Source organism: Micromonospora sp. LOL_024 (genome assembly GCF_048060415.1).
Classification (GTDB): Bacteria; Actinomycetota; Actinomycetes; order Mycobacteriales; family Micromonosporaceae; genus Micromonospora.
In genome coordinates, this window is record NZ_JBHMIS010000009.1 from 1 (window position 1) to 175985 (window position 175985).

The 175985-nt window shown below is 70.8% G+C and carries 161 protein-coding genes, 1 tRNA gene, 3 pseudogenes and 1 riboswitch; of the genes and pseudogenes, 59 read left to right on the forward strand and 106 right to left on the reverse strand.

The features are described from left to right. Positions 1–79 precede the first annotated feature (79 nt). The 6 genes from ACFHWY_RS12540 to pdxH all read right to left on the reverse strand — a co-directional run bounded on the left by ACFHWY_RS12540 (position 80) and on the right by pdxH (position 5012). Positions 80–826 carry a DUF4230 domain-containing protein gene (locus ACFHWY_RS12540; protein ID WP_416580339.1) on the reverse strand — a complete coding sequence of 249 codons (747 nt, stop codon included), beginning with the start codon at positions 824–826 and terminating at the stop codon, positions 80–82. A gap of 109 nt (positions 827–935) precedes the next feature. Then, positions 936–1241, reverse strand: coding sequence for a type II toxin-antitoxin system VapB family antitoxin (locus ACFHWY_RS12545; protein WP_416580340.1), 306 nt, complete (start codon positions 1239–1241; stop codon positions 936–938). A gap of 189 nt (positions 1242–1430) precedes the next feature. After that, positions 1431–2033: a nitroreductase family protein gene (locus ACFHWY_RS12550; protein ID WP_416580341.1), complete on the reverse strand. Its 603-nt coding sequence runs from the start codon at positions 2031–2033 to the stop codon at positions 1431–1433. A gap of 48 nt (positions 2034–2081) precedes the next feature. Further along, a complete protein-coding gene (locus ACFHWY_RS12555) occupies positions 2082–3011 on the reverse strand; it encodes an aldose 1-epimerase family protein (RefSeq protein ID WP_416580342.1) in 930 nt (309 codons plus the stop codon). A 55-nt stretch (positions 3012–3066) separates the two neighbouring features. Continuing rightward, positions 3067–4362 carry an MFS transporter gene (locus ACFHWY_RS12560; protein WP_416580343.1) on the reverse strand — a complete coding sequence of 432 codons (1296 nt, stop codon included), beginning with the start codon at positions 4360–4362 and terminating at the stop codon, positions 3067–3069. Continuing rightward, positions 4359–5012 carry a pyridoxamine 5'-phosphate oxidase gene (pdxH, locus tag ACFHWY_RS12565; RefSeq protein WP_416580344.1) on the reverse strand — a complete coding sequence of 218 codons (654 nt, stop codon included), beginning with the start codon at positions 5010–5012 and terminating at the stop codon, positions 4359–4361. The genes ACFHWY_RS12560 and pdxH overlap by 4 nt, the downstream gene beginning before the upstream one ends. Before the next feature lie 254 nt (positions 5013–5266). Between pdxH and ACFHWY_RS12570 the strand changes: the two genes are divergently transcribed. The 3 genes from ACFHWY_RS12570 to sepH all read left to right on the forward strand — a co-directional run bounded on the left by ACFHWY_RS12570 (position 5267) and on the right by sepH (position 9130). Further along, positions 5267–6373 carry a citrate synthase 2 gene (locus ACFHWY_RS12570; RefSeq protein WP_416580345.1) on the forward strand — a complete coding sequence of 369 codons (1107 nt, stop codon included), beginning with the start codon at positions 5267–5269 and terminating at the stop codon, positions 6371–6373. A 303-nt stretch (positions 6374–6676) separates the two neighbouring features. Beyond that, complete coding sequence (gene serC / locus ACFHWY_RS12575; RefSeq protein ID WP_416580346.1) at positions 6677–7804, forward strand: phosphoserine transaminase; 1128 nt, start codon at positions 6677–6679, stop codon at positions 7802–7804. 246 nt (positions 7805–8050) lie between these two features. Continuing rightward, a complete protein-coding gene (gene sepH / locus ACFHWY_RS12580; RefSeq protein ID WP_416580347.1) occupies positions 8051–9130 on the forward strand; it encodes a septation protein SepH in 1080 nt (359 codons plus the stop codon). A gap of 69 nt (positions 9131–9199) precedes the next feature. Here the strand turns inward: sepH and ACFHWY_RS12585 are convergent, their stop codons facing one another. From ACFHWY_RS12585 to ACFHWY_RS12600, 4 genes are all read right to left on the reverse strand, one after another. Continuing rightward, entirely contained in the window at positions 9200–9709 is a 510-nt protein-coding gene (locus tag ACFHWY_RS12585; RefSeq protein WP_416580348.1) for a hypothetical protein, read from the reverse strand. Positions 9710–9804: 95 nt separating this feature from the next. Next, positions 9805–11082 (reverse strand): MFS transporter, encoded by a 1278-nt coding sequence (locus ACFHWY_RS12590; RefSeq protein WP_416580349.1) that lies wholly within the window; start codon positions 11080–11082, stop codon positions 9805–9807. 79 nt (positions 11083–11161) lie between these two features. Next, positions 11162–11611 carry a MarR family winged helix-turn-helix transcriptional regulator gene (locus ACFHWY_RS12595; RefSeq protein ID WP_416580350.1) on the reverse strand — a complete coding sequence of 150 codons (450 nt, stop codon included), beginning with the start codon at positions 11609–11611 and terminating at the stop codon, positions 11162–11164. Positions 11612–11742: 131 nt separating this feature from the next. After that, positions 11743–13221 (reverse strand): NCS2 family permease, encoded by a 1479-nt coding sequence (locus ACFHWY_RS12600; RefSeq protein WP_416580351.1) that lies wholly within the window; start codon positions 13219–13221, stop codon positions 11743–11745. 132 nt (positions 13222–13353) lie between these two features. Here ACFHWY_RS12600 and ACFHWY_RS12605 point away from each other — a divergent pair, with 132 nt between their 5' ends. Next, positions 13354–13554 carry a DUF2530 domain-containing protein gene (locus ACFHWY_RS12605; protein ID WP_416580483.1) on the forward strand — a complete coding sequence of 67 codons (201 nt, stop codon included), beginning with the start codon at positions 13354–13356 and terminating at the stop codon, positions 13552–13554. A gap of 13 nt (positions 13555–13567) precedes the next feature. Here the strand turns inward: ACFHWY_RS12605 and ACFHWY_RS12610 are convergent, their stop codons facing one another. Next, the gene (locus ACFHWY_RS12610) at positions 13568–14404 is read right to left on the reverse strand and encodes a DUF3027 domain-containing protein (RefSeq protein ID WP_416580352.1); all 837 of its coding nucleotides are present in this window, start codon (positions 14402–14404) and stop codon (positions 13568–13570) included. An 87-nt stretch (positions 14405–14491) separates the two neighbouring features. Here ACFHWY_RS12610 and ACFHWY_RS12615 point away from each other — a divergent pair, with 87 nt between their 5' ends. Genes ACFHWY_RS12615 through ACFHWY_RS12625 form a run of 3 tightly spaced genes read left to right on the forward strand, consistent with a single transcriptional unit; the run spans position 14492 to position 17695 of the window. Then, entirely contained in the window at positions 14492–16153 is a 1662-nt protein-coding gene (locus tag ACFHWY_RS12615) for an MFS transporter (protein WP_416580353.1), read from the forward strand. Then, on the forward strand, positions 16150–16800 hold the full coding sequence (locus ACFHWY_RS12620) for a futalosine hydrolase (RefSeq protein ID WP_416580354.1): 651 nt from the start codon (positions 16150–16152) through the stop codon (positions 16798–16800). Before ACFHWY_RS12615 ends, ACFHWY_RS12620 begins: the two co-directional genes overlap by 4 nt. A gap of 46 nt (positions 16801–16846) precedes the next feature. After that, positions 16847–17695 carry a 1,4-dihydroxy-6-naphthoate synthase gene (locus tag ACFHWY_RS12625; RefSeq protein ID WP_416580355.1) on the forward strand — a complete coding sequence of 283 codons (849 nt, stop codon included), beginning with the start codon at positions 16847–16849 and terminating at the stop codon, positions 17693–17695. On the opposite strand, the gene ACFHWY_RS12630 is transcribed toward ACFHWY_RS12625, so the two are convergent. Continuing rightward, on the reverse strand, positions 17656–18042 hold the full coding sequence (locus ACFHWY_RS12630) for a cold-shock protein (RefSeq protein WP_416580356.1): 387 nt from the start codon (positions 18040–18042) through the stop codon (positions 17656–17658). The genes ACFHWY_RS12625 and ACFHWY_RS12630 overlap by 40 nt on opposite strands. Positions 18043–18070: 28 nt before the next feature. Further along, positions 18071–18703 carry an HAD family hydrolase gene (locus ACFHWY_RS12635; protein WP_416580357.1) on the reverse strand — a complete coding sequence of 211 codons (633 nt, stop codon included), beginning with the start codon at positions 18701–18703 and terminating at the stop codon, positions 18071–18073. Positions 18704–18786: 83 nt separating this feature from the next. On the opposite strand from ACFHWY_RS12635, the gene ACFHWY_RS12640 reads away from it, so the two are divergent. Next, positions 18787–21261: a helicase-associated domain-containing protein gene (locus ACFHWY_RS12640; protein ID WP_416580358.1), complete on the forward strand. Its 2475-nt coding sequence runs from the start codon at positions 18787–18789 to the stop codon at positions 21259–21261. Between the two features lie 7 nt (positions 21262–21268). Here the strand turns inward: ACFHWY_RS12640 and ACFHWY_RS12645 are convergent, their stop codons facing one another. After that, the gene (locus ACFHWY_RS12645; RefSeq protein ID WP_416580359.1) at positions 21269–21508 is read right to left on the reverse strand and encodes a hypothetical protein; all 240 of its coding nucleotides are present in this window, start codon (positions 21506–21508) and stop codon (positions 21269–21271) included. Between the two features lie 459 nt (positions 21509–21967). Here ACFHWY_RS12645 and ACFHWY_RS12650 point away from each other — a divergent pair, with 459 nt between their 5' ends. After that, positions 21968–23647 (forward strand): DNA repair helicase XPB, encoded by a 1680-nt coding sequence (locus ACFHWY_RS12650; protein ID WP_416580360.1) that lies wholly within the window; start codon positions 21968–21970, stop codon positions 23645–23647. A gap of 56 nt (positions 23648–23703) precedes the next feature. Here the strand turns inward: ACFHWY_RS12650 and ACFHWY_RS12655 are convergent, their stop codons facing one another. Beyond that, positions 23704–24465 carry a TIGR03089 family protein gene (locus ACFHWY_RS12655; RefSeq protein WP_416580361.1) on the reverse strand — a complete coding sequence of 254 codons (762 nt, stop codon included), beginning with the start codon at positions 24463–24465 and terminating at the stop codon, positions 23704–23706. Positions 24466–24593: 128 nt separating this feature from the next. On the opposite strand from ACFHWY_RS12655, the gene ACFHWY_RS12660 reads away from it, so the two are divergent. Continuing rightward, positions 24594–25601, forward strand: coding sequence for a hypothetical protein (locus ACFHWY_RS12660; RefSeq protein WP_416580362.1), 1008 nt, complete (start codon positions 24594–24596; stop codon positions 25599–25601). Between the two features lie 44 nt (positions 25602–25645). Here the strand turns inward: ACFHWY_RS12660 and ligD (ACFHWY_RS12665) are convergent, their stop codons facing one another. Then, positions 25646–26557 (reverse strand): non-homologous end-joining DNA ligase, encoded by a 912-nt coding sequence (gene ligD / locus ACFHWY_RS12665; RefSeq protein WP_416580363.1) that lies wholly within the window; start codon positions 26555–26557, stop codon positions 25646–25648. Further along, the gene (gene ligD / locus ACFHWY_RS12670) at positions 26547–27488 is read right to left on the reverse strand and encodes a non-homologous end-joining DNA ligase (protein ID WP_416580364.1); all 942 of its coding nucleotides are present in this window, start codon (positions 27486–27488) and stop codon (positions 26547–26549) included. Before ligD (ACFHWY_RS12670) ends, ligD (ACFHWY_RS12665) begins: the two co-directional genes overlap by 11 nt. An 85-nt stretch (positions 27489–27573) precedes the next feature. On the opposite strand from ligD (ACFHWY_RS12670), the gene ACFHWY_RS12675 reads away from it, so the two are divergent. The 5 genes and pseudogenes from ACFHWY_RS12675 to ACFHWY_RS12695 form a co-directional block, all read left to right on the forward strand. Next, a complete protein-coding gene (locus ACFHWY_RS12675) occupies positions 27574–28602 on the forward strand; it encodes a Ku protein (RefSeq protein ID WP_416580365.1) in 1029 nt (342 codons plus the stop codon). Positions 28603–28742: 140 nt separating this feature from the next. Then, the gene (locus ACFHWY_RS12680) at positions 28743–29390 is read left to right on the forward strand and encodes an FKBP-type peptidyl-prolyl cis-trans isomerase (RefSeq protein WP_416580366.1); all 648 of its coding nucleotides are present in this window, start codon (positions 28743–28745) and stop codon (positions 29388–29390) included. Between the two features lie 70 nt (positions 29391–29460). Further along, positions 29461–30285, forward strand: a complete 825-nt coding sequence (locus tag ACFHWY_RS12685; protein ID WP_416580484.1) for an SCO6745 family protein — start codon at positions 29461–29463, stop codon at positions 30283–30285. A gap of 73 nt (positions 30286–30358) precedes the next feature. Next, on the forward strand, positions 30359–31039 hold the full coding sequence (locus ACFHWY_RS12690; protein WP_416580367.1) for an HAD family hydrolase: 681 nt from the start codon (positions 30359–30361) through the stop codon (positions 31037–31039). Between the two features lie 54 nt (positions 31040–31093). Beyond that, positions 31094–31285 (forward strand): annotated as a pseudogene (locus ACFHWY_RS12695) (NADPH:quinone reductase); the annotation flags it as partial. 149 nt (positions 31286–31434) lie between these two features. Here ACFHWY_RS12695 and ACFHWY_RS12700 read toward each other — a convergent pair. Then, entirely contained in the window at positions 31435–33084 is a 1650-nt protein-coding gene (locus tag ACFHWY_RS12700) for a long-chain fatty acid--CoA ligase (RefSeq protein WP_416580368.1), read from the reverse strand. Between the two features lie 56 nt (positions 33085–33140). Here ACFHWY_RS12700 and ACFHWY_RS12705 point away from each other — a divergent pair, with 56 nt between their 5' ends. The 3 genes from ACFHWY_RS12705 to ACFHWY_RS12715 all read left to right on the forward strand — a co-directional run bounded on the left by ACFHWY_RS12705 (position 33141) and on the right by ACFHWY_RS12715 (position 36573). Beyond that, complete coding sequence (locus tag ACFHWY_RS12705; RefSeq protein ID WP_416580369.1) at positions 33141–33632, forward strand: NUDIX domain-containing protein; 492 nt, start codon at positions 33141–33143, stop codon at positions 33630–33632. 263 nt (positions 33633–33895) lie between these two features. Continuing rightward, positions 33896–35704: a D-glycero-beta-D-manno-heptose 1-phosphate adenylyltransferase gene (gene rfaE2 / locus ACFHWY_RS12710; RefSeq protein ID WP_416580370.1), complete on the forward strand. Its 1809-nt coding sequence runs from the start codon at positions 33896–33898 to the stop codon at positions 35702–35704. Beyond that, positions 35701–36573 carry a glycosyltransferase gene (locus ACFHWY_RS12715; protein ID WP_416580371.1) on the forward strand — a complete coding sequence of 291 codons (873 nt, stop codon included), beginning with the start codon at positions 35701–35703 and terminating at the stop codon, positions 36571–36573. Before rfaE2 ends, ACFHWY_RS12715 begins: the two co-directional genes overlap by 4 nt. A gap of 26 nt (positions 36574–36599) precedes the next feature. On the opposite strand, the gene ACFHWY_RS12720 is transcribed toward ACFHWY_RS12715, so the two are convergent. The 4 genes from ACFHWY_RS12720 to ACFHWY_RS12735 form a co-directional block, all read right to left on the reverse strand. Further along, positions 36600–37709, reverse strand: a complete 1110-nt coding sequence (locus tag ACFHWY_RS12720) for a glycosyltransferase family 9 protein (RefSeq protein ID WP_416580372.1) — start codon at positions 37707–37709, stop codon at positions 36600–36602. Positions 37710–37718: 9 nt separating this feature from the next. Then, a complete protein-coding gene (locus ACFHWY_RS12725) occupies positions 37719–38252 on the reverse strand; it encodes an Hsp20/alpha crystallin family protein (RefSeq protein ID WP_416580373.1) in 534 nt (177 codons plus the stop codon). Next, complete coding sequence (locus ACFHWY_RS12730; protein WP_416580374.1) at positions 38249–38755, reverse strand: DUF2231 domain-containing protein; 507 nt, start codon at positions 38753–38755, stop codon at positions 38249–38251. The genes ACFHWY_RS12725 and ACFHWY_RS12730 overlap by 4 nt, the downstream gene beginning before the upstream one ends. Positions 38756–39039: 284 nt before the next feature. After that, the gene (locus tag ACFHWY_RS12735; RefSeq protein WP_416580375.1) at positions 39040–39141 is read right to left on the reverse strand and encodes a hypothetical protein; all 102 of its coding nucleotides are present in this window, start codon (positions 39139–39141) and stop codon (positions 39040–39042) included. Positions 39142–39705: 564 nt separating this feature from the next. On the opposite strand from ACFHWY_RS12735, the gene ACFHWY_RS12740 reads away from it, so the two are divergent. From ACFHWY_RS12740 to ACFHWY_RS12750, 3 genes and pseudogenes are all read left to right on the forward strand, one after another. After that, positions 39706–40590, forward strand: a complete 885-nt coding sequence (locus ACFHWY_RS12740) for an ISAs1 family transposase (protein WP_416580376.1) — start codon at positions 39706–39708, stop codon at positions 40588–40590. 251 nt (positions 40591–40841) lie between these two features. Further along, positions 40842–41165, forward strand: a pseudogene (fecE, locus tag ACFHWY_RS12745) (Fe(3+) dicitrate ABC transporter ATP-binding protein FecE); the annotation flags it as partial. 525 nt (positions 41166–41690) lie between these two features. Continuing rightward, a complete protein-coding gene (locus tag ACFHWY_RS12750; RefSeq protein WP_416580377.1) occupies positions 41691–42809 on the forward strand; it encodes a response regulator transcription factor in 1119 nt (372 codons plus the stop codon). Here the strand turns inward: ACFHWY_RS12750 and ACFHWY_RS12755 are convergent. The 4 genes from ACFHWY_RS12755 to ACFHWY_RS12770 form a co-directional block, all read right to left on the reverse strand. Continuing rightward, a complete protein-coding gene (locus ACFHWY_RS12755; protein WP_416580378.1) occupies positions 42765–43328 on the reverse strand; it encodes a hypothetical protein in 564 nt (187 codons plus the stop codon). The two genes, ACFHWY_RS12750 and ACFHWY_RS12755, sit on opposite strands and share 45 nt — an antisense overlap. 619 nt (positions 43329–43947) lie before the next feature. Next, positions 43948–46158 (reverse strand): ATP-dependent RecD-like DNA helicase, encoded by a 2211-nt coding sequence (locus ACFHWY_RS12760; RefSeq protein ID WP_416580379.1) that lies wholly within the window; start codon positions 46156–46158, stop codon positions 43948–43950. Between the two features lie 67 nt (positions 46159–46225). Continuing rightward, the gene (locus tag ACFHWY_RS12765; protein WP_416580380.1) at positions 46226–49411 is read right to left on the reverse strand and encodes an SNF2-related protein; all 3186 of its coding nucleotides are present in this window, start codon (positions 49409–49411) and stop codon (positions 46226–46228) included. Between the two features lie 429 nt (positions 49412–49840). Beyond that, positions 49841–49914: transfer RNA gene (locus ACFHWY_RS12770), tRNA-Thr, on the reverse strand. A gap of 122 nt (positions 49915–50036) precedes the next feature. Between ACFHWY_RS12770 and ACFHWY_RS12775 the strand changes: the two genes are divergently transcribed. Further along, positions 50037–51815, forward strand: coding sequence for a metallophosphoesterase family protein (locus tag ACFHWY_RS12775; RefSeq protein ID WP_416580381.1), 1779 nt, complete (start codon positions 50037–50039; stop codon positions 51813–51815). An 83-nt stretch (positions 51816–51898) separates the two neighbouring features. Here the strand turns inward: ACFHWY_RS12775 and ACFHWY_RS12780 are convergent, their stop codons facing one another. From ACFHWY_RS12780 to tmk, 6 genes are all read right to left on the reverse strand, one after another. After that, positions 51899–52738, reverse strand: a complete 840-nt coding sequence (locus tag ACFHWY_RS12780) for a PSP1 domain-containing protein (protein ID WP_416580382.1) — start codon at positions 52736–52738, stop codon at positions 51899–51901. Between the two features lie 44 nt (positions 52739–52782). After that, positions 52783–53487 carry a hypothetical protein gene (locus ACFHWY_RS12785; RefSeq protein WP_416580383.1) on the reverse strand — a complete coding sequence of 235 codons (705 nt, stop codon included), beginning with the start codon at positions 53485–53487 and terminating at the stop codon, positions 52783–52785. Continuing rightward, positions 53487–53792: a hypothetical protein gene (locus ACFHWY_RS12790; RefSeq protein WP_416580384.1), complete on the reverse strand. Its 306-nt coding sequence runs from the start codon at positions 53790–53792 to the stop codon at positions 53487–53489. Before ACFHWY_RS12790 ends, ACFHWY_RS12785 begins: the two co-directional genes overlap by 1 nt. Continuing rightward, entirely contained in the window at positions 53792–54121 is a 330-nt protein-coding gene (locus ACFHWY_RS12795) for a YbaB/EbfC family nucleoid-associated protein (RefSeq protein ID WP_416580385.1), read from the reverse strand. Before ACFHWY_RS12795 ends, ACFHWY_RS12790 begins: the two co-directional genes overlap by 1 nt. Before the next feature lie 155 nt (positions 54122–54276). Then, entirely contained in the window at positions 54277–55488 is a 1212-nt protein-coding gene (locus ACFHWY_RS12800) for a DNA polymerase III subunit delta' (RefSeq protein WP_416580485.1), read from the reverse strand. Continuing rightward, positions 55488–57548 carry a dTMP kinase gene (tmk, locus tag ACFHWY_RS12805; protein WP_416580486.1) on the reverse strand — a complete coding sequence of 687 codons (2061 nt, stop codon included), beginning with the start codon at positions 57546–57548 and terminating at the stop codon, positions 55488–55490. Before tmk ends, ACFHWY_RS12800 begins: the two co-directional genes overlap by 1 nt. Before the next feature lie 432 nt (positions 57549–57980). Between tmk and ACFHWY_RS12810 the strand changes: the two genes are divergently transcribed. Beyond that, the gene (locus ACFHWY_RS12810) at positions 57981–59189 is read left to right on the forward strand and encodes an amino acid deaminase/aldolase (RefSeq protein ID WP_416580386.1); all 1209 of its coding nucleotides are present in this window, start codon (positions 57981–57983) and stop codon (positions 59187–59189) included. 18 nt (positions 59190–59207) lie between these two features. On the opposite strand, the gene ACFHWY_RS12815 is transcribed toward ACFHWY_RS12810, so the two are convergent. Further along, positions 59208–59852, reverse strand: coding sequence for a TetR family transcriptional regulator (locus ACFHWY_RS12815; protein ID WP_416580387.1), 645 nt, complete (start codon positions 59850–59852; stop codon positions 59208–59210). 224 nt (positions 59853–60076) lie between these two features. Here ACFHWY_RS12815 and ACFHWY_RS12820 point away from each other — a divergent pair, with 224 nt between their 5' ends. Next, positions 60077–61393, forward strand: a complete 1317-nt coding sequence (locus tag ACFHWY_RS12820; protein ID WP_416580388.1) for a D-arabinono-1,4-lactone oxidase — start codon at positions 60077–60079, stop codon at positions 61391–61393. 180 nt (positions 61394–61573) lie between these two features. Here ACFHWY_RS12820 and topA read toward each other — a convergent pair whose 3' ends face one another. From topA to ACFHWY_RS12850, 6 genes are all read right to left on the reverse strand, one after another. Beyond that, complete coding sequence (topA, locus tag ACFHWY_RS12825) at positions 61574–64357, reverse strand: type I DNA topoisomerase (protein ID WP_416580389.1); 2784 nt, start codon at positions 64355–64357, stop codon at positions 61574–61576. A 313-nt stretch (positions 64358–64670) separates the two neighbouring features. Further along, positions 64671–65456, reverse strand: coding sequence for a hypothetical protein (locus tag ACFHWY_RS12830; protein ID WP_416580390.1), 786 nt, complete (start codon positions 65454–65456; stop codon positions 64671–64673). Beyond that, positions 65447–65992: a hypothetical protein gene (locus ACFHWY_RS12835; RefSeq protein WP_416580391.1), complete on the reverse strand. Its 546-nt coding sequence runs from the start codon at positions 65990–65992 to the stop codon at positions 65447–65449. Before ACFHWY_RS12835 ends, ACFHWY_RS12830 begins: the two co-directional genes overlap by 10 nt. Before the next feature lie 115 nt (positions 65993–66107). Further along, a complete protein-coding gene (locus ACFHWY_RS12840; RefSeq protein ID WP_416580392.1) occupies positions 66108–68504 on the reverse strand; it encodes a sodium-translocating pyrophosphatase in 2397 nt (798 codons plus the stop codon). 280 nt (positions 68505–68784) lie between these two features. Next, a complete protein-coding gene (locus ACFHWY_RS12845) occupies positions 68785–69219 on the reverse strand; it encodes an ATP-binding protein (protein WP_416580393.1) in 435 nt (144 codons plus the stop codon). After that, complete coding sequence (locus tag ACFHWY_RS12850; RefSeq protein WP_416580394.1) at positions 69219–69560, reverse strand: STAS domain-containing protein; 342 nt, start codon at positions 69558–69560, stop codon at positions 69219–69221. The genes ACFHWY_RS12845 and ACFHWY_RS12850 overlap by 1 nt, the downstream gene beginning before the upstream one ends. Positions 69561–69794: 234 nt before the next feature. Between ACFHWY_RS12850 and ACFHWY_RS12855 the strand changes: the two genes are divergently transcribed. The 3 genes from ACFHWY_RS12855 (at position 69795) to ACFHWY_RS12865 (ending at position 73135) form a co-directional block, all read left to right on the forward strand. Next, the gene (locus tag ACFHWY_RS12855) at positions 69795–72149 is read left to right on the forward strand and encodes a DEAD/DEAH box helicase (RefSeq protein WP_416580487.1); all 2355 of its coding nucleotides are present in this window, start codon (positions 69795–69797) and stop codon (positions 72147–72149) included. 90 nt (positions 72150–72239) lie between these two features. Then, complete coding sequence (locus ACFHWY_RS12860) at positions 72240–72446, forward strand: hypothetical protein (protein WP_416580395.1); 207 nt, start codon at positions 72240–72242, stop codon at positions 72444–72446. Positions 72447–72556: 110 nt separating this feature from the next. After that, positions 72557–73135 (forward strand): hypothetical protein, encoded by a 579-nt coding sequence (locus tag ACFHWY_RS12865; RefSeq protein WP_416580396.1) that lies wholly within the window; start codon positions 72557–72559, stop codon positions 73133–73135. Positions 73136–73274: 139 nt separating this feature from the next. Here the strand turns inward: ACFHWY_RS12865 and ACFHWY_RS12870 are convergent, their stop codons facing one another. The 8 genes from ACFHWY_RS12870 to ACFHWY_RS12905 all read right to left on the reverse strand — a co-directional run bounded on the left by ACFHWY_RS12870 (position 73275) and on the right by ACFHWY_RS12905 (position 79305). Beyond that, positions 73275–73730, reverse strand: coding sequence for an Rv3654c family TadE-like protein (locus ACFHWY_RS12870; RefSeq protein ID WP_416580397.1), 456 nt, complete (start codon positions 73728–73730; stop codon positions 73275–73277). Then, on the reverse strand, positions 73727–74095 hold the full coding sequence (locus ACFHWY_RS12875; RefSeq protein WP_416580398.1) for a TadE family type IV pilus minor pilin: 369 nt from the start codon (positions 74093–74095) through the stop codon (positions 73727–73729). The genes ACFHWY_RS12870 and ACFHWY_RS12875 overlap by 4 nt, the downstream gene beginning before the upstream one ends. Beyond that, positions 74092–74259, reverse strand: a complete 168-nt coding sequence (locus ACFHWY_RS12880) for a DUF4244 domain-containing protein (RefSeq protein WP_221086552.1) — start codon at positions 74257–74259, stop codon at positions 74092–74094. Before ACFHWY_RS12880 ends, ACFHWY_RS12875 begins: the two co-directional genes overlap by 4 nt. Positions 74260–74281: 22 nt before the next feature. Then, positions 74282–75052: a type II secretion system F family protein gene (locus tag ACFHWY_RS12885; protein ID WP_416580399.1), complete on the reverse strand. Its 771-nt coding sequence runs from the start codon at positions 75050–75052 to the stop codon at positions 74282–74284. Next, complete coding sequence (locus ACFHWY_RS12890; protein WP_416580400.1) at positions 75052–76230, reverse strand: hypothetical protein; 1179 nt, start codon at positions 76228–76230, stop codon at positions 75052–75054. The genes ACFHWY_RS12885 and ACFHWY_RS12890 overlap by 1 nt, the downstream gene beginning before the upstream one ends. Beyond that, positions 76227–77438 carry a TadA family conjugal transfer-associated ATPase gene (locus ACFHWY_RS12895; protein ID WP_416580401.1) on the reverse strand — a complete coding sequence of 404 codons (1212 nt, stop codon included), beginning with the start codon at positions 77436–77438 and terminating at the stop codon, positions 76227–76229. The genes ACFHWY_RS12890 and ACFHWY_RS12895 overlap by 4 nt, the downstream gene beginning before the upstream one ends. Continuing rightward, positions 77435–78538, reverse strand: coding sequence for a septum site-determining protein Ssd (ssd, locus tag ACFHWY_RS12900; RefSeq protein WP_416580402.1), 1104 nt, complete (start codon positions 78536–78538; stop codon positions 77435–77437). The genes ACFHWY_RS12895 and ssd overlap by 4 nt, the downstream gene beginning before the upstream one ends. Positions 78539–79035: 497 nt before the next feature. After that, complete coding sequence (locus tag ACFHWY_RS12905; RefSeq protein WP_416580496.1) at positions 79036–79305, reverse strand: hypothetical protein; 270 nt, start codon at positions 79303–79305, stop codon at positions 79036–79038. Positions 79306–79438: 133 nt separating this feature from the next. Between ACFHWY_RS12905 and ACFHWY_RS12910 the strand changes: the two genes are divergently transcribed. The 6 genes from ACFHWY_RS12910 (at position 79439) to ACFHWY_RS12935 (ending at position 84403) form a co-directional block, all read left to right on the forward strand. Continuing rightward, entirely contained in the window at positions 79439–79672 is a 234-nt protein-coding gene (locus ACFHWY_RS12910) for a hypothetical protein (RefSeq protein WP_416580488.1), read from the forward strand. 631 nt (positions 79673–80303) lie between these two features. Next, a complete protein-coding gene (locus tag ACFHWY_RS12915) occupies positions 80304–80606 on the forward strand; it encodes a DUF6896 domain-containing protein (RefSeq protein WP_416580489.1) in 303 nt (100 codons plus the stop codon). Between the two features lie 268 nt (positions 80607–80874). Further along, positions 80875–81384, forward strand: coding sequence for a SigE family RNA polymerase sigma factor (locus ACFHWY_RS12920; RefSeq protein ID WP_416580403.1), 510 nt, complete (start codon positions 80875–80877; stop codon positions 81382–81384). Further along, a complete protein-coding gene (locus ACFHWY_RS12925; protein WP_416580404.1) occupies positions 81381–82229 on the forward strand; it encodes a hypothetical protein in 849 nt (282 codons plus the stop codon). Before ACFHWY_RS12920 ends, ACFHWY_RS12925 begins: the two co-directional genes overlap by 4 nt. A 773-nt stretch (positions 82230–83002) precedes the next feature. Then, a complete protein-coding gene (locus tag ACFHWY_RS12930) occupies positions 83003–83488 on the forward strand; it encodes a tyrosine-type recombinase/integrase (protein WP_416580490.1) in 486 nt (161 codons plus the stop codon). A 108-nt stretch (positions 83489–83596) separates the two neighbouring features. Further along, complete coding sequence (locus ACFHWY_RS12935; protein ID WP_416580405.1) at positions 83597–84403, forward strand: HAD family hydrolase; 807 nt, start codon at positions 83597–83599, stop codon at positions 84401–84403. Positions 84404–84411: 8 nt separating this feature from the next. Here ACFHWY_RS12935 and ACFHWY_RS12940 read toward each other — a convergent pair whose 3' ends face one another. Continuing rightward, positions 84412–85158 carry an oxidoreductase gene (locus ACFHWY_RS12940; protein WP_416580406.1) on the reverse strand — a complete coding sequence of 249 codons (747 nt, stop codon included), beginning with the start codon at positions 85156–85158 and terminating at the stop codon, positions 84412–84414. A 331-nt stretch (positions 85159–85489) separates the two neighbouring features. Between ACFHWY_RS12940 and acs the strand changes: the two genes are divergently transcribed. The 3 genes from acs (at position 85490) to ACFHWY_RS12955 (ending at position 91412) form a co-directional block, all read left to right on the forward strand. Continuing rightward, positions 85490–87484, forward strand: a complete 1995-nt coding sequence (acs, locus tag ACFHWY_RS12945; RefSeq protein ID WP_416580407.1) for an acetate--CoA ligase — start codon at positions 85490–85492, stop codon at positions 87482–87484. 250 nt (positions 87485–87734) lie between these two features. Beyond that, positions 87735–90140, forward strand: coding sequence for an immune inhibitor A domain-containing protein (locus tag ACFHWY_RS12950; protein ID WP_416580491.1), 2406 nt, complete (start codon positions 87735–87737; stop codon positions 90138–90140). Between the two features lie 339 nt (positions 90141–90479). After that, a complete protein-coding gene (locus ACFHWY_RS12955) occupies positions 90480–91412 on the forward strand; it encodes an alpha/beta fold hydrolase (protein WP_416580408.1) in 933 nt (310 codons plus the stop codon). 10 nt (positions 91413–91422) lie between these two features. Here ACFHWY_RS12955 and ACFHWY_RS12960 read toward each other — a convergent pair whose 3' ends face one another. Together ACFHWY_RS12960 and ACFHWY_RS12965 are read right to left on the reverse strand one after the other, a co-directional pair. Next, positions 91423–91788, reverse strand: coding sequence for a hypothetical protein (locus tag ACFHWY_RS12960; RefSeq protein WP_416580409.1), 366 nt, complete (start codon positions 91786–91788; stop codon positions 91423–91425). Next, the gene (locus ACFHWY_RS12965) at positions 91785–94589 is read right to left on the reverse strand and encodes an SseB family protein (protein WP_416580410.1); all 2805 of its coding nucleotides are present in this window, start codon (positions 94587–94589) and stop codon (positions 91785–91787) included. The genes ACFHWY_RS12960 and ACFHWY_RS12965 overlap by 4 nt, the downstream gene beginning before the upstream one ends. A gap of 151 nt (positions 94590–94740) precedes the next feature. Here ACFHWY_RS12965 and mycP point away from each other — a divergent pair, with 151 nt between their 5' ends. Then, on the forward strand, positions 94741–95961 hold the full coding sequence (mycP, locus tag ACFHWY_RS12970) for a type VII secretion-associated serine protease mycosin (RefSeq protein ID WP_416580411.1): 1221 nt from the start codon (positions 94741–94743) through the stop codon (positions 95959–95961). 36 nt (positions 95962–95997) lie between these two features. Here the strand turns inward: mycP and ACFHWY_RS12975 are convergent, their stop codons facing one another. Together ACFHWY_RS12975 and ACFHWY_RS12980 are read right to left on the reverse strand one after the other, a co-directional pair. Continuing rightward, positions 95998–96291, reverse strand: coding sequence for a WXG100 family type VII secretion target (locus ACFHWY_RS12975; RefSeq protein ID WP_416580412.1), 294 nt, complete (start codon positions 96289–96291; stop codon positions 95998–96000). A gap of 25 nt (positions 96292–96316) precedes the next feature. Further along, on the reverse strand, positions 96317–96637 hold the full coding sequence (locus ACFHWY_RS12980) for a WXG100 family type VII secretion target (protein ID WP_416580492.1): 321 nt from the start codon (positions 96635–96637) through the stop codon (positions 96317–96319). A gap of 234 nt (positions 96638–96871) precedes the next feature. On the opposite strand from ACFHWY_RS12980, the gene eccE reads away from it, so the two are divergent. The 4 genes from eccE (at position 96872) to rarD (ending at position 100724) form a co-directional block, all read left to right on the forward strand. Next, positions 96872–98713 carry a type VII secretion protein EccE gene (gene eccE / locus ACFHWY_RS12985; protein ID WP_416580413.1) on the forward strand — a complete coding sequence of 614 codons (1842 nt, stop codon included), beginning with the start codon at positions 96872–96874 and terminating at the stop codon, positions 98711–98713. A 45-nt stretch (positions 98714–98758) separates the two neighbouring features. Further along, positions 98759–99145 (forward strand): phage holin family protein, encoded by a 387-nt coding sequence (locus tag ACFHWY_RS12990; RefSeq protein WP_416580414.1) that lies wholly within the window; start codon positions 98759–98761, stop codon positions 99143–99145. A gap of 149 nt (positions 99146–99294) precedes the next feature. Continuing rightward, positions 99295–99792, forward strand: a complete 498-nt coding sequence (locus ACFHWY_RS12995; RefSeq protein ID WP_416580415.1) for a GNAT family N-acetyltransferase — start codon at positions 99295–99297, stop codon at positions 99790–99792. Continuing rightward, on the forward strand, positions 99789–100724 hold the full coding sequence (gene rarD / locus ACFHWY_RS13000; protein WP_416580416.1) for an EamA family transporter RarD: 936 nt from the start codon (positions 99789–99791) through the stop codon (positions 100722–100724). The genes ACFHWY_RS12995 and rarD overlap by 4 nt, the downstream gene beginning before the upstream one ends. Positions 100725–100781: 57 nt before the next feature. Here the strand turns inward: rarD and ACFHWY_RS13005 are convergent, their stop codons facing one another. Together ACFHWY_RS13005 and ACFHWY_RS13010 are read right to left on the reverse strand one after the other, a co-directional pair. Then, positions 100782–101474: an anti-sigma factor family protein gene (locus ACFHWY_RS13005; RefSeq protein ID WP_416580417.1), complete on the reverse strand. Its 693-nt coding sequence runs from the start codon at positions 101472–101474 to the stop codon at positions 100782–100784. Continuing rightward, on the reverse strand, positions 101471–101965 hold the full coding sequence (locus ACFHWY_RS13010; protein WP_416580493.1) for a sigma-70 family RNA polymerase sigma factor: 495 nt from the start codon (positions 101963–101965) through the stop codon (positions 101471–101473). The genes ACFHWY_RS13005 and ACFHWY_RS13010 overlap by 4 nt, the downstream gene beginning before the upstream one ends. Before the next feature lie 245 nt (positions 101966–102210). On the opposite strand from ACFHWY_RS13010, the gene ACFHWY_RS13015 reads away from it, so the two are divergent. Next, complete coding sequence (locus ACFHWY_RS13015) at positions 102211–104331, forward strand: PhoX family protein (protein WP_416580418.1); 2121 nt, start codon at positions 102211–102213, stop codon at positions 104329–104331. An 82-nt stretch (positions 104332–104413) separates the two neighbouring features. Here the strand turns inward: ACFHWY_RS13015 and ACFHWY_RS13020 are convergent, their stop codons facing one another. After that, a complete protein-coding gene (locus tag ACFHWY_RS13020; RefSeq protein ID WP_416580419.1) occupies positions 104414–105196 on the reverse strand; it encodes an IclR family transcriptional regulator in 783 nt (260 codons plus the stop codon). 154 nt (positions 105197–105350) lie between these two features. Here ACFHWY_RS13020 and ACFHWY_RS13025 point away from each other — a divergent pair, with 154 nt between their 5' ends. Continuing rightward, a complete protein-coding gene (locus ACFHWY_RS13025) occupies positions 105351–106526 on the forward strand; it encodes an MFS transporter (protein ID WP_416580420.1) in 1176 nt (391 codons plus the stop codon). Between the two features lie 7 nt (positions 106527–106533). Here the strand turns inward: ACFHWY_RS13025 and ACFHWY_RS13030 are convergent, their stop codons facing one another. The 25 genes from ACFHWY_RS13030 to paaA form a co-directional block, all read right to left on the reverse strand. Beyond that, entirely contained in the window at positions 106534–107601 is a 1068-nt protein-coding gene (locus tag ACFHWY_RS13030; protein WP_416580494.1) for a polyprenyl synthetase family protein, read from the reverse strand. A gap of 109 nt (positions 107602–107710) precedes the next feature. Then, positions 107711–109261, reverse strand: a complete 1551-nt coding sequence (gene nuoN, locus ACFHWY_RS13035; protein ID WP_416580421.1) for an NADH-quinone oxidoreductase subunit NuoN — start codon at positions 109259–109261, stop codon at positions 107711–107713. 87 nt (positions 109262–109348) lie between these two features. Beyond that, positions 109349–110881 (reverse strand): NADH-quinone oxidoreductase subunit M, encoded by a 1533-nt coding sequence (locus ACFHWY_RS13040; protein WP_416580422.1) that lies wholly within the window; start codon positions 110879–110881, stop codon positions 109349–109351. 79 nt (positions 110882–110960) lie between these two features. Then, a complete protein-coding gene (gene nuoL, locus ACFHWY_RS13045) occupies positions 110961–112919 on the reverse strand; it encodes an NADH-quinone oxidoreductase subunit L (RefSeq protein ID WP_416580423.1) in 1959 nt (652 codons plus the stop codon). A gap of 11 nt (positions 112920–112930) precedes the next feature. Beyond that, complete coding sequence (nuoK, locus tag ACFHWY_RS13050) at positions 112931–113248, reverse strand: NADH-quinone oxidoreductase subunit NuoK (protein WP_111215429.1); 318 nt, start codon at positions 113246–113248, stop codon at positions 112931–112933. Then, entirely contained in the window at positions 113245–114015 is a 771-nt protein-coding gene (locus ACFHWY_RS13055; protein ID WP_416580424.1) for an NADH-quinone oxidoreductase subunit J, read from the reverse strand. Before ACFHWY_RS13055 ends, nuoK begins: the two co-directional genes overlap by 4 nt. Then, positions 114012–114653: an NADH-quinone oxidoreductase subunit NuoI gene (gene nuoI / locus ACFHWY_RS13060; protein WP_416580425.1), complete on the reverse strand. Its 642-nt coding sequence runs from the start codon at positions 114651–114653 to the stop codon at positions 114012–114014. The genes ACFHWY_RS13055 and nuoI overlap by 4 nt, the downstream gene beginning before the upstream one ends. A gap of 1 nt (position 114654) precedes the next feature. Then, positions 114655–116007 carry an NADH-quinone oxidoreductase subunit NuoH gene (gene nuoH / locus ACFHWY_RS13065; protein WP_416580426.1) on the reverse strand — a complete coding sequence of 451 codons (1353 nt, stop codon included), beginning with the start codon at positions 116005–116007 and terminating at the stop codon, positions 114655–114657. Further along, positions 116004–118472 carry an NADH-quinone oxidoreductase subunit G gene (locus ACFHWY_RS13070; RefSeq protein WP_416580427.1) on the reverse strand — a complete coding sequence of 823 codons (2469 nt, stop codon included), beginning with the start codon at positions 118470–118472 and terminating at the stop codon, positions 116004–116006. Before ACFHWY_RS13070 ends, nuoH begins: the two co-directional genes overlap by 4 nt. A gap of 115 nt (positions 118473–118587) precedes the next feature. Then, a complete protein-coding gene (gene nuoF, locus ACFHWY_RS13075; protein WP_416580428.1) occupies positions 118588–119904 on the reverse strand; it encodes an NADH-quinone oxidoreductase subunit NuoF in 1317 nt (438 codons plus the stop codon). Next, complete coding sequence (nuoE, locus tag ACFHWY_RS13080; protein ID WP_416580429.1) at positions 119901–120944, reverse strand: NADH-quinone oxidoreductase subunit NuoE; 1044 nt, start codon at positions 120942–120944, stop codon at positions 119901–119903. Before nuoE ends, nuoF begins: the two co-directional genes overlap by 4 nt. Beyond that, the gene (locus ACFHWY_RS13085; protein ID WP_416580430.1) at positions 120941–122266 is read right to left on the reverse strand and encodes an NADH-quinone oxidoreductase subunit D; all 1326 of its coding nucleotides are present in this window, start codon (positions 122264–122266) and stop codon (positions 120941–120943) included. The genes nuoE and ACFHWY_RS13085 overlap by 4 nt, the downstream gene beginning before the upstream one ends. Then, positions 122263–122994 (reverse strand): NADH-quinone oxidoreductase subunit C, encoded by a 732-nt coding sequence (locus ACFHWY_RS13090; protein ID WP_416580431.1) that lies wholly within the window; start codon positions 122992–122994, stop codon positions 122263–122265. The genes ACFHWY_RS13085 and ACFHWY_RS13090 overlap by 4 nt, the downstream gene beginning before the upstream one ends. Further along, the gene (locus ACFHWY_RS13095; RefSeq protein WP_416580432.1) at positions 122991–123668 is read right to left on the reverse strand and encodes a NuoB/complex I 20 kDa subunit family protein; all 678 of its coding nucleotides are present in this window, start codon (positions 123666–123668) and stop codon (positions 122991–122993) included. The genes ACFHWY_RS13090 and ACFHWY_RS13095 overlap by 4 nt, the downstream gene beginning before the upstream one ends. Before the next feature lie 13 nt (positions 123669–123681). Then, positions 123682–124047: an NADH-quinone oxidoreductase subunit A gene (locus tag ACFHWY_RS13100; RefSeq protein WP_416580433.1), complete on the reverse strand. Its 366-nt coding sequence runs from the start codon at positions 124045–124047 to the stop codon at positions 123682–123684. A 109-nt stretch (positions 124048–124156) separates the two neighbouring features. Beyond that, positions 124157–125431 (reverse strand): geranylgeranyl reductase family protein, encoded by a 1275-nt coding sequence (locus tag ACFHWY_RS13105; protein ID WP_416580434.1) that lies wholly within the window; start codon positions 125429–125431, stop codon positions 124157–124159. Between the two features lie 179 nt (positions 125432–125610). Further along, positions 125611–125820 (reverse strand): hypothetical protein, encoded by a 210-nt coding sequence (locus ACFHWY_RS13110; RefSeq protein ID WP_416580435.1) that lies wholly within the window; start codon positions 125818–125820, stop codon positions 125611–125613. 60 nt (positions 125821–125880) lie between these two features. Further along, the gene (locus ACFHWY_RS13115) at positions 125881–126591 is read right to left on the reverse strand and encodes a demethylmenaquinone methyltransferase (protein WP_416580436.1); all 711 of its coding nucleotides are present in this window, start codon (positions 126589–126591) and stop codon (positions 125881–125883) included. 135 nt (positions 126592–126726) lie between these two features. Further along, complete coding sequence (locus ACFHWY_RS13120; protein ID WP_416580437.1) at positions 126727–127014, reverse strand: hypothetical protein; 288 nt, start codon at positions 127012–127014, stop codon at positions 126727–126729. 345 nt (positions 127015–127359) lie between these two features. After that, positions 127360–128550 carry a cyclic dehypoxanthinyl futalosine synthase gene (mqnC, locus tag ACFHWY_RS13125; RefSeq protein WP_416580438.1) on the reverse strand — a complete coding sequence of 397 codons (1191 nt, stop codon included), beginning with the start codon at positions 128548–128550 and terminating at the stop codon, positions 127360–127362. An 85-nt stretch (positions 128551–128635) separates the two neighbouring features. Further along, positions 128636–129796 (reverse strand): 2Fe-2S iron-sulfur cluster-binding protein, encoded by a 1161-nt coding sequence (locus ACFHWY_RS13130; RefSeq protein WP_416580439.1) that lies wholly within the window; start codon positions 129794–129796, stop codon positions 128636–128638. Continuing rightward, positions 129793–130269: a 1,2-phenylacetyl-CoA epoxidase subunit PaaD gene (gene paaD, locus ACFHWY_RS13135; protein ID WP_416580440.1), complete on the reverse strand. Its 477-nt coding sequence runs from the start codon at positions 130267–130269 to the stop codon at positions 129793–129795. The genes ACFHWY_RS13130 and paaD overlap by 4 nt, the downstream gene beginning before the upstream one ends. 16 nt (positions 130270–130285) lie before the next feature. After that, positions 130286–131011 (reverse strand): 1,2-phenylacetyl-CoA epoxidase subunit PaaC, encoded by a 726-nt coding sequence (paaC, locus tag ACFHWY_RS13140; protein WP_416580441.1) that lies wholly within the window; start codon positions 131009–131011, stop codon positions 130286–130288. A 55-nt stretch (positions 131012–131066) separates the two neighbouring features. Beyond that, positions 131067–131378, reverse strand: a complete 312-nt coding sequence (paaB, locus tag ACFHWY_RS13145; protein WP_416580442.1) for a 1,2-phenylacetyl-CoA epoxidase subunit PaaB — start codon at positions 131376–131378, stop codon at positions 131067–131069. Beyond that, positions 131375–132430, reverse strand: a complete 1056-nt coding sequence (gene paaA, locus ACFHWY_RS13150; RefSeq protein WP_416580443.1) for a 1,2-phenylacetyl-CoA epoxidase subunit PaaA — start codon at positions 132428–132430, stop codon at positions 131375–131377. Before paaA ends, paaB begins: the two co-directional genes overlap by 4 nt. A gap of 358 nt (positions 132431–132788) precedes the next feature. Between paaA and ACFHWY_RS13155 the strand changes: the two genes are divergently transcribed. Beyond that, positions 132789–133766 (forward strand): hypothetical protein, encoded by a 978-nt coding sequence (locus ACFHWY_RS13155; RefSeq protein WP_416580444.1) that lies wholly within the window; start codon positions 132789–132791, stop codon positions 133764–133766. Further along, positions 133766–134707 (forward strand): serine hydrolase, encoded by a 942-nt coding sequence (locus ACFHWY_RS13160; RefSeq protein ID WP_416580445.1) that lies wholly within the window; start codon positions 133766–133768, stop codon positions 134705–134707. Before ACFHWY_RS13155 ends, ACFHWY_RS13160 begins: the two co-directional genes overlap by 1 nt. 7 nt (positions 134708–134714) lie before the next feature. Here the strand turns inward: ACFHWY_RS13160 and ACFHWY_RS13165 are convergent, their stop codons facing one another. The 3 genes from ACFHWY_RS13165 to ACFHWY_RS13175 are packed head-to-tail and all read right to left on the reverse strand — an operon-like array spanning position 134715 to position 137567. Then, positions 134715–135566 (reverse strand): menaquinone biosynthetic enzyme MqnA/MqnD family protein, encoded by an 852-nt coding sequence (locus ACFHWY_RS13165; protein ID WP_416580446.1) that lies wholly within the window; start codon positions 135564–135566, stop codon positions 134715–134717. A gap of 33 nt (positions 135567–135599) precedes the next feature. Beyond that, complete coding sequence (locus ACFHWY_RS13170; RefSeq protein WP_416580447.1) at positions 135600–136946, reverse strand: MFS transporter; 1347 nt, start codon at positions 136944–136946, stop codon at positions 135600–135602. 39 nt (positions 136947–136985) lie between these two features. After that, entirely contained in the window at positions 136986–137567 is a 582-nt protein-coding gene (locus ACFHWY_RS13175; protein WP_416580448.1) for an ArsR/SmtB family transcription factor, read from the reverse strand. 172 nt (positions 137568–137739) lie between these two features. On the opposite strand from ACFHWY_RS13175, the gene ACFHWY_RS13180 reads away from it, so the two are divergent. The 4 genes from ACFHWY_RS13180 to ACFHWY_RS13195 all read left to right on the forward strand — a co-directional run bounded on the left by ACFHWY_RS13180 (position 137740) and on the right by ACFHWY_RS13195 (position 142396). Continuing rightward, entirely contained in the window at positions 137740–139884 is a 2145-nt protein-coding gene (locus ACFHWY_RS13180) for a HelD family protein (RefSeq protein ID WP_416580449.1), read from the forward strand. Then, a complete protein-coding gene (locus ACFHWY_RS13185) occupies positions 139881–140765 on the forward strand; it encodes an ABC transporter ATP-binding protein (RefSeq protein ID WP_416580450.1) in 885 nt (294 codons plus the stop codon). Before ACFHWY_RS13180 ends, ACFHWY_RS13185 begins: the two co-directional genes overlap by 4 nt. Positions 140766–140776: 11 nt before the next feature. Beyond that, a complete protein-coding gene (locus ACFHWY_RS13190) occupies positions 140777–141514 on the forward strand; it encodes an ABC transporter permease (RefSeq protein ID WP_416580451.1) in 738 nt (245 codons plus the stop codon). A gap of 96 nt (positions 141515–141610) precedes the next feature. Further along, entirely contained in the window at positions 141611–142396 is a 786-nt protein-coding gene (locus tag ACFHWY_RS13195; RefSeq protein WP_416580452.1) for a VOC family protein, read from the forward strand. 52 nt (positions 142397–142448) lie between these two features. Here ACFHWY_RS13195 and ACFHWY_RS13200 read toward each other — a convergent pair whose 3' ends face one another. From ACFHWY_RS13200 to mqnE, 7 genes are all read right to left on the reverse strand, one after another. After that, on the reverse strand, positions 142449–143249 hold the full coding sequence (locus tag ACFHWY_RS13200; RefSeq protein ID WP_416580453.1) for an ABC transporter ATP-binding protein: 801 nt from the start codon (positions 143247–143249) through the stop codon (positions 142449–142451). Next, entirely contained in the window at positions 143246–144340 is a 1095-nt protein-coding gene (locus tag ACFHWY_RS13205) for a FecCD family ABC transporter permease (protein ID WP_416580454.1), read from the reverse strand. The genes ACFHWY_RS13200 and ACFHWY_RS13205 overlap by 4 nt, the downstream gene beginning before the upstream one ends. A gap of 34 nt (positions 144341–144374) precedes the next feature. After that, positions 144375–145307, reverse strand: a complete 933-nt coding sequence (locus ACFHWY_RS13210) for an ABC transporter substrate-binding protein (protein ID WP_416580455.1) — start codon at positions 145305–145307, stop codon at positions 144375–144377. Positions 145308–145417: 110 nt separating this feature from the next. Further along, positions 145418–145478, reverse strand: a riboswitch (cobalamin riboswitch). A 168-nt stretch (positions 145479–145646) separates the two neighbouring features. Continuing rightward, positions 145647–147527, reverse strand: coding sequence for a M14 family zinc carboxypeptidase (locus tag ACFHWY_RS13215; protein WP_416580456.1), 1881 nt, complete (start codon positions 147525–147527; stop codon positions 145647–145649). A 207-nt stretch (positions 147528–147734) separates the two neighbouring features. Then, positions 147735–148073 carry a DUF4229 domain-containing protein gene (locus ACFHWY_RS13220; protein WP_416580457.1) on the reverse strand — a complete coding sequence of 113 codons (339 nt, stop codon included), beginning with the start codon at positions 148071–148073 and terminating at the stop codon, positions 147735–147737. Between the two features lie 86 nt (positions 148074–148159). Next, positions 148160–148582 (reverse strand): hypothetical protein, encoded by a 423-nt coding sequence (locus ACFHWY_RS13225; RefSeq protein ID WP_416580458.1) that lies wholly within the window; start codon positions 148580–148582, stop codon positions 148160–148162. A gap of 24 nt (positions 148583–148606) precedes the next feature. Then, entirely contained in the window at positions 148607–149776 is a 1170-nt protein-coding gene (gene mqnE, locus ACFHWY_RS13230; RefSeq protein ID WP_416580459.1) for an aminofutalosine synthase MqnE, read from the reverse strand. A gap of 246 nt (positions 149777–150022) precedes the next feature. On the opposite strand from mqnE, the gene ACFHWY_RS13235 reads away from it, so the two are divergent. The 4 genes from ACFHWY_RS13235 to ACFHWY_RS13250 all read left to right on the forward strand — a co-directional run bounded on the left by ACFHWY_RS13235 (position 150023) and on the right by ACFHWY_RS13250 (position 155761). Then, a complete protein-coding gene (locus ACFHWY_RS13235; protein WP_416580460.1) occupies positions 150023–151546 on the forward strand; it encodes an NlpC/P60 family protein in 1524 nt (507 codons plus the stop codon). A 1008-nt stretch (positions 151547–152554) separates the two neighbouring features. Then, on the forward strand, positions 152555–153259 hold the full coding sequence (locus tag ACFHWY_RS13240; RefSeq protein WP_416580461.1) for a hypothetical protein: 705 nt from the start codon (positions 152555–152557) through the stop codon (positions 153257–153259). A gap of 298 nt (positions 153260–153557) precedes the next feature. Then, positions 153558–154973 (forward strand): DEAD/DEAH box helicase, encoded by a 1416-nt coding sequence (locus tag ACFHWY_RS13245; RefSeq protein WP_416580495.1) that lies wholly within the window; start codon positions 153558–153560, stop codon positions 154971–154973. 158 nt (positions 154974–155131) lie between these two features. Beyond that, on the forward strand, positions 155132–155761 hold the full coding sequence (locus ACFHWY_RS13250; RefSeq protein WP_416580462.1) for a putative glycolipid-binding domain-containing protein: 630 nt from the start codon (positions 155132–155134) through the stop codon (positions 155759–155761). A 16-nt stretch (positions 155762–155777) separates the two neighbouring features. On the opposite strand, the gene ACFHWY_RS13255 is transcribed toward ACFHWY_RS13250, so the two are convergent. Both ACFHWY_RS13255 and ACFHWY_RS13260 read right to left on the reverse strand, forming a co-directional pair. Further along, positions 155778–156869: a PLP-dependent cysteine synthase family protein gene (locus tag ACFHWY_RS13255; protein ID WP_416580463.1), complete on the reverse strand. Its 1092-nt coding sequence runs from the start codon at positions 156867–156869 to the stop codon at positions 155778–155780. 75 nt (positions 156870–156944) lie between these two features. Then, positions 156945–157403, reverse strand: coding sequence for an Lrp/AsnC family transcriptional regulator (locus ACFHWY_RS13260; RefSeq protein ID WP_416580464.1), 459 nt, complete (start codon positions 157401–157403; stop codon positions 156945–156947). A gap of 267 nt (positions 157404–157670) precedes the next feature. Here ACFHWY_RS13260 and ACFHWY_RS13265 point away from each other — a divergent pair, with 267 nt between their 5' ends. Continuing rightward, positions 157671–157937, forward strand: coding sequence for a BldC family transcriptional regulator (locus tag ACFHWY_RS13265; RefSeq protein ID WP_092381091.1), 267 nt, complete (start codon positions 157671–157673; stop codon positions 157935–157937). A 34-nt stretch (positions 157938–157971) separates the two neighbouring features. On the opposite strand, the gene ACFHWY_RS13270 is transcribed toward ACFHWY_RS13265, so the two are convergent. Further along, a complete protein-coding gene (locus ACFHWY_RS13270; protein ID WP_416580465.1) occupies positions 157972–158601 on the reverse strand; it encodes a UbiX family flavin prenyltransferase in 630 nt (209 codons plus the stop codon). Between the two features lie 132 nt (positions 158602–158733). Here ACFHWY_RS13270 and ACFHWY_RS13275 point away from each other — a divergent pair, with 132 nt between their 5' ends. Next, on the forward strand, positions 158734–159774 hold the full coding sequence (locus ACFHWY_RS13275) for a terpene synthase family protein (RefSeq protein ID WP_416580466.1): 1041 nt from the start codon (positions 158734–158736) through the stop codon (positions 159772–159774). On the opposite strand, the gene mqnP is transcribed toward ACFHWY_RS13275, so the two are convergent. Both mqnP and ACFHWY_RS13285 read right to left on the reverse strand, forming a co-directional pair. Beyond that, positions 159725–160627 (reverse strand): menaquinone biosynthesis prenyltransferase MqnP, encoded by a 903-nt coding sequence (gene mqnP, locus ACFHWY_RS13280; RefSeq protein ID WP_416580467.1) that lies wholly within the window; start codon positions 160625–160627, stop codon positions 159725–159727. The genes ACFHWY_RS13275 and mqnP overlap by 50 nt on opposite strands. After that, positions 160627–162087 (reverse strand): menaquinone biosynthesis decarboxylase, encoded by a 1461-nt coding sequence (locus ACFHWY_RS13285; protein ID WP_416580468.1) that lies wholly within the window; start codon positions 162085–162087, stop codon positions 160627–160629. Before ACFHWY_RS13285 ends, mqnP begins: the two co-directional genes overlap by 1 nt. 194 nt (positions 162088–162281) lie before the next feature. On the opposite strand from ACFHWY_RS13285, the gene ACFHWY_RS13290 reads away from it, so the two are divergent. Then, complete coding sequence (locus ACFHWY_RS13290) at positions 162282–163079, forward strand: transglutaminase-like domain-containing protein (RefSeq protein ID WP_416580469.1); 798 nt, start codon at positions 162282–162284, stop codon at positions 163077–163079. 41 nt (positions 163080–163120) lie between these two features. Here the strand turns inward: ACFHWY_RS13290 and ACFHWY_RS13295 are convergent, their stop codons facing one another. Continuing rightward, on the reverse strand, positions 163121–163312 hold the full coding sequence (locus tag ACFHWY_RS13295; RefSeq protein ID WP_416580470.1) for a DUF397 domain-containing protein: 192 nt from the start codon (positions 163310–163312) through the stop codon (positions 163121–163123). Further along, positions 163300–164090 (reverse strand): annotated as a pseudogene (locus tag ACFHWY_RS13300) (helix-turn-helix domain-containing protein). Before ACFHWY_RS13300 ends, ACFHWY_RS13295 begins: the two are co-directional and overlap by 13 nt. A 239-nt stretch (positions 164091–164329) precedes the next feature. Between ACFHWY_RS13300 and ACFHWY_RS13305 the strand changes: the two are divergent. Together ACFHWY_RS13305 and ACFHWY_RS13310 are read left to right on the forward strand one after the other, a co-directional pair. Next, a complete protein-coding gene (locus tag ACFHWY_RS13305; protein WP_416580471.1) occupies positions 164330–164602 on the forward strand; it encodes a hypothetical protein in 273 nt (90 codons plus the stop codon). 174 nt (positions 164603–164776) lie between these two features. Next, on the forward strand, positions 164777–164989 hold the full coding sequence (locus ACFHWY_RS13310) for a hypothetical protein (RefSeq protein WP_416580472.1): 213 nt from the start codon (positions 164777–164779) through the stop codon (positions 164987–164989). Here ACFHWY_RS13310 and ACFHWY_RS13315 read toward each other — a convergent pair. The 7 genes from ACFHWY_RS13315 to hemL form a co-directional block, all read right to left on the reverse strand. Next, positions 164974–166455 (reverse strand): AAA family ATPase, encoded by a 1482-nt coding sequence (locus tag ACFHWY_RS13315; RefSeq protein ID WP_416580473.1) that lies wholly within the window; start codon positions 166453–166455, stop codon positions 164974–164976. The two genes, ACFHWY_RS13310 and ACFHWY_RS13315, sit on opposite strands and share 16 nt — an antisense overlap. A gap of 67 nt (positions 166456–166522) precedes the next feature. Then, on the reverse strand, positions 166523–167530 hold the full coding sequence (gene ccsB / locus ACFHWY_RS13320; protein ID WP_416580474.1) for a c-type cytochrome biogenesis protein CcsB: 1008 nt from the start codon (positions 167528–167530) through the stop codon (positions 166523–166525). Then, positions 167530–169179, reverse strand: a complete 1650-nt coding sequence (gene resB / locus ACFHWY_RS13325; RefSeq protein ID WP_416580475.1) for a cytochrome c biogenesis protein ResB — start codon at positions 169177–169179, stop codon at positions 167530–167532. Before resB ends, ccsB begins: the two co-directional genes overlap by 1 nt. Beyond that, complete coding sequence (locus ACFHWY_RS13330) at positions 169179–170057, reverse strand: cytochrome c biogenesis CcdA family protein (protein WP_416580476.1); 879 nt, start codon at positions 170055–170057, stop codon at positions 169179–169181. The genes resB and ACFHWY_RS13330 overlap by 1 nt, the downstream gene beginning before the upstream one ends. Next, positions 170057–170632, reverse strand: a complete 576-nt coding sequence (locus tag ACFHWY_RS13335; RefSeq protein WP_416580477.1) for a TlpA family protein disulfide reductase — start codon at positions 170630–170632, stop codon at positions 170057–170059. Before ACFHWY_RS13335 ends, ACFHWY_RS13330 begins: the two co-directional genes overlap by 1 nt. A gap of 1 nt (position 170633) precedes the next feature. Then, a complete protein-coding gene (locus ACFHWY_RS13340; protein WP_416580478.1) occupies positions 170634–171281 on the reverse strand; it encodes a histidine phosphatase family protein in 648 nt (215 codons plus the stop codon). Between the two features lie 63 nt (positions 171282–171344). Further along, positions 171345–172682, reverse strand: a complete 1338-nt coding sequence (gene hemL, locus ACFHWY_RS13345) for a glutamate-1-semialdehyde 2,1-aminomutase (RefSeq protein ID WP_416580479.1) — start codon at positions 172680–172682, stop codon at positions 171345–171347. Positions 172683–172821: 139 nt separating this feature from the next. Between hemL and ACFHWY_RS13350 the strand changes: the two genes are divergently transcribed. Then, positions 172822–173157 carry an STAS domain-containing protein gene (locus ACFHWY_RS13350; protein ID WP_416580480.1) on the forward strand — a complete coding sequence of 112 codons (336 nt, stop codon included), beginning with the start codon at positions 172822–172824 and terminating at the stop codon, positions 173155–173157. A gap of 24 nt (positions 173158–173181) precedes the next feature. On the opposite strand, the gene ACFHWY_RS13355 is transcribed toward ACFHWY_RS13350, so the two are convergent. Both ACFHWY_RS13355 and ACFHWY_RS13360 read right to left on the reverse strand, forming a co-directional pair. Next, positions 173182–173742, reverse strand: a complete 561-nt coding sequence (locus ACFHWY_RS13355) for a response regulator (protein ID WP_416580481.1) — start codon at positions 173740–173742, stop codon at positions 173182–173184. Then, the coding region (locus ACFHWY_RS13360; RefSeq protein ID WP_416580482.1) for an ATP-binding protein at positions 173739–175985 on the reverse strand (2247 nt) is incomplete at its 5' end. The genes ACFHWY_RS13360 and ACFHWY_RS13355, both read right to left, overlap by 4 nt.

The following is a 175985-nucleotide window of genomic DNA, read 5'->3' on the forward strand; positions in this document are numbered from 1 at the left end:
TCCGGTGGCGGGCGTCCGGTGGCGGGCGTCCGGTGGCGGGCGTCCGGTGGCGGGCGTCCGGTGGCGGGCGTCCGGCCGGTCAGGGTGCGATGTAGGTGACGGTGACCTGCTCGAAGCCGAGCGAGCGGAGCAGCCCCTCCAACATCTTGCGGGTGTTCTCCTCGGCCCGCGCGGCCAGCCCGCTGTCCCGGGCTGCGGCGGTGATCCGGTCCTCGGCCAGGCGGTATACCTCCTGCTGCCGGTTCGGATCGCCGTTGATCAGCTCACCGACGCGATTGAGCAGGCCACGCTCCTCCGCGAAGACGTAGCTCTTGTCCAGGTCAAGGTTGGTCTCGGCCAACTGTGGCGCCGGAAGCCTAATCTCGACCGACCTGCCGTCGGCCGACTGCACGATCGCCCCCTCGGCGAGGGTCCCGAAGTCGACGTACGCCTCGACGCTGCCCGCCCCGACGAACAAGGTCCGCTGGTTGAGCAGCCAGTCCGGCACGTGCCGCCGGTCGTTCTCCAGGTCGACCACGACCTGGAAGTTGCCCTCGGCGGCCACGTAGCGGCTCAGATCCTGCATCGATTCGAGCAGCGCGGGCTGACTGCGGTCGGTCTGCTCCTTCGTGAACGGGTTCCGGAACTCGGGCAGGATCCCGGTGGTCTGCACGCCGAGCAGCACCACCACCACGAGCGCTGCGGCCCCGAGCACCCAGAGCAGCGCACGGGCCGCGCCGCTACCCTGCGGCGGCGGCTCCGCCGGAGCGTCCGACCGATCTGTCAGCACCTCGCCCTGCTCGGCAAACCTGCTGGTGGGCTCGTTGATGTCGCCGTCGCGTGCCATCGCCCTCACCGTCCTCGCAAGACGCGTTGTCTGTTGATGACGGTAAGCCCAACGTACGACAGCCGCTCGCCGAGCAGCACGCTTCCCGGATCCAGCAGGCCGACCGAGGTCACGCGAAGGCTTCGGTGAAAACGAAGACCCGGGCGTGGATCTGGTTGCGCTGTTGCAGCGCAGCCCGAAGTGCCCGGTGCAGGCCGTCCTCCAGGAAGAGGCCGCCGTTCCACTGCACCACGTGCGGGAACAGGTCTCCGTAGAAAGTGGAGTCCTCGGCGAGCAGTTTGTCCAGCGCCAGCTCGCGCTTGGTGGTGATGAGCTGATCCAGCCGCAGCGGGCGGGGCGGGATCTCCGCCCACTGCTTGAGGGTCAGGTTGTGTTCCGGATAGGGACGTCCGTCCCGGACCGCTCTGAAGATCACGACGGCACGCTCCCCTCCCCCAGGCCGGGGCGAACCACGACGCCGGACCGGGCCGCGGCACGGCACCGCGACCTGCGGCGCCGATGACCGTGCCAGCGTAGCCGGACTCCGCACCCCACGTTCTGCTCCCTGATGCCAGTTTCGCCATCAGTCGTCCGGTTTCCAACCGGACGAACCCACCGGTTCGGGTCAGCTCCACCGCCCGCGCCGGACAACCTCCTCCACCGAACGGCGGCCACGACGCAGCGATGGTGACCGGTGGTCGGGAGCCCGGTAACCGATAGTGATCGCACCGATAGGGTGGAACGCCTCCGGCACGCCGAACGCCGCACGGTAGGCATCCAACCGCTGCGGTGGGATGCCGAAGAAGCACGAGCCAAGGCCCTCGTCCACCGCGGTCAGCATCATCAGCAGCGCGGCGAAGCCGGTGTCGACGTACCAGTAGGGGACCGGCCAGCGCTCCGTCGAGCGGTCCGCCCAGCCCTTGTCCGGCTCCGCGTAGCGTTCCAGGTAGACCGAGCGGTTGGCGTGCGGCACCACGATCACCGGAGCCCGCCGCATCCCGGCCAGCCAGCGCCCCGTCCCGCCGCCCTCCGGCGTGCTGGCCGACCAGAAGCGATCCCGGTCGGCCGGCTCCTCCAGCACCAGGAAACCCCAGCCCTGCGAGAATCCGGCCGACGGTGCCCGCACCGCGTGCTCCAGCAGCAACTCCACCACCTCCGGTGGCACCGGGCGGTCCGGGTCGTAGTTGCGTACCATCCGGCGCCGCCGGACGACCTCCGCGAACTCCACCTTGCTGCTCCCTACTCGACCGGCCGCCCGGCCGAGGGCACTCCTCGGTCAACTGCCGGGCCGGATGCCCCAGCCACCGCGCCAGGTGTCGCCCGGGGCCAGGGTGATCACGTCGCGGCCGGAGCGGAACGCGTCCGGCGGGCAGGTCATCGGCTCCACCGCCACCGACCGACGGAACCGCTCACCGGTCAGCGTGTCCCCGGTGAAGACCTGCCACCAGCCGAACTGGTCATCGGCCCAGACCCGCAGGGCGCTCGACCCGTCCGGCCCGGCGAGAGTCACCTCGGAGCCGCCGGCGGCGTCCCGCGTCACCTGCCCGAAGGCGATGTCCAGCACCGCCTCGCCGATGCGGCGCGCCCCGGTGTAGTCGTACTCGGTGCCGGCGACCTCCGTCGCGCCCACCGGCAGCAGCCGGCCGTCCAGCAGCAGCCGTGTCCTACCCGGTACCCGCAGCGCGATGTCCTCCACCGCCACCCCCGGCAACCGGAGGTACGGATGCACGGAGAAACCGAACGGCGCCTTCCCGGTACCGACGTTGGTCACCTCGTGCTCGCCGCGCAGCCCGTCGGGCCCCACGCTCCACCGGGTACGCAGCCGCAACGGCCACGGGTACCCGGGCTGTGGCGGCAGGTCGTAGCCGACGGTGACCTCGTCCGGCCGCTGCTCGATCAGCTGCCACGACACCCAGTTCACCAAACCGTGGATGGCGTTGTGCCGATCCGGCTCGGTCAGATGGAGCTGCCTCGACTGCCCGTCGAAGGTGTACACGCCGTCGCGGATCCGGTTCGGCCAGGGCGCCAGCACCTGCCCGGCCGAGCCGGGGCACACCTCGTCGGTGGCGTACCCGTCGAGGTGCTCGACCCCGTCCTGACGGTAGGCGCGGAGTCCGCCACCCACCTCGACGATGACCGCCTCGTGACCGGCGGCCGAAATGCTCCACTGCGTCCCGGAAAGGAGACGCGGATCGCGGCTGTCCATGTCGCCAGACCCTAGCCCTCAGGACCGCGCCGCGCTCGTCGTGGTCCGGCGCGCATCAGGCGCGCTGCCCGCCCGCCGTGGGCGACGGGCGGTAACGCACCAGCGCCGGGAAGGCCACTGCGAGCAGCACCGCCAGCACCGCCGCTGCGAGGCCACCGCCGACCCAGGCCACTCCGCTGCCGAAACCGGCCGCCATCGTGCCCGCCCGCAGGTCGCCCAGGCGTGGCCCGCCGGCCACCACGACGGTGTTGACGCCCTGGAGCCGGCCACGCATTCGGTCCGGCGCGTAGACGATCAGCAACGACTGCCGGACCACCGAGCTGACCAGGTCGGCGGCCCCGGCGAGCACCAGCAACACGACGACCAGCCAGAACTGCCGGGCCAGTCCCGCCAACGCCACCGCGAGGCCCCAACCGACGACGGAGAGCACCAGCACCAATCCCTGCCGCCGCACCCGTCCGATCCAACCGGAGAGCAGCCCGGCGAGCAGCGAACCGATCGCGATGGAGCTGTAGAGCCAACCCACCGCCGCGCCGCCGCCGAACCGCTCGACGGCGACCTCGGGAAAGAGCGCGCGGGGGAAGGCGAACACCATGGCGATCAGGTCGATGGCGAAGGAGAGCAGCAGCACCGGGCTGCCGGCCAGGTAGCGGACCCCGTCGACGACGCTGCGCAGCCCGGCCTGCCGGGGTTTGCCGTCCGGGTCGGATTCGGGAGGCATCGCCGGCAGCCGCAGCGCCGCCCAGACCAGGGCGGCGAGCAGTGTGGCGTCGACGGCGTACGCGACCGGCAGCGCCACCCCGAGCTCCCAGATCGCCAGGATCAGGCCGGCGGCCAGCGGCCCGAGCACGGCGGTGGCCATCGCGGTGGTGAAGTTCAACGTCGTCGCGGCCGGCACCAGTTCGGCCGGTACCAGCCGCCCGACCAGCGCCGCGCGCGCCGGCCCGGCGATCGCGAACGAGACCGCACTCAGCGCCACCAGGCCGAGCAGCAGCAACGGACTACCGACTCCCAGCAGCGCCTGCGCCAGCAACCCCAGCACGGCGAGCCAGAGCAGCGCCGAACCGCCCAGTAGCACCCGCCGCCGGTCGAGGGCGTCGGCGACCGCCCCGCCCCACAGACCGAAGATCAACAGCGGCACGAAGGCGGCCACCCCGAGCAGCCCGACCCAGAACGAGTCCTGGGTCAACGCGTAGATCTCCACCGGCACCGCGACGGCCGTGAACTGGAAACCGAACATCGCGATGGCGTTACCGACCCACAACCGCCGGTACGCCGGAACCCGCAACGGGCGCAGATCGATCGCCCAGCGACGCTGCCCGCGCGGCCGGTTCGCCTCGCTGACGGTCACGGTGCCAGCCGCTCCAAGATCCAGCCGTCGCCGGCCCGGCGGAAGCGCAGCCGGTCGTGCAACCGGCTGACCCTGCCCTGCCAGAACTCGACCGACTCGGGCCGTACCCGCAACCCACCCCAGTTCGACGGGGCGGGGATCGGGTCGACGTCGGCGAACCGCTCCGCCGCCGCCCGGTAGGCGGCGTCCAGGGCAGCCCGGTCCGGCAGCACCGACGACTGGGCGCTGGCCCAAGCGCCGAGCTGCGAACCGCGCGGCCGGCTGGCGAAGTACGCCTCGGTCACCGCCCGGTCCACCCGCTCCACCCGGCCGGCGACGATCACCTGCCGCTGTACCGGGAACCAGGGAAAGACCAGGCTGGCGTACGGGTTGGCGATCACCTCGGCACCCTTGCGGGAGTCGTGGTTGGTGTAACAGACAAAACCCTCCGGGTCATACCCCTTGAGCAGCACGGTCCGCGCGCTCGGCCGCCCGGCGGCGTCGGCGGTGCCGAACACCATGGCGTTCGGTTCGGGCAGCCCGGCGGCCGTCACTTCCGCGAACCACCGGTCGAACTGGGTGTGCCAGTCAGCGGCCAGGTCGGCCTCCGCCAGACCGGACCCGGCGGCGTACTCGTGCCGCATCCCAGCCGGCGGCGGTGTGTCCCCCATCACGTTCCCGCTCCTCCCCCGTCGAACCGCCGCGCGCCCGACGACCAGCCCGTCCGGCCCAGTCTTGTCGACCGTAAGCGGGGACCGGCAACCGGGATGTCGCCAGCAGCACATCCCCAGCCGCTCGCGCACCCGGGCACCAGCAGGCAAGATGTCACGAACACATCCCTGAGGGTCGCCTAAGGCGCTCACCCGGCCGGGGCCGGGGCATCGAGCCCGGGCGGGCGCACCGACCACACACCAGGAGTAGTGAGATGGCCGATTTCAAACCCGGACTTGAGGGCGTCGTAGCCTTCGAAACCGAGATCGCCGAGCCCGACCGCGAGGGTGGTGCGCTTCGCTATCGCGGGGTGGACATCGAGGACCTGATCGGCCAGGTCTCCTTCGGCAACGTGTGGGCGCTGCTGGTCGACGGCCGATTCGGCCCCGGCCTGCCGCCCGCCGAGCCGTTCCCGGTGCCGGTGCACTCCGGTGACATTCGGGTCGACGTGCAGTCCGCCGTCGCCATGCTCGCCCCATACTGGGGTTTGCAGCAGTTGCTGGACATCTCCGACGGGCAGACCCGCGAGGACCTCGCCCGGGTCTCGGTGACCGCACTCTCCTTCGTCGCCCAGTCCGCCCGTGGCCTCGGCCTGCCGGCGGTGCCGCAGAAGGAGATCGACAAGGCGGAGACAGTCGTCGAACGCTTCATGAAGCGTTGGCGGGGTGAGCCGGATCCACGGCACGTCAAGGCCGTCGACGCGTACTTCATCTCGGCCGCCGAGCACGGCCTGAACGCGTCCACCTTCACCGCCCGGATCGTCGCCTCCACCGGCGCGGACGCGGCAGCTTGCATCTCCTCGGGTATCGGGGCGCTGTCCGGTCCCCTGCACGGCGGCGCACCATCGCGGGTGCTGAGCATGCTGGAGTCTGTCGAGCGCAGCGGCGACGCGGAAAGCTACGTCAAGGGTGTGCTCGACCGGGGCGAGCGACTGATGGGCTTCGGCCACCGGGTCTACCGGGCCGAGGACCCGCGCGCCCGGGTGCTTCGCCGCACCGCCAAGGAGCTGGGTGCCCCGCGCTTCGAGGTGGCCGAGGCACTGGAGAAGGCGGCGCTCGCCGAGTTGCAGGCACGCCGCCCCGACCGGGTACTCGCCACCAACGTCGAGTTCTGGTCCGCTGTGGTGCTCGACTTCGCCGAGGTGCCGGCACACATGTTCACCTCCATGTTCACCTGTGCCCGGATGGGCGGTTGGAGCGCCCACATCCTGGAGCAGAAGAAGCTCCAGCGGCTGGTTCGCCCCTCGGCCCGCTACGTCGGCCCCTCGCCACGCAAGCCGCACGAGGTCGACGGCTGGGAGGCCGTTCCCCACGACGTCTGAGGAGTAAGGAAGGGCCCTTCTCAACGCCTGGCGTACAGGAGGGGCCCCTTCTCAACATCCACCCTTCTTCAGCCGTACCGCCACGCTCGGCGGGTGGGCGTGCGGGTGGGCTGTGGCGGACGCCTCACGGTTCGGGGCGGGACCAGCGCCCGGACCGGCGGGACTGGTGCGAGGATGAAGGCCGGCAGCGCTGCCGGACGGGCTCCGACCCGGTTCCGCCGTGTGATCGCGCACGCGCCCCCGCCGGTACACGCCCCACCCGCTCACCAGGGCCTCGACCCACGCGGAAGGATCTTGAAAACCGTGGCTGACGCACCGACCATCCGGATACCCGACGAGATCAAGCCCGCCGACGGCCGATTCGGCTGCGGGCCGTCCAAGGTCCGTCCGGCGGCGGTATCCGCGCTCGCCGAGGTGGCGACCAGCTTCCTGGGCACCTCCCACCGGCAGCAGACCGTCCGCGACCAGGTGGCCCGGCTGCGTACCGGTATCGCCCAGTTCTTCTCCCTGCCCGAGGGCTACGAGGTGGTCATCGGCAACGGTGGCACCACCGCGTTCTGGGAGGTCGCGACCTTCGGCCTGGTACGCGAGCAGGCCCAGTTCGCCAGCTTCGGCGAGTTCGGGGCGAAGTTCGCCAAGGCCGTCAAGGACGCGCCCTTCCTCGGCGAGCCCACGGTCCGCAAGGCCGACGCGGGCAGCGCACCGGCCCTGGTCGCCGAGGCGGGCGTGGACGTCTACGCCACCCCGCACAACGAGACCTCGACCGGCGTGGCGGTGCCGATCACGCGGGTGGCCGGCGCCGACCCGGGCTCGCTGCTGCTGGTCGACGCCACCTCCGGCGCGGGCGGGTTGGAGGTCAACGTCGGCGAGACCGACGTGTACTACTTCGCCCCGCAGAAGTGCTTTGGCTCCGACGGTGGCCTCTGGCTGGCCCTGATGTCGCCGGCCGCGCTGGAGCGGGCCGCCGATGTGAAGACCTCCGGTCGGTACATCCCGGCGTTCCTCGACCTGGTCACCGCGATCGACAACTCGCGGCTGGAGCAGACCTACAACACTCCGGCGCTGGCCACCATCTTCCTCGCCGCGGAGCAGACCGACTGGATGAACTCCCAGGGCGGCCTGGCCTGGGCAGCGAAGCGCACGGCCGAGAGCGCCGCGATCGTGTACGGCTGGGCCGAGCGCTCGTCCTTCACGACCCCGTTCGTCACCGACCCGGCGTTGCGCTCCAATGTGGTCGCCACCATCGACTTCGCCGACGGGGTGGACGCCGCGGCGGTCGCCAAGGCGTTGCGCGCCAACGGCATCGTGGACACCGAGCCGTACCGCAAGCTGGGTCGCAACCAACTGAGGGTGGCGCTCTTCCCGGCCGTCGACCCGACCGACGTCGAGGCGCTGACCGCCTCCATCGACTACCTCGTCGAGCGACTGTAGGACGGTGCCGTGGGCCCGTCGACCCGCGAGGTCGCCGGGCCCACGCATACCTGGGTGCAGCGCCTCCGGCGGCCCGTGACGCCTGATTCTTCGCACAGCGCCGCACAGCTGCGAATCGCGCTGCTCGGCACGACTTGCCTGGGCGTGGCGTCTCCCCCCTGGCCCCGGATGGGCGTACCGTGGTACGCAACGCCCGGGTGGCCGGCTCGTGGCGAACGGCCAGCGAAGCGGGACGGAGGCAACGCGATGCGCCCAGTACGCTTCGTCGCCCTCTCCGAGGACGGCCAGGCCCTGGTGCTCGCCGACGAGGTCGGGCGACTGCTTGCCCTACCCATTGACGAGCGCGTCGCCGAGGTGCTGCACGCGGAGCCGGGTGCGCCCACGCTCAGCGTGGCGCCGACCGTTGTCGACGCGGTGCCGTCACTGTCCCCTCGGGACATCCAGGCACGGATCCGCTCCGGCGAGTCCGCCGAGGATGTGGCCCGCATCGCCGGCGTGCCGGTCGACCGGGTGCTCCGCTACGCCGGTCCGGTGCTCCAGGAACGAGCGATGCTCGCCCAGCACGCCCGGCGTACCCGACTCAAGGGCGCCGAGAAGCCCACCCCGCTGGCCGAGGTGGTCAACGGTCGGCTTGCCCAACACGGGATCGACACGGAGAAGATCTCCTGGGATGCGTGGCGCCGCGACGACGGCACCTGGCGCATCGCCGCCACCTGGCCGTCCGGCAAGGCCACTGCCCAGGCGGTCTGGGATCTGGACAAGACCCGGCAGTCCGTCGCGCCGCACGACGACATGGCGCAGTACCTGTGCGCCGAGCGTCCGACGCCGATCCTCGGTCAGGAGCCGGCACCGGAACGGGGCGGGCACGGGCTGCCCGGCCCGTCGCGCGGCGAGCCGAGCCGGGGCGGGCACGGGCTACCCGCGCCCGCCGAGCCGGGCCGGTCGGGTCGCGACCCGATCCGCGCCGGTCGGGACGCCCTGCTGGCCTCGCTCGACCGACCGCTCGGCGCCAACTCGGGCCGGGGCCTCGAACCCCGCTCGCCGGCCGCGCGAGCGGGGCAGGACGTGTCTCGGCAGCGGGCCGTCGGCGGCGGGGCGGCGGCGCTGCTCGGCGGCGGTCAGGGATCAGCCTTCGACGACGACGCGGACGCGCCCAAGGAGATCCCGGCCGTGCCTTCGCTGGCGGTGCTGCGGCCCCGCAGGACGAACGCGCCGGCCGGCGGCACCACCGAGTCCACCGATGCCAGCGGCAGGCCCCGTAAGCGCCTGCCGAGCTGGGACGATGTCCTCTTCGGCACCGGCCCGGCGGCCCGCGAGTCCTCCTGACCGACCAACCGGACGTTTGTCCCGGCGGGTGGATCGCGGTGAAGAGTCGCGCCTGCCCCAGGATGGCAGTCAGGGGTGCCGCTCAGTCTGTCCGGGGCGGGCCGCTGGCAGCCGCAGGCCGGCGGCGTCCAACTCAGCCTCGATCCGTACCCGTTCGATCTGCCGATCGATCCCGGCCAGCTCGCCGAGATGCTCGGGGATGCCCAGCGCCTGGCAGGCCAGCCGGAGCCGACCGTCGTACGCGTCGAGCCCGCCGCTGTGCCACACCACCGCGGGTCCGGTGCCGCCGCCCCGGTCTCGGCGCAGGCAGCGCAGGTCGGCGGCGATCTGTTCCAGGGGACGCCGGTCGACTCGGTCGAGGGCGTCGAGATCGGTCCGGCTCGCGACCTGGTCCGCGTCGACCGCCTGGTCCAACCGGGCGATCAGGCGCTGCTCCCGACGCCGGTCCCGCCACTCGACGTATCCGCACGTCAGCCGGTCGGCAATCTCGTCGGCGCAGACCACGAGCGCGATCAGGACCGGCAGGGCGACCACGGCGGCCAGCGCCAGGGCTAGCAGCAGTAACCGTAGGACCTCCACATACCGAAGCTATGCCGACACCGGGCGTCACGGAACCGTTTTCCGCATCCACGGAGCGACGGCGTGGACCCACGCGCCACCGCACCCACACCCGCTCACACCTCGGTGACGTAGAAGCGGGGCATCGGCAGGACCCGGAACCGCAGTCGGGCCCCGGTCCGGCGCAGTTGCCAGGCCAGCGCGAGCAACGCGGTGGTCAGGGAGAGCAGGCCACCAGCCCAGATGCTGGCGCCGGCACCGAAGGTCTCCGCGATCCAGCCGATGATCGGCGCGCCGACCGGATTGGTACCCAGGAACACCAGCACCCACAGCGCCATCACCCGCCCCCGGAAGGCCGCATCGGTACCGAGTTGGACCCGCTGGTTGGCCGCCTGGGCGAAATAGACCGTGCAGAAGCCGGTCGGGGGCAGCAGAACCAGCACCATCCAGTACTCGGGCGCGAGCCCGACGAGCGTGCCGAAGGCGGCGCAGGCGATCGCGGCACCGAGCACGAGCCAGACCGAGGGGCGGCTGCGCCGCCCGGTCCCGGCCAGCGCGCCGACCAGCGCGCCAGCGGCCAGAGTCGTGCTGAACAGGCCGAACGAGGCTGCGCCGGTGTTGAACACGGTCTTGGCCAGGGCTGCCAGGGTGAGCTGGAAGTTGAACAGCGACATCCCGATGACCGACATCACCACCATGGGCAGCAGCAGGTCGGGGCGGCGGCCGACATAGCGCAGCCCGTCGAGCACGGTCGCCGCGGCCCGCTCGTCGCGTGGCGGCAGGGGCTCGCGGTGCAGTTCGGCCGGACGCATCTGGATCACGGTGATCAGGGGCCCGATCGAACTGAGCGCGGTGACCATGAAGACCGGCCCGACGTCGACCAGGGCGATGGCGAGGCCCGCGACGGCCGGGCCGACGATGCGGGCCGAGTTGAACACGGCAGCGTTGAGCGAGAGCGCGTTGGGCAGCAGCGGCGTGCCAACCAGCTCGGAGACGAACGCCTGCCGCACCGGGGTCTCCACCGCGTTGGCCACGCCGAGCAGGGCGGCGAAGACGAACACGTGCCAGAGCTGAACCAGTCCGGTGAGCACGAGCACACTCATCGCCAGCGACAGCACGGTCCAGAACGCGTTGGCGACGAAGAGGAGCATCCGCTTGTCGTACCGGTCGGCGAGCCGACCGGAGAGCAGGGTGAGCAGCAGGACGGGGGTGAACTGGAGAGCCACGACCACACCGAGAGCGGTGGCCGAGTCATCGGAGAGTTCGAGGACCAGCCAGTCCTGCGCGATGAACATCATCCAGACACCGATCAGTTTGACCAGTTGCCCGGATGCGAAGAGCCGGTAGTTGCGGACCTGTAGGGACTGGAACATCGTGCTGAGCCTCACGTGCACGCTTGGTGCGCCTCCTCGCGGTCGTACGCGTCGTCAACGACGGACGGCACGGCGCGGGGCGCACCAGGTGTGCGCTGCGTCAAGCTCGGGAGAGTCGCTGGAGAATCTCCGCGGCGTGGTGCAAGATCCCCCGGTCGGCATCGCTCAGCTCGGTCAGCCGGCGGGCCAGCCACTCGTCCCGGACCCGCTCGAACTGGTCGAGCACGGCCCGGCCCCCGTCTGTCGTCGCGAGGATGACCTGCCGGCCGTCGGTCGGGTGCGGGGTCCGCTGCACGAGGCCGCGTTCCTCCAGCTTCGCGACGATCCTGGTCATCGTCGGTGGCTGTACCCGTTCGACGTCGGCGAGCTCTCGCGGCGTGAGCGCGCCCGCCAGCCGGAGGCTGGTGAGCGCGGACAACTGGGTGACCGTGAGGTCACCGACCGGTCGGGCCTGTCGGACTCGCCGGTTCAGCCGGGTGATCGCATCACGCAGCTGAAGGGCCAGCTGCGCCGGTGGCATGCTCTGAGCCGTCACCGTCCGCTCCGTCACGATAGTTAGCCTAACTAAATAGCTGACCGAGCCGCAGCGGATATGACCATGCTCACCCCAGCGTTCCCCCTGCCCCGGCCGGGAACACGCACCGCCTGACGCGGCTCACAGGCCCCGGCCCGGGGCAGGCGTCAGAAGAGCAGCGCCTCGATCGGACCGCGCAGAAAGTACACCACGAACAGACTCGCCACCGCGTACAGCAGCGGGTGAATCTCCCGGGACTTGCCCTTGGCCAGCTTCACCACCACGTACACGATCAGGCCGGCGCCGATCCCGTTGGAGATCGAGTAGGTGAAGGGCATCAGCACGATCGTGAGGAAGGCGGGAATGGCGATCTCGTAGTCGGACCAGTCGATGGTACGCACCGCGGTCATCATCAGGAACCCGACCACCACCAGCGCGACGGACGCCGCCTCGAACGGCACCACCACCACCAGCGGCGCCAGGAACATGGCCAGCAGGAACAGCCCGCCGGTGACCAGGTTCGCCACCCCGGTCCGGGCGCCCTCCGCGACACCGGCGGCACTCTCGATGTACGACGTGTTGCTGGAGACGCTGGCCGCACCACCGCTGGCCGCGGCGATCGAGTCCACCAGCAGGATCTCCCGGGTGCGCGGCGGGGTGCCCTGCTCGTCGAGCATGCCGCCCTCCTGACCGACGGCCACCATCGTGCCCATCGTGTCGAAGAAGTCGGTGATCAGCAGGGTGAAGATGAACATCAGCACGACCAGCCAGCTGGCCCGCTCCCACGAGCCGAGCACGTCGAACTCGCCGAGCAGCGACAGGTCCGGCACGTCGAACGGGTTGCTCGGCAGCGTCGGGACGTTGAGCGACCAGCCCTTCGGGTTGGGCTCGCCGTCGACGAAGGACGGCCCGATGTTGCCAACCGCTTCCACCACCATCGCCAGCCCGGTGGAGGCCAGGATACCGATCAGGATGGCGCCTTTCACCCGGCGAACCACCAGCACCAGGGTCACCAGCAGACCCACCACGAAGACCAGCATCGGCCAGCTCACCAGCTTGCCGCCGATGCCGAGACCGACCGGGACGGTGGTGTTCGCGTCGTCCGGGATCCGCCGTACGAAGCCGGCGTCCACCAGACCGATGATGGTGAGGAACAGGCCGATGCCGACACCGATCGCCGTCTTCATCTGGGTCGGCACCGAACGGAACACGGCGGTACGCAGCCCGGTCAACACCAGCACCGCGATGATCAACCCCTCGATCACCACCAAGCCCATCGCGTCGGCCCAGGTCATCTCCGGCGCGATCTCGTACGCCACCAGGGCGTTCACGCCCAGACCGGCGGCGACGGCCAGCGGGAACCGGCCGACCACACCCATCAGGATGGTCATCAGGCCGGCGATCAGGGCGGTCGCCGCCGCGATCGCCGGGATCGGCAGGGAGTTGCCGTCACCGTCGACGGCGCCACCGAGAATGAGTGGGTTGAGCACCACGATGTACGCCATCGTGAAGAAGGTGGCCAGCCCACCGCGAACCTCCCGGCTCAGCGTCGAGCCTCGGGCCGAGATCTCGAAGTACCGGTCGAAGCCGTTGCGCGGCCGGCTGGAGTCGGGTGGGATGCCGTTGTCGGGCGGCGCTACTGCCATCAGGAACCTCACAGCAGATCATCGGGTTGACGCGCGCATCGTCGCAGATGAGCGACCGGGCGCAAAAGCGTGGTCGCGTATCCTGGCCGGGTGCCGACGCAGCAACCCCGCCCCGAGCCGCTAGACCCGCCGATGGTGCCTTTCGCGCTCGCCGGCATGGCGGCCTGGGCGGTTGCCGGGCTCGTGCTGCTGCTGTTGCGCGACCGGCTGGTCGCCACCGGTCATGAGAACTGGCTCTGGATCTGCCTGGCCGGCTTTCTGTGGGGCTTCCCCGGTCTGGCGGTGATGATGCGGCACGACGTCAACCGGCGTCGCCGTCGTGCCACGGGTTGAGTGACCGCAGCGCTCAGGAGTGACCGTACGGCTCCGCCGGCTCGCCCGCCTCGATCGAACCGGGCGCGCGGCCGACCGGCATCGGCTCCATCGCGCTGTCGTCGTAGACGGTCGGCATCTCCTCCACCGCCGTCTCAGCCTCCACCAACGTCTCGGAGTGGGCGCCGCAGCCATGGTCGACGGTCACCACCCGACCGTCGTCGGGGGCGTAGAAGTTGCCGCAGACACCGAAGCACTGCCGCAGTTTGCCCGCGAGAGGCAGGTAGAAACCGCAGGTGCCGCAGCGGGCGGCGGTCGGCGCGGCGGTCGAGATCGGCGCCGATGGACCGTGGTCGCCGTCGTACCAGCGCTGGGCCGTCTCGACGCGCCCTTCCCGCGACATCACCCGAGGCCGGCCGAGCCCCAACTCCCAGGCGATCTCCTCGACGGCCGGGTCGTCGGACTGCAGGTAGCCGGGCTGCAGACGCTCGTCGTCCGCCGGCGTCGGCAGCAGGTCGCCCGGGCCGAGGTCACCCGGCTTGAGACGTTCCTGCCATGGCAGCCAGCCCGGCGCGAGCAGCGCGTCCGGCCCGGGCAGCAGCACGGTCTCACAGATCGTCACGGTGCGGCTACGCGAAACCCGGGTGACGGTGACGGCCCACCGCCAGCCGCGGTAGCCCGCCAATCGACAGTCGAAGTAGTGGGTGACGGTTCTGTCACCTTCGGCGATCACCTGAAGGTGACCGCCGACGTCGTCGGCGCCCACTTCGGTGATGCCGGTGCGCGCCACCTCGACGGCGGCGGCGCAGACCTGGTCGAGACGAAGGGCGCGGGCGGAGGCGGGCCTGGTCACCCAACCATTGTCCCCCATCGGTGCGGTCGGGTGTGAGGCACTCCCCAGAGGTGTTCTGCGGGAGTGGCGCGGCATCTGTCGGGCCGATGGTTCAGGATGGTTCCCATGCCGCTGTCCTCCCGCTCCGAGCGGTCCCTCCTCGGGCGGACCGTCGGCACCGGCATCCGCGCCGTTCGGCTGCTGCTACGCGGCTCGTTCAGCGGGGGGCGCTGGGTGACCAGCGGCGCCGCTCGGGCCCGCGCCCGGGGCGCTGGCGGCGAAGCCGGCATGGTCCGCCTGTTCGACCTGCACGCGGTTTCCTGCGCCGGCGACACGCTGATCGCCATCGGCCTGGCCGGGACGATCTTCTTCAACGTGCCGCTCGGCGAGGCCCGGAGCAAGGTGGCGCTCTACCTGTTGGTGACCATGGTGCCGTTCGCCATGCTCGCCCCAGTGGTCGGGCCTCTCCTCGACCACTTCCGGCACGGCCGCCGGTACGCCCTGGCCACCACCATGCTGGGACGGGCGTTTCTGGCCTGGATGATCTCCGATTACATCCACGGCTTCGGTCTCTATCCGGCAGCCTTCGGCGTGCTGGCGCTGTCCCGGGCGTACGGCGTGGCCCGTTCCGCGGCCGTACCCCGGTTGCTGCCGGAAGGACTCGGCCTGTCCCAAGTCGGGGCGAGAGCCAGCGTGTACGGCACGGTCGCCGGGGCCCTGGTCGCCCCGATCGGCCTGGCCGCGTTCTGGTTCGGACCGCAGTGGCCACTGCGGGTCGCCTCGGTCATCTTCCTGGTCGGCATGGTCGTCTCCCTTCGACTCCCACCGAAGGCCGACTCCGAACCACCGGAACGGGTGCCGCGACCGCTCCGGGCGCTACGGCGGGGCACCGGCGAGCGACCGCTGGGCCGGGGACGCCCGACCGGCCGGTTGGTGATCTCGAACCTGATCGGGGCGGCCACGCTGCGCGCGGTTTACGGCTTCCTGCTGCTGTTCCTGGCGTTCACGATCAAGGCCGGCGACCTGACCACGGTGGTGTTCGGACGTGACCTGGGTGACGAGGGAGCACTCGCCCTGGTGGGCGGGGCACTGGCCATCGGCACCTTCCTGGCCACCGCGATCGGTACCCGGCTGCGAATCCATCGGCCGGCCGCCCTCCAGTCCAGCGGCATGGTCATCGTCGCCGGCGTGGCTGTGCTCACCGTGCTGAGTTTCTCCCTGCCGATGGTCGCGCTGCTCTGCCTGGTCGCGGCCATGATGAGCGGTATCGCCAAGCTCGCCGTCGACGCCTCGATCCAGGAGCGCATCCCGGAACGACTGCGGGCCAGTTCGTTCGCCCACTCTGAGACGGCGCTGGTGCTCGCCTTCGTGGCCGGTGGCGGCCTGGGACTCGTGCCCTTCGACGGCCGGGTCGGCATCGCCGTCGCCGCCGGTGTCGGCACGCTGGCCGCCGCCCGCGCGCTGGTGATGGCCCGGCGGCTGCGGTCCGAGCGGCTGCGCGGAAGGCCGCTGACCGACGACGAGCGCGCCGCCGAGGAAAGGGCCGCCGCCGAACGCGCCGACGAGGAGAGGGTCACCGAAGAACGGTCCGCCGAAAAGCGGGCCACCCGGGATCGGGAGTCCGCCGAGGCCGCGCCCGTCTCGCCGGCACCCGTCCAGGGCGGATCGGGCACCGAGGAGCCCGGCCTGGCACCGCCCGGATTCCACATCTACCGCCCGTCGTCGGCGGTCAGCGGGTCCGGCGGCGACGACGAGACGCGGCGCAGCTCACCGGGCTCGATGAAGTGACCGGGCTGCTCGTGGTCACCGCGGTCCCCGCCGAGGCGGAGGCAATCCGGGCCGGCCTCGCCGACCCGACGGTGGCGGTGCTGCCGGTGGGGGTGGGCCCGGCCGTCGCCGGTGCGGCGACGGCCCGGTCACTGGCGCTCGCCGAGATGGCCGGCCGCCCGTACCGGGGGGTGGTCAGCGCGGGCGTCGCCGGCGGTTTCGTGGGCCGGGTGGCGGTCGGAGGCATCGTGCTCGGCACCCATGCGGTCGCCGCCGACCTGGGCGCCGGATCCCCCGACGGCTTCATTCCTGTCGATGAGCTGGGCATGCCACCCGAACTTCTCGGCTGCGGCACCGCCGTCACCGTCGACTCCACCCTCCTGGCCGCCCTGCGCGCCGCGCTACCGGACGCCATCGTCGGGTCCGTCCTGACCGTGAGCACCGTCACCGGCACCACCGCCAGCACGGACGCGCTCAGCCGACGCCACCCGCACGCGGTGGCCGAGGCGATGGAGGGGTACGGCGTGGCCGTCGCCGCCAGCCACGCCGGCCTGCCCTTCGCCGAACTACGCGCCATCTCGAACCCGATCGGTCCGCGCGACCGCAGCGCGTGGCGGATCCGCGACGCCCTCGCCGCCCTCACCGTCGCCGCCTCCGCCCTGCGTTGACCGTCAGCAGCGCCGGGGCAGAGCAGGGCGGGGTTACGGTGGGGGCGTGGCGCTCTCGCTGGCGATCTCGCCCTGTCCCAACGACACGTTCGTCTTCCACGCTTTGGTGCACGGGCAGGTGCCCGGCGCGCCGCCGGTCGAGGTGACGTACGCCGACGTCGACATCACCAACACCGCCGCCGAACGGGGCGCGTTCGACCTGGTGAAGGTCAGTTATGCGGCGCTGCCGTGGCTGTTGGGCGACTACCACCTGCTGCCCTGTGGGGGTGCGCTGGGGCGGGGATGCGGGCCGTTGGTGCTCACCCGCTCCGACCGTGACGGCGGGCCCGACCGTGCTGACCTGACCGGCGCCACGGTCGCGGTGCCCGGGGACCGGACCACGGCCTACCTGCTCTTCCGGCTCTGGGCCGCCGGCCGGGCTCCGCAGCGCATCGAGGTGGTGCCGTTCCACGAGATCATGCCAGCCGTCGCCGCCGGACGGTACGACGCCGGGTTGGTGATCCACGAGGCGCGGTTCACCTATCCACGGCACGGCCTTACCGCCCTGGTCGACCTGGGCGAATGGTGGGAGGCGGACACCGGGCTGCCGATCCCGCTCGGTGCCATCCTGGCTCGCCGCGGCGCGGTCGATCCGCAACGGGCCGCCGACTGGATCCGGGACTCCGTCCGCCGGGCCTGGGCCGACCCGGCGGCCAGCCGGCCGTACGTGCTGGCGCACGCCCAGGAGATGGAGCCCGACGTGGTGGACCGGCACATCGGCCTCTACGTCAACGAATTCACCGCCGACCTGGGGGCAGCGGGATTCGGTGCCGTCGAGGCGCTGCTCGGCCGGGCCGCCGACGCCGGCTTCGTACCTCAGACTTCCAGTTCGCGGGCGACCGCGTGGACCAACTGAGCGATCTTCTGCGCGCTCTTGCGGTCCGGGAAACGGCCCCGGCGCAGGTCCGGCTGGACCTTTGCCTCCAGCACCTTGATCATGTCTTCGACCAGACCGTGCAGCTCCTCCGCCGGCCGGCGGCGCAGCTCCGCCACGGACGGCGGAGCGTCCAGGAGCTTCACCCCCATCGCCTGCGCGCCCCGCCGGCTGTCGACCACACTGAAGTCGACCCGCTGGCCGCCCTTGAGGTCGGTGACATCCGCCGGCAGCGCGCCCTTCGGCAGGAACACGTCGCCACCCTCGTCACTGGTGACGAATCCGTATCCCTTGGTGGCGTCGTACCACTTCACTCGACCCGTAGGCACGTGAGAACCCCTGCTTCGCTTGAGCCGTCTACTGCTTCAAGGCTAGCCGGATCATGCCGTCGAGCGCCGCCGGGAATCCGGTGAGATCTGTCAGCACCGTCGCCGCGCCGGCCGCCCCCAGGTCGTCGGCCGTACACGGGCCCGTCGTCACTCCGATCCCTGGCACCTGTGCCGCCTGGGCGGCGACCATGTCCGCGACGTGATCACCGACATAGTGGGTGGCAGCGTGCTCTCGCAGCGCCGCCGCCTTCTCCTCGGCGAACAGGTCGCCGGTCAACTCGTCCACCACCAGGCCCAAATGGTCCAGATGGAGCCGGGCCAGCCGGGCCAGCTTGGAGGTGACCACGAGCACCCGGCCGCCCCGCTCCCGCACGGCTTCGAGCGCCTCCCTGGCGCCGGGCAGGGGCACGGTCGGCGTGATCGCGTACGCGGGATACAGCTCGCGGAAGACGCGGACCCCCTCGTCGACCTGCGCGGGTGGAAACCAGTGGGCGATCTCGGTACGCAGCGGCGGGCCCAGCCGGGACACGGCCACGTCGGCGTCGACGGGCACTCCGGTCAGCTCGGTCAACGCGCGATAAGCCGCGGCGATGCCGGGACGCGAGTCGACCAGGGTCATGTCGAGATCGAATCCGACCGTCAGTGCACCCGTTGCAAGCATCCTGCGAAGCTACCCGGCTGCCTGGACCGACAGGGACGTCCCACGGGCGCAAGTGGCCCCGGCCGGGCTAGCGTGGAACGACAATGAGCACCTCACTCGCCGATCACCTGCGGTCGCTGCCCGACGACTCCCTCGCCGCGCTGCTCCAACTGCGGCCCGACCTCGTCGTGCCGGTCCCCGCCGACGTCGACGCCCTCGCCATCCGGGCCCAGTCCCGCGTCTCGGTGTCGTGCGCCCTCGACGAGCTGGACCAGTTCACCATCCAGATCATGGACGCGGCCCGACTGACCCGGGACCGGGCCGACGGCACCACCTCGGCCGACGTGGTCCTCGCGATGGCCACCGCCGGCCCGCGCCCACCCGCGCCGACCGCTGTCCGCGCGGCCGTCGACCGGCTGCGCGCCCGTTTCCTGCTCTACGGCCCGGAGGATGCCCTGCGACTCGTCGGCGGCATCGACGAGATCTCACCGTACCCGGCGGGCCTCGGCCGGCCAGCGGTCGAGTTGGACCCGCGGACGGCCGCGCTCTGCGCGGACCCGGCGAAGCTGCGGCGGACACTGCTGTCCGCGCCGCCCTCGGCCCGGGCGATCCTGGACCGGCTGGCGGCCGGTCCCCCGGTCGGGAGCGTGCCGCCCGGCGCGTTGCAGGCACCCGCGATCGGTGCCGACGTCGACCTGCCGCCGGACGACACCAACGGCGGCGCGTCGACCGGCTCGCCGATCCGCTGGCTGGTCGACCATCGCCTGCTGGTGCGGGTCGCCGGCGGCAAGGGCGGCACCAGCGGGATGGTGGAGTTGCCCCGCGAAATCGGGTTGCTGCTGCGGCGCGACACCGGGCCACTGGGCCCACTGAGCTCCAGCCCGCCACCGGTGGCGGCGACACCACGCGAGCCGAAGGCCGCCGACTCCGCCGGGGCCGGACAGACCATGGAGGTGGTACGCCACACCGAGGCGCTGCTGGAGCAGTTGGCCGCCGAACCTGCGCCGGTGCTGCGCTCGGGTGGCATCGGCGTACGTGACCTGCGCCGGTTGGCGCGCGCCACCGGGCTGGACGAGTCGACGGCGGCGCTGCTGCTGGAGGTGGCGTACGCGGCTGGGCTGACCGGCGAGGTGGAGTTGCCCGGTGCCGCCGGCCGGTACGGCGCCGAGCAGCAGGTGCTGCCGACCGCCGGGTACGAGATGTGGCGTGCCGGTTCGCTGGCCCAGCGCTGGGAGCAGTTGGCCCGAGCCTGGCTGACCATGACCCGCCAGGTGGGTCTGATCGGGCAACGCGACGACCGGGACCGCCCGATCACCGTGCTCTCCGCGGAGGCGGAACGGGCCGGCTCGCCGGCCGCCCGCCGGGCGGTGCTCGGGGTACTCGCCGATGTGGAACCGGCCACCGCGCCCAGCGCCGACGAGGTGCTGGCGCTGCTCGACTGGCGGGCACCCCGGCGCAGCCGTGGTCGGGAGGCGGCGCACCGGGAGATGCTCGCCGAGGCAGCCACGCTGGGGGTGACCGGGCTGGGTGCGCTCACCTCGTACGGGCGGCTGCTGGTGGCCGAGACGACGGCGGCCGAGGGCCGCGACGTGGACGACCCGCTGGGACTCCGGGCCGATGCCGAGGACGCCGAGGCCGGCACCGCCATCCGGGCGCTGGACACCCTGCTGCCGGCCCCGGTGGACCACTTCCTCGTCCAGGCCGACCTGACCGTGGTGGTGCCCGGACCTCCCGACCCGGCGCTCGCCGCCGAGTTGGGGATCCTCGCCGAGCCGGAGTCGGCCGGTGGGGCGAGCGTGCACCGGGTCACCCCGGGCAGCGTGCGCCGGGCGTTGGACGCCGGATACTCCGCCGACGACCTGCACGAGTTGTTGCGGCACCGGTCCCGCACCCCCGTACCGCAGGGGCTGACCTACCTGGTCGACGATGTGGCCCGCAAACACGGTGGGCTGCGTATCGGTTCCGCCGGGGCGTATCTGCGCAGCGACGACGAGGCGCTGCTGGCCGAGGTGCTGGCCGACCGGCGGGTGGAGACCCTGGCGTTGCGCCGGCTCGCTCCGACGGTGCTGGTCACGCCGTACCAGGCCGGCCGGCTGCTGTCCGTGCTGCGCGAGGCCGGTTACGTCCCCGTGGCCGAGGACGCCACCGGTTCGGCGGTGCTCAGCCGGCCGAAGGTCCGTCGGGCGCCGGCCCGGGTGTCGGTGGCCACCCGGACGATCGATGCGCTGGCCACCGCGCGCCTGCCGCTGCCGCGTCTGCTCGGCGTGGTGGAACAGATCCGCCGGGGTGACGCGGCGGCGCGGGCGGCCCGGCGGGCCCCGGCGGTGGTGCGGGGTACGACGCCGAGCGGGCCGGTGCCGGTGCACAGCCACGGGGAGGCCCTGGCCGTGCTCGCCCAGGCGGTACGCGACAAGGCGCTGGTCTGGGTGGGTTACGTCGACGCGCACGGGGCGACCGCGTCGAGGCTGGTGCGGCCGGTCTCGCTGGGCGCGGGCTACCTCCGCGCGGAGGACGAGCGTACCGAGATGCTGCACACCTTCGCGCTGCACCGGATCACCGCGGCGGTGCTGGAGAGGTGATCGCCGGTCAGCGTCGGCTGCGCCGCACCGACCCGATGATCGCCACGACCAGCAGCAGCCCGAACGCGGTGCCGAGGGCCTCGCCGACGGAGTCCACGAAGCCCTGTTGGAGCACCAGCCAGCCGAAGAGGAACCAGCCGAAGATCATCGACCCGACGACCGCGTACGCGACCACGATGGCGGTGGAGACCGGTTCGGTTGACCTTGCCTGTTCGCGCTTCGGGACCACTTCCTGATCGACGGTCATGCGCCCTCCCCGTACGGTCCGGCCCTCGACTCAAGGGTGTCACCCCGGACGGCTGCCGACCAGCACCACCGGTACCTAACCGGCCCAGTTGGTTCTCCGGCCTGGCGGTCGGTGTAACGACGGCGGGGTGCGGTGCGGGCCGCTCGCCCCCGTTGGCTGTCCGCGATGGCGGGAACGGCCCGCCTCCTGGCCGTCTGACCGCGGATCGAACACACCCGCACCGGCACCCACCCGGCGGGACGCCGCGAGGGCGGTGTGGCGGCCCGATCGCGACCTCGCCGGCCGCCGCCCTCGACAAGTCGTCCCCTAGAGCTAGACGTGTCGCGGTACCAGGTGGGTTGCGCGCGGTGAGCTCCTATTTGCCGTTCGGCTGTGCGTGCAACACTGGATGGTCGCCCTGAGGCAGGTCAGCTACCTGTCATGGTGAGGCGGATCAGCCGTACGAGGAGAGGATTCGGCGTGAGTGGTGGACCGCTAATCGTGCAGTCGGACAAAACCCTGCTGCTGGAGATCGACCACCCCGACTCGCAGGCATGCCGGATGGCCATCGCGCCCTTCGCCGAGTTGGAGCGCTCCCCCGAGCACGTGCACACGTACCGGTTGACCCCGCTGGGACTGTGGAACGCCCGGGCCGCCGGACACGACGCCGAGGGCGTGGTGGACGCCCTGCTCAAGTATTCCCGCTACCCGGTCCCGCACGCCCTGCTGGTGGACGTGGCCGAGACGATGGACCGGTACGGGCGACTCCAGCTCGCCGCCGACCCGGTGCACGGTCTGGTCCTGCGCGCCCTGGACCGGTTGGTGCTGATCGAGGTGGCCAAGAGCAAGAAGCTCGCCGGGATGCTCGGTAACCGGATCGACGACGACACCATCGCGGTGCACCCGTCCGAGCGGGGTCGACTCAAGCAGGCGCTGCTCAAGCTCGGCTGGCCGGCGGAGGACCTGGCCGGGTACGTGGACGGTGAGGCGCACCCGATCGAGCTGGCCGAGACCGGCAAGGCGGGCGGCAAGCCGTTCACGCTGCGGTCGTACCAGCGGGAGGCGGTGGAGGCGTTCTGGGCCGGCGGGTCCGGCGTGGTGGTGCTGCCCTGCGGGGCCGGCAAAACCCTGGTGGGCGCTGCGGCGATGGCCGAGGCGAAGGCGACCACGCTGATCCTGGTCACCAACACGGTCGCCGGCCGGCAGTGGAAGCGGGAGCTGATCGCCCGCACCTCACTGACCGAGGAGGAGATCGGCGAGTACTCGGGCGAGCGCAAGGAGATACGGCCGGTCACCATCGCCACGTACCAGGTGCTCACCTCGCGGCGCGGCGGCGTCTTCACCCATCTGGACCTGTTCGGCGCCCGCGACTGGGGCCTGGTCGTCTACGACGAGGTGCACCTGCTACCCGCGCCGATCTTCCGGTTCACCGCGGACCTGCAGGCCCGCCGCCGGCTCGGACTGACCGCCACCCTGGTCCGCGAGGACGGCCGGGAGGGCGACGTGTTCAGCCTGATCGGCCCGAAGCGGTACGACGCGCCGTGGAAGGACATTGAGTCGCAGGGCTGGATCGCCCCGGCCGAGTGCACCGAGGTCAGGGTCACCCTGACCGACACGGAGCGGATGTCGTACGCGACCGCCGAGGCCGAGGAGCGCTACCGGATGGCGGCCACCGCCCGCACCAAGCTGCCGGTGGTGCGGGCCCTGCTGGCCCGGCATCCGCAGGAGCAGACGCTGGTCATCGGCGCGTACATCGACCAACTCCACCAGTTGGGGGAGTATCTCGACGCGCCGATCGTGCAGGGTTCGACCACCAACAAGGAGCGCGAGCGGCTCTTCGACGCGTTCCGCTGCGGGGAGATCCGGACGCTGGTGATCTCCAAGGTCGGGAACTTCTCCATCGACCTGCCCGAGGCGGCGGTGGCGATCCAGGTCTCTGGCACCTTCGGCTCCCGCCAGGAGGAGGCGCAACGCCTGGGCCGGGTGCTCCGCCCGAAGGCCGACGGCCGGCAGGCGCACTTCTACACCGTCGTCTCCCGGGACACCATCGACACCGAGTACGCCGCGCACCGGCAGCGCTTCCTCGCCGAGCAGGGGTACGCGTACACCATCGTCGACGCCGACGACGTCCTCGGTCCACCCCTACCCACCGTCGACTGAGCCCCGCCACGCTTGGTCAACGGAGGTCGAGACGCCTCCCGCCTGGGTGACTCTGGTCAGAGGACCCGGGTCACCCGCTCGGCGGCGGTCACCGCGTCCCGGTCCGCCGGGTCGAGGTTGGCGCAGAGCACCACCGACGCGCCGACCGCCAGGGGGGCGAGCAGCCACTTCAGCGGCTGGTCGTGCTCGGCGGCGTCGACCAGCAGCCGGTCGCCGGCCCGCAGGTCGAGCTGCTCGGCCACCGCCCTGGCCACCCGGCCCCACTCGTCGTAGCTGGTGCCGTCGGGGCTGGCCGGGTCGGACGCGAAGAGCGTCGGGCGGTCGGCCGGGGCGGCACCGTGTCGCAGCACCTCCACGGACCAGTCGAGCCAGCCGACCGGCACGTCGACCAGCGGGTCCGGCCCGACGCCGACGAGATAGCGGTGCACCCCCTCGGGTACGTCCTCAAGCCAGTCGTCGAGGCGCTCCGGGGTGACCAGGACCGCGTCGTACGGCCGGTCGCCGCCGGGCTCCAGCACCGGCAAGCCGGCGGTGGCGCGTGGCCGGAACGACACCTCCAGCCCCACCGACCAGGCACCGAGCAGCACAGCGGCGGTACGCCAGTGCGGCGGCAGCAGCACCGCCACCCGGCTGCCCGGAGCCAGTCCACACTCGTCGCGCAGCAGCCCGGCGGCGCGTGCCGACCATTCGCCCAACTCGGCGGCGGTCAGCTGCCGGCGATGCCCGGTCCGGTGGTCGAGGTAGGTGAGCAGCGGCTGGTCCCGCTCGGCGAGGCCGACGAAGGACAGCACGGGCGCGGCGGAATGCATGCGGTACATCCAACTCCTGCTGCCCGGAGCTGTCCATGTTGACCCGCCGGCTCGGCGGAGCGCCACTGGTCCTTGGTCGACGGGGTGTAGACCGATGGCAGTATCGGCGTGCCCCTGGCCTGCCGGACAGTCGGTACATGACACCTGACGGGGAACCGATGTGGCGGCGGCTCCTACCGGTCGTGGCGCTCCTGCTGCTCGCCCCCTGGGCGGCCGAGTGCTCCTGGGGCGGCTTCGCCGGGGCGGACATGCTGCTGGTCGTGGTCGTCCTGGCCCCGATGTACGGCGGCGCGGCGGTGCTGATCCGCGAGGCTGCGCGGCGTGCCGGCGGGGGGTGGCCGATGATCGTGCTGCTCGCGGCGGGCTTCGGCGTGGTACAGGCGGGGCTGGTCGACCAGTCGCTGTTCAACCCCGACTACCTGGCCGACACCGAGTTCGCCGAGCTGAGCGCCGCGGACCGTACCCGGATCCCGCTGCTGGGCGTCAGCGCGCAGGAGGTTCTCAGTTTCCTGGGCAACCACGTGGCGCTGACCATCTGCGCACCGATCGCCATCGTCGAGTCGTACCTCGCCCCGACCCGTCGCCTGCGCCCGTATTTGCGGACCTCCGGCCTGGTCACGGTGACGCTGCTCTACCTGCTGGGCAGCCTGGCCGTCTTCGCCGACGACAGCGGACGTAAGGGGTTCCTGGCCAGTCCCGGTCAGCTCGCCGGGGCGGCGGCGGTGGTCATCACCCTGGTCGTGGTGGCGGCCCTGCCCCGGTGGCGGCGTCGACCGGCACCGGCACCGGCCTCCGCGCCTCGTCCAGGCCGCCCAGCGGCGTTGGTCCTGGTGATCTACCTGGGGGTGAGCATGTTGTCCGGCTGGGTCGGGGTCGTTCTGTCGGTGGTCGCCGTCGCCACCCTGGCGGCGATGCTCGTCCGCTGGTCCGGGCGCGCCGGGTGGGGGCAGGCGCACGTGCTGGCCTGCGCGGCGGGGGCGCTGGTCGGCGCGGCCACGCTGGCCTACCTGGTGCCCCCGTACGCGCCGGCCTCACCCACCGAGGCCCTGGTCAGCGACGTGGTCGTCAGCCTGCTCGCGGTGGTCCTGCTCGCCGGCGCGTACGCTCGCCTACGCCGCTGCGGCGAGCTGGGTGTCGCGCGTTGACAGGGGATCATCCCTCTGCCGCAGGCGTCGACAAGGGCCCTTCCTTACAGCGGTAAGGGAGGGCCGCCGTGGAGCAGCGGGGCAAGCAGGTCGCCATGCTGTTCTATCCGGTCGAGCACCTCACCGGCCGTGTACGGCCGGCTCGACGGCCGCTGCCCCGCCGCGCCAGCCTCAACCTCGTCCCAGGTCAACGGCGTCGACACCGACGGGACCAGCTGGGCGCGCAGCGAATACGGCGACACCGTCGTCTTCGCCGCGTTGTTCTGACTCCAGTCGATGAACACCTTGCCCGGTCGCAGGTTCTTCGCCATCTTCGAGACGGTCAGCTTCGGGTGTTCGCGTTCCAGGTCCTGGGCGATCCGGCGGGCGTAGGACGACACCTTGTCGGCGGGCTGGTCACCGGTGATCGGGCAGCAGAGCTGCATACCCTTCTTTCCAGATGTCTTCGGGTACGCGTCGATCCCGTCGACGGCCAGCCGGTCCCGCAGCAGCAGCGCCACCTGGCAGCACTGGCGCAGCGACGCCGGTGCCCCCGGGTCCAGGTCGACCACCATCAGGTCCGGATGCGCACCGATCGTCCACTGCGGGGTGTGCAGTTCCAGGGCGGCCAGGTTGGCCAGCCATACCAGGGTGGGCAGATCGTCGGCGACCACGTAGTCGATGCTCTCCCGGCCCTTGGTGGAGCCGGGCGCGGGCAACGTTTCGACGCGCACCCAGGACGGGGTGGCAGCGGGGGCGTTCTTCTCGAAGAACGAGTTGCCCGCCACACCGTTCGGGTAGCGGATCCGGGTGAGCGCCCGGTCGTGCAGGTGCGGCAGCAGCACCGGCGCCACCCGGGTGTAGTAGTCGATCACCTCGCCCTTGGTGAAGCCCGCCTGCGGATAGAGCACCTTGTCGAGGTTGGACAACTCCAGCGTGCGGCCCTGTACCTGGACCGGGATGCGGTCAGCTGGCATCCTCAACCTCCTCGGCCGGCTTGTCGGGCCGCAGCCGCAGGATCCGGGGGAACCGCAGTCGGCCGTCCGGGGTCCGCTGGCCGTACTTGACCTCCACCACCAAACGGGGGGCTACCCAGGTCGCGCCTCGGGCATCCTCACGGGGCACGTCGCCGCTGAACGGCGCGGCCGTTGTGCGCAGCGGCGCCAACTCGCGCAGCAGTTCACGTTCGAGGGCGGCACCGATGCCACCGCCGACCCGGCCCCGGTAGACGAGCCGTCCGTCGGCGCCCGGCACCCCGACCAGCAGGCCGCCGATCCTGCGCGCGCCAGGCCGCCAGCCGCCGACCACGAAGTCCCCCGTCACCTCCAGCTTGACCTTCACCCAGTCCGGTGAGCGCGCCCCGGGCCGGTAGGCCGACCCGACCTGCTTGGCCATCACCCCTTCGAGGCCGTGTTCGCCGGCGGCGTCGTAGGTGGCCGGGCCGTCGAAGAAGATCGGGGGCACCGCCCATCGCGCCGCGCCCAGCCCCACGCCGTCGAGGGCTTCCCGACGCCGGGTGTACGGCCAGCCGGTGAGGTCCTCACCGCGCAGTCGCAACAGGTCGAAGATCATGTACGTCACCGGGACGCTGGCCGCCAGCCGGGCGGCCTTCACGGGATCTCGCACGTGCATCCGCTGGGCCAGGGCGGTGAACGACGGCCGACCGCCCTGGTCGAAGAGCACCACCTCGCCGTCGAGCAGCGCATCGTCGACCTGCTCGCCGAGCGGGATGAGCTCCGGGTAGGCGGCGGTGATCTCCACACCGGAGCGGGCGTACAGCCTCGGTCGTCCGGCGGCGACGTCGGCCAGCGCGCGTACGCCGTCCCACTTGAACTCGTACGCCCAGCCGGCACCGGCCGGGAGCGGCCCGGTCATCGCGAGCATCGGCTTGAGCGGCGCGCCGGACACAAATCGACTGTAGTAGCAGGCCGAACACCTCGCGGCCGGTTCGCTGTGATGCGAGCATGGTCGATACCGGGGAAGGGAGCGCAGGATGCGTGCCATCTGGAAGGGAGCCGTGTCGTTCGGGCTGGTCTCGATCGGAGTCAAGCTGTACTCGGCGACGGAAGAGAAGGACATCCGGTTTCACCAGGTGCACCGGGAGGACGGCGGGCGGATCCGGTACAAGCGCACCTGCCAGGTCTGCGGCGAGGAGGTCAGCTACGACGACATCGCCAAGGGCTACGACATCGGCGGCGGGGAAATGGTCATCCTGACCGACGACGACTTCGCCGACCTGCCGTTGACCAGCTCCCGCGCGATCGACGTGCTGGAGTTCGTGCCGGCCGAACAGGTCGACCCGATCCTCTACAACAAGGCGTACTTCCTGGAGCCGGAGGGCACCGCGACCAAGCCGTACCTGCTGCTGCGGGACGCGTTGACCGACTCCGAGCGGGTGGCGATCGTCAAGGTGGCGCTGCGCCAGCGGGAGCAGTTGGCCACCCTGCGGGTCCGCGAGGGGGTGCTGCTGCTGAACACGATGCTCTGGCCTGACGAGATCCGTAAGCCGGCCTTCGGCTTCCTCGACGAGGACCTCAAGATCCGGCCACCGGAGCTGTCGATGGCCACCTCGTTGGTCGACTCGATGGCCGGGGACTTCCATCCGGACGAGTTCACCGACGACTACCGGGCGGCGTTGCAGGAGGTCATCGACGCGAAGGTGGAGGGCCGTGAGGTCGTCCAGCCGGAGGAGGTCGAGGAGGCTCCGGCAGCCGCGGTGGACCTGATGGCCGCGCTCAAGGCGTCCGTGGAGCGTGCACGGGCGTCCCGGGGCGAGCATGGAACCGGTGACGCAGGTGGTGCGGGTGAGCCGACGCCGATCTCGTCGGCGCGCTCGGCCCAACAGAAGGCCGCGAAGGCCCCGGCCAAAGCAGCCAGGGCCCCGGCGAAGAAGGCCGCCCCGAAGAAGGCCGACCCCGCCAAGAAGGCGGAGGGTACGAAGGCAACGGGCGCGAAGAAGGCTCAGAAGAAGGTGACCACCAGAAAGGCCGCTCCGAAGAAGGCCACCCGCAAGACCGCCTGACCGCGCACTGCGCCCTCAACCATCCCATCCGTCCCACTGGTGGCGATCGATCGTCGGCAGTACGCCCACCACCAGGTACCGTGTGTCGGCGACGGCGTTTGCGCCCGGACGCATCCACCTTTCAACAGGGAGTCGACGACGTGAGCGAGAGCACGGACAACCGGTCCACGAAGTCGCAGCGGCGGCTGGCCGAGCAGCTTGCCGCCAAAAAGGCCGCCGAGGCCAAGCGCCGCCGGCAGGCCTGGGCCGGTGCGTTCGCCGGCGTCGCCGTGGTGGCGGTGCTGGTCACCGTGTTCGTGATCGTCGGCCAGCGCGGCGGCGACGACGCTCCCGAGCAGGCCGCCGGCACCCCGTCCGCCCCGGCGGAGGCGCCGAGCGATCCGGGCGCGCCACCCGCCCCACAGTTGCCGGAGGGCGCCGACCCGGCGCTGGGCAGCAAGCCGACCGTCACTCCCGGCGAGGGCGAGCTGACCGAGCTCACCGTGACGCCGTTGATCGAGGGCACCGGGCCGAAGGTCGAAGCCGGTCAGTCGATCACCACCAACTATGTCGGGGTGTTCTTCGCCAGCGGTGAGGAGTTCGACTCCTCCTGGGAGCGGGGCGAGCCGGCCACCTTCCCGATCGGGGTCGGGCAGGTCATCCCCGGCTGGGACAAGGGCCTGGTCGGGGTCACCGTGGGCAGTCGGGTCCAGCTCGACATCCCGGCCGAGCAGGCGTACGGCGACGGCGAGGGTGGTCGTCCGGGGGGCCCGCTGCGCTTCGTGGTCGACATCCTCGCCGCCCAGTGACCGTACGGCCGGCACGAACACGGAGGCGCGGGTGACGGCACGCGACGCTGCCGGGCGAACCGCCCGGCAGATGTGGACGCACTTCGAGCCGGTGCACGCCGTCACCTACTTCCACCCGCGCGCCCGCGCCGCCCACGAGGCCGTCGGGCTGCGCGGGTACTGGCGGGGCTATTTCGCCGGCCGGGCGGCTCCGCTCGGAGCGACCGGGCCGGCTCCGGTGATCGCTGCGTTCTACAGTTTCGCGCCACACATGGTCACCCGGGCACTGCCGGGAGTGTGGCAGCTGGCCGCGCCGGAGGAGGCGCTGCGGTCCCGCCTCACCGGGGCCGTGCAGGCGCTCGCCGAGTTGACCTACGAACTGCCGGAGCGGCACCTCACGGAGGCCGCCGATCTGCTGGAGGCCGCCGGCGACGGTATCGAGATCGCCGGCCGGGTGCTGGGCGCGGCGAACGCGGCCCTACCGCACGGCGAGTACCCGCTGGCCCGGCTCTGGCAGGCCGCCACCACGCTGCGGGAACACCGGGGCGACGGCCACGTCGCGGCGCTGGTCGCCGCCGATCTCGATCCGGTGGAGGCGCTGGCCTGGCGGGTCGCGGTCGACATGTCGCCAGCGAATCTACTCGGCCGGGGTTGGTCGGAGCAGGAGTGGGCGCAGGCCCGTGAGCGGCTGGCCGGCCGGGGCTGGCTCACCGCCGGCGGCGAGCCGACCGACCGCGGCCGGGCCGGTTTCCAGGCGGTCGAAAAGTCCACCGACACCACCGCCGCCCGCCCCTGGACAGCACTCGGCGCCGACCGCACCCAGCGCCTACGCGACCTACTCCACCCGATCGCCCGCGCCGCCCACACGGTCATCCCCCCGGGCAGCCCCATCGGCCTCCCACCCCTACAGGGTTGATCCGAGTCTGCGGCTGATTCTTCGCACATCCCCGACCCAAAGCTTCTGATCGACACGTGGACGGGTGGCAAGGATGAGGGTGCGCGAGGATGGGTGGGTGACGGTGGATGCGGTGGTTTTCGACCTGGACGGCGTGATCGTGGACTCCGAGCCGGTGTGGGAGGAGGTGCGGCGGGGGTACGTCGCCAAGCACGGGGGCAGCTGGCGCGACGACACCCAGCGGCGGCTGATGGGGATGAGCACCGGCGAGTGGGCCCGGTACCTCAGCGACGAACTGGGCGTGCGGCGCACCGCCGAGCAGGTGGCCGCCGAGGTGGTCGAAGAGATGGCTCGGCGGTACGCGGCCCGGGTACCGCTGATCCACGGTGCGGACGAGGTGGTGCGCCGGCTCGCCGCGCGGTGGCCGTTGGGGCTCGCCAGTTCGTCGCCGACCCGGCTGATCGCGGCTGCGCTGGCCGCCACCGGTCTGGTCGACGCCTTCCGCACCACGCTGTCGACCGAGGAGACCGAACGTGGCAAGCCCGCACCGGACGTCTACCTGGCGGTGGCGCGCCGGCTCGGCGTCGACCCGGCGCGCTGCGCGGCGGTGGAGGACTCCTCCAACGGGGTCCGGTCGGCGGCTGTGGCAGGGATGGCCGTGGTGGCCGTGCCGCACGGGGCGTACCCGTTGGATCCGGACGCGGAACGGCTGGCCGCGACGGTGCTGGGGTCGATCGGCGAGTTGACCCCGGCGCTCGTCGACGGGCTGGGCTGAACCACCAGTGGCCCCCGCCCCGCCTAGGACTGGTGTGGGTCTGGGAGGCCGCCTGGCAGCGACGAGGTGACCCTGCCGGTCCGCCCACTGATGGCGCCGAATGCCCGCTGGCAGTTCGTGCTGGCGTACACCACGCCGAAGGCGCAGGCTGTGGCGGATGTCGCGGCAGCCGTCGCGCAGGGCGGGATCCGGGTGGGCACGGAAGCCGGCCTGCCGCCTGAGCAGGCAAATTCTCCATCCGCCGGACACAGGCGAACAAGTTTCGCAATACTGGCTTTGCGGGTCGCCCCGCAAGGAAAGGGCGGCCCCGGCGCGGTGCGAACGCCGGGGCCGCCCACCGGAGAGAGGTCTGTGCGAGGCCGCTACTCCTAACGGCGATGATGCGCCGAAAAACGTTACGGCGTGGCCAGTTCCCGCACATCCAGGTCACCATCGGCGTACCGGGAACGCACCACCTTCTTGTCGAACTTGCCGACACTGGTCTTCGGCACCACGTCGACGAACGCCCACCGCTCCGGCAGTTGCCAGTGGGCCACCGACCCGGACAGGAACTCGCGCAGCTCCTCCGCGGTGGCCGACGCACCCGCACGGAGCACCACCGTGGCCAGGGGCCGCTCATCCCAGCGCTGGTCCGGCACGCCCACCACGCAGGCCTCCAGCACCGCCGGGTGAGCCATCAACGCGTTCTCCAACTCCACCGAGGAGATCCACTCCCCGCCGGATTTGATCACATCCTTGGCCCGGTCGGTAAGGGTGATATAACCGTCCGCCGACAGGGTGCCGACGTCACCGGTGCGCAGCCAGCCGTCGCGGAACCTCTCCGCATCGGGTGCCTCGTCCCCGACGTACCGGCCGGTGATCCACGGCCCGCGCACCTCCAGTTCGCCGACGGACACCCCGTCGGCGGGCAGCGACTGGCCAGCCGGGCCGACGATGCGGGCCTGCACCCCGGCCGGCACCCGTCCCTGCGTGTACCGGTAACGCCAGGCGTCCTCGCCGACCGCGCCGTCCGGCGGGCGGGCCACCGAGCCCAGTGGCGACATCTCGGTCATCCCCCAGGCGTGGATCACGTCGACGTGGTGTCGGTCCTCGAAGGCGCGCATCAGCGACGGCGGGCAGGCCGAACCGCCGACGATCACCTCCTTGAGCGAGGAGGTGTCCACGTCGTTGCCGTCCAGGTAGGCCAGCAGGTCGGTCCAGATGATCGGCACCGCGCCGGCCAGAGTCGGTCGTTCCGCGGCGATCATCTCGGCGATCGGGGCGGCCTGGAGAAAACGATCCGGCATCACCAACGACGCGCCGGAGAGAAAGGCCGCGAACGGCAGACCCCACGACATCGCGTGGAACATCGGCACGATGGCCAGCTCACGGTCGGTCGGCCCGAGCCCGAAACCCTCCGGCATGCAGATCTGCAACGAGTGCAGGTAGATCGAGCGGTGCGAGTAGGCGACCCCCTTGGGGTTGCCGGTGGTGCCGGAGGTGTAGCAGAGGGCGGCGGCGGCGCGCTCGTCCACCTCGGGCCAGTCGTATTCCTCCGGCCGGCCGACCAGCAACGCGTCCCAGTGGTGTACGGCGATCCGGTCGCCGGCTGCGGCCGTCAGCGGGTCGGGATCACCGCCGCCGACCACCACCACATGCCGGACGCTGGTCATCGCCCCGATGGACTTCGCCAGCAGCGGGATCAACGTCGAGTCGACAAGCACCACCCGGTCCTCGGCGTGGTTGGCGATGTAGATGACCTGGTCGGGGAAGAGTCGGATGTTCAGCGTGTGCAGCACCGCGCCCATGCTGGGCACGGCGAAGTACGCCACCAGGTGCTCGGTGTTGTTCCACATGAACGTGGCGACCCGCTCGTCGCCGGTCACCCCACACTCGGCGCGAAGGGCATGCGCGAGTCGGGCGGCGTCCCGCCCGACCTGGGCGTACGTGCTGCGGCGCGGCGCGGCTCCGGTCCACGTCACCACCTCGGCCGCGCCGTGCACGATGGCGCCGTGTTCGAGGATCCGGGAGACCTGGAGAGGCGCGTCCATCATCGTGCTACGCATGGGTAACAAGTTAGTGTCGCCGGTCACACGTTGGGAACCCCCGTAAGTTGTCCGGGGTGAGCATTTCCTGGGCTGAGTCGTACGTCGGGCAACTGCGTGCCCTGGCCGGCGACCGTACGCTGATGTTCGTCGGGGCTCGCGCCGTGGTACGCGACAACTTGGCCCGCATCCTGCTGATCCGCCGCTCCGACAACGGGCAGTGGGCGATGCCTGCCGGCGCGATGGAGCTGGGCGAGTCGATCGCCGACTGCGCCGTGCGGGAGGTCCGCGAGGAGACGGGGCTACGGGCCCTGCGGGTGAACGCCTTCGCGCTCTACACCGGACCGGATCGTACCCACACCAACATGTACGGCCACACGTACCAGATTTTCACCACGGCGTTCCGGGTCGAGGAGTGGGACGGCCAGCTGGCCCGGATCACCGACGAGACCATCGACGCCGGCTTCTTCCGCCGCGACGCGATGCCGCACCCGATCTCCGCCAGCGTCCGGGAAACCCTGGCCGACCTGGACGTCTTCGAGCAGACCAACCGACTGATCCTGAAGTGAGCCGGTTTCGCGGCACGAATCCGTCAGAACCGACCCCTGTACCTGCCGTCAGAACATCGTGGGTGACCTCGCTTCCATCTCGGCGGCACGCTTTTGGTGTCGACTCACGGTCGAGCGGCTTGCGCCGGGAGCGAACCCGCACCAAGACCGTCGGTGCCGCCGGACGCACCGGCGCAGCTAAGTGCCGGATCACCGCAGACATGCCGCCGACGCGGAAAGCCGACCACAGGTTTGACCCCGCCGAGCGCAGGGGAACCGCCGACATGGCACGAGCAGCAGCTCAACAGCTCCGGCTCGCCGACGTCGTGCAGAGCTGGCTCGGGCGCCCGGTCCTGGTGATCGGCGACGCCATGCTCGACGAGTGGCGGTTCGCCGACTCCGACCGGCTCTGCCGGGAGGCCCCAGCCCCGGTCCTCACCCTGCGCCGCCGCATCTCGGCGGCGGGCGGCGCGGCCAACACCGCAGTCAACATCGCCACGCTGGGCGGGCGTTCGATGCTTGTGGCACCCGTCGGCGCAGACGCGCCGGGTGACGAGCTACACGACTGCCTGGACCTGGCCGGTGTCTGGGACCGGACGGTCAACCAGCTCGGCCGACCCACCGTGGTCAAGCGCCGGATGCTGGCCGGTGACCAGATCCTCCTACGGGAGGACTCCGGCGATCCGGATGACCCGCTCAGCGACACGGGCGTGGACTACCTGCTCACCGCCCTCGACTGCGCGACCGAGGAGCTGCGGGCCGCCAGCGGCGGCGAGGACCCAACGTTGGTCGTCTGCGACTACGGCCTAGGCGCCCTGTCCGCACCGGTACGCGCCTGGCTGGTCGCGCACCGGGACCGGTACGCCACCGTCGCGCTGGACGCCCACGACCTCGCCGACTGGCGGGGCCTCGGCCCGACCGTGGTGACCCCCAGCTTCGCGGAGGCCACCCGGCTGCTCGCCCGAGCCGGCACCGCCGGACTGTATCTGGAGTATCCCGAGGTCGACCCGACCGACGGGCCCTCCGAGCTGACCGTGGGCGCGGCACCGGGCGAAGCCGGGATGCGGCGTACCGACGGGCCGACCGGGGAGCCAACGCCGGGCGAGAGCCGGGTGGCGCTGACCGGCAACGGGCTCAGCGTGACCGGCACCGGGGTGACCGTCAACGCCGAGGCCGGCGCCGGGGTGGACCGGGCGCTGCTGGCCGAGTCCCGGCTCGCCGAGCTGCGTGCGCACACCGGCGCGGCAGTGGTCGCGGTCACCCTGGACACCGAGGGCGCGGTGGTCGGCGGCGCCGACGGCGAGCCGTCCCGCAGCCACAGCACACCCGTCCCGGCCAGCCATGCGGTCGGCGCCGGTGACGTGTACCTGGCGGCAATGACACTCGCGCTGGCCGCCGACGCCCCGTTGTCGACCGCCGCGCAGTTGGCCCAACTCGCCGCGACGAGCACCGTCACCAGCACCGGAACCTGTGTCTGCCGCCGGGAGGATCTGCTGGCCAGGCTCGGCCGTCCGACGACCGAGGGCGCCGGGCGGCAGGTGCTGGTCGGCACCGGGGACCTGACGGAGATCGTCGCCGAGCAACGCCGGGCAGGGCGCTCGATCGTCTTCACCAACGGCTGCTTCGACGTGCTGCACCGGGGCCACGTGCGGTATCTGGAGCAGGCCCAAGCCCTCGGCGACCTGCTGGTGGTGGCGGTCAACTCCGACAGCAGCGTACGCCGGCTGAAGGGGCCGGACCGGCCGGTGAACCCGGTGGAGGACCGTACCGCTCTGCTCGCCGCCCTCGCCTGTGTCGACCACGTGGTGGTCTTCGAGGAGGACTCACCGACCGCGCTGATCGAGGCCATCCGCCCGGACGTCTACGTCAAGGGTGGCGACTACCCACCCGAGCTGGTGCCGGAGGCGCCGCTGGTGCGGCGGCTGGGCGGCCAGGTCCGCACCCTGGGGTACGTGGCGGACCGTTCCACCTCCGCGATCATCAACCGGATCCGGGCGTACGGCCAGCCGGGCGCACCGCCGGTCACCGGCAGCGGCGACCCGCTGCCGGTGACCGGCGCGGACGCCCCGCCACTGCCTGGCCGGACGCCGTGAACCGACCGCTCGACGCCGACGAACCCGAGGAGTTTCGCGTCGACCGCCCGGTCGACGTGCTGATCCCGACCCGCAACCGTCCGGCCGAACTCGCCGTCACCCTCTCGGGGCTCGCCGCGCAGGAGGGGGTGCCGGGGTTCGGGGTGGCGGTCAGCGACCAGTCCGACGGCGACCCCGGGTACGCCCATCCGGCGGCCGCCACCATGGTTCGGGCGCTGCGCCATCGCGGGCACCCGGTGCTGCTGACCCGCCGGCTGCCCCGGCGCGGCCTCGCCGAGCACCGGGCCTACCTGCTCGCCGCCTCCGCCGCCCGGCTCGTGCTCTGCCTCGACGACGACGTCTGGCTGGAGCCGGGCACACTGCGCCGGCTGGTGACCGCGATCGACGAGTTGGGCTGCGGGTTCGTCGGAAACGCGGTGCACGGGCTGTCCTACCTGGACGACGTAAGGCCGGATACGCACCGGCACTACCGGGAGTGGACGGGCCGGCCGGTGCCGGAGCGGATCCGGCCGGGCAGTCCCGAGTGGGACCGGGCGCAGATCCACTCGGCGGCGAACCTGCTGCACGTCACCGAGGCGTTGGCGCTGCCCGCCGGAAGCTGGCGAGCGTACCGGGTCTCCTGGATCGGCGGGTGCGTCCTGTACGACCGGACCAAGCTGGTCGACTCCGGCGGCTTCGAGTTCTGGCGCGGGTTGCCGGAGCGGCACCAGGGCGAGGATGTGGCCGCCCAACTCGCCGTGCTGGCGCGCCACGGCGGCGCCGGTGTCCTGCCCAGCGGCGCCTACCACCTGGAGTCTCCCACCACCGTCACCGACCGCGACGTGGAGGCATGGGAGGCCGTGCTGGCCGACGCGGACGCGGACGCCTGAGGCCGGCGTCAACAAGGGCCCCTTGCTTACTCCTTGAACAGCAGCTCGCGGGCGGCTTCTGTCACCTCGTCCACCGGGACGTCGGTGACGAAGGAGTCCCGGTGCGGGCACTCGCCGTCGCCGGGACGGTGCGGGTAGACGCCGGGGGTGCAGTCCACCCCGCAGACCGGGCAGTGCACCGTCCACGAGATGATCGGCCGGTGCCGACCGCGAAGTCCGGTGGCGGTGGTGATCAGGTTGCCGACCCAGAAGATGCCGACGGTGGGGGTACCCACGGCGGCGGCGAGATGCAGCGGGCCGGTGTCGTTGGAGACCACCAGCGCGCAGCCGGCATAACAGCCGATGAGCCCACCCAGGTTGAGCGTACCCACCTGCGGCCGGACCGGCACCCGCGCTGCCGCCACCACCTGGTCGACCACGTCCTGCTCGGCGGGGGTGCCGGTGACCAGCACCTCGTAGCCGTCGGCGTGCAGCGTCCGAGCCAGCTGGCCGAACCGGTCGGCGGGCCAGCGGCGACGGGTGTCGGTCGCGCCCGGATGCAGCGCCACCCGTGGGCGATCCGGCTCGCCGAGCACGGTCCGCGCCTCGGCGCGGTCGGCGTCGGTTACCGCCAGCGCCGGAGTGATCGTGGTCGCCGGTGCGCCGACCAGCGCCACCGCCTCCAGATAGCGGACCACCTCGGGCTGGTAGTAGACGTAGCGCAGCCAACGGTCCAGCGGCGGCGCGTCTTCGGCGCGCAACCCGGCGGTGACCCGGGCGCCGAGCGCGGCCACCAGCGGGTTCGAGTTCGCCCCGCCGCCGTGCAGCTGGAGCGCCAGGTCGAAGCGTTCCGCGCGGGCGGCGGCCAGGAAGTCGACCATGCTCGACTCGGGCTCACCGGCGGTCACCGCGCGGATCCCGGGTGCCGGCGGCACCACCAGCACCCGGTCCACCGGGCCTGGCCGGCCGCGCCACAGTCCCTCGTGCCACGGCGCGCCGAGCAGCACGATCTCCGCCTGCGGGTAGGTGGCCCGCAGCGCCTCCAACGCCGGCAGTACGAAGATGAAGTCGCCGAGCGCGTTGGCGCGTAGCACAGCGACCCGGGCCACCTCGGGAACCGGCTCGGCGGCCTCGACCAGCAGCGGCGTCGCTGCCACGGCGACGTGCTACCGGCCCGGCTCGCCAGCGGCGACGTCCGGCTGGTGCAGCTCCCGGTCGGCCGCCGGGTCGACGCTGCTCGGCGTACCGCCGGCCAGGCCGGCGGTACGCGGGCCGGTGCGACCGACCGTGATGGTGCGCGACGCGCCCCGGGTCGCCCGGGGCAGCCGAACCCGCAGCAGCCCATGGTCCATCACCGCGTCGATCGCGTCCGGGTCCACCCGCGACGGCAGCTGCACGCGGTACTCGAAGCCCCGGGTCTCGAAGCCGCCGGTGATGCCGTGGTCGGCGTTGACCTCGGCCTCGGTCCGCGCCCGCACGCACAGCTCGCGGTCCTCCAACTCCACCGCGACCTCCTCCCGCGCGACGCCGGGCAGCCGGACGACGACCTCCCAGCCGTCGGCGGTCTCACCCAGCTCCACCTCCGGCGGCCCTGGTCGGCCACCGACCAGCCGGCTCAGCTCGGCCCGCAGCGTCTGCAACTCGCCCATCGGGTCCCAGCCCTGCTGCCCGCCCCGCCAACCTCGTCCCGGCCTGGTCATCGCACATCTCCCATCCGTTGGCTGGCGGCGGCCGGCCGCAGGGAACTCGGCGCGTCCAGGTTCGCGTCACGGTCGATTCCGACGCCGAGCCGGTCGACGAGTTCGCCGCCCAACCAGGCACCGATCCCGAGAATGCCGAGCGCCACCACCTCGATGGCGATCAGCGCGCCACCGGCCGCCCGCGAATCGGCGTTGAGCCGTACCACCCAGACGGCGGCGAAGAGCAGGATCACCGCGACGTTCGCGGCGGCGTGGGTGAGGGCCACCCGCTTGGCCCGGGTGCCGGTCGGAAGGGCCAGCAGGTCGAACACTCCGGCCGCCGCGGCCAGCAGGCCGCCGATCAGGCCGATGGTCAGATTCCAGTACGCCACCTCGCCGAGGAAGTCCGGCCCGCCGACGGTGTCGACGACGTCGAACAGTACGGCGGTGACCAGTAGCGCGACCGGGAACATCACCAGCATCGGATGGACGGGATGGCCCAAGATCTTGAGTCGACTCTCCATCTCCGGGGCCTCCACTGGTTCGTCTCGCGGGCGCTGGTTGTGGCCGTACCCCGGTCACCAGGGGACAAACCTCACGGTGAGCGCGACTACCCTGACGGCGGCGGTTCCCCCGCAGAGCGTCGTCACCACGGTCAACTGCACGGGGAGGCACACAGTAACGGTGGAGATCACATCAACGGCCGAGTTGGCCGAACCACTCGGCACACCGGGCCCCGTACGCCTGACCTTCGCGGCGACGGACCCGCCTGCAGCATCCATCTGGATTCTGCACCCGCTGGCCGGGCTCAGGAGCTGGACGGAGCGGCCACGATCATCCACAGATGGCCGTCCGGATCGGCGAAGGTGCCGGCGTACCCCCAGGGCTGCTGGCCAGGCTCGGTGACCACCCTGCCGCCCGGCGACCCGGGCCCGTTCGACGAGCGCGTCCACCTCGTCCGGGCCGGTCGCGTACAGGCCGATCACGCACTCGCTCTGCCTGGGATCCGCCACCTCCCGACCGCCGGGCGCCCAGCCGCACCCGTCGGTCGGCACCAGCATCAGCCGCAGCCGTCGTTGACCTCGAACTACAGGGCTCGGGCAGATCGTCCTCGGCCGGCTCACCACGGGAACCTCCGGCGCTCTGATCAATAAGGGACTTTGTCGGAACTACCGGTGACGCCCGACAGAAGGGACCACACCGGCGCGGGAGGCACGACGACCGGCGCCAGGTGAACCCGCAGGGTGATTGCATAGTCGGTCTGCGGGTGCCCTGAACTGGGAATTTGTGGAGTGGGTGGCTTTGTGGAGGGCGCGAGGAGCGGGTGAGATCACGTCGGTGATCATCAAGTTCTCTACGCTTCACGACGCCCCGAGGATCTCACCCGCCGATGTCATCATGCCCGATCTCTGCACTGGCCGCGGTCACCAGTAGCGCTGACGCGTCATCATCCGCGGTCACCGAGGGTGAGACGATGGGGCTGCTGCATGCTCTGTCGGCTGTCCCGGATCCCCGCGACCCGCGTGGGGTGCGTTACCCGCTGTCGAGCCTCCTCGCGGTCGCGGTATGCGCGGTCCTGGCCGGCGCGTCGTCGTTCGCCGCGATCACCGACCGGCTGCACGACCTGGACGAGCAGGCCCGTGACGGGCTCGGCTTCGGTCCACAGGTGCCCGCAGGCACGACGGTGTGGCGCCTGTTGACCCGTCTCGACGACGCGCTGCTGTCCACCGTTCTGGCCGGCTGGCTGCGGGCCCGAGCCCGGCCGGTCACCACCCAGTCCCGCAGGTACCGCACCGTAATCGCCGTTGACGACAAGACCCTGCGGGGAGCCCGCCGCCCCGACGGCGGCCAAGTCCACCTGCTCTCCGCGCTGGACACCAACACCGGCATCGTCCTGGCCCAGGTCACCATCGCCGCGAAGTCGAACGAAATTCCTGCCTTCAAGCCGCTGCTCGACGCGGTCGAGCAGGTGCTGGGCAGCCTGGCCGGGCCGCTGTTCATCGCCGACGCCCTGCACACCCAGAGCGCCCACGCCGAGGAGATCGCCGCCCGAGGCGCCCACCTGATGATCCCGACGAAAGGCAATCAACCCACCCTGCTCAAGCAACTCAAAGCCCTGCCCTGGCCGGACGTCCCCGCCGCAGACCGCCGCCGTGACCGCGGCCACGGCCGCCGCGAGACCCGCACCGTCAAAGCCATCACCCTGCACACTCCCGGCGGCATCAGGTTCCCCCACGCCCAGCAGGCCGTCCGGATCATCCGAACCCGCACCACCGGCGGAAAGACCAGCCGCGAGACCGCCTACTACACGCTGTCCCTGCCCGCCGAGCAGGCCCAACCCACTGACCTACAGGACTGAGCCCGCCGCGAGTGGCACATCGAGAACCTGATCCACCACGTCCGCGACGTCACTTTCCATGAAGACTCACGCCAGGCCCGCACCGGCACCGGACCCGCCGTCATCGCCACCCTACGCAACACCGCAATGAGCTACCACCGCACCAACGGCGACACCAACATCACCCGCGCCACCCGACGCGCCAACCGCCGCCCACACCACCTCATCACCGCCGTGACCAGCAGTTACCCAACAACGCAATGACCCTGCCCCCCCTGCTGCTGCTTGACGAACCAACGACGTATTTGGACATCACCCATCAGATCGATGTCCTCGATCTCTGCCAGCGACTGAACGAGGCTGGTCGTACCCTCGCGGTGGTCATGCATGACCTGAACCATGCCTGTCGTTACGGCACCCACCTGGTGGCGATGAAGGACGGCACCGTCGTTGCCGCCGGTCCGCCGGATGCAATCATCACCGTCGAACTCATCCACGATGTTTTCAGTCTGGAGGCCGTCATCATCGCCGATTCGGTGGCAGGAACCCCGATGGTCGTACCAGGTTCGAGGCGGAGCCGCGCAGGCAGACGCTGACCTACCTGGTCGGGTCGCTGTCGCCGTGTCCGAGCACCTCGGCTATGACGACGGGGTGCTGATCGACAGGATGGCCAGAACCGTGGTCACGCCGAACTGGTCGATCGTCACTACGGGTGCACCGGCAGCAGCAGACTCAGCGGTACCAGCGTTTCTGGGGGCTTTCGGGGGCTGTTCCGCGCCGTTGACCAGCAGGTACCGGCTCGACCACCGTGCCGCCCTGCCAGTTCGAGCCCTCCGTCCGTGGGCGCACCGGCAGCCGGGGCGGCCGGACCGGTGATGGCCAGGCTGGCGAACGCCGTGACGAGGAGCAGCTTCCCGTGGCGCATCCCGCATCCTTGCGATTCTGGACAGATCTGTCATGCAGGTAGGAAATCGGCGGGTCACCGTGCTGACGCCGTCAAATATCGCGACCGCTACCGAGCGTCATGGTGCGGAAGCCGGGCACACTGTGCTGGTGCTCATCGTTGGCTGCCCCCGACCGCCCGACCTCACCGACACCGAGCGGTCGGCGACGGTACGGCGATGACCACCACCGGGCCGGGTGCCCTCCTGACGGCGGTCGAGGCGATCAGCCGGTCCCGCGACCTCGGCGAGTTCGCGGAGGCCGGCTGCCGCGAGCTGTTCCGCCTCGTGCCCTGCGTCAGTACGTCGTACACGGAGGTCAATCTCAGGACCGAGGTGGTGTCCGGATACCTGTGGCCGTACCCGGGTGTGGAATGGTTCGAGCAGCACGCCGCACTGCTGGGCCGCCTCGCCCTGCAGAACCCGCTGATCGCCCACATGGCTGGCGGCGACGGCTCGGTGGCGTCCTGGGCGGACGTCGACCCGGACGACGCATTCCGCCGGACCGCTCTCTTCCGGGAGTTCTACGCCGCGAACGGCGTCCAGAGTCAGGTCGCGCTGGGCGTCCTCAACCGACCCGGGCTGGTGACCGCCTTCACGGTCAACCGCGACGGCACATCGTTCAGCGCGGACGAGCGACGGCTCCTCGGCGACCTGCGACCGCATCTGATCAACCTGCACCGGCTGGTCAGCGGATCGGGACGGGCCCGCGCCAACGACGTCCTCCTGGCGGCGGACGGGTGGACCGGGGTCCGGCTCGCCGAGGGCGGCACGGTGCTGACCACAAGCGTGGAGGCGGTGGCGATCGGCGACCGGCTCGGGCTCGACCTGCGGGTCGGGGCCGACCTCACCTCGACGTCGTTCTGGCGGCAGCTCCGCGAGACCATCGGGTCGCGCTGGCAGGTCGGCAGAGCGACAAGACCGATCCGTCTCGGTGCCGCCGACGGCCCGATCGAGGCGACGGTCGCCACGACGGCGGTCGGCCCGTACTCGCTGATGTTCCGCGACCAGGACGCCGTGCGCCGCCGCCGCTGCCGGGAACTGGGCATGACCAGCAGGCAGTCCGAGATCGCCCGGCTGGTCATCGCCGGCGCGACAAACGTGCAGATCGCCAGGGCGCTGGGCATCACCGCCTCCACGGTGCGCAAGCACCTGGAGGCGACGTTCCGCGTTGCCGACGTACAGTCCCGGGCGGCTCTGGTGGCGGCACTGCTCGACCCTCGGCTGACCAGCGGGCCGAACGGTCTCCACGGGTCACGGCTTGTCGAGAATGCAGACGATGTCCATCTCGACCGATGAGCCGGCACTGGTTGAGCCCTCGAAGCGCACCAGCGCGATGTCCGCGCTCGCGCCTTGGGTGACCGGCCCGGTGACTGCGATCGAGCCGAAGGTGCTCTTGAAACCGTTTTCCTTGTTGACGTGCCGGAACCTCCGATTCGAGATCGCAGTGAACGACTGGGCGTCGGGGTCGCCGGAGTCGACGTTGTCTACGCCGAGGATGAGCCGGACGTCCTCGGCGAACGGATCAGGGACGGGTTGCGCACCGAAACTCTTGGTGAACTCGCACTCGCCCTCGAAGTCCCGGTGGATGGTGCCGTCGATGGTGACAGTCCCGGTGCCTTCGTCGGATTGCTCGTAGCCGCCACTGTCGCCGGGAGGGTCGTCGGTCCCCGGTTGGGCATCGACGGTCGCAGTGGTCCCGTCGCCACGGCTGACGGTCGTGTCGTCGGGCTCGGCGGGGGACCCCGAATCGCACCCGGCAAGGGCGATCGTCGAGAGGACGGCTATGGAGACCAAGCGGAACTGGAACGTGAACATGGTCGTACCCTAGGGACGGGCGGTGAACGGGCCAACGGGACGAACATCGTATTGCGCGGCCACGGCCGGACGGGATCCGTTGGAGCCACATCAGAACTCTCGATCTTGGCCCTCTGGCACCTGGTTGTATCCGCAAGACGCATATATTGAACACTGACCGAACGGGCGTCGCCGACTCCGTCCGTCGTTTCCATACGCGCTTGAGCGCGTGAGTGGCTGGACAGAGATTCTCCCAGCGCCGGACTGATGCTCCGCGGAGCAACGAAGGACGTTCGCGAGCCAGCCCGTCATAGTTATCGCCGACGACGAGCAGCGTTGCGGCCATACCAGCACCGATCCCGAGCGCGCAGCGGGATCGGGCCGAACCGGACGGGATGCCCTTCATGACCAGCGCGCTCTGCGCGAACCCCGCATTGAGCTGACCGCCCCACAGCTCGTCATGCCGGGGGTTTTCGGGGGGTATACGGGGGCCACGATGCATGCCAGGTGCCAACAGGCTGCTGCCCTATCGACGACATGTCACCACGCCAGGGAGCGCGCCGTGTATGATCGATTACCAAACGCGGGATCGGGATTCGCGTTCGAGTGGGCGATCGGCACGTCGTCAGCGAATGGCCGGCTATGGCTTGAGGCGGTAGGTGAGGGCGGTGTGGCGGCGGCCGGCACCGACGGTGCGCACGGCGGCGGCGAGTGCCCGGCGGGAGCCGACGAGCACGACGAGCTTCTTCGCCCTGGTGATGGCGGTGTAGAGCAGGTTGCGTTGCAGCATCATCCACGCGCTGGTCGTGATCGGGATGACCACCGCCGGGTACTCCGAGCCCTGCGAGCGGTGGATCGTCATCGCATACGCGTGAGCCAGCTCGTCGAGTTCGTCAAAGTCGTACTCAACCATCTCGTCTTCGTCGGTGCGCACGGTCAGGGTTTGCTCGTCGGTGGACAGGGCGGTGACGACGCCGACGGTGCCGTTGAACACCCCGGCGGCGCCCTTGTCGTAGTTGTTGCGGATCTGGGTGACCTTGTCGCCGATTCGGAACACCCGGCCGCCGACCCGCCGTTCCGGCAGTCCTTCCCGGGCCGGGGTGAGCTGCTGCTGCAATAGAGTGTTCAACGCGCCAGCCCCGGCCGGGCCGCGGTGCATCGGGGCGAGGACCTGCACGTCGCGGCGCGGGTCCAACCCGAACCGTCTCGCGATGCGGGTGCACGTGACGTCGACGGTGAGAGCGGCGGTGGCATCGGTGTCGTCGCAACCGAAGAGGAAGAAGTCGCTCATGCCCTGCAGGATCGGTGGTCGGCCGGCGTTGATCCGGTGGGCGTTGCTGACCACCCCGGAGCCAGCGGCCTGCCGGAACACCTGGGTCAGCCGGACCCGGGGAACCGTGTCCGCGGCGAGCAGATCTCGCAGCACCTCCCCAGCACCGACGGACGGAAGTTGGTCGACATCACCGACCAGCAGCAGATGCGCCCCGGGTGGGACGGCCTTGATCAGTTTGTTGGCCAGGATCAGGTCGAGCATGGACGCCTCGTCGACCACCAGCAGATCGACATCCAAAGGCGTGTCTCGGTCGTAGGTGGGTTCACCGCCGGGTTGCAGTTTCAGTAGCCGGTGCACCGTCGCTGCTGGTTGGCCGGTCAGTTCGGCGAGCCGTTTCGCGGCCCGGCCGGTCGGGGCGACGAGCAGGATCTTCGCCTTCTTCGCGGCGGCGAGTTCGACGATCGAACGCACGGTGAAGCTCTTTCCGCAGCCGGGCCCGCCGGTAAGCACGGCGACCTTCGACGTGAGGGCCAGCCGGACGGCCTGCTGCTGCTCCGGGGCGAGGTCGGTGCCGGTGCGCTTCTTCAGCCACGTCAGTGCCTTGTCCCAGTCGACGCCGGTGAACTGGACCATCCGGTCCGCGCGGTCGCCAAGCAGCCGCAGCACCGAACTGGCCAGGGACTGTTCGGCGCGATGGAACGGCACCAGGTAGATCACCGGAACCGGCCCATCAGGGCTGGGCAGGCTTTCGCGGACAACGCCTTCCTCACCGACCAGATCATCGAGGCAGCGGATCGCCAGGTCGGCGGGTACGTCGAGAATCTTCACGGCGTCCGCGACCAGTTGGGGGGTGGGGAGGTAGCAGTGGCCGTTGTCGGTGGCCTGCGACAACGTGTACTGCAGCCCAGCCATGACTCGTTGCGGGCTGTCGTGCGGGATCCCTACGGCTTGGGCGATCGTGTCAGCGGTCTTGAACCCGATGCCCCACACATCGGCGGCCAGCCGGTACGGCTCGTTCTTCACCACGCTGATCGACGCGTCGCCGTACTTCTTGTAGATGCGTACCGCGATCGACGTGGACACTCCGACGCCTTGCAGGAAGATCATCACTTCCTTGATGGCTTTCTGCTCCGCCCACGCGGCGGTGATCTTCGCCGTGCGTTTTGGGCCCAGCCCCGGCACTTCCACCAGCCGGTCCGGCTCGTCCTCGATGATCTGCAACGTGTCCAGGCCGAAATGCTCGACGATTCGCTCGGCGAACACCGGCCCGATGCCCTTGATCAGCCCAGAACCGAGATAGCGGCGAATGCCCTGGATCGTTGCGGGAAGCACGGTGGTGTAGGAGACGACCTCGAACTGGCGGCCGTACTGCGGATGTGACGACCACCAACCGTGCAACCGCAAACTCTGCCCAGGCTGCGCTCCCAGCAGCGCACCGACCACCGTCAACAGATCCGGACCACGCCCGGTCGCCACTCGGGCGACGGTGTACCCGGTCTCCTCGTTGACGTACGTCAGCCGCTCCAGCACCGCCTCAACGACATGCGGAGACGGGCGAGAAGAGACAGTCGTGGGCACGCAGACCATCGTGCCGTTGGTGATGCTTGGATACCAATTCCCGGCGTTTGGTCGACCTCGTCGAAAGTCAGTCGAGCAGACTGCGGATGTCAGCGGCGGTCAGTTCGGCGGAGGTGAACTCTCCGCCGTCGAGGACGCTGCTGAACAGCTCGGCCTTCCTGGCTTGTAGCGCCATGACCTTCTCCTCGATGGTGTCCTTGGCAACCAGGCGGTACACCATGACCTTGCGGGTCTGACCGATGCGGTGAACACGGTCGACCGCTTGGGCTTCGGTCGCCGGGTTCCACCACGGGTCGAGCAGGATGCAGTAGTCGGCCTCGGTCAGGTTCAGCCCGAAGCCGCCCGACTTGAGGCTGACCAGGAAGGCCGGCGCCGTCCCGTTCTTGAAGTCGGCGATGACCTCCGCCCGCCGCCGTGTCTTGCCGTCGAGGTAGCAGCAGGCGACGCCGGCCTCCTCCAGGCGTTGCCGGGCGGTGGTCAGGAAGCGTGTGAACTGGCTGAAGATGAGAACCCGGTGTCCCTCTGCGGCGAGGTTGGTGACCTGGTCGCGGAGCGCGTCGAGTTTCGTCGACGCTATGGCGTGGTGTTTCGGGTCGATCAGGGTCAGGTCGAGGCTGGCCTGGCGCAGCAGAGTCAGTGAGCGGAAGATCTCGAAGCGGTTCTTCTGCATGTCGCCGAGCAGGCCGAGGACTTTCTGCCGCTCCCGCTGCAGATAGGTCTGGTACATCCGGCGATGCTTGGGGTTCAGATCCAGTTCGATGATCTGCTCCTGCTTTGCCGGTAGCTCGGTGACCACCTCAGCCTTGCGGCGGCGCAGCATGAGGGGACGGATCCGGCGACGTAGTTGCGCAAGCCGTGCCTCGTCGTCGTCCTTCTCGATCGGCCGACGGTAATAGTCGGTGAAACGGTCGAGCCGAGGTAGCAGGCCCGGGGCGGTGATGGAGAGCAGGGCCCAGAGCTCAGCCAGGTTGTTCTCCATCGGCGTACCGGTGATCGCGAGCTTGAAGGCGGCTAGTAGCTGTTTCGCGCATCGGTACGTCTGCGACTGAGGGTTCTTGACGAACTGCGCCTCGTCCAAAATCAGACCGGTCCACGGCAACGCGGCGTATTCGTCGTACTCAAGCCGGAACAGGGTGTAGGACGTGACCACGATGTGCGATCCGGTGACCGCTTGTTCCAGCGTTCCGGTCCGGCGCGCGCCGGTCTGGACGATGGGGGTGACGGTGAGGTGTGGAGCGAAGCGCGCCGCCTCATGCGCCCAGTTGCTGACGACGCTGGCCGGGGCGACCACCAGGAACGGTGCACCGGCGGACGCCTGTTCGACGGCGTGGCAGATCAGGGCCAGTGCCTGCAGCGTCTTGCCCAGCCCCATGTCGTCGGCCAGCACTCCGCCGAGATCATGCCGGTGCAGGGTGGCGAGCCATTGGAAGCCCTCCATCTGGTAGGGCCGGAGAGTGGCGTCCAGCCCTGTCGGTGGCGGGTCGGCGGACCCGGTCTTGACGTCGCTGAGCGCGCGCACGGACTGCTGCCAGGCCGCGGCCTGACCGGTGACCTCGCCCAACTCGGACAGCTCCTGCCACAGCCCCGCCTGAAAGCGTCCGACCCGCACGACACCGGGAGGAGCATCCTCCAATTCACGGGACTCCGCTATCAGGTCGCGTAGCTGCCGGAACTCTGGCTGCTCAAGCCGGAAATAGCAACCGCTGGGCAGGATCATGAACTCCTGCTCGGCGGCAAGCGCGAGGAACAGCCCTTCGAAGCCGACTTCCTCACCGCCCACGGTGACCCACACGGACAGGTCGAACCAATCCTGCGCGCCGGGACTGCCCTCGGTCGCGCTCGCGAATGAAACGACCGGGGCTTCCTGCGTCTCGACATACTCCGGGACGTCGTCATGCGGCTTGACGACCACTTCGACGCCGTCCATCCCGACGAGTCGGGGAAGGACGTCCCGTACAAGCCACAGCATGGCGTCACCAGCGACGACGGCATGCTCCAGCAGCCGCCGTCCGGCTGGGAACGGCTCGGTCAGCCCGTACGACGGGTCCGCCATCAGAGTGGTGACGCGTTGCAACGTCGCGGCCCGGTCGGGACTGTGGTGCACACCGGCGTGCAGCGGCTCCACCTGGTTTTCCAACCCGACGACGGTGACCCAATCCCAGGACAACGACATACGATGTTCCGGTAGCGGCCGCACCGACAGCGTCAGCGTCGCCTTCCCGAGCTCAGGCAGACCCACCGTCTCGTCGACCGGCACTACATCGGCCTGACGGACGAGCCCCGGATAGTATTGCCGCAGGAAACGGGACTCTTCGACGGCCGGAACGACGATCGCTGGAGCAGCCAGTGCCTCCGTGACCCGCGCGCTCAACGGTCTCGCCAGGGGCGCGAGCCGCAGAGTACCCGGATCAGTCGAGGAACCTGGCCCAGTCGTACCCCACCAGGCGACGCCGTGCGCCGGCTGCCCGACCACGATAAGCTTCTCGGGATCGATCGTCTCCGTGCCGTCGGCCAGCGCCGGACGTAGCCGCAGGCCCGCTGCGACTCGATCGGCCCGCACCGAAAATCGCACCGGACGTGCCGATGCCTGAACCGGTGACGCGGCCCGGCCGCTCTGCACCAGCGGCAGCCCCGCCTCCCGCGCCTCGGCCAGAACGTCCCACACCCGCCGGCTACGGAACTCATCCAGGTAGACGACGCGCTGACCCGAGCCGTAGTAGCGGTAACCGTACGGGTCGCCCCCCTCGTCATCCGCCAGCGCGAGCAACTCCGCCAAGAGATCCACATGATGCTGCGTGTGCGGTGAATCAGGGACGTACCCGAAGCCGAGGGTCCCCCACGAGACACCGCTACGGATCCAGCCCCTCTTGCCCGGCACTACTGGCCGGAGCCCGATCCGCCACTTCCCACGGCCGTCGCCGTCTTCGAGCTCGAACTGCAACGCCAGTTCCGGAGAACCTGGCACGACGGCCGGGCTGTCGGCGCTGACCAGGTCAGTCAACGCCAACTCCCATGACGACGGCGGCTGCGGCTTGGACGCCTCGGAGGTGCAGGCGATCAACGCCAAGGCAGCCGGATGCGCGCACACCGGAGCTGCCGAGCACGTGCACGCGCCACTGACGCTCTTGAGCGCGCCGTCGACGCCGACGACGACCGACACCGTCGCCCAACCAGATTTCTCGCCTTGCACGGCGGCCCGCCCACGGCCGGTACGCGGGTCCCAGCTCACCTCGACCAGAGCGCCGCTCGCCACCAGTGAACGAGCCTGCACAAACGATCTGACCCCGACGGCCTCACACACCGCCGCCTCATCAGCCGTCAGCACCAGCCGCCCCACAAGGAACCTCCGCCAGATTGGTGATCGGACATCAACGCTACCGAGCGACCAGGCGCCGCCGATCCGGGCATCACCCATCCGAACAAACGGGACCGCAGTCCGGTCCCGGCTGGTGGGGAACTTCTGGTCCGGCTGGACAGGTGACCAATGGCCTACCCGGAACTGTGTCCGCACCTCACGCCTCGTCCGCGGTGCATCGTCACCGCCGGCCGACCTACGCTCGCACAATGTTCCGATCTGACTCCACTCAGCCGGCACCAGGGGCGTTTTCGGGGGGCGACTCAAATCTTCATTGAAGAAATTGATGCCCTGACCAGCAGATCCGCTGGTCAGGGCATCACCCTGAGCCGCCTGACGGAATCGAACCGTCGACCTACGCATTACGAGTGCGTCGCTCTAGCCGACTGAGCTAAGGCGGCAACGATGGTCAAGTGTACGACACGCGCCGGCCCGGGCCCGAGCGGGATTGCCGAGCGGCGAACCGGACACCGATGCGTTTCCGGCTCGGCACGCCCGGTCGGGCAGCACTAGGCTCCAACGGGTGACCGACGAACCCCCTCTCTCCGACGAACCGGTCGACACCCCGCCCCGGCAGCCGGCTTCGCAGGCTCCGTACGCCGAGGAAGCGACCGGCGGGCGGGCGTCCGACCGGCCGCGCAGCACCGATCCGCTGGAGCTGGGCTTCACGCCCCGCAAGCCGGTGCCGTGGCTGGCGCCGTTCCTGCTGATCAGCACCGGCCTGCGTACGCTGCTCGCGATGCTGTTCGGCGCGTACCTGGACAAGCGGGAGTTGCAGGAGGCGCTGGACGCGGAGGTCGCCAAGCAGGTCGGGCCGGACGGTGGACTGTGGCTCGACTACGTGGCCGACCTGGGTGACGGCTTCAACGCCACCTACTCGGTCGCGTACCTGCTCGCCCAGCGGGAGCTGGAGGTGGACGGGCACCGGCTGCCCCGGGCGCAGACCCTGGTCATGGGTGGCGACCAGGTCTACCCGTCGGCGGACTACGAGGCGTACGAGGACCGCTGCAAGGGGCCCTATCAGGCGGCGCTGCCGGACGCCCCGCCGGAGCGACCGACGATCTTCGCGGTGCCCGGCAACCACGACTGGTACGACGGCCTGACCGCGTTTCTCCGGCTTTTCGTCCGTACCCGGGACCGGCACTTCGGCGGCTGGCGTACCGGCCAGTCACGCTCGTACTTCGCCGCCGAACTGCCCGCCGGCTGGTGGCTGCTCGGGCTCGACGACCAGTCCGGATCGTACGTCGACGATCCGCAGCTCACCTACTTCGACGCGGTGGCGAAGAGGCTCGGACCGCAGAGCAGGGTGATCCTGGCGGTGCCGGGCCCGCAGTGGGTCAAGGCCGCCGACCAGCCGAAGGCGTACGACTCGATCGACTACTTCATCCGGACCATCATCGCGCCCACCGGCGCCCAGGTACGGCTGCTGATCTCCGGCGACCTGCACCACTACGCCCGGTACACCGGGCCGGACGGCCGGCAGTTGGTGACCTCGGGTAGCGGCGGGGCGTACCTGTATCCGACGCACAAGCTGCCCGAGCGGATCGAGGTGCCTCCTCGGGACACTCTGGCCCGACGGTCCAGCCCCTCCTGGACGTACGAGCTGGCCGGCCGCTACCCGGATGCGACCCGGTCCCGCCGGTACGGTTGGGGGATCTTCGCCCGCCTGCCGCGCCGCAATCCGGGCTTCTCCACGTTGCTCGGCATCCTGCAGACCCTGCTGATGCTCTCCATCGCCGGTGTGACCGACTTCCGGTCCGAGGCCTCGGAGCAGCGGCTGTTCAGCGTACCGCTGGTGATGATGGTGCTGGTCACGGTGCTCGCGGCGGCCCTGTTCGCCAAGCCGCCGAGCTCTGGCGGCAAGCGGCACGCCCGGCACTGGGTTCTCGGCGTCGGGCACGGTCTGGCCCATGTCGGGTTGGCTGCCGCCGGCACCTGGGCCTGGCTCGCCCTGCCGTTCTACGACTGGCCCTGGCCGCTGCCGGCGGTCGCCGCGGCGGTGGTGTACCTACCGGTGATCGGGCTGGTGGCGAGTCAACTGGTAGCCGGCTATCTGCTGATCGCCAGCGCTTTCGGGGTGAACGTCAACGAGTTGTTCGCCGGGCAGGGCATCGAGGACGCGAAGGGATTCGTGCGTCTACGCATCGACCCCGAGGGCACGCTCACCCTCTACCCGATCGTGGTCGACCGGGTGGCCTGCGACTGGCGGATCAACCCCGACGACTCCCCCGACTCCTCCTGGCTGACCCCCGCCACCCCGCTGACCCCTCGCCTGGCCGAACCACCCATCACCTGCACCTGAACTACGCCCACGCTCCGGCGTGATCAGGAGTTTGCGCCAGCGGCAGGGTCGATTCAGAGGCGAGAATTTCTTGATCAGCTTGGTCAGGGGGTGTAGTGCTGGTCGTGGGCCTGGCGGGGGGCGCAGACAAAGGCGCGGGAGCAGGAGCAGCGGGAGCCGTCGGTGTCGAGGCGGACCGTGACGGCGTCGCGGGGGACGCTGTGGCCGACCACGCGGCCGTCGCCCTTCGGCGTGGTGACGCGGCTGCCGACCTCCGGCGCGGATTCCTGGAACTTCTGGTACAGCGGATGTTCATACTTGAGGCAGCACATCAACCGGCCGCAGGCACCGGAGATCCGCAGCGGGTTGAGCGGTAGATCCTGGTCCTTGGCCATCCGGATGGTGACCGGCTCGAAGTCGTTCAGGAAGGTGGCGCAGCACAGGTCGCGTCCGCAGGAACCGATGCCACCCTGCACTCGGGCCGAATCCCGGGCCGAGAGTTGGCGCAACTCCACCCGGCAGTGCAGGGTCGCACCGAGATCGCGTACCAGGGAGCGGAAGTCCACCCGATGCGGGGCGGTGAAGTAGATGGTGCTGCGCTCGCCGCCGCTCTCGCCGTCGCCGAGCACGTGGTCGACCGCCACCACCTTCATCGGCAGGCCATGCTCGCGGATCAGCCGCTTCGCCGCGATCTTGGCCTCGGCCTTGCGCTGCCGCAGCGCCTCGTCCCGTCGCAGGTCCTCATCCTGGGCCAGCCCGGCCAGGCGGGGGAAGCCCTCGGTCTCCTCGGTCACCCACTGCGCCGCCCACACGCACTCCGCCACCTCGGGCCCGTCGTCGGTGGGAACCAGCACCTTGTCGCCCACCTGCGGTGTCAGCTCACCAGGGTCGAGGTAGTAGAGGCGCCCGTACCGCTGGAAGCTGACCGCGCAGAGCATGCCCATGTCCTCACCCTACGTCCCGCGGGCGACGACGTGTCCGGGCGGCGTCACCAGCCGACGCGGGTCGGGCGGCCACCCGGCGCGCCGCCACCGGGTTCGGGACGGAAGCGGGCGGCGGCCGGCCGCCACGAGGACTCGGCCAGGCTCGGTGACCACTGCCGCAACAGGTTCTCGGCGCCGTCGTAGGCGACACAGAGCACCGCCAGCACCCGTGCGCCGACCTCGGCGGCGGCAGCTCGACCCGGCGGGGACGGTCCGGCCCCTGTCGAAGCGCCGCTGACCGAGGTGGCCGCGACGACGGCGACCGCCTCGGCCGAGCCGATCACTTCGGCCAACGCCCGAGCCACGGCGAGCCGGCTGCCCTCCACCCAGTCGGCCAGCGCGTCGGCGTAGCCGGCGGTGGCCTCCAGCCGCCCGACCAGGCTCTCCGGCCCCTCGTCGAGGTGGCGCAGCAGAGTGGCCCGGGACTGGCCGTAGGCCAGTGCGGCCGAACCCGACCAGAGGACCGGGTCGGTCAGCGCGGCGCAGGCGTGGTCGTACCCGTGCACGTGCCGGCGCACGGCGTGCCCGGCGGTGGCCAGCGGTGCGGCACGCAGATCGAGAAAGCTGCGCAGCGCCTCGCCGGGCAACACCTGCATCCGGCGCAGCAACGGCCAGACCCGGTGCCCCTCCGGGGCACCGGCTGCCAGCAACGTGTCGACGCGGTGAAGCAGGTCGACGCCGGGCTCGGCGAGCCGGTCCAGGGCGTCCATCAGGTTTCGCCGATCAGCCGGCGGGAGGCGACGGTGTCGGTGTCGGAATACCGGTCGGCCGCCTCCCGCAGCGCGGCGGCGACGGCCGCCAGCTGGGCGGCGGCGGAGTGCGCCTCCCGTGCCCGGTCGCCGGTCGCGGCCACCCACTGTCGGTGCAGCGCCCGGCCGATCTCGCCGGGCAGCCCCGGTGCGTCGGTGCCGAACGCCACCTGGGCCGGATCACTCGCGGTGACCGAACGGGAGAGGGCGGTCAGCGTGGCGCTCGCCTCGTCGAGGCGACCGGCCAGCGCGCGAAGGCTGTCCATCAGGCCCCCGTCAAGGGTCGGTAGGCGGTGAAGGTTTCGTTGTGCAGCTTTTCCCTCGCCCACTCGGCGGCATCCGCAGCCGCAGCGACCGCGGCCCGCACCGAATTGGCCACATCGCGCGGCGCACGGGCGTGCAAGGGCCCGAGGAACCGCACGTCGGTGATCCGGCCCCCGGCGGTGACCACCACCTCCACCAGGCCGTCCGGCGACCGAACAGTGACCTCGACCGTCGCCACGGCCTGGTCGAACTCGGCCTGGAGGGACTCGATCCGGCGGTAGCGCCGGATCGCCTCCTCGATCCACGCCTCGTCGATCTCACCCCGCGGCATCGCCGGACTCCTCCCGAGCACCATAACTGTGCGTGCCGCCACCGTCACCACGGCACACCGGACCGTACCGCACGCGAATTGTGCCTGTCGATGGCTGTGGATAACGGTCCGGAGCGCGGGACGGCTGGCGCGCCACCCACCGAACGGCGGCTAAGTCAGCCCTTCCAGAGGGAGAGCATCATCGCCTCGACGGCGATCCGGGGCTTGACGTTGGCCTCGATCGCCGTACGACAGGAGAGCACCGCCTCCAGCCGCCGCAGCGTCCCCTCCGCCTGCCAGCTACGGGCGCCCGTGTCGGCCAGTTCCGCTGTGTCGGCGTGCACCGGCGCCACCGGCGCACCCAACGCCACCATGAGCGCGTCCCGGTAGAAGGCGGCCAGGTCCACCAGGGCGCGATCCAACGCGTCCCGCTGCGCCCGGGTCGCCCGCGACTTCTGGCGCCGCTCCAGGTCCTTGATCTGCCCGGCTGACCCCCGGGCGGCACTGGCCGCGCCCCGGCCGGTCCCGCCCGCACCGAGCGCCGTCTCCAGCGCCGAGCGTTCCGTCGCGTCGATTTCCGCGACCGACGACTCGGCCTCCGCCTCGGCCGCCTCGATCAGCGCGGACGCCGCGTCGAAGGCCGCGCCCACACTGGTCAGCCGACGCGGCACCGCCAGGACCGCCGCACGCCGCTCGCGCGCCTGCGGATCGCCGGCCAACCGGCGGGCCCGCCCCACGTGACCCTGCGTGGCCGCCGCCGCCCACCGCGCCACGTCCGGCGCGACGCCGTCCCGGCGGACCAGCACCTCGGCGACCGCGTCGGCGGACGGCTGGCGAAGCGGTACGACCCGGCACCGCGACCGAATGGTCACCGAGATGTCGTCCGGGTGGGTGGACGGCGCGCAGAGCAGAAAGACGGTACGTGGTGGCGGCTCCTCCACCGCCTTGAGCAGCGCGTTGCCGGCCGCCTCGGTGAGCCGGTCGGCGTCCTCGATGATCACGACCTGCCAGCGCCCGCCGGAGGGGGTGCTGGCCGCCCGGAGCACCAGGGCCCGCATCTCGTTGACGCCGATGGAAAGCCCCTCGGGCATCACCAGCCGCACGTCGGCGTGGGTCCCGGCGAGGGTGGTGTGGCAGCCGGGGCACGTCCCACAGCCGGTGCCGGGCAGGCACTGTAGCGCGGCGGCGAAGGCACGTGCCGCGACCGACCGGCCGGATCCGGGAGGGCCGGTGAAGATCCAGGCGTGGGTCATCCCGCCACCCGGTCCGCCGCCGATCTCCAGCGTGGGATCGCCGACCGAACGCAGCACGGCAGCGGCCCCGGCTGCGGCCCGAAGGGTGTCCACCGCCTCGTCCTGACCGACCAGGTCGTGGAAGACGTCCGATATCACTTCCGCTCCGTCACCACCAGCTCCGACGGGGATAACTCGGGTTGTACCGAGGTGTTCGGGCCGCTCGCCGACGGCGGGTGTTCGATGTTGCCGCGGTCGCCGAGCATCGCCTCCACCCGGCGGGTGACCTGCTCCGCGATTTCCTCGACCGGGCGGGCCGCGTCCAGCACCAGGTAACGCTTGGGGTCGGCGGCGGCGAGGTCCAGGAAGGCGTAGCGGACCCGCTCGTGGAAGGAGACGCCCTCGGCCTCCAGCCGGTCGGCGGCCCCGGCGCGGGCGGCCACCCGGGACAGCCCGGTACCCGGGTCGACGTCGAGCAGCACCACCAGGTCGGGTTTGAGCCCACCGGTGGCCCAGGAGGAGAGCCAGGAGACCTCGTCGACCGGCAGCGTACGGCCGGCGCCCTGATAGGCCAGGGACGAGTCGACGTACCGATCACTGGTCACCACGGCTCCCCGGACCAGGGCGGGCCGGACGACGGTGGCCACGTGGTGCGCCCGGTCGGCGGCGTAGAGCAGCGCCTCGGCGCGCGGCGAGGGCGCCTCCCCAGTGGTGGTGTCGAGCACCAGCGACCTGATCCGGGCCCCGATGCCGGTGGCACCGGGCTCCCGGGTGACCACCACGTCCCGCCCGTCGCCGCGCAGCTTCTCGGCCAGCACAGCGAGCTGGGTCGACTTGCCCGCGCCCTCACCGCCCTCGAAGACCACGAAGAGCCCGGCCGAGACGAACGGCTCCGCCGGCATCAGCGGACGACCCCGGATCGACCCCCACAGGTCGGCCAGGACCGGAACGCCCTTCTTGTCGTCCATCTGGCCGAACGCACTGATCCCGGCGAAGATCCCCGCCGCGCCGGCGACGAGCAGCAGCAGGCGGGTGGAGGAGATGGAGATGCCGAGATCTGCGATGGTCAGCGTGCGGGATCCACCGACGCCGGCGAGCAGGCTGCCCAGCGCGATCGCCAGGATCAGCACGAGCCGGGTGCCGATCTGCACCACGGCGAAGACCCGACCGCGTACCTCGTCGGCGACCTCGCCGCCGAGCAGGGTGGTGCCGGAGAGGAAGGCCATCCCCGCGCCGGCGCCGACCAGGACCGCGCCGACCAGCGCCATGGACAGGTGGATGGCGAAGGCCAGCGTCATCACCGAGGCGCTGGCCAGCACGATGCTCATGCCGAACCAGCGCCGCCGGGACATGTCCCGCACGATCATCGGCCCGAGCCCGATGCCGATCGCCAGGCCGATGAAGATCGCGCCGAACAAAAGGTAGAAAGCAGCGTCGCCGGCACCCAGCGAGTCGGCGAAGAACCGGGCGGTGCCGATCACGATCCCGCCGCCGGCGAACGCGCCGAGAATGCCGAGGACCAGCCCCCGGACCAGTGGGGTCTGCCCGATGAACCGCCAGCCCTCGGTGAACTGGCGCATCATGCTCTGTTCGGTCCGCTCCCGTTCGTCGGTCTGCCCCTGGCTGATCTCCTTGATACCGAAGGCCACCACGACGGCGGTGGCGAGCCGGGAGAAGGCGTTGAACCAGAGCGCGAGCTGGGCCGGCTGGGACCAGGAGGGGACTTCACCGCCGGTGGCGGCCCGGATGATGCCGTCGAGCGACGACAGCACGATCGCGGCGATGACCGGCGTGAGGCCGTACGTGGTGATCAGGGTCAGCTGGTTGGCCGTCTCCAGCCGGGCCCGCGGGATGAGGTTCGGGACCGCGGCTTCCTTGGCCGGGATCCAGAGCAGGGTGACCGTCTCGATCAGGAAGGTGGCGATCGCCGCCCAACTGACCACCCGCGCGCCGCTGGCGCCGGTCAGCACGTACAGCGGGATGGAGGCGAAGAGCACGAACCGCAGCAGGTCGCAGATGACCATCGTCCAGCGCCGGTCGAACCGGTCGGCGAGCACTCCGGCGAACGGGCCGAGCAGCAGGGCGGGTAGCAGCCGGATGGCGATCACGCCACCGAACGCCGCGCCCTTGGCGGTGCTCCCCTCCACCTGGGCGGCGGCGAAGACACTCGTGGCGAGCAGGCCGAGCCAGTCACCGAAGGAGGCCGCGCCGAGCACGATCCAGAGCCGGCGGAACGGCCGGATGCGCAGCACCGAGCGGATCGCACCATATCCGGTCAGGTCGGGTTGCCCGCCGGAACCGCCCGACGGGCCCTGCGCCCCCGCTTTACCGGGCTGGTCCGCGGCGCCGCCGGGCTGGTCGTTCGCGGCGCCGCCGGCAGGCTGGCCGGCTGAGCTGGCTGCATCGGCAGGCTGGTCCGCGGACGACGACACGCCGGACGACTCGCCGTTGAACTGGCTTTCGATGGCCGTACCTCCACGTGCCGGCCCATCGCTGGGCACCCCCGATGGAACACTCTAGACCTGACCGGGACGTCTTCCTGTCCTGCATCGCCTGCTCGCCGAGCCTAGGCCGTGGCGGCCAGTCCGGCCCCGGCGAGCAGACGTGAGGGTATTTCGCATTAACCGTTTCACAGTTAGCGTGCACACGTGGCCACCGACAGCGAGAACCTGCGCCACCGCCTCGACCGGGCGACCGCGCGCCTCGACCCCCCGTACGCGGTGGTCGACCTCAGAGCCTTCGACAGCAACGCCGCCGCACTCGCCGACCGGGCCGACGGCAAGCCGCTGCGGATCGCCAGCAAGTCGCTGCGTAGCCGCGAACTGATCGCCCGCGCGCTGGCCCGGCCGGGCTGGCACGGGGTCATGTCCTTCACGCTGCCCGAGGCGATCTGGCTGGTCCGCACCGGCGTCAGCGCCGACGTGCTGGTGGCGTACCCCACGGTCGACCGGGGAGCGCTGGCGGCACTCGTCGCCGACCCGATGCTCGTGGCAGCGGTCACTCTCATGGTCGACGATCCGGACCAACTGGACTTCTGCGACGCGGTGTCGTCCCCCGGTCGCCGGCCGGAGCTGCGAATCTGCCTCGACCTGGACGCCTCCTGGCGGCTGCTGGGCGGCCGGGTACACGTCGGTGTGCGTCGCTCGCCGGTGCACACCGTACGGGCGGCCGGCCGGTTCGCCGCCACCGTCGCCTACCGGCCAGGATTCCGGCTGGTCGGGTTGATGTCGTACGAGGCACAGATCGCCGGCCTGGGCGACGCACCGCCGGGAAAGGCGGCGCTCCGCACCGCGATCCGGCTCGCACAACGCGGGTCGTACCGCGAGTTGCTGGCCCGCCGGAGCACGGCGGTTGCCGCGGTACGCGAGCACGCGGACCTGGAGTTCGTCAACGGCGGCGGCACCGGCAGCGTGGCCACGACCAGCGCCGATCCCGCGGTAACCGAGGTCACCGCGGGATCGGGGCTGTACGGGCCGACACTGTTCGACACCTACCGGGCCTGGCAACCCACCCCGGCGGCCCTCTTCGCCTGCCCGGTCGTCCGCCGGCCGGCACCCGGACTGGCCACCGTCCTCGGTGGCGGTTGGATCGCCTCCGGGACGGCCGACCCCAGCCGACTGCCCCGACCGTGGTTGCCCACCGGGCTCAGGCTGCTCGGCACGGAGGGAGCCGGCGAGGTGCAGACGCCGCTGGCCGGGCCGCGGGCCGCCGCCCTGCGCATCGGCGACCGGGTCTGGTTCCGCCACGCCAAGTCGGGAGAGCTGTGCGAACGGGTCAACGAGCTGCACCTGGTGGACGGCGACCGGGTGGTGGCCACCGTGCCGACCTACCGAGGTGAGGGCCGCGCCTTCCTCTGACCGGCGGGCGGCTGACCGTCAGGCGGGCTGGGCAGCCGGTTGGGCGGCCTCGCCGATCTGGTCGTCGGCCGGCTTCGCGGGCTGCACGACCGGCCGGTAGGCGGTATCGCCCCGCGCGTTCACCTGACGGTGCAGGTACTCGCGGATCAGCGCCTTCGCCTCGGTCAACACCCGGTCGTCGCCGTCCGGCTTCCGCCGGAACGCGAGCTTGATCAGGGCGTCGGCCGCCTCCACCGCGATCTCCAGATGAAAACGCAGCTCGGGGACGCCGGCCAGGCCGAACCGCTCGGTGAGCACCCGGCCCAACTGGTCGGCGATCACCCCGTTGTTGTCCCGCTGCTCATCGAGCAGATGCAGGTCGACCACGTCGCCGAAGTGCAGGGTACGGAACCCGGGAACGGTGCGGTGCATCGTGATGTATTCATCGATCCCCGCGTCGACCCCGTCCCACCAGTGGGTCAGATCATCCGAGGCGAAGCGTTCGTCGAGCCGCTGGAGATAGGACTCCATCGTGCGCAGCGTCAGCGCCTGCACGATCGCCCGCTTGTCCGGAAAGAACTGGTAGACCGACCCGATCGCCACCTCAGCCCGCTCGGCGAGCAGGGTGGTGGTCAGCCCTTCGTACCCCACCTCGTCGACGAGTTCGGCACAGGCGTCCAGCATTCGCTGAACGCGCGCGACACTTCGACCCTGCACCGGTACACGGCGCAGCGGCCCGGTCGTGGCGGCTGAAGTGGACACTCGCCACCCCCTCTCGACGGATGAACATATCTGCACGTCACGAAACCGTGACTACCGGTACAACGAGCGGACCTCGATTGCGGTGTTTACCAGGAACAACGTTCCTGATATGAATTCGGTTCGTATTCATCTTGAGGAGCGCGCCGATGGCCCCGACCAGATCCGCCGATGCCGCCACCTGGACCAACTGGGCCGGCAACCAGCAAAGCCGCGCCCTCGCTGTCCTCCGACCGTCCTCCGTCGCAGAGGTTGCCGAGCAGGTCCGCGCAACCGCCGAGGCCGGTGAGCGGATCCGCCCCGTCGGTAGCGGCCACTCCTTCACCCCCGTCGCGGTCGGCGACGGCAGACGGATGGACCTTGCCCGGCTCGCCGTCGACGTACTCGTGGACGTCGATCAACGTCTCGTCACCGTACCGGCCGGAATGACGCTGCGGGAGCTGAACGCCCTACTCGCCGGCCACCGGCTGGCGCTACCCAACCTCGGCGACATCGACGCGCAGACCGTGGCCGGAGCGATCGTCACCGGCACCCACGGCACCGGCGCGGCACACGGTGGCCTGGCCACCTTCGTCGAGGCGCTGACCCTGGTCACCGGGGCCGGTGAGGTGCTGCGCTGTTCGGCCGACGAGCGGCCCGACGTGTTCGACGCCGCCCGGGTCTCACTCGGCGCGCTCGGCGTACTCGTCGAGGTCACATTGCGGTGCGTGGACGCCTTCGTACTGCGTGCGCACGAACGCCCGGCGTCCCTGGACTCCGTACTGGCGGAGCTTCCCACACTGGTCGACGCACACGATCACGTCGAGTTCTTCTGGTTCCCGTACACCAGCCAGGTGCAGCTGAAGACAAACGATCGGGTGCCCATCGACGACCGGCCGTTGTCTCGCTGGCGCAGCTGGCTGGAGGACGACTTCCTGGCCAACACCGTCTTCGCCGGGGCCTGCCGGCTCGGCCGCGCGATGCCGACTCTCGCGCCCACAATCAGCGCACTCTCCGCCCGGGCGCTGACCGAACGCGGCTACACCGGCCGCTCCGACGCGGTCTTCTGCAGCCCGCGCCGCGTCCGCTTCCTGGAAATGGAGTACGCGCTACCACGCGAAGCACTGGTCGACGCCCTCGGCGCGTTGCGCCGGATCATCGACAGGCTGCCGTTCAAGGTGCTCTTCCCGGTCGAGGTGCGGTTCACCGCCGCCGACCGGATCCCACTGTCGCACTCCTACGGGCGTGACTCGGCGTACCTTGCCGTGCACCAGTACGTCGGCATGCCCTACGAGCCGTACTTCCGTGCCTTTGAGAAGGTGGCGACCGAACTGGGCGGCCGCCCACACTGGGGCAAACTGCACTGGCGCGACGCCGAGTCGCTGGCCCCCGCCTACCCCCGCTGGCACGACTTCCAACGGATCCGCGCCCACCTGGACCCCCACCGCACCCTGACCACCCCCTACCTGACCACCCTCCTCGGCTGAGAATGAACGCGGCCGCAGCATCCCGCCCCACCCACCCCACCCCAACCCACGCCGCCCGCCTCGCCCCGCCTCGCCGATCTAGGGCAGAGTGTCGTTAGTCGATCTTCAGCCACAGCGAAAGCCCCTAGATCGACGAGGCGGTCGGGGCGGGGTGCCTAGCAGGCCGAGATCAGGGCAGGGTCAGTCGGTGGTGCGGGTGGCGGTGGTGGTGGTCTTCTTCGCCGTGGCGGTCTTCTTCGTTGCGGTGGCCTTTGCGGGGGTCTTCTTCGCGGTGGCCTTCTTTGACGGGGCCTTCTTTGACGGGGCCTTCTTCGGGGCCGGACCCTTTGCCCGCTTCTCGGCGAGCATCTCGGACGCCTCCACCAGGCTCAACTCCTCGGGGGTCTGACCGCGCCGCAGGGAGGCGTTGGTCTCCCCGTCGGTGACGTACGGGCCGAACCGGCCATCCTTGATGACCAGCGGCTTCTCGGTCAGCGGGTCGGCGCCCATCTCCCGCAGCGGCGGAGCCGCGGCCCGGCGCTGGCGGGTCTTCGGGGCGGCCAGCAACGCCAGCGCCTCGTCCAGCGTGACGGTGAACATCTTGTCTTCCGAGTCCAGCGAGCGGAACTCGTCGGCACGCTTGACGTAAGGCCCGTAGCGGCCGCTGTTGGCGACCACCTCAGCGCCGTCCGGCCCCACGCCGATCAGCCGGGGCAGGCTGAGCAGCTTGAGCGCCTCGTCGAGGGTGATCGAGTCCGGCGACTGCGACCGCAGCAGCGAGGATTTCCGGTCTCCGCTGGCCACGTACGGGCCGAACCGGCCGGACTTGAGCAGGATCGGCTCCCCGGTTGCCGGGTCGTCGCCCAGTTTGCGTTCGCCACCGCCGCCGAGGAACAGCTCGTGCACCTTCTCCGGGGTCAGTTCGTCCGGCGCCAGCCCCTCGGGGATCGGAGCCCGGTCGCCCGGGGTGGTGCCCTCCTCGCCCTCCCCGGCGGAGGTCTGCTCCTGGCCGGGCGTCGAGCGTTGCAGGTACGGCCCGTACCGGCCGACCCGCACCACCACCTCACGTCCGCCGTCGTCGGTGTACAGCGGGATGGAGTTGACGCTGCGCGCGTCGATGTCGCTGAGGTTCTCGGTGACCAGCTTCTTGAGCCCACCGGAGCGGGCGATGTCCTGGTCCCCGGCGCCGTTGGTGGTGCCGAAGTAGAAGGCGGTGAGGAAGTCGACGGCGGCGTGGTCACCACCGGCGATCTCGTCCAGCTCGTTCTCCATGCTGGCGGTGAAGTCGTAGTCGATCAGGCGCGGGTAGTGGCGCTCCATCAGCCCGATCACCGCGAACGCGAGGAACGACGGGATCATGGCCTGGCCGCGCTTGGCGACGTACCCGCGGTCCTGGATCGTCTGCATGATCGAGGCGTACGTGGACGGGCGGCCGATACCCAACTCCTCCAGAGCCTTGACCAGCGACGCCTCGGTGTAGCGGGACGGTGGCTGGGTGTGGTGGCCCTGCGCGGCCAACTCCTGGGCGGTGAGCGGCTGGTCCTTCACCAGGTTGGGCAGCCGACGCTCGGCGTCCTCCGCCTCGGCGTTCTCGTCGTCGCTGGACTCGACGTAGGCGCGCAGGAATCCTGGATCGGTGATGGTCTTCCCGGTGGCGCCGAAGTCGGCCTCCTCGCCGGCGGCGGTGGTCGCCCGGATGCGGACCGAGACGCTGGAGCCGACCGCGTCGGTCATCTGCGAGGCGATGGTACGCCGCCAGATCAGCTCGTAGAGCTTGAACTCCTCGGCCGACAACTCCTCGGCCACCTCGCCCGGGGTGCGGAAGTTGTCGCCCGCCGGACGGATCGCCTCGTGCGCCTCCTGCGCGTTCTTCACCTTGCCGGTGTAGCGGCGCGGCTCCGGCGGCACACTGCGCTCACCGTACAGCTCGATGATCTGCCGGCGGGCCGCCGCGATAGCGGTCTCCGACAGGTTCACCGAGTCGGTACGCATGTAGGTGATGTAGCCGTTCTCGTAGAGCCGCTGCGCCGTGCGCATCGTCTGCTGCGACGAGAGCCGTAGCTTGCGGGCCGCCTCCTGCTGGAGGGTGGAGGTGATGAAGGGCGCGTACGGCCGACGCCGGTACGGCTTCTCCTCGACCCGCGTGACGGCGAACGGCCGCCCGTCCAGCCGGGCGGCGAGCCCGCGGGCACCCCCCTCGTCCAGGTGCACGACGCCCGCCCCGGCCCGAACGCGACCGGTGGTCGGCTCGAAGTCCTTGCCGGTGGCGATCCGGTCACCGTTCAACGCGACCAGGGTGGCGTTGAAGTTGCGTGGCCCTTCGCCCGGGTTGGTCACGGCGAGCGTGGCGAGGATGTCCCAGTACTCGGCGGTTCGGAATGCCATCCGCTGCCGCTCCCGCTCGACCACGATCCGGGTCGCCACGGACTGCACCCGGCCCGCCGACAGCCTCGGCATGACCTTCTTCCACAGCACCGGGGAGACCTCGTAGCCGTAGAGCCGGTCGAGGATGCGCCGCGCCTCCTGGGCGTCGACCAGGTCTCGGTCGATCTCGCGCGGGTTGGCCACCGCCGCCTCGATTGCCGGTTTGGTGATCTCGTGGAAGACCATCCGCCGGACCGGCACCTTCGGCTTGAGCGTCTCCACCAGGTGCCAGGCGATCGCCTCGCCCTCACGGTCCTCGTCCGTGGCGAGGAAGATCTCGTCGACCTCCTTGGCCAGCTTGGTCAGCTTGCTGATCTGCTGCTTGCGGTCGGCGGAGACGACGTAGAGGGCGTGGAATCCGTTGTCGACGTCGACCCCGAGCCGGGCCCATGCCTCGCCCTTGTACTTCGCCGGCACGTCGGCGGCGTTACGCGGCAGGTCGCGGACGTGCCCGAAGCTGGCCTCCACGACGTACCCCGGGCCGAGGTAGCCCGAGATCGTCTTGGCCTTCGCCGGAGACTCGACGATGACCAGACGGGTGGTTCCAGCGTTGCTCGGCACGTCTGCTTCGACCTCATTCCTGACTAGATGGCCGCGCCTGGCCGGCTCCGGGCGGACTCCACCCACCGGTACCCGGCGGTCCGGATGTCCAACGTAACGCGCCGTCCGTGTTTCAGGTTTCGCGGGCGGCAATCTGCCCAGGACGATCTGATGGTCACGTCGACCGGCGTCACCGTACACCCTGGGTAGGGCGTCGAGCGGCCGCTGTAACCATCGCAGCCCCTCGGTGGAGGTAGCAGCCTGCCGATCCGCCCTGTGTTCCCCGACACCCGAGATGTCCAAGATCAGACAGCCGGAAGCCATCGGCCCGACCTCACCCGCGGCTCGGCCAGGCGGCCATCGGGGCCGCAGCCGGCCGCTCGCCGACCAACTCAGCCAACCGCAGCGTGCGCCGGCGTCCCCTGATCAGGTAAGTGGCGCCGCCCGGACCCGGCTCGACCAGATCACCGGCCAAACCCGCCCGGGCCAGGGCGGCACCGACCACCGACCACCGCTGCGCATCGGAGCCACCCAGCCGGAGCAGGAAGTCCGGTGGTTCGGCCACCCCGGCCGCGACGAGCCAGAGGCGCAACCGCCGGCCGTCGAGCTGGAACCCGGGCGGCGGGTGCTGCGTCGGGCCGCGCAGCCAGGCCGCCGCGAGCGGCACGATCGTCCGGGTGTACGCCGTGCGGATCGCGTACCGGTGGTCCTCGGTGGCCGCCCAGCTGGCCCGGACACCCCGCTGGGCCAGCTCGCCGACAAGCACGTGTACCCGCCACGCGGCGTCCACCACCACCGAAAGCCGGGCGGTACCGCCCATCCGCTGCACCTCGCCCGGTCCGGCGAGCAACCCGGCGAGATCGACAACCGAGGGTTCGCCGGTCTCGGCACCGAAGAAGACCAGTTGCCGGTCGGCGCCGGCCGGCTGCCCCGTGACCGGTTCCGGAGCGTCGTCGCCGGCCGGCGGATCGGCGCCCAGCTCCCCGGTGCCGGCACTCGCGGTGGCCCGTCGACCGCCGGGTCCTCGCCGGCGTGCTGCCGGCGGGGGCGGGTCGGGCGTCGGGAAAGCCACCGGCAGCGACTGCGCCGCCGGCATCTCCCCGGAACCGCTCAACGGCATTCAGGTACCTCGTCGAAGGCGCGCTTGAGTTCCTCAGAGTCCAGCCGGCTGGTGTCCAGCGCGCTCGCGTCGTACTCCTGCTGGAGGGTCCCCACGGTGCTCCGCACGCCGTCGTAGAAGGCGGTGGCCTCGCCGGTGGCCAGGCCGTCGATGGCGGACCGGGCCCGGCCGTAGGCGTCCCGCATCGATGCGAGCGAGGACCGGAAACCGGCGGAGACCTCGGCACCGTGCTCGGCCTGGGGCACCCCCGCCTGCTCCACCTTTTTCCGGGCGGTCTCGCTTGCCTGCTCGGCCCCGCCGAAGAGCCGAACCAGGTTCTCCTTGGCCTGAGCGGGGGTGGTCTGCGCGGTCATCTGCTGGTGCGTGCTGCTGGTCAACTTGCTGATCTCGGCCCGCCAGGGGTTCAGCGCCGAGCACACCGAGGCGGCCCAGGCCCGTGGGCTGGGACCGTTTGACCCGCATCCGGCGGCCAGCAGGACCAGCGTGGCCAGGACCACCGTGAGCTTTCCGGCGGCTGCCGCCCGGCACGTACGCATGCGTTGCAGGGTACGGCGTCAGGCGCGGCTGGGCACCGGTCAGGCGTACCGGTCCGGACGGGCGACCGGTCCCCGGTCGGCGGTTGCCGACCGGGGACCGGAGGTTCCATGCCGATCAGGCTTTGATCGACTCCGGACGAGGGTCCACGGTGCCGGCACCACTGTCGGTGTCGTCATCCATCGCGATGCCCTTGCGCTTGCTGAACACCACCGACGCGACGATGATCGCCGTCGCCACCACCGCGATGGTGATCCGCAGGCCGACGTTGCGCTCGTCGCCCACGCTCCAGGCCACCACTGCCGGCGCGATCAGCAGCGCGACCAGGTTCATCACCTTCAGCAGCGGGTTGATCGCCGGGCCGGCGGTGTCCTTGAACGGGTCACCGACGGTGTCGCCGATGACGGTCGCGGAGTGCGCCTCGGAGCCCTTGCCGCCGTGCGCGCCGTCCTCGACCATCTTCTTGGCGTTGTCCCAGGCGCCGCCGGAGTTGGCCAGGAAGACCGCCATCAGCGTGCCGGCCCCGATCGCACCGGCCAGGTACGACGCCAGCGCGCCGGGCCCGAGGCCGAAGCCGACCGCGATCGGCGCCAGGATGGCCAGCAGGCCGGGGGTCAGCAGCTCACGCTGCGCGTCCCGGGTGCAGATGTCCACCACCTTGCCGTACTCCGGCCGCTGGGTGCGGTCCATGATTCCGGGCAGCTCACGGAACTGCCGGCGGACCTCCATCACCACGGCGCCCGCCGAGCGGGAGACCGCGTTGATGGCCAGGCCGGAGAAGAGGAACACCACCGCCGCACCGATGATCAGGCCGACCAGGTTCTGCGGGTTCGACACGTTCAACGCGTTGAGGATCATGTCGTTGACGTCGCCCACACCCGCATCCGCGTACGCGCTGCGCAGGGTGTCGGTGTAGGAGCCGAACAGCGCGGTCGCGGCCAGCACCGCGGTGGCGATCGCGATGCCCTTGGTGATCGCCTTGGTGGTGTTGCCCACCGCGTCCAACTCGGTGAGCGTCCGTGCGCCGTGCTCGTCGATGTCGCCGGACATCTCGGCTATGCCCTGGGCGTTGTCCGAGATCGGGCCGAACGTGTCCATCGCGACGATCACGCCGACCGTGGTGAGCAAACCGATACCGGCCAGCGCCACGGCGAACAGCGAAAGGGTGATGGAGCCGCCACCCAGCAGGAACGCGCCGAACACACCAGCGGCGATAAGCAGCGCCGAGTAGACCGCCGACTCCAGGCCGACGCTGATGCCGGCGAGGATGACGGTGGCCGCGCCGGTCTGCGAACTCTTGCCGATGTCCTGCACCGGGCGCCGGTTGGTTTCGGTGAAGTAGCCGGTGAGCGCCTGGATGGCGGCGGCCAGCACGATGCCGATGACGACCGCGCCGATGACCACGCCACGCGGGCCGAAGAGCGGGTCCCCGCCGTTGACGTTGAGGGTCTCCCGCCAGTCGTCGCCGAGCTGCGCCGCCCACGACGGCTGCAGGTAGGCGAACGTGGCCACCGCGACCAGCACCGCCGAGATCAGCGCGGAGAAGTAGAACGCCCGGTTGATCGCGGTCAGGCCGTTGCGGTCGGAGGGACGCAGCCGGGTGATGAAGACGCCGATGATGGCGACCAGCACACCGATCGTGGAAATGATCAGCGGCAGCACCAGACCGTCGGAGCCGAACGCGGCCCGACCCAGGATCAGCGCGGCGACCAGGGTGACCGCGTACGACTCGAACAGGTCGGCGGCCATGCCGGCACAGTCTCCGACGTTGTCGCCCACGTTGTCGGCGATGGTCGCGGCGTTACGGGGGTCGTCCTCGGGGATGCCCTGCTCGACCTTGCCGACCAGGTCGGCGCCCACGTCGGCGGCCTTGGTGAAGATGCCGCCGCCGACCCGCATGAACATGGCCAGCAGCGCGGCACCGAAACCGAAGCCCTCCAGCACCGTCGGCGCGTCACCCCGGAAGACCAGCACGACCAGCGCGGCACCGAAGAGACCGAGGCCGACGGTGAGGAAGCCGACCACGCCACCCGTCCGGAAGGCGATCTTCATGGCCGTCTCCCGGCCACCTTCGCGCTCCCGTGCGGCGGCCGCCACCCGCAGGTTGGCCCGGGTGGCCAGCCACATGCCCGCGCCGCCGATGAAGGCGCTGAACAGGGCGCCGACCACGAAGAAGAGCGAACGGCCGATCTTCACCGCGATCTCGCTGCCGTCGGTGTTGTGCACCGGCAGCAGGAACAGCAGCACCACGGCGATCACCACGAAGATCGCCAGGGTGCGGAACTGTCGGAAAAGATAGGCCGAGGCGCCCTCCTGCACGGCCCCGGAGATCTCCTGCATGTTGGTGGTGCCCTTACCGGCCGCCAGCACGGTCTTCGTCAACGCGGCGGCGAAGGCGAGCGCGACCAGCGCGATCACCGCGGCGATGACGACGTACGTGACATTGGCTCCGGTGAGGGAGAGCGCGCCGACCTCGGCGGCGCCGCCGCCTTCGGCGGCCAAGCTGTCGGACATCTGTGTCCTCCTGTGCCGAACAATGCGCCGGCCGATGGAGACGCACCGACCGGCGCCTGGATGCGAATTAGCAAGCGCGCCGACCGACTCCGGCAGACCGGCGTCGAACGCCTATCTGCGCTGGTGGATCACTTGCTGACAACCCGGGTACTGTAGCCGTCCGCAGTGTTGGAGGTCACACCGAGGGGGCGGGATGTCTCGATGATCTCCGTCGCTGTGTTACGAATCGAAATCTGATATAGGAACGGACACATGACACGCGGTCAGTGCGTGACCGCGGTCAGTGCGCGACCGGCCAGATCATCCGCACCTCGGTGCCGATGCCGTCGTCGACCGGCCGGACCTGAAGGTCCTCGACGAATCCAGCGAGCAGGGCGAAGCCGACACCGGTGGTCAGGTCGTCCTCGTCCAACGACTCGTTGGCCAACTGGTCGGCGTCGAGCGCGGCAAGTCCGATACCCGCCTCGATCGGGGCCCGGTCCACCACCCGCACCGAGTACGCCCCGGAGTCGGACATCTCCACCAGCACCGACTCGGAGAGGCCGTACTGACGGTGCAACGCGACCGCCCGGGTGCACGCCTCACCGATGGCCAGCCGCACCTCGTCGAGCAGGTCCTCGCGGACGCCCGCACGTCGGGCCACCGCGACACCGACCAGGCGGGCGGTCCGCACGTGCACCGGCGCGGGAGAGAAGGAGAGCCGGACCGTGGCCATCACTTGCCGGTACCGGTCGCCGCTTCGACCGTCCTGTGCAGCGGGAACACCTGGTCCAGTGCCGTGATCCGGAAGATCTTGAGCAGTGGCTCCTTGTCGCACACCAGGGCGAAAGTGCCGTCGGCGGTACGCAACCTCTTGAGAGCGCCGACCAGGACACCCAGCCCGGTGGAGTCGAGGAAATCCACCCGGCCGAGGTCGACCACCACGTGCCGGACCCCGCCGTCGATCAGTTCGAGGAGCCGCTCGCGCAGCCGGGGGGCGGTGTATACGTCCACCTCACCGCCGACCTCGAGCACCGTGTGCTCCCCCACGGTGCGGGTCGCCAGCGACAGCTCCATCGGTCCTCCCTCGGACAGCCGTAAACTCTGTTGGCATCTAACCACTACCCGAAGGACCGGCGGACGACTCACCTGGGCAGGTCCACCCGTATCCGGCACGCCGATTTCCCATTCCCGAACACCAGTGCGAGAGTGCAGGACGTGACCTCGGCAGCCACCGTATCCGCCGGCAGCGGCCCGGAGCGAGCACCGGGCACCGCCCGCGCCGGCCCGCCGGCCACAGCGCCGGGAGACCTGCTGCGCCGGCTGCGCCAGCGACACGGCACCGATCCGGTCACACACGTCGAACGGGTACCACCCCGCGACGGGTTGCCGGCGCGGTGGCCGGACTGGGCACCGGAGGAGCTACGGCTGGCGTACCGCCGGCGCGGGGTGGCCTCGCCGTGGCGGCACCAGGTCGAGGCGGCCGGCCTGGCGTACCACCGCCGGCACGTGGTGGTGGCCACCGGCACCGCGTCCGGCAAGTCGCTGGCCTACCAGCTGCCCGCCCTGGCCACGCTGCTCGCCGACCCCCGCGCCACGGTGCTCTACCTGGCACCGACCAAGGCACTCGCCGCCGACCAGCTACGCGCCGTCGCCGCGCTCGAGGTCGAGGGCGTACGGCCGGCCTGCTACGACGGCGACACGCCGCGCGCCGAACGGGAGTGGATCCGGCGGCACGCCCGGTTCGTCCTCACCAACCCGGACATGCTGCACCACGGCGTCCTACCCGGCCATGCCCAGTGGTCGGGGTTCCTGCGCCGGCTGGTGTACGTGGTCGTCGACGAGTGCCACGTCTACCGGGGCGTGTTCGGTTCGCACGTCGCCCACGTGCTGCGCCGGCTGCGACGCCAGTGCGCCCGCTACGGGCGCGCCGACGGCCCGACGTTCGTGCTGGCCTCCGCGACGTCGGGCGATCCGGCCGCGGCGGCCGGCCGGCTGACCGGCCTGCCGGTGGCAGCCATCACCGAGGACACCTCACCGCGGGCCGGGGTGACCTTCGCGCTCTGGGAGCCGCCGCTGCTTGCCCCGGACCGGTCCGCCGCGGCACCAGAATGCGGGCCCGTGGACGGGCCGATCGCCGAGCCCGATGTCACCCAGGTCCGCCGGTCGGCGCTGCGCGAGACCGCCGACCTGCTCGCCGACACCGTCGCCGCCGGGGTACGCACGCTGGCCTTCGTCCGGTCCCGCCGGGGCGCCGAGGTGGTGGCGACCAGCGCCCGGCGCAGTCTCGACGAGGCGGTACCCGGGCTCGGTGGCCGGGTCGCCGCGTACCGGGCCGGCTACCTGCGCGAGGAGCGCCGCGAGTTGGAGCGGGCACTGCTGCACGGCGACCTGCTCGGGTTGGCCTCCACCAACGCTCTGGAGCTGGGGGTCGACCTGATCGGCCTGGACGCGGTGCTGATCTGCGGCTATCCGGGTACCCGGGCGTCACTGTGGCAGCAGGCCGGACGGGCCGGCCGGGCCGGCCGGGAGGCGCTGGCGGTGCTGGTGGCCCGGGACGACCCGCTGGACACCTATCTGGTGCACCACCCGGAGGCGGTGTTCGGCGCGCCGGTGGAGGCGACCGTGCTCGACCCGGCCAACGGGTACGTCCTCGGCCCGCAGTTGGCCTGCGCGGCGGCCGAGGCGCCACTGACCACCGCCGATCTGGAGCTCTTCGGTGCCGGCGCGAAGGAGGCCGTCGAGGCGTTGGTCCAGGCGGGTGCGCTGCGGCAGCGGCCGACCGGCTGGTACTGGCGGCATCGGGAACGGCCCGAGGTGGACCTGCGCGGCGCGGGCGGAGCCCCGGTCTGTGTGGTGGAGGCGGCGACCGGTCGGCTGCTCGGCACGGTCGACGGAGGCTCGTCGCACTTCCTGCTGCATGCCGGCGCGGTCTACCTGCACCAGGGCGTGTCGTACGTGGTCGACTCCCTCGACCTCGCCGACGGATGCGCGCTGGTGCACCCGCAGGAGCCGGACTGGTCCACCCACGCCCGGGACGTCACCTCACTGTCGGTGGTGTCGGTGCGCTCGTATGTCGACGCCGGCCCGGTCGGGATGTTCCTCGGCGAGGTGGACGTGACCAGCCAGGTGGTGTCGTACCAGCGGCGGCGGATCGCCACCGGCGAGGTGATCGACACCCGCCCGCTGGACCTGCCCGCGCGCGAGCTGCGCACCGTCGCGGTCTGGTTCACCATCTCACCGCAGTCGCTGGCCACCGCCGGCGTGGATCCGGCCGACGTGCCGGGGGCGCTGCACGCCGCCGAGCACGCGGCGATCGGGCTGCTGCCGCTGGTGGCCACCAGCGACCGGTGGGACATCGGCGGGCTGTCCACGGCGGTGCATCCGGACACCGAGGCACCGACCGTCTTCGTCTACGACGGCCACCCCGGGGGTGCGGGCTTCGCGGAGCGGGCGTACGGCATGGCCGCCGCCTGGCTGCGAGCCACCCGTGTCGCGGTCGCCGAGTGCTGCTGCGAGGCCGGCTGCCCGTCCTGCGTGCAGTCGCCCAAGTGCGGCAACGGCAACAACCCGCTGTCCAAGTCCGGCGCGATCCGGGTACTCGACGTGGTGCTGTCCAATCTGCCGGAGGGACAAGGGCAGGCCGGGGTGGCCGGGCAGGCATGAAGTCGGCGTCTTCCGGGCAAGAGTTTGGGAACGCTTCCATCGAGCGCCGTGCTTGCGTTTGCCGTCTCGCCCGCACATGGAGGAGGGGCCGTGGCCGACACCATCGCCGAGACCGTCGACCTGCTCTACACCATCGATCAGGAGAAGCTCGACATCGATCAGCAGATCGCGCTGGGTACGGCGCTCGCCACCCTGGCGCAGGCCGAACGACTGGATCAGATCAACGAGCGGCTCCGCACGATCCACCAACTGCTCACCACCTGGACTCACCGGGCTGCCACCGACGGCACCCGCTGACGGCGAGCCCGGCGGCCCGCCACCCGGCCCGATCCGGACCGGACCGGTCCTGCGGACAGGCGGTTGCCGGGCTGTGCGACACTCCGGCGCACCACATCTGAGGAGTTCTCATGCAGCTCGACAGCTTGCAGACGCAGCAGCAGTTCCACATCCGCCAGCGGGTGCGGTTCATGGTCAACCAGTACGAGGTCCACAGGGTCGCACCGGACGGCTCCGAGGGTGGGCTGCTGGCCTTCGCCCAGCAGAAGCGACTCGCCTTCAAGGAGCAGGTGACGATCTACACCGACGACACCAAGCAGCAGCCCCTGCTCGGCTTCAAGGCCCGCCAGCGCCTCGACCTCGGCGCCACGTACGACGTCACCGACCACGCCGGCAATCCGGTCGGACTGTTCCGCAAGGACTTCGCGCAGTCGCTTCTCCGCTCGACCTGGCACGTCGAGCAGCCCGGCCTGCCCAACGTCACCGGCCAGGAGCGCAGCATGCCGGTGGCGCTGGTACGCCGGTTCGTCGAGTCGCTGTCCTGGCTGCCGTACCACTTCGACTTCGTCGCGGACGGCCAGCCCATCTTCACCGTGGTCAAGAAGTGGGGCCTGCGTGACCGCTACGTCGTCGAGATTCAGAACCCGCAGATCGACCGGAGACTGGTGATCGCCATGGCTGTCGCCCTCGACGCCCTCCAGGGCCGCTGACCCCGGCCGACCTCCGCGTTCACCGGCTCGCCGCTCTCGACGGGCTGGCTCTCCGATCACGGCGGGCCGGCCCGCTGGTCGACCCGGCTGCCGTGACACGGAAGAGCCAGCATGGCGGCGTCCGCCCCGTCGGCCTCGGTCAGCCACGCAGCGGCCCGGCGCGACTGGTGGCCCGGGCAGTCCGGGACATCCCCGGCAGCGGGTCCACGATCACCTCCGCGGTGACCAGCACGTCGAGCCCGTCGAGCCGGCACCAGACCAGCCGGGCGCCGTTCGCCGCGACCAGCTCCGCCCCCCGGGCGCAGGCCGCCGGCTCGTCCGCCAGCGCGCGGGCCGCGCCGGCCAGGGCACCGAAGTCGGCGGCGACGTGGGCCTGCTGACGCGCCACCCGGGCCGCGCCCACCCCGGCACCGAAGAAACCGGCCACGACGAACAGCAGGCCCACCGCGAGCAGACAGACGGTCGCCCCACCGCGCTCGTCACGCCTACCCGCCCGCCGGGCACCAGCCGGCGGGACAGCCGAGTCGGCCGCTGTGCCGCCGACCGCTGCGCCCCCGCCACGATCCACGCCTGCGGCACCCGCCACGGCCGTCATGGCCGCGGCTCCGGTGGGCCCGGCTCGACAGCCGCGACGGCCGTGGCCACGACAGTGATCGCGGGAAGGTTGGCGCCGAGCGCACGGACCGGAGCCCGGACAGTCGCCCGGACTAGCTCACCGTCGGAGTCAACGACCACCTCCGCGCCCGCCGGGGCCTGCCGGCTGCCCGCCGCGGAACCCTGCTCGCCCCGGGAGGCGGCGAGGGCCGCCTCCCGGGCCGCGTCCAGGCAGGCTGCCTTGGTGCTCACGGCGTTGACCGCGGTCAGCCCAGCGAGCAGGAGCAACACCAGCGCCGGCAGACCGGCCGCCAGCTCGGCGGTGAAGGACCCCCGGTCGCGACCGGCCGGCCGGCGCCCGGTCAATTCAGTGCCCGGTCGATGACCGCAGTCAACGCGGACTGCACGCCGTCGGAGGTCAACACCTTCAGCAGGACGCCCCCGAAGGCGACCGCCGCGAGCGTCCCGACGGCGTACTCAGCGGTGTTCATCCCGGCGTCCCCGCGAAGGCGGGCGAGAATTCTTCGCATGTTTCGTCCCTTCTCGATGGGTTCACAACACGTCGCCGAGGACGGCGACGATCACCGGCACCAGGCCGGCGAGAATGAAGGCGGGCAGGAAGCAGAGGCCCAGCGGCAGTACGATCAGCACGCCCGCACGCCGGGCGGCCGCCTCCAGCGCGGTGGCACGGTCAGCGCGAAGATCATCGGCAAGCCGGCCGAGGGCACCCGCCAGTGCCGCCCCGCTGCTCGCCGAGCGGACCGCGGCGGTGGCGACGCGATCCGCTCCCGGCACCGTCGCCAGATGCGCCCACGCCTCCTGCGGACCGCCGCCGAGTTGGAGGGTCCGGCCTACCCGGCCCAACTGATCCGCCAGCGGGCCGCCGAGCGCATCGGCCACCGCGAGTACCGCTCGTTCCACCGGCGCTCCTGCCCGCAGCGCTGCCCCCAGCAGGTCGGCAGCGAGAGGAAGGTCGGCTGCGGCACGCAGTCGCCGACGCCGCACGGCCGGCTGCTCGATCCTCCGCAGTAGCCGGTCGAGCAGGAGCATTGTGGGCAGCGCCGCTCCCAGGCCGAGCGCGCCCTCGATCAGCACCGCAACCGCCGCCCCCGTCAGCACGGCGGCGATCCGGACCAGGTCGGGCCGCCGGCCGCCGGGTACGCGGGCAGGAGCGTCGCCACCACTATCCGGAAGGCGGGCGGCCCACGCACCGCTCGACAGCCGCCGTAACCGACGCAGCGGCCGATGCCGACCAACCACGACCACGACGATCGAGGCGGCACCGGCCAGGCAGCCGGCGACGACCAGGGTCATCGAGGCCATCAGTTCTCCCCGCCCGGGACGGCCGCGAGTCGCTCCGCCCAGAGCAACCCGATCGCTTGGAGGATCACCGCGGCGATCGCACAGCCGCCACCCACCGGCGTGTGCAGCAGGACCTGAAGGGGATCCACCCCGATCCCGTAGCCAAGACCGATACCGCCCAGCGGTAGGGCGGCCAGCAGCCAGGCGGTCGCCCGAGCCCCGGCGCCCTGGGCCGCCGCCGCGGCCAGCCCTCGCTCCGCCGACCGCGCATCGGACTCGATCCGCTCGACCAACTCGGCCAGCGGGGCACCGGTCCGGTCGGCGAGACGTATCGCGGCCCGGGCCAGCCGCCCAGGGCGGTCCACAGGGATCGCCGCCCCCGCTGAGCCGCCGGCCGAGACGGCCCCGCCACCTCCGTCGCCGTCCATCGCTACGGCGACCGCCTGGCCCGGGGCGCAATCGACGCTCGATGCCACACCACCGAGCCTCAGCACCTCCGCGGCCACCGGCACCGGCAGCCCGACCCGAAGATCCGCCGCGAGGGCGCACAGTTGGTCCAACCGCTCGCGACGGGCCCGCGCCACCCGGAGCGCCGTCGCGCGCCGGAGCAGCCCCCGCACGCCGAGGGAGCCGTATCCGGCCAGGGCAAACGCCGCCACCGGACCAGCGAGGAGCAGACCGATCCCCGCGCCGAACAATGCGGTGAGCAGCAGGGTGCGCCGTGGTCTCGCCGCCCACCAGCCCAGACCGGTCGCGGTTGCTGAACCCGTCAGGGGTGCACCGCCGGGCAGGGTGGCGCCGGTCGGGCCTCGACTGCTCCGCCAGCCCGGCGGACGGGACACGGCAGGCAAGGTCGGCAGGGGCGCCGCACCCGGCAGGGCCGACGCCGCCGGGCCGGACACGGCAGGTGGCTTCGGCAGAGCCGGCAGTGACCCACCGGCCACACCGGCCGGGCCAGGTGTGCCGGTGGCTGTCGGCCATTCCACACCCGTGCGATACCGCTGGCCCCGCCGCAGGTCGCCGGGACCGTCGCCATCAACCTGCCTGCCCGCCGCGCGTAGCTCGACGACCCAGTCGATCAACGGATCGTCGGCCTCCGCCCGGCCGGCCGCGCCCCTGCCCGGAAGTAGGCGAGCCCGGACAGGGCGCATTGCAACAGCCAGCAGCGCCAGAGCCACGAGCCAATACACGACGCTCATGTCGGCATCCCGCTGCGCGCTGCCGATCCGGGCCAGGGCTCACACAGGATCGGTGGCACCGGGACGTCGCGGCTCCGGATCAGAGTGCCGAGAGCACGGGCCGCGAGCCCGAGCCCACGACCCCGGATCCAGGCGGGAACAGCGGTGACCAGCCGGTCGGGCCCCTCGGGCAGCAGCAGGCAGATCGACTCCAGCATGCGTCCCTGCGGCGTGCGACGAATCTGGAACACCACCTGAAGCGCGGCAGCCACCTGAGCGTGCAGGGCCAGGCGTGGTAGCCCACCCAGTAGGCCGAGCGCCTCCAGACGGGCGGGTACGTCCGACGGGGTGTTGGCGTGCATCGTCCCGGCACCGCCGTCGTGACCCGTGTTGAGGGCCGAGAGAAGGTCGACCACCTCCCCGCCCCGGCACTCGCCGACCACCAGCCGATCCGGCCGCATCCGCAACGCCTGCCGAACCAGTTCACTCAGGCCGACGGCACCCGTACCCTCCACATTGGCGGTGCGGGCCTGCAACCCGACCACGTGCGGGTGCACCGGCCGCACCTCGGCCGCGTCCTCGACCAGCACGATCCGCTCGGTGGCGGGCACCAACCCGAGCAGCGTGTTCAACAGAGTCGTCTTGCCCGAACCCGTACCGCCGATAACCAGGTAGGCGAGCCGGGCCGCCACCACTGCGGCGAGCACCGGCGCCACCGGACGGGCCACGGCACCCTGCGTGACCAGCTCGTCCAGAGTGAAAGGTCGCTGCCGGAAGGTGCGCAGCGACAGGTACGGACCGTCGGTCGCAACCGGCGACAGCACCGCGTGTAGTCGCGTACCGTCAGCCAGCCGCGCGTCCGCGCACGGCGAACCGTCGTCCAGTCTGCGGCCGGCCCCGGCGGCGAGCCGCTGCGCGAGCCGGCGTACGTCCTCCGCTGTGCCCACCGGCACCGCGACCTGGTGCAGCCCCTGCCCACGGTCGACCCACACCCGGGCCCCGTTGACGAGTACGTCCGTAACCTCGGGATCGGCCAGCAGCGGCGCCAACGGGCCGGCGCCTACCAGGTCGTCGCGTACCTGATCGGCGATCCGCAGCAGGGCGTTGTCACCGAGTACGGCGGCATCGGGCTCGGCGCGTACCGCGGAGACGATTGCGGCCGGGGTGACCGGCGTGGTGCCGGCGGCGATCCGCTGCCGGACGCGGGCCGCGAGGTTCTCCCCGGTCACGCCACACCCGCTGCGGGCCGCCCTGTGAGGTCGGTGACTATCCGCTGGCAGAGCCCGGCCAGCGAGCCCCGGCCACCGGCGGCCGGTGCCTCACCCCGTTCGAGACCGCGGCAGATTCCCGGTTCCGGCCGCAGGGTGCCGGCCAGCGGCAGGCCGAGCGCTCGGGCTACCTCCGCGGCACGGAGGTGGCCGGGTGCCGGGCCCCGGACGATGACCGACAGGTCGTGACAGTGTGGGGCGGCGGCCGCGACCACCCGGGCCGCGGCGGCGGTAGCCCGCAGTTCGGCGGGCACCACCACAAACGCTCGATCGGCCGCCTGGAGAGCCGTCACGGCCGCGTCGTCGAGTTGCCGGGGCAGGTCGACGACCACGAAGTCCCGGCCTCGACGGGCAGCGTCCAGGGTGGCCGCCATCGCTTCGGCCGGCACATTGATCAGATCGCCGCGATCCCAGGAGAGCACCACCAGGTCACCGCGGCTGGGCAGCGCGCGTACCAGGGCCGGGGCGTCGACCCGCCCGTCAGTTGCGGTCAGTGCCGGCCAGCGCAGCCCCTCCAACTGCTCCCAGCCGAGCACCAGGTCGAGGCCGCCGCCGAGCGGGTCGGCGTCGATCAGCAGCGTCCGCAGCCGCGCCCGGGCGGCGCAGACCGCGAGACCGCCGGCCAGGATGCTGGCACCTGCGCCGCCCCGTCCGCCGACCACGCCGACAATCCGCGCCCCCGCTGTGGGTGGGCCCTCGGTCCCGCACTCGGCGAACCGGTCGACCAGCCACGGCTCGGCGGCCGGCAGCACGGCGAGGTGTTCGGCACCGAGCAGGTCGGCCACCTGCCAGCCGGACTCGACTCCGCCAGCCAGGCCCACCAGGACCAACCGGGGGCGGCGCGGCAGCCGCGCCCGTAGGCACGGCTGGGCCTGGTCGGTCCCGACGAGGACCAGCGGGGCGGGTTGCCAGCGGGTCCGGGCGGCTGCCGGATCGGCGGCCACCTCCACCTCGACACCGCCGGCAGCGGCAAGCCGGAGCAAGTCGTCGAGCAGGTCGGCGTCCGAGGTAACGACCAGCGGAGGGTTCCGGCGTGACGGGACAGCGGTACGTGCTGGCATCGTGGCCTCCATGTGGACGGCGCGGGTTCGCTGCTCGAACCCTGCCCCCGGCGGCGCCCCCGACGAAGCCCCGACGAAACGTCCTGTGGACAAACAGGCCCTCTGTGGACAACACCCACGACGCTCGTTGATCTGCTATGCCGATCGGCCGCAGACCGCATACATTCGTCCCCCGTCAACCATGGCGGGAAGTGACGCGGACCACGCATAATCAACGTCCTGTGCCGTCGGCGGAACGGCACTCCTCGACGGATCGAGGTCATGAGGCAGCCCCCAGATCACGACGACGCCAACACCGAGCCGAGCCTCCGGATCGGGCCGTGGCTGTTCGATCCACGCTCCTACAGCCAGCCGCCGGTACCGCCGGCGCTCCCAGCCCCCGCGACGACACCGCTCCTTCGGGCCAGCGAGCCGCCGCCCACGCCGGCTGCGCCGGCTGCGCAAGAGGCCGACCTCACCCCTGTCGAGCCCACCCAGCCCGGCACCGCCCGTCGGGGTCACCTGCTCCTGCTGGTGGGCACCGCCAGCGCGGTCGTCGGTCTCATGGTCGCCGCGCTCTGGCCGACGGCCGAGCCGCCGTCGGCCGCCGCCCCGCAGCCGCCGGGCGGACGGGTCACCCCGGCGTCGGAAGTGCGGTCATCCCGTGACGTGCCGGTGTCACCGTCCGCACCAACCGCCTCGTCGTCCGTCGCCGGAGCCTCGTCCTCCCGTCCGGTGGCACCCAGCCGGACGACGGCGGCAGGATCCACGGCCACCCGAAAGGCCACGCGGCACCCCGGCCCGCCCAGCGTCAGCCCGAATCCACCCACCCGAGCGGCGACTCCGCCCCAGAGCACTCGCCCACCCGAGCCAAGGGACCTGACGCCGCAACCCGCATGGCGGGAGCGCGGCCTCCGCTCGGTGGGTGGTGGCGCCGAGACTAGCGTCGAGTTCGTCAACCTCAGATCGCGGTCTGTGATCATCTACTGGCTGGACCACCGCGGCCAGCGCAGGCAGTACGCGGTGCTGCGACCAGACGCTTCGCACCGGCAGCACACCTTCGTCGGCCACCCCTGGGTCGTGACCGACGGACGGGGCAGGGCGCTGGTCTGCTTCGAGCCGACCCGCACCCCCGCTCGGGCCGTGATCCGCTAGACAGGCCCTCCGTCAGGAAGACTCGCCTGCCTCACCGTCAACCCCGACGCCCCGACCGCTACATCCGACCCGGACGGCTACGGCACGATGGCGGCCTTCGATGCTTTCGCTGCCTCTGACGGTGAAGAGCCTCGTTGGATGGGCTGCCGACGAGATCGGGGAGGACTGTGACCTGTGATGGAGCGAAGTCTGAGAAAGGGACGACCTCAGTCGGGGGAAAGTGCCCTGATCGAGCGCCGTACCGCGTGGTCAGACGCACCGGTCGTGCCGTCGAACATGATCGAGTGTGTACTGCGGTACGGCGTTCGCTGACGATCCGCTGATTTTCAATGACGCGCTGCGGGCGCCCGAAGACGGCAGGAGGCCGCCCGCAGGGCAGTCCGCGAGCGCCTGTGCAACTGAACCCATGCCTTGCGAAGATCTAGACTGCTGTCGGTTGGCGTCGACTACCACAGCTGACCTGCTCGTCTCGTCGCCCCGCGTCCGCTTCGAAGGGTCAAAGGTCGCCCGCCTTGGCTGTACGGACGGCTGTACTAAATCGCCTTAGCGACCGCCCATAGTGATGACGTGGACGAGCGTGAACAGTTGGCGGTGGATGCCGTGAGGTCTTACGGGGGCAGCCCTCGAGCGGATCCGCGACCGCCTCTTCGCGGCCTATCCGGAGCTGACCGGCTTGTCCGATCTACTGACGGCGGTGAGGTCAACTCGGGTACTGCCTCGCGAAGGACGGTCGACCACGGGCATCGACTACTCCTTTCATGGCGCCGGTTGTCGCATGACCGACGAGCAACGCATAAAGGTTGACGTCGACCTGGTCGACGGCATCGAAGCCTTCGACGACTGGCGGGTCCATGCCTTCCTTGCAGCGCTGGTACGCGCTCTGATCCTGGCCGTCGAACCCGAAGTTCGGAAGGGCGCGCTCAACCGGTCGTGATGCCCGAAACGCTGCCCCGGTGGGTGGCTCGGTTGCGTCTCGTGCCCGCTCGTGACCGTTGGGCCTATGGCTACTGGCCCATGGATGGCCCGGGCTGGGCTGCGCGCTCGCCGGCCCTGCCGTTCGGACGTCGTCAGGTCGTCGCGTATCGGCCCGATCCGTTTCGATAGCCCGGTGAGAGTGGGGCCCCACGAATATTTCGCGCCGAGGAGCAACGCGCGGAGCCGGACCGAGCGTGACTATCTCGAATCGGGCATCGGAGGTTTGCATGGGTGATCGCGACGCGGCGTTCGCGGAGTACTTCGCTGCGAGGTCGGACGCGATGCGTGGCACCGCGTACCTGCTGTGCGGCGACTGGCACCGGGCAGAGGACCTGGTCCAGACCGCGTTCGTAAAGCTCTACCTGGCCTGGAACCGGATCGCCCGGCACGAGGTGCTCGACGCCTACGTGCGCCAGATCCTGGTCCGGACCTTCCTCTATGAGCGGCGCCGCGGCTGGTGGCGGCGGGAGCGGGTCGGCGGGGACGATGCCGAGCAGTCTGCACCGCCTGACTCGCCGGAAAGCCGGCTGGTGATGCTCCAGGCACTTGCCGCCGTACCACCGCGCCAGCGGGCCGTCCTGGTTCTTCGTTACTGGGAGGACCTGTCGGTCGAGGAGGCGGCGGCACTGCTGAGGTGCTCGACTGGGACGGTCAAGAGCCAGGCGGCCCGCGGGCTGGACACGCTGCACGGCCTCCTGCAGCCCATGCACAGCGGTATCGAGAAGGGGGAGCGATGAACGGAAATGAGTTGCGTGAGGCGCTGCGCAGCGAGATGGCGGCCGTCACCCCGCCGTCACCGCTGAGCACGGCCACCACGCTGGGCGCCGCTCGGCGGGCGCGTACCCGCCGCCGTACCGCTTGGGCCTGCGCCGGATCCGCGGCCGTGGTACTGGCGGTCGCCGGCGTCGCGGCAGTCGCCACGCCGGGCGCTGGCGGCTTCAGCCCGGCGGGTCCGGGGCCGCAGGCCGTCCCGCACCCGTCGGCCAAGGACACCGCGCAGCCGTGGCCCACCGGACCGGACGGCCGCCCGCAGGAGGACCGGACCGCGCGGGCGGGTTCCCGGCACGACCAGGGAATTCGGCTGCTCGACGAGATCGTCTCCGTCGTGCCCGCCGGCTACACCGCGCCCGAGGACCCGGCGAACCAGCCCGCTGACCAAAACCAACTGCGGGCCTACCAGGCCCAATTCGAGGACAATGTGAACGGCGTCGACGTGTGGAGTTACATGTCCTGGGCCGCCCTGGCGCAAGGGGAACGGACCGGGCGCTTACTCGTCGAGGTGCACACCTCAGGCAGTCAGCTACCGGCCGAACCGTGCCCGCTGGCCCAGCAGTTCTGGGGCATGCAGGGCGAGTGCGAGGTGGTGACTGTCGGAACGACACAGGTCGGCGTGGTAATTCGTCCTGGCAGCGACGACCGGTTCGACCAGTGGGCGGCGTACCGGCACCCGGACGGTGTGGTGGTCTTCGTCGCGCAGGACATGGAGCTCGGCGATGGCCGGCGGCCAGGGCTAGCGACCCTGCCGTTCTCTGTGCCGCAGCTGGCGGCCCTCGCCATCGACGAACGGTTCCACCTGCAGTGACTCGGCATCCCATGGGCTACTGCTGCCTAGCGGGACAAACAACGCCGCAAAGTGACAACTAACGCTGTCCGTCACGGATCTCCTCGTCGGGCAGTTGCCAGACCGTCCAGCCTCTCCGGACGGGGACAAGGTGGAGCGCCTACGTTCGAACAACCTTGGCCCCGTCCGGGGAGGCTGGTGGGCCTTGTGGTGCCCGACGAGGAAATCCGCGCCGCTGATCTCTGAGGAGGGCCGGGGTTCGGGGCGAAGCCCCGGGTCTTCAGGGTTCCTGGTCGTCCCGTAAGCGTGGCCGGCCGGCGCGGCACGCTTGCGGGCCGCCTTGATCCTACAGAGAGTGTTTCGGCAGTTTGTTGTGCGGCTGAGCTGACTTGTTCTGTCATGCAGACAACCCATAAGCTGCGGTGATTCATGCAGTGTTCATAGGTGCTACACCCTGTCCTGACCCGGCTGCGTCAATCCAGCCGGCGACTCAACGGCACATCCAGCCAGCAATCCGCGACGTGACTCGCCCGTCTCCGTTGGTAGTGCGCACTGGCTCTTCACGGCGGGGAACCGGCGCATCGCCAGGCGGCCGGGCGTTGGTCTTCGCCGACCGGGACGGCGGGCCGCAGCGGCGGTCGAACTTCCGGCGGCGGGTGTGGCTGCCATCGCTGGTACGGGCCGGGCTGCTCGGCCGGGTCGCCGAGGTGGCGGCGGGCCGGTGGCTGACGGTGTGGCCGGATCGGGACAGCCGGGAGCAGCGGGCGGAGTTCGCCACGGAGGCGGCGGCGCACGTGGCGGCCTCGGCGGTCGGCGGGCTGCGGTTCCACGACCTCCGGCACTCGTACATCACGTGGCTGATGACCGACGGCGTGCCGGTCAACGTGGTGCGGCGGGCGGTGGGGCACGAGAAGGCATCGACGACGCTGGACCGGTACACGCACACGCCCGACGACTACGCCGACCGGGTGCGGCTGATGTTCGCTGACTTTCCGCCTGTCGCCCGGCCCGGCCCACCTGGGAGGGGCACCTTCACCTGGCCCGGAACGGAACCGGGAAAGGGACGACCCCCGTCGGGGGGAGACGGGGGCCGTCGGAGGTTCGGCTCCGGGGGGGTCGAGCCGAACCCACTCAGCGGTCACGGGGGGTGCGACCGCCGAGGGTCTGCCAGTTGTACGAGTCGTGAAAACTCGCCCTGTAAGCAAGTCTGCCTGAGCGGACCTGTGTACGTCGAGTGGTGTAACCTCCACTCCCTGCGAAATCGAGTCCGCAGAGTGTGACCGTGGTCACTATTCGCAGGCGTAGCTGATGGTCGGCCCGCAGGTCCGAGCACTCTTCGGCACCCGGGTACCCGCCGACCATAGACCATCGGGCTAGACTTTCGCGCCGTGGGCCGAAGTGCCGCTTTCTTCGATCTGGACAAGACTGTCATCGCCAAGTCGAGCGCTCTGGCGTTCGGCAGGCCGTTCTACCGGGACGGCCTGATCACCCGGCGTGACGTGGTCAAATCTGCGTACGCCCAGCTGATGTTCCGGCTGGGCGGCACCGACGAGCAGACCATGGCGCGGACCCGCGACTACCTTGCCACGCTCTGCAAGGGGTGGCCGGTTGAACAGGTCCGCCAGATCGTCGCGGAGACGCTACATGAGCTGATCAACCCCTACGTGTACGCCGAGGCGGCTGCCCTCATCGAGGAGCACCAGGCCGCCGGCCGGGACGTGGTGCTGGTCTCCGCCTCGGGTGAGGAGATGGTGCGTCCCATCGGTGTGCTGCTCGGGGTGACCGACGTGATCGCCACCCGGATGGGCGTGGTCGACGGCCGGTACAGCGGCGAGGTCGAGTTCTACGCGGCCGGCCCGAGCAAGGTGGCGGGGGTAGGTGAGCTCGCCACCGAGCGCGGGTACGACCTTGCCGACTCGTACGCCTACTCCGACTCGTACAGTGATCGGCCGTTGCTGGAATGCGTGGGGCACCCGACGGTGGTCAATCCTGACCGGCAGCTGCGCCGGCTGGCGGTGGAGAACGCCTGGCCTGTGCTGGAGTTCCGGCATCCGATCCCGCTGGGTCGGCGGCTGCGGGAGCGGCCCGCCGTGCCGGTCGCCGCGGCCGCGCTCGGCGTGGGTGTCGGGGTGGCCATCGGCATCGCCTGGTACGGCCGGCACCGTCGCACCCGCGCCAGCACCTCGCCGGCCTGATGCCGGGCTCAGGTGGTCGCCAGCACCTCGTCACCGATCGCGGTGAGCTGGTCGGCGCCCGCCTCGATCGCCGACATGTAGTGGCGCAGCCAGGATCGTAGGCCGTCGGGGGTGCCGGTGGCGAAGGCTCCGGCCGCACCCACGTACTCCGGTTCGCGTTCACGGTGGCCGACGTCGACGGCGAGCAGTCCGCGCGGGTCGAAGCCGGTGGAGAGCAGCACCAGGCGGGCCGCGCCGCGGGCGACCACGCCGGAGGGGCCGGCGAACGGACGCAGGTTCAGCAGTTCCCCGTGTACGACGGCGGCCAGCACCAGCGGGGGTACCCGGGTGCCGCCGGCCACCAGCCCGGCCAGCCCGTCCAGCCGGGCGGCGACCGCCGGGTCGTCGACCGGGCGGCCCAGGTCGGCCTCGGCGACGACGTCGCGGGCGGCGAGCACGTGGAGTTTCGCCAGTGCCTGTCGGGGAGCCTTGGGCCAGAGCTCGCTCAGCCTGGAAAGTGCCCCGGCCACCCGCAGCGCACCCTGGAGCACCGGTTCGGTGACGGTGCCGTCGCGGACTGCCTCCCGCTCGTGGGCGCGGCCCTCCAGTGCGGCGCTGGCCACCGCGGAGCGCAGGCCCACCTCGGCCACCACGGGGCCGCCGTGGCGGCGCAGCGCACGGTGGCCGAGCGTCTGGTCGAATCGGGTGCGGGCACGCTCCACGGCGTCGGCGATGTCGGCGAGTTCGAGTAGCGGCGCGAGCGGGTCGGCGGTCACCCCGTCACGCTAGCGACCCGGCGGGAGTGGCCGGGCAGGAGTGGCCGTCAACGCGACGCGCCCCACGACCTGCAGTGTCAACAGGGGCCCTTGCTCTACCGGAGGCGTTGACAGGGACCCTCCTTGCACCTCGGCGCGTGAGATGGTCCGTTTGGCGACGAGGGCGAAGGGGATCGGTCGCCGTGGCCGGCCGCCCGGACTAACCTGCCGGGGAGAGACGCAGGTCACCCGGAGCTACGAGGAGTCACCGTATGAGCGAGCGGCAGCGAGCGAATCACCAACGCAGCGCGCTGGAGCCTCATGCCGGCACGAAGCGAAGCGGAGTGCTGGCATGAGCGAGGCATTGGCCAATCTGCTGAACGAGACTCGCCAGTTCCCGCCGCCAGCTGAACTCGCCGCGCACGCCAACGTCACCGCCGACGCGTACGCCGAGGCGCAGGCCGACCGGCTGGCCTTCTGGGAGCGTCAGGCCGGGCGGCTGAGCTGGGCCAGGCAGTGGGACCAGGTGCTGGACTGGTCCACGCCTCCTTTCGCGAAGTGGTTCGTCGGCGGGCAGTTGAACGTGGCGTACAACTGTCTTGACCGGCATGTCGAGGCCGGCCGGGGTGACCGGGTGGCGATCCACTGGGAGGGTGAGCCGGGCGACACCCGCACCATCACCTACGCCGAACTGCACCGGATGACCTGCCAGGCGGCGAACGCGCTCACCGACCTGGGCGTGGTCGCCGGTGACCGGGTGGCGATCTATCTGCCGATGGTCCCGGAGGCGGCGGTCGCCATGCTTGCCTGTGCCCGGATCGGCGCCACGCACAACGTGGTCTTCGGTGGTTTCTCCGCCGAGTCGCTGACGAACCGGATCCAGGACGCCTCGGCCAAGGTGGTGATCACCGCCGATGGTGGCTACCGGCGGGGCAAGCCGTCCGCGCTGAAGCCGACCGTCGACGACGCGGTGGCGAACTGCCCGTCGGTCGAGCACGTCCTGGTGGTTCGGCGGACCGGTGAGGAGGTCGGCTGGTCGCAGCGGGACCACTGGTGGCACGAGACGGTGGAGCAGGCGTCCGCCGAGCACCAGGCGCAGCCGTTCGACGCCGAGCACCCCCTGTTCATCCTGTACACCAGCGGCACCACCGCCCGCCCGAAGGGCATCCTGCACAGCACCGGCGGCTACCTGACCCAGACGTCGTACACCTCGCACGCGGTCTTCGACCTCAAGCCGGAGAGCGACGTCTACTGGTGCACGGCGGACATCGGCTGGGTGACCGGCCACTCCTACATCGTGTACGGCCCGCTCTCCAACGGCGTCAGCCAGGTGATGTACGAGGGCACGCCGGACACGCCGCACAAGGGCCGGTTCTGGGAGATCGTCGACAGGTACGGCGTCACGGTCCTCTACACCGCGCCGACGCTGATCCGCACCATGATGAAGTGGGGCGAGGACATCCCGACCGGCTACGACCTGTCGACGTTGCGGCTGCTGGGCAGCGTCGGCGAGCCGATCAACCCCGAGGCGTGGATGTGGTACCGGCAGTACGTCGGGCGGGGCGAACTGCCGATCGTAGACACCTGGTGGCAGACGGAAACCGGCAGCATGATGATTTCGCCGCTGCCGGGGGTGACCGCCGCCAAGCCGGGCTCGGCGATGACCCCGCTGCCGGGTGTCACCGCCGACGTGGTGGACGACCAGGGGCAGTCGGTGCCGAACGGTGGCGGCGGCTACCTCGTCCTGCGTGAGCCGTGGCCGTCGATGCTGCGCACCATCTGGGGCGACGACAACCGCTTCATCGAGACGTACTGGTCCCGGTTCGGGGCGGGTGCGAGCGGCAACTCCGGCGATCCGTGGATCTACTTCGCGGGTGACGGTGCGAAGAAGGACGACGACGGGCACGTCTGGCTGCTGGGTCGCGTCGACGACGTGATGCTGGTGTCGGGGCACAACATCTCGACCACGGAGGTCGAGTCGGCGCTGGTCTCGCATCCGTCGGTGGCGGAGGCGGCGGTGGTCGGCGCCACCGACCCCACCACCGGTCAGGCGATCGTCGCCTTCGCCATCCCCCGTGGCAGCACCGATGTCTCCGGAGCGGCCGGCGAGCAGCTCATCGCCGACCTCCGCGACCACGTGTCGAAGACGCTCGGTCCGATCGCCAAGCCTCGGCAGATCATGTTGGTGCCCGAGTTGCCCAAGACCCGGTCCGGCAAGATCATGCGCCGGCTGCTGCGGGACGTGGCGGAGAACCGTTCACTGGGTGACGTGACGACGTTGCAGGACTCGTCCGTGATGACGCAGATCGCCTCCGGCATGGGTGCGGGGAAGTCCGACGAGGACTGAGGAGAAGGCGTACGACCTGGATGGGTGGTGGTCCGAGTGGACCACCGCCCATCGTCGTGTTCGGCGGCGCCTCACCGGGCCGACCTCCTAGGACAGTGAACCCTCTTCTACAACAGTCCTTCGGATTGCTTCCCACCAGCCCCACCAGTGCCTAAATTCACCTACGGCCCCTTCGCGGGCCACCTCACCGGCCCGCAACCCCCACGGGCCGGTTCCCTCAATCCGGAGGTACCACGTGCGGAAAGTCGCAGTGGGTCTGCTCGGGCTCTCGTTGACCGCGACCGGACTGACGGTCGCCGGATCCGCCACCGCCACGCCGCAGCCGGAAACGCCGGCGGCCGCGTCATCCGGCGCGGAGCCCGCCCACGCCGAACACGACCTGCCGAACCCGCTGGAGGCCAAGCGCCGCGCCCTGCGTCAGGAGGGCCTCAGCGAGGTGCTCTCGGGCCGCGCCACAACGCGACGGATCAACGGCAGCACAGTGGTCGAGGTAGGCGAACGGGCCACCCGTGGCGGCATGGCCGATCGCCGGGCCAGGACAACCAAGGGCGGCAGCGGCCCCACCGAGAAACAGTACGTCGAGTTGTCCCGGGAGAAGACCGATCGGATCTTCGTGATCCTCGCCGAGTTCGGCGACAAGCGGCACCCGGACTACCCCGACCAGGACACCGATCCGGACGTCGCAGGCCCCGTCCGGTTCGACGGTCCGACGCACAACGAGATCCCCGAGCCGAACCGGTCAACGGACAACTCCACCGTCTGGCAGCCGGACTACGACGCCGACCACTACCGGAAGCTCTACTTCGGTACCGGCCCGGGCGACGAGTCGGTGAAGCAGTACTACGAGGCCCAGTCCTCGGGCCGGTACAGCGTCGACGGCGTGGTCACCGACTGGGTCAAGGTCGACTACAACCAGGCCCGGTACGGCCGCTCCAGCGGCTACCCGTGCGAGTCGATCGTCTGCACCAACGTCTGGGCGTTGGTGCGCGACGCCGCCAACCAGTGGGTGGCCGGGCAGCAGGCGTCGGGCCGCAGCGACGAGGAGATCGCCGCCGACGTGCGGGCGATGGACCAGTGGGACCGTTACGACCACGATTCCGACGGCGACTTCAACGAGCCCGACGGCTACCTCGACCACTTCCAGATCGTGCACGCCGGCGGCGACATGGCCGACGGCGACCCGATCCACGGCGAGGACGCCATCTGGAGCCACCGCTGGTACGCGTACGCCTCCGATCAGGGGCGCACCGGCCCGCCGAACTTCCCGGCCGGCGGCACCCAGATCGGCGGCACCGGCATCTGGATCGGCGACTACACCATCCAGCCGGAGAACGGCGGCCGGAGCGTCTTCTACCACGAGTACGCCCACGATCTCGGCCTGCCGGACGACTACAACGTCATCAGCGGCGGCGACAACAACAACGAGCACTGGACGCTGATGGCGCAGAGCCGGCTCGGCGCCAAGAACGACGGCGGCATCGGCGAGCGCGGCGGCGACCTCGGTGCCTGGAACAAACTCCAGCTCGGCTGGCTCGCGTACGAGGTGATCGCGGCCGGGCAGAAGCGGACACTGACCCTCGGCCCACAGGAGTACGACACCACGGAGGCACAGGCCGCCGTGGTGGTGCTGCCCGAGCGGGAGTACACCTTCGACAACGGTGTGCCGTTCGAGGGCACCAGGCAGTTCTTCTCCGGCGACGCCGACGATCTGAACAGCACCATGACCCGGACGTTCGACCTGACCGGGAAGTCGTCGGCGACGCTGTCGCTCAAGGGCCGCTACAGCATCGAGGAAGACTACGATTTCCTGTTCTTCGAGACCTCGGTCGACGGCGGACGGACCTGGACGTCCCAGTCCGGCAGCGTCGGCGGTCGGCCGTTGAGGGAGATCTCCCCTGGCAGGTTCGCGTTGGACGGCAGCTCCGACGACAAGTGGGTGGACATCGAGATCCCGCTGGACTCGGCGGCCGGCCACGATGTCGCGTTCCGGCTGCGGTACCACACCGACGGCGGTGTCTCCGAAGGCGGGTTCTCCGCAGACGCGGTCACCCTGACCGTCGACGGCGAGACCGTCTTCGCCGACGGTGCCGAATCCGGCGCGGCGGACTGGGCGTTGGCCGGCGGGTTCGAGGTGGTGGAGGAGAGCTACACCCGGAGCTTCGCGAACTACTACATCGCGGGTACCCGGCAGCACATCTCGTACGACAAGTACCTGAAAACCGGGCCGTACTTCTTCGGGTACGCCGACACCAGACCCGACTACGTGGAGCACTACCCGTACCAGGAGGGTCTGTTGATCTCGTACTGGAACACCCGGTGGACGGACAACGACACGTTCGCGCACCCGGGCGAGGGCCGAAACTTGATCATCGACGCTCACCCGCGACCGATCTACAACCTGACCGGGCAGCCCTGGCGGGCCCGGATCCAGGTTCACGACGCGCCGTTCGGCCTCAAGAAGACGGACTCGTTCACGCTGCACCTGGACAGCCAGCCGCAGCATATCCGCGGCCAGGCCGCGCAGCCACTGTTCGACGACACCAAGCAGTACTGGTTCCCTGAGCTGCCGAACCACGGCGTCAAGCTTCCCGCAACCGGCACCAGGATCAAGGTGCTCAAGCAGAGCGGCACCTACACCAAGGTCCGTTTCTCGTGATTCACCGAGCAGCAACGTCGATGCCCCGGGCCGGTCACCTGCCCGGGGCATCACGCTGGGGAGAGGCTGCGCGAACCCTGCTGGCCGGCTCAGCCGCGGCGGTGACGGGTCCGTGCCTCACCCAGGTCACCGACGACGGTCGGTAGTACGCGCTGCACGAAGCCGACCACCACCTCCGCCACCGGCCACCTGGGTGCGGGCGAGAACCGGGCGAACCTGCGGTGGCGTGGACCGTGGTCCCGGAATCTCAGCCGGCATCCTGAAGCTCAGCCCGGCCGGCTGGCCGCTGCTGAGCGCCGCCGAGCGGACGATCGGCGTCGGGGTCCTAGGCTGTCGGTCATGACCGAGCAGCATGGCGGCGCCGTCGACGAGTCCTGCGTCCTCACGGAGGGACCCTGGACGCACCGGTTCGTCGGCGCCAACGGCAGCCGGTTCCACGTCGTCGAGGCGGGCACCGGTCCGATGGTGCTCTTCCTGCACGGCTTCCCCGAGCACTGGTGGGCCTGGCACCAGCTGCTGCCCGCCGTCGCCGACGCCGGCTTCCGCGCCGTCGCCATGGATCTGCGCGGCTACGGCGCCAGTGACAAGCCGCCCCGGGGATACGACGGCTACACGCTGGCCGCCGACGTCGCCGGGCTGATCCGCGCTCTGGGCGAACGCTCGGCGACCGTGGTCGGCGCCGGAGCCGGCGGGATGATCGCCTGGACGGTGGCGTCGTTCCACCCGAACCTGGTCCGCCGGCTGGTGGTACTCGGCGCTCCGCACCCACTGCGGCTACGCGCCGCTCTCTTCGCCGATCCGCGCGGCCAGTTCGCCGCCTCGACTTCCGCGCTGAAGTTCCAGCTCCCCCGCTACGAGCACCTGCTGACCCGCGACGAGGGGCGGGCCGTGGACGAGATCCTGCGCCGCTGGGGCGGCGTCCGCTGGGTCACCGGACCGGAGTTCGCCGGCTACGCGCGGCGCTACCGGGAGGGCATGTGCATCCCGCAGGCGGCGTTCTGCGCGCTGGAAGGCTACCGTTGGGCGTTCCGGTCGGTGCTGCGGCTACACGGTTACCGGTTCGTCAAGTTGATGCAGCGTCCGCTGGTGACCCCCACCCTGCAACTGCACGGCGCGCTCGACGTGGCCTCGCTGCCGCGTACCGCCCAGGGCTCGGGGCGCTACGTCAGCGCACTGTACGAATGGCGGCTGCTCGACGACGTCGGACACTTCCCGCACCTGGAGACACCGGAGCTGGTGCTGGGCGAGATTCTCCGCTGGGCGAAATCCTGACGCCGTTGCCTCAAACCCGCTTTTCGCGCACGTCGGTGACCTCACCGACGGGAGCCCATCCCTGGTAGACGCCGAAGTCGAAGGCTTCCAGCCGCATCGCCTGGGCGACCGGCCAGCGCCCGCCGGTGTACTCGACCCGCAGCCACCCGTCGTGTTCGGCCAGCACGATGAACGGCTGCCCCTTCCAGGTGCAGGTCGTCCGCACGTACGCCAACTCCTCGACCTCGGCCGCCGGGACCACCCGGACGTGCCGGCCGGAACGCACCTCGGCGAAGCCCTCAGCCGCCTCCTGCTGGTAGAGCCGAATCTCGGCGCCGTCCGGGCTGGCCGGGTATTCGCGGCCACGCCAGCGGGCCACGTAGCCGTCCCGCATCACTGCTCACCGACCTGTTGCCAGGAGTAGGTGTCCGCGTCGAGGACGGCGACCAAACTTTCGACGCCCGCCGCGTCGATGCGCAGCAGCTGCGCTCCGTGCGGCAGCCGGACGCTGTCCACCTTGAACTCGGCCAGCACGTCGCTGCTTTCGCCCGGCGCGAAGCCGTTGCCACGAAACGGCGGTCGTTCGATAACCCAGCCTTCCATTGCCCGCATCGCGGCCTCATGCTGCCCGCCGTACGGGATGCGGTAGAGGCTCGGCCGGTACGCCGGCCACCTGAGCAGGTATACCTGCTCGGCGTCCGGCGCGAAGGGCGACTCTGGGTGACTCAGACCGAGCGCCTGGTAGAGCGCGGTCGGCGTGGTGAGGTGGGCGAGTTCGCTGGCCCGGTGCACGAATCCGGAAACCCGGTCGTAGCCCCGCTCCAGGTAGTAACCGAGCTGGCTGGGCGCGATGGCCTTCTGCATGACGATCGGGCGCGCCGGGTCGGCCGGCGGTACGGCCGGCCGTGGACCGCTTGACGGCACGGAGGCCGTGGCGCTCGCTTCGGGCTCGCCCTCGGAGTCGTCACCGAGACCGAGGTCGGCCGCCCAGGTGGCCAGTCCGACGATCTGCTCACCGGGCAGCTTCGCCCCGACCGGTGTGCCGGGGTTGACCGCGAACGACCACGAGGTGTCGGGCCACCGGCGGATCAGTTGCACGAAGCGCACCTGCACCGTCTCGGCGGCCGGGTCGGTGTGGTCGGCCAGGCGTTGCGGCGAGGTGTACGCCACCACGAATGTCTGACCGTCGAGCTCGACGGCGGGCCAGACGAACCCCGGATCGCCGGGCCGGCTGCCCGGGGCGGAATCGGCCGCGACCGGCAGCAGGACCCAAGCCAGTAGCAGAGTGGACAGGAACGTGTCGGTACTGCCGGCGCCCGCGGCACCGAGGAGGTCCTCCTCGACCGCGTTGGCTGGCTGGAAGGGCGGACCAGCGGCGGCCGGGGCGCTCAGTTCGGGTGCGGCGGATGCGGCGGATCCTGTTCCGCCAGCCGTGGGTGCGGCCTCCGCAGTCGGCGTGGCAATCACCGGCGGCACAGTCGGCGACGGCGCGGCGGGCGACGGATGCACCCGGGCGGCTGCCGGCGACGTCGACGCGTACACCGGCTCTGCACCGACCTCCGGCTCTGGGATCACCGTTTGGACCGGGACCGTCGGCTCGGGCGGCGCAGTCGCGACCGGCTCGGACGGCCCGGACGGCCCGGACGGCTCGGACGGCCCGGACGGCCCGGACTTGAGCGTCGGTGCGGGCACCTTCGGCTCGGATTCGGCCGTCGGGACCTGGACCGTCACCTCTGGCTTTGTGTCGCCCGAGGGCCGGTGCGGGCGCGGAGCGGGCATCGGCGGAACCCCGTTGGCGGGGGCGAGGTCACGGGCCTCGATGATGGTGCCCTCGATCACGATCGGCATGAAACCGCGACGTGTCGCGGGCGGGCCGGAGACCGGCTCGGCCGCGGACACCGGCTGCTCCTCCCCGTCCGTGTCGTCCGTCGGCCGGCGACGAGGTAGCGCCTGGGCCGCCTCCCCGCCGCCAGCCGTGGGTTCAACGCCAGCGGGCGCAGCCCAGCCGGCTGGCGTTGTCACCCGCAGCGGCCGGGTCGTCTCCTGGGCCGCAGGACCGGGTGCCGGCAGTGGCTGGGGCGCTTCCTCGGTCGCCTCGGTTCGGGTCCGATCGGCGGAACGGTCGTCCTCGGTGAAGACGAAGGCGCGCGGGTTTTCCTCGGACGACGTGTCGCCTGCCGACCCCCGCCGAGGAAATGGCTGACCGCTCCGGAACCGGGCCGGCGGTGCGGCCCGATCGGCCAGCCGGTCACCACGATGGCTTGACCGGCCGGCCGCGGGCTCGAAGTAGGATCGCGGTGGAGTCTGCTCGGCGCCGGTCTCGGCGGTACGGCCGTTGGCCGGTGGACCCGGCGCTGCGGACGTCGTCGGCCGCCCCGGTTCGGGAAGGCCCGGATCCTCGCTTCGAAAGGGCGTCGGCCGGCGTCGGGGCGCACCGCCCGAACCTTCCGGCCCGCCGCCGAGGCCGCCCCGCCGGTCGCCGCCAACGGCACCAGGACGATCGTCACCTGCGTTCGGCGAGTTGTCCGGCGTGTCCTGGCCGGGCGGGGCGGGCGCCCATCCGGCAGGCTCCTGCCGGGCCGCTTGAACGGTCGGGCCCGGCACCACCACGGGCACCTCGGGACGATGGATGTTCGCGGGAACCGGCGGTACCGTCGGTCGGCTCGGACGGATACCGGGCGGTCGCTGTTTCGGCGTACCGTTCGCCGCCGCCGGAGCCGACGGAACAGGCGCGCCCGGGGTCGCGCCGCGGGACCGGTTCAGCGCCTCGACGCGTTCCAGCCGGGCGCGGGCACCCAGCGTGCGCCCCGGCAGCCGGACGTCGCCGCGCGACAGCTGGGAGACGTACCACGCAGGCAGATAGCCTTCGATGGGGAGCCCGGGGTTGACCGCCAGCCACCACTCGTGGTCAGGCCAGGACGTCGCCAGCTCCGCGTAGCCGGCGCGTCGGCTCGGGCCGACGTGCTCGCCGAGACAGACGCGCATCGCCTCGGCGGAGGTGAACGCCAGAACGTGCGTACGTCCGCCGGTGGTCCAGGTACCCCAGCCCGCCGGTGCCCGGCCCGCCGCAGCCTGCGCGGAGACCGGCAGCAGCAGCTCGACGCTGGACAAGATCCGGAAGTAAAGCTGCTGGTCATTGCCGAGTAACGCGTCGCGCAGGGCCGCCTCGGCCTCGGTGGCCGGCTCCCATTCGGTCACGGCCACCCCCCTCCCGGACACAGGTCATAGGTATCGCCTACAACCTACAAGGTGCCAACAAGATCACAATGTCAGGCTGGCGGTGGAGCGCCCGGTTCGACGGGAAGCGATAACATTCCGTTCCGGTATCGACACGATACGGAGGCGGTCGATGTCCCGGCACCCCACACGTCCCCGCCTGGCGGGTCTGGCCGCCCTGCTGGCCGCGGCGACGTCGGCGGTGCCGTTCGCGGCACCAGCTCGCGCCGCACCGGCGTGCGCCTCGGCGGCGGCACCGGTCCGGTCCGTGCCCGACACCCCCTGGCCCCAGCAGCGGTACGCCCCGGAGAGAATCGCTCCGCTGGCCACCGGAGCGGGGGTGACCGTGGCGGTGATCGACTCAGGCGTGGACACGCGGCATCCCCAGCTCGCCAGCCGGGTGCTTGCCGGCACCGATCTGCTGGACCCGGGCGGTGACGGCAGCCGCGACTGCGCCGGCCATGGCACCGGCGTGGCGAGCATCATCGCCGCCACCCCGCACGATGGGATCGGCTTCCGAGGGTTAGCCCCGGACGCCCGGATCCTGCCGATCCGGGTCAGCGAACAGCAGGTTGTGGATGGGCGCGGAACGGGGCGCACGGTCCGGCCGGCGGACTTCGCCCGCGCGCTGCGGTGGGCCGTGGACCATGGAGCCGACGTCCTCAACCTTTCCGTCGTGTTGTACAGCGATCATCCGGCGGTCCGCGCGGCGGTGGCCCACGCGGCCGACCGCGACGTGGTCGTCGTGGCCGCCGCCGGCAACCTGCAGGGCAGCGGCAACCCGCCCGCGTATCCGGCGGCCTACGACGGGGTACTCGCAGTCGGCGCGTTCGCCGTCGACGGACTGCGGGCCGACTTCTCCCAGACGGGCGCCCACGTGGACCTGGTCGCGCCCGGCACGGAAGTGCTCACGGCCACCCCCGGGCAGGGCCACCGGCTGGCCGAGGGGACCAGCTACGCCGCACCCTTCGTCGCCGCCACGGCGGCCCTGCTACGCCAGTACCGGCCCGACCTGACCGCGGTCGAGGTGGCCCGGCAGATCGTCGCCAGCGCCGACCCTGCGCCCGACGGAGGTTACGGCGCGGGATCGCTCAATCCGTACCGAGCCGTCACCGAGGCCGGTGGTGGCCTGACGACACGCTCCGGCCCGGTGGGCGCGCTGGCCGACGACCGGCCGGATCCGGCGCTGCTGGGACAGCAGGACCGCCGGGCCGCCGCCCGGCAACGCGCGGTGCTGGTGGCCACCGCCGGCATGCTGGTGGTGGCCACGGCCGCGCTGGCGGCCCTGGTCGTTCCCCGGGGGATCCGCCGACGCTGGCGCCCGGCCGATCCGGACGAGCCGCACGCGTGGTGACGCCGGCCGGACCGACCGACGCCACCACGCCGTGAATCACTGGAAGAGGCCGGCGTTCCGCTTTTCCGTGTCGAGGTAGTCGGACGCCGACTCGTCGACCGCGAGCTTGATGTCCCGCAGCATCCTCTGAAGGTCCTCCGAAGCGGTACGCCACCGGGCCTGCCGCTGCTCGTACGCCTGCTGGGCCGCGCCGGACCAGCTTGCCACCAGTGGAGCCGCGTCGCTCTCCAACTGACCGAGTTGTGCGTCGAGCGTGTTCAACGCCCGCTGAATGTCCGCGCTGGCCTGTTGCAACGCGGCGAAGTTGACGACCAGTACACCGTGCTCCATCGGATCCCTCCCCCTCGGTCGTGGCCTAGAGCGGCAGCTGGATGCCGCCGCGGTTGGTGGCGGCCACCCGACTGGCCGCCTCGGTATCCGATGCGTCGTAGTGCGTGCCGGCGGTGCGAATCGCGCCCGCCGTCTCCCGCAGCGCCTGCTGCAGGCTTGCCTGGTCCTGCGCCCACTGCTGTTTGACCTGCTCGAACGACCGGCCGCCAGCCCCGCGCCAGGCCTGTTGGAGGATCTCCAGACGGGCCAACAGTCCACTCAGCATCGACTGCAAGGACTGGTCGGTCTGCTCGAACTTCGTCGCGGTCTGTTGCATCACCGCGGCTTCTGCCTGGGTCTGGGACACCCCGGACGTCACCTCGTCTCCTCGATCGTGGCTGGCCTGCGGTGCAACGCACCACCCACATCGCCGGAGGGCGAGCGCGACGCGGGACGGCCAACGAGAACTCGTCGCTGACAGTAGCGAGACGACCGCGTTCCTGCTACCCCACCCCGCTCCCCTGTGGACGACGCGGGCATTCGGCGGCAACTACTATGAGCCTCAGGGGGGTCGCGACGGGTGATCAGCGGAGGAGACGCGATGGCGACGACCGGCACACCCGCCCGCCCAGCTCCGATCAGGCTGCCCCCACCCGGCGGGCCGTCGCCGACACCCGGGCGGCGTATCCCGCCGAGCGCGGCACAGTGGAGGCGCGGCCAACGGTGGCGGTCGGGAACCGGGCAGATCGTCATGACCCAGGTGACTCTGGCGGGGTTCGTCGCCGCGCTGGGCCGTGGTCCACTGCCGACGCTGGCCGCGACCGTGGCGACAGCGACGCTGCTGGCCCTGACCTGGTGCCGGGTACGCCAGCGCTGGCTCCACGAATGGTTGGCTGTCGGTCTGAGCCACCTCGCCCGCCGACGGGCGGCCACACCCGCGTCCGGCCCGGCGGCACTGCTCGGCCTGGCGGCCCCGAGCTCCGTCATCCGTCCCGTCGAGCTGGCCGGCGCTCCCGCCGCGGTACTGGACGACCCGGCCGGGCTGGTGGCGCTGCTGGAGATCGGCGACCCGGCCGACCTGCTCGGCGACGGTGCGTACCCGCTGCCGTCTCCCGCCCAGCTGCTGCCGGCGGACGCCGGCGAGTCCCCACCCGTACGCCTGCAACTCCTGCTGGCCGGTGCGGCGGCGCCAGCTCCCGCCTCCGACGCCGGCCTGGCAGCCGCCTCGTACCGCCAGCTCACCGGCGGGCGGCTGGCCAGCTGGGAGCGGGCGGTGCTGGTTGTCCGGGTGTCGCGGGCTCGGGGCTGGCCGGAGGAGGTGCTGCTCCGCACCCTCGCCGGCACTGTTCACCGGATCATCCGGCGGCTACGGCCGCTGGCCGTACGACCGTTGGGCGAACGGCCGACCCTGCGGGTCTTCGCCGAATTCGCCCACCACGACGGGCGAGGGGTGCGGGAGTCCTGGCAGGCGGTCCGATCCGGCGGGATGTTGCAGACCGCCTTCCGGCTGTCCCGGTGGCCGACGGCTGACGCCGCGAGCCAACTCGTACCCCGGCTGCTGGGTCTGCCGGCGACCGCGACCACGGTGTCGCTCGACGTCGGGACGGACCCGCCGGCCGACACCGGCCTGACCGTCCGGCTGGGCGCGGTGTCCGCCGCCGAGCTGTCGGCCGCCGCCCAGGCGTTACGCCGGACGGTGGCGGCAGTCGGCGGGGCGGTGCAGCGGCTGGACGGCGAACACCTGGCCGGGCTCGCCCGCACCCTGCCGCTGGCCCTGGCCGGCACGCCACCCGTACTCCCCGGTGGAGCGGACCTGGACCTGCCGTACGGCTCGGCGGGACTGATGCTCGGCGTCAACCGGCACGACCGACCCGTCACCGTCCGGCTGTTCCGCCCGGAGGGCACCCGGGTGATGCTCGTCGGCGGGGTGCGTGCCGCCCAGTTACTCACCCTCCGCGCGATGGCACTCGGTGCCCGGGTGGTTGTCCGGACGGCACGCCCGCACGCCTGGGAGTCGTTCGTCCGGGGCGCGGTCGTGCCGGGTGACACGATCCCACTGCTGCCGCCGGGTCGACCGCTGCCGGGGCATCCCGCGACGCCGCTGACCCCGATGCTCGTGGTGCAGGACGCGCCGTCGCCGCCCGCCGGTCCGCGACCGGGCACCGCCTGGCAGGCCACGCTGCTGGTACGCGACGAGCTGACCCCGGCTGACGCGGACGCGTCGGGCCGGGCTGACCTGGCCGTGTTCCAGCCGTTGAGCCCGTCGGAGGCGACGGTCGCCGGCACCTGCATGGGGCTCGGTGACTCCGCGCAGATGCTCACCCGGATCCGGCCCGACATGGTCGCCGTCGTCAACCGGCGAGCCCTGCGCTGGGCGCTGCTCGCCGCCACGCCGATCGAGGCGCAGCTCGTCGGCCCCTTGACGCGGGGCCAGTGTGAATAGTGTCGCGGGTTCCGCCCGCGCGCCGGTCGTGACACCATGCCCGCCATGGGTTTTCTGAAAGGTCTACTGATCCGGGTCGGCGCCACGGCGGTGGCCTTCTGGCTGGCCACTCTGATCATTCCCGGCATCTCTCTCGACTCGAGTTCGGTCTCCGAGACGGTGCTGACACTGATCCTCGTCGCGGTCATCTTCGGTGTGGTCAACGCGGTGCTACAGCCGGTCATCAAGACCGTCGGCTGCGCCTTCTACCTGCTCACCCTCGGCCTGATCGCGCTGGTGGTCAACGGTCTGCTGTTCCTGCTCACCGGCTGGATCGCGGACCAGGTGGGGCTGCCCTTCGACGTAGACGGCTTCTGGCCGGCCGCGGTGCTGGGCGCGCTCTTCGTCGGCATCGTCACCTGGATCCTCGGCGCCATCCTCGACCGCGACTGACACCTGCCAGCCGGCAGCGTCACCGCGGGATCCGGGCAGTTGCCGCACCTGTCGGTGACTGCCCGGGACCTCCACGACACCGGGGTGACCGGCCAAATCGCGGGAATTGGCCACTGAGCCGGGCGGGTGGGCGCACTAGCGTCGGAGGCGTGTTCACCACGACCCGCAACGACGGCTACACGATCAGCACGGATCCGGACCGGCTCGATCTGGACCTGGTGCACACCTGGCTCTGCACGGAAGCTTACTGGGCGCTCGGCCGGGACCGCGAGACGGTGGCGCTGGCATTCGCCGGCTCGATTGGATTCGGCGTCTACCACCCGCAGGACGGCCGGCAGGTCGCCGTCGCCCGGGTGATCACCGATCGGGCGACCTTCGCCTATCTCTGCGACGTCTATGTCGACCGGGCCGAGCGGGGCCGAGGGCTGGGCACCTGGCTGGCCGGGGCGGTCCGCGACCAACTGGCCGAGTTGGGCGTACGCCGCATCGTGCTGGCCACCAATGACGCGCACGGGGTGTACGAGAAAATCGGCTTCTCGCCGGTACAGGCCGACCGGTGGATGGAGTTCGACCGCCGTGACCCGGTCGTGAACCCGGTCACCAGCAAGGACCCTCCAGCGGATCGGGCCCCTACGGTGCAGGCGTGACGCCGCTTCGCCTCGGATACCTCCACGGACTCGGCGCGTACCTGCTGTGGGGGTTCTTTCCGCTCTACTTCAATCTGCTGCGCCCGGCCGGCCCGGTGGAGATCCTGGCCCACCGCGTGGTGTGGTCCGTCGCGTTCGTCGCCCTGCTGCTCGCCGCGCTGCGCAACATCGGTTTCCTGCGGGCCCTGCTGCGCCGGCCGCGCACGCTGGCCGGCATCGCCTGTGCCGCCACGCTGATCGCGGTCAACTGGTTCACCTACATCTACGGCGTCAACTCCGACCGGGTGGTGGAAGCCGCCCTCGGCTACTTCATCAACCCGCTCGTGGTGGTGCTGCTCGGGGTGCTGGTGCTACACGAGCGGCTGCGCCCGGCGCAATGGACCGCGCTCGGCGTCGGCGCGCTGGCAGTGGCCGTACTCACCGTCGACTACGGCCGGCTGCCGTATCTCGCTCTCACTCTGGCGTTCAGCTTCGGCGGGTACAGCCTCATCAAGAAGCGCCTGGGCCTGCCCGCAGCGGAGGGCCTGTTCGTCGAGTCGGCGGTGCTGGCGCTGCCGGCGCTGGCCTTCCTCGGTTGGCTCGCGGTCACCGGTGAGGCCACATTCGGCCACGTTTCGGCCGGGCACACGGCGCTGCTGGTGCTGGCCGGCGCGCTGACCGCCATCCCGCTGCTGCTGTTCGCTGGGGCCGCCAACCGGCTTCCGCTGACCGTCCTCGGCATGCTCCAGTACGTGGCTCCCATCCTTCAACTCGGCTGCGGCGTGCTGATCTTCCACGAGCCGATGCCACCGGCCCGGCTGGCCGGCTTCGTCCTCGTGTGGCTCGCCCTGCTCGTGTTCACCGGCGACGCCCTGCGGCAGGCGCGACACACCCGCCGTCTACGCCCGGGGACCGACATGCCGCCCCCGGTGGCCGTCGCGACAACCCACTGACCGCCCACCCGCCGGCTACCAACCCCGCGACCACTCGGCGGGTCGGCCGGAAGCCGCTCAGCGGACGTCGTAGGCCAGGACGGGAGTGCCGTCGGCCCGGATCAACTCCAGCCGGACCAGTTCGGCGTTGGTGAACCGGGTCGCGCCGCTGATCCGCAGGTCGTCGCCGGGGGCTGCCAGCCAGGACCCGATCTGCTCCTGCGAGCCGTCTCCGGCGTGGGCGACCAGCCGGAAGGTGTTCGCCTTGCCGTACCCGGCCCGCTCGTCGTATCCGCAGTGCATGGTCACCTCGGTACCCCAGTTGGTGCCGGTCAACCCGATCTCGGCGTGCACCGGCACCGACCCGGCCACCGGCTGCATCTCGACCATCCGCACCTGGGCCACCGGCGCGTTGATGCCCTGCCCCGGCAGCAGGGCTACCGCCCCGACACCGACCAGCAGGGCGAACGCGGCCGCGGCCAGGGCAGTGACCGCGTACCGAAGGCGGTTGGCCTGTCGTTCGCGGCGCCGGCGGTCCCGAGCGGCGTTGAGCAGTTCGGGTACCCGGGGGTTCTCCGGCGGCGGCAGGAACTGCTCCAGGCTGGCCGGGTCCAACCGGCCGAGCAGGCCGGGCAGGACGGCGATCTCGGAAACCGACTGCTGGCAGGCCGGGCAGTCGACGAGATGCCGCTCGTAGGCCGCCCGGTCGGTGGGGGAGAGCGCGCCCAGCACGTACGCGCCGTCGTCGTACACGAACTCGCAGCGCTTCATCCTGTCACCCCCATCTCGGCCAGGACGAGACGTAGCGAGCGCAGCGCGTAGTGGGTGCGGGACTTCACCGTGCCCGGCGGCACCCCCAGCCGGGAGGCGGCTTCGGAAACCGACCGCCCCTGGTAGAAGCACTCGACCAACACGTCGCGGTGCGAGGGGCTGAGTCGGTTGAGCGCCTCCGCGACCGTCCACGCCTCGACGGCGCGTTCGGTCTCGTCGACGACCTCCGACGGCTCGGGGAGTTCGTCGGTGTAGACCTCACCGACCCGGGTCGACCGCCGCCGCCAGGCGTCGATGGCCAGGTTCCGGGCGGTGGTGAAGAGCCAGGCGCGCACCGAGCCGCGCCGCGGGTCGAGCGACTCCGGATGCCGCCAGGCTCGCAGCAGCGTCTCCTGCACCAGGTCCTCGGCGCGCTGCCGATCGCCGTTGACCAGCCGCAACGCGTGCGTGTAGAGCGCGTCGGCATGCTCGTCATGCAGAGCGCGCAGCAGGTGGGCGTCGTGGTCGCTGATGGTGCTCTCCTCGCACTCGACGCGAGCGGGCGCGGCGTTACGACCTGACATACGTGCGGTCACCCCGATCGGTTCAGTCCCAGCTCAAACCCGGATTCCCGGCGTGGATTTCACCGCTGGTTCACATCGCCGCTGACCGGCGCTCATCACGCTCTCCTAGCGTCCGGCGGGTACGCGCCGGTGAACTGCACCGGCGTGCACCGACCCTCAGGAGGATCCTCCCCATGAGCGACCGTCCTCGGCTGCTCCCGTTGCTGGGCGCCCCCCGCCACGGCAGCCGCTATGCCATGACCTGTCTGTACCGCTGCGGCAACGCCTGTGACCACCCAGTACCCAACACCTCCGACAACGCGTACTTCGGTGACGTGGTCAGCGCCGAGGTCTCCCGTCGGGGCGTGGTCCGCGCCGGAGCGGTCGGTGCGCTGGTGCTCGGCTTCGGCGGCGCCGCCGTCGGTGCGCTGGCTGGCGCGGCTCCCGCCGCTGCGGCCCCGGCGACCGCTGCCCCTCTCGCGGCGCCGGCCGCCGCCGGCCGTCGCCCGGGCAGCGGTGCGCTGAGCTTCAAGCCGATCCCGCCGAACACCCTGGACACGTTCGTCGTGCCGAACGGCTACGACCACGCCGTCATCATCCGCTGGGGCGACCCGGTGGTGCCTGGCGCGCCATCGTTCAACCTGCGCCGCCAGACCGCCGCCGCGCAGGCCAGGCAGTTCGGCTACAACAACGACTACGTCGGTGTGCTGCCGCTGGACAAGGGCGGTAAGCGGGCACTGCTCGTGGTCAACCACGAGTACACCAACGAGAACCTGATGTTCCCCGACTTCACCAGCCACGACGCGCTCAGCGTCGAGCAGGTCAAGGCGGCGATGGCCGCGCACGGCATGTCCGTGGTGGAGATCGAGCGGGTCGGCGGCACCGGCCAGTGGCGGCCCGTCACCTCCGGCCGCCGCGCGTACAACCGGCGGGTCGACGCGCTGAGCAGCAAGTTCGAACTGACCGGCCCGGTCGCCGGCTCGTCGTTCGTGAAGACCGCCGCGGACCCGAAGGGTCGGACGGTCATCGGCACGCTGAACAACTGCGCCGGTGGCACGACCCCCTGGGGCACTGTGCTCTCCGGCGAGGAGAACTTCAACCAGTACTTCGTCGGCGGGGACGGCGCGCCAGAGGCCGACAAGCCCCGGCTGGCCCGTTACGGCATCAGCACCACCACCCGTTACCCGAGTGGCAACCGCAAGTGGGACCGGGCCGCCGACCGCTTCGACCTAACCAAGCACCCCAACGAGGCCAACCGGCACGGCTGGATCGTGGAGATCGACCCGTTCGACCCGGAGAGCCGCCCGCGTAAGCACACCGCGCTCGGCCGGTTCAAGCACGAGGGCGCGAACGTCATCGTCGCCAAGAGCGGGCACGTGGTCGCGTACATGGGCGACGACGAGCGTTTCGACTATCTCTACAAGTTCGTCTCGGACAAGAAGTTCATGAAGGGCAACTCCTGGGTCGCCCGCAAGCACAACCTGACTCTGCTGGAGTCCGGCACGCTCTACGTCGCCAAGCTCGGCCAGACCAGCGCCGAGGAGATCGACGGCTCCGGCAAGCTGCCCAGTGACGGTGCCTTCAACGGTGGCGGCCGCTGGATCAAGCTGGTCAGCGGAAACCGTTCGCACGTGGACGGGATGACCGCCACCGAGGTGCTCGCCTTCACCCGGTTCGCCGGTGACAAGGTCGGCGCGACCAAGCTGGACCGCCCGGAGGAGGTCGAGCCGAGCCCGCTCACCGGCAAGGTGTACGTGGCGCTGACCAACAACACCAACCGGGGCGTCGGCAGCAACCCGACGCCGGACGAGGCGAACCCGCGTACCGCGAACCGGCACGGGCACATCCTTGAGCTGGTGGAGCACCGGGGAGACAACACCTCGGACGCCTTCACCTGGTCGCTGCCGATCGTCTGCGGCGACCCGGCGGAGCCGTCGACCTACTTCGCCGGATACGACAAGACCCAGGTGTCGCCGATCTCCTGCCCGGACAACCTGCTGTTCGACCGGGTCGGAAACCTTTGGATCTCGACCGACGGCAACGCCCTGGGCAGCAACGACGGCCTCTTCGCCACGCCCATCGAAGGGCCGGAGAAGGGTCACCTGAAGCAGTTCCTCACCGTGCCGGTCGGTGCGGAGACCTGCGGCCCGTTCCTCACGGAGGACGAGCGTTCGCTCTTCGTCGCCGTGCAGCACCCTGGCGAGGTCACCGGCGCCACGGTCGGAAGCCCGGCCTCCACCTGGCCCGACGGCGACTACGCCAAGCCGGGTGTGGTGGTGACCTGGCGGCTGGACGGCGGACCGGTCGGCAGCTGACCCCGCCCCGGCGTCCGCACCACCCCCCGTCGAAACGGCCCCCTCCCCACCAGGGAGGGGGCCGTTTCGACGGGGGGTGGCCTCAGGTGTCCGCGGCGATGCCGTCGGCGATCGTGCGGGCCGCGGCGAGCAGTTTCGCCCGGACCACCCGGGCGGAGGTCATCATCTCGCTGGCCGGCAGGGCACAGGCCAGTACCGTCCGCCGTTCCATGTCCTTGTCCGGGTTGACCAGGACGGCGGCGCAGGCCACCCCCTGCCGGAACTGGCTCAGCTCCAGCTGCATCCCACGCCGCTCCCCGGCCACCAGGTCGGCCTCGAACGCCTCCGGCGTGGTGAGGGTCGCGGTGGTGAACGGTCGCATCCCGTAGTCGCGCAGGTAGCGACCGCGCTGCTCGGTGGTGAGGGTGGCCAGCAACGCCTTGCCGAGCGCCGTGGCGTGCGCCCCCTCGTCGAAGCCGGGCACGAGGTCCTCCAGGTACGGCGACCGGTGGCCCTCCGCGACGGCGGTGATCGCGACCTGGCCGCCCACGAACCGGCCCAGGTAGTGGCTCCAACCGGTCTCGATGGCGGCCCGCCGCAGGCTCTCCCCGATCGCCGGGGACCCGCGGAACGCGGCGACCAGCTCACGGTAGCGGTCCGCCACCTCCAGGCCCACGATGTACGTGCCGTCCTCCCGACGGATCACGTAGCCCTCGTACGCGAGGGTGCGCACCAGGTGGTAAGTGGTGGCTACGGTCAACTCGCAGCGGCGGGCGATCTGTTTCACCGTCAGCCCGCGTGGGGCACGACCGACCGACTCGAGCACTCGAAGCGCGCGGGAGACACTCCGGATCAGGTCCGAAGGTTCCGCCAGGGGGTCACGCACAACCACCTCCGCCACCGGGGACTTACACCATATGAAAAAGTGGCCCGTCGCGAAACGCCTGATCGGGTGGAGGATCTAAGGTCATCGGAGCAGAGATGTGAGGTCGGACGCACTTCCTGTCGCCGAGATGCGGCTGACGTAGGTTGGCCCCATCATGACCGACGCCGCCCCCGCCCACGCCCGGGAAACCTCCGCGCGACCCGTCCGGGCGAGCGCCGTTGCGGTCGCCGTCACCATCGCCTGCGTCCTGCCAGTCTTCCTGGTCGGCGGCCTCGCCGTGCAGATGCGGGCCGAATTGGGCTTCTCCCCCGCCGGGCTGGGGCTCGTCGTGGCGGTCTACTTCGGGGTCGGCGCGCTCGCCTCGATCCCCTCCGGCGCGCTGGTCGAACGGTGGGGCGGTGCCGTGATTGCCCGGGCCGGCATCCTGGTCGCCGCCGGCAGCCTGCTCGCCGTGGCGGTACTGGCCCGGTCCTACCCGGTGCTGGTCGGCCTACTGGCCGTGGCCGGCACCGCCAACGCGTTCGGCCAACTGTCCAGCAACGTCCTGCTGGCCCGGCACGTGCCGCCGCGCCGGCAGGGCCTGTCATTCGGCGTCAAGCAGGCGGCCATCCCGATCTCCACCCTGCTGGCCGGCGTGGCGGTGCCCACCCTCGCGCTCACCGTCGGCTGGCGGTGGGCGTTCGTCGCCGCTGCCGCCGCCGCTCTGGCCACGCTGCCGGCCGTACCCCGGCAGGGCCCACAACCAGCTCGTCGGGTCACAGCCAGGACCGGCAGCGCGAGCGTGGGGCTGGTCGTCGTCGGGGTGGCCGCGACACTGGCCGCGGGCGCGGCGAACGCTCTGGGCACCTTCGTCGTCGACGCCTCGGTCGACCGGGGTTCCGAACCGGGCATGGCCGGGCTCACACTGACCCTCGGCGGTGCCGTCTGCGTGGCCGCCCGGATCGGGGTCGGTTGGTTGGCCGATCGCCGCTCCGGCGGGCACATCTCCTCGATTGCCGGCCTGCTGGTGGGCGGCGCTGCCGGGCTGGGCATGCTCGCGGTGTCCGGCTCCGGGCCGCTGGTGGTCGGCGTACTGCTCGGCTTCGGTCTGGGCTGGTCCTGGCCGGGGCTGATGAACTTCGCGGTGGTCCAGCTGCATCCCCAGGCGCCGGGCGCAGCCACCTCGATAGCCCAGACCGGGGTGTACGCGGGCGGCTGCCTCGGCCCCCTCACGCTGGGCCCGCTCGCCGCCGCTGCCGGCTACCCCGCGATGTGGCTGACGGCCGCCATAGCCATGCTCACCGCCGCCGCCCTCATGCTCACCGCCACCCGCCTGCTGCCCCCTCCATGAGGGTGGGTCAGCTGGTGCGGTCGGCGATGTGGTCGCAGAGGGACTCCAGGGCACGGCGGGCTGGCATGTCGGGGAGAGGGGCCAGCCGGGACCTGGCGTCCTCGGCGTAGCTGCGGACCGTTTCGCGGGCGCGCTTGAGGGCGGGCGACTCGCGGAGCAGGCTGAGGGCCTCGGCGTGCAGGGCGTCGTCGGTCAGCGGGCCGGCGGAGAGAAGCTCCCGCAGGCGGGTGGACGAGGCGTCCGCGTCGTCAGACGCGAGAGCGTAGAGCACCGGCAGGGTCGGTACCCCCTCCCGCAGATCGGTGCCGGGAGTCTTGCCCGACTCCGTCGACTCGCTGGCGATGTCGAGCAGGTCGTCGGAGAGCTGGAACGCGATACCGATGGTCTCGCCGTACCCGGCCAGCGCCGCCACCTGCGCCGGGTCGGCACCTCCGAACAGAGCACCGAAGTGGGCGCTGGTGGCGATCAACGAGCCGGTCTTCTCCGCGATCACCCGCAGGTAGTGCGCCACCGCATCGTCGTCGGCCCGCGGACCGACGGTTTCGGCGATCTGCCCGTGCACCAGCCGGGCGAAGGTACGCGCCTGCAGACGTACCGCCTCGGGACCCAGGTCGGCCGCGACGTCCGCGGCCCTGGCGAAAAGGTAGTCGCCGACCAGGATGGCCACCGAGTTGGTCCATCGGGAGTTGGCGCTGGGCGCACCCCGGCGCACCGATGCCTCGTCCATCACGTCGTCGTGGTAGAGGGTGGCCAGGTGGGTCAGCTCCACCACCACGGCTGACGACACGACCTCCGACCTGGTCGGGTCGCCGAACTGGGCCCCCAGGGCCACCAGCAGCGGCCGGAAGCGCTTACCGCCGGCCTCGACAAGGTGCCCGGCCGCCTCGGTCACGAACGGGTCGGCGCTGGCGATGCTGGCCCGCAACTCCGACTCGACCGCACCCAGCACACCCAGCACGGACTCCTCGGTGCGCGGGTCGGCGAGATGAAGGCCGAGCGCGCCCAACTGAGTCGCGCCGTGTCGGTTCCGGAGACCACCGGAGCCGGTGACACCTGAACCTTCGCCACCCCTAATCGCCACCACCCCACCATGCCACACACGTTCTACCTGCACCGGACCGGGGATACGAGGCGAGGGCCGGCCCACAGGCGGATGGGCCGGCCCTCGACGAACAGCACGTGTCCTACCGGACGAAGTCCGCAGCCGAGGTGGCCAGGTCGAGCAACGGCGCCGGCGCGACACCGAGCACCAGGGTCGCGAGCACCCCGATCACCAGCGCCGCCGACGTCAGTCCGCCGGGAACCGCGACGGTCGGCGTCGACTCGCCCGGCTCGGAGAGCCACATCAGCACCACGACCCGCAGATACGGGAAGGCCAACACCATGCTGGTCAGCACGCCGGCGATCACCAACCACACGTGTCCGCCCTCCAGCGCCGGGCCGAAGACCGCGAACTTGCTGGTGAAGCCGCTGGTCATCGGGATACCCGCGAAGGCGAGCAGGATGAAGGTGAAGACCGAGGCGTACAGGGGCGACCTGCGGCCCAACCCCGCCCAGCGGGACAGGTGGGTGGCCTCCCCGTCGGCGTCGCGCACCAGCGTCACCACCGCGAACGCGGCCAGCACCGTGAAGCCGTACGCGACCAGGTAGAACATCGTGCCGGAGAGCCCTTCGCTGCCCGGAGCCAGCACACCGACCAGCAGGTAGCCGGCGTTGGCGATCGACGAGTACGCCAGCAGCCGCTTGATGTCGGTCTGGGTCACCGCGAAGAGCACGCCGACCAGCATGGTGAGCACCGCCACCACGCCGAGCACCGGGGTGAAGTCCCACCGTGCGCCCTCGAAGGCGACATGGAACACCCGCAGCAGGGCCCCGAACGCGGCGACCTTCGTGCAGGCCGCCATGAACCCGGTCAGCGGCGTCGGCGCGCCCTGGTACACGTCCGGCGTCCAGACGTGGAAGGGTGCCGCCGCCGCCTTGAACAGCAGCCCGATGGCGACCAGGGCCATGCCGGCGAAGAGCAGCACCGGGCTCGCCGTCGAGTTCGCCACGGCCGCGTTGACGGTGGCGAAGTCGACGCCGGCCTGACGGTCACCCAGACCTGCGGTGAAGCCATAGATCAGCGCCAACCCGAACAGGAAGAAGGCCGAGGCGTACGCGCCGAGCAGGAAGTACTTCATCGCCGCCTCCTGGCTCAGCAGCCGGCGGCGGCGGGCCAGCGCGCAGAGCAGGTAGAGCGGCAGAGAGAAGACCTCGAGCGCGATGAACATGGTCAGCAGGTCGTTCGCCGACACGAAGATCAGCATTCCGGCGATGGCGAAGGTGGTCAGCGGGTAGACCTCGCCGGCACCACCCACGTTCGCCGCCTGCCGCCGGTCCTCCGGCGAGTCAGCGGTCACCGCGGCCTGGGCGACGAACGCCCCACCCCGCTCGACGGCCCGCTCGCCGAGCAGTAGCAGCGCCACCGCCGACAGCGCCAGAATCGCGCCCTGGAGGAACAGCGTCGGCCCGTCGACGGCGATCACCCCGATGGTGATCACCCGCTTGTCGGCGTTGAACACCACCATGGTCAGCGCCGCGAGCACCGCCAGCAGCGCCAGCGGCAGCTGGACGGGGTGCCGCAGCCGCCGGGGAACGAACGCCTCGACCAGCACACCGAGCACCGCCGCGCCCAGCATGATCAGGATAGGTGCGAGTGCCGCGTAGTCGATCGGCGGCAGTTCAAGCTCGGTCACCGGACCAGCCTTTCGTTCGCGACTGCGGGGCTCGCAAGCTCACTCCTCGCGCTCACCGGACCAGCCTTTCGTTCGCGACTGCGGGGCTCATCGGCTCGCCTCCTGGACGGTGTCTACCGACGGGGCCGGGTCGGACCGACCGACGTCCTCCATGGTCGCCTGGATGGCGGGGTTGATCACGTCGGTCACCGGCTTCGGATAGAAGCCGAGTAGCACGATCAGCGCGATCAACGGCGCGACCACGAACTTCTCGCGCAGGTTTAGATCGCGTTTCATGCCGTCGATCTCGGTCAACGCCGGGTTCAGCGTGCCCTGGGTGGTGCGCTGCACCATCCACAGCACGTAGGCCGCCGCCAGGATGATGCCCAGCGTGGCGATGACCGCAACCGGCTTGTTGACGGTGAACGTGCCGATCAGTACGAGGAACTCGGAGACGAACGGTGCGGTGCCGGGCAGGGCAAGCGAGGCGAGACCGGCGAAGAAGAGCACCCCGGCCAGCACCGGGACAAGCTTGCCGGCACCACCGAAGTCACTGACCAGCGCCGAACCACGCCGGCTGATCAGCATGCCGACCACCAGGAAGAGCAGGCCGGTGGCAAGGCCGTGGTTGACCATGTAGAGCACGGCACCGGTGCCCGCCTGGGTGGTGAAGGCGAAGATGCCCACACCGATGAAGCCGAAGTGGGCGATCGACGTGTACGACACCAGCCGCTTCAGGTCGTTCTGCCCGACCGCCAGCAACGCGGCGTAGATGATGCCGATCACCGCGAGGGCCAGCGCCCACGGCGCGAACCACTGGGCCGCGTCCGGGAACAGCGGCAGGCAGTAGCGCAGGATGCCGAAGGTGCCGACCTTGTCCAGCACGCCGACCAGCAGCGCCGCTGCGCCGGCCGGTGCCGCGCCACCGGCGTCCGGCAACCAGGTGTGGAACGGGAAGAACGGCGCCTTGATCGCGAAGGCGATGAAGAAACCCAGGAAGAGCCAGCGCTCGGCCCCGGTGGAGATGTCCACCTGCGACAGCGCCACCCAGTCGAAGGTCTTGCCGCCTACCACCCACAGGCCGATCACGGCCGCCAGCATGAACAGGCCGCCGACCAGCGAGTAGAGGAAGAACTTGACGGCCGCGTACTGCCGCTGGTGGCCGCCGTAGCTGCCGATCAGGAAGTACATCGGCACCAGCATGACCTCGAAGAACACGTAGAACAGGAAGACGTCGGCGGCGGCGAAGACACCGAGCATCGTGCATTCGAGGACCAGCAGCAGCGCGAAGTAGACCGGTACGGAACGCTTCGAGGACTCGGCGTCGTGCCAGGAAGCAAGGATCACCAGCGGCACCAGCACCGCGATCAGCATCAGCATGACCAGCGCGATGCCGTCGGCGGCGAAGGTGAAACTGACCCCCCAGTTCGGGATCCATGGGTACGACTCACGGAACTGGAAGCGCTGACCGTCGACCTGCCAGGTCACCCACATTGCCACGGACAGCGCCAGCACCAGCAGCGACCAGCCGAGCGCCACCTGCTTGGCCAGCGTGGGCCGGCTGCGCGGCAGGAGGGCGACCACCACGGCGCCGACCAGCGGTGCCACGGTGAGCACCGAGAGGAACGGGAAGTCGGACATTATGCGGCCTTACCTCCGTCGTCACTGTGCGGTCCGCCGGCGACGGCCGCCTGAGAGGCTGTCGGCCTCTTGAGGTCGATCACGCCAACCACCCCGCCTGTACGGCCAGGAAGGCGGCCACCACCAGCAGCGCGCCGGTCAGGATCGAGGTGGCGTACGACCGGACGAAGCCGGTCTGCAGCCGCCGGAGTCGGCTCGAACCGCCGCCGATGCCTGCCGCCAGGCCGTTGATCAGCCCGTCGATGCCCCGGTTGTCCAGATAGACCAGTGCCCGCGTGAGGAAGATGCCCGGCTTTTCGAAGATCGCCTCGTTGACCGCGTCGGCGTAGAGGTTTTTCCGGGCGGCGGTGACCAGCACCCCGGCCGGCTGCGGCTCGATCGCCGTGCCGCCCCGGAACAGGAACCAGCCCAGCAGGGCACCGAGCGCGGTGACGCCCAGCGACAGTGCGACGATCGCCCAGTGCGGTAGCACCGCGTCGTGGTGGGCTTCGGCGGCGCCGAGACCGGAGGTCGCGGTCAGCCAGTCCGGGACGGATGTGGCCAGCAGCCAGCCGGCGCCCAGCGAGCCGATGCCGAGCAGGATCAGCGGGATGGTCATCAGCGGCGGGGACTCGTGCGGGTGCTCGATGTCCGTGGTCCACCGCTTCGGCCCGTGGAAGGTGAGCACGAACAGTCGGGTCATGTAGAACGCCGTCAGGGCTGCACCGAGCACCGCCGCCCCGCCGAACAGCCAGGCCGTCCAGCCCTCCCGCTCGAACGCCGCCGCGATGATCGGTTCCTTGGACCAGTAACCGGAGAGCGGGAACATGCCGATGATGGCGAGCCATCCCGCGCCGAAGGTCAGCCAGGTGATCTTCATGTACTTCGACAGCCCGCCGAAGCGGCGGATGTCCACCTGGTCGGACATGCCGTGCATGACTGAGCCGGCGCCGAGGAACATGTTCGCCTTGAAGAAGCCGTGCGCCAGCAGGTGCACGATGGCCAGTGCGTACGCCGCGCCGCCCAGACCGACACCGAGGAACATGTAGCCGATCTGGCTCACCGTCGACCAGGCCAGCACCCGCTTGATGTCGTCCTTGGCGCAGCCGATGATCGCGCCGATCAGCAGGGTCAGCGCACCGACGCTGACCACCACCAGTTGCAGCGTGGTGTTCGCCGAAAAGATGATGTTGGAACGGGCGATCAGGTAGACGCCGGCCGTGACCATCGTCGCGGCGTGGATCAACGCCGACACCGGGGTCGGGCCCTCCATCGCGTCCGGCAACCATGCCTGGAGCGGGAACTGGCCGGACTTGCCGGTCGCGCCCAGCAGCAGCAACAGGCCAAGCACCAGCACGGTGCCGCCGGCCAGCGCCCCGACGCCGTTGAACACCTCGTCGTACTGGGTGGTACCGAGGGTGGCGAACATGATGAAGATGGCGATGGCCAGGCCGGCGTCGCCGACCCGGTTCATCATGAACGCCTTCTTACCGGCGGTGGCGGCGGCCGGCTTGGTGAACCAGAAGGAGATCAGCAGGTACGACGCCAGACCGACGCCCTCCCAGCCGAAGTAGAGCATCACGTAGTTGTTGCCGAGAACCAGCAGCAGCATGGCCGCGATGAACAGGTTGAAGTAGGCGAAGAAGAGCCGTCGGCGTTCATCGTGGGCCATGTACTCGACCGCGTACAGGTGGATCAGGAAACCCACGCCGGTGATCAGCAGGACGAAGACCCCGGCCAGCGGGTCGAACAGCAGGCCGAAGTCGACGTGCAGGCCGCCGACCACGATGAAGTCCCAGAGACTCAGCTGGACCGACTTGTTCTCCAGGCCGCGCAGGCCGAGGAAGTAGCTCAGGCCGAGCAGGAAAGCGGCGCCGACGGAGGCCACCCCGAGCCAGTGCCCCCAACGGTCGGCCCGCCGGCCGAGCAGCAGCAGCAGCGTCGCGCTGACCAGCGGGATCGCCACCAGCAGCCAGACGCTGCTCAGCAGCCCGCCGGCCGTCGCGTACGAGACGGTCTCGGCGGGAGCAGCCTGGGCGTACGTCAAGATTTCGTCCACCGGTGGCCCCTCTAGTACTTCAACAGGTTGGCGTCGTCGACGCTGGCGGAGCGTCGGGTACGGAAGATCGCCATGATGATGGCCAACCCGACCACGACCTCGGCCGCCGCCACCACCATCACGAAGAACGCCATGATCTGGCCGTTGAGGTCACCGTTCATCCGGCTGAAGGTGACCAGCGCCAGGTTGGCCGCGTTGAGCATCAGCTCGACGCACATGAACAGCACGATCGCGTTGCGCCGGACCAGCACGCCGGCCGCGCCGATGGTGAACAGCACCACCGAGAGGACCAGGTAGTAGTTCGGTTCGACCGAGAAGAAGTCACTCATTTCTCAGTGCCCTTCAGCGTGGTCTCCTCGGCGGTCAGCTCCCGCACCGGAAGGATGTCCGGCGTGCTCCGGTCGCTGAGCCGACCGTCCGGCAGGCGGGCCGGGGTGGCGACCGACGAGGAGGTGGCGAAGACACCCGGACCGGGCTTCGGGCCGGGGTAGTTGCCGGGCGCGAAGCGGGCCTTCATGGTGGCCACCTGATCGCGCTTGTCCTCCTTGCGCCGCTCGACGTGCGCGAGGATCATGCCGCCGATGGTGGCGGTGATCAGCAGCGCCGCGGTGAGTTCGAACGCGAAGACGTAGTCGGTGAAGAGCAGCCGGGCGATGCCCTCCACGTTGCCGCCGGAGTTGGCCTGCTCCAGGCCGACCGGCGCGGTGCCCTGGGTGGCCCGGTAGACCCCGCTGCCGAGCAGGACGGCGAAGCCGACGCCCAACCCGATCGCCGCGATCCGCTGGCCGCGCAGCACCTCGATCAGCGAGTCGGATGCCTCGCGGCCCACCAGCATCAGCACAAACAGGAAGAGCATCATGATCGCGCCGGTGTAGACGATGATCTGCACCATGCCGATGAACGGGCCCGCCTGCAGGACGTAGAACACGCCCAGGCTGAGCATGGTCAGCACCAGCCAGAGCGCCGAGTGCACCGCGTTGCGGGACGCGACCATGCCGATCGCGCCGGCCAGTGCGAGGGGGGCGAGGATCCAGAACGTCACCGCCTCGCCGCCGGAGACCGCACCGGAGGCGGCGAGCAGCGTCGAGGTGGTCATGCGGTCTCCTCCTTCTCCGCCGCGGCCCGCTGCGCGGCCTGCTCGGCTCCGGGGAAGGCGACGCCGGGGTGCTCGTCCAGCTGGCCGCGGCCCGGGCCCATCGGTGACCGCTCCGCACCGGCGGAGGTGCCGGGGTTGGTCAGGCTGCCGATGTAGTAGTCCTTCTCGCTGTCACCGAGACGCATCGGGTGCGGCGGCTGCTCCATCCCGGGCAACAGCGGCGCGAGCAGCTGCTCCTTGGTGAAGATCAGGTCCTGCCGGTTGTCCCGGGCCAGCTCGTACTCGTTGCTCATCGTCAACGAACGGGTCGGGCAGGCCTCGATGCAGAGCCCGCAGAAAATGCACCGGGCATAGTTGATCTGGTAGACGCTGGCGTACCGCTCACCTGGCGAGAAGCGCTGCTCGTCGGTGTTGTCACCACCCTCGACGTAAATCGCGTCCGCCGGGCAGGCCCAGGCACACAACTCGCAGCCGATGCACTTCTCCAGCCCGTCCGGGTACCGGTTGAGAATGTGCCGCCCGTGGTAACGCGGCGCCGGCGTCGGCGGCGTGAACGGGTAGTCGGTGGTCACGACCTTCCTGAACATGTGCGAGAAGGTCACCCCGAAGCCCTTGAACGTTCCGGTGATCGCACCCACGTCACACCTCCTCCGTGTCCTGGCCGGCGGGAACGTTGGCCGGCTCCCGCTCGGCGACCATGCGCCGGGTACGCGGGCTCGGTGGTACCTGCAGATCCATCGGGGGCAGCGGGAAGCTGCCCGGCGGTCGGTTCTCGACCTGCTCGGTGAGGCTCGGCTGCGGCTGCGGCTTGCGGCTCGGCCAGAACAGCGCGGCGAGCAGGACGAGGCCGGCCGGGATGCCGATGGCGTACATCCGGCTCGTGGTGTCCCAGTCGTCGATGGTGCGCAGGCCGGCGAGGAGCACGATCCAGACCAGGCTGATCGGGATGAGTACCTTCCAGCCGAGGCGCATGAACTGGTCGTACCGTAGTCGGGGCAGTGTGCCGCGCAGCCACACGAAGACGAAGACCAGCAGGACGACCTTGGCGAAGAACCAGAGGAGCGGCCACCAGCCGGAGTTGGCGCCCGACCACAGGGTGATCGGCCACGGCGCGTGCCAGCCACCCAGGAAGAGCGTCACGGTGAAGGCCGACATGGTCACCATCGCGACGTACTCGCTGAGCATGATCAGCGCGAACTTGAGCGAGCTGTACTCCGTCATGAAGCCGGCGACCAGCTCCGACTCCGCCTCGGGCAGGTCGAACGGCGGCCGGTTGGTCTCGCCGACGATAGAGATGAAGAAGACCACGAAGCTGGGGAAGAGCAGCAGGGCGTACCAGCCCGGCGCTCGGATGTCGGCGCCGAACAGGCTGAACTGGGTGCCGTCGCCCTGGGCGGCCACGATCTCACTGGTGGACATCGTGCCGGCCAGCATGAACACCGCCACGATGGACAGCCCCAGCGCCACCTCGTAGGAGATCAGCTGGGCCGTCGAGCGCAGGCCGCCGAGCAGCGGGTAGGTGGAGCCGGAGGCCCAGCCGGCGAGCACGATGCCGTAGACCGCCATCGACGAGCAGGCGAGCACCACCAGCACCGCCACCGGCACATCGGTAACCTGCAGCGGCGTCTGGTGGCCGAAGATGCTCACCATCGGGCCGAAGGGGATCACCGAGAGCGCGGTGACCGCGCAGATGACCGAGATGGCCGGGGCGAAGAAGTAGACGACCTTGTCTGCCGAGCGCGGAAGGATGTCCTCCTTGAAGGCCATCTTCAGGCCGTCGGCGAGGGTCTGCAGCAGCCCGAACGGGCCGAGCTGGTTGGGGCCCGGCCGCACCTGCATGAAGCCCACGACCCGCCGCTCGAACCACACGCCCAGCAACGTGCCGAGCAGGGCGACCAGGAAGGCGAAGACGATCTTGCCGAGGACCAGCCACCACGGGTCATGGCCGAAATCGCTCAGCGACGGCGCCTGGGCGAGGTAGCTCGTGGTCACTGTGCCCGCCTTTCGTTCGCGTCCACGCCCGCCGGCTCCGTCGTTCCGGGTACGGAGATCCGCACCACCGCGCCGGAGGTCGCGCCCAGGCTGCGCCGCACGGTCGCGCCGGGCGAGTTGGTGGGCAGCCAGACCACGCCGTCCGGCATCTCGGTGATCACCGCCGGAAGGGTCAACGCCCCCCGGTCGGTGCCCACCGTCACCGGTTCGCCGTCGGCGACACCGAGCGCCTCGGCGCTACCCCTGCCCAGCCGGACCACCGGCGGGCGCGCGGTGCCACCCAGGTGCTCGTCACCGTCGGTCAGGCTGCCCAGGTCGACGAGCTGGTGCCAGGTCGCCAGGACCGCCTCGCCGGGCCCGAGCTGCGCGACCGTGCCCGGCTCGACCGTGGGGACGGCCGGGCGTCCCACCCGGGTCGCCGGCAGGCTGCCCAGCTCACGCCGGACGGACGGCACGTCTCCGGTACCCAGCCGGACGTCCAGCTGGGCCGCCAGCGCGTCGAGCACGCGGCCGTCGGTCATCGCGGCGGTGTCGAGTACCGCCTCGAAGGGACGCAGCCGGCCTTCCCAGTCCAGGAAGCTGCCGGCCTTCTCGACCACCGGCGCGACCGGCAGGACGACGTTCGCCCGGCGGGTCACCGCGCTGGCCCGCAGCTCCAGGCTGACCAGGAACGGCACCGTATCCAGGGCCTGCTCGGCCAGGCGCGGGTCGGCCAGGTCCGCCGGGTCCACCCCGGCCACCACCAGCGCGCCGATCTGGCCCGCGGAGGTGGCGGCGATAATGCCGTCGGTGTCCCGGCCCGCCTGGCTCGGGATCGCCCCGGCCGGAAAGTCCCACGCCTCACCCAGTTCCGTGCGGGCGGCCGGCTCGGTCACCAGCCGCCCGCCGGGCAGCAGGTTCGGCAGGCAGCCGGTGTCGACGGCGCCACGGTCACCCGCACGCCGCGGCACCCAGGCCAGCTTCGCGCCGGTACGCGCGGCCACCTCGGCGGCGGCGGAAAGGCCACCGGGCACGGTGGCCAGCCGCTCGCCCACGATCAGGATGGCACCCTCGGCGCTGAGCGCCTCAGCGACCGTGGCGTGCTCGGCGAGCACGCCGGCCTCCTCGCCGGGCACCACCCGGGCCAGCTTGGCGCCGAGCTTCTCCAGGCCACGGGTGGCGAACGGCGCGATCGCGTACACCTTCAGCCTGTTCTTCAGGTACGCCTTGCGCAGCCGGAGGAAGAGGATCGGGCACTCTTCCTCCGGCTCCAGGCCGACCAGCACCACGGCGGGAGCGTTCTCGACGTCGGTGTAGGTGACGTCGGTGCTGCCGGCGACGTTGCTGGCCAGGAAGTCGGCCTCCTCGCGGGAGACCGGGCGGGCCCGGAAGTCGATGTCGTTGGTGTGCAGCGCGACGCGGGCGAACTTGGCGTACGCGTATGCGTCCTCGACGGTCAGCCGACCACCGGTGAGCACCGCCGCGCCCTGGCCGGTGTCCCGAGCGGCACGCAGCCCTTCGGCGGCGACGCTGAGCGCCTCACTCCAGGACGCCTCTCGCAGCTCACCGGTGCGCTCGTCGCGTACCAGCGGGGTGGTCAGCCGGTCGGCGGCGCGCGCGTACTGGAAGCCCCACCGGCCCTTGTCGCAGTTCCATTCCTCGTTGACCTGCGGGTCGTCGCCGGCCAGCCGGCGCATCACCTTGCCCCGCCGCCAGTCGGTGCGCTGGGCACAGCCGGCCGAGCAGTGCTCGCAGACGCTCGGGCTGGAGACCAGGTCGAACGGGCGGGCGCGGAACCGGTACTGGGTGCCGGTCAGCGCGCCGACCGGGCAGATCTGCACGGTGTTGCCGGAGAAGTACGAGTTGAAGGGGACGTCGCCTTCCTCACCCTCGGTCCCGTACTCCTCGTCCCGGTAGATGTTGATTTCTTCGGCGGAGGAGCGGTTCATCAGGTCGATGAACTTGTCGCCCGCGATCTCGTCGGAGAACCGGGTGCAGCGCTGGCAGAGCACACACCGCTCGCGGTCGAGGAGCACCTGGGTGCTGATCGGCAGTGGCTTCGGGTACTCCCGCTTGTGCTCGTGGAACCGGGAGTCGGTGCGGCCGGTCGACATCGCCTGGTTCTGCAGCGGGCACTCACCGCCCTTGTCGCACATCGGGCAGTCGAGCGGGTGGTTCACCAGCAGCAACTCCATGATCCCCTCCTGCGCCTTCTTGGCGACCGGGGAGGTGAGCTGGGTACGGACCACCATGCCGTCGGCGACCGCCTGGGTGCAGGAGGCGACGGGCTTGCGTTGCCCCTCCACCTCCACCAGGCACTGCCGGCAGGCACCGGCCGGAGCCAGCAGCGGATGGTCGCAGAACCGGGGGATCTCGGTGCCGAGCTGCTCGGCGACCCGGATCAGCAGCGCCCCCTTGGCGGCGGTGACCTCGACGCCGTCGATGGTGAGGGTGACCGTATCGGTCGACTTGGCAACGTCCGTCACAGTGCTCGCCTTTCGCTAGCGGCTGCGCAGGTGTCTGCTCGCGACTGCGGGGCTCGCTGCGCTCTTTCCTCGCGCTCGCGGCCAGGGCCCGCCCCGCTCGCTCCTCGCACTCGCATCAGTGCGCTCCCACCAACTGCTTGTCGGACAACTTCGGCGCGGTCCGTCCCTCGATGTAGTCGAGGTAGTCCTGCTTGAAGTACTTCAGTGACGAGGTCACCGGGCTGGTGGCACCGTCACCCAGACCGCAGAACGAGCGACCGAGGATGTTGTCGCAGGTGTCGAGGAGGGTGTCCAGGTCGGCCTGGGTGCCGGTGCCCGCGAGGATGCGCCGGTAGACCCTGACCATCCAGTAGTTGCCCTCCCGGCACGGGGTGCACTTGCCGCACGACTCGTGGTGGTAGAACTCCAGCCACCGGTAGGTCGCGTAGACGGGGCAGTCCTGGTCGGAGAAAATCTGGGTGGCGGTGGTACCGAGAATCGAGCCGGCGGCGGCCACCCCCTCGAAGTCCAACGGCACGTCCAGGTGCTCTGCGGTGAGCAGCGGGGTCGACGATCCGCCCGGGGTCCAGAATTTCAGGTTGTGTCCCGCCTGCATCCCGCCGGCCAGCTCAATCAGCTCACGCAGCGTGATGCCGAGACCGCACTCGTACTGGCCGGGGTCAACGATCCGGCCGGAGAGCGAGTAGATCATCGGGCCGGCGGACTTCTCGGTGCCCATCGACTTCCACCAGTCCGCGCCACCGAGCACGACGTACGGCACGCTGGCGATGGTGCCCACGTTGTTGACGACGGTGGGGCTGGCGTACAGGCCGTGGGTGGCCGGGAACGGCGGGCGCAGCCTGGGCTGTCCCCGGAAACCCTCAAGCGAGTCGAGCAGCGCGGTCTCCTCACCGCAGATGTACGCCCCGGCGCCGGAGTGCACGACCAGGTCCAGATCGAAGCCCGAGCCGAGGATGTCGCGTCCGAGGAAGCCCTTGGCGTACGCCTCCTTCACCGCGTTGCGTAGCCGGCGCGCGGCGTGCACGGCCTCGCCCCGGATGTAGATGTAGGCCCGACTCGCCCGGATCGCGTACGACGCGATGATCACGCCTTCGACCAGCGAGTGCGGGTCATGGGTCATCAGCGGAAGGTCCTTGCAGGTGCCCGGCTCACCCTCGTCGGCGTTGACCACGAGGTAGTGCGGCTTGCCGTCACCCTGCGGGATGAAGCCCCACTTCAGACCGGTGGGGAACCCGGCACCACCACGACCGCGCAGCCCGGAGTCCTTGATGAGCTGGATCAGGTCGTCCGGGTGCGCCTTGAGCGCCTTGCGCAGCGCGGCGTAGCCGTCCAACTTCTCGTAGGTGCCGATGCTCCAGGCGTCCGGCGACAGCCAGCGCCTGGTGAGCACCGGCGTCAGCTTGGCTAGGGTTTCCGGCGCGGGCGTGGTCACTTGTGGGCCCCCTTGTCGTTCGCGGAGCCCTGGCCGCTGCCGGTGGACTCGGCTTCCCTGAGGTTGCGCTCCTGCGCCTGCGCGTCGTCGCCGGCCGGCTTGCCGTCGCCGGCCGGCCGGTTGGCCGCCGAGCCGGCGGCCTGGGCCGCCTGAGCGTCACCTGACGCGGGCGCAGCGCCGTCGACCGGGACCTTGGTGCCCGGAGCGTCCGGCACGGCCGTCTTCGCGTCCGGCTGCCGGGTTTCGGCGGTACGCACCTGCGGCGACTTGCGGTCCGGTGCCGGCACGTCGGGCGCGGTGCTGCCGGTCGGCGTCGCCTTCGCCGGGGTGGCCGGGGCGGGCTGGTCGCCCGCCTTGCCGCTGCGGATCGGGGTGTTCGGGTCGAAGCCCGGCGCCGAGACGCCGTGCTGCTGGGCCAGCCGCAGGCCGCGCAGGCTCGGCTCGCCCGGCACACCGTCGGCGACGGCACCCTCCCGATCGTCGGCGAAGCCGGCGAGCTGGACCGCCATCTCCTTCAGCGTGCAGAGGCGGGCACCCCGGCTCGGCGTGGGCCGGTCGCCGGCGCGCAACTCGTCGACGAGTCCCACCGCGGTCTGCGGGTCGACCTGGTCGAAGAAGTCGTAGTTGACGGTCAGCACCGGGCCGTAGTCGCAGGCCGCCAGGCACTCGGCGTGCTCCAGGGTGACCTTGCCGTCGGCGGTGGTCTCGTCGTGCCCGACGCCGAGGTGCTCGGCGAGGGTGTCGTAGACCTGCTGGCCGCCGAGCACGTTGCACAAGGTGTTGGTGCAGACGCTGACCAGCCAGTCGCCGGTGGGCCGGCGCTTGTACATGGTGTAGAAGCTGGCCACCGCACCGACCTGGGCCTTGTTCAGACCGAGCACCTCGGCGCAGAACGCGACGCCGGCCGGGGAGACGTAGCCCTCCTCGGCCTGCACGAGGTGCAGCAGCGGCAGCAGGGCAGAACGAGACCGGTCCGCCGGGTATCGGGCGATGATCTCCCGTGCCCTGGTCCGCGTCTCGTCAGTGAAAACCGTGGTCACCGGTCACAACCTCCCATTACCGGGTCCAGCGAGGCGCCGCCGGCGATCACGTCGGCGATCAGGCCACCCTCGGCCATCGCGGGCAGGGCCTGGAGGTTGACGAAGCTCGGCTCCCGGTAGTGCACCCGGTACGGCCGGGTCCCGCCGTCGGAGACGGCGTGCACGCCCAGCTCACCGCGAGGCGCCTCGATACCCACGTACACCTGGCCCGGCGGCACCCGGAAGCCCTCTGTCACCAGCTTGAAGTGGTGGATCAGGGATTCCATCGACTGACCCATGATCTTCGCGACGTGCTCCAGCGAGTTACCCATGCCGTCGACACCGATGGCCAGCTGCGCCGGCCAGGCGATCTTCTTGTCGGCCACCATCACCGGGCCGGGCCTGAGCCGGTCCAGGGCCTGCTCGACCAGCTTGAGCGACTCCCGGATCTCCGCTAGCCGCACCAGGTAACGGCCCCACACGTCGCCGTCGGTGTGGGTCGGCACGTCGAATTCGTACGTCTCGTAGCCGCAGTACGGCATCGTCTTGCGCAGGTCCCAGGCCAGCCCGGCCGAGCGGAGCACCGGACCGGTGACGCCCAGCGCCACACAGGCGGTCACGTCGAGCACCCCCACGTTCCGCGTCCGCTCCAACCAGATCGGCTGGCCGGAGAGCAGGTCCTCGTACTCCTTGAGCCGCTTCGGCATGAGCTTGAGGAATTCGCGGATCTTGACGATCGCCTCGTCCGGCACGTCCTGGGCCACTCCACCCGGCCGGACGTACGCGTGGTTCATCCGCAGGCCGGTGATCAGCTCGAAGATCTCCAGGATGTACTCGCGTTCCCGGAAGCCGTAGAGCATGATCGAGATTGCGCCCAGCTCCATGCCGGTGGTGGCCAGCCACACCAGGTGCGAGGAGATCCGGTTCAGCTCCATCATGAGCACCCGGATGGTGTTGGCCCGCTCGGTCACGTCGTCGGTGATACCGAGCAGCTTCTCCACCGCGAGGGAGTACGCCGTCTCGTTGAAGATCGGGGCGAGGTAGTCCATCCGGGTCACGAAGGTCGAACCCTGGACCCAGTTGCGGTACTCGAGGTTCTTCTCGATGCCGGTGTGCAGGTAGCCGACGACCGAACGGACCTCCCGGACCGTCTCGCCCTCCAACTCCAGGATCAGCCGGAGCACGCCGTGCGTGGACGGGTGCTGCGGGCCCATGTTGACGACGATCCGACCCTCGTTGATCGGGTCGACGCCGGACACGACGTCGTCCCAGTCCCCGCCGGTCACGGTGAAGACCCGACCCTCGGTGGTGTCGCGTTCGGTGGCGTAGTTGGACCCGGTCATTGGTAAGACCTCCGCTTGTCGGGCGGCGGGATCTCAGCGCCCTTGTACTCCACGGGCACGCCGCCGAGGGGGTAGTCCTTGCGCTGCGGGTGACCTTCCCAGTCGTCCGGCATGAGGATGCGGGTCAGCGCCGGGTGGCCGTCGAAGACGATGCCGAACATGTCGTACGCCTCCCGCTCCTGCCAGTCGGCTGTCGGGTAGACGGCGGTGACGCTGGGCAGGTGCGGCTCCTCGACGGAGACGGCGGCCTCCAGCCGGACCAGCCGCCGGTAGGTCATCGAGGTCAACTGGTAGACGACGTGTAGTCGGCGCTCGTCGGCGCCCAGGTAATCCACGCCGGAGACCGAGGAACACAGCTCGAAGCGCAGCGCCGGGTCGTCCCGCATCACCTGGCAGACCTCGGCGATCCGCTCCGGGCGGATGTGCAGGGTCAGCTCGCCCCGGTCGACCACCACCTGCTCGATCGCCTCACCGAAGGCCGGGTACGCCTCCTCCAGCGCATCGTGCACCTCGTCGAAGTAGCCACCGAACGGCCGGGCCGCATGCTCGACGGCGCGCGACGGCCGGACCAAACCGCCGAAGCCGGAAACGTCGCCGGTGCCCTGGTTGCCGAACATGCCTCGGCCGGCCGGTGCGGCCGGCGGGAACTCGGCGGGCGCACCGCTGGTCGCGCCGGCGGGCGTCACCGGAACCGGCACGCCACCGGTGGTCGGCTTGGAGTCAGTCACTTGATCCCCCGATACGGCTGGAGGTGGTTCTGGGTGTTCATCCAGTTCTCGATCCGCAACTGCTCCTCGCGACCCTCGCGGACGGCCTTCGTCCACTCGGCCCGCCGGGCCTTGTCGTTGCGGTACGACGAGGGCATCGAGCCGTACGGCACCACCGGCACGTCACCGCGCGCCTCGCGGGCCGCCAGCATCTTGCGGCCGTTCGGGCCGAGCGGCTCGTGGCCGATCTTCTCGCGCAGTTTGAGGATCGCGTCGATGAGCATCTCCGGCCGCGGCGGGCAGCCCGGTAGGTACATGTCGACCGGCACGACGTGGTCGACGCCCTGCACGATCGCGTAGTTGTTGAACATGCCGCCGCTGCTCGCGCAGACACCCATCGAGAGCACCCAGCGGGGCTCGGCCATCTGGTCGTAGATCTGGCGCAGCACCGGGGCCATCTTCTGGCTGACCCGGCCGGCGACGATCATCAGGTCGGCCTGCCGGGGCGAGGCCCGGAAGACCTCCATGCCCCACCGGCCCATGTCGTAGTGCGGGCCACCGGCGGCCATCATCTCGATGGCGCAGCAGGCCAGGCCGAACGTGGCGCCCCAGACCGACGACTTGCGCGACCAGTTGACCAGCTTCTCCACCGAGGTGAGCAGGACGCCGGCGGGAAGTTTCTCCTCGATACCCATTGCGGTTCCTCCCTCAGTCCCAGTCCAGGCCGCCGCGGCGCCACTCGTAGGCGTACGCGACGAAGACGGCACCGATGAACACCAACATGGCGACGAACCCGAAGACCGGCAGGATGTCGAAGGAGACCGCCCACGGGTAAAGGAAGATCATTTCCACGTCGAAGACGATGAACAGCATCGCGGTCAGGTAGAACTTGATCGGGAACCGGGTTCCGCCGATCGGCTGCGGGCTGGGCTCGATCCCACATTCATAGGCGTCGAGCTTTGCCCTGTTGTAGCGACGGGGCCCGGCGAACCGGGCGGCGGCTATCGAGAAAAGCGCGAAAGCCGCAGCGAGGGCGAACAGCCCAATGATGGGTACGTAAGGCGAGAGCGACATCTTCTTCTCCTGCTCGTCCTTCCCTGCCCTCGTTCGTTGGCAAAATTCACACTATTCACATCCCACCCGGCGACCGTCGGCGGGGGTGGACCTTACCCGTGCCGCGCCCCTAAACGGTGGGCGCTACCCGGGTCATCGCATTGATCACCCGGTCCATCGCGTCACCGCCACGCGGGTCGGTGAGGTTGGCGAGCAGCTTGAGCACGAAGCGCATCAGGGTCGGATGAGGCATGCCGTGCTTCGTCGCCACGCGCATGATCTCCGGCCGACCGATCAGCTTCACGAAGACCCCACCGAGCCGGTAGTAGCCGCCGAACCGGGCCTTCAACTCCTGCGGATACGCCATCAGCGCACGCTCCCGCTCGACGCCCGCCGGCCGGGCCAGCGCCTGGACCGCGATTTCCGCAGCCAGCTCGCCGGACTCCATCGCGTACGCGATGCCCTCACCGTTGAACGGGTTGACCATGCCGCCGGAGTCGCCGACCAGCATGGCCCCCCTGGTGTAGTGGGGCACCCGGTTGAACCCCATCGGCAGCGCCGCGCCGAGGATCGATCCCTCGGCGTTGGTCTCGTCGGTCATCCCCCACTCCGGCGGGGTGTTGGCCAGCCAGTCGGTGAGCAGCCGCCGGTAGTTGGTCTTCCCGAAGGCCGAGGACGAGTTGAGGATGCCGAGCCCCACGTTGACCCGGCCGTCACCCAGGCCGAAGATCCAGCCGTACCCGGGCAGCAGCGCGTTGGTCTCCTTGGCCCGCAGTTCCAGCCAGGACTCCAGGTAACTGTCGTCGTGTCGGGCGACGGAGCGGTAGTAGCGCCGCACCGCCACACCGATCGGGCGATCCTCCCGCTTGGCCAGCCCGAGAGCGAGTGGGAAACGGCCGGAGACGCCGTCCGCGGCGACCACCAGCGGGGCATGGAAGGATGCGGGGGCCTTGTCCGGGCCGTCCTCGGCCTGCACCCCGATCACCCGGCCGTCGCCGTTCAGCACCGGCCCGATGACGTTCACGCTGGTACGCAGCTTGGCGCCGGCGGCCACGGCCCGCTGGGCGAGCAGGTCGTCGAAGTCGAGCCGGGTGCGGACCAGGCCGTAGTTGGGGAAGCTGGCCAGGTCGGGCCAGTCCAGCTCCAGCCGGACGCCGCCGCCGATCACCCGCAGGCCCCGGTTGTGCAGCCAGCCCGCCTCCGGTGAGGTGTCCACACCCATCCGGATCAGCTGCCGGACCGCGCGCGGGGTCAGCCCGTCACCGCAGACCTTCTCCCGGGGGAACTCGGTCTTCTCCAGCAGCAGCACGCGTACGCCGTGCCGGGCCAGGTGGTACGCGGTTGCCGACCCACCGGGACCGGCGCCCACGACGATCACGTCGGCGTCGTTCTCCACCGCGGCCATCCGAGCCTCCTCCCCGTCACGCTCGTGAAATGCTTCACAAGCCAGCCGGGACGAGTCTATGACCGACGGCATACGCTCGCCTTGTTAGGGCGGCCTAACCTGCCGAAAGTGCGGAAGGGCCCTGTCGACGCCTCAGGCAGAACAGGAGCCCCTGGTGAACACCGCGCCCGAGTAGGCGCTCAGCGACGCACCGGGCCGGCGCTGTCCAGGGCGGCCAGGATGGTCTCCGGCAACTGCTCGCGCAGCGCGCCGCCAGCGGCCCGGTCCAGGGCCGCCAGCACCTCGGACACCACCTGGCGCACGTCGGCAGGATCCGCACCAGCCAGGTGCCGGAGCTGTTCGACCAGCTCTGCGGCGTCGCCGATGGCCATATCGTTCGGATCCGTCATGCCGGCCAGCTTAAGGCAAGAAACAGATCATATCGGCTCAATTCTCCTAAATTCCGGAGATCACTCCCGGGTAGCCCGATGTAGGGCCACCACCCCGCCGGTCAGGTTGCGCCACGCCACCCCGCCCCAACCCGCCGCACCAACCCGCGCCGCCAGCGCCGGCTGATTTGGCCAGGCGCGAATCGACTCGGCGAGGTAGACGTACGCGTCGGGGTTGCTGGAGACCGCCCGCGCCACCGCCGGCAGCGAACGCATCAGGTACGACAGGTAGACGGTGCGGAAGGCCGGGTTGACCGGAGTGCTGAACTCGCAGACCACCAGCCGGCCGCCCGGCCGGGTCACCCGGGCCAGCTCGCGCAGCACAGCGTCGGCGTCGTTGACGTTGCGCAACGCAAAAGAGATCGTCACCGCGTCGAAGCTGGCGTCGGCGAACGGCAGCCGCAGCGCGTCCCCGGCCAGCAGCGGCACCCGGGAGCGGCGGCGCTTCCCGGCGTACAACATGCCCAGGGACAGATCGGCGCCCACCGCGTACGCCCCGGAGTGGGCGAGTTCCTCGGTGGACACACCGGTGCCCGCGCCCACGTCGAGCACCCGGTCCCCGGGGCGCGGGTCGATGGCGACCCGGGTGGCGCGCCGCCACGAGCGGTCCTGCCCGAAGGAGAGGACGGTGTTGGCCAGGTCGTAGCGGGCCGCGACGCCGTCGAACATCGCGGCGACCTCGTGCGGCTGCTTGTCCAGGCTGGCGCGCTGGCCCTTCGGGGTACGGCTCACTCCACCACTCTGCCAGCCCGACGCCGGACGCCCCGGCCAGGGTCACCGGAACAGTACGGGCGGGATGGTCACCCATCCCGCCCGCACTGCCCTGCGTTATGTGAACGGCCCACACGGGCCGATGGAGAACGAACGTCAGCCGTTGGTCTTCTCGTCGCCCGGGGCTACCAGAACCACCCGGCGACGGCGGGACACCAGGAACATGGCCACGCCGGCGCCCAGCACACCCGCGCCGACAGCACCGATCAGGCCGACCTGCACACCGGTGCCCGGCAGGCCGGGGCCGTCGCCGAAGCCGCCCTTGGCGGCCACGACCACCGCGAAGTCGTCGGTGTTGTCGCTCGGGTCGACGCCGGCACCCGAGAGACCGCTGCATAGAGGTGTCTCCCCGTGGGATGAAAGGAAACGTACGGGCGGGGACATTAGCGCCCGACGCTCACCCCCGCCACCCCGCAGCACACCGGCCACCAGCTGCTCAGCTAATGGCTACTTAAGGATTGTCCGGATTGATGGGCCTTGCTGCCCGACCGCGACCCGCCAACCGGCCGACCCGCACCGGGGCTTCGAACCAGATGGATGATCCGCGTGAGCCGTTCGGCTGACAACCCGATCAAGCGCCGCCGTGACGCAACGCCCGGCCAGCGACAACACACCGTAGCCGACCATCACCGTCCCCGCCGGACAGAAGCCCGCGACACCGCAGACCGCCGTCCCGCACCGGTAGCCCCCGAGATACCGCGGCCCGGGCTCGGCACGGTTGCGCGTCGGTCAGCTCGCCTCGACCAGCGGCAGCGAGCGGCCGGCTCCGCCACCGGGCAGCGCGATCGAGGAGAAATGTGAGACGACCCGGTCGTCGCTGGGATCGTCGGCGGGCGTGGCGTGGACGGCCAACCGGTTGTAGAGCGTGTCCCGCTGGGCGGGGATCCGGTCGGCGGAGCGGATCATGCCGATCAGGTCGTGCAGGTTGGAGCGGTGCCGGGCACCGGCCGAGGAGATGACGTTCTCCTCCAGCATGATGGAGCCGAGATCGTCGACACCCATGTGCAGCGCCACCTGGCCTGCGTCCTTGCCGGTGGTCAGCCAGGACGCCTGTAGGTGCGGCACGGTCTCGAAGAACAGCCGGGCCACCGCCACCAACCGCAGGTACTCCAGGGTCGTCGCCTGGGTGCGGCCCTTGAGGTGGTTGTTCTCCGGCTGGTACGTCCACGGGATGAAAGCCCGGAAGCCCCGGGTCCGGTCCTGCACGTCCCGGATCATCCGCAGGTGCTCGATCCGTTCGGCGGCCGTCTCGCCGGTGCCCATCATCATGGTCGCGGTCGACTCGATGCCCTGCCGGTGGGCCAGCTCCATGACCTCCAGCCAGCGCTCGCCCGACTCCTTCAGCGGGGCGATCGCCCGGCGCGGGCGCTCCGGCAACATCTCCGCGCCGGCACCGGCGATCGAGTCCAGGCCGGCGGCCTTGATCCGGGCGATCGCCTCGTCCAGGCTCACGCCGGAGACCTTGGCCATGTGCAGGATCTCGCTCGGCCCGATCGAGTGGATGGCGAGCTGCGGGTATGCCTCCTTGACCGAGGAGAACAGCTCCTCGTAGTACTCCACCCCGTAGTCCGGGTGGTGGCCGCCCTGGAGCATGACCTGGGTGGCGCCCAACTCGACCGCCTCGCCGCAGCGGCGCAGGATCTCCTCGGTCGGATGGGTCCACCCCTCCTTGTGCTTGGGCGCACGGTAGAAGGCGCAGAACTTGCAGGCCGTCACGCAGACGTTGGTGTAGTTGATGTTGCGGTCGATCAGGTACGTGACGACGTTGTCCGGATACCGCCGACGGCGGACCGTGTCCGCCGCCTCGCCCAGGGCGTGGAAGGGCGCCTCGGTGTAGAGCAGCAGGGCCTCCTCGGGCGTGATCCGCCCGCCGTCCGCGCCGCGCCGCAGGATGTCGTCGATCTCCCGGCTAACCATCACGCCCCCGAGCCTACGTCGAACGCCTGGCCGGCCGCCCTCGCCCCGTCCTGGACGCGAAACACATCCGCTGTCGCCCACGATCACGTCAGGCGTCGTAGTCGATGGCGAGGGTGTCGGTGATCGGGCTGGACTGGCAGGTGAGCACGTAGCCGGCGGCCACCTCGTCAGGTTCCAGCGCATAGTTGCGGGCCATTCGCACCTCACCGGAGACCACCTTCGCCCGGCACGTCGAGCAGACCCCACCCTTACAGGCGTACGGCAGTTCGCCACGGACCTTGAGCGCGGCGTCCAGCACCCGTTCGTCCCGGCGCATCGCGAAGCTCGACGAGCGTCCGTCGAGCAGGATTGTCACGTCCGTGCCACCTGATGACTCGCCGGTACGGAGCACCGGCTCGGGCGGCGCGTCGACGTGGAACAGCTCGAAGTGCACCGCCGGGTCCGGCACGCCCCGTCCGGCGAGCACCGCCCTGGCGTCGGCCACCAGCCCGTACGGGCCGCAGAGGAACCACTCGGCGATCGCGTCGCCGGGCACGATGGTGTCCAGCAGCCGGCCCAGCCGTTCCGCGTCGATCCGGCCCGACAGCAGCGGCGACTCACCCTGCTCCCGGGAGAGCACGTGTGCCAGGTGCAGCCGGGTCGGGTAGCGGTCCTTCAGATCGGCCAGTTCCTCGGCAAACATCACGCTACTGGCCGTGCGGTTGCCGTACACCAGGGTGAAGGTGCTGGCCGGTTCGACGGCCAGGGCGGTCGCGACCAGCGACAGCACCGGGGTGATACCGGAGCCGGCGACGACCGCGCCGTAGCGGCGGGCCCGGTCCGGCGCGAAGGCCGTGGTGAAGTGCCCCAGCGGCGGCAGCACCTGCACGGTGTCGCCGTGCCGTAGCGCCCCGCAGGCGTAGCTGGAGAAAGCACCACCGGGGATCTCCCGCACCCCGATCCGCAACCGTCCGTGCCGCTCCAGCTCCGCCGGGGTGGAGCAGATGGAGTACGAGCGGCGCACGTCCCCGCCGCCCGGCGGGCCTTCGCCCACCCCGGCCTCGACGGCGCCGTCGCTCTCCGCGCCGTCGGCCACCGGCAGCCGTACGGTCAGGTGTTGGCCGGCGCGGAAGGCGAACGTCGCGCGTAGCTCCTCGGGCACCGCGAAGGTGATCGCGACGGCGTCGCCGGTGAGCCGGTCCACGGCGACGACGGGCAGCGGGTGGAACACCGGCCGTCGGCGGGCCGGGCTTGTGATGGTGACAGTCACAGTGCCTTCACGTGGTCGAAGGGTTCGGCGCAGGCGCGGCAGCGCCACAGCGCCTTACAGGCGGTCGAACCGAAGCGACTGATCTGCTCGGTCTCCGGCGAGCCGCAGCGAGGGCAGCGAACGGTGAGGGCCAACGGTACCGCCGGGTCGCGGCGGACCGGAGCGGGTGGGGCGATGCCGGCGACGGCCAGCTTGGCCCGCCCGGCGGCGCTGATCCAGTCGGTGCTCCAGGCCGGGCTGTGCACGGTGCGTACCTCGGCATCCCGGTGACCGGCGACGGCCAGCGCGCGGCGGATGTCCGCCCGGATGACGTCCATCGCCGGGCAGCCGGTATAGGTCGGAGTGATGGTCACCACCACCTGCCCGGTACCTGGATCCTCCTCCACCGACCGCAGGACGCCGAGATCCTCGATGGTGACGACCCGGATCTCCGGGTCCACCACCGCCGCCACCGCGTCCCACGCGCCGGTCACCGGCGGACCTTTCGGCTCACCAGTTCGCCCCGGGGTGCGCGCGGTGCAGCACCTGCATCTCCGCGAGCAGGTACGACAGGTGCTCGGTGTGTACCCCGTTCCGGCCGCCGGCCGGCGTCCAGCCGGAGTCCGGCACGGTGATCGTCGCCTCGGCGACAACGGCACCGACGGTGGCGTCGAAGTCGGCCCGCAGGGCGGCCGGGTCGACTGGCGCGTCCGGCTGAGCGGCGAACAGCTCGTGGGCGTACGGCCAGATCTGGTCGATGCCGGCCTGCATCCGCCGGGACGACTCATCGGTGCCGGCGCCCAGCCGCTTGACCCAGAGCGTGGCGTGGTCCAGGTGGTAGGCCGACTCCTTGCGCGCCTTCGCGCCGATCGCCGCCAGCCGCTCGTCGGCGCAGCCCGCCAGCGCGTCGTAGAGCGGCAGTTGGTACGCCGACAGCACGAGCAGTTTCGCCATGGTCACCGCGAAGTCGCCGTTCGGCAGCTCGACCAGCAGGCAGTTACGGAACTCCCGGTCGTCGCGCAGGTAGGCCAACGAGTCCTCGTCCCGGCCGGCGCCCTCCAGCTCGCCCGCGTACGACAGCAGGAGCCGGGCCGCGCCGAGCTGGTCCAGGGCGATGTTGGCCAGCGCGATGTCCTCCTCCATCTCGGGCGCGCGGGTGGTCCACTCGGCCAGGCGCTGCGCCGCGATCAGTGCGTCGTCGCCGAGGGCGAGCGTGAAGGCGAAGGGACCGTTCACCGGGTCGTCTCCGTTCGTGACTGCGGGACTCGCAAACCCGGCTCACTGCGCACGCTCACAGGTGGGACACCCCGTCTGGCACCTCGTAGAAGGTGGGATGGCGGTACACCTTGTCGGCGGCCGGGTCGAAGAAGGCGTCCTTCTCGTCCGGGCTGGAGGCGGTGATCGCGCTCGCCGCCACCACCCAGATCGACACGCCCTCCTGACGCCGGGTGTAGAGATCCCGGGCGTTACGCAGGGCCAACTCCGCGTCGGGCGCGTGCAAGCTGCCGACGTGGGTGTGCGCCAGACCGCGCCGGGCCCGCACGAAGACCTCCCACAGTGGTGCGGGGCTCTCCGCGCCGAGCCGGTCGATTCGCTCGCTCACGCCGCCACCGTTTCCTTGTCACGTTGCTTGGCGGCGTACGCCGTGGCGGCCGCACGCACCCAGGCGCCCTCGGCGTGGGCGCGACGCCGGTGCGCGATCCGCTCCCGGTTGCACGGTCCGTCACCGGAGATCACCCGCAGCAACTCGGCGTAGTCGGGTTGGGTGTAGTCGTAGGCCCGGCGCTCGTCGTTCCAGCGCAGGCCGGGGTCGGGGATGGTCAGCCCGAGCACCTTGGCCTGGCCGACGCACATGTCCACGAAGCGCTGGCGCAGTTCGTCGTTGGAGAACCGCTTGATCTTCCAGGCCATGGACTGGGCGGAGTGCGTGGAGTCGCCGTCCGGCGGGCCGAACATGGCCAACGACGGGTACCACCAGCGGTCCACCGCGTCCTGGGCCATCGCCCGCTGCGCCCCGGTGCCGTGCGACAGGACGTGCAGGATCTCGTAGCCCTGGCGCTGGTGGAACGACTCCTCCTTGCAGACCCGGATCATGGCACGGGCGTACGGGCCGTAGGAGCAGCGACACAGAGGCACCTGGTTGACGATCGCGGCCCCGTCCACCAGCCAGCCGATCGCTCCCACGTCGGCCCAGCTCAGGGTGGGGTAGTTGAAGATTGAGCTGTACTTCTGCCGGCCGTCGAGCAGCAACTCGACCAGTTCGTCCCGGCTGATGCCGAGGGTCTCGGCGGCGGCGTAGAGATAGAGGCCGTGGCCGGCCTCGTCCTGCACCTTGGCCAGCAGGATCGCCTTGCGTTTGAGCGACGGTGCGCGGCTGATCCAGTTGCCCTCCGGCTGCATGCCGATGATTTCAGAGTGCGCGTGTTGGGCGATCTGCCGGATCAAGGTCCGTCGGTACGCCGCCGGCATCCAGTCGCGCGGCTCGATCTTCTGGTCGGCGTCGACGACCTGCGTGAAGTACGCGGCCAGGTCCGTACCCGGTCCGGCCGCGCGACGGTCCTGCGTCGCGGCGGCGCGCAGCGCCACCTCGGCGGCCTCGACCTCGTCGAGCAGGCCGCCGGGCGGGTCCTCGCCCGGGAGGTCATTGCCATACATGCAGCAAGTGTTACAGCTGGGCATTGAATGCACCAGGGCGTGTCACACAAATCCAAGATTCCTCAGCGTTACACGACGACCCCCGTTCGTAGCCATGGCCACTATGAGTTAGGTCACAAATTTTGGACAAATTCCCCCAAGTAGCACAACTCAGTAAGTTGTCCCACCTTCACCCCGTGTTGCCCCGTGTCGGGTCCTGGCATCACGCCGATTCGCACGTAGACTTCCCCCGTCACACCGATCGACGACAACGATCGCCGGCTCAGAGGGCCACTTCCCCCGGCCCAGGGCGATCCGCACCGGTCAGTCCTGGCAACAAGCCGGTCCCCCGGCCCCGACATCTGGAGTTCACCCGCTCATGCGATCTCGCGTGACCATGGTGCTCGCCGTCACGGCGGTGCTGCTCGGCGGCGTCATGCTGGTGCCGGCCGCGTACGCCCGGCTTTCCTCGGACGAGACGACCCCCGCCCAGCAGAGCGTGGCCGCGCCCACGCCCGCCCCGCCCCCACCACCGACCCTCGCCGCCGGCAAGGTCTCGGTGAACTTCAAGGGCGAGTTCTTCTCCTGGGCCCTGCTGGACCGGGAGTCCGGCGAGATCTCCGGCGCCAAGAACATGACCGCGACCAGTTCGACCGAGTCCATGCTCAAGGTGTGGTTCGTCGCCGACTACCTGCGCCGGCTGGGCGACAAGGAACCCACCGCGGCGATGAAGGATGCGGCCAGCCGGGCCATCCGGGACAGTGACGACGACGCGGCCAACACCATCTACCGGGCCGTCGGCGGGTCGTACAGCGTGCCGGCCGGCGGTCAGCCCGGCCCGGTAGTCAAGCGGGCCATCAGCATCTGCGACCTCACCGACACCAAGCGGGGCAGCGTCACCGGCTACGAGGGCTGGTGGAGCTTCACCCAGATGTCCCCGCGCGACGCCGTGCGGCTCGGCGACTGCATCGCCGACGGCACCGCCGCCGGCCCGAAGTGGACCAAGTGGCTACTCAGCGAGATGAGCAGGGTCCGCGGCAGCACCGCCGCCGAGGACCAGGAGCTTCGCGCGGGCGGCGGCAGGTGGGGCATCGTCGACGGCCTTCCCGAGTCGATCACCAGTCAGGGCCCGGTCAGTATCAAGAACGGCTGGACCCCCCTCGAATACGACGGCAACTGGCACGTCAACTGCCTGGCCGTTGCAGAGGAGTGGAGCCTCGCGGTGATGCTGCGCTACCCGCAGAGCAGTAGTCTCGACTATGGTGCCGACGTCTGCGCCAGCGTCGCCGCCCAGCTGGTCACCCCGCAGCCCGGCGGCGCACTCAAGGTGCCGCAGCAGCCGATCGGAAAGCTCTGATGGCCGGCCGAGGCCGCCGCGACCGGCGGGGCGAAACATCACCGCTGCGGCTCGTGGCCGTCGCTGCCGTGCTGGTCGGGCTGGTCCTGGTGTCGCTGCGGCTGCTGCCCGGTTCGCCCTTCGAGTCCACCGCCGCCGCCAAGTGGGGTCGCGGCGATTCGCCGCCGCGCGGCGACGCGCTCACCGACCGCAGCGTACGGTCCTCGCCTTCGCCGAGCCCCTCGCCGGAACCCGAGCCGCTGCCGTTCACGGCCGGGAAGCTCGACCTGGACATCGACGGCTGGTACGGGTGGAGCGTGCTGGACCGCCGCTCGGGCGAGATCATCGGCTCGGAGGACATGGCCGAGACCAGCACCACCGCATCAATGATCAAGTCATGGATCGTCGCCGACTACCTGCGTCGCACCGCCGACGCCGGGCAGACACCGAGCGACGCGAAGCTGGACGACCTGACCAGGATCATCCGGGACAGCGACAACACCCGCACGGAGCAGCTCTACACCCAGATCGGCCGGTCCGCCTCGATCGAGCGCCTGCTGTCGACCTGCGAACTGACCGACAGCAAAGTCGCCAGCGATCGCGGGTGGAGCCGCACCGAGCTGTCGCCACGCGACACCGCGCGGCTGGGCAACTGCATCGCCGACGGCACCGCCGCCGGCCCGAAGTGGACCAAGTGGCTGCTCGACGAGATGCGCCAGGTACGCGGCGCTGGTGACTTCGGCATCCGCAAGGCGTTCCCGGCCGCCGAGGCCAAGAAGATCGCCATCAAGAACGGCTGGGTCGACCGCACGAAGGAGCAGGAGATGCACGTCAACTGCCTGGCGATCGGTGACACCTGGACGATGGGCGTGATGCTCCAGTACCCCATCAACAAGGGCTACGAGTACGGCATGGACAACTGCGAGAAGATCACCGACGCCCTGCTGACCGCCGCCCCCTGACGCTCGGTCAGCCGGTGAAGAACTCTGGGCCGCCTGCCGGCAACGCCGGAACCTCACCGAGGGCGGTCGCGCGACGGGCGAACTCGCGCAGACCCGCGACCTGACGGTCACCGAGCGAGAAGTCCAATGCCCGGAAGTACTCGGCCAAGGTGGCCGCGTCGAAGGGCTCCCAGCGGGCCGCCGACTCGGCGACCTGGTCCAGCTCGGCAAGGCACAGGTCGCGCGAGCGTAGGAACGCCTCGTGCACCTCCTTGACCAGGCCGGGATGGGCGTCGGCGAAGTCGCGGCGCACCGCCCAGACGGCAAAGACCATCGGCAGGCCCGTCCACTCCCGCCAGGCCTGACCCAGGTCGGTCACAGTCAGCCCCTGCCGGGGTGCCTCGTACATCGCCCGCAGGGCCACGTCGCCGATGAGGACACCGGCGTCGGCCTCCAGCAACATCTGGGTCAGGTCCGGCGGGCACCGGAAGTACTCGGGCTGGACCCCGTACCGCTCGCGCAACAACAGTTGGGCGAGCAGCACCCCGGTTCGCGAGGTGGAGCCCAGCGCGACGCGGGCGCCGTCGAGGTCGGTCAGCGGCCGGGTGCACACCAGGTTGACCGACAGCACCGGCCCGTCGCTGCCGACCGCCAGGTCGGGCAGGAGCAGCAGTTCGTCGGCGTGCCGAAGGTACTCGACGTGGGAGATCGGTCCGATGTCCAGGTCACCGGTGACGAGTTTGGCACTGAGTCGGTCCGGCGAGTCCTTGTGCAGGTCGACGTCGAGTAGCGCGCCGGAGCGCATCAGCCCCCAGTAGATCGGCAGGCAGTTCAGGAACTGGATGTGCCCGACCCGGGGGCGAGCGACGCTCTCGACCATGTCCTGACCGTATCCCCGCCGTTCGCGACCCGCTCAGCTGCCCGCCACGGAAGTGGCCAACCCCGCACCCGCCGGGCCTGTGCTCGCCGGGCCTGTGCTCGCGGCGTCCTGTCTGCTACACGCACGCTCAGCCCGGACCGCCCGCCGGACGTGCCTGACGAAGGCGACCAGCACCAGTAGCCCGGCAATCCCGCAGCCGACGATCAGCGGGCGCGGCTCGGTCACCTCCAACATGAGGCCACCGATCAGGTAACCGAGCATCGCCGCGCCCTGCACGGCGGCTCCCATGGCGGCGAAGGCCCGACCACGCGCCGCCTCCGGCACCCGCCGGGCCATCACCACGTTGTTGAGGACGTTGTTGCCGCCGTTACAGATGCCACCGAGGAGCCAGATCGGCACCAGTAGCAGCGCCACGGGCACCGTCACCGAGACCAGCACCATCAGGCAGCAGCCGCCGAGCAGGAGCAAGCCGCACTGGACAAGGGCACCGTCGTCGGCGAACCGCCGGGCGAACCGGGCGAAGGTCCAGGCACCGCAGAGCACCCCGAGAGTCCACGCCCCGGTGACCAGGCCGTAGACGGTGGCCGAGGCACCCAGGGTCTCCCGTACGTAGAAGACCTCGATGACGTTGATCGCGCCGACCGCCGCGATCACGCCCGCCAGGGTGGCCACCATCGCGAACAGCAGCGGGTCCCGCCGCAGCCGCCAGTTCGCCGCCGTCGCGGCGTCGTCGGTTGCCGGCGCGGTGTAGCCGGTGGCCCGGGCGGTGCCACCGGGCGATGACACCGACGCCGTCGTGCGCCGCGTGCCGCCTCGGCGGGTACGGATCAGCGCTCCGGCGAGGACGAGCGCGAGATAGCTGGCCGCACCGATCAGCAGTGGCACCCGGGTGCCGAACCCGCCCACCAGGAAGCCGGCCAGGGCCGGGCCGGCCAGCACGCCGAGAAGGCCGGCGGTCTGGTTGAGTGCGGTGGCTCTGGGCAGGTCGGCGGGGCGCACCATCGACGGCACCAGGGCGGCGAGCACCGGCTGGGTCACCGCCAGGCCGCAGGCGAGCAACGCGACCAGGCCGATGACCAACTGCGGTTGGCCGGCGTATGCCAGACCGAGGCAGATCACCGACTGGGCCAGGCCGGCCCCGATCAGGAGCGTCCGGCTGTCCACCTGATCAGCCAGTCGCCCGGTCAGCGGGGCGAGCACCACCAGCGGCAGGGTCGCCGCCAGCAGCACCCCGGCGACTGCGCGACCGCCCGCCCCGGAGGACTGGAGGGCCAGCGTCAGGGTCGTGGCGGCGAGGAACTCTCCGCAGGTGGCGACCCCTCGGCCCGCGGTGGCGAGGCCGACGTCCACCCAGCGCGACGGGGCAGATGTGAACGACATACTTCGAAAATAATGCTTCGCATCTGTCGTACGCAAGCCTCAGTCCAGCGGCAGCGCCTTGTACTGGACGACCACCCGACGGGCAGTCGACGGTGGATCGGTCCGGGTCCTTCGGCGGTATGGTCGCAGTAGAGCCAGCACCGCCTTGTTCAACTCAGCCAGCTCGTCCGAGGTGAGCAGCAGCAGCGACTCGCTGAGGATCGCATTGCGGTACCACTCCTCCGACTCGTCCGGCGCCCGGCGCAGCCAGTCGCGGCTGCGCGCCAACTCCCGCGCGAGGAAGACCTCCACCACAGCCCGCTCGGCGTCGCGCACCGACGGATCGGCGTTCCGACCGGCGTCCACGGTCCACGACTGGACCGCGCTGCGCCACAGTCGCTCCCGGGCGTCCCCTCGGCTCGGCGCCTCCTCCACCAGCCCGAACCGGGCCAGCGCCCGCAGGTGGTAGCTGGTCGCGCTCGGGGACAGACCCGCCACCTCGGCGCACTCGGTGGCGGTCGACGCTTCCTCGGTCGACGCCAGATGTTCCATGATCGCGAGTCGGGCCGGGTGGGCGATCGCCCGCAGAGTCTGCGGGTCGCTGATCGTCACCCGGGGCGGCTCGGGGTGCGCCTCCGTCATGCCACCATGATCCCCCGACCACGGAAAATCCCATTGCCGCCCATCCGCCGGGGCGTAGGCTTTCCGTTCCGCCCGACGGCCGCGGTGACAAGCACCGCAGCGGACGTCCCCGCGCCGACCACGAGTCGGGAACGCGAGCGGCAGCCTTCTTCCCGTATCAAGGAGTCCGTGGATGAGCCTGCACGCCCGACCACTGCCACCGCCCGAGTTGAAGGACGAACTGGCCGCCGAGCAGGCGCACCTGTCCCGGTCCCGCGCGGCGCTGCACCGCATGCGGAAACGCGCCGAGGCGCTCTTCAGCACCGGTGACAAGGTGGCCGGCGACGCGTACACCGCCGAACAGCTGGGGCGGCACCTCGCCCGGCGGGTGACCGAACTGGCCGACGACCCCCGTACCCCGCTGTTCTTCGGCCGGCTCGACTTCGGCGACGCGGACGCCGAGCACGCCGGGCGGCGCTACCACGTAGGCCGCCGACATGTGACCGACGAACAGGGCGAACCACTGGTGCTGGACTGGCGGGCCCCGGTCTCCCGAGTGTTCTACCGAGCCAGCGCCCGTGACCCGCAGGGCCTCGCGGTGCGACGCCGTTTCGGGTTCGGCAACGGGGTGCTGACCGGCTTCGAGGACGAGCGCCTCGACCGGGGCGAGGAGCTCGGCACGGCCAGCCGGATCCTCACCGCCGAGATCGAACGCCCCCGCGTCGGTCCGATGCGCGACATCGTCGCCACCATCCAGCCCGAGCAGGACGAACTGGTCCGCGCCGACCTGGCCGACTCGATCTGCGTGCAGGGGGCACCGGGCACCGGGAAGACCGCGGTCGGGTTGCACCGCGCCGCGTACCTGCTCTACCTGCACCGCGAGCGGCTGCGGCGGTCAAAGGTCCTGGTGCTCGGGCCGAACCGGGCCTTCCTGGGGTACATCGCCTCGGTGCTGCCCGCCCTCGGCGAGGTCGAGGCCGCGCAGAACACCGTCGAGGAGCTGGTCGATCGCGTCGCGGTACGGGCGGTGGATTCGCTGGCCGTGGCCGTCGTCAAGCACGACGCGAGGATGGCCGAGGTACTGCGCCGGGCGGTCGACGCGTACGTCGGTGAGCCGACCGAGCCGATCGTCGTGTCCGACGGATCGTTCCGCTGGCGGATCGGATTGGAGCCGCTGCACCGGCTGATCCGCGAGACCCGCGCCGAGCAGCTGCCGTACGCCGTCGGCCGGGAGCGGGTCCGTGCCCGACTGGTCGGGCTGCTGCAACGACAGTCCGAAGCCCGGCGAGCGGAGTCGCCAGGCGACGCGTGGCTGCGCCGGACAGGCCGGTCGAAGCCGGTCACCGCATTCCTGGACGCGGCCTGGCCGGCGCTCACCCCTGAGGGCCTGCTGCACGCGCTGCTCGCCGACCCCACCCGACTCGCGGCGGCCGCCGACGGCCTGCTCACCCCCGACGAACAGGCCCTGCTCACCGGCCCCGCCGGCACGAGACTCGGGCGGACTCCGAAGGCGACCCGGTGGACCGCCGCAGACGCGGTGCTGATCGACGAGGCCGCCGGGCTGATGGAGCGCCCGGCCGGGTACGGGCACATCGTGGTGGACGAGGCCCAGGATCTCTCCCCCATGCAGTGCCGGGTCGTCGCCCGGCGCAGCGAGCACGGGTCGCTCACCCTCCTCGGCGACCTGGCGCAGGGGACCGCGCCGTGGGCCGCCACCGACTGGCGGGAATCCCTGCGCCACCTCGGCAAGCCGGACACGCCGGTGGTGCCGCTGACCATCGGCTTCCGGGTACCCGCCGTCGTACTCGCGTTCGCCAACCGGCTGCTGCCGGCGCTGGCCGTCGACGTGCCACCGGCCGAGTCGCTGCGCGCCGACGGCGCGCTGGAGGTACGTGCCGTGACCGATCCGCTGGCTGCGACGGTGGCCGAGGTGCGGGCGGCGCTCACGTACGAGGGCTCCATAGCGGTGATCGCCTCCGACGACGCGGTGGACGGCCTGCGGGCGGCGCTGGTCGGGGCGGGGGTCGCAGTTGCCGCCGACGCCGACCCGGCGGCCGGGGCACGGGTAACCGTGGTCCCCGCCACCCTGGTCAAGGGCCTGGAGTACGACCATGTCATCGTCGTCGAGCCGGCCGCCGTCGTCGCGGCGGAGCCGCGTGGGCTGCACCGGTTGTACGTGGTGCTCACCCGGGCGGTGTCCCGACTGTCGGTGCTGCACGTCACGCCGTTGCCGGCCCCGCTGCACGCCACCGCACCTGGCCGGCCGGCCGAACCGGGACGCTTGCGGGCACCGGCTAGACCGGTAGACGAAGACCATCCGAAGGGAGCCCCCGCGTGATCCTCGCCCGCGCCGACCAGGTCAGCCGCCGATACGGCACCGTCCTCGCGCTGGACCAGGTGGACCTGGAGGTGCGCGGGGGTGAACTGGTCGGCCTGCTGGGGCCAAACGGTGCCGGCAAGAGCACCCTGCTCAACCTGCTGGTAGGGCTGCGCCGGCCGACGTCGGGCCGGGTGGAGCTCAACGGCGGTGACCCGCGTGAGCCAGCCAGCCGGCGGCAGGTCGGAGTCACCCCGCAGGAGACCGGGCTACCCAGCACGCTGCGGGTCGGCGAGGTGGTGGACTTCGTCTCGGCCCACTACCCGGACCCGATTCCGCGCGGCGAACTGCTCGACCAGTTCGGCCTGAGCGAGCAGGTCCGGCGACAGACCGGGGGATTGTCCGGTGGGCAGAAGCGTCGGCTCGCCGTCGCACTGGCCTTCGTCGGCCGGCCCCGGCTGGTGCTGCTCGACGAGCCGACCACCGGGCTGGACGTGGAGGCCCGACACACGCTGTGGGAGGCGATCCGCGCATTCCACGCCGGTGGCGGCACCGTACTGCTGAGCAGCCACTACCTGGAAGAGGTGGAGGCGCTGGCCCACCGGGTGGTGGTGATCGGTCGCGGCCGGGTACTCGCCGACGACAGCGTCGACGCGATCCGGGCTGTGGTCGGCGTACGCCGGGTCAGCCTGACCGCCGACGCGGTTCCGGCGCTGCCCGGCGTGGTCCGCACCGAGCAGGTCGACGGCCGGATCCACCTGCTCACCGCCGACGCCGACCAGCTAATTCGGGATCTGGTCGCCAGCGAGGTCGCGTTCCGGAATCTGGAGGTACGCCCGACCTCCCTGGAGGAGGCGTTCCTCGCCATCACCACCGCCGACGCCGAGCCGACGCCCGCCTGAGGAGACCCGCCGTGCAACTCGTCCTGACCCACGCGCGCTACCAGCTGCTGGAGACGATCCGCATCCCGATCGCGATCTTCGGCAGCGCGTTCTTCCCGGCCGTCGCGATGCTCTTCTTCGTGGTGCCGTTCGCCGGGAACGACCCGGTGGGCGCCACCTTCGCCACCGCCTCGATGGTCACCTTCTCGGTGATGAGCGCCAACATCTTCCAGTACGGCGTGGGTGTCGCCGAGGATCGGGCTCAACCCTGGGATCCGTTCACCCGGACGTTGCCGGTCGGGCCGGCACCACGCTTCACTGGCCGGATCGCGGCCGGGCTGGTCGTCACCTACCTGTCGCTGATTCCCCTGGTGATCATCGGGGCGACGTTGACCAAGGCCCGGATCACTCCGGGATCGTTCCTGCTGGCGCTGGTCACCGTGGGGGTGATCTCGGTGCCGTTCACGCTGCTGGGGCTCAGCATCGGGTACGCGCTGCCGAGCAAGGCGGCAATCGTGGTGGCCCAGATCGTCTTCTTCCCGCTCGCCTTCGGTGGCGGCCTGCTATCCGCGCCGGGTAGCGCGCCCGGCTTCATCGAGGCGATCGCGCCGTACCTACCCACCCGAGGTGCCGTCGAGTTGATGTGGGCGGCCGTCGGCGACCACCCGGTCAACCCCTTGTCGCTGGTCATGCTCGGTGTCTGGGTGGTGGTGCTGGCCACGCTCGCCGGGTGGGCGTACCGGCGGGACGAGGGTCGCCGGTTCAGTTGACGTTCGAGGCGTTTGCACCCCGGGTGCCCACCGGGCGGTGCCACGATTCCGGGGACGGCGGTCGGTCGGCGGTCGCCTGAGTCGAGAGGGGTGGCCGTGGCCAGCGTTCCACCGGGTACCCCCTGCTGGGTTGATTTGGCGACGCCTGGACTCGACGCGGCCCGCCGGTTCTATCCCGAGCTGTTCGGCTGGACCGGCCGGGTGGATGCCGAGCCGGAAGCCGGCGGTTACACGATCTTCCTGCTGGGCGGGCGGGCGGTCGCCGGTGCCGGCCCGCCGGCCGTACCGGACCAGGTGCCGATCTGGTCGACGTACGTCGCCACCGACGACGCCGATCTGGTCGCCGGCCGGGTGGAGCGGGCCGGCGGGCAGGTGGTGGTACCGCCGTTCGACGTCTTCGACCGGGGCCGGATGGCGGTCTTCACCGACCCGGCCGGCGCTGCCTTCAGCACCTGGCAGCCGATGGCCTTCCCCGGCGCCGAGGTATTCGACACCCCGGGCGCGATGAGCTGGACCGAACTGGTCACGCCCGACCCGGAGGGAGCCCGCGTCTTCTACGAGCTGGTCTTCGGGTGGCAGCCCGAGGAGGAACCGATGGGGCAGGCCGCCTACACCGGCTGGCGGCTCGGCGATCGGATGGTGGCGGGAATGACGCCACCGCTGGGCACGGAGTTCCCGACAGGTTCGCCGGCCTACTGGACCGTGTACTTCTCGGTCGTCGACGCGGACGCCACCGCGGCACACGCCGCCGAGCTGGGCGGCTCGATCCTGGTCCCGCCCCGGGACGTCCCCGCCGGCCGTATCGCCGCCGTCCGCGACCCGTCCGGCGCCCTCTTCTCCCTCATCGCCCTGACTTCACTCCCGCCAAGTCCAAGTCGATAAAGAAACTGTGTCTGGACCCGGCTGTCCTGACCGCAACCTCTCCGATCTCCGATCAACGCGGGCGGGGCGGGGCGGGGCGGGTGGGGAGGACCAGGGGACCGTGCGGGCCGGGGATGACCCGGACGTGGGCACGGTAGTGGTGGGACAGCAGGTCCTCGGTGAGGACTTCGTCGGGGGTGCCGCTGGCCTCGATCCGGCCGGCGGCGAGCAGCACCATGCGGTCGGCGTACTCACCGGCGGTCGACAGATCGTGCATGGTGGCCAGCACGGTCAACCCGTGCCTACGACGAAGCTGGTCGACCAACTCCAGGACCTCCTGCTGGTGGCCGATGTCCAGCGCGCTCGTCGGTTCGTCGAGCAGCAGCAGGGTGGCACCCTGGGCCAACGCCCGGGCCAGGAAGACCCGCTGCCGTTCGCCGCCGGAGAGGGTGGCCAGCTCGCGGGTGGAGAACCCGGCGAGGTCCAGCCGGTCGAGCACCTCGTGCACCACGGCCAGGTCGGCGGCGGACTCCCGGCCAAGCGGCGCGATGTACGGGTTACGCCCGAGCAGCACGTAGTCCAGCACCGCCATGCCGGGCGGTACGACCGGCGACTGGGCGACCGTGGCAACCACCCGGGCCCGTTCCCGGCGGCGCAGGGCGCCGAGCGGCGTGCCGAAGAGCCGGACGGCGTCCGGCGCGGGCAGCAGGCCGCCGACGGCGCGCAGCAACGTCGACTTGCCGGCGCCGTTGGGACCGATCACGGTCACCCATTCGCCGGCGGCCACGACCAGGTCGATGCCGGCGAGGATCGGCGCACCGTCCAAGCTGATTCGCAGGTTCCGCACCTCTACGGCGGATGGGGTCGGCTTCACGTCAGCACCCGCCGGACGGAGCGCAGCACCAGGACGAAGAAGGGACCGCCCAGCAGCGCGGTGACCACACCGATGGGGATCTCCTGCGGTGCGGCGGCGGTCCGCGCCACCACGTCGGTCAGGGCCAGGAAGGCACCCCCGAACAGCAGCGACAGCGGAAGAATGATCCGGTAACTCGACCCGGCCAGCAGCCGTACGGTGTGCGGCACGATGATGCCGACGAAGCCGATCAGGCCGGAGGCGGAGACCGCTGCGGCGGTGCCCAGCGAGGCGGCGGCGATCAGCAGGTACCGGGACCGCTGCGGGTGCAGGCCGAGACTCGCCGCCTCGTCGTCGCCGACCGAGAGCACGTCCAGCTCCCGCCGGAGCAGCAGGATGACCAGGCTGGTGACCAGGAAGTACGGCAGCACCAGCCGGACGTCCTGCCAGCCGGCGGTGGCCAGCCGCCCGAGTAGCCAGGAGTACACCTGCTGGATGCTGTCCGCGTGCCGTTGCAACAGGTACGTCTGCCCGGCGCTGAGGAACGCGGAGACGGCCACCCCGGCGAGGATCAGCGTGGCCGGCGAGCGGCTGCGCCCGCCGGCGGCGCCGAGCAGGTACGTCATCACCACCGCACCGAGGGAGCCGACGAAGGCGGCCAGCGGAATCGTCGCCGGCAGTTCCCCCAGCGATCCGCTCGTGCCCACCCCGAGGGTCAGCACCACGGTGACCGCCAGCCCCGCCCCGGCGGCGACTCCGAGCAGGTACGGGTCGGCCAGCGGGTTTCGGAACACCCCCTGGTAGGCACCGCCGGCCAGGGCGAGCAGCCCACCGATCAGCAAACCCAGCACCACCCGGGGCAGCCGTAGCTCGGTGACGATGGCGATCTCCTGCTCGGTCAGCCCGCTCTCCAGGCGTACCCCGGGGAGCAGGTTGAGCAGTTCGATCGCGACGCTGCCGGGCGGCAGGCTGACCGGGCCGAGCGAGACGCCGGCCACCAAGGCGACGAGCACGGCGAGTACGCCGGCGACGAGCCAGCGCTTTTGCAGACCCACCGGGCGCGACGGCACGCCCGGTGGGAAGGCAGGGCCCCTTGTTAACGCCTGGTGCATGTCAGGGTCCCTTGTTAACGACTGCCGTCCGTCGTCACTCGGACACCTTCGCGGTGGCGTCCACGATGGTGCGCAGCAGGTCCACCACGCGCGGTCCCCAGCGGGAGGCGATGTCGTCGTCGAGTTCCACAATCTGGTCGTCTCGCACCGCGTCGATGCTGGACCAGCCACTGCGGGCCTTGACCGTCTCGATGCTCTGCTGGCAGCACGTGACGTCGGAGAGGAAGACGAAGTCCGGGTTGGCCTTGACGATCACTTCCTGGGACAGCTGTGGGTAGCCGCCGCTCTTGCCGTCGGCGTCGGCCGCGTCGGCGATGTTTTCCAGCCCGGCGAGGGTGTAGACCGAGCCGATGAAGGTCTTGCTGGTGGCGGTGTACAGCTCCGGGCCCAACTCGTGGAAGTAGGTGGGCGCCTTCACCCGCTGCGGCACCTCGGCGACAATCTTGGCGATGTCGTCCTTCATCCGCTGCACCACGTCGGCCGCCGCGCCGATGTTGCCGGTGAGCGTGCCCAGTTCGTTGAGCTGCCGGTACGAGTCGTCCAGGGTCTGCGCCGCCGGGGTCAGGTAGACCGGGATCTTCAGCGCGGTGAGCTGGTCGACGATCTTGTTGGTGTCGTTGGCGAGCACCACCAGGTCCGGATCCCTGCCGGCGATCGCCTCGGCGTTCGGCTGGTAGCCGGACAGGTCCGTCTTCGGCGCGTCGGCCGGGAAGTTGGACTGGTCGTCGACGGCGGTGACCTGCGGGCCGGCGCCGATCGCGAAGAGCATCTCGGTGCCCGTCGGCGACAGCGAGACGATCTTCTCGGGCCGCTGCTCCAACCTCAGGTCACCGACGGTGACGGGGAAGGCGTCGGCGGTCGGGCTGCCGGCGGCGGGTGTTTCGGCGGCCTTCTCGGCGCAGGCGCCGAGCGTGAGCGCGGCCACCGCGAGGGTGGCAGCGAAGACCCGGGGGGTACGTCTGAACATTGGTCCTCCTGTCGGTCGAGGATTGCGGTGCTTCGCCGACAGGGAGCCTGAGCGCCCGTCCGCGAGGCGCCCTTCCTCGAGAGCGCGGATCGCGACCGCGCCCCAGGCGACCTGGCTTGTCCCCGGTGTCGGGGCATCACAGTTGCGGGACAGCGCCGGTGTCGCACCGGCTTCGCTGTGGCGGGTCGGTAAGACCGTAGCGCACGCCTGGACGGCGGCTCGTTGCGCAGGCCAGCGCCGCTCACGTGCGGCCCACCGGGCGACGGCCGCTCGCCAGCCTTTGTCCGTTTGATCCCTGAGACGGGGCCCCGCGCGAGGGGTGGCGGGGCCCCGTCCCGTTCAGGAGGAGGTGATGGTGACGTTGTCCACAGCTGCCTCGACCAGGCTGGCCGTCGAGGCGTCCGCGGCCTCCACCAGAATCCGAATCGACTGTCCGGCGTACGGGGTGAGGTTGAGGTTCGACACCGCCCAGGCACCGTTGCGGTTGCTGGCCGCACCGGTCTGGGTGAGCAGCGCCGTGGTGCCGCCGTTGTGCACCACGCTGACCCGAAGGTAGTCCGCCGAGGACGCGTTCGAGCCGTGCGCCAGATACCAGGCCAGCGACAGCGTCAACGTGCCGCTGGAGGGCAGCGTGACGGCCGGGGACCGGGCACTGGTGACACCGCCGTCGATGTCGTGGGAGCCCGCGCCGCTGCCGGCGAGCCGGCCGGTCACCAGGTCGTTGCTGCCCGCGTACGGCGTGAGCTGCTTGGCCCCGCTGGAGTTGGTGGTCTGCGCGGCGCCCCGCTCCCACTGCCCGGTGGTTGCGGTGTCGGTGCCGTTCGGGTTGATCGTCCAGCCGGTCGCGGTCTCGAAGGTGTCGGACCAGACCGTCGTCCCGCCACCACCGCTGCCGCAGTACTGGGCCTGCTTGCCGATCGCCCGGTACGGGCAGTCGGCGTACTCGGAGAGCATCAGCACCGCCTCGCGGTTACGCGAAGTCTGCTGCGGGATCACCTCGTCGGGCGGGTAGAAGCCGCCACCGGAGGCCGATCCCGGATACAGCTCGAAGGTGTACGCCCAGATGCCGTGCGTCGCCCACATCCAGTCGATGCTGCTGCCGTCGGTGACGTACAGGTCGCTGGACTGCTGCGCGGTGTAGCCGTTCGTCGCCGCCATCTGCTGGCCGATGGTGGCGAAGGTGTTGTACTGATCGGTGGTCATCCCCGGCGCGGTGTTGTTGTACGTGTAGCCGTACGGCCAGAGCACCAGCTGGGAGTAGGTGTGGAAGTCGATGTTGGCCTTGATCTGCTGCACACCGCCTACCACCCGGCTGTTGACGAAGTTGCGCAGCGCCTGCGTCTCGGGTGCGGAGAACGCCGACGGACCCCGGTAGGTGTCCGAGGAGGTGGAGCCGGACGAGCCGCCGCAGCAGCCCCAATTGTAGCTCCAGTTGCGATTCAGGTCGGTGCCGACGTACGACGATCCGCTGTTGGGTTGGCGGTTCTTGCGCCAGGACCGGTAGGAGCCGGTGGCGATGTCGTACTCGCTGCCGTCCGGGTTGACCGACGGCACGACCCAGATCTCCCGGCCGTTGACCAGGCTGGTGATCTGGGAGTCGGAGCCGTAGCCGTCGGTGAAGAGGTTGAGCAGGTAGATCGCCATCTCGACGGTCAGGTGCTCGCGGGCGTGCTGCTGCGCGTTGAACAGGATCTCCGGCTCGTTCTCGTCGGTGGCGACGTTGTCGGAGATCTTCACCGCGACCAGGTCGCGGCCCTCGTAGGAGGTGCCGATGCTGACCTTCCGGGCGATCGTCGGATGGTCGGCGACCACCTTGTTCACCGCCGCGATCATCTCCGGGTAGTCGTGGTAGTTGGAGTCGGCCGCCGGGAAGCCGAGGATGCCGACATCCCCCTCAGCCTGACCACGATTGGTCGGCAGTGCGGCGATCGCCTCCAGCCGGAACCCGAGTCCGGTGATGGCGGCGGCTTCGGCGCGGGTGGCCGAGATGTGCAGCACGCCGTGCTCGGAGTAGTCGATGGCAGCACCCGTACGGGCGACCGCGTTGCGGTCGGCGAGCGTCTTCGGGCCGAGCACCCGGTAGGGCACGGCGGCCGGTTGTTCGTCCCGGTTGGGGACGGGTTCGGCGGAGACAGGTGGCGCGGCGACGGTGAGCAGGCCGAGCCCGGCGGCGATGACGAGCGCCAGTGCGCGGCGGATTGGGATGGTGCCGAAGACCATGGAGACACACTCCTCGAGGTGCGGGATCCCCCGCTCGGTAGCAGACAGCCCACCACCGATCACATGGTCATATCAACATTTGTGGTTGCGTGGTCCATCCCAGTCGGATCCTCATGCCGGCAACATGTTTCCTCCGGCCCGTACACGACGAAGCCCGGCGCCGTAGCACGGGTCACGCCACAGGCGTCGAGATCCGCTCCGGGCCGCTCAGGCCGCCGGGCCTCGGCCCTGCTCCGGGGGGTTGCCTGGCTCCTCGGCAGCGGCGTCGACCTGACCACCGGCCGGCGTGTCGCCCCCGGTCTGGTCGTCGCCGGCCAACGCGGCCCGCAGCCGCTCCTTCTCCGTACGGCGACGTTCGGCGGCGGCGGCCATCTCCTCGGCCATCTCGTCACGCCACCCCTTGAGCAGGAAGAAGGAGACGGCGGCGGAGAACAGCAGGGCCAGGATCAGCTTCAGGAAGATGTCCAGGTCGACCGGCCAGAGGGCCGCCACCACGACCACGAACAGCCCGATCCGGCCGAGCGTGTACTTGACCGCCGCGCTCACGTTCGTACGCTCCGCTCGCTCACATCGCACTCCGTTCATCGCCGTCCGGCGGACGGCGTTCTCAGTCCTGCTGCCGGCCGCCGGTCTCAGCCCGCCCGGTTGGTCAGCCAGCGGACGCCGGGAAACCAGACCATCGCATATATCACGGTGAAAGTCGCCGCGGCGAGCACACCGGAGACCAGCGGCGGCAGCCCGGTCGTCAGCCCGGCCAGCAGCAGCCCGCAGACCACTGCCACGGCGACGGCCACCAGCCCGGCCACCACCCGGGGCACGCCGAACTCCCAGGCCCGGAAATCCTCCCAGAAGAACCAGGCGGGCAGGATGACGGCCATCCAACCGTTGGCCTGACCGAAGTCACCGGCGCCGAGCCAGGCGAACGCCCCGTCGAAGAGGACCAACACCAGCAGCCCGATGACCAACCCGGCGAGGGCGACACCAACCAGGTCACCCAGGGCACGGATGCGACCCTCTCCGTCCCGGCGGGGAAACGCACTCTGCTGCTCGGTCATGGTCGTGCCAGGGTACGCGGTGACTCAGGCCCAGACCTGCTGCGGCTCGGCCCGGCGCTGCGCGAGCGTCGGCGCGGCGTCGTACTCGCGGACCACCTCGTAGCGGGTGTTCCGTTCGACCGGCCGGAAGCCGGCATCCCAGATCAGGTGCAGCAGATCGTCCCGGTGCATGGTGTTCGGCGTGCCGTACGAGTCGGCATCGTGGGTGATCTTGTATTCGACGACCGAGCCGTCCAGGTCGTCCACGCCGAAGTTGAGCGAGAGTTGCGCCACCGAGAGCCCGTGCATCACCCAGAAGCACTTCACGTGCGGCACGTTGTCGAACAGCAGCCGGGAGACCGCGAAGGTCTTCAGCGACTCGGCCGGCGAGGCCATCGTCGTCCGGGCCTGGATCCGGTTGCGGACCTTGCCGTCCGCCGAGTCCACGAAGTCGTGCTGGTAGCGCAGCGGGATGAAGACGAGGAAGCCGCCGGTCTCGTCCTGCAACTCTCGCAGCCGCAGCACGTGGTCGACCCGGTGGCGCGGCTCCTCGATGTGGCCGTAGAGCATCGTCGACGGGGTCTTCATACCCTTGCTGTGCGCCAGGCGGTGGATCCGCGACCAGTCCTCCCAGTGACAGGCATGGTCGACGATGTGCTGGCGGACCTCCCAGTCGAAGATCTCCGCGCCGCCGCCGGTCAGCGACTCCAGGCCGGCGTCCATCAACTCGTCGAGGATCTCGTCCGCATTGAGCCCGCTGATCTTCTCGAACCACTGCACCTCGGTCGCGGTGAACGCCTTGAGCTTGATGTTCGGCAGCGCCGCCTTCAGCTCGCGCAGCACCTTCGGGTAGTAGCGCCAGGGCAGCGTCGGATGCAGACCGTTGACGATGTGCAACTCGGTGAGCTGCTCGTCCTCCATCTCCTTGGCCTTGCGGACCGCCTCGTCGATACGCATCGTGTAAGCGTCCTTCTCACCCGGCTTGCGCTGGAACGAGCAGTACGCGCAACTCGCGCTGCAGACGTTGGTCAGGTTCAGGTGCCGGTTGACGTTGAACATCACCCGGTCGCCGTTCATCTCGGTGCGCTTGTGCTGGGCCAGCCGACCCAACCAGGTCAGGTCGTCGCTGGAGTAGAGGGCGATCCCGTCCTCACGGGTCAACCGCTCCCCCGCGTACACCTTCGCTTCGAGCTCACGCTTGAGTCCGGCGTCCATCGAAAGCCCGTCCCCTTCCACCTGCGGTCGCGGCCGGATCCCGGTCGCCACCCGAGCCTACGTCGGCCGCACGCGCAGCTCACACCATGGTCCACCGGCAGCTGATTCCCAGGCTCCCGTTACCCGGGCGGACATCGACATCGCTGCACCAATTGAGGTAGACAGGGGTGGGGCACGACACACCCTGGTAGCGTGCCGAACCGCTGCGCCTTCCAGCGCGGCACAGCAAGCCGGACGGGGAGCGGAATGGTCGACAGCGCGGACGGGCGGCGACGGAGTCCGGTGGTCTCTCCGGTGTTACGGCCGATGCTCTGGTCCGCTCTGCTCGGTGCTGTCGCCAGTGCCGTTCTCGCCGCACCCGCCTACGCCGAGCCGGGCGTGCCCGTCACGGTGCCCGACACCGGATCCCGCCCTGCCATCAGCGGCTCGTTGCAGTTGCCGGGTGGCGCACCCGTCGGCGGCACGCCAGGCGCGCCGTCGAATGTCGGCACCCCCGGTGCCAACGCGCTCGAAACGCAGATCAACGCCGGCGAGGCACGCGTCGCCGAGCTGGGTACCCAGCTGCTCGAACTGGAACAGCAGCGCAACGAGGTCGAGGTCCAGTTCCGCACCGCGGAGCGCGACCTCGAATTCGCCCGGGGCGCGGTTCAGCAGGCACAGCAGCGTGCCGACCAGGTCGCCGCCGAAGCGATCAAGGTGGCCGCCGCGCTGCCACCCGGTGGCTTCGCCACCGACCTGCGGGATCTGGAGCTGCTGCGGCGGGCGAACCGGGGCGAGAAGGCTGAGCACGCGACCGGGCCGGCGAACGGCGAGTTGGCCCGCACCCGCGCCGAGGAGCAGGCGGCCACCCAGGCACACGCCGCGGTCCAGTCCCGGCTACAGGGAGCACAGCAGCAGTACTCCGCCACCGAGCAGGCGCTGCGTGCCGAAGAGGCGAAGCTGATCAAGCTGCGCGAGGAGAACGCCGCCCAGCTGATCGAGCTGGTACGCCAGCAGGAGGCCGCCGAACAGCAACTCGGCACCGGCTACGTCGACCAGTCGGCCAACGGGATGGTCGCGCATCCCAAGGCGCTGGCCGCCGTCGCCTACGCCCGCAAACAGCTCGGTGACCCCTATGTCTGGGCGGCCGAAGGACCCAACTCGTTCGACTGCTCGGGCCTCATGTGGGCGGCGTACCGGTCGGCCGGCCACTACCAGCTGCCCCGGGTCTCGCGGGACCAGTACCGGAGGACCAGCTCGCGGACTGTGCCGCGGACCGCGCTTCTCCCCGGCGACCTACTCTTCTTCGCCTCCGGTAGCAGTTGGCAGAGCATCCACCACGTCGGGATGTACGTCGGAGGCGGCAAGATGATCCACGCGCCGACCACCGGCGACGTGGTGCGGATCGCGGCCGTCCGCTGGTCCCGGCTCTACGCCGCGACCCGGGTGGTCGGCGCAGTGCCGACGCCCAAGCCGACGCCGACGCCGACGCCCAAGCCGACACCGACCCCGACGCCCAAGCCGACACCGACCCCGACGCCCAAGCCGACGCCGAAGCCGACGAAGTCACCGAAGCCGACCCCCTCCGGTTCCAACTCCCCGTCACCGACGCCGTCAAGCACCACCCCACCGCCACCGACGCCCTCCGGTTCCAGCTCACGGCCACCGACGCCGTCAAGCACCACGTCACCGGAGATCGGTGCCAGCAGCGCCGTCCCGACCACGGCTGCCAGCAGCTCCACCCCGCAGGAGAGCGCCTCGGTCAGCCCCTCCACGGTCGGCGGGCGCTGACCGCTGCGCGACGCCCCTGACCGGCGCCCATGGCTGGCAAGGCCGATGACACCCGCAGGCTCTGGGCGCTCCGGGTGTGCCGCACGGGCGGAATGTGGCACGGTGTCACTCAGGCACTCCCGGTCCCGCGCCACGGGTCCGGGTGCGAGCGTGGCGCGGAGGGCGACGATGACCGAGCACGAGGTTCCGGCGGGGCGGGCCGACCCTGCGTCCGCACCCGCCCCAACCGCCACCGCCGGGCCGATCCGCCTCGACAGCACAGGGTTGGCTGAGGGGGCCTTCGATGCCGTTGGCCCGGCGGTCACGGCCGACGCACCCGCTTCAGCCGTCGACGGCCCGGCGGCACCCGCTTCAGCCGTCAGCGGGCCGGCCGCGACCGACTTGGTAGCCGACGTTCCGGCCGTCAGCGGCGGAGCGGAACGACCTGCGGTGCCGGCCCGCGGCCAGGCGGTCGTCCGGGTGGCGGTACCCGCCGGTGGACCCGATCAGCGCCCACCGGACGATGCGGCCGACGCTGGCCTGCCTGGATCCGCCAGAGGCACCATGTACCGGGCCACGACCCCCGCCGGGCCGGCGACCGCCGGCAACGCGGGTGGGACGGCAGGCATGGCCGGCGTTCCGAGTCAGCGAGAGCCCGGATCACCGAAGCCGGTACGGGCCAGCGTCCGGATGCCGAGCCTGAGCCGGGTGAGCGTGGACGAGGCACAGTCCGCCGGCGCCGGTGGAAAGGCGGCCGGCGTCTACCGTTCCGCTCCGGCCTACCGGGAACCCGCGGCCCCACCGGAGCCCGCACGCCCACCACAGCCGGCTCAACCACCGGCACCACCGGCACCCGAGCCGGAGCCCGCGCCGCACCCGGCACCCGTACCCGACCCGCCCTCCCCCCGCCCGGCGCCGTACCCACCGGGACCGGTGCCTGGTCCGCCACCCGGCCCCCGACCTTCGCCACCGGTGCCGCCGCCGACGCCAGGCCCACCCGTGCCGGCACCGCCTCCGCCACCCGGCCCGATGCCCGCACCGCCGTTCCCGCCCCCACCAGCCTCCAGCGGCAGCCGGACACCCACCGCTGCGGCCCCCGTATCACCCGGCCGGGCCGCAGCCCCGGCCGCCACCAGGTCGGGCGGGCCCGCCGGTGACCCCTCCGACGCGCTGCCGGGGGCCGGTCCGCAGGCGGGCACATCCGCCGGACCGGGCAGCCCGGCCGCCGTCGTGCCGGCCCCGGCGTTACCGCTCTGGCCGCCACCGACCAATCCCGGCGGGCGACGGGACGACCCGGCGCCCGGTTCTCCGGGTGCGGCGCCCCGGCAGTCATCGCGTCCGGGCCTACTACCGGCCCCGGGTGGGCCGGGCAACGCCGGTACCGACAGCGGTGGTAGCGGTAGCGGTAGCGGTAGCGGCGGTGACCCGGGGGGCGAAGGCCGGGCATCGGGGACCGAAGCGCATCGCCCCGGCGGCTCGGACCTGAACGCCTACTACGCCGCCGCGGAAGCCTCGGCCACCGCGGCCTTCCCATCCGGCGAGCAGGAGAACTCCGGCTCCCTGACCGGGCACATCCTGGCCCAGGGATGGACGGAAACACCGGCCGAGAGGTCGCGCGGCAACATCCGTGTCATGATCGTCATGGCGGTCGCGCTGATCCTGCTGGTGTCGATGAGTGTGCTGGTCGTACTACTTGCGAACAACGCGTTCAGCGGCGGCCGGGGCCCTGCCTGAGTGACGGGCGGCAGGGGATTGCGGGTGAGTCCGCCCACTACCCAGGTACGGCCCCGGTGGGAACGCGACGGTCGCCGTACACTAGTCGGTGATCACTGACCCGGTGCGTGACCAACGCGCGCCCTTGGGCGTTCTTGCGGAAGATCCGGCGACGACCTGTCGCGGCGGGACATCGCGAAGATGCGCCCCGCTCGAAAGGCTTTTCTTGACCATCTCCGCTGACCCAGGTCTGCTTCCGCTCTCCCACGACCTCCCCGCCGAGCCGCAGCCGGCCGGCACCACCGCTCCGCACGCCTCCATCACCTTCGAGTCGCTCGGGCTTCCCCTTCCCCTGGTCCGTACCCTCGACCGGCAAGGCATCACCACTCCCTTCGACATCCAGCGCGCCACTGTGCCGGACGCACTCGCCGGACGTGACGTGCTGGGTCGTGGACAGACCGGCTCCGGCAAGACCCTCGCTTTCGGGCTGCCGCTGCTGGCCCGGATCGCCGCCAGTGGGCGGGCCCGGCCGCGGCATCCACGGGCTCTGGTCCTGGTGCCCACCCGGGAACTCGCCATGCAGGTCAACGACGCGCTGCTGCCGCTGGGCAAGGCCGTCGGAGTGTTCCTGAAGACCGCGGTCGGCGGGGTGCCGTACGACCGCCAGATCGATGCCCTGCGGCGCGGCGTGGAGGTCCTGGTGGCCACCCCGGGCCGGCTCGCCGACCTGATCGACCGGGGCGTCTGCCAACTCGACGACATCGAGATCACCGTCCTCGACGAGGCGGACCAGATGGCCGACATGGGCTTCCTGCCCGAGGTCACCGACCTGTTGTCGAAGACTCCGGCGAACGCGCAGCGGCTGCTCTTCTCGGCCACCCTGGACGGTGACGTGGACGCGCTGGTGCGGCGGTTCATGACCGACCCGGTCACCCACTCCACCGCGCCGGCGACCGCGGCGGTCTCCACCATGGACCACCACCTGCTGCTCATCCCGCCGCACGACAAGTTCCCAGTCACCGCGTCGATCGCGGCGCGAGCCGGACGGACCATCGTCTTCGCCCGTACCCAACTCGGCGTGGACCGGCTCGTCACACAGCTCGCGGCCGTCGGAGTACGTGCCGGAGGGCTGCACGGCGGCAAGACCCAGCACATGCGTACCCGCACCCTGGCCGAGTTCCGCGAGGGGCGGACCAACGTTTTGGTCGCCACCGACGTGGCGGCCCGAGGCATCCACGTCGACGGGGTCTCACTCGTCCTGCACGTCGACCCGCCGAAGGACTCGAAGGACTACCTGCACCGTGCGGGGCGTACCGCCCGGGCGGGTGAGACGGGTGCGGTGGCCACCCTGGTGCTGCCGAAGCAGCGTCGCACCACGCTGGCGATGATGGAGAAGGCCGGCGTCGAGCCGGCCCAGGCGCGCGTCCGCGCCGGTGACCCCGCCCTGGCAGAGCTGACCGGCGCGCGGGAGCCGAGCGGGGTGCCGGTGCGAGAGGAGCCCGAGCAGTCCCGCCGTAACGGCCGGCCGGCTGGCCCTCGCCGCTACGGAGACCGTCCCACCGGCGAACGTCGTTACGGAGACCGCTCCACCGGTGGCGATCTGAGCCGGGAGCGGCGCTACGGTGACCAGCCGCGGGGCGAGCGCCGCTTCGGTGACCGAACGCCATCTTCGGACGGCCGCGGGCGCGAGGAGCGACGGGTGCCGAGTGGGCGCCCACGAGTGCCTACCCACTGACCCCTCCACGAACCGCAGCCACCGAACCGCCGCGTCGATCTAGGGCGCAATGTCGTTAGTGGATCTCCAGCAGCGACGAAGGGCCCCAGATCGGCGGGGTTGGGTGGTGGTGGGCGCAACGGCTGCCAGAGGTGGCCGGGTGGCGTAACGTCCGGCTCATGTCGACCACGCCGAAGTCGCTGCTGTGGACCCGGACGGACACCGCGGGCGCCGAACACGCCCTGGTCGACGACGACCACGGGCTGACCGCGCGCGGCACGCTACTGGCTGTCGACCCGATCCCCTACACCTGCCGCTACCAGGTGGCCACCGACTCCAACTGGGGCAGTGTCCGCCTGGAGGTCGAGGTTGAGGGCGCCGGGTGGCGGCGCAACGTACGCCTGGAGCGGGCGACGCAACGATGGCGGGTGACCGCCGCCGAGCAGGGCGACCTGGAAGCGGTCCTGACCGGCGGTGGGCACCCGCCGGCGGGGCTGCCCGGAGTCGAGGACCCGGATCGGCTGGCCGAGGCGTTCGACGTGGATCTCAGCGGCTCACCGTTGTTCAACACCCTGCCACTGCGCCGGCTCGGGCTGACTACCGCGCCCGTGGACACCAGGCACCGGATCAGCGTGGCCTGGGTGCTGGTGCCGAGCCTGACGGTGTTGCCTGCCGAGCAGGTCTACACCGGGTTGGGTCCGAGCCGGTTCCGGTACGTCAACGGGGGCTTCAGCGCAGAGGTCGAGGTGGACCCGGACGGCTATGTGCTGCGCTATCCGGGCCTGGTGCAGCGGGCGACCACCAGGTGACGGTACGGCCGCCCGCTCAGGCCGGCCAGGCGCCGCTGGTGAGGAAGCGTTCGACGGTGGCCTGGTGCGGAGCCAGGTCGAGGGCCTGTCCCGCCACCCACTCGTCGGAGTAGTACGTGTCGGCGTACCGGTCGCCCGCGTCGCAGATCAGGGTGACCACCGAGCCCGTCCGGCGCTGCGCCAGCATCTCGGCGATCAGGCCGAAGGCGCCCCACAGATTGGTGCCGGTCGACCCGCCGACCCGCCGACCCAGCACCGCTGAGGCGGCCCGCATGGCCGCCAGCGAGGCCGCATCCGGTACCTGCACCATCCGGTCCACCACCGAGGGCAGGAACGACGCTTCGACGGTCGGCCGGCCGATTCCCTCGATCCGGGAGCCACGTCCGGTATGTACCGACCAATCCGCCGCCTGCCAGGCGGGGTAGAACGCCGAGTTCTCCGGGTCGACCACGCACAGCTTGGTGGGCAGCCGCTGGTACCGGGCGTACCGGCCGATGGTGGCGCTGGTGCCGCCGGTGCCGGCACCGACCACGATCCAGGCCGGTAGCGGGTGCCGCTCCAGGGCGAGCTGCGCGTAGATCGACTCGGCGATGTTGTTGTTGCCGCGCCAGTCGGTGGCCCGCTCCGCGTAGGTGAACTGGTCCATGTAGTGCCCGCCGCAGTCCTCGGCCAGCCAACGTGCCTCAATGACCACCTTCGCCGGATCCTGGACCAGGTGACACCGGCCGCCCTGGAACTCGATCTGGGCGATCTTCTCGGGCGAGGTGGAGGCGGGCATCACCGCGACGAACGGCAGCCCCAACATCCGGGCGAAGTACGCCTCGGAGACCGCTGTCGAACCGGACGACGCTTCGATGATCGTGGTGTCCGGCCCGATCCAGCCGTTGCAGAGCCCGTAGAGGAACAACGAACGGGCCAGCCGATGCTTGAGCGAACCGGTGGGGTGGACCGACTCGTCCTTCAGGTAGAGGTCGACTCCCCACTGCCGGGGCAGCGGGAAGGGCAGCAGGTGGGTGTCGGCCGACCGGTTCGCGTCCGCCGCGACGGCCGCGATCGCCTCGGTCACCCACCGCCGGCCTGTCTCGTCGCACCGGTCAAGATGAGTCACGCCCGGAAACCTAGCAAGCCGGCCCGGCGGAGCCGGTGCCGCACCCGGAGCCCGGCGGAGCCGCCGCGCGCCTGGTCATGCCGGCGGCGGGGCCACTGCCTGCGGGCGGTTCTCCCATTTGGTCGACAGCGCGATACCGGTCCGGGTGGAGGCGACCCCGGGTGTCCGATTCAGCCGCACGATTAGCTGCTCCAACTCGGCGATGGTGCCCACCCGAGCCTTGAGCAGGAAGGACTCGACACCGGCCATGAAATAGCAGGACTCGATCTCCGGGATGGCCCGGAACGCCTCCAGCACATCGTCGGTGTCCGCTGCCGAGTCCTCCACGATGCCGATCAGGGCGGTCACGCCCAGGCCGATGGTTTCCGGCTCGACCTCCGCGCGGTAGGCCCGGATGACACCGCTGGACTCCAGTTTGCCGACCCGTTCGTGCACCGCCGGGGCGGAGAGGCCGACCTGGCGGGCCAGCTCGGCGTAGGAGAGTCGCGCGTTGCTCCGGAGCAGGTCCACGAGGTTGAGGTCGATGGCGTCCACGGACTGTAGACCCTAGTCGGCGGGGCGTGACACCCGGACTCCGGCATGCGTTCGACCTGGCAGCGGCAACAGTTCGCATTACCGGGTTCGGAGGGCGTCTCACCGGTACCATTTACTAACTTCCCACTCAGTGCGTTTTTCGCGTTTGGCGGACAGGCCTGGTCGCCGGTGCTGTAATTGCCATACGTCCCTCATGACGGCTCTGGGCTCGCACCGGCCGGGGGCAGTGTGTTCAGCCGGGGGCTTCGTCGATGCGAGGAGGGGGCTGTGGACACTGGAGATCGCCTGCTGACACCGGGTGAAGTCGCCGCGCTGTTTCGGGTCGACCCGAAAACTGTGACGCGATGGGCGGCGGCGGGCCGGATCGGCAGCATCCGGACTCCAGGAGGGCATCGCCGGTTTCGGGAATCCGAGGTGCGGGCCCTGCTTGAAGGGGAGGGCATGTTGGAGGAGGCGGACGACATGGGTAGACCGCGAAACGCGGGCCCGGCGGCCTCGACCGGCCCTGGCCCGGCAAACGCCGGCATGTACTGAGTTCAGTGGTGCGGGTCGGGACGCGGGCCGGTCGTCAGGTCCGGTCCGCGTTCAACCTGCCGGCCCAGCGCCGGAACAGGGTGTGGGTTACGCCCAGGGCGTCGAGCACCTTGCCGGCCACGAAGTCCACGAGTTGCGCCGCGGAGGCGTCGGCTCCGGCACCGTAGAAGCCGGGGCTGGCCGGTAGCACCACCGAGCCGGCATCGTGCAACGCGATCAGGTGCTCCAGGTGGCTGCGGGTCACCGGCGTCTCACGGGGCACCACGACCACTCGTCGCCGTTCCTTGAGATTCACCTCGGCGGCGCGTTGCAACAGATCCTTCGACAGGCCGATCGCGATCCCGGCACAGGCCGCGGTGCTGGCCGGCACCACCGCCATGCCGCGGACCGGGTACGAGCCGCTGCTCGGTCCGGCAGCCAGGTCACCGGCGGGCCAGTGGTGGACGTCGGCGTCACCGAGTTCCCGCCCGAGCCAGGCCGCCAGGTCGTCCCGCCAGTGCGCGTCGCGGAACGGCCGACCCGTTTCGTCGAGGACGGTCAGCCGGGCGGCCCGGGACACGATCAGGTCCACCGGCTCTCCCGCGTCGAGCAGGCCACGTACGACCGCGGCCGCGTACGGCGTGCCGGACGCCCCGGACACCCCGATCACCCATGGTTCGCGCATTCCCACAGCCTGCCTGGTGGTCGCCACTGCCGGTTCGGGTACCCCGAAGGGATTCGGCGGGGACTGCGGCGGCGAGGGTGACCTGGCATGCTGCCGGGGCAGCGAGCCGTGGCGGTGGACGGGGGATCCGGGATGACCGACGGAATGATCCCGTCGCCGGGCGGGTGCGCCCGTCATCTCCTGCCGTCGCTTCGTGCCGCCTGCCCCCTGCCGCCCGTTCTGTCACCGTACGCCGACTGTGTGCAGGAATGGCTGGTGTCCTGGCTGCCGGCGAACGGACCGCCGTTGGACGCGTCGACCCGTGACCGGTTGGACCGGGCTGGTTTCGCCCGGTACGCCGGGCGGCTCTACCCGGACGCCACCGAGCCCGACCTACGGGTGCTGACCGCTCTGTTCACCTGGTTCTTCCTGGTTGACGACGCCTGCGACAGGCCCGGCCGGCTCGGCTTGGACGAGATCCGCGGTCTGCGCGACGGGGCGGTGGTGCTGCTGCGCGACAACCCCCGGCTGCGGCACGGGGGCCTGGGCGGCCCGCTGCGCCGGCTGCTGGTGAGCGCGTGGCGGGAGCCTCGACGGCGGATGCCGGCCCGTTGGCGGCAGCGTTTCGCCGACACGGTCGCCCACCACCTCGACGGCACCTGGCGGGAGGCGGTCAACAGGGCCGCCGGGTACGCGCCGGGCGTCGACGAGTACGTGGAGCTGCGCCGGGCCACCTCGGCGGCGTACGTGTCGTACCCGCTGGTCGAGTTCGTCAGCGGCCGGCCTCTGCCCGACCCGGTCTACCAGCACCCACTGCTGATCCGGATCCGGGACGTCGGCAACGACCTGCTCTCCTGGTACAACGACCTCGCCTCGCTGGAGCGGGACCAGTTCTTCTCCGGCGGCCACAACCTGGTGCTGGCCCTGGCCGCCGAGCGTCGCGTGCCGGTACCGGATGCGGTCGACCTGGCGGCGCAGCGCTGGCACGGGTCGATGCGCCAGTTTCTCGCCTTGCGCGCGACGGTGCCCTCGTTCGGCCCGGTGTTGGACGCCGCCGTCACCGGGCACCTCGACGGGGTGGCCCGGGCGGTGCGTGGCACCATCGACTGGACGTGCGAGAGCGCCCGCTACGGTGCCGAACCGGTCAGGGCCGCAGACCGAGTCGGATCACCAGGTCGAGCAGGGCGAAGATGAACAGCGCGATGCCGACGAAGCCGTTGGCGGTGAAGAACGCCCGGTTGACCCGGCTCAGGTCGGCTGGGGTGACCACCAGGTGTTGGTAGCCGAAGGCGACAGCGGTCAGCGCCAGGCCGATCCACCAGAGCCAACCGAGGCCGATCAGCACACCGAAGCACAGGAACAACGCGAAGGTCACCACGTGCGCGACGGTGGAGGCGTGCAGTGCGAACCGCAGCCCGTAGCGGGCCGGCACGCTGTGTACGCCGATCTTCCGGTCGACTTCGGCGTCCTGGCAGGCGTAGATCAGGTCAAAGCCGCCGATCCACAGGCCGACGGCGACGCCGAGCAGCCAGGCCGGTCCGGAGCCGGCGAGGGTGCCGGTCACCGCGAGCCAGGCGCCGATGGGGCCGACCGCCTGGGCCAGGGCCAGGATGGCGTGCGGCCAGCTGGTGAACCGTTTGCCGTACGGGTAGACGACCAGCGGCACCACGGCCAGCGGCGCGAGCATCAGGCAGAGCGGGTTGAGCAGGGCGGCGGCGGCCAGGAAGACCAGCAGGGCGACGCCCGCGCCGGTCCAGGCCGTGCGGAGGCTCACCGCCCCGGTCACCAGTTCCCGGTTGGCGGTACGCGGGTTCCGCGCATCGATCCGCCGATCCAGGATCCGGTTCGCGGCCATCGCGAACGTCCGCGCGCCGACCATCGCCACGGTGATCAGCAGCAGGTCGAGCCAGCGGATGTTTGCGCCGTTGACCTGCATCGCGGTCAACGCCGACAGGTACGCGAAGGGCAACGCGAACACGGAGTGTTCGAACGCCACGAGTTTGAGGAAGGACGTGACCCGGCCGGGCCGTTCCAGCACCTCAGTCATCAGATGCCGTACTCCTTCCAGCGCTTGTCGACCAGCGAAACGACCTCCGGTGCCATGGTCATCTCCTCTGGCCAGCCACGGGTGTAGCCCTCCTCGGGTAGCTTGCGGGTGGCGTCGACGCCCGCCTTGCCACCCCAGAACTGCTGGTACGACGAGTGGTCCAGATGGTCCACCGGGCCTTCGGTGAGCAGCAGGTCCCGGGCGTAGTCGACGTTGCCGAACGCGCGGAAGGCCACCTCCCGGTAGTCGTGCACGTCGCAGTCGTAGTCCACGATCACGATCAGCTTGGTCAGCGACATCAGGTGGGCACCCCAGATCGCGTTCATCACCTTCTGGGCGTGCTTCGGGTACCGCTTGCGGATCGAGATGATCGCGCAGTTGTGGAAGACCCCGGCGGCCGGCAGGTCGTAGTCGACGATGTCGGGGATCAGCAGCTTGAGCAGCGGTTGGAAGATCCGCTCGGTGGCCTTGCCCAGGCCGTGGTCCTCCTGCGGCGGCTTGGAGGTGACGATCGAGTGGTAGACCGGGTTCCGCTGCACGGTCATCGCCTCGATGTGCAGCACCGGGAACGGCTCGACCGGGGTGTAGAAGCCGGTGTGGTCGCCGAACGGGCCCTCGGGCAGCCGCTCGCCGGGTTCGAGGTAGCCCTCCAACACGACCTGGGCGTGCGCCGGCACCTGCAGCGGCACGGTCAGGCAGTCCACCATCTCGACCCGTTCGCCACGCAGGAAGCCGGCGAACAGGTATTCGTCGATGTCGCCGGGTAGCGGCGCGCTGGCCGCGTAGCTGACCACCGGGTCGCAGCCGATCGCGATGGCGACCGGCAGGCGCTGGCCGAGCCGTTCGGCGACCGCGTGGTGGGCGGTGGAGTCCTTGTGGATCTGCCAGTGCATGCCGAGGGTGTTGCGGCTGTGCTGCTGGAGTCGGTACAGCCCCAGGTTGCGCTTGCCGGTCTCCGGGTGCTTGGTGTGGGTCAACCCGTAGTTGTGGAAGATCCCGCCGTCGTCGGGCCACACCTGGAGTCCAGGGAGCCGGTTCAGGTCGACGTCGTCGCCCCGGTAGACGACCTCCTGGCAGGGGGCGGTCCTCACCTTGCGGGGCGGCACGGACTTGAGCTGCATCACCTTGCCCAGGCCCTCGCGGATACCTGACCAGCCGACCGGCAGTTCCGGCTTGACCAGGGCTGCGATCCGGTCACCGATCTCGTCGAGCCGCTCGACGCCGAGCGCCATGGCCATCCGCTTCTCGGTGCCGAAGAGGTTGATCGCCAACGGCATCTCACCTCGGGTTGGCCGCTCGAAGAGCAGCGCCGGCCCGCCGGAGCGTACCGTCCGGGTGACCACCTCGCTGATCTCCAGCGTGGGGTCGACCGGCACGCCGACGCGGCGAAGTTCGCCCGCGCGCTCCAGGGCCGCGAGGAACTCCTTCAGATCGGTGTACGGGAACCCACGAGCCGCCATGCCCGCAAGTCTGTCCTACGCCCCGCTACCACGCCCACGCTGGGTGCCCGCTCGGCCCTGTGGCGCGCCGCACCACCGATGGTGCGGTGGTGGCGCGGTCGAGCTGAGAGCGCAGCCGGATCGCGGCTGCGGGGCCGCCTCGAACCGGCCAATTCTGCGATGCTTGCTGCGGGTACGGCGGGCTCGTCGAGGCGGTGCCGCAGGACGTCGCCGGCATCGTCCGCACGATCCAGGGACTGCTGATCCACGAGCACCTCGCCGAGGTGTACGGGGTGACGTTGTCGGACGCCGACCGGCAAAGCGTGCACCTGCGGCCCGCCGACGAGGTGCTCGCGTGCGTCGCGGCTCGGGACGAGCGGCCACCGTCCGTCCCCCGCCCGCCCGAGTGGCGGGTGCCCGGCAACTGCCGGCACTACAGTGTGCTGCTTGTCACCGTGCTGCGGGCCCGGGGTGTGCCGGCCCGCGCCCGGTGCGGCTTCGGCGACTACTTCGCCGAGGGCCGGCACGAAGATCACTGGGTCGGCGAGTACTGGAACGCCGAGCAGGGCCGGTGGGTCATGGTCGACGCCCAGCTCGACGAGCAGCAGCGGGAGTTGTTCGGTATCGACTTCGACGGCCTGGACGTACCCCGGGATCGGTTTCTGGTGGCCGGCGAGGCGTGGGCGCGGTGCCGGGCGGGCCACGCCGACCCGGACGCCTTCGGGCTGACCGTGACTGACGAGAGCGGTTTGTGGTGGATCGCCGGCAACCTGATGCGGGACGCTGCCGCGCTGGACGCGGTCGAGGTGCTGCCCTGGGACACCTGGGGCGCGATGCCCGCCCCCGACGAGAAGATCGGCGAGGAACGGACGGCGCTCTTCGACGAGCTGGCCCGGCTGACCCGCGAGCCCGACCAGCACGCCGACGAGCTGCGGCGGCGCTACGCGGACGAGCGGCTGCGTGTCCCACCCGTTGTCCACAACGACCTACGTGACCGCGACGAGGCGATCTGAGCCGCACCGGTCACCGGTGCGGCGGTCGGGAGCGGGGCGGGTCAGGCCCGACGGGTCGACGCCACGAACGCCCGCCAGGCCACCGGGCCGAAGACGAGCGTGCCGCCGTCGCGGTCCTTGCTGTCGCGTACCGCGATGGTGCCGGGCAGGTTGTCGGCCACCTCGACGCAATCTCCGCCGTTGGTGCTGCTCCGGGTGCTGGTGCGCCACCGGGCGCCGGTCAGCTCCGCCATGACTCCGCCACCTCCGTCAACAAATCGATCGACTGTCGGGGCGGCAGCGCCTCGCCCTGGATCGCGTCCCAGGAGGCCCGGATCGCCAGCACGTCCTCGGTGTGGTCGATCACCTGACCCTTGAGCTGATCGTCCAGGTACGCGACGTCCTCCCCACCGGGAAGGGTAGCCAGCACGAAGGCCCCGGCGACACCCGGATAGGCGCCGACCGAGGCGGGCACCACGTGCAGCCGCACCGGGGCTGCTCGGTGGCCAGCTTCACCAGCCGCCGCAGCTGCTCGCGCATCACCAGCGGGCCGCCGACCGGACGGCGCAGCACGTACTCGTCGAGTACCGCGACGAACTGCGGCGGTCGCTCACCGGTCAGCACCGCCTGCCGCTCCAGCCGCGCAGAGGTCCGCCGCTCCACCTCCTCCTCGTCGTAGAGCCCGACGCTGCGGAACAGCGCGCGAGCGTACGCCGAGGTTTGCAGTAGACCCGGCACCACCGAATTCTGGAACGACCGGAGCACGGTCGCCTGCCGCTCGTTGGCCTCCCACTCGCGCATCCACTGCGGCGACCCGAGCCGGGCCAGCATTCGGGCGAACGCGCCGCCGGTGTCGAGCGCGACGTCCGCCAACTCCCAGAAATTTGGCGGCGGTTTGCGCGCCTCCGTCTCGACCATTGCCACTGTGGACGGTGAATAGTTGATCGCGCGGGCCAGATCCTCCTGGGTCATGCTCCGCGCCGCCCGCATGTGCCGCAGCTCTTCGATCAGCAGTCGTGACCGCTCGTCCATCCACCCCACTCCTCACCGGATCTCCCGCGTTTCTCACGGCCCTCACCGACAGCTCCGCCCGACGCACAGCGCGACCGGATGCCTTCCGAGAGTAGTGGCCGGCTCACCAGCCTGTCCTCATCGGAACCGCCCGGATCCGATGGAGAAAGGACGGGCGCAACCGACGCGGGGCCGTCCGGCACGTCGGCGACGGACGGCCCCACTTCCAACCGGGTTGGCAGACAGACAGGAGTACGCAGATGACGTTGCAGGTCCACGTCGCGCTCCGGCCGCTCTGGCTGTGCCGGGCCTGCGCCGCACCATGGCCCTGCGCCACCGCCCGGCTCACCCTCCTGGCGGAGTACCGGGACAGCCACGTCGCCCTGTCGATCTACCTCGCCGGGATGCTGTACAACGCCGTCGACGACCTGTACCGCCTCGACCCGCACGACGCGCCGAAGCCCGCCGCGCTGCATCGACGCTTCCTCGGCTGGGCCGCTCCCCGCGCACCCCGTAACCAGTCCCCAACCTGACCGCCAGCCTTCGGAATCTTGGAATTTTTCCGTTAGCTGCTAACGAAAAGATTCCAAGATCTCGAAGCCAGGAGGACAACCGGTCGTCGAGGGCGCGGCCGGTGGGCTGGTGGGCGGGGCGACATATCTCACCGGGTCTGGAGCGGCACCGACCACGGCCGACAAGGTTGACGCATGTCGGATGCGTACGTCGTCGGCGACCCGGACGGGCTGTCGCCGCTCCAGGCCCGCCTGCGCGACGCGATCGCCCGGGAGCTGCACGCGCAGCTCGCGCTGCGCGCGGAGCGGATCAAACTGGCCGACCTGCCGGAGGTCTCCTACCAGGTCGCCCTGCGGGTGAGCGAGACGCTGAGCCGTGGCCGGCACCGACCTCAGTCGCCGTCGTAGAGCCGGGCGGCGTCGACCAGGATCACATCGGGCCTGTCGGTGGAAAGCTGGTGCAGTTCGGCGGTGAAGCCCTCCGCACTGGCAAGCATCAGCCGGGTCTGCCCCAGATCGAAGCCGGGGCGTCCCGACAGCAGCTCACGGGCCCGGACCAGGCGCTCAAGATCCGAACGGCCCAGCGTACGACCCCACTTGACCTCGCCCAGGGCGAGAAGTGGTCGCGGGCCGTCGCCCGCCGGCGATTCGCCGAGCGCCACCAGGTCGAGTTCCTGGCTGCTCCGGTTCGCCGGATCGGTCAGCACCGCCGGCTGCGCCTCGGCGGCGACGCCCCCCAACGTCTCGGGCGCGGCGAAGCGGAGCGTCCACTGCCGGACCTCCTCCTCGAAGCCGGGGCCCAGCACCGCACTCGCGTACCGCCGTTGGGATCGACGCCAGACGTCCGCCCCGCGCCGTTGCTCCAGCGCGGTCCATGCCGGCCGCATCACCGACTGATAGAAGGTGATCAGCGGTTCGGCGATCCGGTACCGGCTGCGCCCGCTGCGCAGTGGGTCGGGTTCCCGCACGAGCAGCCCGGCGTCTTCCAACACCGTCAACGGGTGTTGCAGGTCGGTAGCCTTGCGCCCGATGAACCCGGCGATGCCACCACGGGTGGCGTTGCCCTCGGCAACCGCCGACAGCACCGAGTGATAGAGCGCGGTGTCTCGCAGGTCCGGGTCCTCGGCAAGCAGATAGCGTGCCTCGCGGAAGAGTGGACGGGCTGGGTTCAGCACGGCGCGTACCACCCAGTCGTCGAAGTCGTCGGGCCCCTCCGGTGCGTCGTCCTGGACGTACTCCCGGCGATAGGCCGGCGTGCCGCCCACGATGGCGAACACCTTGGCGGCGAGCCGGGGATCGTCGACGTTCCAGAAGGCCGCGGCGGCCCGGTAGTCCAACGGCGCGATCGGCAGTTCGAGCCCGGCCCGGCCGCGCAACGGTGCGGAGCCGGCCAGTAGCCCACCCATGAAAGAGAGTGCCGACCCGCAGAGCAGGAGGCGAGTGCGGGAGCCGGTGCGCTCGGGCCGGCCCGGCGTGAGCGCATGCTGGATGACCGACGGGAGTTCCCGGCTCGCCCTGACCAGGTACGGAAACTCGTCGATCACTACGGTGACGACGCGTTCCTTGCCGAGGGCGAGCAGTGCGTCGATGGCGCTCTGCCAGTCCGCCAGGCGCACCGGCCCCAGGCTGCCGGCGTACCGGCCGATCGCCTCACCGAGCCGCCTCAGGGAATCTGCCGCCGTGGCCTCGGTCGCCCCGAAATAGAAACCGCCCGTGGCCTTGGTCAACTCGTACAGCAGCAGCGTCTTGCCCTGGCGGCGACGCCCGCTGACCACGCCGAGCGTCGCACCTGGGCGACCATCGGTCCCGAACCGGGCCAGCTCGGCCCACTCCGCATCACGGTCGAAGATCTCGACAGGCTTCGGAAGTCTCAACGGTCATCTCGCAAAATGTAGAACTACAGTTATAAGAAGTGTAGTTCTACATCCTACGGTTTCGCGGTCAGAGGCCGCCGTAGGAGTGCAGGCCCTCGAAGAAGATGTTCACGCCGAAGAGGTTCATCAGCACCGTCAGGAAGCCGAGGATGGCCAGCCAGGTGGCCACGTTCCGCTTCACGCTCGGTGTGGCCCGGGCGTGCAGGTAGCCCGCGTAGACCACCCAGGAGATGAACGCCCAGGTCTCCTTCGGGTCCCAGCCCCACGGTCGGCCCCAGGCCGCCTCGGCCCAGATCGCCCCGGCGATCACCGCGAAGGTGAAGATCGGGAACGAGAAGGCGTGCAGCACGAAGGTGAGTCGCTCCAGCCCTGCCGCCGCCGGCAACCGCTTCGCCAGGGTGTACGGGAAGCTGCGCCGGCCGTCCTCGTACCCGGCCCGCATCAGGTACGCCACCGCCGGCACCACGCCCAGCAGGAACAGTCCCGAGGCGAAGACGATCGTCGACACGTGCACGACGAACCAGTACGAGTTGAGCGCCGGCACCAACGGCACGATCGGGGTGTAGAGCACCAACTCGGCGGTGGCCACCAACAGCACCATCACCAGCGTCAGGAAGAGCCCGAGGCGGCGCAGGAACGGCCAATTCAGCAGTACCACCAGCCAGGCGGCGACCCCGATGAACGAGACCGTGAGCACAAACTCGTACATGTTGCCCCACGGCATCCGGCCCGCCGCGAAACCGTGGGTGACCAGTCCGGCCAGGTGCAGCGCCGCGCCCAGGACGGTCAGTCCGACCGCGATCCGCCCGGCCCACTCGGCCCGCCACGCGGTGCGCTCGGCCCGGTCGGGTACGGCGGTCGCCGCCACGCCGACGACCGGGAGCGCGCCACCGCCCGACACCTTCCCACCGGTCGTGCCGCCTGGGGAGGCGGCGGCGCCGACCAGTTCGTGTGCGGGTGCCGCGACGGCCCTGGCGCGTACGTTGCCGAGGGCGTACTCGACCGCATGGCTGATCATCGCCAGCAGGTAGACCAGGGTGGCGATCGACACCATCTGGTCGGAGAGTGCGGACATCACTCGGCTCCTTCCCGCGCCCCGGCCGGCGTGCCCGGGTCGGTGCCGGGGTCGCCGGGTCGCCCGCCGCCGATCGCGGCGACCAGTTGGGCGAACTCGGCGGCGAACCCGGGATGCTCGGTACGCGGCAGGCCAGCCACCTCGACCAAGCTACTACCGCCTGTCGGAGATCCACTGTCGGGGGCGGCGGAACCCGTCGGCAGCACCCGGGCGAAGACCCGCCGGCGCCGGAAGAACAGCGAACCCATCAGCCCGAGCACCAGCCCGATCGAGCTGACCAGCAGCAGCGTGGTGCCCGGGTCGTGGCGCACGGAAAGGGTGATGAAGGGCCGCGTGCCCAGGAACTCGACCTTCGTACCGTCGTCCAGCGTCCAGCTCTCGCCGATCCTCAGCTGCTTCACGCCGACCTCGGTGAGCCGGCCACTGCTCACCTGACGCTGGTCGAGCTGGTAGACCGAGCCGGGGATGCCGGCGTCCAGGCCCAGGTTGCCCCGGTAGGCCACCAGGTCGAGCAGCGGGTTGCGCTCCGCCGGGTGCTCCGAACGCACGAACGGCGGCTCCTGCGGCGCGGTCGGCAGGTAGAGCCCCGAGAAGGCGACCTGGAGGTCGGGGTCCCGCTCGCCGGTGTCCGGGTCGACGTTGGCGTCCGGGAAGGCGGCCAGACCCTCGCTGCTCAGCCCGACGTCGCCGGTGCCGAGAAACGGCACCACGCTGGTCTGGCTGGCGCCGAACCGGTCGGTGTAACGGATCACCGGGGCGTACCCGTGCCCGAGCAGGTAGACGTTCGCACCGTCGAGGCGCAGCGGCGAGTTGACCGAGAACTCCGCCGGTCGAGGCGGGCCACCATCGGAGTCGACGGTCACCTTCGCGTTGTAGAAAGCAGGCTGACCGGTCTCCAGGAACCGGGCGTCGAACTCGTCCAACCGCACACAGAAGCGGGGCAGGTCGTCGTCGACGCGCGGCCCGAGTTTCGCCTCCGCGTACTGCTGGCGGGTGTTGCAGAACACCTGGTCCTCGCCGGCCACGAGCAGCCGGTTGCCGTGCCATCCGTACCAGGAGCCGAGCGCGACGGCGGCCAGCACCACCAGCATCGAGCTGTGAAAGATCAGGTTGCCGGTCTCCTTCAGGTAGCCCTTCTCGGCGGAGACCTCGTCGCCGCGTACCGCCACCCGCCACCGCCGGCGGCGCAACGTCGCGGCGACCGCCGCCGCGCCACCATCCGGCACGGACACCACCGCGTGCTGCGGCAGCCGCTCCATCCGCCTGGGAACGGCTGGCGGCCGGGCGCGCAGCGCCCGAGAATGGTCGCGGAGCCGGGGCGTGATGCAACCGATCAGTGAGGTGAACAGCAACAGGTAGATCGCGGAGAACCAGGCCGAGCTGAACGCCTCGAACGCGCCCACCCGGTCGAGCAGCGGCGCCAGGTCGGGGTACGCGGTGAAGAAGTCGCGGACGTCCTCCGGATTGACGCCGCGCTGGGGCAGCACCGACCCCGGGATGGCGGCGACCGCGAGTAGGAAGAGCAGCACCAGCGCGGTACGCATGCTGGTCAACTGCCGCCACGAGTTGCGCGCCACGGCGAGCAGCGGGTTGGGGCGACGCCGGGGCACATCGGCCGGCGCGGTCTGCCGGTCGTCCACGGCGGTCATCAGATGCTCACCTCGCCGGTACCGAAAGTGGTCTGCAACCAGATCACCACATTCGTCCAGCCGCCACCGACCAGCGCCACGCCGATCAGGATCAGCAGTACGCCGCCGATCCGGGTGACCCAGCGGCTGTGCCGGCGTACGGTGCGGAAGACCCCGAGCAGGCGCTCGAAGCCCAGCCCGAAGACGATGAACGGAATCCCCAACCCGAGGCAGTACGCCACCGCCAGCACCACCGCCCGGTCAGTCTGACCGCTGGTGGTCGCCATACCGAGCACCGCCGCCAGGGTGGGGCCGGTGCAGGGAACCCAGCTCAGCGCGAAGACCGCACCGAGCACCGGAGCGCCGAGCAGGCCGGCGGTGGGCAGCCGGTTGATCCGGAACTCGCGCTGGAAGCCGGGTAGCACCCCCAGGTAGCCCAGCCCGAGTACGACGATGAGCCCGCCGACGGCGATCTCCAGCGCCCGCTCGTAGTCGAAGAAGATCCGGCCGATGCTGCTGAACAGGATCGCGGTGGTGGTGAAGACGGTGGTGAACCCGGCGATGAAGAGCAACGTCCCGGCGAGTACCCGGCCCTTGACCGCCGCACCGCTCCGACCGTCCTCCCGTACGGCGGTGCCGACGCCGCCGCCCGGGTACTCGCCGCCGGCTGCGGTGTTGACAGGGGCCCCCTGCTCTACCGGGGGCGTTAACGGGGGGGCCTTCCTTTCATCTCGGCCTTCGAGGTCGACGCCGGCCAGGCCGGTGACGTACGAGAGGTAGCCGGGCATCAACGGCAGCACGCACGGGGACAGGAAGCTGACCAGGCCGGCCAGGGCCGCCGCGCCCAGTGCCAGCAGCAGCGGACCGGACTCGGCGAGCTGGCCGAACGTCTCGCCCATCAGCGTCTGCCGGCCGGGGCGGGCGATTCCGCGGCGATCCGCTCGACGATGGGCTGCAGGCCGTCCTGCTTGACCGCGGCCCGGATGACGGTGGCGATCCGGCCCTCCCGGTCGAGTACGACGGTCGCCGGAATGGTGTTCGGCGGGATGTCCATGGCGAGGGCGAGCCGGCTGCCCGGGTCGAAAATGCTCGGATAGCTGACCCGGCCCTGTTCGAAGGCGATCGCCTTGTCCCGGCTGTCCTGCACGTTGATGCCGAGGAAGGTCACGCCGGAGTCCCTGGTCGCCTGGAAGGTGTTCTCCAGGTCGTCGGCCTCGGCGCGGCACGGCGCGCACCAGGAGCCCCAGAAGTTGACCACCACGACCTGGCCCCGCTCGTCCGCCACGTCGTAGCTGCCGCCGGGGAGCAGCTCGCCAGTGATCTTGGGGGCGGCGCTGCGCTGGTCCGGTGAGCACTCCACGATGCCACCGGCGCGGTCGCAGGCCGACTCCCGGCCGTCGGCGGTGCAGCCGGTCAGGGCGACCGTGGCGGTGACGACGGCGAGCAGGCCGGCGGCCAGCCTCGGCAGGCCCATCTCAGGCCCCCTTGGCTGTCCGTGCGGTCGGCGACATCGCCACCAGGTGCGCAGCCGGTTCGGAGTAGCCGATACCGGCGATCTTGGCACCGTCGAAGTGGAAGCTGGTGAGCGAGGCCAGCGAGCACTGCCGGCGGCGCGGGTCGTGCCAGAGCCGCTTGCGCTCGACATGCCGGCGCAGCGTCCAGATCGGCAGTTGGTGCGAGACCAGGACAGCCTCCCGACCGTCGGCGGCGATCCGGGCGGCGTGCAGGGCGGCGAACATCCGTTCGGCGATCGCCTGGTACGCCTCCCCCCAGGAGGGGGTGACCGGGTCGCGCAGCACCCACCAGTTGCGGGGGTCGCGGAAGGAGCCGTCACCGGGGGAGACCTTCTTGCCCTCGAACCAGTTCGCGCTCTCGATCAGCCGCTCGTCCACCCCGACGGGCAACCCGAACTGGGCGGCGATCGGCTCGGCGGTCTGCTGGGCGCGTTCGAGCGGGCTGGCCACCACGTGCACGACCTCGCGCTCGGCGAGCCCCTGTGCCGCCGCCTTGGCCATCTGGACGCCCAGTTCGCTGAGGCGGAATCCGGGCAGTCGGCCGTAGAGGATGCCGTTCGGGTTGTACACCTCACCGTGCCGGAGCACGTGGACCACTGTATTACTCACCGCTGAGCCCCCTTCTTCGCGACTGCGGGGCTCGCAGAATCGGCTCACTCCTCGCGCCCACCACTACCCCCCTTTGACCACCGATGCCGCCGCGTTGGCCGCCGCCGGCAGTGCGGCGGCGATCTGCTCCAGGGCGGCGTCGTCGATAGCCGCCGAGACGAACCAGGACTCGAACGCGCTCGGCGGCAGGTAGACCCCGGCGGCGAGCATCGCGTGGAAGAACGCCTTGAACGCCGGCACCTGCTGGGTGCGGGCGCTGTCGAAGTCCACGACGTCGGCATCGGTGAAGAAGATCGAGAACATGCTGCCGGCGTACGACAGCCGGTGTGGGACGCCGGCGGTGGCCAGCGCGTCGGAGGCGAGCTTGCCCACGGCGGCGGCGGTGTCGTCCAAGCGGCGGTAGAGCGCCTCGTCGGCCAGCCGAAGGGTGGCCAGCCCGGCCGCGCAGGCGAGAGGATTACCGGAGAGGGTACCGGCCTGGTAGACGGGGCCGGCGGGGGCAAGTCGAGACATGATCTCCGCCCGTCCGCCGAACGCCGCGGCGGGCAGCCCACCGCCCATGACCTTGCCGTACGTCCAGAGGTCCGCCTCGACCGGATCGAGGCCGTGCCAGCCGGCGCGGGAGACCCGGAACCCGGTCATCACCTCGTCGACGACGAGCAGCGCGCCGTGCGCGTGCGCGATCCGCGCCAACTGCTCGTTGAAGCCGTCACGGGGAGCGACCACTCCCATGTTGCCCGCAGCCGCCTCCGTGATCACCGCCGCGATGTGCGGCCCTTCCGCCGCGAACGCCTCCTCGACGGCGGCGACGTCGTTGTACGGCAGCACGATGGTCTCGCCGGCCGCCGCGCCGGTGACGCCCGGCGAGTCGGGCAGGCCGAGGGTGGCCACGCCGGAGCCGGCGGCGGCCAGCAGCGCGTCCACATGTCCGTGGTAGCAACCGGCGAACTTGATGATCTTCGAGCGGGCGGTGTACCCCCGGGCCAGCCGGATCGCCGACATGGTCGCCTCGGTACCGGAGTTGACCAGCCGAACCTGCTCGACCGGGCAACGCGCGACAATCTCGGCGGCCAGGTCGACCTCACCCGGGGTGGGCGTGCCGAAGCTGGTGCCGTTCGCGGCGGCGGCCTGCACCGCCGCGACCACCTCGGGATGGGCGTGGCCGAGGATCAGCGGCCCCCAGGAGCAGACCAGGTCGACGTAGCGCCGGCCGTCGGCGTCGTACAGCCAGGGCCCGGCGCCACGGACCATGAAACGCGGTGTGCCCCCGACCGCCCGGAAGGCGCGCACGGGCGAGTTCACCCCGCCCGGCACGATGGCGCGAGCGCGGTCGAACAGGGCCTCTGAGGCCGGCGCGTCGACCGGGTAGCGGTCGGATCCGGCGGGAAACACCTTGGTCACGATGCAGCCATTCTGTCAGCGTCCGACGGCCGATCGGCAGGCACCCCGGATCGGGTTACCCGTCTCACCCCCGGCCCGCCTGCCCTGGTCGGTCCGCCCTCGACAGGTCGGGCGCCCGAGATCGCGATAGGCTGACCCGGTGGATCGTGCCGAGCTGTCCATCACCGTGTACCGGACGGGCGACGAAGCAGTGTTGCGCCTCGCCGGTGAGATCGACATGCTCACGGCCGCCCAGCTCTCGACCGTCGTCAATGAGATCCTCACCGAGCCACCCCCGCGGATCGTGCTCGATCTCGGCGGCGTCACCTTCTGCGACTCGCAGGGCCTGGGAACGCTGGTCGTGCTCAGCCGCAAGGCCAGCCACGCGCAGGCCCTACTCGTCCTGACCAACGTGGGCGACTTCCTGCTCCGCGTCCTGGACATCACCGGCCTACGCAGCGCCCTGATGATCCGCAACGACGCCCCCGCCCCCTGACCCCCGCCCCAGCGGCGGACGGCTTCAGTCGGGGGTGGTGCCCCAGCGGACCTGTTCGAGAAGAGTAACGGCGCGGGCGACCGTATCCGGGGTGTCGGCGGCGCGTAGCAGGGTGGTGGCCTCGTCGACGGCGTCGGTCAGCGACCGCCACTGGGCGTCGCGCTCGCGGACCATGTCCGACTGGGCCGCCAACTGGCGGGTCTTGGTCCACAACTCCACGAAGACCGACACCTTCGCCCGCAACACCCAGGGGTCGAACGGCTTGGTGAGGTAGTCCACCGCCCCCACCGCGTAGCCGCGCAACGCCAGCTGCGCGTCCCGGTCGGCGGCGGTCAGGAAAATGATCGGAACGGCCCGGGTACGCTCCCGCCGCTTGATGTGGCTGGCCGTCTCGAAGCCGTCCATGTTGGGCATCTGGGCGTCCAGCAGGATCACCGCGAAGTCGTCCACCAGCAACTGCTTCAGCGCCGCCTCGCCACTCTCCACCGCGACAGACTGCACCGGCAACCCCTGGAGGATCGCCTCCAGGGCCATCAGGTTCTCCCGCCGGTCATCGACCAGCAGCGCCTTCGCCACCTGTGTCACGAGCCCTCCTCGGTACGGCTGCCGCTGATCCAGGACCCCATCAACTCGATCAACTCGTCCAGGTCGACGGGCTTGGTGATGTAGTCGCTGGCCCCGGCCACGATCGCGGACTCCCGGTCACCCGGCATCGCCTTCGCGGTCAGGAACACGATCGGCAGGTCCGCGAAACGGTGGTTACGCCGGATCTGCCGGGTTGTCTCGTACCCGTCCTGATCCGGCATCATGGCATCCATCAGGACGATGTCCACCTCCGGGTGCTCGGCCAGCAGCCGCACCCCGTCGGTGCCGTTGTCGGCGTACAGCACGGTCATGCCGTGCAGTTCGAGCGCACTGGTCAGCGCGAAGACGTTACGTACGTCGTCGTCAACGATCAGCACCGTGGCACCGTCCAGCTGCCGGGTCTTCGGCGCCTCCGGCGGGCTGGGAAGCAACTCCATCGGCGGCATCAACAGCGACGAGGGCAGCCCCGCCCGCTGCGGCGACGGTGACGACGGCGCCACCACCGCGTCCGGCGCCAGCACGTCGGGCAGGTAGAGGGTGAACGTCGAACCCTGGCCGGGCACCGAGGAGACGGTGATCGTGCCGCCGATCAGCCGGGCCAGATCCCGGCTGATCGACAGACCGAGACCGGTGCCGCCGTACCGTCGGCTGGTCGTGCCGTCGGCCTGCTGGAACGCCTCGAAGATCAGCGACAGCTTGTCGTCCGAGACGCCGATGCCAGTGTCGATCACCGTGAACGCGATCACGCGCCGGGCGTTGGTCAGCGCCGGCACGTCGAAGACCGCGTGCTCCGGTGCCTGCGAGATGCGCAGTGTCACCGCGCCGTTGTCGGTGAACTTGACCGCGTTCGACAACAGGTTGCGCAGGATCTGCTGGAGCCGCTGGGCGTCGGTGACCACCGCCGACGGCAGGTCCTTGCCGATGCGTACCTGGAAGTCCAGGCCCTTGTCGTCGGCCTGCGGCGCGAATGCCTGCTCGACATAGCCGCAGATATCGGTGAACCGCACCTCGGTCGGCTCGACGTCCATCCGCCCCGCTTCGATCTTCGACAGGTCGAGGATGTCGTCGATCAGGCGCAGCAGGTCGGAGCCGGAACCGTGGATGGTCCGGGCGAACTCGATCTGCTTCGGCGTCAGGTTCTGCTCCGAGTTCTCCATCAGCAGCCGGGCCAGCAGCAGCAGGGAGTTCAAGGGCGTACGCAACTCGTGGCTCATGTTCGCCAGGAACTCCGACTTGTACGCCGAGGCCCGGGTCAACTGCTGCGCCTTGTCCTCCAGCCCCAGGCGGGCCAGCTCGATCTCCCGGTTCTGGGTCTCGATGTTCGCCTTCTGCTGGGACAGCAGCCTGGCCTTGTCCTCCAGTTCGGCGTTGGTGCGCTGCAACTCCGCCGACTGCTCCTGCAACTCGTGCGCCAGCCGCTGCGACTGGGCCAGCAACTCCTCGGTACGCCGGTTGGCCTGGATGGTGTTGACCGCGATGCCGATGGTGGAGACCAGCCGCTCCAGGAACGACAGGTGCAGCTCGGAGTAGGGAGTGACGGTGGCGAACTCGATCACGCCGAGCAGTTCGCCCTCGAAGAGAACCGGCAGCACGACCAGGTCGGCCGGCGGTGTGTCGGCCAACCCGGATCGCAGTGTGATCCGGCCGTCGGGCACCGCACTGACCCGGATGGTGCGCCGGGAGAGCGCGGCCTGACCGACCAGCCCTTCGCCGGGCCCGAAGGTCACGTCGTGGCCACGCGAGACATATCCGTACGAGGCGGTGAGTCGCAATCGCATCACCCCCTCGGAGTTGTCCGCCAGGAAGAACGCGCCGAGCTGCGCGTTGACCAGCGGCGTAACCTCCTGCATGATCATCCGACAGACCTCGCCGAGGTCCCGCTGGCCCTGCAACAGGCCGCCGATACGGGCCAGGTTGGAGTCGAGCCAACCCTGCTCGGCGTTCTTGTGGGTCGTCTCCCGCAGGGTGACGATCATCTGGTTGATGTTGTCCTTCAGCTCGGCGACCTCGCCCTGCGCCTTCACCGCGATCCGTTGGGTGAGGTCACCCCGGGTCACCGACGTCGAGACCCGGGCGATCGCCCGCAGCTGGGTGGTGAGCGTCGACGCAAGCTGGTTGACGTTCTCGGTCAGATCCCGCCAGGTACCCGAGACCCCCTTGACCTGGGCCTGGCCACCCAACTTGCCCTCGGTACCCACCTCACGGGCCACCCGGGTCACCTCGTCGGCGAACGACGACAACTG

Excerpts from the sequence above, each read along its gene's own strand:
- ACFHWY_RS13275 (WP_416580466.1), top strand. The coding sequence starts at position 158,734 with ATGACCGACGGAATGATCCCGTCGCCGGGCGGGTGCGCCCGTCATCTC.
- ACFHWY_RS13165 (WP_416580446.1), bottom strand. The coding sequence starts at position 135,566 with ATGGTCGAGAGCGTCGCTCGCCCCCGGGTCGGGCACATCCAGTTCCTG.
- ACFHWY_RS13055 (WP_416580424.1), bottom strand. The coding sequence starts at position 114,015 with ATGACCACCTCGACGCTGCTCGCCGCCTCCGGTGCGGTCTCCGGCGGC.
- ACFHWY_RS12830 (WP_416580390.1), bottom strand. The coding sequence starts at position 65,456 with ATGCCGTTGAGCGGTTCCGGGGAGATGCCGGCGGCGCAGTCGCTGCCG.
- ACFHWY_RS13120 (WP_416580437.1), bottom strand. The coding sequence starts at position 127,014 with ATGTCCCCGCCCGTACGTTTCCTTTCATCCCACGGGGAGACACCTCTA.
- mqnP (WP_416580467.1), bottom strand. The coding sequence starts at position 160,627 with ATGACTGAGGTGCTGGAACGGCCCGGCCGGGTCACGTCCTTCCTCAAA.
- ACFHWY_RS12675 (WP_416580365.1), top strand. The coding sequence starts at position 27,574 with ATGCGTGCCATCTGGAAGGGAGCCGTGTCGTTCGGGCTGGTCTCGATC.
- ACFHWY_RS12655 (WP_416580361.1), bottom strand. The coding sequence starts at position 24,465 with ATGTACCGCATGCATTCCGCCGCGCCCGTGCTGTCCTTCGTCGGCCTC.
- ACFHWY_RS12790 (WP_416580384.1), bottom strand. The coding sequence starts at position 53,792 with ATGGACAGCCTTCGCGCGCTGGCCGGTCGCCTCGACGAGGCGAGCGCC.
- ACFHWY_RS13250 (WP_416580462.1), top strand. The coding sequence starts at position 155,132 with ATGTCGACCACGCCGAAGTCGCTGCTGTGGACCCGGACGGACACCGCG.
- ACFHWY_RS12635 (WP_416580357.1), bottom strand. The coding sequence starts at position 18,703 with ATGCTTGCAACGGGTGCACTGACGGTCGGATTCGATCTCGACATGACC.
- ACFHWY_RS12880 (WP_221086552.1), bottom strand. The coding sequence starts at position 74,259 with ATGCGAAGAATTCTCGCCCGCCTTCGCGGGGACGCCGGGATGAACACC.
- ACFHWY_RS12615 (WP_416580353.1), top strand. The coding sequence starts at position 14,492 with ATGCCGCTGTCCTCCCGCTCCGAGCGGTCCCTCCTCGGGCGGACCGTC.
- ACFHWY_RS12925 (WP_416580404.1), top strand. The coding sequence starts at position 81,381 with ATGAACGGAAATGAGTTGCGTGAGGCGCTGCGCAGCGAGATGGCGGCC.
- ACFHWY_RS12865 (WP_416580396.1), top strand. The coding sequence starts at position 72,557 with ATGCAGCTCGACAGCTTGCAGACGCAGCAGCAGTTCCACATCCGCCAG.
- ACFHWY_RS12885 (WP_416580399.1), bottom strand. The coding sequence starts at position 75,052 with ATGGCCTCGATGACCCTGGTCGTCGCCGGCTGCCTGGCCGGTGCCGCC.
- ACFHWY_RS12850 (WP_416580394.1), bottom strand. The coding sequence starts at position 69,560 with ATGGAGCTGTCGCTGGCGACCCGCACCGTGGGGGAGCACACGGTGCTC.
- ACFHWY_RS13310 (WP_416580472.1), top strand. The coding sequence starts at position 164,777 with ATGTCGGATGCGTACGTCGTCGGCGACCCGGACGGGCTGTCGCCGCTC.
- ACFHWY_RS13295 (WP_416580470.1), bottom strand. The coding sequence starts at position 163,312 with ATGGCGGAGCTGACCGGCGCCCGGTGGCGCACCAGCACCCGGAGCAGC.
- pdxH (WP_416580344.1), bottom strand. The coding sequence starts at position 5,012 with ATGGGGGACACACCGCCGCCGGCTGGGATGCGGCACGAGTACGCCGCC.
- ACFHWY_RS13015 (WP_416580418.1), top strand. The coding sequence starts at position 102,211 with ATGAGCGACCGTCCTCGGCTGCTCCCGTTGCTGGGCGCCCCCCGCCAC.
- ACFHWY_RS13205 (WP_416580454.1), bottom strand. The coding sequence starts at position 144,340 with ATGCACCAGGCGTTAACAAGGGGCCCTGCCTTCCCACCGGGCGTGCCG.
- ACFHWY_RS13225 (WP_416580458.1), bottom strand. The coding sequence starts at position 148,582 with ATGACCGAGCAGCAGAGTGCGTTTCCCCGCCGGGACGGAGAGGGTCGC.
- ACFHWY_RS12640 (WP_416580358.1), top strand. The coding sequence starts at position 18,787 with ATGAGCACCTCACTCGCCGATCACCTGCGGTCGCTGCCCGACGACTCC.
- ACFHWY_RS12975 (WP_416580412.1), bottom strand. The coding sequence starts at position 96,291 with ATGGAGCACGGTGTACTGGTCGTCAACTTCGCCGCGTTGCAACAGGCC.
- ACFHWY_RS12920 (WP_416580403.1), top strand. The coding sequence starts at position 80,875 with ATGGGTGATCGCGACGCGGCGTTCGCGGAGTACTTCGCTGCGAGGTCG.
- ACFHWY_RS13170 (WP_416580447.1), bottom strand. The coding sequence starts at position 136,946 with ATGTCGTTCACATCTGCCCCGTCGCGCTGGGTGGACGTCGGCCTCGCC.
- ACFHWY_RS12820 (WP_416580388.1), top strand. The coding sequence starts at position 60,077 with ATGGCCCCGACCAGATCCGCCGATGCCGCCACCTGGACCAACTGGGCC.
- ACFHWY_RS12755 (WP_416580378.1), bottom strand. The coding sequence starts at position 43,328 with ATGTTCACGTTCCAGTTCCGCTTGGTCTCCATAGCCGTCCTCTCGACG.
- ACFHWY_RS13305 (WP_416580471.1), top strand. The coding sequence starts at position 164,330 with ATGACGTTGCAGGTCCACGTCGCGCTCCGGCCGCTCTGGCTGTGCCGG.
- ACFHWY_RS12955 (WP_416580408.1), top strand. The coding sequence starts at position 90,480 with ATGACCGAGCAGCATGGCGGCGCCGTCGACGAGTCCTGCGTCCTCACG.
- ACFHWY_RS13085 (WP_416580430.1), bottom strand. The coding sequence starts at position 122,266 with ATGACCGGGTCCAACTACGCCACCGAACGCGACACCACCGAGGGTCGG.
- ACFHWY_RS13330 (WP_416580476.1), bottom strand. The coding sequence starts at position 170,057 with ATGGGCGAGACGTTCGGCCAGCTCGCCGAGTCCGGTCCGCTGCTGCTG.
- ACFHWY_RS13235 (WP_416580460.1), top strand. The coding sequence starts at position 150,023 with ATGGTCGACAGCGCGGACGGGCGGCGACGGAGTCCGGTGGTCTCTCCG.
- ACFHWY_RS12845 (WP_416580393.1), bottom strand. The coding sequence starts at position 69,219 with ATGGCCACGGTCCGGCTCTCCTTCTCTCCCGCGCCGGTGCACGTGCGG.
- ACFHWY_RS12660 (WP_416580362.1), top strand. The coding sequence starts at position 24,594 with ATGACACCTGACGGGGAACCGATGTGGCGGCGGCTCCTACCGGTCGTG.
- ACFHWY_RS12700 (WP_416580368.1), bottom strand. The coding sequence starts at position 33,084 with ATGCGTAGCACGATGATGGACGCGCCTCTCCAGGTCTCCCGGATCCTC.
- ACFHWY_RS13175 (WP_416580448.1), bottom strand. The coding sequence starts at position 137,567 with ATGACGGAGGCGCACCCCGAGCCGCCCCGGGTGACGATCAGCGACCCG.
- acs (WP_416580407.1), top strand. The coding sequence starts at position 85,490 with ATGAGCGAGGCATTGGCCAATCTGCTGAACGAGACTCGCCAGTTCCCG.
- ligD (WP_416580363.1), bottom strand. The coding sequence starts at position 26,557 with ATGCCAGCTGACCGCATCCCGGTCCAGGTACAGGGCCGCACGCTGGAG.
- ACFHWY_RS13040 (WP_416580422.1), bottom strand. The coding sequence starts at position 110,881 with ATGTCCGACTTCCCGTTCCTCTCGGTGCTCACCGTGGCACCGCTGGTC.
- ACFHWY_RS12780 (WP_416580382.1), bottom strand. The coding sequence starts at position 52,738 with ATGGGCATGCTCTGCGCGGTCAGCTTCCAGCGGTACGGGCGCCTCTAC.
- eccE (WP_416580413.1), top strand. The coding sequence starts at position 96,872 with ATGGCGACGACCGGCACACCCGCCCGCCCAGCTCCGATCAGGCTGCCC.
- ACFHWY_RS12645 (WP_416580359.1), bottom strand. The coding sequence starts at position 21,508 with ATGACCGTCGATCAGGAAGTGGTCCCGAAGCGCGAACAGGCAAGGTCA.
- ACFHWY_RS12750 (WP_416580377.1), top strand. The coding sequence starts at position 41,691 with ATGACCACCACCGGGCCGGGTGCCCTCCTGACGGCGGTCGAGGCGATC.
- ACFHWY_RS12740 (WP_416580376.1), top strand. The coding sequence starts at position 39,706 with ATGGGGCTGCTGCATGCTCTGTCGGCTGTCCCGGATCCCCGCGACCCG.
- ACFHWY_RS12785 (WP_416580383.1), bottom strand. The coding sequence starts at position 53,487 with ATGGACGCCCTGGACCGGCTCGCCGAGCCCGGCGTCGACCTGCTTCAC.
- ACFHWY_RS12795 (WP_416580385.1), bottom strand. The coding sequence starts at position 54,121 with ATGCCGCGGGGTGAGATCGACGAGGCGTGGATCGAGGAGGCGATCCGG.
- ccsB (WP_416580474.1), bottom strand. The coding sequence starts at position 167,530 with ATGTCCGCACTCTCCGACCAGATGGTGTCGATCGCCACCCTGGTCTAC.
- ACFHWY_RS12840 (WP_416580392.1), bottom strand. The coding sequence starts at position 68,504 with ATGTCCGACAGCTTGGCCGCCGAAGGCGGCGGCGCCGCCGAGGTCGGC.
- ACFHWY_RS12600 (WP_416580351.1), bottom strand. The coding sequence starts at position 13,221 with ATGGCAGTAGCGCCGCCCGACAACGGCATCCCACCCGACTCCAGCCGG.
- ACFHWY_RS13270 (WP_416580465.1), bottom strand. The coding sequence starts at position 158,601 with ATGCGCGAACCATGGGTGATCGGGGTGTCCGGGGCGTCCGGCACGCCG.
- ACFHWY_RS12890 (WP_416580400.1), bottom strand. The coding sequence starts at position 76,230 with ATGAGCGTCGTGTATTGGCTCGTGGCTCTGGCGCTGCTGGCTGTTGCA.
- ACFHWY_RS12605 (WP_416580483.1), top strand. The coding sequence starts at position 13,354 with ATGGTGCCTTTCGCGCTCGCCGGCATGGCGGCCTGGGCGGTTGCCGGG.
- ACFHWY_RS13285 (WP_416580468.1), bottom strand. The coding sequence starts at position 162,087 with ATGGCGGCTCGTGGGTTCCCGTACACCGATCTGAAGGAGTTCCTCGCG.
- ssd (WP_416580402.1), bottom strand. The coding sequence starts at position 78,538 with ATGCCAGCACGTACCGCTGTCCCGTCACGCCGGAACCCTCCGCTGGTC.
- resB (WP_416580475.1), bottom strand. The coding sequence starts at position 169,179 with ATGACCGCCGTGGACGACCGGCAGACCGCGCCGGCCGATGTGCCCCGG.
- ACFHWY_RS12685 (WP_416580484.1), top strand. The coding sequence starts at position 29,461 with ATGTGGACGCACTTCGAGCCGGTGCACGCCGTCACCTACTTCCACCCG.
- ACFHWY_RS12610 (WP_416580352.1), bottom strand. The coding sequence starts at position 14,404 with ATGGGGGACAATGGTTGGGTGACCAGGCCCGCCTCCGCCCGCGCCCTT.
- ACFHWY_RS13110 (WP_416580435.1), bottom strand. The coding sequence starts at position 125,820 with ATGACGGATCCGAACGATATGGCCATCGGCGACGCCGCAGAGCTGGTC.
- ACFHWY_RS13100 (WP_416580433.1), bottom strand. The coding sequence starts at position 124,047 with ATGTCGCTCTCGCCTTACGTACCCATCATTGGGCTGTTCGCCCTCGCT.
- ACFHWY_RS13160 (WP_416580445.1), top strand. The coding sequence starts at position 133,766 with ATGGCCGGCCGAGGCCGCCGCGACCGGCGGGGCGAAACATCACCGCTG.
- rfaE2 (WP_416580370.1), top strand. The coding sequence starts at position 33,896 with ATGGCACGAGCAGCAGCTCAACAGCTCCGGCTCGCCGACGTCGTGCAG.
- paaA (WP_416580443.1), bottom strand. The coding sequence starts at position 132,430 with ATGTATGGCAATGACCTCCCGGGCGAGGACCCGCCCGGCGGCCTGCTC.
- mqnE (WP_416580459.1), bottom strand. The coding sequence starts at position 149,776 with ATGGACGCCGGACTCAAGCGTGAGCTCGAAGCGAAGGTGTACGCGGGG.
- ACFHWY_RS13180 (WP_416580449.1), top strand. The coding sequence starts at position 137,740 with ATGAGCCTGCACGCCCGACCACTGCCACCGCCCGAGTTGAAGGACGAA.
- ACFHWY_RS12730 (WP_416580374.1), bottom strand. The coding sequence starts at position 38,755 with ATGGAGAGTCGACTCAAGATCTTGGGCCATCCCGTCCATCCGATGCTG.
- ACFHWY_RS12990 (WP_416580414.1), top strand. The coding sequence starts at position 98,759 with ATGGGTTTTCTGAAAGGTCTACTGATCCGGGTCGGCGCCACGGCGGTG.
- ACFHWY_RS13155 (WP_416580444.1), top strand. The coding sequence starts at position 132,789 with ATGCGATCTCGCGTGACCATGGTGCTCGCCGTCACGGCGGTGCTGCTC.
- ACFHWY_RS12815 (WP_416580387.1), bottom strand. The coding sequence starts at position 59,852 with ATGCTGGACGCCTGTGCCGAACTCGTCGACGAGGTGGGGTACGAAGGG.
- ACFHWY_RS12555 (WP_416580342.1), bottom strand. The coding sequence starts at position 3,011 with ATGGACAGCCGCGATCCGCGTCTCCTTTCCGGGACGCAGTGGAGCATT.
- nuoK (WP_111215429.1), bottom strand. The coding sequence starts at position 113,248 with ATGAGTGACTTCTTCTCGGTCGAACCGAACTACTACCTGGTCCTCTCG.
- ACFHWY_RS13215 (WP_416580456.1), bottom strand. The coding sequence starts at position 147,527 with ATGGTCTTCGGCACCATCCCAATCCGCCGCGCACTGGCGCTCGTCATC.
- ACFHWY_RS13095 (WP_416580432.1), bottom strand. The coding sequence starts at position 123,668 with ATGGGTATCGAGGAGAAACTTCCCGCCGGCGTCCTGCTCACCTCGGTG.
- ACFHWY_RS12870 (WP_416580397.1), bottom strand. The coding sequence starts at position 73,730 with ATGACGGCCGTGGCGGGTGCCGCAGGCGTGGATCGTGGCGGGGGCGCA.
- ACFHWY_RS12570 (WP_416580345.1), top strand. The coding sequence starts at position 5,267 with ATGGCCGATTTCAAACCCGGACTTGAGGGCGTCGTAGCCTTCGAAACC.
- ACFHWY_RS13025 (WP_416580420.1), top strand. The coding sequence starts at position 105,351 with ATGACCGACGCCGCCCCCGCCCACGCCCGGGAAACCTCCGCGCGACCC.
- ACFHWY_RS13005 (WP_416580417.1), bottom strand. The coding sequence starts at position 101,474 with ATGAAGCGCTGCGAGTTCGTGTACGACGACGGCGCGTACGTGCTGGGC.
- ACFHWY_RS12690 (WP_416580367.1), top strand. The coding sequence starts at position 30,359 with ATGAGGGTGCGCGAGGATGGGTGGGTGACGGTGGATGCGGTGGTTTTC.
- ACFHWY_RS12540 (WP_416580339.1), bottom strand. The coding sequence starts at position 826 with ATGGCACGCGACGGCGACATCAACGAGCCCACCAGCAGGTTTGCCGAG.
- ACFHWY_RS12835 (WP_416580391.1), bottom strand. The coding sequence starts at position 65,992 with ATGCGTACGTGCCGGGCGGCAGCCGCCGGAAAGCTCACGGTGGTCCTG.
- ACFHWY_RS13240 (WP_416580461.1), top strand. The coding sequence starts at position 152,555 with ATGCCCGCACCGCCGTTCCCGCCCCCACCAGCCTCCAGCGGCAGCCGG.
- ACFHWY_RS12725 (WP_416580373.1), bottom strand. The coding sequence starts at position 38,252 with ATGACCAGGCCGGGACGAGGTTGGCGGGGCGGGCAGCAGGGCTGGGAC.
- mycP (WP_416580411.1), top strand. The coding sequence starts at position 94,741 with ATGTCCCGGCACCCCACACGTCCCCGCCTGGCGGGTCTGGCCGCCCTG.
- ACFHWY_RS13105 (WP_416580434.1), bottom strand. The coding sequence starts at position 125,431 with ATGGCCGCGGTGGAGAACGACGCCGACGTGATCGTCGTGGGCGCCGGT.
- ACFHWY_RS13335 (WP_416580477.1), bottom strand. The coding sequence starts at position 170,632 with ATGGGCCTGCCGAGGCTGGCCGCCGGCCTGCTCGCCGTCGTCACCGCC.
- ACFHWY_RS13210 (WP_416580455.1), bottom strand. The coding sequence starts at position 145,307 with ATGTTCAGACGTACCCCCCGGGTCTTCGCTGCCACCCTCGCGGTGGCC.
- sepH (WP_416580347.1), top strand. The coding sequence starts at position 8,051 with ATGCGCCCAGTACGCTTCGTCGCCCTCTCCGAGGACGGCCAGGCCCTG.